Source organism: Streptomyces sp. RPA4-2 (assembly GCF_012273515.2).
GTDB classification, from domain to species: Bacteria; Actinomycetota; Actinomycetes; order Streptomycetales; family Streptomycetaceae; genus Streptomyces; species Streptomyces kaempferi.
This window is the reverse complement of sequence record NZ_CP050975.2, coordinates 56,887-287,572: the sequence shown is the minus strand read 5'-3', so window position 1 is coordinate 287,572 and position 230,686 is coordinate 56,887. Positions and strand designations below refer to the sequence as shown.

The 230,686-nt window shown below is 72.8% G+C and carries 127 protein-coding genes and 8 pseudogenes (1 of these 135 cut by a window edge); 70 read left to right on the top strand and 65 right to left on the bottom strand.

Annotation, left to right across the window (positions count from 1 at the left end):
* The 5 genes from HEP85_RS00950 to HEP85_RS00930 all read left to right on the top strand — a co-directional run.
* Window positions 1-60: the final stretch of a cupin domain-containing protein gene (locus HEP85_RS00950; protein WP_168525259.1), read on the top strand. Its footprint begins 786 nt before the window's first position; only the last 60 of its 846 coding nucleotides appear in the window; the start codon falls outside the window, past its left edge; the stop codon is at window positions 58-60.
* Window positions 57-944 carry a cupin domain-containing protein gene (locus HEP85_RS00945; RefSeq protein ID WP_168525257.1) on the top strand — a complete coding sequence of 296 codons (888 nt, stop codon included), beginning with the start codon at window positions 57-59 and terminating at the stop codon, window positions 942-944. The genes HEP85_RS00950 and HEP85_RS00945 overlap by 4 nt, the downstream gene beginning before the upstream one ends.
* A gap of 5 nt (window positions 945-949) precedes the next feature.
* The gene (locus HEP85_RS00940; RefSeq protein WP_248001758.1) at window positions 950-1,483 is read left to right on the top strand and encodes a GNAT family N-acetyltransferase; all 534 of its coding nucleotides are present in this window, start codon (window positions 950-952) and stop codon (window positions 1,481-1,483) included.
* A 115-nt stretch (window positions 1,484-1,598) separates the two neighbouring features.
* Window positions 1,599-2,852, top strand: a complete 1,254-nt coding sequence (locus HEP85_RS00935) for an MFS transporter (RefSeq protein WP_369657527.1) — start codon at window positions 1,599-1,601, stop codon at window positions 2,850-2,852.
* Window positions 2,853-2,910: 58 nt separating this feature from the next.
* Entirely contained in the window at window positions 2,911-3,792 is an 882-nt protein-coding gene (locus tag HEP85_RS00930) for an AAC(3) family N-acetyltransferase (RefSeq protein ID WP_329284245.1), read from the top strand.
* A 135-nt stretch (window positions 3,793-3,927) separates the two neighbouring features.
* Here HEP85_RS00930 and HEP85_RS00925 read toward each other — a convergent pair whose 3' ends face one another.
* Both HEP85_RS00925 and HEP85_RS00920 read right to left on the bottom strand, forming a co-directional pair.
* The gene (locus HEP85_RS00925) at window positions 3,928-4,251 is read right to left on the bottom strand and encodes an acyl carrier protein (RefSeq protein WP_329284244.1); all 324 of its coding nucleotides are present in this window, start codon (window positions 4,249-4,251) and stop codon (window positions 3,928-3,930) included.
* Window positions 4,252-4,489: 238 nt separating this feature from the next.
* Complete coding sequence (locus HEP85_RS00920; RefSeq protein WP_369657526.1) at window positions 4,490-4,876, bottom strand: hypothetical protein; 387 nt, start codon at window positions 4,874-4,876, stop codon at window positions 4,490-4,492.
* Window positions 4,877-5,259: 383 nt separating this feature from the next.
* Between HEP85_RS00920 and HEP85_RS00915 the strand changes: the two genes are divergently transcribed.
* The 5 genes and pseudogenes from HEP85_RS00915 to HEP85_RS00895 all read left to right on the top strand — a co-directional run bounded on the left by HEP85_RS00915 (window position 5,260) and on the right by HEP85_RS00895 (window position 12,449).
* Entirely contained in the window at window positions 5,260-6,600 is a 1,341-nt protein-coding gene (locus tag HEP85_RS00915; RefSeq protein ID WP_369657525.1) for an aminotransferase class V-fold PLP-dependent enzyme, read from the top strand.
* Window positions 6,601-6,657: 57 nt separating this feature from the next.
* Window positions 6,658-7,647, top strand: coding sequence for a LysR family transcriptional regulator (locus HEP85_RS00910; protein ID WP_168525246.1), 990 nt, complete (start codon window positions 6,658-6,660; stop codon window positions 7,645-7,647).
* Between the two features lie 245 nt (window positions 7,648-7,892).
* Window positions 7,893-9,164, top strand: coding sequence for a serine hydrolase (locus tag HEP85_RS00905; protein ID WP_168525244.1), 1,272 nt, complete (start codon window positions 7,893-7,895; stop codon window positions 9,162-9,164).
* A gap of 395 nt (window positions 9,165-9,559) precedes the next feature.
* Window positions 9,560-10,378: pseudogene (locus HEP85_RS00900) on the top strand (DMT family transporter); the annotation flags it as partial.
* A gap of 274 nt (window positions 10,379-10,652) precedes the next feature.
* A complete protein-coding gene (locus HEP85_RS00895) occupies window positions 10,653-12,449 on the top strand; it encodes a glycoside hydrolase family 15 protein (protein ID WP_248002423.1) in 1,797 nt (598 codons plus the stop codon).
* 23 nt (window positions 12,450-12,472) lie between these two features.
* Here the strand turns inward: HEP85_RS00895 and HEP85_RS00890 are convergent, their stop codons facing one another.
* On the bottom strand, window positions 12,473-13,210 hold the full coding sequence (locus tag HEP85_RS00890; RefSeq protein ID WP_168525240.1) for a TetR/AcrR family transcriptional regulator: 738 nt from the start codon (window positions 13,208-13,210) through the stop codon (window positions 12,473-12,475).
* Window positions 13,211-13,304: 94 nt separating this feature from the next.
* Between HEP85_RS00890 and HEP85_RS00885 the strand changes: the two genes are divergently transcribed.
* Together HEP85_RS00885 and HEP85_RS00880 are read left to right on the top strand one after the other, a co-directional pair.
* Entirely contained in the window at window positions 13,305-14,756 is a 1,452-nt protein-coding gene (locus HEP85_RS00885; RefSeq protein ID WP_248001757.1) for a DHA2 family efflux MFS transporter permease subunit, read from the top strand.
* 367 nt (window positions 14,757-15,123) lie between these two features.
* A complete protein-coding gene (locus HEP85_RS00880; protein WP_329524796.1) occupies window positions 15,124-15,660 on the top strand; it encodes a hypothetical protein in 537 nt (178 codons plus the stop codon).
* A gap of 24 nt (window positions 15,661-15,684) precedes the next feature.
* Here the strand turns inward: HEP85_RS00880 and HEP85_RS00875 are convergent, their stop codons facing one another.
* Together HEP85_RS00875 and HEP85_RS00870 are read right to left on the bottom strand one after the other, a co-directional pair.
* Window positions 15,685-16,506: a maleylpyruvate isomerase family mycothiol-dependent enzyme gene (locus HEP85_RS00875; RefSeq protein ID WP_248001756.1), complete on the bottom strand. Its 822-nt coding sequence runs from the start codon at window positions 16,504-16,506 to the stop codon at window positions 15,685-15,687.
* Window positions 16,507-16,649: 143 nt separating this feature from the next.
* Window positions 16,650-17,135: a hypothetical protein gene (locus HEP85_RS00870; protein WP_168525236.1), complete on the bottom strand. Its 486-nt coding sequence runs from the start codon at window positions 17,133-17,135 to the stop codon at window positions 16,650-16,652.
* Window positions 17,136-17,408: 273 nt separating this feature from the next.
* Between HEP85_RS00870 and HEP85_RS00865 the strand changes: the two genes are divergently transcribed.
* Entirely contained in the window at window positions 17,409-17,924 is a 516-nt protein-coding gene (locus HEP85_RS00865; protein WP_329284224.1) for a DUF5990 family protein, read from the top strand.
* A gap of 129 nt (window positions 17,925-18,053) precedes the next feature.
* Here HEP85_RS00865 and HEP85_RS00860 read toward each other — a convergent pair whose 3' ends face one another.
* On the bottom strand, window positions 18,054-18,779 hold the full coding sequence (locus HEP85_RS00860; RefSeq protein ID WP_168525232.1) for a hypothetical protein: 726 nt from the start codon (window positions 18,777-18,779) through the stop codon (window positions 18,054-18,056).
* A 463-nt stretch (window positions 18,780-19,242) separates the two neighbouring features.
* Window positions 19,243-20,487 (bottom strand): annotated as a pseudogene (locus HEP85_RS00855) (methylmalonyl-CoA mutase family protein); the annotation flags it as partial.
* A gap of 250 nt (window positions 20,488-20,737) precedes the next feature.
* On the opposite strand from HEP85_RS00855, the gene HEP85_RS00850 reads away from it, so the two are divergent.
* Window positions 20,738-23,368 (top strand): AAA family ATPase, encoded by a 2,631-nt coding sequence (locus HEP85_RS00850; RefSeq protein ID WP_369657524.1) that lies wholly within the window; start codon window positions 20,738-20,740, stop codon window positions 23,366-23,368.
* A 493-nt stretch (window positions 23,369-23,861) separates the two neighbouring features.
* Here the strand turns inward: HEP85_RS00850 and HEP85_RS00845 are convergent, their stop codons facing one another.
* Together HEP85_RS00845 and HEP85_RS00840 are read right to left on the bottom strand one after the other, a co-directional pair.
* The gene (locus tag HEP85_RS00845) at window positions 23,862-24,566 is read right to left on the bottom strand and encodes a LuxR C-terminal-related transcriptional regulator (protein WP_168525222.1); all 705 of its coding nucleotides are present in this window, start codon (window positions 24,564-24,566) and stop codon (window positions 23,862-23,864) included.
* Between the two features lie 610 nt (window positions 24,567-25,176).
* A complete protein-coding gene (locus HEP85_RS00840; RefSeq protein WP_369657523.1) occupies window positions 25,177-27,801 on the bottom strand; it encodes a BTAD domain-containing putative transcriptional regulator in 2,625 nt (874 codons plus the stop codon).
* Window positions 27,802-28,082: 281 nt separating this feature from the next.
* Here HEP85_RS00840 and HEP85_RS00835 point away from each other — a divergent pair, with 281 nt between their 5' ends.
* From HEP85_RS00835 to HEP85_RS00800, 8 genes are read left to right on the top strand one after another with little or no spacing between them, the layout of a single operon-like run.
* Window positions 28,083-29,867, top strand: coding sequence for a fatty acyl-AMP ligase (locus HEP85_RS00835; protein ID WP_248001751.1), 1,785 nt, complete (start codon window positions 28,083-28,085; stop codon window positions 29,865-29,867).
* A gap of 2 nt (window positions 29,868-29,869) precedes the next feature.
* Window positions 29,870-31,633, top strand: coding sequence for an acyl-CoA dehydrogenase family protein (locus HEP85_RS00830; RefSeq protein WP_248001750.1), 1,764 nt, complete (start codon window positions 29,870-29,872; stop codon window positions 31,631-31,633).
* A gap of 35 nt (window positions 31,634-31,668) precedes the next feature.
* Entirely contained in the window at window positions 31,669-31,950 is a 282-nt protein-coding gene (locus tag HEP85_RS00825) for an acyl carrier protein (RefSeq protein ID WP_168525218.1), read from the top strand.
* Window positions 31,938-34,892, top strand: coding sequence for a type I polyketide synthase (locus HEP85_RS00820; protein ID WP_369657522.1), 2,955 nt, complete (start codon window positions 31,938-31,940; stop codon window positions 34,890-34,892). Before HEP85_RS00825 ends, HEP85_RS00820 begins: the two co-directional genes overlap by 13 nt.
* The gene (locus tag HEP85_RS00815; protein WP_168525216.1) at window positions 34,889-35,947 is read left to right on the top strand and encodes a 3-oxoacyl-[acyl-carrier-protein] synthase III C-terminal domain-containing protein; all 1,059 of its coding nucleotides are present in this window, start codon (window positions 34,889-34,891) and stop codon (window positions 35,945-35,947) included. Before HEP85_RS00820 ends, HEP85_RS00815 begins: the two co-directional genes overlap by 4 nt.
* The gene (locus HEP85_RS00810) at window positions 35,944-37,845 is read left to right on the top strand and encodes an HAD family hydrolase (RefSeq protein ID WP_168525214.1); all 1,902 of its coding nucleotides are present in this window, start codon (window positions 35,944-35,946) and stop codon (window positions 37,843-37,845) included. Before HEP85_RS00815 ends, HEP85_RS00810 begins: the two co-directional genes overlap by 4 nt.
* Window positions 37,835-38,092 carry an acyl carrier protein gene (locus tag HEP85_RS00805; protein ID WP_168525212.1) on the top strand — a complete coding sequence of 86 codons (258 nt, stop codon included), beginning with the start codon at window positions 37,835-37,837 and terminating at the stop codon, window positions 38,090-38,092. Before HEP85_RS00810 ends, HEP85_RS00805 begins: the two co-directional genes overlap by 11 nt.
* Window positions 38,089-38,949 carry a 4'-phosphopantetheinyl transferase superfamily protein gene (locus HEP85_RS00800; RefSeq protein WP_168525210.1) on the top strand — a complete coding sequence of 287 codons (861 nt, stop codon included), beginning with the start codon at window positions 38,089-38,091 and terminating at the stop codon, window positions 38,947-38,949. The genes HEP85_RS00805 and HEP85_RS00800 overlap by 4 nt, the downstream gene beginning before the upstream one ends.
* Here HEP85_RS00800 and HEP85_RS00795 read toward each other — a convergent pair.
* Window positions 38,929-39,921 (bottom strand): AfsA-related hotdog domain-containing protein, encoded by a 993-nt coding sequence (locus tag HEP85_RS00795; RefSeq protein ID WP_365223926.1) that lies wholly within the window; start codon window positions 39,919-39,921, stop codon window positions 38,929-38,931. The genes HEP85_RS00800 and HEP85_RS00795 overlap by 21 nt on opposite strands.
* Window positions 39,922-40,048: 127 nt before the next feature.
* Complete coding sequence (locus HEP85_RS00790) at window positions 40,049-41,032, bottom strand: hypothetical protein (RefSeq protein ID WP_168525204.1); 984 nt, start codon at window positions 41,030-41,032, stop codon at window positions 40,049-40,051.
* 167 nt (window positions 41,033-41,199) lie between these two features.
* Between HEP85_RS00790 and HEP85_RS00785 the strand changes: the two genes are divergently transcribed.
* Window positions 41,200-41,379 (top strand): hypothetical protein, encoded by a 180-nt coding sequence (locus HEP85_RS00785; protein WP_168525202.1) that lies wholly within the window; start codon window positions 41,200-41,202, stop codon window positions 41,377-41,379.
* Between the two features lie 929 nt (window positions 41,380-42,308).
* Here HEP85_RS00785 and HEP85_RS00780 read toward each other — a convergent pair.
* From HEP85_RS00780 to HEP85_RS00765, 4 genes are all read right to left on the bottom strand, one after another.
* Entirely contained in the window at window positions 42,309-44,681 is a 2,373-nt protein-coding gene (locus tag HEP85_RS00780; protein WP_369657521.1) for a LuxR C-terminal-related transcriptional regulator, read from the bottom strand.
* 1,134 nt (window positions 44,682-45,815) lie between these two features.
* Window positions 45,816-46,523 (bottom strand): VC0807 family protein, encoded by a 708-nt coding sequence (locus tag HEP85_RS00775; RefSeq protein WP_211117764.1) that lies wholly within the window; start codon window positions 46,521-46,523, stop codon window positions 45,816-45,818.
* 202 nt (window positions 46,524-46,725) lie between these two features.
* Window positions 46,726-47,769, bottom strand: a complete 1,044-nt coding sequence (locus HEP85_RS00770; protein WP_248001747.1) for a Gfo/Idh/MocA family protein — start codon at window positions 47,767-47,769, stop codon at window positions 46,726-46,728.
* Window positions 47,766-49,157: an NDP-hexose 2,3-dehydratase family protein gene (locus HEP85_RS00765; protein ID WP_168525194.1), complete on the bottom strand. Its 1,392-nt coding sequence runs from the start codon at window positions 49,155-49,157 to the stop codon at window positions 47,766-47,768. The genes HEP85_RS00770 and HEP85_RS00765 overlap by 4 nt, the downstream gene beginning before the upstream one ends.
* Window positions 49,158-49,487: 330 nt before the next feature.
* Here HEP85_RS00765 and HEP85_RS00760 point away from each other — a divergent pair, with 330 nt between their 5' ends.
* The 11 genes and pseudogenes from HEP85_RS00760 (at window position 49,488) to HEP85_RS00710 (ending at window position 125,076) form a co-directional block, all read left to right on the top strand.
* Window positions 49,488-50,870, top strand: coding sequence for a polyketide synthase (locus HEP85_RS00760; RefSeq protein ID WP_168525192.1), 1,383 nt, complete (start codon window positions 49,488-49,490; stop codon window positions 50,868-50,870).
* 35 nt (window positions 50,871-50,905) lie between these two features.
* Window positions 50,906-62,083: a type I polyketide synthase gene (locus tag HEP85_RS00755; protein WP_282189820.1), complete on the top strand. Its 11,178-nt coding sequence runs from the start codon at window positions 50,906-50,908 to the stop codon at window positions 62,081-62,083.
* 48 nt (window positions 62,084-62,131) lie between these two features.
* A complete protein-coding gene (locus HEP85_RS00750; RefSeq protein ID WP_369657520.1) occupies window positions 62,132-77,356 on the top strand; it encodes a type I polyketide synthase in 15,225 nt (5,074 codons plus the stop codon).
* Window positions 77,353-78,420, top strand: coding sequence for a glucose-1-phosphate thymidylyltransferase (locus HEP85_RS00745; RefSeq protein WP_168525186.1), 1,068 nt, complete (start codon window positions 77,353-77,355; stop codon window positions 78,418-78,420). The genes HEP85_RS00750 and HEP85_RS00745 overlap by 4 nt, the downstream gene beginning before the upstream one ends.
* Window positions 78,417-79,164 (top strand): annotated as a pseudogene (locus tag HEP85_RS00740) (futalosine hydrolase). The gene HEP85_RS00745 and the pseudogene HEP85_RS00740 overlap by 4 nt, the downstream one beginning before the upstream one ends.
* 178 nt (window positions 79,165-79,342) lie before the next feature.
* The gene (locus HEP85_RS00735) at window positions 79,343-89,668 is read left to right on the top strand and encodes a type I polyketide synthase (RefSeq protein WP_369657519.1); all 10,326 of its coding nucleotides are present in this window, start codon (window positions 79,343-79,345) and stop codon (window positions 89,666-89,668) included.
* A gap of 11 nt (window positions 89,669-89,679) precedes the next feature.
* Window positions 89,680-103,479 carry a type I polyketide synthase gene (locus HEP85_RS00730; RefSeq protein WP_369657518.1) on the top strand — a complete coding sequence of 4,600 codons (13,800 nt, stop codon included), beginning with the start codon at window positions 89,680-89,682 and terminating at the stop codon, window positions 103,477-103,479.
* A gap of 156 nt (window positions 103,480-103,635) precedes the next feature.
* Window positions 103,636-110,283, top strand: coding sequence for a type I polyketide synthase (locus HEP85_RS00725; protein WP_369657517.1), 6,648 nt, complete (start codon window positions 103,636-103,638; stop codon window positions 110,281-110,283).
* Window positions 110,235-110,510, top strand: a pseudogene (locus HEP85_RS00720) (ketoacyl-synthetase C-terminal extension domain-containing protein); the annotation flags it as partial. The gene HEP85_RS00725 and the pseudogene HEP85_RS00720, both read left to right, overlap by 49 nt.
* Window positions 110,511-110,711: 201 nt before the next feature.
* Window positions 110,712-113,984 carry an SDR family NAD(P)-dependent oxidoreductase gene (locus tag HEP85_RS00715; RefSeq protein ID WP_369658096.1) on the top strand — a complete coding sequence of 1,091 codons (3,273 nt, stop codon included), beginning with the start codon at window positions 110,712-110,714 and terminating at the stop codon, window positions 113,982-113,984.
* Between the two features lie 61 nt (window positions 113,985-114,045).
* A complete protein-coding gene (locus HEP85_RS00710) occupies window positions 114,046-125,076 on the top strand; it encodes a type I polyketide synthase (protein ID WP_369657516.1) in 11,031 nt (3,676 codons plus the stop codon).
* Between the two features lie 93 nt (window positions 125,077-125,169).
* Here the strand turns inward: HEP85_RS00710 and HEP85_RS00705 are convergent, their stop codons facing one another.
* The 9 genes from HEP85_RS00705 to mqnE form a co-directional block, all read right to left on the bottom strand.
* The gene (locus HEP85_RS00705) at window positions 125,170-126,201 is read right to left on the bottom strand and encodes a ketoacyl-ACP synthase III family protein (protein ID WP_168525164.1); all 1,032 of its coding nucleotides are present in this window, start codon (window positions 126,199-126,201) and stop codon (window positions 125,170-125,172) included.
* A 159-nt stretch (window positions 126,202-126,360) separates the two neighbouring features.
* A complete protein-coding gene (locus HEP85_RS00700) occupies window positions 126,361-130,431 on the bottom strand; it encodes an AMP-binding protein (protein ID WP_369658095.1) in 4,071 nt (1,356 codons plus the stop codon).
* A 29-nt stretch (window positions 130,432-130,460) separates the two neighbouring features.
* Entirely contained in the window at window positions 130,461-131,312 is an 852-nt protein-coding gene (locus tag HEP85_RS00695; protein ID WP_248001743.1) for an ABC transporter permease, read from the bottom strand.
* 5 nt (window positions 131,313-131,317) lie between these two features.
* Window positions 131,318-132,310: an ATP-binding cassette domain-containing protein gene (locus tag HEP85_RS00690; RefSeq protein WP_168525156.1), complete on the bottom strand. Its 993-nt coding sequence runs from the start codon at window positions 132,308-132,310 to the stop codon at window positions 131,318-131,320.
* Window positions 132,311-132,347: 37 nt separating this feature from the next.
* Window positions 132,348-133,553, bottom strand: a complete 1,206-nt coding sequence (mqnC, locus tag HEP85_RS00685; protein ID WP_329294629.1) for a cyclic dehypoxanthinyl futalosine synthase — start codon at window positions 133,551-133,553, stop codon at window positions 132,348-132,350.
* A 52-nt stretch (window positions 133,554-133,605) separates the two neighbouring features.
* Window positions 133,606-134,505: a menaquinone biosynthetic enzyme MqnA/MqnD family protein gene (locus HEP85_RS00680; RefSeq protein ID WP_168525154.1), complete on the bottom strand. Its 900-nt coding sequence runs from the start codon at window positions 134,503-134,505 to the stop codon at window positions 133,606-133,608.
* Window positions 134,506-134,671: 166 nt separating this feature from the next.
* Window positions 134,672-135,436: a thioesterase II family protein gene (locus tag HEP85_RS00675; protein ID WP_168525152.1), complete on the bottom strand. Its 765-nt coding sequence runs from the start codon at window positions 135,434-135,436 to the stop codon at window positions 134,672-134,674.
* A gap of 87 nt (window positions 135,437-135,523) precedes the next feature.
* The gene (locus HEP85_RS00670) at window positions 135,524-135,826 is read right to left on the bottom strand and encodes a ferredoxin (protein WP_168525150.1); all 303 of its coding nucleotides are present in this window, start codon (window positions 135,824-135,826) and stop codon (window positions 135,524-135,526) included.
* A 107-nt stretch (window positions 135,827-135,933) separates the two neighbouring features.
* On the bottom strand, window positions 135,934-137,097 hold the full coding sequence (gene mqnE, locus HEP85_RS00665) for an aminofutalosine synthase MqnE (protein ID WP_168525148.1): 1,164 nt from the start codon (window positions 137,095-137,097) through the stop codon (window positions 135,934-135,936).
* Between the two features lie 396 nt (window positions 137,098-137,493).
* Here mqnE and HEP85_RS00660 point away from each other — a divergent pair, with 396 nt between their 5' ends.
* The 4 genes from HEP85_RS00660 to HEP85_RS00645 all read left to right on the top strand — a co-directional run bounded on the left by HEP85_RS00660 (window position 137,494) and on the right by HEP85_RS00645 (window position 158,351).
* Window positions 137,494-138,354, top strand: a complete 861-nt coding sequence (locus tag HEP85_RS00660) for a 1,4-dihydroxy-6-naphthoate synthase (protein WP_168525146.1) — start codon at window positions 137,494-137,496, stop codon at window positions 138,352-138,354.
* A gap of 182 nt (window positions 138,355-138,536) precedes the next feature.
* Window positions 138,537-148,430, top strand: coding sequence for an SDR family NAD(P)-dependent oxidoreductase (locus HEP85_RS00655; protein WP_369657515.1), 9,894 nt, complete (start codon window positions 138,537-138,539; stop codon window positions 148,428-148,430).
* A gap of 60 nt (window positions 148,431-148,490) precedes the next feature.
* Window positions 148,491-157,847: a type I polyketide synthase gene (locus tag HEP85_RS00650; protein ID WP_369657514.1), complete on the top strand. Its 9,357-nt coding sequence runs from the start codon at window positions 148,491-148,493 to the stop codon at window positions 157,845-157,847.
* 75 nt (window positions 157,848-157,922) lie between these two features.
* Window positions 157,923-158,351: a hypothetical protein gene (locus tag HEP85_RS00645; protein WP_168525136.1), complete on the top strand. Its 429-nt coding sequence runs from the start codon at window positions 157,923-157,925 to the stop codon at window positions 158,349-158,351.
* On the opposite strand, the gene HEP85_RS00640 is transcribed toward HEP85_RS00645, so the two are convergent.
* From HEP85_RS00640 to HEP85_RS00630, 3 genes are all read right to left on the bottom strand, one after another.
* Window positions 158,240-159,823 (bottom strand): acyltransferase, encoded by a 1,584-nt coding sequence (locus HEP85_RS00640; protein ID WP_168525134.1) that lies wholly within the window; start codon window positions 159,821-159,823, stop codon window positions 158,240-158,242. The genes HEP85_RS00645 and HEP85_RS00640 overlap by 112 nt on opposite strands.
* A 21-nt stretch (window positions 159,824-159,844) precedes the next feature.
* A complete protein-coding gene (locus HEP85_RS00635) occupies window positions 159,845-161,065 on the bottom strand; it encodes a cytochrome P450 (RefSeq protein ID WP_168525132.1) in 1,221 nt (406 codons plus the stop codon).
* A gap of 62 nt (window positions 161,066-161,127) precedes the next feature.
* Complete coding sequence (locus HEP85_RS00630) at window positions 161,128-162,363, bottom strand: cytochrome P450 (protein ID WP_248001741.1); 1,236 nt, start codon at window positions 162,361-162,363, stop codon at window positions 161,128-161,130.
* A 318-nt stretch (window positions 162,364-162,681) separates the two neighbouring features.
* On the opposite strand from HEP85_RS00630, the gene HEP85_RS00625 reads away from it, so the two are divergent.
* From HEP85_RS00625 to HEP85_RS00610, 4 genes are all read left to right on the top strand, one after another.
* The gene (locus HEP85_RS00625; RefSeq protein WP_168525130.1) at window positions 162,682-162,879 is read left to right on the top strand and encodes a ferredoxin; all 198 of its coding nucleotides are present in this window, start codon (window positions 162,682-162,684) and stop codon (window positions 162,877-162,879) included.
* Window positions 162,880-162,985: 106 nt separating this feature from the next.
* Window positions 162,986-164,239, top strand: coding sequence for an activator-dependent family glycosyltransferase (locus HEP85_RS00620; protein WP_168525128.1), 1,254 nt, complete (start codon window positions 162,986-162,988; stop codon window positions 164,237-164,239).
* Between the two features lie 206 nt (window positions 164,240-164,445).
* On the top strand, window positions 164,446-165,456 hold the full coding sequence (rfbB, locus tag HEP85_RS00615; protein WP_168525126.1) for a dTDP-glucose 4,6-dehydratase: 1,011 nt from the start codon (window positions 164,446-164,448) through the stop codon (window positions 165,454-165,456).
* Entirely contained in the window at window positions 165,450-166,238 is a 789-nt protein-coding gene (locus tag HEP85_RS00610; protein WP_168525124.1) for an AfsR/SARP family transcriptional regulator, read from the top strand. Before rfbB ends, HEP85_RS00610 begins: the two co-directional genes overlap by 7 nt.
* 155 nt (window positions 166,239-166,393) lie before the next feature.
* On the opposite strand, the gene HEP85_RS00605 is transcribed toward HEP85_RS00610, so the two are convergent.
* A complete protein-coding gene (locus HEP85_RS00605) occupies window positions 166,394-167,377 on the bottom strand; it encodes an NAD(P)-dependent oxidoreductase (protein WP_365226828.1) in 984 nt (327 codons plus the stop codon).
* 206 nt (window positions 167,378-167,583) lie between these two features.
* On the opposite strand from HEP85_RS00605, the gene HEP85_RS00600 reads away from it, so the two are divergent.
* Window positions 167,584-168,171, top strand: coding sequence for a dTDP-4-dehydrorhamnose 3,5-epimerase family protein (locus HEP85_RS00600; protein WP_248001739.1), 588 nt, complete (start codon window positions 167,584-167,586; stop codon window positions 168,169-168,171).
* Window positions 168,172-168,257: 86 nt separating this feature from the next.
* Window positions 168,258-169,505 (top strand): macrolide family glycosyltransferase, encoded by a 1,248-nt coding sequence (locus HEP85_RS00595; RefSeq protein WP_356014515.1) that lies wholly within the window; start codon window positions 168,258-168,260, stop codon window positions 169,503-169,505.
* On the opposite strand, the gene rfbH is transcribed toward HEP85_RS00595, so the two are convergent.
* On the bottom strand, window positions 169,489-170,790 hold the full coding sequence (rfbH, locus tag HEP85_RS00590) for a lipopolysaccharide biosynthesis protein RfbH (protein WP_168525120.1): 1,302 nt from the start codon (window positions 170,788-170,790) through the stop codon (window positions 169,489-169,491). The two genes, HEP85_RS00595 and rfbH, sit on opposite strands and share 17 nt — an antisense overlap.
* 312 nt (window positions 170,791-171,102) lie before the next feature.
* On the opposite strand from rfbH, the gene HEP85_RS00585 reads away from it, so the two are divergent.
* Window positions 171,103-172,467, top strand: coding sequence for an acyltransferase (locus HEP85_RS00585; protein ID WP_369657513.1), 1,365 nt, complete (start codon window positions 171,103-171,105; stop codon window positions 172,465-172,467).
* Between the two features lie 342 nt (window positions 172,468-172,809).
* Here HEP85_RS00585 and HEP85_RS00580 read toward each other — a convergent pair whose 3' ends face one another.
* Together HEP85_RS00580 and HEP85_RS00575 are read right to left on the bottom strand one after the other, a co-directional pair.
* Window positions 172,810-172,953, bottom strand: coding sequence for a hypothetical protein (locus HEP85_RS00580; RefSeq protein ID WP_248001738.1), 144 nt, complete (start codon window positions 172,951-172,953; stop codon window positions 172,810-172,812).
* Between the two features lie 10 nt (window positions 172,954-172,963).
* Window positions 172,964-173,569, bottom strand: a complete 606-nt coding sequence (locus HEP85_RS00575; protein WP_248001737.1) for a transposase family protein — start codon at window positions 173,567-173,569, stop codon at window positions 172,964-172,966.
* 165 nt (window positions 173,570-173,734) lie between these two features.
* Between HEP85_RS00575 and HEP85_RS00570 the strand changes: the two genes are divergently transcribed.
* Window positions 173,735-175,861, top strand: coding sequence for a transposase (locus tag HEP85_RS00570; protein ID WP_248001736.1), 2,127 nt, complete (start codon window positions 173,735-173,737; stop codon window positions 175,859-175,861).
* A 3-nt stretch (window positions 175,862-175,864) separates the two neighbouring features.
* Here the strand turns inward: HEP85_RS00570 and metK are convergent, their stop codons facing one another.
* The 11 genes from metK to HEP85_RS00515 form a co-directional block, all read right to left on the bottom strand.
* Window positions 175,865-177,076 carry a methionine adenosyltransferase gene (gene metK / locus HEP85_RS00565; protein ID WP_168525116.1) on the bottom strand — a complete coding sequence of 404 codons (1,212 nt, stop codon included), beginning with the start codon at window positions 177,074-177,076 and terminating at the stop codon, window positions 175,865-175,867.
* Window positions 177,043-177,813, bottom strand: a complete 771-nt coding sequence (locus HEP85_RS00560) for a nucleosidase (RefSeq protein WP_369657512.1) — start codon at window positions 177,811-177,813, stop codon at window positions 177,043-177,045. The genes metK and HEP85_RS00560 overlap by 34 nt, the downstream gene beginning before the upstream one ends.
* 24 nt (window positions 177,814-177,837) lie before the next feature.
* Window positions 177,838-178,356, bottom strand: a complete 519-nt coding sequence (locus tag HEP85_RS00555) for a hypothetical protein (RefSeq protein WP_168525114.1) — start codon at window positions 178,354-178,356, stop codon at window positions 177,838-177,840.
* Between the two features lie 106 nt (window positions 178,357-178,462).
* Window positions 178,463-179,182: a transglutaminase family protein gene (locus HEP85_RS00550; protein ID WP_168525112.1), complete on the bottom strand. Its 720-nt coding sequence runs from the start codon at window positions 179,180-179,182 to the stop codon at window positions 178,463-178,465.
* A gap of 25 nt (window positions 179,183-179,207) precedes the next feature.
* Window positions 179,208-180,374: an acyl-CoA dehydrogenase family protein gene (locus HEP85_RS00545; protein WP_168525110.1), complete on the bottom strand. Its 1,167-nt coding sequence runs from the start codon at window positions 180,372-180,374 to the stop codon at window positions 179,208-179,210.
* A 20-nt stretch (window positions 180,375-180,394) separates the two neighbouring features.
* Window positions 180,395-180,772 carry an ectoine synthase gene (locus tag HEP85_RS00540; protein ID WP_168525108.1) on the bottom strand — a complete coding sequence of 126 codons (378 nt, stop codon included), beginning with the start codon at window positions 180,770-180,772 and terminating at the stop codon, window positions 180,395-180,397.
* Window positions 180,773-180,819: 47 nt separating this feature from the next.
* A complete protein-coding gene (locus tag HEP85_RS00535; protein ID WP_168525106.1) occupies window positions 180,820-181,080 on the bottom strand; it encodes an acyl carrier protein in 261 nt (86 codons plus the stop codon).
* The gene (locus tag HEP85_RS00530) at window positions 181,077-182,528 is read right to left on the bottom strand and encodes an AMP-binding protein (RefSeq protein ID WP_168525104.1); all 1,452 of its coding nucleotides are present in this window, start codon (window positions 182,526-182,528) and stop codon (window positions 181,077-181,079) included. Before HEP85_RS00530 ends, HEP85_RS00535 begins: the two co-directional genes overlap by 4 nt.
* Before the next feature lie 366 nt (window positions 182,529-182,894).
* Window positions 182,895-183,596: a response regulator transcription factor gene (locus HEP85_RS00525; RefSeq protein ID WP_248001734.1), complete on the bottom strand. Its 702-nt coding sequence runs from the start codon at window positions 183,594-183,596 to the stop codon at window positions 182,895-182,897.
* Window positions 183,597-183,787: 191 nt separating this feature from the next.
* Window positions 183,788-184,768, bottom strand: a complete 981-nt coding sequence (locus HEP85_RS00520; RefSeq protein WP_168525102.1) for a DMT family transporter — start codon at window positions 184,766-184,768, stop codon at window positions 183,788-183,790.
* A gap of 60 nt (window positions 184,769-184,828) precedes the next feature.
* A complete protein-coding gene (locus HEP85_RS00515; RefSeq protein ID WP_168525100.1) occupies window positions 184,829-186,193 on the bottom strand; it encodes a TrpB-like pyridoxal phosphate-dependent enzyme in 1,365 nt (454 codons plus the stop codon).
* Window positions 186,194-186,701: 508 nt separating this feature from the next.
* Between HEP85_RS00515 and HEP85_RS00510 the strand changes: the two genes are divergently transcribed.
* The gene (locus HEP85_RS00510; protein ID WP_329284128.1) at window positions 186,702-187,190 is read left to right on the top strand and encodes a GNAT family N-acetyltransferase; all 489 of its coding nucleotides are present in this window, start codon (window positions 186,702-186,704) and stop codon (window positions 187,188-187,190) included.
* 1,057 nt (window positions 187,191-188,247) lie between these two features.
* Complete coding sequence (locus tag HEP85_RS00505; protein ID WP_248001733.1) at window positions 188,248-188,925, top strand: LysR substrate-binding domain-containing protein; 678 nt, start codon at window positions 188,248-188,250, stop codon at window positions 188,923-188,925.
* Between the two features lie 97 nt (window positions 188,926-189,022).
* Here HEP85_RS00505 and HEP85_RS00500 read toward each other — a convergent pair whose 3' ends face one another.
* Window positions 189,023-189,763, bottom strand: coding sequence for a class I SAM-dependent methyltransferase (locus HEP85_RS00500; protein ID WP_168525096.1), 741 nt, complete (start codon window positions 189,761-189,763; stop codon window positions 189,023-189,025).
* Window positions 189,764-189,869: 106 nt separating this feature from the next.
* The gene (locus HEP85_RS00495; protein ID WP_168525095.1) at window positions 189,870-190,601 is read right to left on the bottom strand and encodes an SDR family oxidoreductase; all 732 of its coding nucleotides are present in this window, start codon (window positions 190,599-190,601) and stop codon (window positions 189,870-189,872) included.
* Window positions 190,602-190,760: 159 nt separating this feature from the next.
* Between HEP85_RS00495 and HEP85_RS00490 the strand changes: the two genes are divergently transcribed.
* Window positions 190,761-191,237 carry an Rrf2 family transcriptional regulator gene (locus HEP85_RS00490; protein ID WP_168533160.1) on the top strand — a complete coding sequence of 159 codons (477 nt, stop codon included), beginning with the start codon at window positions 190,761-190,763 and terminating at the stop codon, window positions 191,235-191,237.
* 33 nt (window positions 191,238-191,270) lie between these two features.
* Here the strand turns inward: HEP85_RS00490 and HEP85_RS00485 are convergent, their stop codons facing one another.
* Window positions 191,271-192,410 carry a Fic family protein gene (locus HEP85_RS00485; protein WP_168525093.1) on the bottom strand — a complete coding sequence of 380 codons (1,140 nt, stop codon included), beginning with the start codon at window positions 192,408-192,410 and terminating at the stop codon, window positions 191,271-191,273.
* 137 nt (window positions 192,411-192,547) lie between these two features.
* The gene (locus HEP85_RS00480; RefSeq protein WP_168525091.1) at window positions 192,548-193,963 is read right to left on the bottom strand and encodes a DEAD/DEAH box helicase; all 1,416 of its coding nucleotides are present in this window, start codon (window positions 193,961-193,963) and stop codon (window positions 192,548-192,550) included.
* A 379-nt stretch (window positions 193,964-194,342) separates the two neighbouring features.
* Between HEP85_RS00480 and HEP85_RS00475 the strand changes: the two are divergent.
* Window positions 194,343-194,480 (top strand): annotated as a pseudogene (locus tag HEP85_RS00475) (XRE family transcriptional regulator); the annotation flags it as partial.
* A 152-nt stretch (window positions 194,481-194,632) separates the two neighbouring features.
* On the opposite strand, the gene thpR reads toward HEP85_RS00475, so the two are convergent.
* Together thpR and HEP85_RS00465 are read right to left on the bottom strand one after the other, a co-directional pair.
* Window positions 194,633-195,229, bottom strand: coding sequence for an RNA 2',3'-cyclic phosphodiesterase (thpR, locus tag HEP85_RS00470; RefSeq protein ID WP_211117754.1), 597 nt, complete (start codon window positions 195,227-195,229; stop codon window positions 194,633-194,635).
* 200 nt (window positions 195,230-195,429) lie between these two features.
* Window positions 195,430-196,722, bottom strand: a complete 1,293-nt coding sequence (locus tag HEP85_RS00465) for an MFS transporter (protein WP_168525087.1) — start codon at window positions 196,720-196,722, stop codon at window positions 195,430-195,432.
* Window positions 196,723-196,856: 134 nt separating this feature from the next.
* On the opposite strand from HEP85_RS00465, the gene HEP85_RS00460 reads away from it, so the two are divergent.
* Window positions 196,857-197,792 (top strand): LysR family transcriptional regulator, encoded by a 936-nt coding sequence (locus HEP85_RS00460; protein ID WP_168525085.1) that lies wholly within the window; start codon window positions 196,857-196,859, stop codon window positions 197,790-197,792.
* 155 nt (window positions 197,793-197,947) lie between these two features.
* Here the strand turns inward: HEP85_RS00460 and HEP85_RS00455 are convergent, their stop codons facing one another.
* Complete coding sequence (locus tag HEP85_RS00455) at window positions 197,948-198,118, bottom strand: hydrophobic protein (protein ID WP_168525083.1); 171 nt, start codon at window positions 198,116-198,118, stop codon at window positions 197,948-197,950.
* A 351-nt stretch (window positions 198,119-198,469) separates the two neighbouring features.
* Here HEP85_RS00455 and HEP85_RS00450 point away from each other — a divergent pair, with 351 nt between their 5' ends.
* The gene (locus HEP85_RS00450) at window positions 198,470-198,715 is read left to right on the top strand and encodes a DUF5133 domain-containing protein (RefSeq protein WP_168525082.1); all 246 of its coding nucleotides are present in this window, start codon (window positions 198,470-198,472) and stop codon (window positions 198,713-198,715) included.
* 181 nt (window positions 198,716-198,896) lie between these two features.
* Here the strand turns inward: HEP85_RS00450 and HEP85_RS00445 are convergent, their stop codons facing one another.
* Window positions 198,897-199,919, bottom strand: a complete 1,023-nt coding sequence (locus HEP85_RS00445; RefSeq protein WP_168525081.1) for a LysR family transcriptional regulator — start codon at window positions 199,917-199,919, stop codon at window positions 198,897-198,899.
* A 127-nt stretch (window positions 199,920-200,046) separates the two neighbouring features.
* On the opposite strand from HEP85_RS00445, the gene HEP85_RS00440 reads away from it, so the two are divergent.
* From HEP85_RS00440 to HEP85_RS00430, 3 genes are all read left to right on the top strand, one after another.
* On the top strand, window positions 200,047-200,742 hold the full coding sequence (locus HEP85_RS00440; RefSeq protein WP_369657511.1) for a type 1 glutamine amidotransferase domain-containing protein: 696 nt from the start codon (window positions 200,047-200,049) through the stop codon (window positions 200,740-200,742).
* Window positions 200,743-200,981: 239 nt separating this feature from the next.
* Window positions 200,982-201,767 carry an SDR family NAD(P)-dependent oxidoreductase gene (locus tag HEP85_RS00435; protein ID WP_168525080.1) on the top strand — a complete coding sequence of 262 codons (786 nt, stop codon included), beginning with the start codon at window positions 200,982-200,984 and terminating at the stop codon, window positions 201,765-201,767.
* A 395-nt stretch (window positions 201,768-202,162) separates the two neighbouring features.
* Window positions 202,163-202,729, top strand: coding sequence for a hypothetical protein (locus tag HEP85_RS00430; RefSeq protein ID WP_168525079.1), 567 nt, complete (start codon window positions 202,163-202,165; stop codon window positions 202,727-202,729).
* 261 nt (window positions 202,730-202,990) lie between these two features.
* Here HEP85_RS00430 and HEP85_RS00425 read toward each other — a convergent pair whose 3' ends face one another.
* Window positions 202,991-203,482, bottom strand: a complete 492-nt coding sequence (locus HEP85_RS00425) for a hypothetical protein (RefSeq protein ID WP_168525078.1) — start codon at window positions 203,480-203,482, stop codon at window positions 202,991-202,993.
* Window positions 203,483-203,788: 306 nt separating this feature from the next.
* Here HEP85_RS00425 and HEP85_RS00420 point away from each other — a divergent pair, with 306 nt between their 5' ends.
* Both HEP85_RS00420 and HEP85_RS00415 read left to right on the top strand, forming a co-directional pair.
* Complete coding sequence (locus tag HEP85_RS00420) at window positions 203,789-205,096, top strand: PQQ-binding-like beta-propeller repeat protein (protein ID WP_168525077.1); 1,308 nt, start codon at window positions 203,789-203,791, stop codon at window positions 205,094-205,096.
* 177 nt (window positions 205,097-205,273) lie between these two features.
* A complete protein-coding gene (locus HEP85_RS00415) occupies window positions 205,274-205,504 on the top strand; it encodes a DUF6332 family protein (protein WP_168525076.1) in 231 nt (76 codons plus the stop codon).
* Between the two features lie 102 nt (window positions 205,505-205,606).
* On the opposite strand, the gene HEP85_RS00410 is transcribed toward HEP85_RS00415, so the two are convergent.
* Window positions 205,607-205,984, bottom strand: a complete 378-nt coding sequence (locus HEP85_RS00410) for a hypothetical protein (protein WP_168525074.1) — start codon at window positions 205,982-205,984, stop codon at window positions 205,607-205,609.
* A gap of 382 nt (window positions 205,985-206,366) precedes the next feature.
* Between HEP85_RS00410 and HEP85_RS00405 the strand changes: the two genes are divergently transcribed.
* Window positions 206,367-207,236 (top strand): LLM class F420-dependent oxidoreductase, encoded by an 870-nt coding sequence (locus HEP85_RS00405; RefSeq protein ID WP_168525072.1) that lies wholly within the window; start codon window positions 206,367-206,369, stop codon window positions 207,234-207,236.
* Between the two features lie 207 nt (window positions 207,237-207,443).
* On the opposite strand, the gene HEP85_RS00400 is transcribed toward HEP85_RS00405, so the two are convergent.
* On the bottom strand, window positions 207,444-208,088 hold the full coding sequence (locus HEP85_RS00400) for a dihydrofolate reductase family protein (RefSeq protein ID WP_168525070.1): 645 nt from the start codon (window positions 208,086-208,088) through the stop codon (window positions 207,444-207,446).
* A 163-nt stretch (window positions 208,089-208,251) separates the two neighbouring features.
* On the opposite strand from HEP85_RS00400, the gene HEP85_RS00395 reads away from it, so the two are divergent.
* On the top strand, window positions 208,252-208,884 hold the full coding sequence (locus tag HEP85_RS00395; RefSeq protein WP_168525068.1) for a glyoxalase: 633 nt from the start codon (window positions 208,252-208,254) through the stop codon (window positions 208,882-208,884).
* 155 nt (window positions 208,885-209,039) lie between these two features.
* On the opposite strand, the gene HEP85_RS00390 is transcribed toward HEP85_RS00395, so the two are convergent.
* A complete protein-coding gene (locus HEP85_RS00390; RefSeq protein ID WP_168525066.1) occupies window positions 209,040-209,735 on the bottom strand; it encodes a TetR/AcrR family transcriptional regulator in 696 nt (231 codons plus the stop codon).
* 263 nt (window positions 209,736-209,998) lie between these two features.
* Between HEP85_RS00390 and HEP85_RS00385 the strand changes: the two genes are divergently transcribed.
* The 3 genes from HEP85_RS00385 to HEP85_RS00375 all read left to right on the top strand — a co-directional run bounded on the left by HEP85_RS00385 (window position 209,999) and on the right by HEP85_RS00375 (window position 212,442).
* Entirely contained in the window at window positions 209,999-210,427 is a 429-nt protein-coding gene (locus HEP85_RS00385) for a hypothetical protein (protein ID WP_329284096.1), read from the top strand.
* 315 nt (window positions 210,428-210,742) lie between these two features.
* On the top strand, window positions 210,743-211,852 hold the full coding sequence (locus tag HEP85_RS00380; protein ID WP_168525062.1) for a DUF6215 domain-containing protein: 1,110 nt from the start codon (window positions 210,743-210,745) through the stop codon (window positions 211,850-211,852).
* Window positions 211,853-212,163: 311 nt separating this feature from the next.
* A complete protein-coding gene (locus HEP85_RS00375; protein ID WP_168525060.1) occupies window positions 212,164-212,442 on the top strand; it encodes a hypothetical protein in 279 nt (92 codons plus the stop codon).
* Between the two features lie 72 nt (window positions 212,443-212,514).
* Here the strand turns inward: HEP85_RS00375 and HEP85_RS00370 are convergent, their stop codons facing one another.
* On the bottom strand, window positions 212,515-213,390 hold the full coding sequence (locus HEP85_RS00370) for a RimK family alpha-L-glutamate ligase (RefSeq protein WP_168525058.1): 876 nt from the start codon (window positions 213,388-213,390) through the stop codon (window positions 212,515-212,517).
* Between the two features lie 451 nt (window positions 213,391-213,841).
* Here HEP85_RS00370 and HEP85_RS00365 point away from each other — a divergent pair, with 451 nt between their 5' ends.
* Both HEP85_RS00365 and HEP85_RS00360 read left to right on the top strand, forming a co-directional pair.
* Entirely contained in the window at window positions 213,842-214,282 is a 441-nt protein-coding gene (locus HEP85_RS00365; protein ID WP_168525056.1) for a VOC family protein, read from the top strand.
* A 276-nt stretch (window positions 214,283-214,558) separates the two neighbouring features.
* Window positions 214,559-215,038: a hypothetical protein gene (locus HEP85_RS00360; protein ID WP_168525054.1), complete on the top strand. Its 480-nt coding sequence runs from the start codon at window positions 214,559-214,561 to the stop codon at window positions 215,036-215,038.
* A gap of 398 nt (window positions 215,039-215,436) precedes the next feature.
* Here the strand turns inward: HEP85_RS00360 and HEP85_RS00355 are convergent, their stop codons facing one another.
* The gene (locus tag HEP85_RS00355) at window positions 215,437-215,880 is read right to left on the bottom strand and encodes an SRPBCC domain-containing protein (protein ID WP_211117752.1); all 444 of its coding nucleotides are present in this window, start codon (window positions 215,878-215,880) and stop codon (window positions 215,437-215,439) included.
* 582 nt (window positions 215,881-216,462) lie between these two features.
* Here HEP85_RS00355 and HEP85_RS00350 point away from each other — a divergent pair.
* Window positions 216,463-216,735, top strand: coding sequence for a hypothetical protein (locus HEP85_RS00350; protein ID WP_168525050.1), 273 nt, complete (start codon window positions 216,463-216,465; stop codon window positions 216,733-216,735).
* Between the two features lie 54 nt (window positions 216,736-216,789).
* Here HEP85_RS00350 and HEP85_RS00345 read toward each other — a convergent pair whose 3' ends face one another.
* The 3 genes from HEP85_RS00345 to HEP85_RS00335 all read right to left on the bottom strand — a co-directional run bounded on the left by HEP85_RS00345 (window position 216,790) and on the right by HEP85_RS00335 (window position 219,558).
* The gene (locus tag HEP85_RS00345; RefSeq protein WP_168525048.1) at window positions 216,790-217,008 is read right to left on the bottom strand and encodes a hypothetical protein; all 219 of its coding nucleotides are present in this window, start codon (window positions 217,006-217,008) and stop codon (window positions 216,790-216,792) included.
* Window positions 217,009-217,352: 344 nt separating this feature from the next.
* Window positions 217,353-218,432 (bottom strand): MerR family transcriptional regulator, encoded by a 1,080-nt coding sequence (locus tag HEP85_RS00340; protein WP_329284089.1) that lies wholly within the window; start codon window positions 218,430-218,432, stop codon window positions 217,353-217,355.
* A gap of 463 nt (window positions 218,433-218,895) precedes the next feature.
* Window positions 218,896-219,558 (bottom strand): hypothetical protein, encoded by a 663-nt coding sequence (locus HEP85_RS00335; RefSeq protein ID WP_248001732.1) that lies wholly within the window; start codon window positions 219,556-219,558, stop codon window positions 218,896-218,898.
* Window positions 219,559-220,191: 633 nt separating this feature from the next.
* On the opposite strand from HEP85_RS00335, the gene HEP85_RS00330 reads away from it, so the two are divergent.
* Window positions 220,192-220,482 (top strand): WhiB family transcriptional regulator, encoded by a 291-nt coding sequence (locus tag HEP85_RS00330; protein WP_168525046.1) that lies wholly within the window; start codon window positions 220,192-220,194, stop codon window positions 220,480-220,482.
* Window positions 220,483-220,674: 192 nt separating this feature from the next.
* Here the strand turns inward: HEP85_RS00330 and HEP85_RS00325 are convergent, their stop codons facing one another.
* Together HEP85_RS00325 and HEP85_RS00320 are read right to left on the bottom strand one after the other, a co-directional pair.
* Window positions 220,675-221,343, bottom strand: a complete 669-nt coding sequence (locus HEP85_RS00325; RefSeq protein WP_248001731.1) for a hypothetical protein — start codon at window positions 221,341-221,343, stop codon at window positions 220,675-220,677.
* Window positions 221,344-221,534: 191 nt separating this feature from the next.
* Window positions 221,535-221,981 (bottom strand): hypothetical protein, encoded by a 447-nt coding sequence (locus HEP85_RS00320; protein WP_168525045.1) that lies wholly within the window; start codon window positions 221,979-221,981, stop codon window positions 221,535-221,537.
* 411 nt (window positions 221,982-222,392) lie between these two features.
* Here HEP85_RS00320 and HEP85_RS00315 point away from each other — a divergent pair, with 411 nt between their 5' ends.
* The 3 genes from HEP85_RS00315 to HEP85_RS00305 all read left to right on the top strand — a co-directional run bounded on the left by HEP85_RS00315 (window position 222,393) and on the right by HEP85_RS00305 (window position 226,943).
* A complete protein-coding gene (locus HEP85_RS00315; RefSeq protein WP_168525044.1) occupies window positions 222,393-222,788 on the top strand; it encodes a hypothetical protein in 396 nt (131 codons plus the stop codon).
* Window positions 222,789-223,247: 459 nt separating this feature from the next.
* A complete protein-coding gene (locus HEP85_RS00310; protein WP_168533154.1) occupies window positions 223,248-224,036 on the top strand; it encodes an AAA family ATPase in 789 nt (262 codons plus the stop codon).
* Between the two features lie 585 nt (window positions 224,037-224,621).
* Window positions 224,622-226,943 (top strand): SpoIIE family protein phosphatase, encoded by a 2,322-nt coding sequence (locus HEP85_RS00305; protein WP_168525043.1) that lies wholly within the window; start codon window positions 224,622-224,624, stop codon window positions 226,941-226,943.
* 316 nt (window positions 226,944-227,259) lie between these two features.
* Here HEP85_RS00305 and tnpA read toward each other — a convergent pair whose 3' ends face one another.
* Window positions 227,260-227,658 carry an IS200/IS605 family transposase gene (gene tnpA, locus HEP85_RS00300; RefSeq protein WP_168533152.1) on the bottom strand — a complete coding sequence of 133 codons (399 nt, stop codon included), beginning with the start codon at window positions 227,656-227,658 and terminating at the stop codon, window positions 227,260-227,262.
* Between the two features lie 53 nt (window positions 227,659-227,711).
* Between tnpA and HEP85_RS00295 the strand changes: the two are divergent.
* A pseudogene (locus HEP85_RS00295) lies at window positions 227,712-228,104 on the top strand (RNA-guided endonuclease TnpB family protein); the annotation flags it as partial.
* On the opposite strand, the gene HEP85_RS00290 reads toward HEP85_RS00295, so the two are convergent.
* The 3 genes and pseudogenes from HEP85_RS00290 to HEP85_RS00280 form a co-directional block, all read right to left on the bottom strand.
* Window positions 228,086-228,835: a hypothetical protein gene (locus tag HEP85_RS00290; protein ID WP_168525042.1), complete on the bottom strand. Its 750-nt coding sequence runs from the start codon at window positions 228,833-228,835 to the stop codon at window positions 228,086-228,088. The pseudogene HEP85_RS00295 and the gene HEP85_RS00290 overlap by 19 nt on opposite strands.
* 285 nt (window positions 228,836-229,120) lie before the next feature.
* Window positions 229,121-229,808, bottom strand: a pseudogene (locus HEP85_RS00285) (FAD-dependent oxidoreductase); the annotation flags it as partial.
* A pseudogene (locus tag HEP85_RS00280) lies at window positions 229,809-230,391 on the bottom strand (transposase family protein); the annotation flags it as partial.
* Between the last annotated feature and the right edge of the window lie 295 nt (window positions 230,392-230,686).

Here is a 230,686-nt window from a genome sequence, read left to right as displayed (position 1 = left end):
CTCGACGACGACACCTGGGCCCACGCCGCCCTCACCGCCATGCGGGAGGTGACGGGATGACCACCACCCGGATCACCCTCAAGGACCTGGTCGGCGACACCGACGCGTTCTTCCGCGACCACTGGGCCACCCAGCCCGCCGTCTTCCGCGCCTCGGCCGACCTGACCGGCCTGATCACCGAGCAGGAGATGTGGGAGGAGGTGGACTGCGGGCTGCTGATCCGCCCCTACTTCACCGCCTTCGACGAAGGCGTGCGCACCGCCGTCTCCGAGATGACACGCTCGCGCACCATCGTCGGCCACCACGTCCCCGGCTACATCAACCCCGGCCAGATCAAGGCGGACTTCGCCGCCGGCGGCACCTTCAAGTTCAGCCAGCCCGAACACTGGCACCCCCGCCTGCGCGCCCTCGTCCAGGCACTGGCACCCGAATTCCGCGCCGAACTCGAGTCGTTCGTCTTCCTCAGCCCGCCCGGCAAGACCGCCATCGCCGCCCACATGGACGGCTCCCACGTCCTCGTCCTGCAGATCGCCGGCGTCAAGGACTGGGTGGTGGGCCGCCTCGACGAGACCTCGACCAGCGACTCCGACCGCTACACCGGCGGCGTCATCCCCTACGACCGGCGCATGGAGGTCACCCTGCGCCCCGGCGACGTGCTCTACATGCCGCACGGCACCCCGCACTCCGCCACCGCCCGCATCGGCACCTCCCTCCACATCGCCGTCACCATCGAGGAACCCACCCCCCAGGACCTCGCCAACGTCTTCCTCGCCGAACTCCTCGGCCTGCCCGAGTTCGAGGCCCTCACCCGGCACCACCACGAACTGTCCCCGGCCGAACGCCTCACCCGGCTGCGCGCCCTGCTCACCCGCACCCTCGGCGCGGCGGACGGGACCCAGGTGCTCAAACAGGCCGTACGGCTCAAGGCCGGGCACCTCGGATGAGACCGGTGCTGCGCCCGGCGACCGTGCTGCGCCCGGTGACCTCCGCGGACCTCGACCGGTTCGACACGGAGTTCGCCGGGCCCGACAGCCCTGGCCCCTACCAGTGGTTCGGGCACACGCCGACCCTGCGGCTGCGCCGGCTGCTCGACGAGCGAGGCCTGCTCGGCGGTGACGAGAACATGCTGTCCGTCACCGTCGACGACACCCTCGCCGGACGCGTCGAGTGGTTCCGCCGCGCGTGGGGACGCGTGGAGACCTCCGCCTGCTGGGAGATCGCGATCGGCCTGTTCGCCGCGCACCGCGGCCAGGGCATCGGAACCCAGGCGCAGCGCCTGCTCGTGGACTACCTCTTCACCCACACCCGGGCCGAACGCGTCCAGGTGTGCACCGACGCCGACAACCTCGCCGAACAACGCGCGGCCGAGAAGGCCGGCTTCGAACTGGAAGGCCGGGTCCGCCGCGCCCAGTGGCGCGCCGGCACCTGGCACGACCAGCTCCTCTACTCCGCCCTGCGACCCCTCGGCCCGCCCGCCCCCTGACCCTCCACCACCCCGACCCCGACCCCGAAGCCGAACCCGAACCTGAAGCCGAACCCGAAGCCACAGATACAGCCGTAGCCGTAGCCGTAGCCGTACGACCGAGCGGAGAGCGCGCATGCCCCTGTTCCCGGCCAGCCTGAACGGCCCCGCACGGCAGCTCGCCGTCCTGCACGGCATCGACGGCATCGGCGTGGGCCTGTACATGGCCGGCTCCGCGGTCTACCTCACCCAGGTCACCGGCCTGAGCCCGGCCCAGATCGGCATGGCACTGTCCGCCGCCGGACTGACCGGGCTGCTCGCCTCGGTGCTGTTCGGCATGGTCGCCGACCGCACCGGGGCACGCCCGCTGCTGACCTGGCTGCTGATCGGGCTGGGCTGCGGCTACCTCGCGCTGCCCGCCGTGCACTCGGCCTGGCAGTTCGTCGTCCTGGCGGTGGCGGTGGGCGCCCTGCAGTTCGGCACCGGCCCCTCCTTCATGTCCCTGATCGCCGAACTCGTCCCCGGCCAGGACCGGGTGAACGCGCGCGCCGCCATCCGCTCCGTCGGCAACGCCAGCATGGGCCTGGGCACCCTGGCCGCAGCGGTCCTGCTCGCCGTCGGCACCCGTGGCGCCCTACAGGTCATCCCGCTCGCCAACGGCGTCACGTTCGTGGTGGCGGGCCTGCTGGTGCACCGGCTGCCCGCGGCCGCCGCCCGCCCCGCCCCGCCCGCCGCGGGACGCTTCACGGCGCTGCGCGACGGGCCGTTCCTGCGGGTCGTCGCGGTCAACGCGGCGCTGTCGCTGCACGACTCCGTGCTGGCGGTGGCCATCCCGCTGTGGATCGTCGTCGGCACCGGCCTGCCCACCGTGCTCACCCCCCTGCTCATCGGACTCAACACCGTGCTGTGCGTGCTGCTCCAGGTCCGGGCGGCCAGGGGCAGCGACGACCTGCCCGGCGCCGCCCGCCTCGCCCGCCGCGCGGGCCTGGCCGGCGCGGCGTCCTGCCTGCTCCTGATCCCCACCGGCCATCTCGGCACCCTCACGGCCGGGTTCCTGGTGTGCGCCGCCTTCGTGGTGATGACCGGCGCCGAACTGTGGCACGCGGCCGGGTCCTTCGGCATCGGCATCGGCCTGGCCCCGGAGGACCGGCGCGGCGAGTACCTCGGCGCCTTCCAGCTCCATCACGGCCTGCAGTCGATCCTCGGCCCGCTGATCCTGACCGCGTTCATCGGCCACGGCTCCGGCCTCGGCTGGACGGCGGCCGCGGTCCTGTTCACCGCCGCGGCCCTCCTCGTCCAGCCCGCGGTACGCGCCGCCTCCGCCGCCTCCGCCGCCTGGGCCGGGGTGCCGGCACCCCGGCCCACCGCGGACCAGCCCGCCCTGGACTGAACCCGAAGACACCACGGACACCACAGCACCACAGACACCGCAGATACCGGAGGCACGGATGCTGCACCCCGCCGCCGATGCCCGCACCCCCGGCCCCTACAGCGGCCGCGAACTGGCCCGGGACCTGCGGGCCCTGGGCGTCGAACGCGGTGACGTCGTCATGGTCCACACCTCCCTGAGCGCCCTGGGCTGGACGGTGGGCGGTCCCGTCGCCCTCCTGCGGGCCCTGCGGGAGGCCGTCGGGGCGTCGGGAACCCTCGTGGTGCCCGCCTTCACCACCTACCTGACCGACCCGGCGACCTGGGTCCAGCGGCCCGTGCCCCCCACATGGTGGCCCCACATCAGGGCGTCCCTGCCCCCGTTCGACCCGGACGTGCACCCCGTCCAGCCCCGCCTGGGCCGCTTCCCCGAGTTCGTACGGACCCTGCCCGGCACCCACCGCTCCACGCACCCGCTCTACTCGCTGGCCGCCTCCGGCCCCGCCGCGCCCGCCCTGCTCGCCGCCCACCCGCTGCCCTACGGCCTGGGCGCGCGCAGCCCGCTGACCGCGCTGGGCGGTGCGGCCGCGAAGGTCCTGCTGATCGGAGTGGGCTGGGACAAGTGCACCGTCCTGCACCTGGCCGAACACCTCACCCCCTACCCGGGGCGCCGCGTCCACCGCATGCGGGTGCCGCGCGCGGGAGCCGACGGAGCCACCGTCTGGCAGGACAGCGACCAACTCGTCATGTACGAGGGTGACTACGCGCGCATCGGCGACCGGGCCGCCCGTGCCGGTCTGGTCCGGGAGGGCCCCCTCGCCGCCGCCGGCGCCCTGTTGTGCCCGGTCGCCGCACTCGTGGACCTGGCCTGCGGCTGGCTGGAGCGGCACCGCGACCTGAGCGCCTGGGGCGTGGCACCGAACATGACCGGCGTACGGGAGGCCCCCGCCACGGCGCTGTGACCGGCGGGGGCCTTCTTCCCGGCTGCTTTCGGCTGTTCCCGGCACCGCCACCGGCGCCGGGGGTGGCGTCGCAGATGGTGTCGGGAGTGTCCGGGGGAGCGGTGGTGCGGCTGCCGCCGGGGTGTCCGGCAGGGGTCAGGCGACGGCCCAGGGACCCAGGTCACGCGTACGCCGGCCGGCCGCCGAGGGCCGGCTCTCGTCCCAGGCCGGCTGCAGCGCGGCGGAGAGGATGCCCCACAGCTGACCGGCGGTCAGGGTGTGGACGGGGATGACGACCTGGCCGGCCAGACTGACCCGGAACACCGACTCCAGTGCGCCGACGATGCCGATCAGTGCCATCGAGTCCAGCCCGTAGGCCTCCATCGGAACGTCGGCAGCGGGCTCCTTGTCCTTGCCGAGCCCCGGCAGGCCCTGGCGCAGTACGTCCTCGAATTTCGCGTTCCACGGTACGTGGGCCATCGGGCGACTTCCTTCCGGACACGGGAGAGGTGAAGCGGTGCTCCGAGCAGCACCGTGCCGGATCCCGCTCGAGCCGCCGTGGACACCTGCTCAGGCCGGCCGCCGCGATCAACCGGCACACGACCGAAGCCCCCGCCACGGCACTGCCGGCGGGGGCCTCAAGATTCGGTTGGTTCGGTGGGCCCGGTGGGTGCGGTAGGTCCAGCGGGTCGGTGGTCTGTTACGGCATCCGTGCCCGTCAGACGGCCGCGCTGCCGGCCGCGAGGGGCCAGCCGATGTCGTCCGTGGCCGCGACGGTGACTGCCTTGGGCCAGCCGATGTTGCTGTCGTCGGCGGAGACGGTGACCGTCTTGGGCCAGCCGATGTTGTCGTCGGCCGTGGCGTAGGCGGCCTTGGGCCAGCCGATGTCGTCCGTGGCCGCGACGGTGGTGGCCGTCTTGGGCCAGCCGATGCTGTCGTCGGCGGAGGTGCCGGCGGCGGCCGGCCATCCGATGGCGGAGGAGGCCGTGGTGCCCGCCGACTGCGGCCGGCCGATGCTCTGCGTGGCAGCGCTGACGCCGGCGGCGGTGAGGACGGCGGAGGCGACGGCGGCGGTGGTGACGGCGATGCGGGCGATGTTCTTCATGACGGCTCCTCCGTGGCAATGAAGCGGATCTGCGTTGGTAACTTCTTGCCAAGAAGCTTGGCAACGCGAACTCGGGAGCCGCTCGGCATTCGCTGGAGATGAGCTGGAGACCCGCGAGAGGCGGGCGGCTACCTGCGCGGATGCCTGGCAAAGTTTGTCAACAACCCTGCTTCCGGGCCCGATCGGGGCCGGTTCCGAGAGGGTGAACAGCGCGTTCGCGGCCCTTTCGCTAGAGCGCCGCCGGAGCCGGCGTTGCCACTTCACCCCCGTGCTAGGCAACATATTGCCAAGCACGTTGGCAATGCTTGTTCGTGACGGGTCGGGCACAGCGGCCCCCGCGTCCTGGCAGCCGATGGCCCCGACAGCGGGGGGAGGCCCCGGAAATGAACGCGACGCCGTCATCCACGGATCAGAAGGACCGAAGGGACTACGCGCCCACCAGCGACAGCACGGACCGCACGGACCGCACGGACAGCACGGACAGCACGGACCGGAGTGACCGCACGGACCGCAACAGCCTGGACGGCCGGAGCGAAGCGGGTGGTCCGGGCGGCCGGACGGTCCATCTGGACACGGCAGGCCGGGGCCGTATGCCCGCCGCCGTACGGGCACTCGTCGCCGACTGCGCGGCGCGTGAGGACCGCTACGGGCCGCACGAACTCGAGGAACACCTCGCACACGTCCTGCGCACCGAGATCCACGACCGTCTCGGCGCACTGCTCGGCGTCCCGGCCGCCGACACCGCCGTCGTCACGGACGCGGCCACCGCCTTCGACGCGCTGGTCCGCGGCCTCGGCCCCGGCCGCGGCGACCGGATCTGGACGACCCCCTACGAGGGGGTGGCCAACCTGACCGCCCTGTACGCCCTGCGCGACCGCACCCGCTGCCGGCTCGAGGTCGTCCCGCTGCGCGAGGACGGAGACCTGGACCTGGAGTGGATGGCCCGGCACATCGACGACGACGTGGCCCTCGTCTCGGTCGTCCACGTCCCCTCCGGCCGCGGCATCGTCAACCCGGTCGAGACCATCGGGCGGATCCTCGCCCCGCACCGGTGCCTGTACGCCGTCGACGCCTCCTACGCGGTCGGCCAGCTCAGCGTGGACGCCGCCCGTACCGGCTGCCATCTGCTGACCGGCGACGGCTGGCGGTTCCTGCGCGGCCCCCACGACGTGGGATTCGCCTACCTGGCACCCCGGTTGCGGGACATGTTCGAGGAGGCCGCCGCACACCGCCCCCCGCCGCAGAACGCGGCCGTCGCGGGCCTCAACGCCGCCCTGGCGCACCACACGGCGACCCTCACCGGGCCCGCCGGACACGACGGGCTGCGGCTGCTGCCCGCCCTGCGCGCCGCCGTCGAGGAGACACCCGGCACCGAACTGATCACGCCCGGCCTGGTCCAGTCCGGCATCCTCGCCTTCCGCCACCGAGAACTGCCCGCCTCGCTCGTGCGCCGGCAACTCGCGGCCCGCGGCGTCGCCCTGTGGAAGACGGTCGCGCAGGAGATCCCGCTCCTGGACCACCCCGCGGGCACCGCCCTGCGCGCGTCCCTCCACCACGACACCACCCCCGACGACATCACCCGCTTCGGCCACGCCCTCCAAGCCGTCGTCCGCGAGGAACGCCCGCACCCCATGGCCCCCGCCCGGCCGCCCGCCACACCGCTCCCGCTCCGCCGGTCCCCGCCCGGACGGCCGTCCCCCGTCCGCCCACCCGCCGCCACCTGACCCTGTGCCCCACGCCCTGACCCCGCAACGCCCGTACGGGTTGGTGAGAATGGGGGCGTGCGTCATGACATCAACCCCAGGCTGCTGCGCGCCTTCGTGGCCGTCGCCGAAGAGTTGCACTTCACCCGGGCCGCCGCCCGGCTGTTCGTCGCGCAGCAGGCGCTCAGCCGGGACATCCGGCACCTGGAACGGGTGTGGGGCAGGGCCTTGTTCGAGCGGGACACCCGGCATGTGGCCCTGACCCGCGAGGGGCAGCGGCTGCTGCCCGTCGTGCGGCACGTTCTGACCGCCCAGGAACAGCTGGGCCGGGAACTGGAGCAGCCCCCGGCCGGGGAGAGCGCCCGCCCGTTGATCGTCGACGTCGCGCTCCACGGCTCCACCGGGCCACGCGTACTGGCGGCGGCCAGGGAAGCGGCCCCCGGTCTGGAGTTCGTCTCCCGGTTCCACAGCGGCCTGACGCGGGCGGCGGCCGAGATGGCGGACGGCCGGCTCGACGTCTCCTTCGGCCGCGTCGCCGGGCTGCCGAGGGCTGTCCGTGCCGGTCTGGAACACCGGCTGATCCGCTACGACCGACTGGCGGTGCACCTGCCCCCGGAACACCGGCTGGCCGCCTTGCCGCGGGTGCCGCTGGCCGCGCTCGCCGGCGAAACCGTGTACGCCGCCGCGGGCAACGAGGACACCACCGAATGGACGGACTACGCGCGCGCCCTGTTCGCGGGCCGCGGTATCGGCCTGGCGCCGCCCTTCCCGAAGATCGAGGGCGAGGCCGAGTTCCGGCGGGTCATGCGCAAGCACGGCTGGTCGGTCCTGGCCAACGTCGACTTCGCGGATGTTCCGGAGATGGCCCTGCGTCCCCTGACCGACCCGGTGCCTCTTTCCCCGGTCTCCCTGGTCTGGCGCCGCGGCCTTCGCCATCCGGGAGTGAGAGCTCTGGCCGACGCCGCCCAAGCCCTCGGCACGGCCGAGGGCTGGCTCGAACGGCCGCCGGACTCCTGGCTCCCCGACGCCGACCGCACCCTCGCCGCGGAGCCCTCGCACAGCTTCTGAACCACATCATCCGGCCCCCCGGCGGCTGAACACGCCGCTGCCCGGTTGCCGGTGCCGTTCGGGGGGGCCGTACCGCCCGACGGGCGACGGCCCCCCGGCCCTCCTATCCTGAGGAGGACAGGACCCCAAGCCCCGTGTCCCACGGCACCGCTGCGCACCGCAGCCCGTCGCGTGGCCTCCGTCCGCGACGACCGGGCCCGGTCCGCATGTGCTTGCCCCGGTCCTCACGTGCTTGGAGTCAGCCCATGACCCACTCGGGCACCCGTCTGCGCAGGGGAGCCGTCACCGCCGCCGTGGTGGGAGCGCTCATCGCGGCGGCCGCGGGCTGCACCGCCCGGGGCACGACCGCGACCGCCTCCGTCCCGGCCGCCGCCGACGCCACGCACGCCACCGCGTCCCCTTCACCGTCCGGCCCGGCGACGGGCGGGGTCCGCACCCTCACCCCTGCCGTGACCCGCCAACTCGACGCGAGCGTGCGGCAGGTCATGGGCGAGGCAGGCGTGCCCGGGGTGACCGTGGGACTGTGGACGCACGGCCAGGGCACCTACGTACGGTCGTTCGGCGCCGCCGACAGGAGCGACGGGCGCAAGATGTCGCCGGACCTGTACACACGGATCGGCAGCGAGACCAAGACCTTCACCGTGACGGCACTGCTCAAGCTGGTCGACGAGGGCAGAGTGGGCCTGGACGACCCGATCGGCAGATACGTGGGCGGCGTGCCCGGCGGCGACGGGATCACGCTGCGGGACCTCGCCGGGATGCGCAGCGGCCTGTTCAACTACACCGACGACCCGGCCTTCTTCAAGGCCCTCACATCCGACCCGCAACGGCCCTTCACCCCACCGCAGTTGCTCAGCTACGCCTTCGGACACCGCCCGCTGTTCCCGCCGGGGCGGAAGTTCTCCTACAGCAACACCAACCTCATCCTGCTCGGCATGGTCGTGGAGAGGGCCGGCGGTATGCCGGCCGCGGACTACATCCGCGAGAACGTCCTCGCGCCGGCCGGCATGGACCACACGCTCCTCCCGGCCGACGCGGCCTTCCCGGCCCCGCACGCCCAGGGCTACACCGACCAGACCGCGAGCGGCGCGGTCGAGGAGACCGCCGGCTGGAACCCCTCCTGGGCCTGGACGGCCGGCGCGATGATCTCGAACCTGGACGACCTGCACACCTGGGCCCGCACGGTCGCCACGGGCGTCCTGCCCGACGGCACGACCCTGATCGGCTCCACCACCCAGAAGCAGCGGCTGACCACGCTCCCCACCACGATCCCGGGTGCCGGGTACGGCCTGGGCATCTTCGACGTCCAGGGCTGGATCGGTCACAACGGCTCCATGCCGGGCTACGAGTCCCTGACCGTCTACCTGCCGTCGGCCCAGGCCACCCTGGTCGTGCTCCTGAACACCGACATCAGCCACGACGGCGCCGAGCCCAGCACGCTCGTCGGCGAGGCGGTCACGAAGATCGTCTCACCGGGACACGTCTTCGACCTGCCCGCACAGCACGCGGCCCGCTGACCGCGCACCCTCACCATTGGCACCGGCACCACCACCGGCACGCGCGGCGGTGCACCAGCGCCCCCGGGGACTGCCGCCCCCGGACCCCCGCCCGCCCGAAGGACTCGTCCTCAAGCACCGGACGGGCTCACAGGCATGGCCCGGGTGCCGGTCTTTGAGGGCGACGACCGGTCGGCGCGGGCCCGCGTATCCAGCCCGTCCGGCGTTTGAGGACGAGGCCGTTCAGGCCGATGCGGGGGTCCGGGGGCGGCAGCCCTTCGGCGTCACGCGCCGCGCCGTCAGGGGGCGGACACCGCGCCGTCGCGGGAGCATGGGCATGACCGGCCCCCACGCCGGGCCACATCCGGCAGACACGGGAACGCCGGGACACACCGAGGAGGGACAGGCCGGTGGGCATGGTGGTCTCCGTCGTCTTCGCCCTGCTGGCCGCCGCCAGCAACGCGACCGCCACCGTCCTCCAGCGCCGCGCCGCCCAGGACGTCCCCCTGTCCGAAGGCTTCCGCGCCCGCCTGTTCGTCGACCTGCTGCACCGGCCGGCCTGGCTCGGCGGCATGGCCGCGGTCATGGCGGCGGCCTGTTTCCAGGCGCTGGCCCTGGTCAACGGCGCCCTGGCCGTCGTACAGCCGATCTTCGTCCTGGAACTCCCCTTCGCCCTGCTGATCGGCGGCCTGGTGCTGCGCCGGCGGGTGACCCGGCGCGGCTGGACGGCCGTGGTGTGCATCGCCGCCGGGCTGGGCGTCGCACTGGCCGCGGCGGCACCCTCGGCGGGCACCGGCCAGGCCGCGGCGGGCGGCTGGGTGGTGGCCATCGTCTGCTGTGTGGGCGTCATGACGGCCGCCGTCCGGATCGCGCTGCGCCTGCCCGCCGGACGCGCCCGCGCGGCCTGCTTCGGCAGCGCCGCGGCCATCGGCTACGCGCTCACCGCGGCCCTCATCAAGGACGCCACCCACGCCTGGCAGACGGGCGGCGTCACCGGCTTCTTCCTCGCCTGGCAGACCTACGCCTTCGCCGCCGCCGGGGTCTGCGCACTGTTCCTGCTGCAGAACGCCGTCCAGTCCGGCCCCCTGGTCGCCTCCCAGCCCGCCCTCACCCTCGGCGACGCCCTGGTCAGCCTCGCCCTGGGCGTCACCCTGTACGCGGAGGAGGTGCGCACCGGCTGGTGGCTGGTCCCCGAGATCGCCGGGGGCTTAAGCCTGATCCTGTACGGAGTGGTCCAGCTGGCCCGGATCCCCCTCGCCCAGACCCTGGTCTCGCGCCCCCCGCCCGCCACCGCGGCCGGACCTGATCCCGCCCCCGCCGCCGCCCCGGGCGGCCCCGCTCGCTCCCCAAGCCCAGGTACCGAGGACTCGCTAGCCTGGAGTGGCAGGGGTGGCCAGGCCGACAGCCCGAGGAGGCTGACGTGGCTGAAGCGACTACCGACACCGGAGCGACGGAGGGCCCCGCCCCGGCCCCGGTGCGCCCGGCCCCCGCGCCGACACACCCGCCTACCTGCCGATCGCCGAACACGGCCTGATCGGCGACCTGCGCAGCGCGGCCCTGGTCGGCACGAACGGCACCATCGACTGGTACTGCTGCGCACGCTTCGACGCGCCCAGCGTCTTCGCCTCGATCCTCGACGCGGAGCGGGGCGGCTCCTTCGAACTGGCCGCGGACGTCCCCGCCCGCACGAAGCAGTTCTACTTCCCCGACACCAACGTGCTCATCACCCGCTTCTTCGCGGAGGACGGGGTCGGTGAGATCCAGGACTTCATGCCGGTCGTCGACGACTCGCGCGAGGCCGACCGGCACCGCCTGATCCGCCGCGTGGTGTGCGTGCGCGGAACGCTGCCCTTCCGTGCGCGCGTGGCTCCCCGCTTCGATTACGGCTGCGAGCCGCACACCGTGCACCCGTACGACGGCCAGGTGGTCTTCAAGTCGGCCTCCCTCCATCTCGCGCTGACCTCCACGGTGCCCATCGAGGTCGACGGCCCGGACGTGTGGTCGCTGTTCAAACTCCACGAGGGCGAGTCCGCCGTCTTCACCATCGACCGCATCGGCGGTGAGGTGGCACCGCGTTTCTGCGCCGTGGCCGAGGCGGAGAGGGAGTTCAACGCGACCGTGCGCTACTGGCGGCACTGGCTGTCCCAGTCGCGCTACCGCGGCCGCTGGCGGGAGATGGTGCACCGCTCCGCCCTCACCCTGAAACTGCTCACCTACGCGCCGACCGGCGCCATCATCGCCGCGCCGACCACCAGCCTGCCCGAGCAGATAGGCGGCGAACGCAACTGGGACTACCGCTACGTGTGGGTCCGCGACGCCGCGTTCTGCGTCTACGCGCTGCTCAGGCTCGGATTCATCGACGAGGCCGAGGCCTTCATGGGCTTCCTCACCGAGACCGTCGGGCTCGAGTCGGTGAGCGCGTCCCAGGCCGAGGGACCCCTGCAGATCATGTACGGCATCGACGGCCGCCGCGACCTGTCCGAACGCGAACTGCCGCATCTGGAGGGCTACCGCGGATCGGCCCCCGTACGCGTCGGCAACGCCGCCGTCGGCCAGCTGCAACTGGACATCTACGGGGCACTCCTCGACTCGTTCTACCTCTACGACAAGTGGGGCAAGCCCATCTCCAGCGGGCACTGGGACAGCATCTGCGAACTCGTCGACTGGGTGTGCGACCACTGGGACCAGCCCGACGAGGGGGTGTGGGAGACCCGCGGCGGACGCAAGCCGTTCCTGTACTCGCGGCTGATGTGCTGGGTCGCGATCGAACGGGCGATACGGCTGGCCCGGCACCGCGGCCTGCCCGCCGACATCGTGCGCTGGGGCGGGGCACGGGACGCGATCTACCGGCGGATCATGAGCCATGGCTGGTCCGCCGAACGCCGCGCCTTCGTCCAGTACGAGAACAGCTCCATCCTCGACGCGTCACTGCTGATGATGCCGCTGGCGAAGTTCATCTCCCCGACCGACCCGAAGTGGCTCGCCACCCTGGACGCGCTGGGCGAGGACCTGGTCTCCGACTCACTGGTCTACCGCTACGACCCGCAGGCCAGCCCCGACGGCCTCCAGGGCGAGGAGGGCACGTTCTCGATCTGCTCGTTCTGGTACGTCGAGGCCCTCACCCGTGCGGGCCGGCTGGACGAGGCCCGGCTCGCGTTCGAGAAGATGCTCACCTACGCCAACCACCTCGGCCTGTACGCGGAGGAGATCGGCCACACGGGCGAACAGCAGGGCAACTTCCCCCAGGCGTTCACCCACCTCGCCCTGATCAGCGCGGCCTTCAACCTCGACCGCAGACTCGGCTAGCGAATCCCGCCTGCGCGGGCCTCTCACCGTGAACCCGGGAGCCCGTCGATCATCAGGCCGATGGTGAAGTCGAAACGGTCGTGGACGGTCCCGGCGGTGAGCTCGACGGCGTAGCGCTTGGTCCGGGGGAAGGTGTCGGGCAGCGCGGCGAACCGGCGCAGCAGTTCGTCGCGGCTGACGACCCAGCCGTCGTCGCCGCGGCCGATCCGGCTGTTCGCCAGGGAGACCTCGAGGCTGTAGGCGTTGACGTAGAGCGACAGCGAGTCCAGTGCCCAGGCGGCGGTCTGCGGGTCGATGCCCCCGGCGAGCAGGATGGCGAGCATGCCCTCGCCGACACGCAGCGTGTCCAGATTGGACGGAGCGGCGGCGAAGGCCGCCCGGGAGATACCCGGATACCGCAGATACTGGTCGCGCAGCTGGGTGCAGACACCGGCGATCTGCTGCCGCCAGGCGGCGGGGTCCGGCTCGGGCAGGTCGATCCCGGCGCACAGCCGGCCGATGAGCAGCTCGTCCAGGTCCTCCTTGTTGACCACGTGGGCGTAGAGCGACGACGGCCCCGTCTCCAGCGCGGCGGCCACCCGCCGCATCGTCAGGGCGTCGTACCCCTCCGCTTCCACGATGGCGAACGCGGTGCTGATGATGGCGTCGACCGTGATCGGCTTCTTGCGCCCGCCGGACGGTCCACGCCGGGCCGCGGGCGCGCTCGAACCGGTGCCGAGCTGGTGCCGGGCTGCGCGCCGTTGCTCCGGAGTCGGTGACATACGAGCAGTCTAACCAATCGGCGAACAGTGTTCCGCGCATCCAGGAACGGTGTTCGTATTGTTCAGAACGCCGATCCGATGTAGAACGGCGTTCGTGTCCATTGACCAGCGCTCGTCCGAGGCGCCTCCCACCAGCACACCGCCGTCGCGCACCGCATGGCTCGTCCTGACCGTCGTGGTCATGGCCGACGTCATGGATCTGATCGACTCCAGCATCGCCACCCTCGCCGGCCCGTCCATCCACGCCGACCTCGGCGGCGGCCAGTCCACCGTCCAGTGGGTGCTGAGCGCCTACACCGCGGCCTTCGCGCTCGGCCTGGTCACCTCGGGACGGCTCGGGGACCTGCTCGGGCGCCGACGGCTCTTCCTGCTCGGCATGGCCGGCTTCACCCTGACCTCGCTGGCCTGCGGGCTCGCACCCGACCCGGTCTTCCTGATAGTCGCCCGCACCCTGCAGGGCCTGTGCGGGTCGGTGATGATCCCGCAGGGGCTGGCCCTGGTGAAGGTCGTCTTCCCGCCGCAGCACCTGCGCAGGGCGCTGACCCCGGTCGGCCCGCTGATGGGCCTGACCATGGTGGGCGGGCCCATCCTGGCCGGCTGGCTGCTCCACCTGAATCTGTTCGGCAGCCAGTGGCGCTCCATCTTCCTGGTCAACGTGCCGCTCGGCGTCGTCGCCGCCGTGCTCGCCCGCCGGGTCCTGCCCCACCGCGGCGGGGAGGACCCGGCCGCCCGCCTCGACCTCACCGGCGTCGGCCTGCTCACCGCGGCCTCGGCCCTGCTCATCGTCCCGCTCATCCAGGGACGCGACCTCGGCTGGCCCGCCTGGACCTACGTCATGATGGGCGCCTCGGCCGTCCTGCTCGCCCTGTTCGTCGTCTCCCAACGGCACAGCCGGCACCCGGTCATCACACCGTCGCTGTTCCGCAAGCGCAGCTTCGTCGTCGGCCTGGTGATCGTGGCCGGGTTCTACGCGTCACTGAGCGCGTTCGTCCTCGTCATCAACCTGCTGCTGCAGCAGGGCATGCACTGGACACCGCTGCACACCGGCCTCACGCTGATCCCCTGGGCCCTCGGCACGGCCGTCGCCGTCCTGCTCGCGGGCGCCGTGCTCGCCGAGAAGCTGGGACGCGCGAGCCTGCACCTGGGGCTGGCCATCGCCGTCATCGGCCTGCTGGCCCTGTGGTGGTCCCTCGCCCACTTCGGCGCCGGCATCACCGTCTGGAAGCTGGCGCCCGCGCTGCTGCTGACCGGCTTCGGTTCCGGGCTGGTGTTCGTCCCGCTGGTCGACTTCATCATCGGCGACGCCACCGCCGAGGAGGTCGGCACCGGCGCGGGCCTGCTCAACGCCGTCCAGCAGTTCGCCGGCGCCATCGGCGTCGCCGCCCTCGGCACGGTGTTCTTCGCCCGCGCCGGGCACCCGTCCCCGTCGTCCTGCCTCGCCGCCGCGGAACTGGTCTTCGCCATCGCCGCGGGCCTGAACCTCCTGACGCTGCTGCTGGTGGGCCTGCTGCCCCAGCACGCCCAGCGGGCGCACGGCCAGGCCTGAGCTTCGACGTCCCACCGCTGACACCGCCGCCGGCAACCCCTGAGGACGGCGACGACCCTCAGGGGCGGCGGACACAGCCTTGTGAGACGGCGCCACCCTCCGAAGGGCGGCGGACAGCCCTTGAGGACGGCGGCACCCCCTGAAGGGCGGCGGACAGCCCTTGAGGACGGCGGCAGCCCCTGCGGGCGGCGACAAGCCTGCGGGGGTGGCGGGCAACCTCACACCCCGTTCTGTGACCTACGCCCTGTCGCCGTCACAACGGCCGCCCTTACGTTTGACTGCCACGCACCTGCCCCCCTCCCGGCGCCACGAAGCCCGCGACCTGGTCGGGCACGGGCACGGCGGGCACATGCGAAGGACGGTCACCATGCCCAGCGAACTCTCACCCGTCATCAGCGCCTCCGCGCGCTGGCTGCTGTCGGCGTTCCCGCCGGCGGCCGGCTCGCTGAACCATGCCCTGGCCGAGGCCCAGGCACAGCACGCGGTCACCATCGCCGCCGCGCTGCGCTACCCCACCCCGCTGGACGCCGAACTGCTCAGCCTGCTCGGCCCCGGGGGCTCGGGCCGCCTGGACTACGTGACCGGCGCCGACGTGCACACACCGACCGGCGCCGAATACCTCTGGCGCACCTGGGTCGACGAGACCGTCGTCAGCTGGGCGGCCTGCCTGCTGGCCGACGCCGATCTCGCCGCCGTGGCGACGGCCTGCCTGGCCGCCACCCACCACGGCACCGACGGCATCGGCAGCGCACGCAGGCTCACCGTCCCCAGCCCCCGCGACCACCGGGCGGCGCCCCTGCTGCGTCACCCGGATCTCCTCGACCCGATCGCCGACCTCCACCGCGAGACCCTGCTCGGCCTGCTGGATGCCACCCCCGCGGCCGGCGCACCCGGCCCGAGGTGACCGCCCCCGCCGCGCTCGCCGCGCTCAGGGTGCCTCGAACAGGCCGGGGAAGCGGGGAGCGAGCCAGGGCCTGCGCCCCCAGACGGTGATGCCGCCCCGCCCGATGGCGCTCCACTGGCCACGGCGGCCGAGCGCCATCAGCAGGAAGGTGACCGGCTCCGTCAGGATGGTGCAGTCCGGCCGGGCCGGCGGCCGCGGATCGACCTGTACGACCCCGTCGGCCACCGTCACACCGAACCGGGTGCCGCCCCGCAGCCGGATCGTGTAGCGGGCGCTCAGCCCGGCCGCACGGGCGGTGTCCGTCACCCGCGGCATGGCGGTGAGCAGGAACGGCACGGTCAGCTCGACCCGGGCACGGTCGATCATGTGCGGACGGCCCAGCGCGCGGGCGAGGTCGTATCCATGACCCAGCATGTGGGTCAGCAGGTAGGACCCCAGCACGTCGGCGCCCATCGGGCCCAGCGGGGTGACGAGGGTTCCCCGCGCGGCACCCGCGTCCCACGCCTTCAGATACGCCTCGGCCTGCGCCTCGATCATCGCGGCCAGCGGCTGCGCCCTCCGCTCGCCGAACGCGGCGAGCGCCCGCTCGTTGGCCGCGGCGAGACTCTGCGGCGTCCCGTCCCCGTAGCCGCGTACCTGCCCTGCCGCGAGCTGTGCCATCAGTTCGTTGGCCTGCGCCAGATGCGCCGCCGCCTCCCCGACGCTCCACCGCGACCCGGGTACCGGGACATCCATGTCCGTGTCCCGGCGCAGCAGTGCGGCGATCTCCCGGGCGGTTTCGCGGATGGCCGCGTCCAGCCCCTCGGGCAGCGCGTTCCCTACGTCCTGCCCGACCACCGACTCCACGCCGCTCCCACCTCAGGTCCCGGCCTCCGCGCCGGAACGCGCGGCAGCCCGGCGAGCCGGCAGGCGGACGCCTGCCGGTCAACCGGGGTACAGAACACCAGGTGAAGCGGCCCGCGACAAGACCCTGGGCACAGCCGTCAAGATCAGTTCCACAGGGGGTAGGAGACCGTCTGCCCGTATCCGGCGGGCTTGCTGTCGGTGTAGGAGAGCCTCAGCCGGGTGTACTGCGAGATCTGGGGGTTCTTCTTCCAGGCCTGCGGGCGGTCGAGCCGTACGGTGACGGGGTATTCGCGGAAGGTCCCCGCGGCGCAGTACGGCTTGCAGTCGTTGACCGCGTTGATGCCCGTGGCCACCGCGGAGTTGGCGTCCCAGCTCGACCACCGCAGCGAGGTGAGACGGCTGTTGCCGTCACCGCAGGCGAGCACGAAGTTCCCGGGCTCCACCTGGGGATGCCAGAAGCAGTCGACGATGACGGGCTGCGTCGGCACCTGGGGCTGCATCGACTCCTGCGCGAGGGTGTGCGCGGACCGCGGCGACGTCACAGGAGCGCCGTCCGCCGCTCCCATGACCGTGGCCAGCGATACCGCGGCACAGAACGTGAGTGCCGCCCTGACGGTGAGTTTTCGCATGTCCGCTCCCGGCCGCCATTCTCCCTGGACTCATCTGGCCCCCACGTCCGTCCGGCCCGCCGGGCCCCGCCCGCAACGGCGGACGACGACCGGCTGCCTTCCCACGCGGAGGATGCCTCCTCCCACCGACGCTACGACCCAGCCGGGAGATCCACCACTCGCACGGAGCAGCACCACTTGTGGAACGGTCCGCCCCGCGCGCCGGGCCCCGTCGCGAACCCCGCCACGCCACCGCGAGGCGCCCGCCACGGCCACGGCGGGATGATGGCCGGCATGCGCATCCGTATCGACGCCGTCGACCTGCCAGGCCGCACCTGCCCGGCCCCCGCCGACGCCGCCTTCCCCGTGTACCGCGACATCCATGTCGCCGTGCAACGCCGTGACCGTCCCGCCGAACTCCTCGACCCGCAGCCCGGTGACGCCCGGTCCGCGACATGGACCCTGCCGTGCACGGCGACCGTCTCGCCGGCCGGCACCGACGTCCAAGGCCCCTACGTACAGGACCGCCTGGGCCGCCGGTTCGTCTACCTGTCCTGGGGCACCGTCGACGAGTCGGGCGTCTTCACGATGTTCCGCCGCGCCAAGCTGATGCTCGACGCCGTGCCCGCGCAGGTGCTCGCCGACGCCGCGCGCGAAGGCCTCCTCGTCGGACACCTCGGCCTCAGCGACGCGCACGGCAACCCCTTGTGCGCACGTGTCGAACCTCCGCACATCACCTGGACCGCCGGCCCTGCCCAACCCGTCGGCCGGAACAGGCACATGAGGGTCCCCGGCGCCACGTCCGCATGAGGGCGCCGCCGAGGCGGTGAAGGGCACCGGCCCGCCCATGACGGTGAGCGCCGATGCGTCCGGCACGGACATGAAGGTGTTCTTCGGCGCGGACCGGGCCGCGCGGGTACGGCTGCGCATGCCGTCGCGTCAGTCGGTGACCGGGGTCTTCTGCTCCGGGGCGGCCTGCTGCGCGGAGTCGTCGCCCGCACCGGTCCCGGCCGCCGTGTAGTACACCGAGGTGCCCTGCTTACTGCGCTGGGCGCGTCCCTTGGCGACCAGTCCCTCCACCGTGGTGCGCACGACCGTGGCCTTGACACCGCGCTCGGGGTGGGTCTCGGAGAGCGTGGAGGTGATCTCCGCGGCGGACCGCGGTTCGGACTGCCGGCTCAGGTGGTCGTGGATGAGCTCGACCAGGGTGGGCTTGCCCGCGGCCGCCGGTGCCGGTGCAGGCGTCTTCGCGGCGGCCTTCGTCCCCGCGCTCCTGGAGGTTGTCTTGACGGCCTTGACGGCCTTGACGGGCTTGGTGGCCTTGACGGCCTCGGAGGCCTTGGCAGGCTTGGCGGCAGCCGCCTTCTGCTGCTGCTTGACGGGCTTGGACTTGGGTGCGGCGGAAGCCTGCCGCGGCACCGAGGCCACCGTCACGGCGGCCTCGGCCGCCTTCGCACCGGCCGCGGCGGGGGCCTCGTCACCCAGCGTCCGACGCAGGTTGACCAGCAGGTCCTGATCGCGCCGCAGTGCCTCCAACAGCTCCTGGAGAGCTGTCACCTCGGCGCTGATACGTTCCTGTTCCTTGGTGTTGCGCTCAAGGTCCGCGGTGAGCTGGGCCGCGTACTGCGACTGGAGTTCGGTGGTCTCCGAGTGGACTTGGGTCATGACAGTTCCTTCTTCCGGGATGTCTGAATCGGTCCTGAGGGCGGATGGTACCTGCATCATCTGGCCATGATCCTGTGCGTGTTCGGGCTCGCGCGCACCGGCCGACTCCCAAGGATGCCGTGCTCGGGGCCCACATGACAGCAAGGAAGGCCACCTGTGAGTGGCACCACCAGCGCGTATCGAGGGTGTCTCATTCCCCTCATCAGCACGAGACATCCCCGGGGAGACAACCCCGCGCGGACCACGGCCGATACCGGCCGCAGCGATGTGTGGCAGGCGCACACACCAACTCCCCTCCGGGCCGGGGCCGCTGAGATCGGCCACGTCGTAGGAGGCACAGTCCCAGACAACGGGGTGCGGCACCGGGGAGAACAACGGAACTCACCCGAACGGCACCCCGTCGGTGGACCCTCTCGTTGAGGGGACTCGTCGCGGGCACCCACCACCTGCCCGGCCCCGCCCGCTACGCGGCGGGCTGAAAACCAGCGCCCCACACCTGCCGCAGTGTGTCGCAGACCTCACCCACCGTGGCTCCGGAGGCAAGTGCCCCCTTCATCGGAGGGAGGACGTTGTCAGGTCCCTCCGCCGCCTTGCGCACCGCGATGAGCGCGTCGTCGACCCGGTCGGCACACCGCCAGGCACGCAGTTTGGCCAGGCGCTCGGTCTGCCGCTGTTCGGCGACGGGGTCGAGGCGGGCCGCCTCGTCCAACCCGTCCCCGTCGAGGCGAAGGTGAGAGTGGGCGGCGCGCCCGATCTCGTCCTCCTGGAAGCCATGACCGAGGGCGGCGACCGCGCCACCCAGCTCGTCCACCCGCAGCATCAGCTCCAGCGCCGCGGCCTCCAGAGCGTCGACCGTCCGCGCCGCGGCCCGACCGCCCGCGAACGGGCGCACGGTGGGGGCGGGCCCGTACAGCCGGCCGCCGAGCACCGCGGCCAGGCCCCGCACCGCCCTGCGCACCGGCATACGCGAGGCGGGGCCGCGCGCACCGAACTGCTCGCCCAGCACCCGCGACCAGACGCGCCGGGCCGCACGCAGGGTGGCGAGCTCCTCCAGGAGCGTGGCCCGCGCGCCGAAGAGGAACGACAGCCGCGGCGCGAAGTCGTCCACATCCGTCCCGTACGCGACCGCCGTCCGCAGGTACTCGACACCCTCGGCCAGGGTGAAGGCGATCTCCTGCGCGGGCGTGGCTCCCGCCTCCGCGAGGGCGCGCCCCGAGATCGAGAGCGTGTTCCACCCGGGCAACTGCGCACGGCAGTAGGCGAAGAGGTCCGCCGCCAGCCGCAGGGACGGCTCCGGGGGGAAGACGTACCTGCCCCGGACGACGTACTCCGCCAGCACGTCGTGGTGGACCGTGCCGGTCAACCGGTCGGCGCGCAGGCCCTGTTCCTCGGCGACCAACTGGTACAGCAGCAGAAGCACGGCCGCCGGCGCGCCGACGGCCATCGACGTCGACACCCGCTCCAGGGGGATCCCGGTGAACAGCACCCGCATGTCGTCGATGGAGTCGACCGCCACCCCCGCCCGGCCCACCTCACCGCTCGCGAGGGGGGCGTCCGAGTCGAGACCCCACTGCGTGGGCAGGTCGAAGACGACCGACAGCTCCGTCGTGCCGTGCGCGACCAACCGCCGGTAGTAGGCGTTGGACTCGCCCGCGGTGGTGAAACCGGCGGACCGGTGCGTGCTCCAGGGGCAGACGGTGAACATCGATGTTCGTCCCTCCGAAAGGCCCGGCGTACCGCGGGAGCGCCACGGGTGGTCATCGTGGGGGCAGGGGCTAAAGCCCGGGCAGCGCGACCATCACCGCTAGGACCTGCCGAAACCCGCCGACGGTGTGACAGGGACGGCATCCCGGTACTTCCTGCCGTGCAGTCACCGGCCATCGCGCCGGACTCGTGTCGGGCATATGCCTTCCTAGACTGCAGGAACGTGGAGGGAATGCGACCGGGAGGGCGGGCCCATGATGCTCCTGCACCGCGACGACGAATGCGCACGACTCGACAAGGCTCTGCGCGCCTGCAGCGACGGCACCGCTCAACTGGTGCTGGTGGAAGGGGCGCCCGGCTGCGGCAAGACACGGTTCCTGCAGTACGCCGCCGACCTCGCCGCCGACCGCGGACTCACCGTGCTGCACGCCGCCGCCGACCCCGGCGCCCGCCGCGAGGACCACGCGCTGCTGCGCCGCCTCGCCGCCTGCCTCACCGGGGACCTGCCCCGGCCGGCCCCCGCACCCGACGAGACAGCCGCCGGCTTCGCCACCCTGCTGCGCGCCGCCTGCGCGAACGGCCCGGTGCTCCTGTGCGTCGACGACCTGCAGCACGCCGACCGCGCCTCCCTCGCCGAACTGCTGCGCCTCACCCACACCCTGCACGAGGCCCCCCTCCTGACGGTGCTCGCCCAGTCCCCGTACCACCGTACGGACGGCTTCGGACTGCACACCGAACTCCTGCGCCACCAGGGCTTCGTCCGTATCCCGCTGGCCCGCCTGGACGCCCGGGGCACCGCCGAACTGGCCCGCTTCTGGGGCACCCCGGTGCCCGCGGACGCCACCGCGTCACTGCACGCGCTCAGCGGCGGCAACCCCCTCCTGATACGGGCCCTGCTGGCCGAGACGGGCACCCCCGCCGGCCGGCCCGAGTGGCCCGAGCCCGAACCCGGCGGCCCCTTCACCGAGGCGTTCGCGACCTGTGTGCAACGCTGCGGCCCCGCCGCCCGCCGGCTGGCCGCCGCCCTCGCCGTCCTGGGCCCCCAGGCCGACGTGCAGCGCGCCGCCCGGCTCGCCCGGCTCGGCACCGACGCCGCCGCCCGCGCGTGCAGCGCCCTGGACGCCGCGGGCCTCGTCACCGGCGCCCGGCTGCGCCATCCCGCGGCCGAGTCCGCGGTGCTGGGCATGCTCTCCTGCGAACAGCGCCGGTCGATGCACCGCAACGCCGCCCGCGTCCTGCACCACGCGCTGGCCGAACCCGCCGTCGTGGCAGGGCAGTTACTCGCCGCCGGGACGGCCACGCACAGCTGGGAGATCCAGGCTCTGCGGGACGCGGCCCGGCAGGAACCGTTCTCGCCCGGCGACCCGGACGGCGCACCGACCTTTCTCCGGCTGGCCCGTTCCGGCTGCCCCGACGAACCCACCCGGCTGCGGATCACCCTGCAACTCGCCGCCCACACCTGGCGCCTGCACCCGGCCGCGGCCCACCACCTCCTCGACGAACCCCAGGCCGCCCTGCGCGCCGGACGACTGCCCTGCGCCGACGCGGGATGGCTGGCCCGGCTGCTGGCGGCCCAGGGCCGCGTCGAGGAGGCCGACGAGGTCCTGGGCCGGGCCGCCGGGGACGTCCGCCCGGCCCGCGACAGCGTGCCCAGCGAACCCCACGCCCAGTGCCCGGTCACCCACGAACGCCCCAGCGCACCGGTCACCCGCGCCGCCACGCTGTGGCTGAGCCCGGGTGCGCGCGAGGACGTACCGGCCGCCGAACGGCTGCTGACCGACACCCCACTGGCCCCGGCCACCTACGAGTCCCTGGCCCGGGCCCTGCGCATCCTGGTCCATCACCGGCCGCAGCGGGCCGTGGCCTGGTGCGGCCGGCTCGCCGAGGAGATCTCCGCCCGCGACGCTCCCGGCTGGCAGGCCGCCTTCGCCACCGCGCACGCCGAGTCCCTGCTGCGGCTCGGCGACCTCGCCGGTGCCCGGCGGGAGGCGACACGTGCCCTCGAGCACCTCGCCGGCCGCGGCGGCCCGTTCCTCCTCGCCCCGCTCGCCCTGCTGGTCCAGGCCCTCACCGAACAGGGCGAGTACGCCACGGCGGCCCTGCACCTGCACCCCACCCTGCCCGGCGAGCCGTACTCCACTGTGCACGCCCTCGCCTTCCTGCGCGCCCGCGGCCGCTACCACCTGGCCACCGGGCGCCCCCAGGCGGCCCTCGAGGAGTTCCTGGAGGCGGGCAGGACCGCGGCCCGCTGGGCGACCGACCAGCCCGAACCGCTGCCCTGGCGCACCGACGCGGCGGAGGCGCTGCTCCTGCTCGGGCGCCCCGGCGAGGCACAGGCCCTGGTCGCCGACCAGCTCGCCCTCCCGGCAGCCGCCGGGGCGCGGGTGCGCGGGGTGACACTGCGGCTCAGCGCGGCCACCGCCGAGCCCCGGCGCCGCGTCGAGCTGCTGGCCGGCGCGGTCGACGAGCTCCGCGACTACGGGGACCGCCTCGAACTCGCCCGCGCCCTGGCCGATCTGGGCAGCGCGCTGCGCCTGAACGGCGAGGGAACCCGGGCGGGGACGATCACCCGGCGGGCCTGGCAACTGGCGGGCGACTGCGGCGCGGTGCCGCTGCGCGAGCGGATACGGCCCGTCGACGGCCCGGAACGTGCCGCGCGTCCCGTCCGCAGCCGGGACACCGCCCGGCTGAGCGGTTCGGAGGAACGGGTGGCGGCCCTCGCCGCCCAGGGGCACACCAACCGGGAGATCGCGGTCAAGCTCTTCGTCAGCCCCAGCACGGTCGAGCGCCACCTCACCTGCGTCTACCGCAAACTCGGCATCGCGCGCCGCCAGGACCTGCCCTCGGACCTGCGCACCCGGACGTTCGAACAGGCCGGTCACTGAAGCGCACCGCACGGGCCCGGTGACGGCACACCCACCACGCTCCTCGCGCGCGGCGGAAGACCTTGTGCCGAGCGGGACATCCCGGCCCGCGAAGCCCCTGCCGGGCCGCGAAGCCCCTGCCGGGCCGCACTCCTGGCGGGCACACTCCTGGCGGGCACACTCCTGCCGGGCACACTCCTAGGGGGGCGGCAGTCCCTCACGGCCGAACTCCTCCGTGGCACCGCGCGGTTCGCGGTGCCTGCCGCAGTACCCCGGCCCACCTCGCACGAGGGACCCGGGACGGGGCGGGAGGTCCGTACGGGGGCGGACCGGGCTCATCCTGGGACAGGAGATCCTCGGCGGTCCGCCGCACGCCGTGTCCGGTGCGGGCCGCCTCCACCACGATGCCGCTTCCGGGGGTGCGATGTTCCCGGGTCCCTGGCCGGTGACGGCCAGGGACCCGGCGGGAGCATCCAGCTCGGGGGGCAGGCTGGACCAGGCCGGTTCGGCCGCTCTACTTGACGAACTCCGGGGGCACACGCGGGGGCCAGTGACCCACCGTCAGCATGCCCAGGGAGTGGGCACGGGCGACGAGGGCGGCCCGGTTGGGAGCCTTGAGCTTCCGCAGCATGAGCCCGACGTGGTACTCGACGCCCTGTCGGCTGAGGTAGAGGCGCGCGGCGAGCTGCACGGTGGAGGCGCCGGCGGCGACACCCTCCAGGACCTGCGCGTCGAGCTTGCTCAGCAGCCGCTCCGGGGCGTGCACGGCCGGCTCCTCGGCGGCCGTGGCCTCCTGGTCGGGCCGGACTTGGACAACGATGCCAGCGAGCCCACCTGTGGTGTCGTGGACCGCGATTCCGGTGATCCCGGCGGAGAACACACGGCCCGAGTCACCGAGGCCGACCATCCGCTCGTCGAAGCGGTTGCACCGCCCCTCCGACAGACGTGTGAAGTGCCGGTCCAGATAGGACGGGGAACTCGGGTGGAGCAGCTCGTACAGGCTGCGGCCGCAGGTGTCGGCCGAGGTACGTCCGAACCGGCGGGAGAAGTCGGGCTCGGCCGCGACGATGCGCCGTTCGGGATTGAGGTGGGCGGTGTAGGTGCGTCGGCCGGCCGCCGACACCGAACGGGCGGCGTAGGTGTACCGGTGTCCGGCCGAGGGGTGCGAGGTGGTCGACCGGTCGTTGGTGAGCGGGACATCCGTGATGCTGGTGGTCATGACGAGATACCGGCTTTCTGTATCCAAGTGCGGGACAACGCATGCCTCGTTGCACGGCCGGCTTTCACACAACGCCGGGCGATCGCCGGGAATCCGTGCGCGGCGGTTGGGGCGGGGGATCCTGTCTGCGCCGCCGCCGACGTGCTCGTGATCCCCTCGGCGTGCGGGCAGCCGTTCCGCGATCCCCGTGAGCTCCGCGATCTCCTCGATCGGCTGGATCTCTTCGTTTCCTCCTGAACGGGATGTGACCTGTCCTACTGCACCACCGGCCGCTTGCGGCTGTGTTGTGTGCGGCATGGGGGATCTCTGTGGCAGCCCTGCGGGGCCCTTGGGGGAGCGCGGACGCAGGCCCGGAAGGCCGGTTCTGTGCGCTCGGCGCAGGGGGCGTCGGACGCCGCGTCCGGGGTTCTGCCGGCGGCCCGCACGGTCAGCCGTACGAAGGGCCCGCCGCTCCGACGCATCATCCGGGCACGCTGAAGCCCCGCGAAACGACGCATGCCCACTTCATGTGGAGAGCCGCTGCTCCTGACCGGCAAGAATCAAACGATCAGGTTCGACTGCGGTGCGGCTTCCGAGTCGGACGTGAAGGTGACCCTGAGCTGACAGCCGCTCAGTTGGCGCAGGGTGCCAGGCGCCACACCCCGGGCCGTATCTCCGACCAGCCCGCGGGCCGGTGGCCCTGGCCCTGCACCCGGTCGAGCCACCGTTGCGCGTAGGACTCCAGGCGCGGGTCGCGCAGGGTCGTCGCCAGGCCCAGGCAGTCGGCGAAGTGCGCCTCGGCCGTGTCCGCCCCGACGTTCTCCAGGGCCAGCAGGCCCAGCACCCGGTGTGCCTCGTAGCGGCCCCGGGGGTCGTCGGCCACCGCGTCGAGCGCGGGGGACAGCAGCGCCGCGGCCTCCTCCAGCCCGCCCGCGTCCAACTGCAGGTCGGCCAGGCCGACCAGGGCCCGGCCGCGTTCGGTGGCCGCCGCCGCCGCGTCGGCCGTCAGCAGCGCCCGCTCGTAGAACTCGCCGGCCGCCGTGAGCTGCCGCCGCTGCCAGGCCAGGTCGCCCAGCGACCGCAGCAGCCGGGCCTCGGCGGCGAGGTCCTCCTGCTGGCGTGCCGCCTCCAGCGCCAGGGCGTGACAGGCCTCCCAGGTGTCCCAGGCCGCCCGGGCCTCCAGGAAGCCGGTCATGGCGTCGGCGAGTTCCACCGTCTGCGCCCACAGGCCGGCCGCGTGACACCGGCGTACGACGTCCACCAGCCCGTCCTGCCGCCGGCTGAACAGCTCCAGCGGATGTATCCCGCACCGTTCGGCGTGGCCGTCGGCCTCGCGCAGCTGCCCGGTGAACTCCCGCGCCAGTCTGGCGGTGGCCGCCCGCGCCTCCGCGGCCGGGCTCTCCGAGGCCAGGCACTCCAGGGCCAGCAGCCGCCACAGCGGATGCATCCGGTGGTGCGTGCCGTGCTCCGGGCCGCCCGCCACCCGGCGCAGCAGCTGGGCCTTGACCAGAGAGTCCAGCAGCTCACCGGTCTTGGCCACGTCCTCCCCGAGGACCGCGGCGGCGGTCCGGGTGTCGAAGGGGCCCACGGGCACGAGCCCCAGCAGACGGAAGGCGCGCCGCAGTACCGGCTCCGTCTCCTCGTAGCAGGAGCGCAGCCGGTCGTGGAAGCCCGGCGCCGCGGCGCTCAGTTCCGCCAGCCGCCGCTGTTCACCGCGCAGCCGGGCGGCCAGCATCTCCGGGCCCCAGTTGGGGCGGGAGGCCAGCCGTGCCGCCGCCGCCCGCAGTGCCAGCGGCAGCCCCTCGCACAGTGCGGCGATCTCGCGGACCGGTGTCTCGCCGCCGTGCTGCGGGATCAGGCGGCCGGCCGCCGCGGTGAACAGCCGGCGGGCCTCGTCCTGGGGGAGCACGTCCAGTTCCAGCACCCGGTCGGTCAGTCCCTCCGGCACCCGCCGGCACGTGATCAGCGCCGTGCTGCCCGCCGTGGCCGGCAGCAACGCCCGTATGTGGTCGGGGGATTCGGCGCCGTCCAGGATCAGCAGGATCCGCCGGTCCTCGGTCAGCCGGTCCAGGACGCGGCGCAGCCCGGCCACGCCGGCGGGCAGCGGTCCCTCCACCCCGAGCCGCTGCAGCAGACGGGTCAGCAGGTCCGCCGGGTCGGCCTGCCGCGGACCGCCCACCTCGAGGAAGACCCGGCCGTCGGGGAAGAGGTCGCCCAGCTCGTGGCCGGCGGCGACGGCGAGCGCGGTCTTGCCGATGCCGGCCGCCCCGGCGACCGCCGCACAGCCGCCGGCCGGGATGTCGCGCAACAGGGCGCCCAGCCGGTCCAGTTCGTCGGAGCGGCCGACGAACACCGGGTCGCGCGGGGGCAGCCGGTTCGCTGTCCGGCCGGGCAGCGGGACCTGCCCGGGACGGCCCGTGTCCGGTGTCGTCTCGGGCCCGCTGTCCTGCGGCGCGCTCTCCTCGGACGTGCGGGGGAGCGGGGCGGGGTGCAGCAGTTCCGTGTCGCCCGACAGGATCCGCTGGTGGAGCAGCTGGAGCGGCTGCCCCGGCTCGATGGCCAGTTCCGCGACGAGGGTCTGGCGCAGCTGCGCGAAGATCCGTAACGCCTCCGCCTGCCGCCCGGCCCGGTACAGGGCCGTCATCAGCAGCATGTGGAACTCCTCGCGCATCGGCATCTCGGCCACGGCGGAGTGGAGTTCACCGATCAGCCGCTGATGGTGACCGAGCCGCAGCTCGGCACGCATGCGCTGCTCCAGGGCGGCGGCCCGGACCTCGGCCAGCCGCACCGCGGTCCGGGCCAGCAGCGCGCCGTGCGGGGTGTCGGAGGCCAGCGGGGCACGCCACAGCTGCAGCGCACGGCGCTGCAGATCCGCGGCGGCGGCGTGGTCGCCGCGCAGCAGCGCCTTCTGGCCGTTGTGGTGCAGTTCCTCGAACACCGTCAGATCGAGCTGCGCGGGATCCAGGTGCAGCGCGTACCCGGGCGGGCGGGTGACCAACGCGTCCCGGCCGTACTCCGGGTCGGCGGTGTGCAGCAGCTTGCGCAGCTGCGAGACGTAGACCTGAAGGGTGGTCGTCGCGGTGCGCGGCGGGTGCTCGCCCCACAGCTCGTCGATGAGACTGTCCACCGAGACGATCTCGTTGGCCCTGACCAGCAGGGTCGCGAGCACCGCACGGATCTTGGCAGCCCGGGGCCGGACCGGTTCGGCCGCCGCGGACGAGGTGATCTCCAAAGGACCCAGAATCCGAAAACGCATGCTCCCACCCTCTTCTCCGTCGCATCGGCCGGCGGGACCGGACGGCCGACGCGCGCCGGAGCCGCTCGTCGCCCGCTCGCTCCGCGGAACCCCGACGACAGACCGTGCTGCCCCAATGTAGGCGTCGGCCACACCCCAAATTCGGACAGGCGTACCCCTGAATTCTGTGAAGGGGCGGTGCATCGCAAGCGGCGCTTTAGCCCGCGATCTCACGATGAGCATGCTCGGCGGCAGAGGGGCGTCCTGTGCCCCGCTTCGTATGCGCCATGAGGGGGCTGACGTTGACCGCTGCATTCACCACCTTCACCCAGCTGATGCGGGAACGGGTCGCCGCGCTCGGCGACGCGGACGCCCAGGTGTTCCTGCGGGACGTCAGCGAAGCCGAACACCTCACCTACTCCACTCTCGACCGCCGCGCCCGCGCCCTGGCGGTACGGCTGCACGAACTCGGCTCCCAGGGCCGGCCCGTGCTGCTCCTGTACCCACCCGGCCCGGAATTCCTCGTCGCGTTCGTGGGATGCCTGTACGCCGGCGCGATCGCCGTGCCCGCCCCGCTGCCCGGCGACCGGGGCGAGCGGCTGCAGCGGGTCTCCGGCATCCTCCGGGACACCGCGGCCACGCTGGTGCTGACCGACTCCGAGCACGCGGCGGACACCTCCCTGTGGCTGGCCGTGACCGGCCGAGGAGAAACGGTTTGCCTCGCCACCGACCTCGACGACACCACGGCCGCCGACGCCTGGCACGCCCCCCGCGTCGGCCCCGACGACATCGCCTTCCTGCAGTACACCTCCGGCTCGACCAGCAAACCGCGCGGCGTCATGGTCAGCCACCGCAACCTGATGGCCAACCAGGAGGCGCTGCAGCACCTCATGGGCACCACCGCCGACGACCGCTTCGCCAACTGGCTGCCGCACTACCACGACATGGGCCTCATCGCCCATGTGCTGCACCCCCTGTGGCTGGGCACCCAGAGCGTCCAGCTGTCCCCGGTCTCCTTCATCAAACGGCCCGTCGCCTGGCTGCGCGCGATCGGCGAGTACGGCCTGACCGTGAGCGGCGGCCCGAACTTCTGCTACGACCTGTGCACCCGCCGCGTCACCGACGCCCACCTCGCCGAACTCGACCTCTCCAGCTGGCGCCTGGCCCTGTGCGGCGCCGAACCCGTACGGGCCCAGACCCTCGACGCCTTCGCCCGCCGCTTCGCCTCGGCCGGCCTGCGCGCCGCGAGTCTCTACCCCGGCTACGGGCTCGCCGAGGCCACCCTGGTGGTCTCCGGCGGCCGGCCGAACGTCCCGGCCCGCCGGCTGAGCGTGGACGCGGCCGCCCTGGAAAGGGACGAACTGCGTGCCCCGGCCGAGGGCGCGGCCGCCCGCACCCTGGTCGGCTCGGGACAGGCGCACGACTTCGACCTGCGGGTCGTCGACCCGCTGGCGGACGTGGAACTGCCCCCCGGGCGGGTCGGGGAGATCTGGCTGCGCGGCGACAGCGTCGCCCAGGGCTACTGGCGCCAGCCACTGGAGACCGACGAGACCTTCCACGCCACCCTCCAGGACACCCCCGGCGCCTTCCTGCGCACCGGTGACCTGGGCGCCGTGGACGACGGCGAGCTCTACATCACCGGGCGTTTGAAGGAAGTCATCATCCTCAACGGGCGCAACATCTACCCTCAGGACGTGGAGTGGGCGATCCGGGAGACCGGCCCCGCCCTCGCGGCCGGCCACGGCGCGGTGTTCACCGTCGGAGCGGACCGGGAGCAGCTCGTAGTGATCCACGAGGCACGCCTTCCCCGTGCGGACACCGACCGCCTGCGGGAGCTGGCCTGCGGTATCCAGACACTCGTCGGACAGGACTTCGACGTCCCCGCCGGCAACGTCGTCCTCGTCCGCCCCGGCACCGTGCGCCGCACCACCAGCGGCAAGATCCAGCGCACTCTGATGCGCTCCCTGTTCCTGCGCGGCGAGATCACCCCGCTCCACGACGTCCTCGACCCCGCCGTGCGCGCCCTGATCACACCGCCCGCGGTGCCCAGCGCCGAGAGCGCCCCCACCATGGTCCGGAGCAGCTAGTGGTGACCTCCGCGCTGCTGACCCAGCCGCCGCTGCACGAGGGCCTGCCCCCGAGCGAGGCCCCGGCCCGCGTCGCCCGGCTGGAAGCGCTGCTGGGCGACCCCGCCGACCCGGCCAACCCGGCCGGCTACCGGGCACTGCTGCACGCCGACCGGCGGGCCGCGCTGTCCGCCGACGCCGAGGGGCTGCTCGACGACTTCGGCATGAGCCGCGAGTTCGTGCCGACGGAACTGGGCGGCCGGTTCGACTCCGCCGAAACCCTGCTGCGGGTGATGCGCGCGGTCTTCCGCCGCGACGTCGCCCTCGGGGCCGGCTACGGCATGACCACCTTCATGGCCGCCTCCGACGTGTGGATGCAGGGCAGCGCCGACCAGCGGACCTGGCTGGCGGGCCTGCTGCTGTCGGGCTCCAAGGCGGCCATCGCCCAGCACGAGACCGCCCACACCAACGACTTCGTGCGCAGCGGGGTGCGCGCCGAGGCGCACGCCGACGGCCTGTCGGTCACCGGCGTCAAACCGGTCATCAACAACCTGCACCGCGCCGACGCCCTGGTGCTGTTCTGCCGCACCGAACCGCAGCCGGGCACCACCGGCGCCCACTCGGTGCTGCTGCTCGATCCGCACACCCTGCCCCCCGACCGCTACCGGGTCACCCGCCGTCCCGCCACCCTCGGCCTGCGCGGCTGTTTCTTCGCCGGAGTGGAACTCGACGCCTGCGCCGTCCCCCGCGACAGCCTGCTGGGCCCCCTGGGCGGCGGAGTGGTGACCGCCCTGCGCTCCTTCCAGGTCAGCCGCACCCTCATGGCCTCCATGGTGTCCGCGGCGGTGGACACCGGCCTGCGCACCGCCGTCCTGGTCGACCGCAGCCAACGGCCCGGCCGCACCGGCCTGGACCCCACCGACCCGCAGCACACGGCGGGCACCCTCGCCGGGGCCTTCGTCAACCTGCTGCTCTACGACTGCATGGCCGTGGTGGCCACCCGGGCGCTGCACCTGCTGCCCGCCGAGACCAGCATCTACTCGGCCGCGGTCAAACTGCTGCTGCCCCAGGTGCTCAGCGACACCATGTACGACCTGGCGACGGTGCTCGGCTCGCAGATCTACACCCGCGAGGGCACCGTCGGCATCTTCCAGAAACACATCCGCGACGTGCCGGTGGTCAGCCTCGGACACGCCGGCACGGCCGCCTGCCAGGCGACGATCATCCCGCAACTGCGGTCCCTCGCCGAGAAGTCCTGGTTCACCGGCGCCGAGGCACCCGCGACCCTGTTCCGCCCCGGTGCTCCGCTGCCGCCCTTCGACTACGGTCAACTGTCGCTGGCCTGCGGCCGCGACAGCGTCAGCGCCTCCCTGCTGGCCACCGCCGCGTCCGTGCCCGGCTCCACCGCCGTCGAGCGCACGCTGCGCAACCTGGCCGGCCAGCTGAGCGCCGAACTGCACGAACTGCGCAGCCGGGTACTGGCGCTGCCGCCCCCCGACGCCGCCCACCCGGTGGGCCCGGCCTGGTTCGCCCTGACCGACCGCTACGTGCTGGTGCTCGCCGCCGCCTGTGTCCTGGGCGTGTGGCACCACAACCGCGGCGGCCCCGACCCCTTCCTGGCCGACCCGGCGTGGGCCGCCGCCGCCCTGCACCGCATCGCCCGGCGGCTGGGCATCCCCGCCGCCGACCTGCCCGCCGAGTGCACCGCCCGGGTCCACCGGGAAGTCCTGGCCCGCTACGGCGACCGGCGCGGCTTCGACCTGCACAACACACCGATTCCGGGCTGAGCACGGGCCCGTACCAGGACAAGGAGCCTTCAGGGATGACTCCCTCCCCGCCGTGGCACACCGAGGCCCCGCTCCACCAGTGGCTGATCACGCACCTGGCGGTCTACCTGGACCGGCTGCCCGAGAACATCGAGGTGACGGTGCCCCTGGCCGAGTACGGCATGGACTCGGTGTGCGCGCTCAGCCTGTGCGGCGACATCGAGGACGACTTCGGCATCGTCGTCGAACCCTCACTCGTCTGGGACCATCCGACGGTGGCCCACCTGACGGCCCATCTGACCTCGCGCGGCGCGGACCCCGACCGGTGGCAACGGTGAACGCCGTCGCCGTGGTCGGACTGGACTGCGTCTTCCCCGCGGCCCACGGCGTCGAGGCCTACTGGGACCTGCTGATGCGCGGCGGCGACGCGATCGGCCCGCTGCCCGAGGACCGCCGCGGACCCGGCTTCGACGACACCGTCCAGGGCGGCTTCGTCGACACCGTCACCACCTTCGACAACGACTTCTTCACCATCGCGCCCCGCGAGGCGGCCGCCATGGACCCGCAGCAGCGGCTCCTGCTGCAGTGCGCCTGGCGGGCCCTGGAGGACTCGGGCCGCGCCCCCTCCGCACTGGCCGGCAGCGACGCCGGTGTCTTCGTCGGGGTGATGGGCAGCGAGTGGGCCCAACTGCACATGGGCGACTACGCGCGAATCACCCCGCAACTGGGCGCCGGCAGCAGCGCGGGCATGACGGCCAACCGGATCTCCTACCACCTCGACCTCAAGGGCCCCAGCCTCGCGGTGGACACCGCCTGCTCCTCGTCCCTGGTCGCCGTGCACCTCGCCGTCAACTCACTGCTGTCCGGCGAGTGTTCCACCGTGCTCGCGGCCGGCGTCAACATCGTGCTCACCCCCGCGCTCGGCATGGTCTACCAGCAGATGGGGCTGAAGGCGCCGGACGGACGCTGCAAACCGTTCAGCATGGACTCCGACGGTATCGGCCGCAGCGACGGCGTCGGCGTGGTGGTACTGCGCCGGCTCCAGGACGCGCTCGACGACCACCAGCGCGTCTACGCCGTCATCCGCGGCACCGCCGTCAACCAGGACGGCCGCAGCAACGGCGTCAGCGCACCCAGCCGCTGGTCCCAGCAGGCCGTGGTGGCCGCGGCCTACCGCAGGGCCGGCGTCGACGCGGACCAGGTCCGCTTCGTCGAGGCACACGGCACCGGCACCGCACTCGGCGACATCATCGAGTGCGCGGCCCTCGGCGAGGTCCACGCGGTGCCCCGCGACGAACCGTGCGCGATCGGCTCGGTCAAGGGCAACATCGGCCACACCGAAGGCGCCGCCGGCATCGCCGGCCTGATCAAGACCGCCCTCGCCCTGCACCACCGCATCGTGCCCGCCAGCCGCTTCGCCACCCGCGAGAACCCCCAACTGCGGCTCGCCGAGCGGGGACTGAGCCTGCTCAAGGCCCCCCTGCGGCTGCCGGCCGAGGAAGTGGTCGCCGGAGTCAGCAGCTTCGGCATGGGCGGCACCAACGCGCACGCCGTCCTGGCCTCCGCACCCCGGATGCCGGTCACCGCCGTGCGCGGGCCGGCCACCGCCGGCGCGTTCACGCTCTCCGCCGACACCCCCGAGGCACTGCGCCGCAACCTCACCGCCCAGGCCGAAGCGCTGGCCCGGCGCCCGCGCGGCGACGCCGCCTCGGTGTGCTGGACCAGCAACCAGGTCAAGACCGGCCTGCCCTACCGGGCCGTGTTCACCGCACGCGACACGGCCGAACTCGCCGACACCCTGCGCACGGCCGCCGCCGACGAACACACCCTGGCCCGCGTCACCGACCGCGCCCTGCGCCCGCCCGCCCTCGCCTTCCTCTACCCCGGACAGGGCTGCCAGGAGCCCGGCATGACGGCCGCCCTCTACCGCGAATCCGTCCTCTACCGGCGCCACCTGGACGACGCCGACGACGCGCTGCGCCCCCACACCGGTGACTCCGTACGCGATCTGATCCTCGCCGACGACCCCGCGATCCACCACGCCCGATGGGCCCAGCCCGCCCTGTTCGCGGTCGCCCACGCCCTCACCAAGACCCTGGCCGAGCTGGGCGTGGTGCCCGACGCCGTCCTCGGCCACGGCACCGGCGAACTCGCCGCCGCCGTGGCCGCCGGAATGCTCACCCTGCCGGACGCCGCACGCCTGGTCGCCGCCCACGCCACCGCGGCACACGACCTGCCCGACGGCGGCATGCTGAGCGTGCGCGCCACCCCGCAGGAGACCGCCGGCATCCTCGCCGCCCACCCCGGCCTGTTCCTGGCCGCCGTGGACGGCCCGCACGACACCGTCCTGTCGGGCACCGCCGACGTACTGCGACAGGCCGCCGCGGACCTGGCCGCACACGGGCTGAACACCCGCCGCCTCCCCGTCCCGCACGCCGCCCAGGGCTCGGCGGACACCGCCCTGGCGGCCCGGATCGCCGCCCTGGCCGGCCCGGTCACGGCCACCCCGGCCCGCATCGCCCTGGCCTCGGCCCGCCACGGCCGGATGCTGCGCGACGAGATCCCGGACACCGCGTACTGGGCGGACCTGGCCGTGCAACCGGTCCGGTTCGCCGACGCACTGTCCGCCCTGATGACCGAGGCCGCCCCGACCTGCCTCGTCGAACTCGGCCCCGCCGCACACCTGTTGAGCCTGGCCAGGCAAGGCGACCTGCCCACCGGCATCCGGCTGCTGCACCCCGCCCCCGGCCGGGCCGCCACCTTCACCGACCTGGCCGAGACCGTGGGCGGCCTGTACCTGAGCGGCGTCGAACCGTGCTGGGACGCCCTGTACGAGCTTACCCACCGCCGCACCGAACGCCTCGCCCCCTACGTCTTCTCCGGCGCACACCGCTTCGGACAGACCGCCGCGGCCCCGCCCGCCGCCCAGCCCGCCGCACCGGACACCACCGCGCGCCAGGAGAGCACCGGCGGGAGCCGCCCGCCGCACCGCGGCGGCCCCGACACCCCGGCGGACCGGCCCGACCCCGCCCTGAGCGCGGTCATCGAAGCCGTCGTCGAGGTCGGCGCCTACGCACGCGAACAGGTCAACGCCGAGGCCCGCCTGTACGAGGACCTCGGCTTCGACTCGGTGATGATCATGCAGTTGAAGAACCGGATCGAACAGCAACTCCCGCAGGGCGCCGACATCACCGTGCCGCAACTGCTGCCCGCGCTGAAGTCCGTGGGCGCCCTCGCCGCCTTCGTACGCGAGCTGACCAGCACGGGGGGCACGGTATGACAGCACGCACCGCACTCATGCACATCGCCGGCACGGGCAGCGCGCTGCCCGCCGAACCCGTCGACAACGCGGCACTGAGCCGCGCCTTCGGGATCAGCGAGGAGTGGATCGACCTCTTCGTGGGCACCGGCACCCGCCACTTCGGCTGGGACCTGGCGACCGGAAAGGTCACCCACACCCTCGGCGACCTGTGCGCCGAATCCGCGGCCCGGGCGCTGGCCGCAGCCGGACTGGCCGCCGCGGACCTGGACTTCCTGGTGCTGTCCACCGCCACCCCCGACACCCTGCTGCCCACCACCGCCAACGAGACCGCGGACCGGCTGGGCCTCAACCACCTGCCCACCTACCAGATCCAGGCCGGCTGCTCGGGCGCCGTCCAGGCCCTCGACGTGGCCCGCGCCCTGCTGGCCGGCGGCCACCGCACCGGCCTCGTCGTCTCCGGCGACGTCACCGCCCGCTTCCTCGAAGCCGGACGGGACGCGTCCACCCTGGCCCGCCAGGAACTCGTCAACTACGTCCTGTTCGGCGACGGAGCCGCGGCCGCGGTGGTCACCGCGCGGCCGCACGGCGACGCCCTCGCCGTGCACGGCCTGCTGCACCGCTTCGCGGGACGCGGACGCCCGCCGGGACAGATCGTCGGCTGGCACGGGATCACCGAACCCGACCCGGACCGGCAGATGCTCTTCGAGGACTACAAGACCATCGAGGAAGAGGTACCCGCCCTCGCCGGCGAGATCGTGTGGGAACTGCTCAGCACGGCGGGCTGGACCCCGCAGCAGATCGACGCCGTCCTGCCGCCCCAGCTGTCGGGGCACATGACCGACCGGATCGTCGCCGGCCTCGGCCTGCCGCCCGGCTGCCGTGAGGTCTCCTGCGTACGCGACACCGGCAACACCGGCAACGCCCTGCCCCTGCTCCAGCTCGACCGGCTCATGGACCGGCTGGCCCCGGGCGAACGCGCCCTGTCCGTGGTCGTCGAGTCCAGCAAATGGGTCAAGGCGGGGCTGGCGCTGGAACGGCCCGCCGACCCCGGGGAAGAAGGGCACACCCGATGACCACCGCCCTCGACGAACTGCGCACCCTGCACCGCACCGGCCGGCTGGCCGCGGCCTACCCCGACGTGGCCCCGCTGCTGACCGGCGTCACGGACGCCGCCGACCGCACCGAGGAACAGACCGCCGACGAACTGACCCGCTGCGGAAGCCTGCTGACCCGGCTGAACCCCGACGACGTCCTCGCCCACCACCCGCACACCCCCGTCCTCACCGTGGCCGTCACCGGGCACTCCACCACCGCCCAGCTCACCGACCCGCTGACCGCCGAACTCGCCCGGCACGGCCTGCTCGGCCGCCTCGTCACCGGCGACCACGGGGCCTACCTGCGCGACCTCACCGACGAACACGGCGAACTGCGCCGCCACCGACCGGAACTGACGGTGTGCGTGCTCGGCGCCGACGCCGTCCTGGAACAACTCCCGCCGCCGTGGACCGTCGACGACGCCGAACAGGCCTGCGCCCGGCTCCTGGACCAGCTGCGCGACGTCGCCGACGCGCACACCGCACACGGCACCGGAGTCCTGGTCCTCAACACCCTTCCGCTGCCCCGCGACGCCACCCACCAGATCATCGACCAGCGACAGCGCGCCCTGCTCGGCGCGGTGTGGCGGGAGTTCAACGCCCGCCTGCTGCGGCTGACCGCCGGACACCCCGCCCTGGCCGTCGTCGACCTCGACCCGCTCGTCGCCGCCACCGGACCGGCCACCGACGCCCGGCTGGCCCTCTACACCCGAAGCGCCTTCAGCGCCGCCGTCTTCGCCGCACTGGCCCGCGAAGCCGTGCACGTGCTGCGCGCCCGGCGCGGCATGACGAAGAAGTGCCTGGTGCTCGACCTCGACCACACCCTGTGGGACGGCGTACTGGCGGAGGACGGACCGGACGGCATCACCTGCGGGCCCACCCCCCAGGGCGAGCCCTACGCCGCGCTCCAAAGAGTCGTCAAACAGCTCGCCGCCCAGGGCGTGCTGCTCGCCGTCAGCAGCAAGAACGACCCCGGCCCGGTCCAGGACGTCCTCGCCCACCACCCCGAGATGACGCTGCGCGCGGAGGACTTCGTCAGCGTGCAGGCCGGCTGGGACCCCAAGGACACCGCCCTGCGCACCATCGCCGGCCAGCTGGGCATCGCGACCGACGCCCTGGTGTTCGCCGACGACAATCCCGCCGAACGCGCCCTGATCCGCCACCGCCTGCCGGACACCCCCGTCGTCCCGCTGGGCACCGAACCGGCCTGGCACATCACCCGGCTGCTGGCCGACGGCTGGTTCGACACCCCCCACGTGACCGACGAGGACCGCGGCCGCACCGAGCAGTACCGGGACGCGGCCGCCCGCGCCCGGATGCGCGGCACGACCGGCTCGCACGAGGAGTACCTGCGCGAACTCGGCATCGTCGTCCGCATCTCCCCGCCCCGCCCCCACGAACTGCTCCGGGTCTCCCAACTCTCCCTGCGCACCAACCAGTTCAACCTCACCGGCGAACGCCTCCCGCCGGAGCGCATCCTCACCGAAGGCCGCCGCCCGCTGACGGTGCGCGTGAGCGACCGGTACGGCGACAGCGGCCTGGTGGGCGCGCTCTTCACCCGGCAGACCGCGGACGGCCTGACCATCGACAACATGCTGCTCAGCTGCCGGGTACTGGCCCGGGGCATCGAGGACGGCTGCCTCGCCGCGGTGCTCGCGCACGCCCGTGACCTGGGCCTGCCCGCGGTCCGCGCCCGCTACCGCGCCACCCGTGGCAACGGCCGGGCGAGCGGCTTCTACCCCTCACTCGGCTTCGTGCCCGACACTCCCGGCGACAGCCCGGAGACACTCTTCCGGCACGATCTGAAGGACATCCCCGCCCCGCCCGGTCACCTGACCGTGGAGGCCGACTTCGAAGGAGACGCCGATGAGTCGTGACAGCACGGCCGACCTCGCCGGCTTCCTCGAAGCGGTGCGCGACGGCCTGGGCCTGGACCTGACCGAGGAACAGGCCGCCGCGGACTTCGACCTGCTGCCCGACTGGGACTCGGTGCACCTGCTGCGCCTGCTGATGCTCCTGGAACGCGAGACGGGCCGCAGCGTCCCGGTCGGCCGCCTGCTCAAGGCGCGCAGCGTGCGCGAGATCCACTCACTGGTCACCACCGAAGGGAGGGACACCCGATGAACGCCGTAGGCGGGGGCCTGATCGGTGTGACAGCGGAGGACAGCGACTGGGCCGCGGTCCGCGAGGACCTGCGGCGCTACGGCACGGCGGTGGTCCACGGCCGGCTCGCCGACTGGCGCCCGCGAGCACCGGACGGTCCCGCTCTGCGCGCCGTGCTGGGCCGGGACTGGTCGCGCTACCGCGACATCGGACACCCGGACATCCAGAGCCGGTACGCGGCTTCACGGCGGCTGCTCAAACACGCGGCCGCGGCCGCCCTGCGGGCCGAGGCGATCGACCTGGAACTGGCCTACGGGCCGACCGGACGGCCGTACCTGCGCGGCTGCGACCAGATCGACATCAGCCTCAGCCACACCGACGACCTCCTGCTGGTCGGCCTGACCAGCAGCGGCCTGATCGGAGTGGACGCGGAACGCGCCGACCGCAGCATCTACGCCCGGGGCCTGGCCCGGCTCATCTGCACACCCGACGAGCAGCGGATGCTGTCGGGCCTGCCGGAGCCGGAACGCAATCCGAGCCTGGTGCGGCTGTGGACGCTCAAGGAGGCCTACAGCAAGGCGATCGGCCAGGGCATGCAGTTCCGCTTCAACGAGTTCGGCTTCGGCCCGCAGAGCCGCCCCGTCCAGCTGAACCGGCCCGACGGTACGCCGGGAGCGGGCGACGAGTGGACACTGCGGACCCTCGTCCTCAACAGCGGCGGCACCGAGTTCGTCGTGAGCATCGCGGTCTACGACGCCGGCATGGGCCGCACCCTGGACACGGAGATCACCACGATGCTCGACGCCGAGGCCGTCGCGGCCATCCAGGAGGCGCTGGACGCCGAACAGGAGGACTGGTCACAGATCCTCGACGACTGACACCGCCGCCTCCGTCACCGCCCTCCCCGCCTGGGTCAGGGCGAGCGTCATCGCGACCAGCGGCCGCCCCAGCGCGTCCTGCCCGGCCGACTGCGCCACGGCGACACACCGCAGCGGCAGATCGGGCTCCGCGTGGCCCCGGAAGTGCGTGTGCATGGCCACGGGCGCACAGTGCCGCGGATCCAGGCCATGGAGCCGGTGGGCGGTCAACAGCGCCGTCTGCCGCAGCACTTCGAGCAGCAGCGCGGACGAGGGCACCTGGTCCGGCCGGGCCGCGCCGGCCCGCCAGGTGTGCGGCGCGAGCACCGCCGCGGACAGCCGCTGACCGTTGATCGTCACCGGGGACCGCAGCAGGACGTTGGCGGCGCTGGCGCGCCCCACGTCCGCGGGAGCGGGGCCCGGCGACGTGTCGATGGTGTCCTCGTGACCGGGATGCTGCTGCCCGGCCGTCGCGAGGACGGTGTGACGGGAGTGCTCACGGTGGCTGCGGTGCGCCATCGGGGCGAGGAAGAGCAGATTGGCCGAACCGGTGCCCGCCGCGACCCCGTCGATCTCCAGGCGCGCGTCGAACTCCAGGGCCCGCGGGACTCCGGAGATCACCTTGTCGGGCCGCACCCGCATGGTCGTCGTCAGCGTGCCGGGGCCGGAATGACGGCGCCAGGCACTGACCTCGCCCATCTCCAGGCCGAACCGGTAGAAGATCGGCACCCGGTCCGCCGCGACCCCGAAGTGGGCCTGACCGATACCCCCGCTGACCTGGCGGACCATCGCCATGGCCGCCTGCAGATCGTGGAAACGGTCGTGCCCGTCGTTGAACAGCGGGTGAGAGGTGGGAAGTTCACCGGTCAGGACGAACTCCTGGGACCGGTCGTCGGGGCTGTCGGGCGTCTGGGGGCCGAAGCACTGCGGCCGGTGCACCAGATGGCGGCTGCCGTGTCCGTACCCCGGCGGCGCGGACCGGGAAGTCTCCAACGCCTCACTCTCCTCGGCGGTGTCCTGGCTCGATGTGACTGGTCGTACCAGCCTGCCGGGGCGCGGGGCAGGAAGGCCACTTGCGTCCGGTGACAGGTTGTGGCCTGGCATGCAGTGCCGGACCGGTTCACTGGAGGTCCGGCAGCCCCGTCAGCGCGATGTGCACCCCGGCCTGGAAACGGCTGTTGGCGTCGACACTCAGCATGATCTGGGAGATGTACCGGCGGCAGGTGCGCACCGACATGCCCAGCCGGCGGGCCACGAGCTCGTCCTTGTAGCCCTGCGCCATGAGCCTGATGATCGACCGCTTCAGGTCGTCGGTGATCTCGCTGCCGTCCTCGGCCCCGGGGACGAACTGGGTGGCCCCGGACCACAGATGCTCGTAGACCCGGCAGATGAAGGCCACCAGGGTCGGCTCGCGCACCACCACCGCGCCGGGCGCCCGGCCGCCCACGTGCTGCTCGGGAAGGAAGGCCACCTCCCGGTCGTAGATGACGATCCGGTCGATCAGCTCGTCGGTGGTGCGCACCTCGGCCCCGTGCTCGGTGATCGCCCGCACGTAGGAGGCGGTGGCGAGGTCGCTGCGCGCGGTGTGCTGGTAGAGGTGGCGTATCTGCACCCCGCGTCTGAGCCGCTCCAGGGTCCTGGGCCGGGCGTTGGCCAGGAGGCTGGAGGGGCGGGCACCGCCGGGCTGGGCGCTGAGCATCTCGGTGCGGCAGCGCTCGCCCTGCTCGTCCAGCACGGCCTGCAGCGCGTTGATGTCGCTGATCACGTCGAAGGCCTCGGCCTGGTTGCGCTGCTGGCGGCTCTCGAAGTACGTCGCGCGCAGCGCGCCCATCTGGTCACGGATCTCGGTGACCTCCCGCTGCAGGTCCCGTATGCGGCCCTCGGCCGGTCCCACGAGGTCGGCCACCGCCGTGTCGGGGCTCACCGGCACCAGCAGTTCCGGTTCGCCGGGCAGCGGACGCAGCAGGCTGAGCGCCGTCAGACGCTCCTCGACTTGTGCCACCTTTTCCAGGGAGACGCCGAGGGCGGTCGCCATCTCCTCGCGGACAAAGCGGCCCAGCAGGACCGCATTGCGGTACGCCTTCGCTTCTGCGTCATCCAGCATGGCGAAAGCGCCTGCAGGGAGAGAGCTTTCAGGCACTGGAGGCTCGCATTCCCGCGCGACGGAACTTCTTGTCAGGCAACTTTACGACATCAGGAATGGGTTGGGCGGAGAACCCCGGTCGGCGAGTCTTGCTGCTGCAAGGCCAACTGTCGAACGTGGGGGTAGCTATGAGCAAGCTTGTACTGCGAATCACGACCGCCGGACTTCTGGCCACCGCCGGATTCATCGGCGCGCTCGGGGCCAACATTACGGTTCCCGCCATTGCGCACGGCCAGGTGGCCGTCTCGTCGCCCTTCCCGGCGCATTCCGTGCACGCCGCGCCGCTCGGGGACGACCAGTGGGGCTGATGGATCAGCTGTGACGCGGGCGGGCCGGTGCTTCCCGGACCGCCCGTCGGCATGTCCGTAAAGCGGGCTTTGCTCATGTTTCACCCCGACGGGCCGGCCCCGACCAGCCGGCCCGTCGAGCCGGCCCCCGGGAGCGCACGCCGCGGCCCGCGGTGGGCCGTGCCGAGGCCTCTCGGCCCCGCCGCGGGGGCGGGCCCGGTGACGTGCCGGTACGCGCCGCGACGAGGCTCGCTCCGGCGTGCGGCGCGGCCCCGGCCCCGCTCCCGCCGGACGGCCCGGGGACTGTTGGACACCTCGGCGAATTCCGGCTGTCACACATGACGTGCGCGACTCGGGGCATGCGGCCCTGGACGACGTAAGGCCTGTTCGGTGGCCCGGACGGCGCCCGCGGGGCGCCCGCCGGGAACCGCCCGGCGCGGGAGCCGGCCGGGCCCCGGCGGCCTGGCCGGATCCCGGGGCCCGACACGCCCGGCCGGCGACCCGCGGGGCCCGGCGGCCGGGCCCCGCGGGCCGCCGCCGGACGCTGCCCGACACTCTGCCCGTAAGGCTCTGGACGAGGCGCCCGCTCCTGTGCATGGCGGCGGCCTGCGGGCCTGGTGGAGAGGTGCGTACCGGGCGGTCGGTCGGTCTGTGGCGGCGGTGTGCGGGCAAGGTGGTCCCGTGTTCCCGATACGGCCGTCATCGGCGCGGCCGGCGGGATCCTCCCGGACCCGCTCCCGCCCGTCACCGGCCCGCCCGATCCTCCGGCGCCGGTCCGGACCTGCGCGTTGTCCTTGGCGGCGGCGTCCTGGAGCCGGGTCGGCGGGCACCTTTGTGGCCGCAAAGGTGCCCGTAGCGGGCGTACCGGGTCCGTTTGTCCGCGGTTTTGCCGGGGGCACCGGCCACCGGCAGAACCGCCTCCGCGGGCGGACCCCCGTGCCACCGTCCGTTCACCCGGAGCCGGGCGGGTGCCCTCCGGGTGAGGGTGAACGGACGGTGGCCGGCCTCCGCGGAGTGGGCCCGCATTCCTCCCCGGGGGCCGGGAATTCGGACACCGGAAAAGAGAGGAGGAAGACGACCTGCGCCCGTGATTTCACCCCGAGTTTTTTGAATATGCGCCCGAGGTGGGTTTCCACGGTCTTGACGCTGATGTTCATGCGGGCCGCGATCTGTTTATTCGTGAGACCCGGGCCTATAAGCATCGCGATTTCTCTCTCGCGGGTACTGAGCGGAATTCCGAAATATTTCTCCGGATGATGCCAAGGACCCTCTTCGATGAATTCGAGGAGATCCTGTGCGGCGACTGACGAATCATATGCGGTGAGCCGGTCGAATTCCGTGGCGGCGAAACGGGCGTGAGTGGCGGCGGCGGTCAGGTCCCCGGAATCCAGGCAGGCCCGTGCCAGCCCCAGCGCGAAGGAGCCGAGTAAATGCCCCTGCCCGTGGTGCAGGGCGAGGTCGAAACCGAGCTGGAAACACCGCCGGGCCCGTCGGCCGTCGCCGTCCGCCACGGCCTCGCCCAGCCAGCGCCACGCCTCCACGACCGGCGCCGCCCCCTCCCGGCCGAGCCCGGACAGCAGCGGTCCGGCCTCCCCGGCCGCCTCCCGGGCCGCCTCGGCCGCCCCCCGCGCCGCGTGCGCGGCGGCGAGCAGCGCCAGCGCATGGCTGTGCGCGGCCACGTCGCTCTGCGGCGCGCAGCGCACCGCGCGGCGGGCGGCGCCGAGCGCGGCCGCCCGTGCCAGCTGCCCCGACTCCAGCAGCAGCGCGGCCAGTTCGGCCTGCGCCGCCGGGACGGCGGCACGGTCCTCGGCGGACACCGCCCGCAGCACACGTCTCGCCTGCGCGCGGGCCCCCAGCAGCCGCAGCGCCCGGGCCCGCCACACCGCGGCCTCGGTCCACACGGCGGTCCCGGTCCGCTCCGCGGCGCCGGCGGGGGGCCGTCCCGCCTCCTGGCGGGGCCACCGCCGCGCGTACTCGGTCAGTGCCTGCGCCGGCCGCCCGCACAGCACCAGGGCCTGGCACCGCAGCAGCCACGCGCCGGGCGGGGCGCCGGGACGTTCCGCCGCCCGGCGGGCGGCCCGCTCGGCGCGGGCCGGCTGGGTGAAGACCGTGGTGCGCGCGTACTTCTCCAGGAGGTCCGCCTCCGCGGCCGTGGGCGGCGCGGTGGTCTCCAGCAGCGCGGGGACCGCCGCGCCGGTGTCCTCGCCCATGGCCGGCGCGGCGAGCGCCCGCTCCCGGGCCGCACGCCGCTGCGCGGCCCCCGCGGCCTGGTGCAACAGGGCCCGGGCCGCGGGACGGCGGAAGCGGAACCACCCCGCCCGGCGGTCCGGTCCGACGATGCCCTCGCTGTGCAGTTCGTCCATCGCGCGCAGGGCTTCCGCGACGGACAGCGGGGCGGTGTGCGCCACCGTCTCCACGGTGAAGGGGTCACCCGTAGCGGCGGCCGAGGCTGCGGCGCGCCGGGCGAGCGGGGACAGCGCGCCCAGATCCAGCGCCTGGACGGACGGTGCCAACGGGGAGGGGCCGCAGGCCAGTTCGAGGCTGCTGTGGGGGACACCCCCGGTATCGGGCGGCTCGCCGTCGGACAGTGCCCGCAGCAGCCCCGGCACCCCGGCCGCGTCCCGCAGGATCAGCTCCCGGTGCAGCGGGGCGAGCCCGGCGGGCAGCAGCGCGGCGGCCGCCGCGCGCGGCAGCGGCCGCAGCGGGATGTGGCGTACGGCGCCGTCCGGGTGGGCGAGCGAGGCCAGCCGGCCGGCGCCCTGCCCGCTGCCGCGGTGGACGAGCACCGTGAGCACGGGGGCGTCCGGCGGGCGGCGCAGCAGGTGTTCGGCGAACTCGGCCACCTCCCGCCCCGCGCGGTGCGCGTCGTCCAGCACCAGCAGGAGCCCGCGCCGGCCCGCCAGTTGCTCCAGCACGGCACGAACCGCCCGGGCGACCGCGTGGACGTCGACGTCGCGCGGGCTTCCCGTGAAGGTGCCGCCCAGGGCGGGGAAGACCTGGGCCAGCACGCGCAGGCGGGCCGGCCCCAGCCGTTCCAGGGCGGCGGGATCCGCCGAGGCGAGCTGGTCGTCGAGCGCGTCCACCAGGGCGTGGAAGGGGCGGCCGGTCCCGTCCCGGGCGGCCCGGCCGCACGCCACGGCCCACTCCCGGTGTGCCGCGGCCCGGGCCAGACGGAGCGCCAGCCGGGTCTTGCCGACCCACGGTTCGCCGCTCAGCCGCACGAACCCGGACGCCGCGCGCGCGTGATCCAACTCCTCCATCAGAAGGGCCAGTTCGTGTGCGCGGACACCCTGCCCGGGCTCACCGCCCTGCCCGTGCGGCACGGGGCCTCCCTCGTCGCTGCGGCTGACGGGCAGGCTGGCGCATCGTCAGGCGCGTTCCAAGAGGTTGCTGCTGGCCGGTGCCTGCATGGCAGGAAGTGCAGGTGGGGGTGGGTGCGGGCTGGGGCGGTGTCGGGGAATTCCCCGACAGGTGGCCAAGCGGCCGAATGCGCGGTGCAGCGACAAGAAGAGAGGAAAGCGGTCGGAAATTGACGTTCGCGTTGCAGGATTCAACCGTCTTTCGAGTGGGTCTCCAGCGAGTCTCAAGTTTGCGTGGCCCTTCGCTGGATATGCCCGAACCAGACTTTCCCGCATGGAGGTTGGGGCTCACGAGGCGGCCCGCGACAACGGCGGAGCCCCGCGGGGACCAATCACCGGCCGGTGTCCGGCCCGTGGCGCCGGTGGCCGGACACGTTCTCGCTCATTTGACGTCCGTCAGGAGAAGCGGCGGCGGCCCGTGGCGCGTGCGCCGTATTCGGTCGGGTTATGCCTGCGGGCCCGCTGTGACCGCCGACTTCACAACCCCGCCGGGACCGCCGCGTCCACCGCGCCCCGGCGACACCTTCACGTCACCTTCACCCTTCCTCCGGTCCGTGAGGTGACCGCCGGGTGCGGCCGTCCTCGCGCCCGGCGCGGAGGGGCTCGCGGGGGCGCACCCGGCCGGTGCGCGGGGCACCCCCGGCTGTCGCCGGCGGGACCGCCGTGCCCGCGGCGGGCGCCGGGGCGGCGGGCCGGGAGTTTGCTCGACAGCGTGGCGCCCCGGAACGCCCGTGCGGCTCGCCCGGGTTGCGGGGTGGCCGGTCCCGGCCAGGATGCCGAGGCGGGGGCCGTGATCGACGGCCTTCGCGCGGGGCGCGGCACCGGCCGCGGCCGGTGCCGCGGGGTTTGCGGCGGCGATCCGGGGCGGCGGCCGGATGCCGCCCGCGACCGCGGCTGCCCATTTGCGGCCGCCCGCACGGCGGGCGGCGCCGGGCGGCGCGAGACGGGTGCCCGGCCCGCCGCCGGGGCACCCGTCGGCGAACTCGACACCGACCACACGTAACCGAATAATCATCTCGAAGTTACATATGTAGCGCGAAAGATCCGAATTAAACGACCGTTAAGTCTGTCGGGCCCCGGGCCGGCTCCGGCCGGGTGTCAGCGGGAGAAAATCTTGCGGAAGGTGCCCGAGCGGTACAGCGCGATCTGCGTGACGACCTGGAGCACGATCCAGGTGGCCGCGTACAGGGCCGCGTCGAGCGCGGGCACGCTGTCGACGGGCAGGGTGTAAGCCATGATCAGGCGCAGCAGGGCGTCCGCGAGGAGCCCCAGGCCCCACAGGACGGTCACCGCGCGCCACACACGGCGGAACGCGACGTCCTGTTCCCACAGGCTCTCCAGGCGTTCGCCACGGCCGGGCAGCAGTGCCTTGACGGCCTGGTAGGTGAAGGGGCGGGCGGTGAAGAGGGTGACCAGCAGCCATACCCCGGCGAGGGCGGTGAACAGGCTGTTGCGCGCGAGCACGATGCGCGGGCTGGCGGTCACGACCGAGGCGAGGGCGCTCACGGCGAGCAGCGTGATGGTGAAGACGCCGAGGGCGTCGACCTTGCGGTGGCGCACCGCCGAGTACAGCGTGTGCAGGGCGGGCGCCGATCCGCTGACCAGCAGCGAGGTGATCTCGTCGGCGCCCAGGTCGCGCAGCACGTAGTAGAGGGCGGCCGGCAGGACGATGTCGCAGACCACGGTGGCGAGGAAGCCCCATGCCCCGGCCGGGGCCCTGGGCGACGCGGGAACCTCGTCCGCGTCCCCGGCGGGCGGGGGCGGCGGACTGTCGTAGGCGGAACCGGGGGAGGTGGGGGGAGCCATGAGGACACTCCTGGGGTGCGGTCGGCATCCGGGTAAGCCGGTGGGCGTGGCGGGACGGGTTACGGGGGCGTGCGCCGCTCGTCGGCTTCCGGGCCCTCCCCCTTTACGGTGGTCTGCCCGGCAGTGGACCACGGGTGCGCCCACGGGGAGGGCGATTTCCGGTCGTCGTGCACGGCGGGACGTCATGATCGGGGAACGGTGCTCACCTGCCGCCGGTGGGTCTGTCCCGTTCCTCCCGGCCGTCACCCACGGGCACCCGCACGGCCACCTTGTTCACCAGGTCGACCAGGTCCATGCCCGCCACCACGGCCCGGCGCCTGTCGGCCTCCTCGGCGCCGCCCGTGTCGCCCCGCCGGACCGCCGCCGCGAACTCGGCCAGGCAATTGTGCAGTTGGTCGGCGGCCGGGAGCGTGAACCGCTCCTCGTGATCCTGCTCCTCCAGCACGAGCACGGGCTGGTACGCGGGCGGCGGGGTGAAGGCGCGCGTCACCGACAGACGCGCCGTGTCACCCCACAGCGAGTACGCCGACGCATACGCGTGCTCGAAACCGAACGTCACGTTCGCGAGGACACCGGACGGTGAGACCAGCAGCGCCTGACCCGACAGGTCCAGCCCGTCCGGACGCGTGCGCAGCACCGCCCCGGCCACCTGGAGCCCCTTGCCCAGCAGCAGTTGGGCGGCGCGCAGCGGATACACCCCCACGTCCAGCAGGGCCCCGCCGCCCATGTCGGGCACGTAGCGGATGTCGTCGGCGGGCAGCGGCGGAATGCAGAAGGCGGCGTGCATCGTGCTCAGCCGGCCCAGCCGCCCCTGGCGCACCAGGTCCGCGGCGAAGGCGTGCTGCGGATGGTGCAGGAACATGAAGTTCTCCCGCAGCACCAGCCCGCGCTCCCGCGCCAGGTCGGCCAGTTCACGTGCCTCGTGCGCGTTCACCCCGACCGGCTTCTCGACCAGCACGTGCTTGCCCGCCCGCAGCGCCCGCGCAGCCCAGGTGCGGTGCAGCGCGGTCGGCGTGGAGATGTACACCGCCTCCACGTCCGGGCGCTCCAGCAGCGACGCGAGATCCGCCTCCGCCGCACAGCCGAACCGCTCGGCGAACGCCGCCGTCTTCTGCGGCGACCGGCCCGCGACGGCGACGAGTTCCACCTCCGGCGCGGCCACCGCCCTCGGCAGCGTACGACGGCGCGCGATGGACGAGGTCCCCAGCGCACCCAGCCGCAGCGGCCGTTGCGCGGCGCCGCTCACAGCGACCTCAACGCCGCGACCAGTGTCCTGGCCTGCACGTTCAAATGGTGGCTGTAGCACAGCAGTTCATCCAGCTGATGCGGTGTCAGCCAGCGGAACTCGTCCGACACGGCGGGGAAGTCGCTCTCCGTCTCGATGATCATGTAGTGGCTCTGCGCGTTGCGGAACCGGCCGCCCTCCTCGGACAGCACCACGTCGTAGCGGGCGCTTTCGCGGCGCGCCAGCGCCTGCGCGAGATACGGCGGCCGGTCCGCCTCGGGCAGATGCTCGTAGTTCTCCGGCACACACTGCACGGTCGGACCCAGCTCCACCACGTCGAGGAAGCCAGGTTCGGCACGGGCCCGCAGCAGAGCGTGCACCACCCCGTCGATCCGCTTCACGAACAGCGCCGCGACACCCATGCCACGGGGCTCCAGCAAGGGCTGCGACCAGGCGGGCACCTCACGCCCGCGGGAGGACACGTCCACCGCGACGACATCGAAGTACAGGCCGTTGCAGTGCGTCACCGCGTGCTGCGTACGCAGCCAGCCCTGCGCCTGCGCCAGCGGGATCGGCGCCACGCTCACCTCGTGCTCCGCACGCCGCCGGGTGATCCAGGTGCGGACCTCCCGGCCGGTGTGCAGCGACCAGCCGGCGTCCTCGACCAGGTTCTCCCGGCCGCCACGCCAGTCCGGCAGGCAGGACAGCACCGTACGGGCGTCCATGTTCACCAGGTTGTCGTGCCGCAGCAGCAGGTTGACCTGCCCCAGTGTCAGCCAGGCGAAGTCGTCGCCGGCCACCACCTCCGGGCCCACCTCCACGACCATGTTCCGGTTGCGCTTGTGCAGGAACCACGACCCCTGCTCCGACTGCAGGACGTCCGCCACCACCTGCCCCGGCCCGGGCCTGCGGAAGAGGTCCATGTACGGAACCGCCGAACCACCGTGCACACCCGTGTAGTTGCTCTTCGTCGCCTGCACGGTCGGCGACAACTGCACGCCGTTCACGTTGCCCGGCTCCGACTTCGCCTGCATCAGCAGATGCGGAACGCCGTCGAAGTCCCGCAGCGCGATGCCCAGGATCCCTATCTCCGGCTGGTGGATGATCGGCTGCGACCACGTCCGCACCGGCCCGAAGTCCGAGTGCACCGACAGCCCCAGCACCGAGAAGAACCGCCCGCTGTCATGACGCAGATCGCCGGTGCGCTGGTCGAAACGCCAGCCACGCAGAGCCGCGAACGGCACCCGCTCGACATGCTGCTGCTGCTCACGCTGCCGCTCGTCGAGCCAGGCGAACACCTCCGCATTGCTCATCACCCCGCCCTCGACCACCGCCGCCGACGCCGCCAGCCGGGACACGAGGGGAGGGCCTGCGGCACGTGACGGCAACACCAGGTTCATCGCGGTCATGGATGCGCCTCTTCTCCTTCAGGGGTACAGCGATCGGCCCGCGCGCACGACGCTGTCGGCACACGGGCGCAGGCCTCGCGGCAGTCGGCTGCCGCCCCTTGAGCGTGCCGTCCCCAGTTCGGGCAGACGCCTAGACTTGTCCCCTTGCCCGGACCCGCACTCCCTCGCTATGGAGGCAGGTCCCAGAGCCCGCGAAAGGCACTTCCCGGGCACCGGGGCACCGCTTAGGAATTCCCCTAGAGCACCTGGCAGGAGCGCGGAGCGCGCCGGACACCGTGCAACCGTGAGGGCTGCCCCGACCCCGTCGCCTTGGTGTTTGGAGTGCCATCCATGAACGAGCCGGTACCCGCGGACGCCCGGACCACCGTTTCGGCCCACGAACCCGTGGCCGTGGTCGGCCTTGCGTGCCGGCTGCCCGGCGCGAGCGGACCGGACGCCTACTGGAGGCTGCTCGCGGAAGGCCGCAGCGCCATCACCGACGCCCCCGAGGACCGTCGTACCGGCGCACCGCACGACGACGCCTTCACCACCGGCCGGGGCACCACGATCCCCTACCGCGGCGGCTTCATCGACGCCCCCGCGGACTTCGACGCGGCCTTCTTCGGCATCTCGCCCCGCGAGGCCGAAGCCATGGACCCGCAGGCACGGCTCGTCCTCGAACTGGGCTGGGAGGCACTGGAGCACGCCGCACTCCCGGTGACCGGCCTGCCGCACGCCACCGGCGTCTTCGTCGGCGCCGACGTCTCCGACTACGCCGCACTCGTCCACCGGCAGGGCAGCGAAGCCGTCGGCCACCACACCGCCACCGGCCTCAACCGCGGCCTCATCGCGGGCCGCCTCTCCTACGCCCTCGGCGTCAGCGGCCCCAGCCTCACCGTCGACAGCGCCCAGTCGTCCTCCCTCGTCGCCGTCCAGCTCGCCTGCGACAGCCTGCGCGCGGGCGACTGCGAACTCGCCCTCGCCGGCGGCGTCCACCTCAACCTCACCCCCGAAAGCACCCTGGCCCTCGCCGAGTTCGGCGGCCTCAGCCCCGACGGCCTGTGCCACACCTTCGACGCCCGCGCCAACGGATTCGTCCGCGGCGAGGGCGCCGGCTTCGTCGTCCTCAAGCCCCTCGCCCGGGCACTGGCCGACGGCGACCGCATCCACGCCGTCATCCGCGGCGGAGCCGTCAACAACGACGGCACGGGAGCCACCCTCACCACCCCCGACGCCGCCGCCCAACAGGCCGCCATCCGCAGCGCCTGCGCCCGCGCCGGCGTCGCCCCGGGCAGCATCGACTACGTCGAACTCCACGGCACCGGCACCCGGGTCGGCGACCCCGTGGAAGCCGCCGCGCTCGGCGCCGCCGTCGGCACCCACCCCGACCGCAGGGCCCCGCTGGCCGTCGGCTCGGTCAAGACGAACATCGGTCACCTGGAGGGCGCGGCCGGCATCGCAGGACTGCTCAAGGTGGTCCTCTGCCTGGCCCACGGCCAACTCGTCCCCAGCCTCAACCACACCACCCCCAACCCGGCCATCGACCTGGACGAACTCGGCCTGCGCGTCCAGCTGGAGACCACCGAGTGGACCGCGCCGGACCCCGGCCGCCCGCTGCGCGCCGGCGTCTCCTCCTTCGGCATGGGCGGCACCAACGCCCACCTCGTCCTCGAACAGGCACCCCCGCGCACCCCGCCCGCACCCCGGGCCACCGACACCGCACGGCCCGCTTAAGCACCGCACGGCCCGCTTCAAGCACCGAGCGCCCCGTGGTGCCCTGGCTGCTGTCCGCCCGCAGCCCCGAAGCCCTGCACGCCCAGACCGGACGACTCGCCGCCCACCCCGCCGCCCACGCCGACCCCATCGACGTCGGCTGGTCCCTGCTCACCACCCGCACCCCCCTCGAATACCGGGCCGTCGGCGCCGCCACCGACTCCACCGGCATCCTGCGCCACCTCACCGCCGCCATCCCCCCGGGCCCCGCGGGCGGGTCCCTCGACCGGCCCGTCTTCGTCTTCCCCGGCCAGGGCAGCCAGTGGGCCGGCATGGCGGACGAACTCATGACCACCGCGCCCGCCTTCGCCGACCGGATCGCCGAGTGCGAGGCCGCACTCGCCCCGCACGTCGACTGGTCGCTCTCCGCCGTCCTGCGCGGCGACGCCGGCGCACCCTCCCTGGACCGCTCCGACGTCGAAGTCGTCCAGCCCGTCCTGTGGGCCGTCATGGTGTCCCTGGCCGCCCTGTGGCGGGCACACGGCGTGCGACCGGCAGCGGTCGTCGGACACTCCCAGGGCGAGATCGCCGCCGCCTGCGTCGCCGGCGCGCTGAGCCTCGAGGACGGCGCGCTGGCCGTCGCCCAGCGCAGCAAGGCACTCATCGCGCTCAAAGGCCTCAGCGGCATGATGTCCGTGGCTCTCCCGGAGCCCCAGGCACGCACCCTCATCGCCGCCTGGGACGGCCGGGTCGCCGTCGCCGCCCTCAACGGCCCCTCCTCGGTCGTCGTCTCCGGCGACACCACCGCCCTCGACGAACTGACCGCCGAAGCCGAACACCGAGGCGTACGCGTACGCCGCATCGACGTCGACTACGCCTCCCACTCCGCGCACGTCGAAGCCGTCCAGGACGAGGTGCTGCGCCTCCTCGCCCCGCTCACCCCCCGCACGCCCGAGATCCCCTTCCTGTCCACGGTCACCGGCGACTGGCTGCGCGACGCCCGCACCGACGCCGCCTACTGGTACGCCAACCTGCGCCGGCCCGTCCTCCTGGAACCCGCCGTACGGACCCTGGCCGCCGCCGGACACACCGTCTTCGTCGAGGTCAGCCCGCACCCCGTGCTCACCACCCCGGTCCGGGAGACCGCCGAGGCCGCGGCCGACCACGCGGAACACACCGTCGTCACCGGCACCCTGCGGCGCAACGACGGCGGCCTCACCCGCTTCTACACCTCGCTCGGAGAACTCTGGACACGCGGCGCCGACGTCGACTGGACCCCGGCCTTCACCGCCCACCAGCCCCGCACCGTCGACCTGCCGACCTACGCCTTCCAGCGCCGCCGCCACTGGATCGACGCCACCCCCGGCACCCCCGCACACCCCCGCACCGCCCCGGCGGCACCTGCCCACCAAGCCCCGACACCCGCCACCGGCACCGGCACCGGCACCGGCACCGGCACCGGCACCGGCACCGGCACCGGCACCGGCACCGGCACCGGCACCGGCACCGGCACCGGCACCGGCACCGGCACCGGCACCGGCACCGGCGACAGTCTCCGGCTCGTCCGCGAGAGCGCCGCCCTCATCCTCGGCCACACCGACGCCGACGCCATCGACCCCGCACGCTCGTTCAAAGACCTCGGCTTCGACTCGGTCACCGTCGTCGAACTGTGCGACCGCCTCAACCGGGCCACCGGCCTGCGCCTGCCCGCCACCGTCGTCTACGAGCACCCGACCCCGGCCCGCCTGGCCCGCCACCTCGACACGGCACACGACGACACCGGAGCCGCAACGGCCGTTCCGGCGGCCCGTGGTGTCGTCGACGGTGAGCCGATCGCGATCGTGTCGATGGGGTGCCGGTATCCGGGTGGGGTGCGTTCGCCGGAGGACCTGTGGCGGCTGGTGCGTGAGGAGGCCGATGTCATCTCGGAGTTCCCCACGGACCGCGGCTGGGACCTGGACGCGCTCTACGACCCGGACCCCGACCGCAGCGGCACCAGCTACGTCCGCGAAGGCGGCTTCCTGCACGACGCCGCCGAGTTCGACGCCGCCTTCTTCGGGATCTCACCCCGCGAGGCCCTGGCCATGGACCCGCAGCAGCGCCTCCTGCTGGAGACCACCTGGGAAGCGTTGGAACGCGCCGGCATCGACCCGCACGGACTGCAGTCCACCGCCACCGGCGTCTTCATCGGAGCCACCGCCCCCGAGTACGGTCCGCGCCTGCACGAAGCGGTCGAAGCGGTCGAGGGCCATGTCCTCACCGGCACCACGGCGAGCGTCGCCTCCGGCCGCATCGCCTACACCCTGGGCCTGGAAGGCCCCGCGGTGACGGTCGACACCGCCTGCTCCTCCTCGCTGGTCGCCCTGCACATGGCCGTCCAGTCACTGCGCTCCGGAGAGTGCTCCCTCGCCTTCGCCGGAGGCGCCACCGTCATGGCCGCCCCGGGCATGTTCGTGGAGTTCAGCCGGCAGCGCGGGCTCGCGGCGAACGGGCGGTGCAAGCCGTTCGCGGAGGGCGCGGACGGCACGGCCTGGGCCGAGGGAGTGGGTGTCCTGCTGCTGGAGCGGCTCTCGGACGCGCGCCGCAACGGACACGAGGTCCTCGCGGTCGTCCGCGGCTCGGCGATCAACCAGGACGGGGCGTCCAACGGTCTGACGGCCCCCAACGGCCTGTCGCAGCAGCGTGTCATCCGCGCCGCCCTGGCGAACGCCGGCCTGTCGGCCGTCGACGTGGACGCGGTCGAGGCGCACGGCACGGGCACGAAGCTCGGTGACCCGATCGAGGCGCAGGCGCTGCTGGCCACGTACGGGCAGGGCCGGGACGCGGACCGGCCGTTGTGGCTGGGTTCGGTGAAGTCGAACATCGGTCACAGCCAGGCCGCTTCGGGTGTGGCCGGGGTCATCAAGATGGTGCAGGCGATGCGGCACGGTGTGCTGCCCAAGTCCCTGCACGCCGACGAGGTGTCGTCGTTCGTGGACTGGTCGGCCGGCGCGGTCGAGGTCCTCTCCGAGGCCCGGCCCTGGCAGGAGGACGACCGCCCTCGGCGGGCCGGCGTCTCCTCCTTCGGCGTGAGCGGCACCAACGCCCACGTCATCATCGAGCAGCCCGCATCCGAGCAGCCCGGACCGGCGGCGGCGGCCACCGAGCCGGCTCCCGAGACGGATGAGCCGGCGGTGCCCCTGCTGGTCTCGGCCCGCTCGGAGAAGGCGCTCGACGACCAGACGGAGCGCCTTGTCTCGCACCTTCGGGACGCGGATCTGCGGGAGGCGGGTGCGCGTCCTGTCGATGTGGCCTGGACTCTGTTCAACCACCGTTCGGTGTTCGAGAACAGGGCGCTGGTGATCGGCTCCGAGGTGGTCGCCTCCGGTGTGGCCGGCTCCGCCGCCACACCTCCGTCCGCTGTCTTCGTGTTCCCGGGTCAGGGTGCGCAGTGGGTGGGGATGGCGGTCGAACTGCTGGATTCCTCGCCGGTGTTCGCGGCTCGCTTCGGTGAGTGTGCGGCGGCGTTGGACGGGTTCGTGGACTTCGATCTGCTGGATGTGGTGCGTGAGGGCCGGTCGTTGGACCGGGTGGATGTGGTGCAGCCGGTGTTGTGGGCGGTGATGGTGTCGCTGGCGGCGTTGTGGGAGTCGTTCGGTGTGCGTCCGTCGGCGGTGGTGGGTCATTCGCAGGGTGAGATCGCGGCTGCGGTCGTCGCGGGTGCGTTGAGTCTTCAGGACGGTGCGCGGGTGGCGGCCTTGCGCAGCCGTGCGATCACCGCACTGGCGGGACAGGGTGGGATGGTGTCCGTCGCGTTGTCGCGTGAGCGGGCCGAGGAGCTGATCGCGGGCTGGGACGGTCGTATCTCGGTGGCCGCGGTGAACGGTCCGACGTCGGTCGTGGTCTCGGGTGACGCGGACGCGCTCGACGAGTTGGTGGAGCGGGCGGGCACCGATGACATTCGGGTGCGGCGGGTGGAGGTGGACTACGCGTCCCATTCCCCGCATGTCGAGCTGATCCGTGAGGAGCTGCTGGAGGTTCTTGCCCTGGTTGTTGCACGTGAGCCGGAGGTGCCGTTCTTCTCGACGGTGACGGGTGGGTGGCTGGAGTCGGCGGTCACGGATGCCGGTTACTGGTACACGAACCTGCGTCGGACCGTCCAACTGGAGCCTGCAATACGTGAGTTGGTGGCTTCGGGGCATGGTGCGTTTCTGGAGATGAGCCCGCATCCGGTGCTGACTGTTCCGGTCGCGGAGACGGTGGAGGCGGCCGGGAGTGAGGCTGTGGTCACCGGTACTCTGCGCCGTGGTCAGGGCGGGCTCGCCCGCTTCTACACCTCGCTGGGTGAGGCGTGGACGCGTGGTGTCGGGGTCGACTGGGGGCAGGCTTTCGCCGGGCAGCGCCCGCGGCGGGTGGAGTTGCCGACGTATGCCTTCCAGCGGCAGCGGTTCTGGCTGGAGATGCCGAAGACATCGGCAGCGGCAGTGGATCCGGTGGACGAGGCGTTCTGGAAGAGCGTCGAGGACGGTGACCTGGAAGGCTTCGCGCGTACTCTCGGGATCGAGGACCAGGAGTCGCTGGGTTCGGTGGTTCCGGCCCTGTCGTCGTGGCGCAAGGGGCGGCAGGCCCGTTCCACCCTCGACAGCTGGCGCTACCGCATCGTCTGGCGGCCGCTGTCCACCCACGCGCCAACCGGGGCCCACGCCGACGGCACCTGGCTGCTCGTCGTCCCCGAGACGTTCGATGACGCCCCGCTGTTCCGGGCCGTCCTCGGCGCTCTCACGGAACGGACGGACGGCGTCAGCGTCCTGACGGTCGGCACCGCGGACTCCGAGCGGCAGCGGCTGGCGGAACGCCTGCGGGCCGAGGCCGAGAACCGCACCTTCGGCGGCGTCCTCTCCCTGACCGGCCTCGACGAACTGCCGCACCCCGAGCACACGTCCGTACCCCGGGGCCTGGCCGTGAGCCTCACCCTCGTCCAGGCGCTGGGCGACGCGGAGATCCAGGCACCGTTGTGGTGCCTCACCCGCGGTGCCGTCGCCACCGCCGACGACAGGGCACCCGCCGCTCCCGTCCAGGCAGGTGTCTGGGGACTCGGCCGCGTCGCCGCCCTGGAGCACCCGAAACGCTGGGGTGGTCTGATCGACCTCCCCGAGACGGCCGACGAATCCACCTTGAAGCTGCTCGTGCACCTCCTCGCCGGCGAGGGCACCGAGGACCAGATCGCCGTCCGCGGCGGCAAGGCCTTCGGCCGCCGGCTGATCCGCGCACCGTACGGCCGCGCACCCGCCGCACGCTCCTGGAAACCGAGCGGCACCGTCCTCGTCACCGGTGGCACCGGCGCCCTCGGCGTCCGCATGGCACGCTGGCTCGCCGGCCAGGGCGCCGCCCATCTCGTACTGACCGGACGCCGCGGCGCCGACACACCGGGCACCGACGAGCTCCGCCGGGAACTCGAGGAGCAGGGCACCGCGGTCAGCATCGTCGCCTGCGACATGGCCGACCCGGACTCCGTCACCGGGCTGATACGGCACCTGGAACAGGAGGAAGTACCGCCCGTCCGTACGGTCGTGCACGCCGCGGGCATCAGCGCCCTCGGATCCCTCGACGACGCGGGGATCGCCGACCTGGTGTCGACCCTGTCCGGGAAGGTCCTCGGCGCCGACCACCTCGACGACGCGCTCGACCCGGCCGCACTCGACGCGGTCGTCTACTTCTCCTCCATCTCCGGGACATGGGGCGTCGCCGACCACGGCGCGTACGCCGCCGCGAACGCCATCCTCGACGCACGCGCCGAGCAGCGCCGCGCGGACGGCGTGCCCGTCCTCTCGGTCGCCTGGGGTCCCTGGGCGGGCGGCGGCATGATCGCCGAGGACCTTCAGGACACCCTCCGCCGCCGCGGCGTGCCCGTCATCGATCCGGACACCGCCGTCACCGGCCTCCAGCAGGCGCTGGACCACGACGAGACGCTCATCGCGCTCGCCGACGTGGACTGGCGGCGCTTCGCCGGGGTGTTCACCTCGGTCCGGCGCAGCGACCTGCTCGCCGAACTGCCCGAGGCACAGCCCGCCGACGACGAGAACCGGACGTCCGGATCCGACCCCGCGCCGCTCCAGCACCTGACGGGACTCGACCCGGCCCGGCGCCGCACAGCCCTGCTGGACCTGGTGAGCCGACAGGTGGCCACCGTCCTCGGCCACGACAGCGCGGAGAACATCGACACCGAACTCGCCTTCAAGGACCTCGGCTTCGACTCGCTCACCGCCGTCGAACTGCGCAACCGCCTCGGCCGGACCACCGGTCTGCGGCTGCCCACCACCGTCGTCTTCGACCACCCCAGCATCTCGGCCCTGGCCGACCTCCTCGAAGAGCAGGCCTTCGGCTCCCGCCAGGACCCCGCAGAGACCGCTGCACCGGTGACGCACGGTGTCGTCGACGGTGAGCCGATCGCGATCGTGTCGATGGGGTGCCGGTATCCGGGTGGGGTGCGTTCGCCGGAGGACCTGTGGCGGCTGGTGCGTGAGGAGGCCGATGTCATCTCGGAGTTCCCCACGGACCGCGGCTGGGACCTGGACGCGCTCTACGACCCGGACCCCGACCGCAGCGGCACCAGCTACGTCCGCGAGAGCGGCTTCCTCCAGGACGCGGCGGAGTTCGACGCCGCCTTCTTCGGGATCTCACCCCGCGAGGCCCTGGCCATGGACCCGCAGCAGCGCCTCCTGCTGGAGACCACCTGGGAGGCACTGGAGCGGGCCGGCATCGACCCGCGGGCACTGCGCGGCAGCGGCACCGGTGTCTACCTGGGCATGACCGACCAGGAATACGCCGCCCAATTGCGCGCCGCCGCCGGGGAGGCCGAGGGCTACCTGGCCACCGGAGCCGCGGCGAGCGTCGCCTCCGGCCGCATCGCCTACACCCTGGGCCTGGAAGGCCCCGCCGTGACGGTCGACACGGCCTGCTCCTCCTCGCTGGTCGCCCTGCACATGGCCGTCCAGTCACTGCGCTCCGGAGAGTGCTCCCTCGCCCTCGCGGGTGCCGTCACCGTGATGTCCGGGCCCGGCCCCTTCATCGCCTTCAGCCGGCAGCGGGCCCTGTCCCCGGACGGCCGCTGCAAGCCCTTCTCCGCCGAAGCCGACGGCTTCGCCCTGTCCGAGGGCGTGGGTGTCCTGCTGCTGGAGCGGCTCTCCGACGCGCGCCGCAACGGACACGAGGTACTCGCGGTCGTCCGGGGCTCCGCGATCAACCAGGACGGCGCGTCCAACGGCCTGACCGCCCCCAACGGACCGTCCCAGCAGCGAGTGATCCAGGCGGCCCTGGCGAACGCGGGCCTGACCGCGCAGGACGTCGATGTCGTCGAGGCGCACGGCACGGGCACCAAGCTCGGTGACCCGATCGAGGCGCAGGCGCTGCTGGCCACGTACGGGCAGGGCCGGGACGCGGACCGGCCGTTGTGGCTGGGTTCGGTGAAGTCGAACATCGGTCACAGCCAGGCCGCTTCGGGTGTGGCCGGGGTCATCAAGATGGTGCAGGCGATGCGGCACGGTGTGCTGCCCAAGTCCCTGCACGCCGACGAGGTGTCGTCGTTCGTGGACTGGTCGGCCGGCGCGGTCGAGGTCCTCTCCGAGGCCCGGCCCTGGCAGGAGAGCGAGCATCCCCGGCGCGCCGGCGTCTCCTCCTTCGGCATCAGCGGCACCAACGCCCACGTCATCATCGAACAGCCCGAACCGGTACCCACCGAGCCCGCCCGCACGGACGCACCCGATCCCGCGGGGGTGAGTGTCCCCCTGCTGGTGTCGGCCCGTTCGGAGAAGGCGCTCGGCGACCAGACGGAGCGGCTCCTGTCCCATCTGCGGGAGACGGACCTGCGGGAGGCGGGTGTGCGTCCCGTCGATGTGGCCTGGACTCTGTTCCACCACCGTTCGGTGTTCGAGAACAGGGCGCTGGTGATCGGCTCGGAGGTGGTCGCCTCCGGTGTCGCCGGCTCCGCCGCCACACCTCCGTCCACCGTCTTCGTGTTCCCGGGTCAGGGTGCGCAGTGGGTGGGGATGGCGGTCGAACTCCTCGACTCTTCCACGGTGTTCGCGGCGCGGTTCGGTGAGTGTGCGGTGGCGTTGGACGGGTTCGTGGAGTGGTCGTTGATGGATGTGGTGCGGGGTGTGGAGGGTGCTCCGGGGCTGGACCGGGTGGATGTGGTGCAGCCGGTGTTGTGGGCGGTGATGGTGTCGCTGGCGGCGTTGTGGGAGTCGTTCGGTGTGCGTCCGTCGGCGGTGGTGGGGCATTCGCAGGGGGAGATCGCGGCTGCGGTCGTGGCGGGTGCGTTGTCGTTGCAGGACGGTGCGCGGGTGGCGGCGTTGCGCAGTCGTGCGATCACCGCGCTGGCCGGTCACGGTGGGATGGTGTCGGTGGCGCTGTCGCGTGAGCGGGCCGAGGAGCTGATCTCCGGCTGGGGCGGTCGTATCTCGGTCGCGGCGGTCAATGGTCCGACGTCGGTCGTGGTCTCCGGTGATGCGGACGCTCTCGACGAGCTCGTTGAGCAGGCGGGTGCGCAGGATGTTCGGGTGCGGCGGGTGGAGGTGGACTACGCCTCGCACTCCGCGCATGTCGAGCTGATCCGGGAAGAACTCCTGGAGGTCCTCGCCCCGGTGGTGGCGCGGGTGCCGGAGGTGCCGTTCTTCTCGACGGTGACGGGGGAGTGGCTGGAGTCGGCGGTCACGGACGGCGCGTACTGGTACACGAATCTGCGTCGGACCGTTCAACTGGAGCCTGCCGTACGTGAATTGATCGCTTCGGGGCATGGTGCGTTCCTGGAGATGAGCCCGCATCCGGTGCTGACCGTTCCGGTCGCGGAGACGGTGGAGGCGGCCGGTAGTGAGGCCGTGGTCACAGGTACTCTGCGCCGAGGTCAGGGCGGACTGGCCCGCTTCTACACCTCCCTCGGTGAGGCGTGGACGCGTGGTGTCACCGTCGACTGGGGGCAGGCCTTCGCCGAACAGCAGCCACGCCGAGTCGAACTGCCTACCTACGCCTTCCAACACCAGCGCTACTGGCTCGAGTTGCCGAAGGCCTCGGCTGCGGTGGCGGATCCGGTGGACGAGGCGTTCTGGAAGAGCGTCGAGGACGGTGACCTGGAAGGCTTCGCGCGTACTCTCGGGATCGAGGACCAGGAGTCGCTGGGTGCGATCGTGCCCGCCCTGTCGTCCTGGCGCCGCGGCCGGCGCGAGCGTTCCACCCTCGACAGCTGGCGCTACCGCATCGTCTGGCGGCCGAAGCCCGAACCGGGCACACCCGCCCCGACCCTCGACGGCACCTGGCTCGTCGCCGTCCCCGAAACCCACCAGGACGACGTTCTCGTCACGGCCACCCTCGGCGCCCTGCACGCCGCCGGTGCCCGGACCGTCGAGCTGTCCGTGCCCGACTCCGCCCGGCGCGGCGAGCTGGCCAAGCGACTGCTCGCGGACCTTCCCGCGGACGTGACACCGGACGGCGTCCTGTCCCTGCTCGCCCTCGACACCCGTGCGAGCGAGCACGGTCCGGGCGTCTCGTACGGGCTGCTCGGAACGATGGCACTCGTCCAGGCACTCGACGACGCCGCGATACCCGGCCGGCTGTGGTGCCTGACCCGAGGCGCGGTCTCGACCGGCGAAGGCGACGGCGCCCCCGATCCCGCGCAGGCCGCCGTGTGGGGACTCGCCCGGGTGATCGGCCTCGACGACCCCGACCGCTGCGGCGGCCTCGTCGACCTGCCCGCCGGTGACACGGAGTCCGCCGTACCCCCCGTACTTCCGGCTCTGCTCACCGCGCGGACCGGGGGAGACGGCGGCCGGGAGACCGAGTTCGCGGTGCGCGGGGGAGGTGTCAGCGTCCGCCGCATGATCCGTACACCGCTCCACGCGTCCGGGACCGACGCCGACACATGGCGACCGCACGGCACGGTCCTCGTCACGGGCGGAACGGGAGCCCTCGGCTCGCAGGTCGCCCGGTCCCTGGCACAGGACGGCGCCGAACACCTGATCCTGACCAGCAGGCGCGGCCCCGAGGCGCCCGGAGCGGCCGCACTGCGCGACGAACTCACCGCCCTGGGCTGCCGCGTGACCATCGCCGCCTGCGACGTCGCCGACCGCGCCGCACTCGCCGCGCTGCTCGCCCAGGTGCCCGACGAGGCGCCCCTCACCGCGGTCGTCCACACGGCGGGCGCGGTCGAGACGGCACGGCCGCTGGGCGACCTCACCCCCGAGGACGCCGCCGGCGTGATGCACGCCAAGGTGCGCGGCGCGCAGAACCTCCACGACCTGCTGACCGGACACCCCCTGGATGCCTTCGTCCTGTTCTCCTCCGGCGCCGGCGTCTGGGGCAACGGTGGACAGGCCCCGTACGCCGCCGCCAACGCCCACCTCGATGCCCTCGCCGAACAGCGCCGCGCCCAAGGGCTGCCCGCCACCTCGATCGCCTGGGGAGCCTGGGCGGGCGGCGGCATGGTCGACGAAGAGGTCGGCGAGCAACTGCTGCGCCGCGGAGTCCCGGCGATGGCCCCCGAACTCGCGGTCCGCGCCCTGGCCGGGGCGAGCACCGGGCGACAGAGCACCCTCGTGGTCGCCGACATCCGCTGGGACCGCTTCCTGGCCGCCTACTGCGCCCACGGACACCGGCCGCTCATCGACGAGGTGCCCGAGGTGAGGGAACTCCTCGCCGCACGAAACGCCGCGCGGCCCGAGGCCCAGGACGAGGGAGCCGACGCGGCCACCGCTCTGCTGGCCGAACTGGCCGCACTGCCCGAGGGCAAGCGCCGACGCCGGCTCGTCGACCTGATCCGCGCCCATGTGGGCGCGGTCCTGGGACACGGCCCGTCCGACACCGTCAAACCGGGACGCGCCTTCCGCGACATGGGGTTCGACTCCCTGACCGCGGTGGAACTGCGCAACCGGCTCAGCGGGGTCTTCGGCACCCGCCTCTCGGCGACCATCGTTTTCGACCATCCGACGCCGAACGCGCTCGCCGACCACCTGGACGCGGAACTGCTGCCGGCCGTGAGCGGACCGGCCACCGATCTGCCCGCCGGTCTGCACCAGCTCGAAGCCGCCTACCGGCAGGCGTCCGACCCCGCCGCACGGCAGGCACTCACCGCATCACTGCGCACGCTGCTGGACACCTGGGCCGCATCCGAAGAGCCGGAAGAGGCGACGGTCGACGAGGAACTGCTCGCCGCCTCCGACGAGGACATGTTCGACCTGATCGACAGGGAACTCGGGATCTCCTGAGCGGAACCCCGTCATGGCTCCCGATTCTCGAAGGGCTGACTTTTTGCCATGGACAACAACGAGGACAAGCTCCGCGACTACCTCAAGCGGGTCACCACGGACCTGCGGCAGACGCGCCGCAGGCTCGCCGAGTTCGAGACCCGCGAGCACGAGCCCGTTGCCATCGTGGCGACCGCCTGCCGCCTGCCCGGCGGAGTCTCCACCCCGGAGGACCTCTGGACGGTGGTGAGCGAGGGCACCGACACCGTCGCGGCCATGCCCACGGACCGCGGCTGGGACCTCGACGCGCTCTACGACCCGGACCCCGACCGGACCGGCACCAGCTACGTCCGCGAGGGTGCCTTCCTCTACGACGCGGCCGAGTTCGACGCCGGGTTCTTCGGGATCTCGCCGCGCGAGGCCCTCGCCATGGACCCGCAGCAGCGCCTCCTGCTGGAGACCACCTGGGAGCTCTTCGAGCGGGCCGGTATCGACCCCAACACCCTGCGCGGCAGCAGCACCGGCGTCTTCATCGGCTCCAGCAACCAGGGCTACGCCGTCGACGGCAGCAACGCGCCCGACGACGTCGAGGGCCACCTGCTGACCGGCGGATCCGCGGCCGTCCTCTCCGGCCGGCTCTCCTACAGCTTCGGCTTCGAGGGACCCGCGGTCAGCCTCGACACCATGTGCTCGTCGTCCCTCGTGGCCCTGCACCTCGCCATGCAGGCCCTGCGCACCGGCGAGTGCTCCATGGCCGTCACCGGCGGCGCCACCGTCATGGCCACCACCCGCAACTTCGTGGAGTTCAGCCGCCAGCGCGGGCTCGCCACCGACGGACGCTGCAAGCCGTTCGCGGAGGGCGCGGACGGCACGGGCTGGGGCGAGGGAGTGGGTGTCCTGCTGCTGGAGCGGCTCTCCGACGCCCGCCGCAACGGACACCAGGTCCTCGCGGTCGTCCGCGGCTCCGCGATCAACCAGGACGGCGCGTCCAACGGTCTGACCGCCCCCAACGGACCCTCCCAGCAGCGCGTCATCCGCGCCGCCCTGGCCAACGCGGACCTCACCGCCCAGGACGTCGACGTCATCGAGGCGCACGGCACCGGCACCAAGCTCGGTGACCCCATCGAGGCGCAGGCCCTGCTCGCCACCTACGGCAAGGACCGGCCCGCCGACCAGCCGCTGTGGCTCGGCTCGGTGAAGTCCAACATCGGCCACACCCAGGCCGCCTCCGGCGTCGCCGCCGTGATCAAGACGGTCGAGTCCCTGCGCCGCGGAGTCCTCCCCAAGAGCCTGCACGTCGACGAGCCGACCTCCCACGTCGACTGGTCCACCCAGACCCTGAAACTCCTGACGGAGCCCGTCGACTGGCCCGAGACCGGCAGGCCCCGCCGCGCCGGTGTCTCCTCCTTCGGCGGCAGCGGCACCAACGCCCACGTCCTCCTCGAACAGGCACCACAGGACGAGGAACCGGAAGAAACCGCGGCCGAGGCCGCCACCACCCCCACCGCCCTTCCCTGGCTGCTGTCCGCACGCTCGGACAACGCGCTCAAGGCCCAGGCCGCGCGGCTCGTGGCCGCCGTCGAAGCCGGTGACACCGACGCCGTCGACGTCGCCCACTCCCTGGCGACCGGCCGTGCCGCACTCGAGGAGCGCGCCGTCGTCGTCGGCGCCGACCGTGACGAACTCCTGACCGCCCTGCGCGCCGTCGCACGCGGCGAACAGCCCGCCACCGTCGCCCGCGGCCTCGCCGAGAACCCCGGCGAGGACATCGACACCGTCTTCGTGTTCCCGGGTCAGGGTGCGCAGTGGGTGGGTATGGCGGTCGAACTCCTCGACTCTTCCACGGTGTTCGCGGCTCGCTTCGGTGAGTGCGCGGCGGCGTTGGACGGGTTCGTCGACTTCGATCTGCTGGATGTGGTGCGTGAGGGCCGGTCGTTGGACCGGGTGGATGTGGTGCAGCCGGTGTTGTGGGCGGTGATGGTGTCGCTGGCGGCGTTGTGGGAGTCGTTCGGTGTGCGTCCGGCCGCGGTGGTGGGTCATTCGCAGGGTGAGATCGCGGCTGCGGTCGTGGCGGGTGCGCTGTCGTTGCAGGACGGTGCGCGGGTCGCGGCACTGCGCAGTCGCGCGATCACCGCGCTGGCCGGTCACGGCGGGATGGTGTCCGTCGCGCTGTCGCGTGAGCGGGCCGAGGAGCTGATCTCCGGCTGGGACGGTCGTATCTCGGTCGCCGCCGTGAATGGTCCGACGTCGGTCGTGGTCTCCGGTGACGCCGACGCCCTGGACGAGCTCGTTGAGCAGGCGGGTGCGCAAGACATTCGGGTGCGGCGGGTGGAGGTGGACTACGCCTCCCACTCCTCGCACGTCGAGCTGATCCGGGAAGAACTCCTGGAGGTCCTCGCCCCGGTCGTGGCACGCGAACCCGAGGTGCCGTTCTTCTCGACGGTGACGGGTGGGTGGCTGGAGTCGGCGGTCACGGATGCCGGGTACTGGTACACGAATCTGCGTCGGACCGTTCAACTGGAGCCCGCGGTCCGTGAATTGATCGCTTCGGGGCATGGTGCGTTCCTGGAGATGAGCCCGCATCCGGTGCTGACTGTTCCGGTCGCGGAGACGGTGGAGGCGGCCGGCAGCGAGGCTGTGGTCACCGGCACCCTGCGCCGGGGCCAGGGCGGGCTCGCCCGCTTCTACACCTCCCTCGGTGAGGCGTGGACGCGTGGTGTCACCGTCGACTGGGGGCAGGCTTTCGCCGGGCAGCGCCCGCGTCGGGTGGAGTTGCCGACGTATGCCTTCCAGCGGCAGCGGTTCTGGCTGGAGATGCCGAAGGCGTCCGCGGCCGTGGTGGATCCGGTGGACGAGGCGTTCTGGAAGAGCGTCGAGGACGGTGACCTGGAAGGCTTCGCGCGTACTCTCGGGATCGAGGACCAGGAGTCGCTGGGTTCGGTCGTGCCCGCGCTGTCGTCGTGGCGCAAGGGGCGGCAGGCCCGTTCCACCCTCGACAGCTGGCGCTACCGCATCGTCTGGCGGCCGAAGCCCGAACCGGGCACACCCGCCCCGACCCTCGACGGCACCTGGCTCGTCGTCGTCCCCGAAACCCACCAGGACGCCACGGTCGTCCAGACCGTCACCCGCCTCCTCGTCGAGGCCGGAGCCGCGACCGTCCCCCTGGTGATGAACGAGACGGACCTCGACCGGACCGCCGTCGCCGAACAGCTCACCGACATCGTCGCCGCCGACACCGCCACCCCCGTACGCGGAGTGGTGTCCCTCCTCGCCCTCGACGAGCGCCCCGCCCCCGGCCACGCCGGACCCACCGTCGGCCTCACCCAGTCGGTCGCCCTCCTCCAGGGTCTCCTCGACGCCGGGACCGACACCCGGCTGTGGCTGCTGACCACCGAATCGGCCACCACCGGCATCGCCGGCGACACCGTGGCCCATCCGCTCCAGGCCGCCGTCTGGGGACTCGGCCGCGTCATCGCCCTCGAACAGCCCAAGCTGTGGGGCGCCCTGCTCGACCTGCCCGCCGAACTCGACGCGCGCACCGGAGCGGCACTCGTGGAAACCCTCGCCGCCGCCGGCGACGAGGACCAGATCGCCCTGCGCCCCTCCGGCACCTACATCCGCCGCCTGGTCCGCGCCCCGCTGTCCGGCCGCCGGTCCACCCGGACATGGACCACCAGCGGCACCGCCCTGGTCACCGGCGGCACCGGAGGCCTCGGCGGCCACGCCGCGCGCCTCCTCGCCCGCAGCGGCGCCGAACACCTGGTACTCACCAGCCGGCACGGCCTCGAAGCCCCCGGCGCCAGGGACCTGTGCGACGAACTCACCGCCCTCGGCTGCCGCGTGACCATCGCCGCCTGCGACGTCGCCGACCGCGAGGCCCTGACCCGGCTCGTGGAACAGGTCGAGGCCGAAGGCCCCGCCATCCGCTCCGTCATCCACACCGCGGGCGTCGGCATGCTGGCACCCCTCGCCGAGACCGACCTCGACTTCTTCGCCGAAGGCCTGCGCGCCAAGGTCCTCGGAGCGGCCAACCTCGACGCCGTCTTCGACCACGACCGCCTCGACGCGTTCGTGCTGTACTCCTCCGTCGCGGGCACCTGGGGCAGCGGCGACCACGGCGCCTACTCCGCCGGCAACGCCTACGTCGACGCGCTCGCGGACCACCGCCGCGCCCGCGGCCTGACCGGTACGTCCCTCGCATGGGGCATCTGGAGCCCCGAGGGCGGCGGCATGGCCGTCAACATCGTCCGGGAGCAGCTGCGTTGGCGCGGCATCCCCTTCATGGACGCCCAACTGGCCGTCGGCGGACTGCAACAGGCACTCGACCACGACGACACCTTCCTCGCCGTCGCCGACATCGACTGGGAACGGTTCGTCCCGGTCTTCACCGCCGCGCACCCGCGACCACTGCTGCACGAAGTGCCGGAGGTCACCGAGGCGATGAAGGCCGACGAGGCCGTCGTCGCGAGCGCGGTCAGCCGCGCCGACACCCTCCGCGCGGAACTGGCCCAGATGTCCGCCGCCGAACGGGACCGGGTGCTGTTCGAGCTGGTCCGCACCGAGGTGGCCGGAGTCCTCGGTCACGCGGACAGCACCGAGGTCGCCGTCACCCGCGCCTTCCGCGAGATGGGCTTCGACTCCCTCACCGCCGTCGAACTGCGCAACCGCCTCAACTCCGCCACCGGCCTCGGCCTTCCGGCGACGATCGTCTTCGACCACCCCAACGTCCGCGACCTCGTCCGCTTCCTGCGCACGAGCCTCGTCCCCGACACCCAGGCCGACGCCGCCCCGCCGGCCACGGCCACCCCCGCGGCCGCCGCCCACGACGACGAGCCCATCGCCATCGTCTCCATGAGCTGCCGCTTCCCCGGCGGCGTCACCTCGCCCGACGAACTGTGGAGCCTCGTCCTGGACGAGACCGACGCGGTGTCCACCCTGCCCACCGACCGCGGCTGGGACGTCGAGAACCTCTACGACCCCGATCCGGACCGGGCCGGTACGACCTACGCCCGTGAGGGCGGATTCCTGCACGACGCCGCCGAGTTCGACGCCGCGTTCTTCGGGATCTCGCCCCGCGAGGCGACCGCCATGGACCCGCAGCAGCGCCTCCTGCTGGAGACCGCCTGGGAAGTCCTGGAGCGGGCCGGCATCGCCCCCGACAGCCTCCACGGCAGCCCCACCGGCGTCTTCGTCGGCGCCTCCCACCAGGGCTACGGGTCACGCTCCGAGGTACCGGAAGGCCTCGAGGGCCACCTGATCACCGGGACCGTCACCAGCATCGCCTCCGGCCGCATCTCCTACACCCTCGGCCTGGAGGGCCCGGCCGTCACCATGGACACCGGCTGCTCCTCCGCCCTGGTCGCCCTGCACCTCGCCCTGCAGGCGCTGCGCTCCGGAGAGTGCTCCCTCGCGCTCACCGGCGGCGCCGCCGTCATGGGCGAGCCCATCGGCCTCGTCGGCTTCAGCCGGCAACGCGGGCTCGCGGTGGACGGCCGTTGCAAGCCCTTCTCCGCCGAAGCCGACGGCATGGGCATGGCCGAAGGCGTCGGCATGGTGCTGCTGGAACGGCTCTCGGACGCGCGCCGCAACGGACACGAGGTCCTCGCGGTCGTCCGGGGCTCCGCGATCAACCAGGACGGGGCGTCCAACGGTCTGACGGCCCCCAACGGCCTGTCGCAGCAGCGTGTCATCCGCGCCGCCCTGGCGAACGCCGGCCTGGCCGCCCAGGACGTCGACGTCGTCGAGGCGCACGGCACCGGCACCAAGCTCGGTGACCCCATCGAGGCGCAGGCCCTGCTCGCCACCTACGGCAAGGACCGGCCCGCCGAACGGCCGCTGTGGCTCGGCTCGGTGAAGTCCAACATCGGCCACACCCAGGCCGCCTCCGGCATGGCCGGCGTCATCAAGATGGTGCAGGCGATGCGGCACGGCGTACTGCCCAAGTCCCTGCACGCCGACGAGGTGTCGTCGTTCGTGGACTGGTCGGCCGGCGCGGTCGAGGTCCTCTCCGAGGCCCGGCCCTGGCAGGAGAACGGCCACCCCCGACGGGCCGGCATCTCCTCGTTCGGCGTGAGCGGCACCAACGCGCACATCATCATCGAACAGCCCGTATCCGAACAGCCCGAACCCGAACAGCTCGAACCGGAGCGGTCCGCATCCGAACCGTCCCGACCGGAAGCCACCGAGCACGCTCCCCAGACGGACGGCCCGGTCGTCCCGTGGCTCGTCACGGCCCGATCGGAGAAGGCGCTCAAGGCCCAGGCGGAGCGGCTCGTGGCCGCCGTCGAAGCCGGTGACGCCGGCGCCGTCGACGTCGCCCACTCCCTGGTGACCGGCCGTGCCGCCCTCGAAGAGCGCGCCGTCGTCGTCGGCGCCGGCCGCGACGAACTCCTGACCGCCCTCACCTCACTCACCGACGGCGAGGCGACCCCCGCACTCGTCCGCGGAACCACCCAACGCGTCGGCGAGGACATCGACACCGTCTTCGTGTTCCCGGGTCAGGGTGCGCAGTGGGTGGGGATGGCGGTCGAACTCCTCGACTCTTCCACGGTGTTCGCGGCGCGGTTCGGTGAGTGCGCGGTGGCGTTGGACGGGTTCGTGGAGTGGTCGTTGATGGATGTGGTGCGGGGTGTGGAGGGTGCTCCGGGGCTGGACCGGGTGGATGTGGTGCAGCCGGTGTTGTGGGCGGTGATGGTGTCGCTGGCGGCGTTGTGGGAGTCGTTCGGTGTGCGTCCGTCGGCGGTGGTGGGGCATTCGCAGGGGGAGATCGCGGCTGCGGTCGTGGCGGGTGCGTTGTCGTTGCAGGACGGTGCGCGGGTGGCGGCACTGCGCAGTCGTGCGATCACCGCGCTGGCCGGTCACGGTGGGATGGTGTCGGTGGCGCTGTCGCGTGAGCGCGCGGAGGAGCTGATCTCCGCCTGGGGCGGTCGTATCTCGGTCGCCGCTGTGAATGGTCCGACGTCGGTCGTGGTCTCCGGTGACGCCGACGCGCTGGACGAGCTGGTGGAGCAGGCGGCCGGGCGGGATGTTCGGGTGCGGCGGGTGGAGGTGGACTACGCCTCCCACTCCTCGCACGTCGAGCTGATCCGGGAAGAACTCCTGGAGGTCCTCGCCCCGGTCGTGGCACGCGAACCCGAGGTGCCTTTCTTCTCGACGGTGACGGGGGAGTGGCTGGAGTCGGCGGTCACGGACGGCGCGTACTGGTACACGAACCTGCGTCGGACCGTTCAACTGGAGCCTGCCGTCCGTGAATTGATCGCTTCGGGGCATGGTGCGTTCCTGGAGATGAGCCCGCATCCCGTCCTGACCGTTCCGGTCGCGGAGACGGTGGAGGCGGCCGGCAGTGAGGCCGTGGTCACCGGCACCCTGCGCCGTGGTCAGGGCGGGCTCGCCCGCTTCTACACCTCCCTCGGTGAGGCGTGGACGCGCGGTGTCACCGTCGACTGGGGGCAGGCCTTCGCCGAACAGCACCCGCGCCGGGTGGAGTTGCCCACCTACGCCTTCCAGCGGCAGCGCTACTGGCTGGACGCGCCCGAGCCGGCCGGACCCTTCACCGGCCCGGTCGTGTTCGGCGGGGTCGACCTGGCCGACGACGGCTTCTGGGAGTCGGTCGAGGACGGTGACGTCGAAAGCCTCGCCCAGACCCTCGGCCTCGACGACCAGGAGTCGCTGGGTGCGATCGTGCCCGCCCTGTCGTCCTGGCGCCGCGGCCGGCGCGAGCGTTCCACCCTCGACAGCTGGCGCTACCGCATCGCCTGGCGGCCGAAGCCCGAACAGGGCACGTCCGTCACCCTCGACGGCACCTGGCTCCTCGTCGTCCCCGAGGGACAGGAGAACAGCGACTTCGTGCGCGGCGTGACGTCATCGGTGGCCGAGCGGGCGGACGGCCTGCGCACCCTCGTCATCGGATCCCGGGAAGCCGAACGCGACCGGCTCGCCGACCTGCTGAGGCAGGAGGCGGCCCAAGGCCCCGTACACGGCATCGTCTCCCTGCTGGCCCTCGACGAACGGCCCTGGGCCGACGAGTGCGCCCTGCCCACCGGGCTCGTCCTGATGACCACCCTGATCCAGGCACTCGGCGACGCGGCCTTCGACGCACCCCTGTGGTGCGCAACCAGCGGCGCGGTCTCCGTGCACCGCAACGACACCCTGAACCGCCCACTGCAGGCCATGGCCTGGGGCCTCGGCCGGATCGCCTCCATGGAGTACCCGCAGCGCTGGGGCGGCCTGATCGACCTGCCGGAGACCATGGACGAGCGGGCCGGCCGACGCCTCGCCGCCGCCCTGTCCGGACTCCTCGACGAGGACCACATCGCCCTGCGCCCCTCGGGCCTCTTCGCCCGCCGCCTCGTACGCGCCGGCGACGGCCCCCGCCCGGCCGGACCGGCCTGGTCGCCCAGCGGCACCGTCCTGGTCACCGGAGGCACCGGCGGCCTCGGCCGCCACGTCTCCCACTGGCTGGCCCGCAGCGGCGCGGAACACCTGGTACTGGTCAGCCGACACGGCCCCGAAGCCCCCGGAGCCGCCGAACTCGTCGCCGAACTCGCCGAGTTGGGCACCCCGGCGAGTGTCGTCGCCTGCGACGTCGCCGACCGTGACGCCGTCCGCCGACTGGTCGACGACCTGCCCGGCGGCGGCACGCTGACAGCCGTCGTGCACACCGCCGGTGTCATCGACGACGGCGTCATCGACGCACTCACCCCGCAGCGCGCCCACGGCGTCCTGCGGCCCAAGGTGGACGCCGCGCTGGCCCTGCACGAGGCGACCCGCCACCTCGACCTCACCGCGTTCGTCCTGTTCTCCTCCATGGCCGGCACCCTCGGCCGCTCCGGCCAGGGCAGCTACGCCGCCGCCAACGCCTTCCTCGACGCGTTCGCCGCCAAGCGGCGCGCCGACGGCCTGCCCGCCACCTCCATGGCCTGGGGCACCTGGGCCGGCGGCGGCATGGTCAGCGAAGAGGTCGCCCAGCGACTGCGCCGCGACGGCGTGCCGCCCATGGAACCCGAACTCGCCGTGTCCGCCCTCCAGCAGGCCCTCGACCAGGACGAGGAGTTCCTCGTCGTCGCCGACGTCGACTGGAAACTGGTCACCGCCCGCGCCTTCGCCGCACTGCGCGACTTCCCCGAGGCCCGCGCCGCCATGACCGAGGGCGAACGCACCGAGAAGGACACCGCGGCACAGGACGGCCCGCCGCTGCCGGCCCGGCTGCGCGGCCTCGCGCCCGCCGAGCGCCGCGCGGCGCTCCTCACGGAGGTCCGGCGCCAGGCCGCGGCGGTGCTCGGACACACCGACACCGACTCCGTGCCCGAGGGCAGGGCCTTCCGCGACCTCGGCTTCGACTCGCTGACCGCCGTCGAACTGCGCAACCGCCTCGCCGAGGCGACCGGGCTGCGCCTGCCCGTCACCATGGCCTTCGACCACCCCTCGGCCGCCGCGCTCGCCGCCCACCTCGACACCGAACTGTTCACCGACGACCAGACAGCCGCCGCGGACGCCACCACGGCGGACCGGCTCCCGGCCCGGGCACCGGCCGACGACCCGATCGTCATCGTCGGCATGGGCTGCCGCTTCCCCGGCGGCGTCACCTCGCCCGAGGAACTGTGGAGCCTCGTCGCCGACGGCACCGACGCCATCAGCCCGTTCCCCGACAACCGCGGCTGGGACGTGGACAACCTCTACGACCCCGACCCCGACAAGCCCGGCCACTCCTACGCCCGGCACGGCGGATTCCTCTACGACGCCGACCAGTTCGACCCCGCCTTCTTCGGGATCTCGCCCCGTGAGGCGGTGGCCGTCGACCCGCAGCACCGGCTGCTGCTGGAGACCTCCTGGGAAGCCCTCGAACGGGCCGGGATCGACCCCGAACTCGTCCGCGGCACCCAGACCGGCGTCTTCATCGGCTCCAACTACAACGACTACGGCACCCGGGCCCGCCAGGCACCCGAAGGACTGGAGGGCTACCTGGCCACGGGCAGCGCGAGCAGCGTCGCCTCCGGCCGCATCGCCTACACCTTCGGCCTGGAAGGCCCGGCGGTCACCGTCGACACCGCCTGCTCCTCCTCCCTCGTCGCCCTGCACCTCGCCGTGCAGGCACTGCGCTCGGGGGAGTGCGGCCTCGCCCTGGCGGGCGGTGTCACCGTGATCTCCACACCGGACACCTTCATCGAGTTCAGCCGGCAGCGCGCCCTGTCGCCCGACGGCCGCTGCAAGGCCTTCTCCGCCGACGCCGACGGCGCGGGCTGGGCCGAGGGCGTCGGCCTGCTGCTCCTGGAACGACTCTCCGACGCCCGCAGCAACGGCCACACCATCCTGGCGACCGTGGCCGGTACGGCCGTCAACCAGGACGGCGCCTCCAACGGGCTCACCGCCCCCAACGGACCCGCGCAGCAGCGGGTCATCCGCCAGGCCCTCAGCTCCGCCGGCCTCACCCCGGCCGACATCGACGCCGTCGAGGCACACGGCACCGGCACCAAGCTGGGCGACCCCATCGAGGCACAGGCCCTGCTCGCCGCGTACGGCCAGGACCGGCCCGCCGACCGGCCGCTGTGGCTCGGCGCGCTGAAGTCCAACATCGGCCACACCCAGGCCGCTTCGGGCGTCGCCGGCATCATCAAGATGGTGATGGCGATGCGGCACGGCGTCCTGCCCCGCACGCTGCACGCCGAGAACCCCTCACCGCACATCGACTGGTCCTCGGGCGCGGTACGCCTGCTCGACCAGGAACGCGACTGGACCCGCGGCGACGCCCCGCGCCGTGCCGGTGTCTCCTCCTTCGGCGTCAGCGGAACCAACGCCCACGTCATCCTCCAGGAACCCGAGCACACCGACGGCGCCCTCCCCGAGGCCGAGGCCGTACCACCGTCCGCCGGCCAGCACACCGACGCCACCGACAGCACTGGCGGCACCGGCAACTCGACGGACACCGCACCCGCCCAGGCCTCCACGGCAACGGCTCCGGTCGTGCCGTGGCTGCTGTCGGCCCGCGGCACGGCCGCCCTGCGCGAGCAGGCACGCCGCCTGCTCGACCACCTCGCCCCGCCCCACGACGTACGCCCGGCCGACATCGCCCTGTCCCTGGCCCGCGGACGGACCGCCTTCGAGGACCGCGCCGCGGTCGTCGCCGACGACCCCGCCTCCTTCACCGAGGCCCTGACCGCACTCGCCGAGGGCCGCGAACACCCGCTCCTCAGCGTGGACCGGGCACGCACCGGCAAGGTGGCGTTCCTCTTCTCCGGACAGGGCGCGCAACAGCCCGGCACCGGAAGCGGGCTCTACGCCCGCCACGACGCCTTCGCCGACGCCCTGGACGCCGTCTGCGCACACATGGACCGCCACCTCGAACACCCCCTGCGCGACATCCTGTTCGCACCGGCCGGAACCCCCGAGGCCGCGCTCCTCGACCAGACCGCCTACACCCAGGCAGGCCTGTTCGCCGTGGAGGTCGCCCTGTTCCGGCTCGTGGAGAGCACCGGCCTCAGGCCCGACGCCGTACTCGGCCACTCCGTCGGCGAGATCGCCGCCGCGCACGTCGCCGGAGTACTCGCCCTGGAGGACGCCTGCCTGCTGGTCGCCACCCGCGGCCGGCTCATGCAGGCCCTGCCGGAGGGCGGCGCCATGATCTCCGTACAGGCGTCCGAGCAGGAGGTGCTGGAGCTGCTCGCCGGCCATGAGGGCAGGGCCGCGATCGCCGCCCTCAACAGCCCCCTGGCCACCGTCGTCTCCGGAGACGAGGACGCGGTGACCGCCGTCGCCGGCGCACTCGCCGCCCAGGGCCGCAAGACCCGGCGCCTGAACGTCAGCCACGCCTTCCACTCGCCCCGCATGGACGCCATGCTCGACGAGTTCGCCGCCCTCACCGCCCACCTCCCGCACCACACACCGGCCCTGCCCGTCATCTCCGCCGTCACCGGCGCCCCCTACGGAGCAGCGGAGATCGCCGACCCCGCCCACTGGGGACGCCAGGTCCGCGAGGCCGTCCGGTTCGGCGACGGCGTGCGCACCCTGGAGGAACAGGGCATCACCACCTACGTCGAGATCGGCCCCGGCGGCGTACTGACCGCCCTCGCCGGCGACTGCGTCACCGGCGACGCCACCCTCGTCCCGCTGCTGCGCCGCGACACCGACGAGAGCGAGTCCTTCACCACCGCACTCGCCCGACTCCACGTCCGCGGCCACGCACCCGACTGGGTCACCCTGCTCGCCCCCCTGGACGCCCGCCGGGTCGACCTGCCGACCTACCCCTTCCAGCGCGGCAGTTACTGGCTCCAGGCCACCCCCAGCACCCGCGACGTCGCCCACGCCGGACTGGAGGCCGCCGGGCACCCGCTGCTCGACATCGCCGTACCGCTGGCCGGCTCCGACGGCGTCCTGCTCACCGGCACCGTGTCCGTGGAACGCCAGCCCTGGCTGCGCGACCACGCGCTCGGCGACAGCGTCCTCTTCCCGGGCACCGCGTTCCTCGAACTCGCCCTCCAGGCCCGCGAACGGGCCGGCGCCGCCCAGGTCACCGACCTCACCCTGGAGACACCACTCGTCCTGCCCCTCGCCGGAGCCCTCCAGATCCAGGTCACCGTCGCTCCCTCCGACGGCTCCGGAACCCGCGCCCTGACCGTGCACGCACGGCCCCTGAGCACCCACGACGACACGGCCCTGCCCTGGGTCCGGCACGCCGCGGGCACCCTCGGCGACGAACCGGCCGGCCCGCCCGAGCACCTCGGCACGGCCCCGTGGCCGCCCGCCGGCGCCGAACCCCTCGACGTGTCCGGGCTGTACACCCGCATCGCCGAGAACGGCTTCCACTACGGCCCGGCCTTCCGCGGCCTGCGTGCCGCCTGGCGGCTGGGCGACGAGGTGTACGCGGAGATCGCCCCGCAGGACGGCACCGCCCACGAACGCGCCGGGGACTTCACCGTCCACCCCGCGCTCCTGGACGCCGCCCTGCACACCGTGGCACTCGTCGCCGACGCCGACGGACCCACCGTCGTACCGTTCACCTTCACCGGAGTGACGGTGACCGCCGCCGGACCCGCCGCGCTGCGCGTACGCCTCACCCCGCGCCGAGACCACCAGTACGCCGTCCAGGTCGCCGACGCCACCGGCACGCCCGTCGCCGGCATCACCGGACTCGTCCTGCGCCCCGTCGACAGCACCCGGCCGGCCCGCCCCACCGGCGCCGCCGGCCTCTACCGCGTGCGGTGGGTGCCCGCCGGCACGCACACCGGCACCACCCCGGCACCGGCACTGGTCGACGCCGACGCCGCCCTGAGCGACTGGGCCGCCCGGCACACCGGCGCGGTGACCCGCCACGACAGCCTCGACGCCCTGCGCGCCGAGGTCGCCGCCGGCGCCCCGCTGCCGCCGACCGTGGTGGTCGCGCTGCCCGCGACCGCCGGCGCCGACGACCACGCCGACGCCGTCCGCAGGACCACACACCGGGCCCTCGAACTGGTCGGCGCCTGGCTGCGGGAGGAGACGTTCGCCCCGGCACGACTGGTGTTCGCCACCCGTCACGCCGTGCCGACCGCCGCCGGCGACGCCGCGGCCACCGACCCCGCGCAGGCCGCCGTATGGGGCCTGATCCGCGCGGCCAAGGCCGAGAACCCGGGCCGCTTCGGCCTCCTCGACCACGACGGCGCCGCCGCCTCCCTGGACCTGCTGCCCACGGTCCTGGCCGGCGGCGAAGCGGAGACGGCCCTGCGTGACGGCAGCGCACTCGCCCCGCGCCTGACCCGCGCCCAGGACCTCACCGACACCGGCGTCACGGACACCCTGGACGTCACCGGCACCGGGAGTCCCACCGGCTTCGACCCGTCCGGCACGGTCCTGGTCACCGGGGCGTCCGGGGTGCTCGCCCGGCAGGTGGCCCGCCACCTCGTCACCACGCACGCGGTCGGCTCCCTGATCCTGGCCAGCCGGCGAGGCGCCGACGCCGAGGGCATGGACGCACTGTCCGAGGAACTGCGCGGCCACGGCGCCCAGGTGACCGTCGCCGCCTGCGACGTCGCCGACCGCGACGCCCTCGCCGCACTCCTGGCCGGCATCCCCGCCGACCACCCGCTGACCGCCGTCGTCCACACCGCCGGTGTCCTCGACGACGGTGTCGTCGAGGCACTCACCCCCGAACGCGTGGACACCGTCCTGCGGGCCAAGGCCGACGCCGCTGCACACCTCGACGCACTCACCCGCGGCACCCACCCCGTCACCCTCGTCCTGTTCTCCTCGCTCGCCGGCACCTTCGGCGGCGTCGGCCAGGGCAACTACTCGGCCGCCAACGCCTTCCTCGACGCCCTCGCCGCCCGGCGCGGCGCCGAGGGACACCCGGCGCTCTCCCTGGCCTGGGGACTGTGGGCCGAACGCAGCGGCATGACCGGCAAACTCGGCGAGGCCGACCTGCGCCGGGTGCGACGCGGAGGCGTCCAGCCCATGGACACCCCCGAAGCACTCGCCCTGTTCGACACCGCACTCCGCGCCCCGGACGTCTTCCTCGCGCCCGCCGCACTCGACCCGGCCGCACTGCGCGCCTCCGACGGATCCGTGCCGCACCTGCTGCGCGACCTCGTCCGGGCCCGCAACCCACGGCCGGCCCGCGCGAGCGGCCAGGCCGCCGACACCACGGCACCGGAAACCGCCGACGGCCTGAAGGAACGCCTCGCGGCCCTGCCGGCGCACGAACGCCACGGCGCCCTGCTGCAGGCGGTGCTCGCCCAGGCGGCCCTCGTCCTGGGCTACGACACGGCCGACCCCATCGACCCCGAACGGGGCTTCCTGCAAGTCGGCTTCGACTCCCTGACCGCCGTCGAACTGCGCAACCGGCTCGGCGCCGTCACCGGCGTCCGGCTCCCGGCCACCCTGCTGTTCGACTACCCGACGCCCGCGGGCCTCGCCGACCACCTGCTCACCAGGATGGCCCCCGCCCCCGCCCCCGCGACACCGGGCACGGCCCCGCCTCCGGCGACTCGGTGCTGGCACGACTCGACCACATGGAAGGGGAGTTCCAGCAGGTGCTGGCCGACGCCGGACCGTACGACGAACTGCACGACGGACTCCGCAGCCGGCTCCAGCGGCTGCTCGCCCAGCTCGACGCCGCCGTACCCGCGGCGCACCAGGCGGCCGGCACCGGCCACCCGGACGAGGTGTCGGACGACGAACTGCGCCGGTTCCTGGAGACCGAACTCGGCGGTGCGTGACCCACGGGGGCGGCCGTCCGGCAGGGCGGCCGCCCCACCCCACCCGGCCGCGTGGACGCCCCGGCGACCACCGGCCGACCAGCTACTCGTCACCTGGATGGAACTGTGAAGGCTCTCGTGCTCGCGGGGGGATCCGGTACGCGACTGCGGCCGATCACCCACACGTCCAGCAAGCAACTGGTGCCGGTCGCCAACAAACCGATCCTCTTCTACGGCCTCGAAGCCATCGCCGAAGCCGGCATCACCGAGGTCGGCATCATCGTCGGAGGCACCGCCGCGGAGATCGAGGCCGCCGTCGGCGACGGCTCCGCCTTCGGCCTGGACATCACCTACATACAGCAGGGCGACCCCCTCGGCCTCGCCCACGCCGTCCTCATCGCCCGCCCCTTCCTCGGCGACGACGACTTCGTCATGTACCTCGGCGACAACTTCGTCCTCGACGGCATCACCGACGTCGTCGACGAGTTCCGCAAGGACCGCTGCGACGCGCAGATCCTGCTCACCCGCGTCCCCGACCCCACCGCCTTCGGCGTCGCCGTCATCGACGACAGCGGCAACGTCGTCGACCTGGAGGAGAAGCCCCAACACCCCAGGAGCGACCTCGCCGTCGCCGGCGTCTACCTCTTCACCCCCCACATCCACGACGCCGTACGCGCCATCACCCCCTCCCCGCGCGGCGAACTGGAGATCACCGACGCCCTCCGCTGGCTGATCGAACAGCGACTCGCCGTGCGCTCCACCGTGATCACCGGGTACTGGAAGGACACCGGCAACGTCAACGACATGCTGGAGGTCAACCGCACCCTCCTGGAACGCCTGGAGACCCGCATCGACGGCTACGTCGACGAGGCCAGCGAGATCATCGGACGCGTCCACATCGAGGCCGGCACCGTGGTCCGCAACTCGCGCATCGTCGGCCCCGCCATCATCGGCGCCGGCAGCGTCATCACCGACTCCTACATCGGCCCCTCCACCTCCGTCGCCGAGAACTGCCGCATCACCCACAGCGAGATCGAGTTCTCCATCGTGCTGCGCGACTCCTCCTTCGACCGCATCCGCCGCGTCGAGGCCTCCCTCATCGGCCGCAACGTCCAGGTGACCCTCGCCCCACGCCTGCCCGCCGCCCACCGGTTCGTGATCGGTGACCACGGCCGCGTGCAGATCCCGTCATGACCCCCGTACGGCTGCTCGTGGTGACCGCCGTCACCGCGGAACGCGAAGCCGCCGCCCGGGGCCTCGAGCCCGCCGCACCCCCCGCCGAACACGCCCTGCCCGGCTACGTCCTCAGACGCACCGGCGACGGCACCGCCCCCGGCCCGCTGCGCGCCGACCTGCTCGCCGGGGGCGTCGGCCCGGCTGCCGCCGCGGCCGCCACCGGCGCCGCACTCACCGCCGCGGCCCTGCGCGACGAGCCCTACCACCTCGTCATCGCCGCTTAAGCATCGGCGGCGGCTTCGCCCCCAGGCACCCGTCGGCGCCGCCGTCGTCGCCGACCGCATCGTCGCCGCCGACCTCGGCGCCGACTCCCCGGGCGGCTTCCTCCCCGTCGACACCCTCGGCTTCGGCAGGACCACCCACGCCTGCCCGCCCCGGCTCGCCACCGCCGTGGCCCGCGCCCTCGGCGCCACCCACGCCCCCGTCCTGACCGTCTCCACCGCCACCGGCACCGCCGCACGCGCCCGCGTCCTCGCACACGCCCACCCCGACGCCGGCGCGGAGGCCATGGAGGGCTTCGGCGTCGCCGAAGCGGCCGCCGCGCACGGCACACCCGTACTGGAGATCCGCACCGTCTCCAACGCCGTCGGCCCCCGCGACCGTTCGGCCTGGCGCATCGGCGAGGCCCTCACCGCCCTTCAGGAGGCCTTCTCCGTCCTGCGCACCGTCCTGGAGAAGGGCGATCCACCCCCGTACACCTGAGCGGCTCCGACCGCCGCTTCGCCGTGTCCGCGGCCACGTCCCCGGCCTGCGGTGATGATTTCCAAGGGTTTCCCCAGACAACCCGGCCAGGGCCACGGAAACGGCCCACCCCCGGGACATGCTGTCCAAGCCGCACGAGGCGCGACCCTTTCTCACCACAACAGCATGGGGGCAGTCCATGACAACTGAAGCGCGGCTTCGGGACTACCTCAAACGACTCACCGTCGACCTTCACGAGACCCGGCTCAAACTCCGCCAGCTGGAGTCCAAGGACGACGAACCCGTCGCCATCGTCGGTATGAGCTGCCGTCTGCCCGGCGGTGTCCGGTCGCCCGAGGACTTCTGGGACCTGCTCGTGTCGGGAGTCGACGCGGTCACCGACTGGCCCACCGACCGCGGCTGGGACCTCGGCACCGACGCCACCGGCGGCGCCCGCCACCAGGGCGGCTTCGTCTTCGACGCCGACCGCTTCGACCCCGCCTTCTTCGGCATCTCACCCCGCGAAGCCCTCGCCATGGACCCGCAGCAGCGCCTGCTGCTCGAAGCGACCTGGGAGGCCTTCGAACGCGCGGGCATCGACCCCGCCGCTCTGCGCGGCAGCCGCTGCGGAGTCTTCGTCGGATGCAGCGACCAGGGCTACAGCAGCGGACTGCGAGAGGTCCCCGACGACGTCCGCGGCCACCTGCTGACCGGCACCTCCATGTCCGTCGTCTCCGGCCGCGTCGCCTACACCCTGGGCCTCGAAGGCCCCGCGATCACCGTCGACACCGCCTGCTCCTCCTCCCTCGTCGCCCTCCACCTGGCCGCACAGTCCCTGCGCTCCGGCGAGTGCTCACTCGCCGCCGTCGGCGGCGTGACGGTCATGTCGAGCCCCGGCGCCTTCATCGAGTTCGGCCAGCAGGGCGGCCTCGCCTCCGACGGCCGCTGCAAGGCGTTCTCCGAGGACGCGGACGGCACCGGCTGGGCCGAGGGCGTCGGCGTCGTCGTCGTCGAGCGGCTCTCGGACGCCCGCCGCAACGGCCACCACATCCTCGCCGTCGTCCGCGGCTCCGCCGTCAACCAGGACGGCGCCTCCAACGGACTGACCGCCCCCAACGGCCCCTCCCAGCAGCGCGTCATCCTCGCCGCCCTCGCGAGCGCGGGCGTACCCGCCACCGAGATCGACACCGTCGAGGCCCACGGCACGGGCACCGCGCTCGGCGACCCCATCGAGGCCCAGGCCCTGCTCGCCACCTACGGCCAGGGCCGCGAGGCCGACCGCCCCCTCTGGCTCGGCTCGGTGAAGTCCAACATCGGCCACACCCAGGCCGCCGCGGGCGTCGTCGGCGTCATCAAGACGGTCCTGGCGATCCGCCACGGCGTCCTCCCGCCCACCCTCCACGTCGACAACCCCTCCTCCCACGTCGACTGGAACGCCGGCAACGTCAGGCTCCTGGCCGAGTCCGTCGACTGGCCGCGGGCCGACCGGCCCCGCCGCGGCGCCGTGTCCGCCTTCGGAGTCTCCGGAACCAACGCCCACGCCGTCATCGAGCAGGCCCCCGCAGACGAACCGGCCACCGAGGCTCCCGCCCGCGCCGGCCTGCCCCTGCTGCCCTGGGTGCTCTCCGCCCGCGACGAACACACCCTGCGCGAACAGGCCGCACGCCTCAGCGCCCACCTCACCGACCACCCCGACACCGACCTCTACGACCTCGCCTGGTCCCTCGCCGCCACCCGCGCCGCACTCCCCGAGCGGGCCGCACTCCTCGGGACCGACCGCGCCGACCTGCTCAGCGGCCTCGCCGCCCTCGCCGAGGGCCACCACACCGACCGCGTCCACACCGGCTCGACGAAGGGCGACGGAAAACTCGCCTTCCTCTTCTCCGGCCAGGGCGCGCAACGTCTCGGTATGGGCCGGGAGTTGTACGAGGCGTATCCCGTGTTCGCGGAGGTCTTCGACGCGGTGTGCGCGCACCTGGACGAGGGTCTGCGGGAGGTCGTGTTCGGTGCGGACGCCGAGCTGCTGAACGAGACGGGCTGGACCCAGCCCGCACTGTTCGCGATCGAGGTCGCGTTGTTCCGGCTGGTGGAGTCGTGGGGTGTGCGGCCCGACTTCCTGGTGGGCCATTCGGTCGGTGAGCTCGCTGCCGCGCATGTGGCGGGGGTGTTCTCGCTGGAGGATGCGTGCCGGTTGGTGTCGGCGCGGGGTCGTCTGATGCAGGAACTTCCCTCCGGTGGGGCGATGTTCGCGCTGGAGGCGTCCGAGGACGAGGTCCTGCCGCTGTTGACGGACGGGGTGTCGGTCGCCGCGGTCAACGGTCCGCGTTCGGTGGTGGTCTCCGGCGTCGAGACCGCGGCGTCGGCGGTCGCGCAGGAGATAGCCGCCCTGGGCCGCCGCACTTCCCGTCTGCGTGTCTCCCACGCTTTCCACTCGCCGCTGATGGAACCGATGCTCGCCGAGTTCCGCACGGTCGCCGAGAGCGTCACCTACACGCCGGCCCGCATCGCCGTCGTCTCGAACCTGACCGGACAAGCGGCCGGCGCGGGGGAGTTGGAGTCCGCCGACTACTGGGTCCGCCACGTCCGGGAGGCCGTGCGGTTCGCGGACGGGATCGGGTGGCTGGCCGCGAACGGTGTCACCCGGTTCGTGGAGCTCGGCCCGGACGGCACCCTCACCGCCCTCGCCCAGACCAGCCTGCCCGACAGCCACGACGCGCTCTTCGCCCCCACCCTCCGCAAGGAACGGGACGAGGCCGAGACCCTGACGTCCGCCGTCGGCCTCCTGCACGTGCACGGCCGCACGCCCGAGTGGAACTCCCTCCTCCCCGGCGCCGGACGCGTCGACCTGCCCACCTACGCCTTCCGCCGGGACCGCTACTGGCTCGAACGCTCCTACCGGGCCGACGGCTCCGCCGCGCCCACCACCGAAGGCGACCACCGCCACCAGGTGACCTGGCGCCCCGTGACCGGCCTGCCCGCCGAGGCGCGACTGAGCGGCCGCTGGCTGCTCGTCACCCCGGCCGCCCTCGGAGACGACGGCTGGGACGGCGCCCTCACCGAAGCCCTGGCCGCACGCGCCACCGACCTCGTCACCGTGCCATGCCCCGCCGACGCCGACCGCGCGACGCTCGCCGGCCTGCTCGCCGCCGCGGCCGCCGGCACCCCGGTCAGCGGCGTCGTCTCGGCCCTGGCCCAGGCCCCGGGAGAACACACCGCCACCCCGGAAAGCGTCCTGGCCACCGCCCTCCTCGTCCAGGCACTCGGCGACACCGACATCACCGCGCCCTTGTGGACCCTCACCCGGGAAGCGGTCACCACCGGCCGCGGCGACGTACCCCCGCGCCTCGACCAGGCCGCCGTCTGGGGACTGGGCCGCGTGGCCGCGCTCGAACACCCCGACCGCTGGGGCGGTCTCATCGACCTCCCGCACGAACTCGACCGCCGCACCGCCTCCCGACTGGCCGCCCTGCTCTCCGGCGGCGGCGCCGACGAGGACCAGGTCGCCGTCCGCGCCGCGGGTGTCCTCGCCCGCCGCCTGGTCGCGGTCACGGAGGAACCCGGCACCCCCTGGACCCCCAGCGGTACGGTCCTGGTCACCGGCGGCACCGGCGCACTCGGTGCCAGGGTGGCCCGCTGGGCCGCGGGACAGGGGGCCACCCGTCTCGTCCTCACGAGCAGGCGCGGAGCGCAGGCACCCGGCGCCGCCGAACTGGAGGCCGAACTCTCGGCCATGGGCGCCGAAGTCTCCCTCCTCGCCTGCGACATGACGGACCGTGAGGCTGTACGGCAGCTACTGGACGAGCACCCGGTCGACGCCGTCGTCCACACCGCCGGAGTCCTCGACGACGGGGTCCTCGACCGGCTCACCCCCGAGCAGTTCGACACGGTCGTACGCTCCAAGGTCGCCGCCGCCCTCCACCTCGACGAACTGACCCGCGAGCGCGACCTCTCGGCGTTCGTCCTCTTCTCGTCCTTCGCCGGCACCGTCGGCTCCGCGGGCCAGGCCAACTACGCCGCGGCCAACGCCATGCTGGACGCACTCGCCGAACGCCGCCGTGCGCGGGGTCTGTCCGCCACGTCCATCGCCTGGGGCCCCTGGGCCGGCGGCGGCATGGCCGCCGACGCCTCCGCCGAGGACCGCCAGCGCCGCGGAGGCGTCAACCTCCTGGACCCGGCGACCGGCCTCGACGCCCTCGCCGTCTGCGCCGCCTCGCCGGCCCCGGTCACCTTCGTCGCCGACGTCGACTGGACCCTGTTCGGCCCCGCCTTCACCGCCGTCCGCACCAGCCCGCTCCTCGGCGAACTGTATGCCGCCCCCCAGCACACGACCGGACCGTCCGCCCCCGCGACCGCCCTGCGCGCACGCCTCACCGGCCTGACCGCACCGGCCCAGCGCGCCGAACTCCTCGACACGGTCCGTACCCGCGCGGCCGCCGTGCTCGGTCACGCCGGCCCGGAAGCGGTTCCGGCCGACCGCGCCTTCCGCGAACTGGGCGTGGACTCGCTCATCGCGGTGGAGCTGCGCAACGTACTGGGCGCGGAGTGCGGGGTACGGCTGCCCGCCACCGTGGTCTTCGACTACCCGACTCCGTCGGCCCTGGCCGACTTCCTCCACGGCGAGCTGAGCGGTGTCGTCGCGGAAACTCCGGGCGCGTCCACCGCGACCGGTGTCGAGGTGTCCGCCGACCCGATCGTGATCGTCGGAATGGCCTGCCGCTTCCCGGGCGGAGTCGACTCCCCGGAAACACTGTGGAACCTGCTCTCCGAGGAACGCGACGGCATCGCCGACTTCCCCCGCAACCGCGGCTGGGACCTCGACGCCCTCAACGCACTCGACGGCCCCTACACCAGCCACACCCACCGCGGCGGGTTCCTGGGCGACGTCGGATCGTTCGACGCCGGCTTCTTCGGGATCTCACCCCGCGAGGCGCTCGCCATGGACCCGCAGCAGCGCCTGCTGCTGGAGACGTCGTGGGAGGCGGTGGAACGGGCCGGTATCGACCCCCGTCTGCTGCGCGGCTCGCGGACCGGCGTGTTCGCGGGGACGAACGGCCAGGACTACCCGGCACTCCTCGCGTCCTCGGGGGGTGACTTCGGCGGCTACGTGGGCACCGGCAACGCGGCGAGTGTCTTCTCGGGCCGGGTCTCCTACGTCCTCGGCCTCGAAGGGCCCGCGGTCACCGTCGACACGGCCTGCTCCTCGTCCCTCGTCGCCCTGCACCTGGCCGCGCAGGCCCTGCGGTCGGGGGAGTGCGACCTCGCACTCGCCGGCGGCGTGACCGTGATGTCCACCCCCGGCGCGTTCATCGAGTTCAGCCGCCAGGGCGGCCTCGCGGGCGACGGCCTGTGCAAAGCCTTCGCCGAAGGCGCGGACGGTACGGGCTGGGGTGAGGGTGTCGGTGTGCTGCTCGTGGAGCGGTTGTCGGACGCGCGCGCCAACGGTCACCCGGTGCTGGCCGTCGTACGTGGTTCGGCGGTGAACCAGGACGGTGCGTCGAACGGTCTGACCGCACCGAACGGCCCTTCGCAGCAGCGGGTGATCCGGGCTGCTTTGGCGAGTGCGGGTCTGTCGGCCTTGGACGTGGACGCGGTCGAGGCGCACGGCACCGGCACGACACTGGGTGACCCGATCGAGGCGCAGGCGTTGCTGGCGACCTACGGCAAGGACCGTGACGCGGGGCGGCCGTTGTGGCTGGGGTCGGTGAAGTCGAACATCGGTCACACGCAGGCTGCTGCCGGTGTGGCGGGTGTGATCAAGATGGTGGAGGCGATGCGCCACGGTGTCCTGCCGGCCACCCTCCACGTCGACGCACCCTCGTCGCACGTCGACTGGGAAGCCGGTGAGGTCAGGCTGCTGGCCGGGGCGGTGGACTGGCCGGAGACGGACCGTCCGCGCCGCGCGGGTGTCTCCTCGTTCGGACTGAGCGGCACGAACGCGCACGTGGTGCTGGAACAGGCGGAGACGGCCGCCGAAGACACGGACATCGCGATCCTTCCGGCGCTGCCCGTCGTCCCGTGGGTGGTCTCCGGACAGAGCCCCGCCGCTCTGCGCGCTCAGGCCGCCAGGCTGCTGGCTCATGCGCAGGCCCATCCCGACCTGGACCCCGCCGACGTGGGTCTGTCGCTGGTCAGGACCCGGTCGGCGTTCGACAACCGTGCGGTGATCCGGGGCGGCGACCGTGAGGAACTCCTCGCGGGCCTCGCCGCCGTCGCCCGCGACGAGAGCGTGCCGGGTGTGGCCCAGGGCGTCGCGACCGAGGGCAAGCTCGCCTTCCTCTTCTCCGGCCAGGGCGCGCAACACCTGGGCATGGGGCGGGAGTTGTACGAAGCGTATCCCGTGTTCGCGGAGGCCTTCGACGCGGCGTGCGGGCACCTGGACGAGGGTCTGCGGGGGGTCGTGTTCGGTGAGGACGCGGGGCTGCTGAACGAGACGGGGTGGACGCAGCCCGCACTGTTCGCGATCGAGGTGGCGCTGTTCCGGTTGGTGGAGTCGTGGGGGATGAGCCCCGACTTCCTGGTGGGCCACTCGGTCGGCGAACTCGCCGCCGCGCACGTGGCGGGGGTGTTCTCGTTGGAGGATGCGTGCCGGCTGGTGTCGGCGCGGGGTCGTCTGATGCAGGAACTTCCTGCCGGTGGGGCGATGTTCGCGTTGGAGGCGTCCGAGGACGAGGTCCTGCCGCTGCTGGAGGGCTGGGAGACAGAGGTGTCCGTCGCCACCGTCAACGGCCCCCGCTCAGTGGTGATTTCCGGCGTCGAAGCGGTCGCGGAGGCCATCGCCCAGGAGATAGCCGCCCTGGGCCGCCGTACCTCTCGTCTACGTGTCTCCCACGCCTTCCACTCGCCGCTGATGGAACCGATCCTCGCCGAGTTCCGCACGGTCGCCGAGAGCGTCACCTACACGCCGGCCCGCATCGCGGTCGTCTCGAACCTGACCGGACAGGCCGCCGGTGCGGGGGAGTTGGAGTCCGCCGACTACTGGGTCCGCCATGTCCGTGAGGCCGTACGGTTCGCCGACGGAGTGCGCACGCTGGCGGAGCGGGGTGTGACCCGGTTCGTGGAGCTCGGCCCTGACGGCACCCTCACCGCCCTCGCCCAGACCAGTGTCTCCGGCGGCGAGGACCTGCTGTTCGCGTCCGTCCTGCGCAAGGACCGCCCCGAGACGGACACCGTCCTGGCGGCGGTGTCGCGGGCGTTCACGCACGGTGCCGCCGTCGACTGGGCCGCCCTCCTCACCGGCGCACGGCCGGTCGACCTTCCCACCTACGCCTTCCAGCATGAGTGGTTCTGGCCCGAGCCCGCCGCTGCCGCCGGACCCGTGGCGGCCGACCCGCTCGACGCGAGCTTCTGGGCGGCCGTGGAACGCGGCGACGCCCACGACCTCGCCGAGGTCCTGGGCGTGGACGAGGCCGAACTCGACGCCGTCGTACCGGCGTTGTCCGCCTGGCGGCGCGGTGCGGCCGAGCGCTCACGCGTGGACGGCTGGCGCTACCGCGTCGCCTGGCAGCCGGTCACCCCTCCCACCGCGACCGACACCGGCCGCCGACTCCTGCTCCAGCCTGCCGGCGAGGACACGCTCGCGGGGATCGAGGAGTTCCTGCCCGGGACCGAGCGGGTGACGTACGACCCGCAGGCGGACCGTGCCGCGCTGGCCGGCGTCCTGTCGGGCCTGTCCGACACCGCCGACACCGAACCGATCGCGGGCGTCCTGGCGTTCCCGTCCGGCCCGGCCGCCCTGCTGACCCTCGTCCAGGCGCTGGGCGACGCGGGAGTGACCGCACCGCTGTGGCAGCTCACCCACGGCGCTGTAGCGGTCGGCACCCCGTCCGAAGGCGTCGTCGACCCGGCGCAGGCCGCCCTGTGGGGCTTCGGCCGGGTCGCCGCCCTGGAACACCCCGACCGGTGGGGCGGCCTCGTCGACCTGCCGGCCCGCCCCGACCGCCGCGCCCTGGCCGTGCTGGCCGCCGTCGTCGCCGACGGCTCCGAGGACCAGGTCGCCGTCCGCGGCACCGCCGCCTTCGCCCGGCGCCTCACCCACGCCGCCGCCCCGGCCGACGCGGGCGGCGGATGGAACGCACCCCGCCGGGTGCTGCTCACCGGCGGCACCGGAGCGCTCGGCACGCGGGTGGCCCGTTGGCTGGTGGGGCGGGGTGCGAGTGAGCTCGTCCTCACCAGCCGTCGTGGGATCGACGCCCCCGGTGCGGCCGAACTCGTCCAGGAGCTGGAGGAGTTGGGTGCGCGGGTGGTGGTGGAGGCGTGTGACACGGCCGATGCGGAGGCGGTCGCGGGTCTGCTGTCGCGGTATCCGGTCGACGCGGTGTTCCATGCCGCGGGTGTGCTGGACGACGATCTGATCGACCGGCTGACTCCGGAGCGGGTCGCCGCCGTCCTGGCCGCGAAGGCTACGGGCGCCGACCATCTCGACTCCCTCACCCGGGACTTGGACCTTTCGGCGTTCGTGGTGTTCTCCTCGATCGCCGGTGTGTGGGGCAGTGGCGGGCAGTCGGCGTACGCCGCCGCCAACGCGCATCTCGACGCGCTGGTGGAGCGGCGCCGGGCCCGGGGTCTTGCCGGTACCGCCGTCGCCTGGGGCCCCTGGGGCGAGAGCGGCATGGCCGCCGACGCCGAGGCCCAGGACCTGCTGCGCCGCCGCGGACTGCGGCCGCTGGAGCCCGACGCGGGCCTGCGCGCCCTCTCCCGCGCCCTCGAACTCGGCGACACCGCCGTGGTCGTGGCCGACGTCGACTGGGACCGCTTCGCTCCCGCGTTCACGACCGGCCGCCCCAGCCCCCTGCTGTCCGCACTGCCGGAGGCCGCCGACGCGCTGCGCGGCACCGGAGCGGCGGCGGACACCACGAGCGCGGGCGCCGCCCTGCGCGAACGGCTCGGCCCGCTGCCGGCCGAGGACCGCGACACGGCCCTGCTCGACCTGGTCCGCGAGCGCGCCGCCACCGTGCTCGCCCACACCGACACCGCGGCCGTCGCCGCCGGGCGGACCTTCCGTGAACTCGGCTTCGACTCCCTGACCGCGGTCGAACTGCGCAACGAACTCACCGGCGCCACCGGGGTGCCGCTGCCCTCCACCCTCGTCTTCGACCATCCGACCCCGCTGGCCGTCGCCGCCCGGCTGCGCGACGAACTCTTCGGCACCGACATCGGCGACGACACCGTCGCGCGGCCACCGGCGGCCACCGTCACCGACACCGACCCCGTCGTCATCGTCGGCATGGGCTGCCGTCTGCCGGGCGGCGTGGCCGGGCCCGAGGCGCTGTGGCGGATCGTCTCCGGCGGCCTCGACACGGTCTCCGGATTCCCCGAGGACCGCGGCTGGGACCTGGAGACCCTGCTCGCGGCCAGCGACACCCGCTCGGGCGGCTTCCTGCGGGAGGCCGCCGGCTTCGACGCCCCGTTCTTCGGCATCAGCCCCCGCGAGGCCCTCGCGATCGACCCCCAGCAGCGCCTGATCCTGGAGACGTCCTGGGAGGCGCTGGAGCGCGGCGGCATCGACCCGACCGGCCTCAAGGGCACCCGGACCGGCGTCTTCGTCGGCGCCGGAAGCTCCGGCTACGGCTCGGGCCTGACCGAGGTCCCCGAAGGCCTCGGCGGACACCTGCTGACCGGCGGCGCCGGAAGCGTCGTCTCCGGCCGCGTCGCGTACACGCTCGGTCTCGAAGGCCCCGCGGTCACCGTCGACACCGCCTGCTCCTCCTCGCTCGTCGCCCTGCACCTGGCCGTGCAGTCCCTGCGCACCGGCGAGTGCGACCTCGCCCTCGCCGGCGGCGTCACCGTCATGGCGAACCCCGGCGCCTTCGTCGAGTTCAGCCTCCAAGGAGGTCTCGCACCCGACGGTCGCTGCAAGGCGTTCGCCGACGGCGCCGACGGAACGGGCTGGTCCGAGGGCGTCGGCGTCCTCGTCGTCGAGCGGCTGTCCGACGCCCGCCGAGGCGGCCACACCGTCCTCGCCATCGTCCGCGGTACCGCCGTCAACCAGGACGGTGCCTCCAACGGACTGACCGCGCCGAACGGTCCCGCCCAGCAGCGGGTCATCCGCGCCGCCCTCGCCTCCGCGGGCCTCACCCCGGCCGACGTCGACGCCGTCGAGGCGCACGGCACCGGCACCGTCCTCGGCGACCCCATCGAGGCACAGGCACTGCTCGCCACGTACGGGCAGAACCGCCCCGCCGACCAGCCGCTGTGGCTGGGCTCGGTCAAGTCGAACATCGGCCACACCCAGGCCGCCGCCGGCGCCGCCGGCATCATCAAGATGGTCCTCGCCCTCGACCAGGGCGTCCTCCCGCAGACCCTGCACGCCGACGCGCCCTCCTCACGCGTCGACTGGAGCACGGGTGACGTCCGGCTGCTGACCGAACAGCGGCAGTGGCCCGACACCGGCCGCCCGCGCCGCGCCGGTGTCTCCGCCTTCGGCGTGTCCGGCACCAACGCCCACGTCGTGATCGAGCAGGCCCCGCACACGCTTAAGCCGCCCCCGCCGCACCCGCCCGCTCTAAGCCCGCCGCCGAGACGGTGACCCCGTGGATCGTGTCGGCCCGCAGCGCCGCCGCCCTGCGCGAACAGGCCGCACGCCTGCTGGCCCACGTCGAGGAGCACCCCGCACTCGACACCGCCGACATCGCCCACGCACTGGTGACGACCCGGCCCGGCTTCGAACACCGGGCCGTGGTCCGCGGCACCGCACGCACCGGACTCCTGCGCGGCCTCGCCGCCGTCGCCGCGGGCGAACCCTCCCCGGACGCCGTCACCGGCGACACCCTGACCGAGGGAACCACCGCGTTCCTGTTCGCCGGCCAGGGCACCCAGCGGCCGGGCATGGGCCGCGAGCTCTACGACGCCTTCCCCGTCTACGCGGACGCCTTCGACGCCGTGTGCGGCCACTTCGAAGGCCGGCTGGAACAGCCGCTGCGCGAGGTCGTCCTCGGTGACGACGCCGCCCTCCTCGACCGCACCGAGTACGCGCAGCCCGCCCTGTTCGCCGTCGAGGTCGCGCTGTACCGCCTGGTCGAGTCCTGGGGCGTACGGCCCCACCACCTCCTGGGCCACTCCGTCGGTGAACTGGCCGCCGCCCACGTCGCGGGCGTCCTCACCCTGCCCGACGCGTGCCGGCTGGTCGCCGCCCGGGGCCGGCTCATGCAGGCCCTGCCGGAGGGCGGCGCCATGATCGCGCTGCAGGCCACCGAGGAGGAGGTCCTGCCCCTGCTGGCCGGGCGGGAGGACGAGATCGGCCTCGCCGCCCTCAACGGCCCCCGGTCCGTGGTGGTCGCCGGCGACGAGCCGGCCGTACTCGCCGTGGCCGCGCACTTCGCGGGCCAGGGACGCAAGACCACCCGGCTGCGCGTCAGCCACGCCTTCCACTCACCCCGCATGGAACCGATGCTGGCCGACTTCCGGGCCGTCGCCGAAAGCATCGGCTACGCCGAGCCGCGCATCCCGGTCGTCTCCGACCTCACCGGCAGGCCCGCCGAGGCCGGGGAACTCACCTCGCCCGAGTACTGGGTGCGCCACGTCCGGCAGGCCGTCCGCTTCGCCGACGGGATCGCCTGGCTGGAACACCACGGCGTCGAGCACTGCCTCGAACTCGGCCCCGACGCCACCCTCACCACCCTCGCCCAGGGCTGCTGGGAGTCCCACGGTCACCTCACCGTGCCCGCGCTGCGCGCCGACCGCCCCGAACCGGCCGTCCTCCTCGCCGCCCTGGGCGCCCTGTTCACCCGCGGTGTCCCGGTCGACTGGCAGTCCTGCCTGGACGCGGCCGCCCCCGGCGGCCGGCCCGTACCCCTGCCCACCTACGCCTTCCAGCACCGCACGTTCTGGCTCGACGTACCCACCGGATCCGGTGACCCGGCCGCGGCCGGACTCCTCGACGCGGACCACCCGCTGCTGAGCGCCGTCGTCCCGCCCGCCGAGGGCGCCACCGTCGTCCTGACCGGACGCCTGTCGGCCCACGCGCAGCCCTGGCTCGCCGCCCACCGCGTCAACGGCTCCGTCGTGGTGCCGAGCACCGCCTTCCTCGAACTCGCCCTGCGCGCCGGTGCCCACACCGACTGCGGGCACGTACGCGAACTCGTCCTCGAATCCCCGCTCGTCCTGCCCGAACACGGCCGCGTCCACCTCCAGATCCGGGTCGCCGAACCCGACGCGCTGGGCTCCCGCGTCTTCGGCGTGTACGGCCGGCCCGAGAACCTCAACAACCCGGACAACTTGAACGCGGCCGGCCCCTGGACCCGGCACGCCGGCGGCCTGTTGAGCACCCGGCACCCCGAACGCACAACCGGCGCCCCGGAGTTCGACTTCACCGCCTGGCCGCCCCCGGGCGCCGAACCCCTCGACGTCGACGGCGTCTACGAACGGCTCGCCGCCGCGGGACTCGACTACGGGCCCGTCTTCCAGGGCCTGCGGGCCGCCTGGACCCACGGCGAGGACGTGTACGCCGAAGTCGCCCTCCCCGAAGGCACCACGCAGGAGGCCGGACGCTTCGACCTGCACCCCGCGCTCCTGGACGCCGCCCTGCACCCGCTCGGCCTGGGCACCTTCGACGGATTCGGCGACGGCCGCGTCCTGTTCTCCCTCGCCGACGCCTCGCTCCGGGCCACCGGCGCCACCACCCTGCGCGTCCGGCTCGCCCGCCGCGGCCCCGACACCCTGACCCTGGAAGCCGCCGACGCGATCGGCGAACCCGTCCTCACCATCGCCTCCCTGCTGATGCGGCCCCTCGACCCGCACCACACGAGCGCCCCCGCCGCCCCCGCCACCACCGACCGGCCCGCCCCCGCCCGCACCCGGGCCGTCGCCCGCCGCACCGCGGCCCGCGCCCAGCAGCCCGGCAGCCTGCTGGAGCGGCTGTCGAACCGGCCCCCGGCCGAACGCGCCCGCGTCCTGCTCACCACCGTGCGCACCCAGGTCGCCGACGTCCTCGGCTACGAGGGCCCCACCGACATCGAGCCCGCCCACTCCTTCTCCACCCTCGGATTCACCTCACTCACCTCCGTCGAACTGCGCGACGCGCTCAGCACCGCGCTCGGCGTGGCCCTCCCGGCCACCCTCGTCTTCGACCACCCCACCCCCCACGCACTCGCCCGGCACCTCGACGCCGACCTGTTCGGCGGCACCACCGACGACGACGGCCCCACCCGCCGCCCGGCGTCCGCCGACGACGACCCGATCGTCATCGTCGGCATGGCCTGCCGCTACCCCGGCGGCGTCCGCAGCCCCGAGGACCTGTGGGACCTCGTCGTGGCCGGCGCCGACGGCATCTCGCCACTGCCCGGCGACCGCAACTGGAGCCCGGAGACCCTCTACCACCCCGACCCCGACCACCCGGGCACCGTCTACACCCGCGAGGGCGGATTCCTCCACGACGCCAGCCAGTTCGACCCCTCGTTCTTCGGCATCAGCCCCCGCGAGGCCCTCGCCATGGACCCCCAGCAGCGCCTGCTGCTGGAGACGTCCTGGGAGGCACTGGAACGTGCCGGCATCGACCCGGCCACCGCACGCGGCAGCCGCACCGGCGTCTTCGCCGGCGTCACCTACCAGGACTACGTCACGATCCTGGCCGCCGCAGACGACAACGTCGAGGGCTACGTCGGCACCGGCAACTCACCCAGCGTGCTGTCCGGCCGCATCGCCTACACCCTCGGCCTCGAAGGCCCCGCGGTGTCCGTCGACACCGCCTGCTCCTCCAGCCTCGTCGCCCTCCACCTCGCCTCCCAGGCCCTGCGCCAGGGCGAATGCACCCTCGCGCTCGCCGGCGGCGTGACCGTGATGTCCACACCCGGCTCCCTCATCGAGTTCAGCCGCCAGCGCGCACTCGCCCCCGACGGCCGCTGCAAGCCGTTCTCCGCGGACGCCGACGGCGCCAGCTGGGCCGAGGGCGTCGGCATGATCGTCCTCGAACGGCTCTCCGACGCCCGCCGCAACCACCACCCCGTCCTGTCCGTGCTCCGCGGCAGCGCCCTCAACCAGGACGGCGCCTCCAACGGACTGACCGCCCCCAGCGGGCCCTCGCAGCAGCGCGTCATCCGCCAGGCGCTCGCCGGCGCCGGCCTCACCCCGGCCGAGGTCGACGCGGTCGAGGCACACGGCACCGGCACCACCCTCGGCGACCCGATCGAGGCCCAGGCGCTCATCGCGGTCTACGGCCAGGACCGGCCCGAGGCCCGGCCCCTGTGGCTGGGCTCCCTGAAGTCCAACATCGGCCACAGCCAGGCCGCCGCCGGCGTCGGCGGCATCATCAAGATGGTCATGGCGATCCGCGAGGGCGTCCTGCCGCGCACCCTGTACGCCGACAACCCCACCCCGCACGTCGACTGGAGCGCCGGCGACGTCCGCCTGCTCGACCAACAGCGGGACTGGCCCGAGACCGGGCGCCCGCGCCGCGCCGGTGTCTCCTCGTTCGGCATGAGCGGCACCAACGCCCACGTCATCGTCGAACAGGCACCCGCCCCCGAAACGGCCACCGCACCGCCCGCGACCCCGGACACCGCGGTCTTCACCGGCACCCTGCCCGTCGTACCGACCCTGCTGTCCGGCCGCACCGAGGCCGCCCTGCGCAGCCAGGCCGCACGCCTGCGCACCCACCTGCTCGCCCGCCCCGACACCCCGCTCACCGACCTCGCCTACTCCCAGGCCACCACCCGCTCGGCCTTCGAACACCGGGCGGCCGTCCTCGCCACCGGCCGCGACACCCTCGACGAGGCGCTCGCCGCCCTCGCCGCGGGCGCCCCCGTCACCGGACCCGGCGTCGTCTCCGGCACCGCGCCCACCGCCGCCGACCCCGTCCTGGTCTTCCCCGGACAGGGCGCGCAGTGGACCGGCATGGCACGCGAACTCCTCACCGAATCACCCCTGTTCGCCGCACTCGTCGCCGACTGCGAACGCGCGCTCGCCCCCCACATCGACTGGTCCCTGACCGCGGTCCTGCGCGGCGACGAGGACGCGGCCGACATCGGCCGGGTCGACGTCGTCCAGCCCGCCCTGTGGGCCGTCATGGTCGGCCTCGCCGGCCTGTGGCGCTCCCTCGGCATCACCCCCGCGGCCGTCGTCGGCCACTCGCAGGGCGAGATCGCCGCCGCCTGCGTCGCCGGGGCCCTGTCCCTCGACGACGGCGCCCGGATCGTCGCCCTGCGCAGCCGGGCCATCGTCGCCATCGCCGGCACCGGCGGCATGATGTCCGTGCCGCTGAGCGCCGACGAGACCCGCGCCCGCATGAGTCCGTGGGCCGACCGCCTCGCCGTCGCCGCCGTCAACGGACCGGCCTCGGTGGTGGTGTCCGGCGAAGCCGCCGCGCTCGACGAACTGTTCACCGCCCTCACCGAGGACGGCGTACGCGCCCGCAAGGTCGCCGTCGACTACGGCTCCCACTCGCCGCAGGTCGAACCCATCCGCGCGACCGTGCTCGACGCCCTCGCCGGCATCGAACCGCAGGACGCCGCGATCCCCTTCCGCTCGTCCCTCACCGGCCAGTGGCAGGACACCACCACCCTCGACCCCGAGTACTGGTACACCAACCTGCGCGAGACCGTCCGCTTCGAGGAGGCCGTCCGCGGCCTGATCGCCGAAGGCCACCGCACCTTCATCGAGGTCAGCCCGCACCCCGTGCTCGCCGTCGGCCTGCGCGAGACCCTGGAGGACGCCGGCGTCGAAGGCGCCGCGCTCGGCTCCCTGCGCCGCGACAAGGGCGGCCTCGGCCAGTTCCTCACCTCCGTCGCCGAGGCCCACGTGAACGGCGTCGCCCTCGACTGGACGGCCGTCTTCACCGCCACCGGCGCCCACCGCGTCGACGTACCCACCTACCCCTTCCAGCAGCAGCGGTACTGGCCCCACGTGCCGGAGCGGGACACCTCCGCCTCCGCCTCCTCCGTCACCGCCGCCACGGACACGGTGGAGTCCCGCTTCTGGGAGACCGTCGACCAGGGAGACCCGGAAGCCTTCGCCGACGCCCTCGACCTGCCCGCCGACGCACCGCTGAGCGCCTTCCTGCCGGCCCTGTCCACCTGGCGCCGCACCAGCCGCGAACGCTCCACCACGGACTCCTGGCGCTACGGCGTCGGATGGTCCCCGCTGACCGACAACGCCGCGGGCGCCCTGTCCGGCACCTGGCTCCTCGTCGCCCCAGCAGGCCCGGACGGCATCCACGACGCCCTCGTCGCCGACGCCCACCGCGCCCTGACCGGCGGCGGCGCCCGCGACACCCGCCTGGTCACCGTCCCCGACGGCGACACCGACCGCACTCACCTCGCCGCCCTCCTGACGGCCGCCCTCACCACCGAGGACGCCACCCCCGCCGTGGCGGGCGTCCTGTCCCTGCTCGCCCTCGACGAACGCCCCCACCCCGACCACCCGGCGCTCCCGCACGGCCTCGCCGGCACCGTCGCCCTCCTCCAGGCCCTCGGTGACACCGACACCGACGCCCCGCTGTGGTGCGCCACCCGCGGCGCCGTCGCCGTCGGCCCCTCCGAAACCGTCACCAGCCCCGTCCAGGCACTCGTCTGGGGCCTCGGCAGGGTCGCCGCCCTGGAACACTCCGAACGCTGGGGCGGCCTCGTCGACCTGCCCGCCGCACTCGACGGCCGGGCCGGCACCCGCCTGTGCGCCGTCCTCGCCGCCCCCGGCGACGAGGACCAGATTGCGATCCGGCCCTCCGGCTCCTTCGGACGCCGCCTGGTCCACGCCGCCGCCCCCCTCGCCGACACCCCGGCCTGGCACCCGCGTGGCACCGTCCTGGTCACCGGCGGCACCGGCGCCCTCGGCGGCCACATCGCCCGCTGGCTCGTCGGACGCGGCGCCACCCACCTGGTCCTGGCCGGCCGGCGCGGCGCCGACGCCCCCGGCGCGGCCGCACTGCGCGACGAACTCACCGCACTCGGCGCCGACATCACCCTCGCCGCCTGCGACGTCGCCGACCGGGACGCCCTGGACGCCCTGCTCCGCTCGATCCCGGCCGACCGCCCGCTGGACGCCGTCTTCCACGCCGCCGGCTCCCTCGACGACACCGTCGTCGACTCCCTGACACCCGAGCGCATGGACCCCGTCCTGCGCGGCAAGGCCACCGCCGCCCTGCACCTCCACGAACTCACCCAGGACCTGGACCTGTCGGCGTTCGTCCTGTTCTCCTCCTCCTCCGGCGTCCTCGGCGGCGCGGGCCTGGGCAACTACGCCCCCGGCAACGCCTACCTCGACGCCCTCGCCCAGCACCGGCGCTCCCAGGGCCTGCCCGCCACCGCCATCGCCTGGGGCCTGTGGGCCGACGGCGGCATGGTCGGCGACGCCGCCGGCGACCGCATGCGCCGCTACGGCGTCCACCCCATGGACACCAAGTCCGCCTGCGACGCACTGGGCCGCGCCCTGGACGCCGACGACACCACCGTCGTCGTCACCGACCTGCGCTGGGACACCTACGCGCTCGCCTTCACCGGACCGCGCCCCAGCCACCTCCTCGACGACCTGCCCGCCGCCCGCCGCGCCCTGGACGCCGCCCGCACCCAGCAGGCCGAGAGCCCCGCCGCGGACGCCTCCTCCCTCCAGGCCCACCTGGCCCAACTGCCCGCCTACGACCGGGCCGGCGCCGTCCTCGACGTCGTCCGCTCCTACGTCGCCAATGTCCTCGGCTACCCGTCCGCCGAGGCCGTCGAACCGGGCCGCCCCTTCACCGACCTGGGCATCGACTCCCTCAGCGCCGTCGAACTGCGCAACGGCATGAACCGCATCACCGGCCTGCGCCTGCCGGCCACCCTCGTCTTCGACCACCCCAACTGCGACGCCCTCGCCGGCCACCTCCTGACCGAGCTGGCCGGGACGCAACAGCCCGACACCCCGGCCTCCGAGCCCGCCGTACCCCCGCGGGACGACGAGCCGATCGCGGTCGTCGCCATGGGCTGCCGCTTCCCGGGCGACGTCAGCACCCCCGAACAGCTGTGGAGCATGCTGCTCGACGGCCAGGAGGGGCTCGTCCCCTTCCCCGAGGACCGCGGCTGGGACCTCGACGCGCTGTACGACCCCGAACCCGGAAAACCCGGCAGCGTCTACACCCGCACCGGCGGCTTCCTGAACGACGCCAGCGGCTTCGACCCGGCGTTCTTCAACATCTCCCCGCGCGAGGCCGTCGCCATGGACCCGCAGCAGCGGCTGCTGCTGGAGATGACATGGGAGACGTTCGAGCGGGCCGGCATCGACCCCAGGACTCTGAAGGGCAGCCGCACCGGCGTCTTCGCCGGCACCAACGGCCAGGACTACACCGGCATGCTGGCCGCCTCCCGGGAGGACTTCGAGGGCTACATGCTGACCGGCAACGCCGCCAGCGTCGTCTCCGGCCGGCTCTCCTACACCTTCGGCCTGGAGGGCCCGGCGGTCACCGTCGACACCGCCTGCTCGGCCTCCCTCGTCGCCCTGCACCTGGCCGTGCGCTCACTGCGCTCCGGCGAGTGCGACCTCGCCCTCGCCGGCGGCGTCACCGTGATGGCCTCACCCGGCCTGTTCGTGGACTTCAGCCGGCAGCGCGGTCTGTCGCAGGACGGCCGCTGCAAGGCGTTCGCGGACGCCGCCGACGGCACCGGCTTCTCCGAGGGCGGCGGCATGCTCCTGGTGGAGCGGCTGTCCGACGCCCGCCGCAACAACCACCCCGTCCTCGCCGTCGTCCGCGGCTCCGCCGTCAACCAGGACGGCGCCTCCAACGGCCTGAGCGCCCCCAACGGCCCCGCCCAGCGACGGGTGATCCGCGCGGCGCTCGCCGACGCGGGGGTCAAGGCCGCGGAGGTCGACGCCGTCGAGGCGCACGGCACCGGCACCACCCTCGGCGACCCCATCGAGGCCCAGGCCGTCCTCGCCACCTACGGCCAGGACCGCGAGGCCGGACAGCCGCTGTGGCTCGGCTCGGTCAAGTCCAACATCGGCCACACCCAGGCCGGCGCCGGCGTCGCCGGGATCATCAAGATGGTCCTGGCACTGAACAACGGCGTCCTGCCCGCCACCCTCCACGTCGACCAGCCCTCGACCCACGTCGACTGGACGGAGGGCGACGTCCGGCTGCTGACCGAGGCCGTCGACTGGCCCGGGACGGACCGTCCCCGCCGCGCCGGTGTCTCCTCCTTCGGCATCAGCGGCACCAACGCCCACGTCATCCTCGAAGCCGCCACCGGCGAGGAGCCCGCGCCCGCCCCCGCCGCCACCGAACCGGCCCCCGCCGGCGGCGCGGTGCCATGGATCGTGACCGCCCGCAGCCGCACCGCCCTGCGGGCCCAGGCCGAGAGGCTCCTCACCCACCTCACCGACCGGCCGGAGACGGACCCCGCCGACGTGGGCCTGTCCCTGGCCGCGCACCGCTCGGTCTTCGAACACCGCGCGGTCGTCCTCGGCGAGGACCACGACACCCTCGTCCAGGGCCTGCGCTCACTGGCCGACGACGAGCCGAACCCCTCCACCGTGACCGGCTCCGCCCGGGGCGAGGGCAAGCTCGCCTTCCTCTTCTCCGGCCAGGGAGCACAACGCCTCGGTATGGGACGGGAGTTGTACGACTCCTTCCCGGTGTTCACCGAAGCCTTCGACGCGGTCTGCGCGCACCTGGACGACGGCCTGCGCGAGGTCGTGTTCGGCGAGGACGCGGATCTCCTGAACGAGACGGGCTGGACACAGCCCGCACTGTTCGCCATCGAGGTCGCGTTGTTCCGGCTGGTGGAGTCGTGGGGGATGAGCCCCGACTTCCTGGTGGGCCACTCGGTCGGCGAGCTGGCCGCCGCGCACGTGGCCGGGGTGTTCTCCCTTGAGGACGCGTGCCGGCTGGTGTCGGCGCGCGGCCGCCTGATGCAGCAACTTCCCTCCGGCGGGGCGATGTTCGCGCTGGAAGCCGCCGAGGACGAAGTGCTCCCGCTGCTGGAGGGCCGGGAGACGGAGGTGTCGGTGGCCGCCGTCAACGGCCCCCGCTCGGTGGTGATCTCCGGCGTCGAAGCGGTGGCGGAGGCCATCGCCCAGGAGATTACGGCCCTGGGCCGCCGCACCTCCCGCCTGCGGGTCTCCCACGCCTTCCACTCGCCGTTGATGGAACCGATGCTGGCCGAGTTCCGTGCGGTCGCCGAGAGCGTGACGTACACGCCGGCCCGTATGGCCGTCGTCTCGAACGTGACCGGACAGGCCGCCGGCGCGGGGGAGTTGGAGTCCGCCGACTACTGGGTCCGCCACGTGCGGGAGGCCGTACGGTTCGCCGACGGGATCACCTGGCTCGAAGGACGCGGCGTACGCCGGTTCGTGGAGCTCGGCCCCGACGGCACCCTCACCGCCCTCGCCCAGACCAGTGCCTCCGGCGGCGACGAGATGCTCTTCGTCCCCGTCCTGCGCAAGGACCGCCCCGAGCGCGAAGCACTGCTCCTCGGCCTGGCCCAGGCGTTCGCCAAGGGCGTCGACCTCGAGTGGGCCCACGTCTTCGACAGCACCGGCGCACGGACCACGACCCTGCCGACGTACGCCTTCCAGCGGCAGCGGTTCTGGCCCGGACCGCCCGTCCTGCTCGGCGACGTCGGCTCGGCGGGCCTGGACCCCGCCGCGCACCCCCTGCTCGGTGCCGCGGTCGAACTGGCCGGAGGCGACGCCCGCCTCTTCACCGGACGCCTGTCGCTGCGCGGCCAGACCTGGCTCGCGGACCACGCCCTCACCAGCACGGCCCTGTTCCCGGCCACCGGCTTCCTCGACCTGGCCCTGCACGCCGCCGAACACGTCGGCTGCGACCGGGTGGAGGAACTGACCATCCTCACCCCGCTCACCCTCCCCGACAGCGGCGCCCTGCACGTACAACTGCACGTGGAGGCCGCCGACGCGAACGGCGCCCGCACCCTCACCGTGCACACGCGGACCGAGGACGCCGGCCCCGAGACACCGTGGACGCTGCACGCCTCCGGCCTGCTCACCGCCGACGCCACGACCACGCCCGAAACCCCCTACGACTTCACCGCATGGCCGCCGCAGGACGCCGACGAAGTACCCCTCGACGGCTTCTACGAGCGGTTCGCCGAACGGGGCCACCTGTACGGGCCGCTCTTCCAGGGCCTGAAGTCGGTGTGGACACGCGGCGAGGAGGTGTTCGCCGAGGTCGCGCTGCCCGAGGACGCCGACCCGTCCGCCGACGCGTTCGACCTGCACCCGGCACTGCTCGACGCCGCCCTGCACGCCGTGATGTTCGTGCCCATGAAGGACGCGGGCCGGCTGCCGTTCTCCTGGAACGACGTCCGCCTGGAGGCCGCCGGCGCCGACGCCCTGCGGGTGCGCATGGTGCAGACGGGCCCGGAGTCGATCGGCCTGGCCCTCGCCGACACCACGGGACGCCCGGTCGCCACCGTCGGCTCCCTCACCCTGCGCGAACTCACCGGAGACCTCGCGGGCGCCACCATCGGCGCACCGCGCCAGGAAGGCCTGTACGAACTGGACTGGGCGCCGGTGTCCGCGAGCGCCCAGACGCCCGGCACGGACTGGACCCTGGTCGGCGGCGCCGAAGCCCTGCCGCTGACGGCGGAACTGGAACGGGCCGGCTCACGGGTGCGGGCCTTCCCCGACCTGACCGCGCTCGCCGCCTCGGACCTCGAGATCCCCGAGACCGTCCTGCTGGTCCTGCCCGACACGGACACGGACACGGACACCGACACCGACGCTCACACCGGCGGTCTGGCCGCCGCCGCACGCGCCACCGCGCACACCACACTGCGGCTCGTGCAGCAGTGGCTCGACGAACCCCGCTTCGCCCACGCCCGGCTCGCGGTCGTCACCCGCGACGCCATGCGCGTCGGAACCCGGCCCGCCGACCCGGCCCGCGCCACCGCCTGGGGCCTGGTCCGCTCGGCCCGCTCCGAGAACCCCGGCCGTTTCGTCCTCGCCGACCTCGACACCGCGCCCGCCTCGGCGGCCGCGCTGCCCGCCGCCCTCGCCTCCGGCCACCTCGAACTGGCCGTCAGGGAAGGCACGGTGACCACACCGAAGATCATCCCCCTCGACGTGCGGCGCGCGCTCACCGAGCCCGCCGACACGGCCGCCTGGCGGCTCTGCGTCGAGGAACGCGGAACCCTGGAGAGCCTGAAGCTCACCGCGTGCCCCGAGGTGACAGGGCCCCTCGCACCGCGCGAGGTCCGCATCTCGATGCGCGCCGCGGGCGTCAACTTCCGCGACGTCCTCACCGCGCTCGGCATGTATCCCGGCGACGCCACGGCGATCGGCCTGGAAGGCGCCGGCGTGGTGACGGAGACCGGTGCCGACGTCACCTCACTCGCCGTCGGCGACCGGGTGATGGGCATGTTCGCCGGAGCCTTCGGCCCCGTCGCCGTCGCCGACGAACGCATGGTCGCCGCCGTCCCGCGCGGCTGGACCTTCGCCCAGGCCGCCACCGCGCCCATCGTCTACCTGACCGCGTACTACGGACTCGTCGACCTCGGCGGGCTGCGCCCAGGCCAGTCCGTGCTCGTGCACGCCGCCGCCGGGGGAGTGGGCACGGCCGCCGTACGGCTCGCCCGCCACCTGGGCGCCGAGGTGTTCGGCACCGCGAGCCCCGGCAAGTGGGACGCGCTGCGCGCCGCGGGCCTCGACGACGCCCACCTCGCCTCCTCCCGCGACCTCGGCTTCGAGAAACTGTTCCTGGAGACCACCGAGGGCCGCGGCGTGGACGTCGTACTCGACTCGCTGGCACGCGAGTTCGTGGACGCCTCACTGCGGCTGCTGCCGCGCGGCGGACACTTCCTGGAAATGGGCAAGACCGACGTCCGTGACCCGCGGCAGGTCGCCGAGGACCACCCGGGCGTCGCCTACCAGGCCTTCGACCTCGTCGAGGCCGGCCCCGACCGCATCGGGGAGATGCTGCGCGAACTGGTCACCCTCTTCGAGGAAGGGGTGCTGCCGCCACTGCCGATGACCACGTTCGACGTACGCCGGGCCCCCGACGCGTTCCGCTTCCTCAGCCAGGCACGCCACATCGGCAAGGTCGTCCTGACCCTGCCGACCGCCCCCGACCCGGACGGCACCGTCCTGCTCACCGGCGGCACCGGCGGGCTGGGCCGGATCACGGCCCGCCACCTGGTCGCCCACCACGGCCTGCGCCATCTCGTCCTGGCCGGCCGGCAGGGACCCGACGCGCCCGGCGCCGCCGAACTGCGCGAGGAACTGACCGCCCTGGGAGCCGATGTCGCCATCGTCGCCTGCGACACCGCCGACCGCGCCGCCCTCGCCGACCTCCTCGCCGCACTGCCCCCGGCCCACCCGCTGACCGCGGTCATCCACACCGCGGGCGTCCTGGCCGACGGTGTCATCTCCTCGATGACACCGGAACGCATCGACCGGTCGATGCGGCCCAAGGCCGACGCCGTGACCAACCTGCACGAACTGACCCGCGACCTGGACCTCGCACGGTTCGTGGTCTTCTCGTCCGTGGCCGGCACGTTCGGCGGCGCCGGACAGGCCAACTACTCCGCCGCCAACGCCTTCCTGGACGCCCTGGCCCACCACCGCCGCGACCTGGGCCTGCCGGGCACCTCCCTCGCCTGGGGCACCTGGCTGCCCGACGCGGGCATGACCGGCGAACTCGGCCAGGCCGACCGCGAACGCCACGCCAGGACCGGCATGGTCCCGCTCGGCGCCGAACTGGGCATGCGCCTGCTCGACGCCGGCCCCGCCACCGACCGCGCGGTGCTCCTGCCCATGGACCTCGACCACGGCTCCCTGCGCGAACACGCCGACGTACTGCCCCCGCTGCTGCGCGCCATGGTCAAGGCGCCCGCCCGGCGCCGGGCCGAGACGTCCGCCACCGCGGCCGGCGGCACCCAGACCCTCGCGGAGCGGCTGGCCCCGCTGCCGGCCGCCGACCGGGAGCAGCTGCTGCTCGACGCGGTCGCCGAGCAGGCCGCGGCCGTCCTCGGCCACTCCTCGGCCGCCGAGATCGAACCCGAGCAGTCCTTCAAGGAACTCGGCTTCGACTCGCTGACCGCGGTCGAACTGCGCAACCGCCTCAACGCCGTCACCGGCCTGCGGCTGCCGGCGACCCTCGTCTTCGACTACCCGACCCCCGCCGTCCAGGTCCGCCACCTGCTGACCCAGCTCGACCTGCCCGACCCGCCCGGCGGCGCGCAGGCCCTGCTGGGCGAACTGGACCGCCTGGACGCCGCGTTGAACGGCACCGACGTGGACGACACCGAGGTCCGCTCCCGCGTCACCGACCGGCTGCGGGACCTGCTGGCCCGCTGGTCGGGCGCGCCGGTGACGGTCACCGGGACCGGGGAACCGGACGCCGGGGACGGCGAACTCGAATCGGTCGAGACCGCCGACGATTTGTTCGACCTCATCGACAGGGAGCTGGGAACGACGTGACCACGGCAGCGGACGCCCGCACAGCGGCGGCACCCGCCGCCGCGGACCACCCCCCTACGGGAGCCGATCCCTCCCCTCGGGCACTGGACCTCCCCACTCCGGCACTGGCTCCCGCACAGCGGACACTGTCCGGCTCGGGTCAAGGAAGTGAGACACGTGGCTGACGACGGCAAGTACGTCGAGTACCTCAAGCGGGTGACGGCAGAGCTGCGGCAGACCCGCCGGCAGCTTCACGAGGTGGAGGAGAAGCAGCGCGAGCCCATCGCCATCGTGTCGATGAGCTGCCGCTTCCCCGGCTCGGTGGCCACCCCCGAGGACCTGTGGCGGCTCGTCGACGAGGACGGCGACGCCATCGGCCCGCTGCCCGCCGACCGCGGCTGGGACATCGAGGACCGCTTCGACCCCGACCCCGACAAGCCGGGCACCTTCTCCACCCGCGAGGGCGGCTTCCTCGGCGACGCCGCCGCGTTCGACGCCGGCTTCTTCGGCATGAGCCCCCGCGAGGCCCTCGCCACCGACCCCCAGCAGCGGCTGCTCCTGCAGGCGTCCTGGGAACTCCTCGAACGGGCCGGCATCCCTCCCGCCACCCTCCGCTCCAGCGCCACCGGCGTCTTCGTCGGCGCCGCCACCTCCGGCTACGGCCAGGGCCCCGTGGAGGTCCCCGAGGACGTCCACGGACTGATGCTCGCCGGCAACGCCACCTCCGTCGCCTCCGGCCGCATCTCCTACGTCCTGGGCCTGGAGGGCCCCACCGTCACCGTCGACACCGCCTGCTCCTCCTCCCTGGTCGCCCTCCACTGGGCGGTGCAGGCCCTGAGGTCGGGGGAGTGCGACCTCGCCATGGCCGGCGGCGTCGCCGTCATGGCGACCCCCGGACTGCTCTTCGAGTTCAGCCGGCAGCGCGGCCTCGCCGCCGACGGCCGCTGCAAGGCGTTCTCCGACGACGCCGACGGCACCGGATGGTCCGAAGGCGTCGGCCTGCTCCTGGTCGAGCGCCTCTCCGACGCCCGCCGCAACGGCCACCCCGTCCTCGCCGTCGTCCGCGGCTCCGCCGTCAACTCCGACGGCGCCTCCAACGGCCTCACCGCGCCCAACGGCCCCGCCCAGCAGCGCGTCATCGAACAGGCCCTGGCCAACGCCGGCCTGAACGCCGCCGACATCGACGCCGTCGACGCCCACGGCACCGGCACCTCACTGGGCGACCCGATCGAGGCACAGGCCCTGCTGGCCACGTACGGCGGCGCCAAGGACGCCGACCGTCCGCTGCTGCTCGGCTCCCTGAAGTCCAACCTCGGCCACACCCAGGCCGCCGCCGGCGTGGCCAGCATCATCAAGATGGTCATGGCGCTGCGCCACGGCCGCCTCCCGCGCACCCTGCACGTCAGCGAGCCCTCGACCCACGTCGACTGGGCGGCCGGCCACGTCCGCCTGCTCACCGAGCCCGCCGAATGGCCCGACACCGGGGACCGGCCGCGCCGCGCCGCCGTGTCCTCCTTCGGCATCAGCGGCACCAACGCCCACACCATCCTGGAGGCCGCGCCCGCCGAACCCCCCGCCGAACCCCCCGCCGAACCCCCCGCCGAACCCCCCGCCGAACCCCCCGCCGACGCCGACGCCGACGCAGCCGCAGCCGCGCCCGCGACGGAGGCCGCGCCCGCCGACACCCCTGCCGCCTCCCCGGTCGTGCCGTGGATCGTCTCCGCGCGCGGCGCCGCCGCCCTGCGCGGCCAGGCCGCCCGGCTCCTCGACCGCGTCACCGCCGAGGACGACTCCGCGTCGCCCGGCATCGCCCACGCCCTCCTCACCACCCGCCAGCTCTTCGAACACCGCGCCGTCGTCCTCGCCGAGGACCACGCCGCCGCGCTGCGCGGCCTGGCCCGGCTCGCCGACGAGGACCCCGACGCGCCCGACGCGCCGCACGTCGTCACCGGCCGCGTCCTGCGCGGTGCCACCGCCTTCCTCTTCTCGGGACAGGGATCCCAGCGCATCGGCATGGGACGTGAGCTGTACGCGGCGTTCCCCGCGTTCGCCGCGGCCTTCGACGCGGTCTGCGCCCACCTCGACACCGCCCTGGGCCGGTCCCTGAAGAGCATCGTCTTCGACGGCAGCGAGGGCCCCGGGGCCCTGGACGGCACCGACCTCACCCAGCCCGCGCTGTTCGCCGTCGAAGTGGCCCTGTTCCGGCTGCTGGAGTCCTGGGGCGTCAAGCCCAAGTACCTCGTCGGACACTCCCTGGGCGAACTGTCCGCCGCGCACGCCGCGGGCGTCTGGTCGCTGGCCGACGCCTGCCGGCTGGTCGCGGCCCGCGGCCGCATCATGCAGGCGCTCCCGCCGGGCGGCGCCATGATCTCCGTCGAGGCGACCGAGGACGAGGTCACCCCGCTGCTCGCCGCACACGGCGACGCCGTGAGCATCGCCGCCCTCAACGGCCCCCGCTCCACCGTGATCTCCGGCGACGAGAACGCCGTCGAGGAGGTCGCCGCACACCTGAGCGCCCGGCAACGGCGCACCCGGCGCCTGCGCGTCGGCCACGCCTTCCACAGCGCCCGCATGGACGCCGCCCTCGACGAGTTCCGGACCGTCGCCGAGAGCGTCACCTACCACGCGCCGCGGATCACCGTCGTCTCCAACCTGACCGGCCGGCCGGCCACCGCCGAGGAACTGCGCTCGCCCGACTACTGGGTGCGCCACCTGCGCCGGCCCGTGCGCTTCGCCGACGGCATCGACTGGCTCGCCGGACACGGCGTCAGCCGGTTCGTCGAACTCGGGCCCGACGCCACCCTGACCGCGCTCGCCCGCACCTGCCTGCCCGACGACACCACCGAACGGGTCTGCTTCGCCTCCGTGCGCAAGGACCGGCCCGAGGCCCCCGCCCTGCTGGCGGCCGTGGCCGGACTCTTCGCGCACGGCGCCGCCGTGGACTGGGAGCGCCTGCTGCCCCCGCCCGCCGCCGCCCGCGTCGACCTGCCCACCTACGCCTTCCAGCGCGACGACTACTGGCTGCGCATGAGCGCCCGCGGCGCGGGCGACCTCTCCGGCGCGGGACTCGGCAGCGCCGGGCACCCGCTGCTGAGCGCCGTCGTCCGCGTCGCCGACGACGGCCGGGTCCTGCTCACCGGCCTGCTCTCGGTGCGCGCCCAGCCCTGGCTCGCCGACCACCAGGTCTCCGGCGCCGTCCTGCTGCCCGGCACCGCCTTCGCCGAACTCGCCCTGCGCGCGGGCGACGAGGCCGGCTGCGACCTGCTGGAGGAACTGACCCTCGAAGCCCCGCTCGTCCTCGCGGAGAAGGACACCGCGCAGCTCCAGCTCGTCCTCGGCGCCCCCGACGACACCGGCCGCCGCCACCTGGCCGTCTACGCGCGCCCCGAGGCCGCCGCGGGCGACGACACCGACACCGGGTGGACCCGCCACGCCTCCGCGGTCCTGGCCACCGGAGCCACCGGAGCCGCGGGGGCCTCCTTCGACCTGACGGCCTGGCCGCCGCCCGGCGCCAAGCCCGTCCCCCTCGACGGCTTCTACGCCGCCCTCGCCGACACCGGCTACCAGTACGGCCCCGTCTTCCAGGGCCTCAAGGCCGCCTGGCGCGCGGACGGGGCGTGGTACGCCGAGGTCTCCCTGCCCGAGGACCAGCACAAGGACGCGGCCCGCTACGGACTGCACCCCGCGCTGCTGGACGCCGCCCTGCACGCCCAGCTCACCGCCCCCGCGGGGGAGGAGGGGGGCCCCGCCGGGGTCGGCCTGCCGTTCTCCTGGAGCGGGGTGCGCCTGCACGCGGCCGGAGCCACGAGCCTGCGGGTACGGATCGAACCCTCGGGCGCGAGCGGTGTCGCCCTGCGCATCGCCGACGCCGAGGGCCACCCCGTCGCCACCGTCGACACCCTCGTCTCCCGGCCCGTCTCCGCCGACAGCCTGCGCGGCGCCGCCGCCCCGGCCGCCGTCGGCGCCCTGCACCGGGTCACCTGGAGCCCCGTCGAGAGCGCCCCGGCCGCACCCCCGGCCGGCCGCTGGTACGTGGCCGCGGACGACGACGGCCTCGACACCGGCCTCGATGCCGCCTGGCCCCGCGTGGCCGGCCCCGACGACGTCCCCGAGGACGCCGAGGCGGTGCTGCTGCCCTGCCCCGCCGGCGACGACCCCGGCACCGTCGCCGCACACCTCCTGCGGACCCTGCGGACCTGGCTCGCCGACGACCGCACCGCCGACGCCCGCCTCGTCGTCCTCACCCGCGGGGCCGTCGCCGCCCGCGACGGCGAGGACGTACCGGCCGTGGCCGCCGCCGCGGCCTGGGGCCTGGTCCGCTCCGCCCAGACGGAGAACCCCGGACGCCTCGTCCTGCTCGACACCGCCCCCGACGGGACACCCGCCGCGGCCCTCGCCGCCGCCCTCGCCACCGGCGAACCCCAACTCGCCCTGCGCGACGGCCGGCCGCTCGTCCCCCGGCTCACCCGCGTGCACACCGTCCGCCCCGCCGCGGACCCGGACCACGGCCCCGAGGCTCCCTGGGACCCCGAGGGCACCGTCCTGATCACCGGCGGCACCGGCTTCCTGGGCGCCCTCGTCGCCCGCCACCTCGTCACCCGCCACGCCGTACGCGGCCTCGTCCTCGCCTCCCGGCGGGGCGCCGACGCCCCGGGCGCGAGCCGCCTGGTGGCCGAACTCGCCGCCCAGGGCGCGGAGGTGACCGTCGAGGCCTGCGACACCGCCGACCCCGCCGCACTGGCCGCGCTCCTCGCCCGGATCCCCGCCGACCGGCCACTGCGCGGCGTCGTGCACACCGCCGGCGTCCTCGACGACGGCGTCCTCGCCTCCCTCACCCCCGAGCGCCTCGACACCGTCCTGCGCGCCAAGGCGGCCTCCGCGCTCGCCCTGCACCACGCCACCCGCGACGCCGGCCTGACCGCGTTCGTGCTGTTCTCCTCCGCCGCCGGACTGCTCGGCGGCGCCGGACAGGCCAACTACGCCGCCGCCAACACCGTCCTGGACGCCCTCGCCCAGCACCGGCACGCCCAGGGCCTGCCCGCCACCTCCCTCGCCTGGACGCTGTGGGCCGGCGACAGCGGCATGACGGGCGGGCTCGGCGAGGACGACATCCGGCGCATCGCCGCCTCCGGCCTGCCCGCGATCACCGCCGAGCAGGGCCTCGACCTCCTCGACGCCGCCCTGACGACCGACGAGCCGCTGCTCGCCCCGCTGCGACTGGACACCGCCGCGCTGCGCACCGCCGCCGGCGCGGGCCGGCTGCCCGTGCTGCTGCGCGGCCTGGTCCGGGCCCCCGCCCGGCGCACCGTCGAGGCGGGCACCGGCGGCGCACCCCGGCTGAGCGCCCGGCTGGCCGGCCTGGAACCGGCCGAACAGGAACGCCTCCTCCTGGACCTGGTCCGCCGGCACGCGGCCACCGCCCTCGGCCACGACACGGCCGGCGCGGTCGGCGCCGACCAGTCCTTCCGCGACCTCGGCTTCGACTCCCTCACCTCCGTCGAACTGCGCAACCGCCTCAACACCGAGACCGGGCTGCGCCTGCCCCCCACGCTCGTCTTCGACCACCCCCGGCCCGCCGCGCTCGCCCGCCACCTGCGCGAGGAACTCGGCGGCACCACCGTACGGACGGAGACCGCCGCCGTGGCCGCCGCCGATGACGACCCCGTCGTCATCATCGGCATGGCCTGCCAGTACCCCGGCGGCGTCACCTCCCCCGAGGAGCTGTGGCGCTTCGTCGCCGAGGGCGGCGACGCCATCTCCGCGTTCCCCTCCGACCGCGGCTGGGACCTGGAACGCCTGCCCGGACTCCAGGCCGGATTCCTCTACGGAGCCACCCACTTCGACGCCTCCCTGTTCGGCATCTCGCCCCGCGAGGCCCTCGCCATGGACCCGCAGCAGCGGCTGCTGCTGGAGTCCTCCTGGGAGGTCTTCGAGCGGGCCGGCATCGACCCGCTGTCCCTGCGCGGCAGCCGCACCGGCGTGTTCGTGGGCGCGATGGGCTCCGGATACGCCTCCGGGCTCGCCGACATCCCCGAGGGTATGGAGGGCTACATCGGCCTCGGCGTCTCCGGCAGCGTCATCTCCGGCCGCGTCGCCTACACCTTCGGTCTCGAAGGCCCCACCATGACCATCGACACCGCCTGCTCCTCGGCGCTGGTCTCCCTGCACCTGGCCGCGCACGCGCTGCGCACCGGCGAGTGCGGCATGGCCCTGGCCGGCGGTGTCACCGTGATGGCCACCCCCGGCACCTACACCGAGTTCACCGCGCAGAACGGACTCGCCGCGGACGGCCGCTGCAAGGCGTTCGCCGCGTCCGCCGACGGCACCAGCTTCTCCGAAGGCGTCGGAGTCCTGCTCCTCGAACGGCTCTCGGACGCCCGGCGCCACGGCCACCCCGTCCTGGCCGTGGTCCGCGGCTCGGCGACCAACCAGGACGGCGCCTCCAACGGACTGACCGCCCCCAACGGCCCCTCCCAGGAACGCGTCATCCGCCAGGCGCTCGCCGCCGCCGGCCTCACCCCCCGCGAAGTGGACGCCGTCGAGGCGCACGGCACCGGCACCAGCCTCGGCGACCCCATCGAGGCACGCGCCCTGTTCGCCACCTACGGCCAGGACCGGGAGGACGGCCGGCCCCTGCTGCTCGGCTCCGCCAAGTCCAACTTCGGACACACCCAGGCAGCCGCCGGCGCCGCCGGAGTCATCAAGATGGTCATGGCCATGCGCCACGGCGAACTGCCCCGCACCCTCCACGTCGACGAGCCCTCCGAGCACATCGACTGGTCCAGCGGCGCCATCGAACTGCTCACCGAACCCCGCACCTGGTAAGCACCGCACGCCCCCGCCGGGCCGGCGTCTCCTCCTTCGGCATCAGCGGCAGCAACGCGCACGTCATCCTGGAGGAACCGCCCGCACCCCTCCCCGCCCCGGCCCGCCCCGAACCGGCCGCCCGGCCCCGCGCGTTCACCGTCTCCGGACACACCCCGGACGCCCTGCGCGCCCAGGCCGCCCGGCTGCGCACCCACCTCCTCGCCCACCCCGGCACCGACCTGCGCGACCTCGCGCACTCCCTGTCCGCCGCCCGGCACACCCTCGACCACCGCGCCGTCGCCGTCGCCGGCGACCACACGGAACTGCTCACCGCACTCGCCGCCACCGCACAGGGCACCGACGCCCCCGACGTCGCCACCGGCGTCGCCGGCACCGGCGCGCGGACCGCGTTCCTCTTCAGCGGCCAGGGCGCCCAGCGCCCCGGCATGGGCCAGGACCTCTACCGGGCCCACCCCGTGTACGCCGAGACGTTCGACACCGTCTGCGCCGAACTCGACCGCCACCTCGACGGACCCCCGCTGCGCTCGGTGGTCTTCTGCGAGGACGGCTCGCCCGAGGCCGACCTGCTCGGCCGGACCGCCTACACCCAGGCCGCGCTGTTCGCCGTCGGCACCGCCGCCCACGCCCTGGTCCACTCCTGGGGCGCCCGCCCCGACGCCCTCATGGGCCACTCCATCGGCGAACTGACGGCCGCGCACGCCGCGGGCGTCCTCACCCTCCCCGACGCCTGCGCCCTCGTGGCCGCCCGCGGCCGGCTGATGCAGGCACTGCCCGAGGGCGGCGCGATGACCGCCGTCGAGGCCACCGAGGAGGAGGTGCGCACACTCCTCGACGAGAGCGACGGGAGCGACGGGAGGGGGGACCGCGCCGGCATCGCCGCCCTCAACGGCCCCGCGTCGGTCGTCCTCTCCGGCGACGGCGACGAAGTCGAGCGGATCGCCGCCGTCCTCGCCGGGCGCGGACGGCGCACCAGGCGCCTGCGGGTCAGCCACGCCTTCCACTCCGCCCGCATGGACGCGATGCTCGACGAGTTCGAACAGGTCGCGGCGCGCGTCACCTACGCCCCGCCCGCCCTGCCCGTCGTCTCCAACGTGACCGGACGCCTCGCCGAAGGCGACGACCTGCGCACGGCCGCCTACTGGAGGCGGCACGTGCGCGACGCGGTCCGCTTCTGCGACGGCGCGCGCGCCCTGGAAACCCTCGGCGTCACCACGTACCTCGAACTGGGCCCCGACGCCACGCTGACGACGATGGCCCTCGACAGCGTCACCGATCCCACGACGGCCGCCGCCGCACCGTTGATGCGGCGCGAGGGCGACGAGCGCCGTTCCGCCCTGCTCGCCGCGGGCCTGCTGCTCGCCCGCGGCGCCGAACTGGACCCGGCCGCGCTGCACGACCCCGACGCGCTGCGCGGTGAACTGCCCCTGCCCACCTACGCCTTCCAGCGCGAGCGCTACTGGCTCCAGTCCTCCGCACAGCCCGCCGGGGCGACTCCTACAGCCGACTCCGCCGAGGAGGCGCGGTTCTGGGACTTCGTCGAGCAGGCCGGCCCGCAGGACCTCGCCGACCGCCTCGGCCTCGGCACCGACGCCCCGCTCAGCGCGGTCCTGCCCGCGCTCTCCTCCCTGCGCCGGGAGCGCCGGCAGACCTCCGAGGCGGAGGGCTGGGAGCACCGCGTCGTATGGAAGCCGGCCGTCGAAGAGGCCGCCGCCCTCACCGGCACCTGGCTGCTGCCCGTCCCCGCCGCCGACGCGGACGGCACCTGGGCCGCCTCGGTGGCCGCCGCCCTCGGCGCGCACGGCGCCCACGTGGTGAGCGTGCCCGTCGACTGCGCCTCGGCCGACCGCGTCACCCTGGCCGCCCAGCTGACCGACGCCCTCGCGACGACGGACGGCGGCGCCCTCGGCGGCGTCCTGTCGCTGCTCGCCGCCGACACCCGGCCGCTGCCGGAGCACGCCTCCACCCCGAGCGGCCTCGCCGCCACCGCCGCGCTCGTCCAGGCACTCTCCGACAGCCCGGACGGCCTGAACGGCCCGGCCCCAGCCGGGGGTTCGTCCCCCGCGCGCCTGTGGTGCCTGACCGCCGGCGCCGTCGGCGTCCACGCCCAGGAGGCGCCCACCGCACCCGAACAGGCCGCCGTCTGGGGCTTCGGCCGCACCGCGGCCCTGGAGTACCCGCAGAGCTGGGGCGGACTGGTCGACCTCCCCGGCACCACCGACACCCCGGTCGCCGAGGACATCGGCCGCCGGCTGAGCGCGGTCCTGGCCGGCCGCGACGGGGAGGACCAGGTCGCGGTACGCGGCTTCGGCACCTTCCTGCGCCGCCTGGAACGCGTACCGGCCGGCGCCGCTCCCGCCACCGCCCCCGCCTGGCACGGCACCGTCCTGCTGACCGGCGCCACCGGCGCCCTCGGCGTGCACACCGCCGCCTGGCTCGCCGCCCAGGGCGCCGAACGGGTGCTCGCCGTCAGCCGCTCCGGCGCCGGCACCGAGGGAGCGGCCCGGCTGAAGGCCGCACTGGACGGCACCGGCACCGCACTCGAGATCGCCGCCTGCGACGTCGCCGACCGCGACGCCCTCGCCGCCCTCCTGGCCCGGCACCCGGTGGACGCCGTGGTGCACACCGCGGGCGTCCTCGACGACCGGCTCATCGACACCCTGTCGCCCGAGAGCCTGGAGACCGTGCTGCGTCCCAAACTGGCCGCCGCCCGCAACCTCCACGACCTCACCCGCGACCGCGACCTGTCCGCCTTCGTGCTGTTCTCCTCCGTCTCCGGCACCCTCGGCACCCTCGGCCAGGCCAACTACGCCGCGGCCAACGCCTGTCTGGACACCCTCGCGCAGCAGCGCCGCGCCGCGGGACTGCCCGCCACCTCCCTGGCCTGGGGGCCGTGGGCCGGCGGCGGCATGGCCGCGCAGAACACCGGGGCCGAGGAGCGCATGCGGCGCAGCGGCATGAACCCGCTGGACCCGCGGCGCGCCCCGGCGGCCCTCGGCCGGGCCGTGGCCCGCCCGGACGCGGCCGTGGCCGTCGCCGACGTCGACTGGGCACGCTTCGCGCCCGGTTTCACCTCGGCCCGGCGCAGCCCGCTCCTGTCCGACCTGCCGGAGGTCCGCGACCTGGCGGCCGCCCACCCGGCGGCCCCGGGCGAGGACGACGCCGCCGGGGCGCTGCGCTCCCGGCTGGCCGGGCAGTCCGCCGCCGAGCAGGAGCGCACGCTCCTGGCCCTGGTGCGCGGCCAGGCCGCCGGGGTCCTCGGCCACGCCTCCACCGACAAGGTCGGCGCCGCCCAGGCGTTCAACGCCCTCGGCTTCGACTCCCTGACCGCCGTCGAGCTGCGCAACCGGCTCGGCACCGCCACCGGCCTGGCGCTGCCCGCCACGCTGCTGTTCGACCAGCCCAACGCGACGGCCCTCGCCGGATATCTGCGCGGCCGGCTCACCGAGGGCATGGACGGCGCGGGCCGCGCGCTCGCCGAACTCGACCGTCTGGAGTCCGCGCTGACGGACCTGGCGGACGACGACGCGAGGCGGGACCGGATCGGCGCCCGGCTGCGTTCCCTGCTGGCCCGCTGGGACGGCCCGGACCGCGGCGCCGTCCTCACGGCGACGGCGACGGACGACGTCAGCGACCGGATCAACTCCGCAGCGGCGGACGAGATCTTCGACTTCATCGAGAACGATCTTGGAATCTCCTGAGGCCGCCGCGACGGCGACCGCGGACGGACACAGGACAGGACCGGGGAACGGGTGAACACGCATGAGCGATGAACAGAAGCTCCTCGGCTACCTGAGGAAGGTCACGGCCGATCTCCACCAGACGCGGCAACGGCTGAGCGAGGCCGAGGCCCGCAACCGGGAACCCGTCGCGATCGTCGCCATGGGCTGCCGGTTCCCCGGCGGCGTGAGCGACCCCGACGGCCTGTGGCGGCTGCTGGGCTCGGGCGACGACGCCATGACCGAGTGGCCCGTGGACCGCGGCTGGGACACCGACTCGCTGTACGACCCCGAGCCCGGCACCCCCGGCCGCAGCTACACGCGGACCGGCGGATTCATCGACCGTGTCGCGGACTTCGACGCCGGCTTCTTCGGTGTCTCGCCCCGCGAGGCCGTCGGCACCGACCCGCAGCAGCGCCTCCTGCTGGAGATCTGCTGGGAGGCCCTGGAACGGGCCGGCATCGACCCGGCCGGGCTGCGCGGCAGCCGCACCGGCGTGTTCGCGGGCACCAACCTGCAGGACTACACCACCCTGCTCAGCCTCTCGGACAACGCGGGCGACGACGGCGTCGGCAACTCCGCGAGCGTCCTGTCCGGCCGCGTCTCCTACACCCTCGGCCTGGAGGGCCCCGCGGTGTCCCTCGACACCGCCTGCTCGTCCTCCCTGGTGACCCTGCACCTGGCCGTGCAGGCCCTGCGCAACGGCGAGTGCGACCTCGCGCTCGCCGGCGGCGTCACCGTCATGTCGACGCCCACCGTCTTCCTGGAGTTCAGCCGGCAGCGCGGCCTCGCGGCGGACGGCCGCTGCAAGGCCTTCGCGGACGCCGCCGACGGCACCGCCTGGGGCGAGGGCGCCGGCGTCCTCGTCGTCGAGCGGCTGTCCGACGCCCGCCGCAACGGCCACCCCGTCCTCGCCGTCGTCCGCGGCTCCGCCGTCAACCAGGACGGCGCCTCCAACGGGCTGACCGCCCCCAACGGACCTTCCCAGGAACGCGTCATCTGGCAGGCGCTCACCTCCGCCGGCCTGGCCCCGGCCGACGTGGACGCCGTCGAGGCGCACGGCACCGGCACCAGCCTCGGCGACCCGATCGAGGCCCAGGCACTGCTCGCGACGTACGGCCAGGACCGGCCCGCCGACCGGCCGCTGCTGCTCGGCTCGGTCAAGTCCCACATCGGCCACACCCAGGCCGCCGCCGGAGTCGCGGGCGTCATCAAGATGGTCCTCGCGCTGCGCGAGCGGCACCTGCCCGCCACCCTGCACGTCGACCGGCCCTCCACCCACGTCGACTGGTCCGCCGGAAACGTCGAACTGCTCACCGACGCCCGGCCCTGGCCGTCCGCCGACCGCCCGCTGCGCTGCGGTGTCTCCTCGTTCGGCGTCAGCGGCACCAACGCTCACGTCATCCTCGAACAGCCCCCGGCACCGCAGGACACCGCACCGCCCGCCCCCGACACGCTGCCGCCCGCCACCGCCACCGCCACCGCCACCGACGCGCAGCTTACCGCCGCGGCCACCGGCCCCTTCGCCTTCCCGGTGTCCGCACGCACGAACGCCGCGCTGCGCGCCCAGGCCCGGCGCCTGCACGACCACCTGACCTCCGGGGAGCGGCCCGCCCCGCACCCCGCCGACCTCGCCCGCGCGCTGACCCGCACCCGCTCCGCCCTGGAACACCGCGCCGTCGTCGTCGCCCGGGACACCGGCGAACTCCTCGCCGGCCTGACCGCCGTCGCCGAGGACACATCCGCACCCTGTGTCGCCAAGGGCGTCGCCGACACCGAGGGCGGACCCGTCTTCGTCTTCCCCGGGCACGGCCCGCAGTGGCCCGGCATGGCCACCGAACTCCTCGACACCGACGAGGTGTTCCGCACCCACTTCACCGAAGTCGCCTCCGCCGTCGAGGAGTACACCGACTGGAAGGTGCTGGACGTGCTGCGCGACGCCGACGGCGCCCCGCCGCTGGACCGCGTCGACATCGTCCAGCCCGTCCTGTTCGTGGTCTGCGTGGCGCTCGCCCGCCTGTGGCAGTCCCACGGGGTGCGGCCCGTCGCCGTCGCCGGCCAGAGCCAGGGCGAGATCGCCGCCGCGCACGTCGCCGGCGCCCTCACCCTGGCGGACGCCGCCCGCATCGTCGTCAGCCGCGGCCGCGCGCTCACCCCGCTCTCCGGCCGCGGCGGCATGCTCTCCGTACCGCTGCCGCTCGCCGGGCTGGAACACCGCCTGGCCCGCTGGGAAGGGCGGCTCTCCGTCGGCTCGCTCAGCGGCCCCCGCGCGGTCGTCGTCTCCGGCGACACGCAGGCGCTCGACGCCCTGCAGGCCGAACTCGCCGACGAGGGCGTACGGTCCCGCCGTGTCGCCATCGGCTACGCCTCGCACTCCGCGCAGATCGAGGAGGTGCGCGACGACCTGCTCGCCGCGTTCGCGCCGGTCACCGCACGCCCGGCCGACGTGCCGTTCCACTCCACGGTCACCGGCGGCCGGATCGAGGACACCACCACGCTGGACGCGCACTACTGGTACCGCAACGTCCGGCAGACCGTCCGCCTCGGCGACACCGTCGAGGAGCTCGCCGCCGCGGGCCACCGCGTCTTCGTGGAGGTCGGCCCCCACCCCGTGGTGACCACCGTCCTCGGCGACGTCCTGGACGAGGCCGGCGCCACCGGCAGCGTGGTCGTCGCCACCCTGCGCCGCGGCGACGGCGGCCGCGCCCGCTTCCTGCTCTCGCTCGCCGAACTCCACGTACAGGGCTGCGCCGAACTCCCCGCCGCCGACGACACCCCGCCACGCCGCGTCGACCTGCCCACCTACGCCTTCCAACGTCGGCGCTACTGGCCCGAGTTCACCCGGGCCGCGGCCGCCGGCGCCGCACGGGGCACCACCGACGGACCGTTCTGGGACGCCGTCGAGCAGGGCGACGTCACGGCCCTCACCGCCGCCCTCGACCTCGACGAGAACGCCGTCTCCCGGCTCGTCCCGGCGCTGGCGCACTACCGCCGGCACAGTGCCGAGACCGCCGTCGCCGACTCCTGGCGCTACCGCATCGCCTGGCAGCCCGTCGAGGACGGGCCCGCCCCCGCCCTCACCGGCCGCTGGCTCGTCGTCGTCCCGCTGGGCCGCGAGGACGGCCCCGAGGCCACCGCCCTGACCGCCGCCCTGCGGCGCGCCGGCGCCACCCCGGTGGCCGTCCCCGTCGACTGCGCGGCCGACCGGAGCGCCGTCGCCGCCGCCCTCTCCACCGCCCTCACCGGGAGCGCCGGCCCCTCCGCCGGGCCCGCCGGGCCCGCCGGTCCGACCGCGACGAACCGTGCCCCGAAAGCCGCCGGAGTCGTCTCGCTGCTCGCCCTCGACGAGGACCCGCTGCCCGCGCTGCCCGCCGTACCGAGGGGGTCCGCCGGGACCGTCACCCTCGTCCAGGCGCTGCAGGACCTCGGCGCCGACGTCCCCGTGTGGTTCACCACGCGCGGCGCCGTCGCGACCGACGCGCGCAGCGCCCCGCAGGCGCCCGTCCAGTCGATGGTCTGGGGGTTCGGACGGGTCGTCGCCCTCGAACAGGCCGACCTCTGGGGCGGTCTCGTCGACCTGCCCGCCGCCCTCGACGAGCGGGCCGCCGACCGGTTCACCGCCGTACTGGCCGGCCGCGACCACGAGGACCAGGTCGCGATCCGCGCCACCGGCGTCCTCGGCCGCCGTCTGCTGCGCGCGGCCACCGGCGCCCTGCCGGCCGGCCGCCGCTGGCACCCCGAGGGCACCGTTCTGGTCACCGGCGGCACCGGCGCACTCGGCCGGCACGTCGCCCGCTGGCTCGCCCGCTCCGGCGCCCGCGACCTGCTGCTGGTCAGCCGCTCCGGCCCGGACGCGCCCGGCGGCGCCGAGTTCGCCGCCGAACTCGCCGCCCTCGGCGCCCGCGCCGACATCGCCCGCTGCGACCTCGCCGACCCCGGCGACCTCGCCCGCCTGCTCGCCGCGATACCCGACGAACGGCCTCTGGCCGCCGTGTTCCACACGGCCGCCGTCCTCGACGACGGCGTCATCGGCTCCCTCACCCCCGAACGCCTCGCCGACGTGCTGCGCGTCAAGGTGGGCGGCGCCCTCAACCTCGACTCCGCCACCGCCGGCCTCGACCTGTCCGCCTTCGTCCTGTTCTCCTCGTCCTCCGGAGTCTTCGGCAGCCCCGGCCACGGCAACTACGCCCCCGGCAACGCCTTCCTCGACGCCTTGGCGGAGGACCGCCGCGCCCGCGGACTGCCCGCGACCGCCGTCGCCTGGAGCGGCTGGGCCGACGGCGGCATGGCCTCCGGCACCGTCGGCGAACGCCTGGAACGCCACGGCGTACGCCTCATGGACCCCGACACGGCCGTCACCGCGCTCCAGCACGCCCTCGACCACGGCGACACCACCCTCGTCGTCACCGACATCGACTGGGAGGTGTTCGGCGCCGAACTCGCCAAGGGCCGCCCGCGCCGCCTCTACGCCGCCCTGCCCGAAGCCCGGCACGCCCTGGCCGGCGCGCGCGGCACCGCACCGGAGCCCGCGCCGGGGGAGCGCACCGGCCTCGCCGAACAGCTCGCCCCACTCGGCGACAGCGACCGCCGCGGCGCCCTGCTCACCCTCGTCCGGGCGCACATCGCCTACGTGCTCAACCACCCCAGCCCCGACGAGGTCGAACCCCACCGGGCCTTCCGGGAACTCGGCTTCGACTCGCTGACCGCCGTCGAACTGCGCAACGCCCTCAACGCGGCCACCGGTCTGCGGCTGCCGACCAGCCTCGTCTACGACTACCCGACGCCCGCCGCGCTCGCCGACCACCTCGGCGCCGCGTTCGCCCCCGCGAGCGCCCCGGCACCCACCGCGCCCGCGGCCCTGGGGGTACGGCGCCCGGACCCCGACGACGACCCGATCGCCATCATCGGCATGGCCTGCCGGTTCCCCGGCGACGTCGGCACGCCCGAGGAGTTCTGGCGGCTGCTGACCGCCGGCACCGACGCGATCACCCCCTTCCCCGACGACCGCGACTGGGACCTCGACGCGCTCCACGACCCCGAGCCGGGACGCGGCGGCGTCTCCACCCGGGCCGGCGGCTTCCTCACCGGGTTCGCCGACTTCGACCCGGCGTTCTTCACCATCTCCCCGCGCGAGGCCGCCGCGATGGACCCGCAGCAGCGACACCTGCTGGAGATGTCCTGGGAGGCGTTCGAGCGGGCCGGCATCGAACCGAGGACCCTGCGCGGCAGCCGTACCGGTGTCTTCGCCGGCACCAACTACCAGGACTACTCCTCCCGGCCGCTCGCCCTCGACGAGGACGCCGGCGCCCACCTCGGCACCGGCAACTCGGCGAGCGTCCTGTCCGGCCGCGTCTCCTACACCTTCGGCCTGGAAGGGCCCGCGGTCACCGTCGACACCGCCTGCTCCTCCTCACTGGTGGCCCTGCACCTGGCCGTGCGCTCGCTGCGCTCCGGCGAGAGCGACCTCGCCCTCGCCGGCGGCGTCACCGTGATGTCCACCCCCGGACTGTTCCTCGACTTCAGCCGGCAGCGCGGCCTCGCGGCGGACGGCCGCTGCAAGTCCTTCGCGGACGCCGCCGACGGCACCGGCTTCTCCGAGGGCGGCGGCATGCTGCTGGTGGAGCGGCTGTCCGACGCCCGCCGCAACGGCCACCGGGTCCTCGCCGTCGTGCGCGGCTCCGCCGTCAACCAGGACGGCGCCTCCAACGGGCTCACCGCCCCCAACGGCCCCTCCCAGCAGCGGGTCATCCGGGCCGCGCTCGCCGACGCGGGCCTCGCCACCGCCGACGTCGACGTCCTGGAGGCGCACGGCACGGGAACCATGCTCGGCGACCCGATCGAGGCCCAGGCCGTCCTCGCCACCTACGGCCAGGGCCGGCCCGCGGAGCGGCCGTTGTGGCTGGGCTCGGTGAAGTCCAACATCGGCCACACCCAGGCCGGCGCCGGCGTCGCCGGGATCATCAAGATGGTCCTGGCCCTGCGCAACGGAGTCCTGCCGGCCACCCTGCACGTCGACCGGCCCTCCACACACGTCGACTGGGACGCGGGCGACGTCCGGCTGCTGACCGAGGCCGTCGCATGGCCCGAGAACGGCCGCCCCGGCCGCGCCGGTGTCTCCTCCTTCGGCATCAGCGGCACCAACGCCCACGTCATCCTCGAAGCCGCCACCGACGAGGAGCCCGCCGCGCCCGCCGAGGCCGAACCCGCCGCGCCCACGGCCGCCGGCGCCCACGCCCCCGTCGTCCCCTGGGTGCTCAGCGCCCGCAGCGCCGCCGCCCTGCGGGACCAGGCGGGCCGCCTGCTCACCCACCTCGCCGACCGGCCCCGGGCCGACGCCCGCGACGTGGGACTGTCCCTCGCCACCACCCGCACCGCCTTCGAACACCGGGCCGTCGTCGTCGGCGCCGACCGGGCGGAACTCACCGAGGCCCTCACCGCGCTGGCCGAGGGGCGCTCCGAGCCCCGCACCCCGGCCGGCGTGGCGCGCGGCGCCGGCCGCACCGCGTTCCTGTTCACCGGCCAGGGCGCCCAGCGCCCCGGCATGGGCCGCGAACTCCACCGCACCTACCCCGTGTTCGCCGAGGCCTTCGACGCGGCCTGCGCCCACCTCCCCGGACTGCGCGAGATCATCCTCGGCGACGGCGACGGCGACGGCGACGGCGACGGCGACGGCTCCGAGGCCGCTGCCGCCGAGGTCCTGAACCGCACCGAGCACGCCCAGCCCGCCCTGTTCGCCTTCGAGGTCGCCCTCTACCGCCTGCTGGAGTCCTGGGGCATCGTCCCCGACCAGGTCACCGGCCACTCCGTCGGCGAACTCGCCGCGGCCCACGTCGCCGGCGTCCTCTCCCTCCCCGACGCCTGCACCCTCGTCGCCGCCCGCGGCCGCCTCATGCAGCAACTGCCCCCGGGCGGCGCGATGGCCGCCGTGCAGGCCTCCGAGGCGGAGGTGCTGCCCCTGCTCGCCGGGCGGGAGACCGCCCTCGGCATCGCCGCCCTCAACGGGCCCGCGGCCACGGTCGTCTCCGGCACCGAGGACGCCGTCACCGCCGTCGCCGACCAGCTGGCGGCGCAGGGCCGCAAGACCTCCCGGCTGCGCGTCAGCCACGCCTTCCACTCGCCGCTGATGGACCCCGTCCTCGACGCCTTCCGGACCGTCGCCGCAGGGCTCACCTACTCCGCCCCGACGCTGGCCTTCGTCTCCGGCACGACCGGAGAGCCGGTCGGCGCACGGCAGTTGACCGACCCCGAGTACTGGGTACGCCACGTCCGCGAGCCGGTCCGCTTCCACGACGCCGTCCGTCACCTCCGCGACGATCTCGCCGTCACCCGCTTCCTGGAGATCGGTCCGGACGCCACCCTGACCACCCTGGCCACGGCGGCCCTGGACGACCCCGGCCGCCCCGAGGCCCAGCTCGTCCCGGCCGTCCGCAAGGACGTCCCCGAGGCCCGCGGCCTGCTCACCGCGCTCGGCCGGCTGTTCACCACCGGCACCGAACCCGACTGGCCCGCCCTGTTCACCGGCGCCCGGCCCGTCCCGCTGCCCACCTACGCCTTCCAGCACGAGCGCTACTGGCTGCCCAGCGCCCCCTGGACCGGCGACCTGGCGGGCGCCGGCCTGGAAACGGCGGCCCACCCCTTCCTGGGCGCCGCCGTCCGCCCCGCCGGCTCCGACACCGTCCTGCTCACCGGACGCCTGTCCCTGCGCACCCACCCCTGGCTCGCCGACCACACCGTGCTCGGCCAGGTCATCCTGCCCGCGACCGGCTACCTCGACCTCGCCGTCCACGCGGGCGACCGCACCGGCTGCGCCCACCTCGCCGAACTCACCCTGCACAGCCCGCTGGTGATCCCCCGCGAGGGAGCCGTCCAGCTCCAGGTCACCGTCGAAGCACCCGACGAGCGGGGCCGGCGCACCTTCGGCGTGTACGCGCGCCCCGCCGACACCGACACCGACACGCCGTGGGAACAGCACGCCCGGGGCACCCTCGCCCCCGAGGACCAGGCCCCGGCCGCGCCGTCCGCCGACCTGAGCGTCTGGCCCCCGCACGGCGCCGAGGCCGTCGCCGACGGCGGCCACTACGAGGGGTTCGCCGAGGCCGGGTTCGGCTACGGGCCCAGCTTCCAGGGCCTGGGCCGGGTGTGGCGGCGCGGCGACGAGGTGTTCGCCGAGGTCGCCCTTCCCGAGGAGTACCGCGCCGACGCCCCCCGCTTCGGCCTCCACCCCGCCCTGCTGGACGCGGCGACCCACGCGCTTCTCGTCGAACTCCCGGGCGGCGCCGGGAAGTCGGCGGAGCCCATGCTGCCCTTCGCGTGGAGCGGCCTGACCCTGCACGCGGAGGGCGCCACCGCCCTCAGGGTGCGGCTGGCGCCGGCCGGACACGCCCACGGGTTCTCCGTGCTCGTCGCCGACACCGACGGCCGGCCCGTCGCCACCGCCGAGTCCCTCACCCTGCGCGCCGTGGCCGCCGAACCGCCGCGCGAACACGACGGCCGGGCACCCGGGCTGCTGCGCCTGGCCTGGAGCGACGCACGGCCCGCCCCGGCCGCACCCCGCCCGGAATCGGCCCGCTGGATCATCCTCGGCGAGGGCGACGACCGGGTGGCCCGGTCCGTCGACGCCGCGGGCGTCCACCTGGAGACGTACGCCGACCTCGAAGCACTCGGCAAGGCCGTGGACACCGGCATGACCATGCCGGACATCGTGCTCGTCGCCCCCGACGGCCACCGCCCCGACGACGGACACGACGTCCCCGGCACCGTCCGCTCCGCGCTCACCCCCGCCCACGACCTGATCCGCGGCTGGCTCGGCGACGAACGCTTCGCCGCCTCCCGCCTGGTGTTCGTCACCCGGACCTGCGTGGCCACCGACGACGACGGCGGCGGCATCCAGGACCTGGCGGGCGCGGCCCTGTGGGGCATGGTCCGCTCCACGCAGGCCGAACACCCCGGCCGTTTCCAGCTCGTGGACCTGCCCGGCACCCCCGACGAGGCGGACGAACACGCCTTCCTCGCCGCCGTCGCCACCGTCCACCCGCAGAGCGCGATACGCGCCGGCCGGGTCCTGCTGCCGGGCCTCGCCCCGGTCGGGCCCGGCACCGAGGCACCCGGCCTGGCGTCCGGCACCGTCCTGGTCACCGGCGCCACCGGCGCCCTCGGCAGCACCCTCGCCCGGCACCTCGTCACCGCCCACGGCGTACGCAGCCTGCTGCTCACCGGCCGCCGCGGCCCCGACGCCCCCGGCGCCGGCGCACTGCGCGACGAACTCACCGCACTCGGCGCGGACGTCACCCTCGTCGCCTGCGACACCGCCGACCGCGCCCAGGTCGAACGCCTCCTCGCCGCCGTCCCCGCCGACCGGCCGCTGACCGGTGTGGTGCACGCCGCCGGCGTCGTCGACGACAAGCCGGTCACCGCCCTGGACCCCGAGCGCTTCGAGCGGGTCCTGCGCCCGAAGGCCGACGGCGGCTGGCTGCTGCACGAACTCACCGCGAACCAGGGCCTGTCCGCGTTCGTCCTGTTCTCCTCCGCCGCGGGAACCTTCGGCTCCCCGGGCCAGGCCAACTACGCCGCCGCGAACGCCTTCCTCGACGCGCTCGCCTCCCACCGGCGCTCGCTCGGCCTGCCCGCCTCCTCCCTCGCCTGGGGAGTGTGGGAGAGCGACAGCGCCATGACGGCCGGCCTCTCCGACACCGACCGCCGCCGCATGACCCGCGGCGGCATGCGCGCGCTGTCCACGAAGGACGGACTCCTCCTGCTCGACAGCGCACTGACCACCGACCGTCCCGCCCTCATCGCCATGGACACCACCGCCGGCACCGGCGCCCTGCAGGCCCTGCTGCGGCCCGCGGACCGCCCGGCCGGCCGCCGCAGCGCGGCGGGCGCCCGGCCGGCACCGACCACCGCCGCCAGGCTCGCCGGACTCGGCCCGGCCGAGCGCCGCACCACACTGCTCGCCCTGGTCCGCGACCTGGCCGCGGCGGTCCTCGGACACGCGTCCGCCGACGCGGTGGAGGCCGACCAGCTCTTCACGGAACAGGGCTTCGACTCCCTGACCGCCGTCGAACTGCGCAACCACCTCGCCACCGCGACCGCCCTGACCCTGCCGCCGACCCTCCTGTTCGACCACGCCACCCCGGAACTGCTTGCCGCCCACCTCGACCAGCGGCTGCTGGACGCGCCCACCGGCGGCGACCCGGCGGCGCCGGCCGACCGGCCCGCCGCACCCGCCGGGGACACCCTCAGCGGCCTGTTCAAGCAGGCCTGCGAGAGCGGCCGCGTCGACGAGGGCTTCGCCCTGCTCCAGGCCGCCGCCGCACTGCGGCCGACCTTCGCCTCCCCGCGGGAACTGGCCGCGGCGCCCGAGCCGATCAGGCTCTCCAAGGGCGAGACCGGCACACCGTTCGTCTGCTTCAGCTCCTACGTGGCGCTGGCCGGCGTGCACCAGTACGCGCGGTTCGCCTCGGCCTTCCGCGGCGAGCGCGACGTATGGGCCCTGCCCACCCAGGGATTCGGCACCGGTGAGGCACTGCCCGCCTCGTTCGACGCCATCGCCGCGCTCCAGGCCGAGGCGGTCACCCGGACCGTCGGCGACGGCCCCGTCGTCCTCGTCGGCTCCTCGTCGGGCGGCATCCTCGCCCTGGCCGCCGCCCGGCACCTCCAGGAGCAGGGCAGGCCCCCGGCCGCCGTGGTCCTGCTCGACACCTACATGCCGCGCGCCGACTCGCCGTTCCTGAAGTTCTCCCAGCAGATGCTGGGCGGCATGTTCGACCGCGAGTCGATGTTCGCCCACATGGACACCGACCGGCTGACCGCCATGAGCTGGTACATCAGCCTCATCGGCGAATGGGAGCCGGGACCGCTGGACAGCCCGGTCGTCCTGGTGCGCTCCAGCGAGCCCCCGGTGCCCGCCGGCCTGAGCGGCCCCCTGGAGCGGGAGGAGTGGCAGTCGTCGTGGGAGCGGGCGCACACCACGATCGACGTTGCCGGCAACCACTTCACGATGATGGAGACCCACGCCCGCAGCACCGCCGACGCCACCGGCGCGTGGCTGGGGAGCCTGGGCCAGGACAGCTGAGCCACCACGCGCGACACGATGCCCCCTGTGTCCGGACCGGACACAGGGGGCATCGTGCGTGGCGGAAGAGGCGGAGGGGCGGAGGGGTGGTGTTCAGACCGCCCAGTGCGGCGTGTCGGTGATGGTGAGCACGGCCGCGCTGCACAGCCATCCCGGCCCCTGGGAGAACAGCAGGACGTTGTCGCCCGGCACCACCTCGCGCGTGCGCACCAGGTGTTCCAGGGAGATGAACACGTCGGCGCCGCCCACGTGCCCGACCGTCCGGCCGAAGTCCCAGCTGCACTCCGCCATGGTCAGCCCGAGCGGCAGCATGATCGAGTACTCGATCATCCGGCCGTCCATGTTGATCGGCACCACCTTGGTGAGGTCGGACGCGTTCAGGCCGGCGTCGACCAGCGACCGGTGGATCATGTCCAGGCCGAACAGGGTCAGCTTCTCCATCGTCTCCGACAGGGGCATCCGCTCGCTGAACTGCTCGGCCCGCTCGACCATGCCGGCCACCGTTCCGGTGTCCTCGCGCAGCAGCAGTGGCCCGTCCCCGCGGTGCCACGACTCCAGCTCGTGCAGCACCCCCGAGTTGAGGGAGCGCACCTCGGCGAAGCCCTCCTCGTCGCTCACCAGCACCGCGGCCGCGCCGTCCCCGAGGATGTACGCCTGGCCGAAGCCCTTCCAGCGGTCCATCTGCGGCGAGGAGAAGTTCTCGCCCGTCGTCAGCAGCACCGAGCCCGCCCCGGCGGCCCCGGTGAGCTTGCCGATCGCCACCTCCAGGGCGCTGAGCATGCCGTCGCAGCCCTGCTGGAGGTAGAGCGCGGGAATGTTGCCCAGGCCCAGCTCCCGCAGGATGTAGCCGGGCGGGTAGGCCCCGTCGGGGCCCTGGTAGTGGACGGCGCTGTGGATGTACGCCCCGAGGTCCTCGGGATCGGTCTTCGAGCGCTCCAGCGTGGTCCGGGCGGCCGCCACGACGAGGTCCATGGCCGGCACGTCACCGGCGACATGGGTGCCCGTCAGCCCGTTCGCCGCCTGGATCTCGCCGTCCAGCCTCCCTTCGGCCACGGCCTGCAGGGCGTCGGCCCACTCGGGCAGCACGACGCCCAGCGATTCGATGTGCACGTTCTCGACCCTCATCTGCCTTCTTCTCCTCTTCCGCCTTCGGGCGTTCTGTGTCGTGCGGCGTCGTGACGGCGGACATCCGTCACGACGGCGCCGGGCGGCGCGGCACCACCGTCAGGTGCCGCACCGCCCGGCCGGGGATCCCGCCTCAACGGGCCTGTCGGACAGCCTGGTTCAGCGGGCGAGCAGCTCCTTCTTCAGATGGCGGGCGAGCCCGGCCGGCGTGGCGAAGTCGAACACCACGGCCGCCGACAGGGGCAGCCCGGTCGCCTCGACCAGCGCGTTGCGCGCGGTCAGCGCCGTCAGCGAGTCGAAGCCGAGCTCCCGCGTCTCGCCGTCCGGCGGCACCTGGGCGCCGCCGGGCAGCCCGAGGGAGGCGGCGAAGTGCGTGCGTACCAGGTCGATGAGGGACTGCTCCTGCTCCGCGTCCGACAGGGCCGCCAGCCGGTGCCGCAGCCCGGACGGGTCCGCCACCGCGTCACGGGCCACCCGGCGGCCCGCACCGGCCACCAGCCCCCGCCGCAGCGCGGCCGAGCCGGTGAGCGGGCCGGGGGAGCCGGCGCCGCCCAGCGGGGTGCGCGCGGCGACGACCGCGGGCAGCCCCAGCGAGCACGCCGCGTCGAAGAGGTCGAGGGCCTCCCGCGAGGCCAGGTCGGCGCCGCGTACCGACACGGCCGGCACACCGGCGGCCCGCAGCCGCACCGCCCACGCGTCCAGGAACGCGCCGGCGGCCTCGGCGACCAGCCCGGGGGCGGTCGGCGAGGGACCGGGGGAGCTGAGCACGAACGTGTCCACGTCCCCGGGCGCGAGCCCGTCGCCGAGGGCGAGCGCGGTGTCGACGACCGGCCGCAGCACCGCGTCGACATCGCCGTCGGGCCCCTCGGAGGCGATGTGCACGGCCGCCGCGAACAGCACGGCCGAAGGACCGGCCGCCCGCAGCGGGCGCACGGACGCCACCGGGTCCGCCGCGTCCCACGCGGCCACGGACGTGCCCGGCACTCCTGCCTGCGCCGCGGCAGCCGGGTCCGGCCCCGCGGTGTCGGCCAACAGCACCTCACGCGAGCCGAGTCCGGCCGGCAGACGCCCGACCGGTGCGGTCGCCCCGGCCTGCACCACCAGCAGCAGGCCCGTGCCGCGCGGGGTGGGCACCGGGGAGCCTGCACCGGGCGCGACGCGTTCGACCCGCGGCACGCGCGCCGCACGGCCGCGCAGCGCCAGCCGGGGTTCGCCCGAGGCCACCGCGTCCGGCAGGACGCGCCAGGCCCGCTTGGAGGCGTCCGTGTCGACCAGCACAAATCGGCCCGGGGCCCGGTCCTGCGCCGCGCCGACCAGCCCCCACAGGGCGGCGGCCGGCAGGTCCGGCGCCGTGGAGCCGTCCCAGGCGGGCACGGCACCCCGGGTCAGCACGACCAGACGGCTGTCCGCGAACAGCGGATCACCCCACCGGCGCGCCCACTCCAGGCCCTCGCGCACGGCGCCGCGCACCGCGTCCGCGACGTCCGCCCCGCTCCCGGCGGCGGCCGGGGGCCGGGAGACGACCACCACGTGCGGCGGCTCGGCGCCGTCGGAGACGGCCTTCGCGAGGGCGCCGAGGTCCGGATACGTCTCCGAGTAGCGCCCGGCGGCCATCAGGCCGGCGCGGACCCGCAGCGGGTCGTCACCGACCACCGCCCACCGTTCGTCGCCGTGCCGCGCGGCCGGCGCGAGTTCCACGTCGTGCCACACCTGGGTGAACAGGCCGTCCTGCTGGAGCGCCGAGGCCCGGGCCAGCGCGGAGCGGGTCAGTCCGCCGGCCGTCACGGACTCCACGCTCAGTACGGGATCGCCGGCCGCGTCGGCGGCCTCGATGCCGAACCCGCCGTCGGGCCGCGGCCGTACCCGCACGCGCAGCACGGACGCCCCGGAGGCATGCAGCGTCACCCCGTGCCAGGAGTCCGGCCACCACAGGCCGTCGCCGTCCGGCGCGGGCGCCTGGACCGCCGGATCCACCCGGGTGTGCAGGAGCAGGGGCCGCAGCACCGCGTCCAGCAGTGCCGGGTGCAGTCCGAACAGGGCCCCCTGCTCACGGTTGTCGTCGGGCAGCGCGACCTCGGCGAACAACTCACCGTCGCGCCGCCACACCGTCCGCAGCTCGCGCGGCACGCCGTCGCCGGAATCGGACGGCAGTTCCTCGAAGGGGACGCGCCGGGAACCCGCGGGCGGCCACACGGCCAGTTCACCCGGGTCGTCGGGGTCGGGGAGGCCGGGCGCGAGGGTGCCGGACGCGTGGCGGGTCCAGGGCCGCCCGGTCGCGCCCCCGCCGTCCCGCCGGGCGTGCACGGTCACGGGACGTACGCCCTCGTCGCCGGCGGCCCCGACACTCACCCGCAGCTGGACGCCGTCCCGCTCGGGCAGCACGAGCGGTTCGCCGGTGCCCAGTTCCACCAGCCGTCCGCAGCCGACGTGGTTCCCGGCGTGCAGCACCAGCTCGGCGAGCACCGCGGGCGCCACGACGGCCGTACCGGCCACCGTGCGGGACGGCGGCGCAGCGTGCCCGCCGCCCTGCAGCCGGCCGGAGAACAGCACGCCGTCCCCACCGGGCAGCTCGACCGCGGCCTGCAGCAGCGGGTGCGCGCCGTCCAGCAGGCCGAGTTCCAGGGCCCCTTCGTAGACCCGCGAGGACTGCTGCGCCGTGCGGGCCCTGCGCCACAGCAGCCGGCCGGGCAGCCCGGCCAGACGCTTGCGGGCGATCTTCCCGGCGGGGTTGCGCGGGATCTCGTCGACCTCGTACAGCTCCTCGGGCAGCTTGAACGCCGACAGCTCCGCGCGGCACGCGGCCAGGACCGCGTCCGTGTCGATGCCGCCGGGTCCGCGCACCAGGTACGCCACCGGCACCTCACCGAGCGTGTCGTGCGGCTTGGCGCCCACGGCCGCGTCCGCGATGCCCTCCACCCGGCCCAGCACCTTCTCGATCTCGCCCGGATGGATGTTCTCGCCGCCGCGGATGATGAGTTCCTTCAGCCGGCCGCTGATCGTGACGTACCCGGCGCCGTCCTGCCAGGCGATGTCACCGGTGCGGTACCAGCCGTCGCTCAGCACGGACGCGGTCGCCTCGTCCTGGCGGTGGTAGCCGAGCATCAGCGCCGGGCTGGAGACCCACACCTCGCCCTCCTCCCCGCCGGGCACTTCCTCCCCGGTGCGGGGGTCCGTCAGACGCAGCGTCAGACCCGGTACGGGCAGCCCGCAGGAGCCCGGCACGTACGGGCCCTCGGGAAGGTTGGTGGTGATCGCGCCGCCGGTCTCGGTGCTGCCGTAACTGTCCAGCAGCGGCAGGCCGAACGCGGCGCGGAAGGACTCGTGCAGCGACACCGGGCAGGAGGAGCCCGCGACCATGCACAGTCTCAGGTCGGCCAGGGCGTCGAAGCCGTCGGACCGGGCCCGCTCGACCATGTGGTGGTACATCGTCGGCACTCCGACGAGGAACGTGGAGCGCTCCTCGCGGGCCGTGCGCAGGATCTCGTCCGCCGCCAGCCCGTCGGTGATCCGGGCCGTCGCGCCGACCGCCAGCACGCCGAGCACGCACACGTTGTGCGCGACGGCGTGGAACAGCGGCATCGGCCACAGCACCCGGTCCTCGGGCGACAGCCCGAGCACCGGGGCGGTGCAGGCGCCGGTCGCCCACAGCGACGACCGCTGGGTGGAGACCACGCCCTTGGGGCGGCCCGTGGTGCCGGACGTGTAGAGCATCCACGCGGGTTCGTCCATGCCCAGGTCGTCGCGCGGCGGATGACGTATCGACCAGGTCGTCGCCAGGGTCTCGTAGCGCGGCAGACCGTGCTCCTCCTCAGGCCCGGAGGGGTCCGGCACGACCACGACCGCGACCCCCGGCCGGTCGACCAGGACCCGGCGCACCTGCGGCAGTTGGGCCACCCCGGTGATCACCATGCGGGCCGCGCAGTCGTCCAGCAGGAAGGACAGCTCCGCGTCGGTCGACTGAGGGTTGAGCGGGACGCCGACCGCGCTCGCCCGCGTGACCGCCAGGTAACTCTCCACCGTCTCCACCCGGTTGGGCAGGTAGATCACGGCCCGCGCCCCGCGTTCGAGGCCCAGTTCGGCGAGGTGGCCGGCCACCCGGGCGGTACGCAGGGCGAGTTCGGCGTACGTCACCGAGCGGTGGGCGTCGCGGAACGCGGGCTGCCGGGGCCGGTGTTCGGCGTGCCCGGCGAGCAGTTCGTGCAGCGGCCGGACGAGATCGGCACGGAACATCTCACTCACGCTCCTCGGACTCCCGGCGGTCAGGCGGCGGACGCGCGGTAGCGGCGCACCGCCAGCGCCCGGCACGCCAGGGCGATGACGACCGACCACGCCACGGACACCACCACGGCGTGCTCGGCGGGCCAGCCGGTCGTCGCGTGCAGCCCGGGGTTGCCGAACAGGTCACGGGCCGCCTGGACGGTGGCCGTGAGCGGGTTCCACTCCGCCGCGAAACGCAGCGGGGCCGGGAGCGTGGACGGCGCGACGAACGCGTTCGACAGGAAGGTCAGCGGGAACAGCCACAGGAAGTTGCCGGTCGCGGCGGCCTCCGGCGCGCGGACCGACAGACCGATGAGCACCCCCACCCACGACAGGGCGTGGCCCAGCAGGAGCAGCAGCCCGAACGCCGCGGCCGCGTGCAGGAATCCGTGGTGGATGCGCCAGCCGACGATCAGGGCGCAGCCCACCATCACCACGATCACGGCGCTGTTCTGCACCAGGTCGGCGAGCGCGCGGCCGGTCAGCAGCGCCCCGCGGGACATGGGCAGCGAGCGGAACCGGTCGACCATGCCGCTCTTGAGGTCGTTGGCCATGCCCACGCTGCTGTTGCTGGCGGTCGCGAAGGCGATGGTCTGCGCGAAGAAGCCGGGCATCATGTACTCGCGGTAGGCCTCCGGCCCGCCCGCGCCGGGCAGCGCGAAGGAGCCCGCGAAGAGGTAGGCGAAGAGCAGGACGAACACGATCGGCTGCACGAGGCTGAGGACCAGCACCTCGGGGATGCGGACCATCCTGATGATGTTGCGCCGCGTGATCACGACCACGTCGTGGATCGCCTTCGCCGCGGACGCGGGGCGCAGGGCGTCCCCGCCGCGGGACTGTACCGCCCATGCCACGGTCATCACTCCTTCTCGTTCGACGCGCCGGCCGAGACCATCGCGTGCTTGGACCGGCCGCCGCGGGGCGGGTCCGTCAGGGCCAGGAACACCTCGTCGAGGGTCGGCTGGCGCAGGCTGATGTCACTGATCTCGATCCCGGCGCCGGCCAGGGCGCCGATGACCTCGGTCAGCAGGTGCACGCCGCCGTCCACCGGCGCGGAGACCAGCGACCTGGCCCGGTCCACGTCGGGTGCGCGGGTGCTGAAGCGGCCCAGCAGCGCGGCGGCGCCCTCGATCTGTTCGGCGCGCTCCACGACGATCTCGATCTGCTGCCGGCTGGTGCGTGTCTTGAGTTCGCGCGGTGTGCCCTGGGCGATGATCCGGCCCTGGTCGACGACGGCGATGTCCTGGGCGAGCCGGTCCGCCTCCTCCAGGTACTGCGTGGTCAGCAGCAGGGTGGTGCCCGCGTCGACCAGCCGGTCGATGGCCTCCCACAACAGCAGGCGGCTGGTGGGGTCGAGGCCCACCGACGGCTCGTCGAGGAACATCACCGACGGCCGCACCACCAGCGCGCACGCGAGGTCGAGGCGCCGGCGCATGCCGCCCGAGTACGTGGTGGACACCCGGTCGGCGGCCCCGGTCAGCTCGAACTGCGCGAGCAGCTCCTCCGCCCGCCGCCGGGCCGCGCCGGCCCGCATGCCGTACAACTCGCCGATCATGCGCAGGTTCTCACGGCCCGTCAGCCGGTCGTCGACGGCGGCGAACTGGCCGGACAGCCCGATCGACCGGCGCACCAGGTCCGGGGCGCGGACCACGTCGTGGCCCGCGACCGTGGCGGTGCCCGCGTCGGGGCGCAGCAAAGTGGTGAGCACCCGGACGGCGGTGGTCTTGCCCGCCCCGTTGGGGCCCAGCAGACCCAGCACGGTGCCCTCCGGGACCGTGAGAGTGACTCCGTCGAGAGCCCGGATCTTCCCGAAGGTCTTGACGAGGCCCTCAGCGTGGATGGCGCCCGGCATGGCTTCTCCGTCCTGTTTCTGCGTTCGGTGGGACTTCTCAGTTCGCGGAGATCAGCTTCAGCTCGGGGTGGGCGGTGCCGCCCGCGATCGCGGTGGACGAGATGTGGGAGACGACCCGCTCGTCGACCGGGTCGTTCGCCGGGTCGTCGTTGACCCTGAGGTGCTCGTAGGTCGTGGAGCGCTGCGCGGGCACCCGCCCGGCACCGCGGATCAGCGTGAGCAGTTCCACCAGGTTGGAGCGGTGCTTGGCGCCGGCCGAGGAGACGACGTTCTCCTCCAGCATCACGGAGCCGAGGTCGTCCGCGCCGTAGTGCAGGGTCAGCTGGCCGGCCTCCTTGCCGGTGGTCAGCCAGGAACCCTGGATGTGCCGCACGTTGTCGAAGAAGAGCCGGGCGATCGCGATCATCCGCACGTACTCGAAGAGCGTGGCCTGCGTACGGCCCTTGAGGTGGTTGTTCTCCGGCTGGTAGGTGTACGGGATGAAGGCGCGGAAACCGCCGGTCCGGTCCTGTACGTCGCGGATCATCCGCATGTGCTCGATGCGTTCGGCGTTGGTCTCGCCGGTGCCCATGAGCATCGTCGAGGTCGACTCGACCCCCAGCCCGTGCGCGGTCTCCATGATCTCCAGCCAGCGTTCGCCGGACTCCTTGAGCGGGGCGATCGCCTTGCGGGGGCGGGCCGGGAGCAGTTCCGCGCCGGCGCCCGCGAAGGAGTCGAGGCCGGCGGTGTGGATCCGCTGGATGGCCTCCTCCACGCTCACCTTGGAGATCCGGGCCATGTGCTCGACCTCGGACGCGCCGAGGGAGTGGATGACCAGCTGGGGGAAGTTCTCCTTGATCGCGGAGAAGTGCTTCTCGTAGTACTCCACGCCGTAGTCGGGGTGGTGTCCGCCCTGGAACATGATCTGGGTGCCGCCGAGTTCGACGGTCTCCGCGCAGCGGCGCAGGATGTCGTCGAGGTCGCGGGTCCAGCCCTTGGCGGTGTCCTTGGGCGCGGCGTAGAAGGCGCAGAACTTGCACGCCGTGACGCACACGTTCGTGTAGTTGATGTTCCGCTCGATGATGTACGTCGCGATGTGCTCGGTGCCGGCGTACTTGCGGCGGCGTACGGCGTCGGCGGCGGCGCCCAGCGCGTGCAGCGGAGCGTCACGGTACAGGGCCAGGGCCTCCGCCGGGGTGATGCGCTCACCCTCGGCGGCACGGTCGAGGACGGACTGCAACGGGGACGGGGTAGGTCGGGGCATGATGCCGGCCTTTCCGGGGCTGTGGATGGTGTTCCTGGTCATGGCGGGGGTGTCACTCGGGGGCGGTGCCCAGCAGGCGTACGGCCACGTCGGGCGGGAAGCCCTCGGCCGCACCGCCGACCCGGCGGGCGAACTCCTTGATGCCGGCCAGCTGCTCCGCGCCGAGCCGGAAGTCGAGCGCCTGCGTGTAGTACCGCTCCAGCGTTCCGGCGTCGAACTCCTCCCACTGGGAGGCCTGTTCGCTCACCTCGGTCACCTCGCGCAGCGACAGGTCCCGGGAGGCCAGCAGGTCGGCGTGGACCTGGTGGACCAGAGCGGGCTCGCGGGCGAGGAAGTCGCGGCGCGCCGCGAACACGGCGAACACGAACGGGAGGCCGGTCCACTCCTTCCACATCCGGCCCAGGTCATGGACCTGGAGGCCGAGCCCGGGAGCCTCGTGCAGCGCGGCACTCAGCGCCACGTCACCGATGATGACCGCCGCGCGGGCCTCGGACATCATCGTGCGCAGGTCGGGCGGCCGCACCACGTACTCCGGCCGCACCCCCACCTTCTCCTCCAGGAGCAGCCGGGCCAGCCGCACCGAGGTCCGGCTGGTCGAGCCCAGCGCGACACGCTCGCCGTCCAGCTGCTCCAACGGCACCTGACTGAGGATCAGGCACGACATGACGTCGCCGTCACTGCCCACCGCGATGTCCGGCAGGGCCACCAGGTCGTCGGCGTGCCGCAGGAACTCGACCAGGCTGATCGGCCCGATGTCGAGATCACCGGCGGCCAGCGCCTTGTTGAGGCCGTCCGGGCTGTCCGTGCGCAGATCCAGGTCGAGCAGGCTGCCGGTGCGGGCCAGCCCCCAGAACAGCGGCAGGCAGTTGAGGAACTCGATGTGCCCGACTCGGGGGCGGCGACGTTTGGTGCGCAGCGCCGACGACGGTTCTGCGACGAGTGGTTCGGTCATCTGTGGACGCTCCCGGAGCGGGTCGAAGAAGGGGCGGCGGGGCGTACTCGGTGCCCGGCGCACGGAACGAGGAGGGACAAAAGGAGGGGTGTGCGACACGTCGGGAGAGGAGCATCCCGGCGCCCGCCTGAACGTGTGCGGCCCTGCCCGGCAGCCCGCGCCGGCCCTACGCCCCGCGGGAGACCGTCGCGGTGAAGTGCTCGGTGAGGACGGCGAGGACGTCCGCCGCCCGGTCGGTGAGATAGAAGTGACCGCCGGGGAACACCCGCAGCGTGCTGCCGCCCAGCGTGTGGCCCTCCCAGGCGCGCGCCTCGTCCAGCGAGGTCTTCGGGTCGTCGTCGCCGACCAGCACCGTCACCGGGCAGCGCACGGTGTCGTCCGGCGCGGCCAGATAGGTCTCGACGGCCGTGTAGTCGTTACGGATCGCCGGCAGCACCATGCGCAACAGCTCCTCGTCGTCGAGAAGCCGGCTGTCGGTACCGCTGAGCGCACGGATCTCGGCGATCAGCCGGTCGTCACCGAGGGTGTGCACCCTCTCGTCCCGGGTCCGGGACGGCGCCCGCCGCCCCGACGCGAACAGCCGCACCGGTCCGCTCCCGGACCGCTCCAGACGCCGGGCCACCTCGAAGGCGACCACCGCTCCCATGCTGTGCCCGAAGAACGTCAGCGGCCGGTCCTGCCAGGCCCGCAGCGCCTCGGCGACCCGGTCGGCGAGTTCGGCCACTGAGGTCAGCCCCGGCTCATGACGCCGGTCCTGCCGCCCCGGGTACTGCACCGCGACCACGTCGACGGCGGGACTGAGGGCCGCCGCGACCGGCAGGTAGAAACTGGCGGAACCCCCCGCGTGCGGAAAGCACACCAGACGCTCGGCCGCTTCGGGAGCGGGACGGAAACTGCGGATCCACAGATCGTCCGCGGGAGTTGGACTCATGGGACGCGGATGTCCTTCCAGGGGATCGGCGCACCCGGCACAGGGGTCCGGTGCGCGGTGCGGAACTGGCTGCGGGGCGGCGGAGCCTCAGGCGCTCTCCGCCTCCGGACCCCAGACCTCGACGTCGTCGGCGACACGGCGCACGTGGATGCACTCGCCGGGGCACTCCTTGGCGGAGTCGGCGACATCCGGCAGCAGCTCCAGCGGGATCCGCGTGGCGGCGCGGGGCTCCTGGAGGAGCTCGTCGTCCTCGTCTTTCACATAGGCGATGCCGTCCACGTCCAGTTCGAACACCTCGGGCGCGTACTGGGCACAGATACCGTCGCCGGTGCACAGCTCATGGTCGATCCAGACCTCGAAGGCCTGCTCGCCGCTCGTCTGCTGGGACATGTCCACCTGCCTGCCGATCGTGTCGTGAGACCGCGCACCGCGGTGCGCGGGGGTGAGGGGAGAGGGAAGGCCGCGGCAGGACACGCCGTCCGCCGCGGCCCGGCGCGTCAGACACGCATCGGCTGCGGCTCGTCGCGGCGGGTGAGGTCCGGGCCGTCGTACTCGCGGATGATCTCGTAGCGGGTGTTGCGCTCCACGGGACGGAAGCCGGCGTCACGGATCAGGTCGAGCAGATCCTCGCGGGTCAGCTTGTTCGGGGTGCCGTAGTTGTCCGCGTCATGCGTGATCTTGTACTCGACGACCGAACCGTCCATGTCGTCCGCGCCGTGCTGCAGGGCGAGCTGCGCGGTGTGCAGGCCGTGCATGACCCAGAAGACCTTGACGTGCGGGACGTTGTCGAACAGCAGGCGGGAGACCGCGAAGATCTTCAGCGCCTCGGTACCGGTCGCCATCTGGGTGCGCGCCTGGAGCTTGTTGCGGACCTTGCCGTCCTTCATGTCCACGAAGTCGTGCTGGTAGCGCAGCGGGATGAAGACCTGGAAGCCGCCGGTCTCGTCCTGCAGCTCACGCAGCCTCAGCACGTGGTCGACACGGTGGCGGGGCTCCTCGATGTGCCCGTACAGCATGGTGCACGGCGTCTTGAGGCCCTTGGAGTGCGCGAGGCGGTGGATGCGCGACCAGTCCTCCCAGTGGGTGCGGTGGTCGACGATGTGCTGCCGCACCTCCCAGTCGAAGATCTCCGCGCCGCCGCCGGTCAGCGACTCCAGACCGGCGTCGATCAGCTCGTCCAGGATGTCGGAGGCCGACAGGCCGGAGATCGTCTCGAAGTGGTGGATCTCCGTCGCCGTGAACGCCTTCAGCGAGACGTTCGGCAGCGCCTTCTTCAGCTCCCGCAGCGAACGCGGGTAGTAGCGCCAAGGAAGCGTCGGGTGCAGGCCGTTGACGATGTGCAGCTCCGAGAGGTGCTCGCTCTCCATCGTCTTGGCGAGACGGACCGCCTCCTCGATACGCATCGTGTACGCGTCCATCTCGCCCGGCTTGCGCTGGAACGAGCAGTAGGCGCACGACGCGGTGCACACGTTCGTCATGTTGAGGTGACGGTTGACGTTGAAGTGGACCACGTCGCCGTTCTTGACCGTCCGCGCATGGTGCGCGAGCTCGCCCAGCCAGGCCAGCTCGTCCGACTCGTACAACGCGATGCCGTCCTCGCGGGACAGCCGTTCACCGGAGTAGACCTTCTCCTCCAGCTCACGCTTGAGCCCTGCGTCCATTACCGGGGAACCTCCTCGGTCAGTGCCTGGCGGCACACGTAGTGAGTGCGAGTACGCGGGTGGCACGTAACTCGTCTGCGGGCCCCGGCCGAGCCACCCGTCTTCGCGGACGACTCGCGCCGCCGTGGATCCGGCAGGGCGGAACTGGTGCGGAGCCGCGCCACCCGACCCAGGCCGGCCGGCCCGCCCGTTCCGGACGAGCCCGAACCCTCCTGGAGACAGCGGCACATGGACCGCTGCCGACCGGAACACAGGGGATCCGGCCACGTCGGATGAGGCTCCCTCATCTTCGCGGAGGACAGTCTGGGGAAAACCCCACACCCACTGCGGCTTTCCTGGAGGGGGCGCGCGAGCGCCGTCACCGGATCACTCACGGCAGAGAATGAGGCGGGCCGCATGACGTCACGACTGACCCTGGCGCACTCCCCGTGCCCGAACGACACGTTCGTCTTCCACGCCCTGACCCACGGCCTGATCCCCGGCGCTCCCGGAACCGACGTGCGCCTGGCCGACATCGACGTCACCAACGGACTCGCCGAACGCGGTGAACTGGACGTCCTCAAGGTGTCCTACGGCGTCCTGCCGCACGTACTCGACACCTACGCCCTGCTGCCGTGCGGCGGCGCCGTCGGCCGCGGCTGCGGACCGCTCGTCCTGCGCAGGGAGACCGGCCCCGCCGGCCGCCTCACCGGCGCCCGCGTCGCCGTACCCAGCACGAGCTCCACCGCCTACCTCCTCTTCCGCCTCTGGGCGGCCCGCGCCGTCCCCGGCGGCGTCGGCGAGATCGTCGTCCTGCCCTTCCACGAGATCATGCCCGCCGTGCGCGACGGCCTCGTCGACGCCGGCCTCGTCATCCACGAGGCCCGCTTCACCTACCGCCACTACGGCCTGCACAGCGTCGCCGACCTGGGCGAGGAATGGGAGAAGGAGACGACCCTGCCCGTCCCGCTCGGCGCCATCATCGCCCGCCGCAGCCTCGGCGCCACCCGTCTCACCGCCCTCGCCGACGCCGTCCGCGCCTCCGTCCGCGCCGCCTGGGACACCCCCGCCGCCTCCCGCCCCTACGTCCTGCAGCACGCCCAGGAACTGGCCACGGACGTCGTCGACCAGCACATCGAGCTCTACGTCAACTCCTTCACCGCGGAACTCGGCGACGAAGGCCACGCCGCCGTACGGGAACTCCTCGGCCGCAGCGCCGACCTCGGCCTGCTGCCCGCCGTACCCGACGGCGCCCTGGACTTCCCCCCGAGCCTCTAGAGTCCAGCGCCCGCCAACGCTAGGGGATCTCTTAGAGCCGGTCACCGCAGGTCCGGAAGCCACCCCCGGCCGTCCGCATAATCGGCCCCAGGCCGCCCGTATCCGTCCGGGACCGCCACCGCCCGCGCCACCGACGCACCACCGGCGACACCACGGGCCCCGCTGTCGAAGGGAACCGATCCGTGACCGAGGACAGGCTCCGCGAACTTCACGAGTTCCTGAAGCGCGTCACCGCAGACCTCCAACGCACGCGCAACCGCCTGCACCAGGTCGAGTCGAGGGCCACGGAACCCATCGCCATCGTCTCCATGAGCTGCCGCTACCCCGGCGGCGTACGTACCCCGGAAGACCTCTGGCACCTCGTGGACAGCGGCACCGACGGCATCTCCGGCTTCCCCGAGGACCGCGGCTGGTCCGTCGACACCCTCTACGACCCCGACCCCGACCACCCCGGAACCTGCTACACCCGCCACGGCGGCTTCCTGCACGACGCCGTCGACTTCGACGCCGACTTCTTCGGCATGTCACCCCGCGAAGCCCTCGCCACCGACCCCCAGCAGCGCCTGCTCCTCGAGGTCACCTGGGAGGCCATGGAGCGCGCCGGACTGCGCCCCGCCGACCTGAAGGGCACCGCCACCGGCGTCTTCGCGGGCGTCATGTACAACGACTACGGCTCACGGTTCCCCGAACCGCCCGAAGGACTCGACGGCTACATCGGCAACGGCAGCGCCGCCAGCATCGCCTCCGGACGCATCGCCTACACCTTCGGCTTCGAAGGCCCCGCCATCACGGTGGACACCGCCTGCTCCTCCTCCCTGGTCGCCCTGCACCTGGCCGTCCAGGCCCTGCGCGCCGGCGAGTGCGACCTCGCCCTCGCCGGCGGTGTCGCCGTCATGTCCACCCCGGTCACCTTCATGGAGTTCAGCCGCCAGCGCGGACTGTCCGCCGACGGCCGCTGCAAGTCCTACGCGGACGCCGCCGACGGCACCGGCTGGGGCGAGGGCGTCGGCATGCTCCTCCTGGAGCGCCTCTCGGACGCCCGGCGGGCCGGCCACGACGTCCTCGCGGTCATCCGCGGCTCCGCCGTCAACCAGGACGGCGCGAGCAGCGGCCTCACCGCTCCCAACGGCCCGTCGCAGCAACGGGTCATCCGCGCCGCGCTCGCCGCCGCCGACCTCCGGCCGGGCGACGTCGACGCCGTCGAGGGCCACGGCACCGGCACCACCCTCGGCGACCCCATCGAGGCCCAGGCCCTGCTCGCCGCCTACGGCCAGGACCGGGCCGCCGACCGCCCCCTCTGGCTCGGCTCGCTCAAGTCGAACATCGGCCACACCCAGGCCGCCGCGGGCGTCGGCGGCGTCATCAAGATGGTGCAGGCCCTGCGCCACCAGCGGCTGCCCCGCACCCTCCACGTCGACCAGCCGTCCACCACCGTCGACTGGACGGAGGGCGACGTCCGCCTCCTGACGGCACCGGTCGAATGGACCGACCCGGGCAGGCCGCGCCGGGCGGGCGTCTCCGCCTTCGGCGTCAGCGGCACCAACGCCCACGTCATCGTGGAACAGGCACCGCCCGCCGAACCGGCGGACGACCGGGGCGACGACGCACCGGCGGCCGACGCCTCCGGGACACGAACCGCGCCCACCCCGCCGGTCGTGCCCTGGCTGCTGTCCGCACAGACCCCGCAGGCCCTCCAGGCCCAGGCCCGCAGCCTGCTCACCCACCTCGACACCCGCCCCGACGACGGCGACCACGCCGTGGCGCACGCCCTGGCCACCACCCGCTCCGCGTTCGACCACCGCGCCGTCGTCCTCGGCGACGACCACGACGCCCTGATCCGCGGCCTCGAAGCCGTGGCGGAGGGCGCCCCCGCCCCCGAGGCCGTCGTGGGCACGGCCCGCCGCGGCGGAGGCAAGCTCGCCTTCCTCTTCTCCGGCCAGGGCGCGCAACGTCTCGGTATGGGGCGGGAGTTGTACGAGGCGTATCCCGTGTTCGCGGAGGCCTTCGACGCGGTGTGCGCGCAGCTGGACGACGGCCTGCGGGAGGTCGTGTTCGGTGAGGACGCCGAGCTGCTGAACCGGACCGGGTGGACGCAGCCCGCACTGTTCGCCATCGAGGTGGCGCTGTTCCGGCTGGTGGAGTCGTGGGGTGTGCGGCCCGACTTCCTGGTGGGCCACTCGGTCGGCGAACTTGCCGCCGCACATGTGGCGGGGGTGTTCTCGCTGGAGGATGCGTGCCGGCTGGTGTCGGCGCGGGGTCGTCTGATGCAGGAACTTCCCTCCGGTGGGGCGATGTTCGCGCTGGAGGCGTCCGAGGACGAGGTCCTGCCGCTGTTGACGGACGGGGTGTCGATCGCCGCGGTCAACGGCCCCCGCTCGGTGGTGGTCTCCGGCACCGAGACCGCAGCGTCGGCGGTCGCGCAGGAGACAGCCGCCCTGGGCCGCCGCACCTCACGCCTCCGTGTCTCGCACGCTTTCCACTCGCCGTTGATGGAGCCGATGCTGGCGGAGTTCCGTGCGGTCGCCGAGAGCGTGACGTACACGCCGGCCCGTATGCCCGTCGTCTCGAACGTGTCCGGACAGGCCGCCGGCGCGGGGGAGTTGGAGTCGGCCGAGTACTGGGTCCGCCATGTCCGTGAGGCCGTACGGTTCGCCGACGGGATCACCTGGCTCGAAGGACGCGGCGTACGCCGGTTCGTGGAGCTCGGCCCGGACGGCACCCTCACCGCCCTCGCCCAAACCAGTGCCTCCGGCGACGAGGACCTGCTGTTCGCGTCCGTCCTGCGCAAGGACCGACCCGAGCCGCTCACGGCGCTCGGCACGATCGCCACCCTCCACACCCGCGGCATCGCCGTCGACTGGCCCGCCGTGATCCAGGGCGACGACTGCCCGCCGGTCACCCTGCCCACCTACGCCTTCCAGCGCAGGCGCTACTGGCTCGACCCCGTCGCCAAAAACACCGCCAGGACGACGGGCCACCCACTGCTCAGCACGTCCATCGCGCTCGCCGGCTCGCACACCGTCGTCTCCACCGGACGCGTCTCGCGCCGGACCCAGCCCTGGCTCGCCGACCACACCGCTTTCGGCACACCGCTCGTGCCCGCCGCGGTCTTCACGGACCTCGCCCTGCACGCCGGTGCCCGGCTCGACAGCCCGCACCTGGCCGAACTCACCGTGGACCTGCCCCTCGTCCTGGCCGAGACCGGCGAGACCGAGATCCAGACCGTGGTCGAGGGCACCGAGGAGGAAGACCGGTGGACGTTCACCGCGCACTCCCGACCCGCCGACCCCACGGGGGACGTGGACGGCCCCTGGCAGCAGCACGCACGAGGCGTCCTGCTGCGGCTGCCGGACACCGCGACGGCCGCCGAGCACCAGGACCCCGCCGCCTGGCCGCCCACCGGAGCCACCCCCCTCGACCTCGACGAGCTCCACCTCACCCTCGAGGACCGCGACACCGTACCCGGCACCGCCCTGCGCACCCTGACAGCCGCCTGGCGGCTCGGCGACGAGGTGTACGCCGACGCCGCGCTGCCCGATCCGCAGCGCGCCGAGGCCGCCCACTTCACCCTGCACCCGGCCCTGATCGAGGGCGCCCTCCTCGCTCTCTCCGCGACCGGACACCCCGCACCCCACGCCCTGTCGTGGTCCGGCCTCACCCTGCACGCCACAGCCGCCGAGTCCGTACGCGTCCGTATCCGCCCCCGCCCGGACGGCACCGTCGCGCTGGCCCTCTTCGACACCACCGGCGCACCCGTCCTCAGCGCGGACGGACTGAGGACACGCACCCTCACAGCGTCGGACCTGCCGGTCTCCGAGGCCGCGGCGAACGACGACATCTTCGGCCTCGTATGGACCGCCTCACCCGGACCGGTGCTGCCGAACGCCCCCCAACTCGCCGTCCACGCCTCCCTCGACGACCTCCTCGCCGCCGCCGGGACCGGCCCGGTGCCCGAGGTCGTCGCCGTCCCCTTCCACACCCCCCTCGACGACGGCACAGCGACCGCCGAAGCCGTCCGCACCGCCACCACCACCGCACTCACCCTGCTGCAGACCTGGCTGACGGACGACCGCTTCACCGGCTCCCGCCTGCTCCTGCTCACCTCCGGCGCCGTCGCCGCGGCCGACGGCGAGACGGCCGGCGACCTGCCCGCCGCGGCCGTCCGCGGACTCGTGCGCTCCGCCCAGGCGGAGAACCCCGGCCGCTTCCTGCTCATGGACACCGACACCCCCGGGCCCGACCCGCGGGCCGTCGCCGGGGCACTGCGCCACGACGAGCCCGACGTCGCCCTCCGCGACGGCCGGGTCCTGCTGCCCCGCCTCACCCGCACCGGTGCCGGGCAGACCTCGCGGACAACGGTCTTCGATCCCGAGCGCACGGTCTTGGTGACCGGCGGCACCGGCACCGTCGGCGCCGCCACCGTCCGCCACCTGGTGACCGAGCACGGCGTACGCCACCTCGTCCTCGCCGGACGCAGGGGCGCGGACGCGCCCGGCGCCCGCGAACTCGTCGCCGAAATGGCCGAGGCGGGCGCCGACATCACCGCGGCCGCCTGCGACACCACCGACCGCGACGCCCTGGCCGCACTACTGGCGGCCATTCCACGGGATCACCCGCTGGGCGCCGTCGTCCACGCCGCCGGCGTGGCGGACGACGGCCTCATCACCTCCCTCACCCCCGAACGCCTCGACGCCGTACTGCGCCCCAAGGTCGACGCCACGGTCAACCTCCACGAGCTGACCCGCACCCTCGACCTGACGGCCTTCGTCGTGTTCTCCTCGGCCGCCGCCACGCTCGGCAGCCCCGGCCAGGGCAACTACGTCGCGGCCAACTCCTTCCTGGACGCCTTCGCCGGACACCTCCGCGGCGAAGGACGCCCCGCCCTCTCCATCGGCTGGGGACTGTGGGCCGCGGACAGCGGCATGACCGGCCACCTGGACACCGCACAGCGCGGCCGCATCGACCGCAGCGGCATCGGCGCCCTGCCCACCCGGGCCGCCCTGGCCCTCTTCGACCGCTGCCTGTCCCACACCGACGGCACCCCCCTGCCCCTGCGCGTCGACCTGCCCGCACTGCGCCGCAACGCGGCCGGGCTTCCCCCCGTGCTGCGATCCCTGGCCGGCCGCCCGCCGCTACGACGGGCCGCGGGCGCCGGGGCGAGCGGCACGGCACCCGCGGGCGGCGCTCTCGCCGCGCTCCCCGAGGAACAGCGCCGGGCGGCAGTCCGGGCTCTGGTCCGTACGACGGTCGCCGGCGTCCTCGGCCACAGCAGCGACGCGTCGATCAGCCTCGACCGCCCCTTCGCGGACATGGGCTTCGACTCCCTCACCGCCATGGAACTGCGCAACGCCTTCACCCGGGAGACCGGCCTCACCCTGCCCGCGACCCTGGTCTTCGACCATCCCAACCCGACCGCCGTCGCCGACTTCCTCCTCGCCGAACTCGCCCCCACCACGACCGGTCCGGCACAGCCCGCACGGCACAACCCCGCGGCACCGGCCGACCTCGCCGACGACCCGATCGCGATCATCGGCATGGGCTGCCGCTTCCCCGGAGGCGCCGAGAACCCCGAACAGCTGTGGGACATGCTCCTCAAGGGCGTCGACGGCATCAGCGACTTCCCCGCCGATCGCGGCTGGGACCTGGCCGCCCTCTACGACCCGGACCCCGAGTCCCGGCGCCGCGGCACGACATACACCGGCCGCGGCGGCTTCCTCGAGAACGTCGGGTCCTTCGACGCGGACTTCTTCGGCGTCTCACCCCGCGAGGCGCTCGCCATGGACCCGCAGCAGCGCCTGCTGCTGGAGACGTCGTGGGAGGCCGTCGAACGGGCCGGCATCAACCCCCGCTCCCTGCGCGGCAGCCGCACCGGCGTCTTCACCGGCACCAACGGCCAGGACTACGCACACGTGCTGAGCACGGCGGACGCCGACACCGAGGGCTACCTCGGCACCGGCAACGCGGCGAGCGTCATCTCGGGCCGGGTCTCCTACGTCCTGGGTCTGGAAGGGCCCGCGGTCACCGTCGACACGGCCTGCTCGGCCTCCCTCGTCGCCCTGCACTGGGCGATCCGCGCACTCACCTCGGGGGAGTGCTCGATGGCACTCGTCGGCGGTGTGACGGTGATGTCGACCCCGGCGGCGTTCGTCGAGTTCAGCCGCCAGCGCGGCCTCGCACCGGACGGCCTGTGCAAGGCGTTCGCGGAGGGTGCGGACGGTACGGGCTGGGGTGAGGGTGTCGGTGTGCTGCTCGTGGAGCGGTTGTCGGACGCGCGCGCCAACGGTCACCCGGTGCTGGCCGTCGTACGTGGTTCGGCGGTGAACCAGGACGGTGCGTCGAACGGTCTGACCGCACCGAACGGCCCTTCGCAGCAGCGGGTGATCCGGGCTGCTTTGGCGAGTGCGGGTCTGTCGGCCTTGGACGTGGACGCGGTCGAGGCGCACGGCACCGGCACGACACTGGGTGACCCGATCGAGGCGCAGGCGTTGCTGGCGACCTACGGCAAGGACCGTGACGCGGGGCGGCCGTTGTGGCTGGGGTCGGTGAAGTCGAACATCGGTCACACGCAGGCTGCTGCCGGTGTGGCGGGTGTGATCAAGATGGTGGAGGCGATGCGCCACGGTGTCCTGCCGGCCACCCTCCACGTCGACGCACCCTCGTCGCACGTCGACTGGGCCGCGGGCGAGGTCAGGCTCCTGACGGAGTCCGTGGACTGGCCGGACACCGCACGGCCCCGCCGGGCCGCGGTCTCGGCCTTCGGGTTCAGCGGCACGAACGCGCACGTGGTGCTGGAACAGGCACCGGAGACGGCCACCGAGGAAACCACGACAGTGGTTCCCCGGCCCGTCCCCGTGACCAACTGGGTCGTCTCCGGCCGTGGCACCGGGGGACTGCGCGCTCAGGCCGCCAGGCTGCTGGCACATGTGCAGGCCCATCCCGACCTGGACCCCGCCGACGTGGGTCTGTCGCTGGTCAGGACCCGGTCGGCGTTCGACAACCGTGCGGTGATCCGGGGCGGCGACCGTGAGGAACTCCTCGCGGGCCTCGCCGCCGTCGCCCGCGACGAGAGCGTGCCGGGTGTGGCCCAGGGCGTCGCGGCCGAGGGCAAGCTCGCCTTCCTCTTCTCCGGCCAGGGCGCGCAACGTCTCGGTATGGGGCGGGAGTTGTACGAAGCGTATCCCGTGTTCGCGGAGGCCTTCGACGCGGTGTGCGGGCACCTGGACGAGGGTCTGCGGGGGGTCGTGTTCGGTGAGGACGCGGGGCTGCTGAACGAGACGGGGTGGACGCAGCCCGCACTGTTCGCCATCGAGGTGGCGCTGTTCCGGCTGGTGGAGTCGTGGGGGATGAGCCCCGACTTCCTGGTGGGCCACTCGGTCGGCGAACTCGCCGCCGCGCATGTGGCGGGGGTGTTCTCCCTGGAGGATGCGTGCCGGCTGGTGTCGGCGCGGGGTCGTCTGATGCAGGAACTTCCCTCCGGTGGGGCGATGTTCGCGTTGGAGGCGTCCGAGGACGAGGTCCTGCCGCTGTTGACGGACGGGGTGTCGGTCGCCGCGGTCAACGGCCCCCGTTCGGTGGTGGTCTCCGGCGTCGAGACGGCGGCGGAGGCGGTCGCGCAGGAGATAGCCGCCCTGGGCCGCCGTACCTCTCGTCTACGTGTCTCCCACGCCTTCCACTCGCCGCTGATGGAACCGATCCTCGCCGAGTTCCGCACGGTCGCCGAGAGCGTCACCTACACGCCGGCCCGCATCGCGGTCGTCTCGAACCTGACCGGACAGGCCGCCGGTGCGGGGGAGTTGGAGTCCGCCGACTACTGGGTCCGCCATGTCCGTGAGGCCGTACGGTTCGCCGACGGCATCGCCCGGCTCGAAGCGCAGGGCGTGACCCGGTTCGTGGAACTGGGCCCCGACGGGACCCTCACCGCGCTCGCCCAGTCCGGCGTCTTTGGCGACGAGGAGATGCTCTTCGCGTCCATGCTGCGCAAGGACCGCCCGGAGACGGACACCGCCCTGGCCGCCCTGTCGGCGGCGTTCACCCACGGGGTCACCGTCGACTGGCCCGCGCTCTTCACCGGCGCGCGGACCATCGCCCTGCCCACTTACGCCTTCCAGCGCGAGCGGTTCTGGCCCGAACCCGCACAGGACGCCCTCGAGCGACGCGTGGACGGCTGGCGCTACCGCGTCGACTGGGAGCCGACGGCCGTACCGCTCCCTCCCGCACCCGTACCGGGCCGCTGGATCCTGCTCCAGCCCTCGGACGAGGACGCGTTGGCGGGCATCGAGGAGTTCGTCCCCGGTGCCGACCGCTTCACCTGCCCCCCTCGGACGGATCGTGCCGCGCTGGCACGGGTCCTCGTACAGGCCGCCGAAGGCGGGGCCGTCGCGGGCGTGCTGTCGTGCCTCGCTCCCGCGGGCGGCGTGGGGACGGCCCTCGCGCTCGTCCAGGCCCTTGGCGACGCGAGCCTCACGGTTCCGCTCTGGACGGTGACGCACGGCGCGGTGTCGACCGACGGACCGGCCGAGGAACCGGCCGATCCGGCGCAGGCCGCCGTATGGGGCCTCGGCCGGGTCGCCGCCCTGGAACACCCCGACCGCTGGGGCGGTCTGGTGGACGTCCCGGCCCAGCGGCCCGACCGGCACGCCCTCGCCGGCATCGCCGCCGCCCTCGTGTCCGGCGAGGACCAGGTCGCCGTACGCGGCCCCGAACTCCTCGCCCGCCGTCTGGTCCACGCCCCGGTCTCCGCCACCTCGGCCCCGGCCACCGCCTGGACCCCGCGCGGCCCCGTCCTGGTCACCGGCGGAACAGGCGCCCTCGGCGCGCGCCTCGCACACTGGCTCGTACAGCGTGGTGCGCGGGACCTCGTCCTGACGAGCCGCCGCGGAGCGGCAGCGCCCGGCGCCGTCGAACTCGCCGACGCACTGCGCGACCTGGGCGCCCAGGTCGCCCTGGAGGCCTGCGACATGGCGGACCGCGACGAGGTCCGCGCCCTGCTGGACCGGCACGCCGTCGACGCGGTGTTCCACGCCGCGGGCCGGGGCGACGCCGCACCGATCGACGCCGCCGACGCCCAGCACCTCGCCGACGTATGGGGAGCCAAGGCCGCCGGCGCCACCCACCTGGACACCCTCCTGAAAGACCGGGACCTGTCGGCGTTCGTGGTGTTCTCCTCGATCGCCGGGGTGTGGGGCAGCGGCGGCCAGTCGGCCTACGCCGCCGCCAACGCCCAACTGGACGCGCTGGTCGAGCGCCGCCGGGCCCGTGGGCTCGTCGGTACGGCGGTGGCCTGGGGCCCCTGGGCCGGCGGGGGAATGGTGACGGACGACGGGGCCGGCGAGCTGGCGCGACGGGGTCTGCGGGTGATGGACCCCGACCGTGCGCTGGCGGGTCTGGGGCGTGCCCTGGACCTCGGGGACGGCACGGTGGTGGTCGCCGACGTGGACTGGGAGAGGTTCCTCCCCACGTTCACCAGCAGCCGTCCCAGCCCGCTCCTGTCCGTACTCCCGGAAGCGGCGGCCCCGGCGGCCGGCCCGGACGACACCGCGGCCCGGGCCGCGGACCTCAGGCACCGGCTCTCCGAACTCTCCACCACCGACCGCAAGCTCGCCCTGCGCAACCTCGTGCGCGACCGGGCCGCCTCGGTCCTCGGCCGCGCCGACGGTCAGAGCATCGAACCCGGCCAGGCGTTCCGCACCATCGGCTTCGACTCCCTGACCGCCGTCGAACTGCGCAACCAGCTCAACCTCGACACCGGTCTGCGTCTGCCCACCACCCTCGTCTTCGACTACCCCACCCCCGGACACCTGGCCGAGCACCTCCACACCGAGCTCTTCCCCGACACCGCAGGACCCGCGGACGCCGACGAGGACACGCTGCGCAAGAAGCTGTCCACCATCCCGCTGGCCCGCCTTCAGGAGAGCGGCCTGCTGACCGCGCTGCTGGCCCTCGCCGAGCCGGACGGGCCGTCGGAAGCGGAGGGGACGGCCCCGGGCGTGACCGCCGAGGCACAGGACGACGACCTGATCAGCACCATGGACGTCGACGACCTCGTCCAACTGGCCCTCGGCGACTCGGCCCACTGACGTGCAGCCCGCCGCCCACCCCGCCCGCCGAAGCCCGAAGCAAGAACAGTGGAGCTGAGTATGCCCACCTCCGAGGAACGCGTCGTCGCGGCCCTGCGCGCGTCGCTGGTCGAGAACGAGCGGCTGCGCAAGCAGAACGACCGCCTCGCCCGCGCGGCCACCGAACCGGTGGCCGTCGTCGGCATGGCCTGCCGCTACCCGGGAGACGTCCACTCGCCCGAAGACCTGTGGCGGCTCGTGGCCGACGGCCGGGACGCGATGACCGGATTCCCGGAGGACCGCGGCTGGGACCCGGCCGGGACCACCACCGACACGACGGCCCTGCGCGGCGGATTCGTCGCCTCCGCGACCGAGTTCGACGCCGGCTTCTTCGGCATCTCGCCCCGCGAGGCCCTCGCCATGGACCCGCAGCAGCGCCTCACCCTGGAGGCGTCCTGGGAGGCCCTGGAGCGGGCGGGCATCGACGCCGCCGCCGTACGCGGCAGCCGCACCGGGGTCTTCGTCGGATGCAGCAACCAGAACTACGGCTCCGCGACCGGACGTGAGCTGCCCGAGGGCATCGAGGGCCACCTGCTCACCGGCAACGCCGCGAGCGTGGTCTCGGGCCGGGTGTCGTACGTGCTGGGTCTGGAAGGTCCCGCGGTCACCGTCGACACGGCGTGCTCGTCGTCCCTCGTCGCCCTGCACCTGGCCGTGCAGGCCCTGCGGTCGGGGGAGTGCGACCTCGCACTCGCCGGCGGCGTGACCGTGATGTCCACCCCCGACGTGTTCGCCGAGTTCGACCGGCAGGGCGGGCTGGCGGGCGACGGGCGCTGCAAGGCGTTCGCCGAGGGCGCGGACGGTACGGGCTGGGGCGAGGGCGTCGGCGTCCTGCTCGTGGAGCGACTCTCGGACGCGCGGCGCAACGGTCACCCCGTGCTGGCGGTGGTGCGGGGGTCGGCGGTGAACCAGGACGGTGCGTCGAACGGCCTGACCGCACCGAACGGTCCCTCCCAGCAGCGCGTCATCCGGGCCGCTCTGACCGGCGCGGGTCTGTCCGCGTCGGACGTGGACGCGGTCGAGGCGCACGGCACCGGCACCTCCCTGGGCGACCCGATCGAGGCACATGCCCTGCTCGCGACGTACGGCAAGGACCGTGACGCGAGGCGGCCGTTGTGGCTGGGGTCGGTGAAGTCGAACATCGGTCACACGCAGGCTGCTGCCGGTGTGGCGGGTGTGATCAAGATGGTGGAGGCGATGCGGCACGGTGTCCTGCCGGCCACCCTCCACGTGGACGAGCCCTCGACCCACATCGACTGGGAGGCGGGCGAGGTCCGCCTCCTCACCGCACCGCGCGCCTGGCCCGAGACCGGCCGCCCCCGCACCGCGGCGGTCTCCGCCTTCGGCGTCAGCGGGACCAACGCCCACGTCATCCTGGAACAGGGCACCCCGGCACCCGCACCCGCACCCGCACCCGCACCCGCACCGGGACCGGTCCCGGTCCCGACAGAGAACCCGGCACACGACCCGGCACAGGAACAGGCCCCCGCCGCCGTACCGCCCGTGGTCCCGTGGCTCCTCTCCGCCCGCACCCCGGAAGCCCTGCGCGCCCAGGCCCGCGTGCTGTCGGCCTTCCTCACCGGACGTCCCGGCCACAGCTCCGTCGATGTCGGCTGGTCGCTGCTGACCACCCGGTCGACGTTCGACCACCGCGCCGTCGTCCTCGGCGGCGACCGCACCGACCTCCTCGACGGCCTGCGCGGCCTCGCCGAGAACGAGACGACACCCCGGACAGTGACCGGCCACGGCCACGACGAGGGCAAACTCGCCTTCCTCTTCTCCGGCCAGGGCGCGCAACGTCTCGGTATGGGGCGGGAGTTGTACGAGGCGTATCCCGTGTTCGCGGGGGCGTTCGATGCGGTGTGCGCGCAGTTGGACGCGGGTCTGCGGGGTGTGGTGTTCGGTGAGGATGCCGAGCTGCTGAACCGGACCGGGTGGGCGCAACCGGCACTGTTCGCGATCGAGGTCGCGCTGTTCCGACTGCTGGAGTCGTGGGGTGTGCGTCCCGACTTCCTGGTGGGCCATTCGGTGGGTGAACTCGCCGCCGCGCACGTGGCCGGGGTGTTCTCCCTGGAGGACGCGTGCCGGCTGGTGTCGGCGCGTGGCCGTCTGATGCAGGAACTGCCCGCCGGTGGGGCGATGTTCGCGTTGGAGGCGTCCGAGGACGAGGTCCTGCCGCTGTTGACGGACGGGGTGTCGGTCGCCGCGGTCAACGGGCCCCGTTCGGTGGTGGTCTCCGGCGTCGAGACCGCGGCGGAGGCGGTCGCGCAGGGGATAGCCGCCCTGGGCCGCCGTACTTCGCGTCTGCGTGTCTCCCACGCTTTCCACTCGCCGCTGATGGAACCGATGCTCGTCGAGTTCCGCACGGTCGCGGAGAGCGTCACCTATGGCGAGCCGGGTATCCCGGTGGTGTCGAACCTGACCGGACAGGTCGCAACAGCCGGGGAGTTGGGCTCGGCCGACTACTGGGTGCGGCATGTCCGGGAGGCCGTGCGGTTCGCGGACGGGGTGCGCACGCTGGCGGAGCGGGGTGCCACCCGGTTCGTGGAACTCGGCCCCGACGGCACCCTCACCGCCCTCGCCCAGCCCTGCGTCCCCTCCGACGACGGGATGCTCTTCACCCCCGTACTGCACAAGACCGGCTCCGAACCGGCGGCCGTCCTGCGCGGCCTGGGCCGGCTGCACGCGCACGGTGGGCCGGTCGGCTGGGAGACGGTCTTCGCGGGAACCGGTGCGGCGGCCGTGGAACTGCCCACGTACGTCTTCCAGCGCGAGCGTTACTGGCTCGACCCGTCCGCGCCGAGGCCGAAGCCCGGCGCCGACTCATGGCGTTACGCCGTCACCTGGAAGCCGCTGGCCCGGTTCTCCGGCACCGCGCCCGCGCCCGCGCCGTCCCCGGGCCCGCGGCTGGTGCTCGTCCCGCAGGTGCGCGACGAGCGGGCCGATGCCACGGTCCGCACCGTACTCGAAGGGCTCGCGGGACACGGGTTCGAGCTGCGGCGGATCGAGGTGCCGCACCCCGCGTCCGAGACGGGCCGAGCGGACCTGGCGGCCCGACTCAGCGACGCCCACGACGAGTGCGGACCCGTCACGGCCGTCCTGTCGCTGCTCCCGCTGGCCGAGGACCGGGCCGGGGTGGCGGCGGCCACGGCCACGCTGGTCCAGGCGCTCACGGACAGCGGACTGCGCGGTCCGGTCTGGTCGTTGACGCGCGGCGCCGTCTCCGTCGGACGCTCCGACGCGCTCACGGCACCCGAACAGGCGGCGGTGTGGGGGCTCGGCCGGGTCGCGGCCCTCGAACACCCCGACCTCTGGGGCGGACTCGTGGACCTCCCGGACGACCTCGACGAACGGGCGGTCGCACGGCTCGCCGCGGTCCTCACCGAACTGCCCGGCGCAGGCGGCGCATTCGGTGCGTCCGCCGAGTCCGCCGAGTGGGGCGAGGACCAGGTGGCGGTCCGCGACTCCGGTGTCTTCGGCCGCAGGCTGTCCAGGACGCGTCCCACTCCGCTGGACGCCTGGCAGCCACGGGGAACGGTCCTCGTCACCGGAGGCACGGGCGCCATCGGCGCCCGGGTCGCGCGCTGGGCGGTCGAGCGTGGTGCCGAGGACATCGTCCTGGTGAGCCGGCGCGGCTCCGACGCGCCCGGCGCCCCGGAACTGGAAACAGCCCTCCGGGAGATGGGCGCCCGGGTCACGGTCGCCGCGGCCGACGTGTCCGTCAGGGAAGAGGTCGCCGCGCTCCTCGAACGGCACCCCGTCGACGCCGTGCTGCACACCGCGGGCGTCCTCGACGACGCCGTCATCGGCGGCACCGACCCCCAGCGCATCCGGCACGTCATGCGGGCCAAGGCCGAGGCGGCCCTGCACCTCGACGAACTGACACGGGACCGGGAACTGTCCGCCTTCGTCCTCTTCTCGTCGCTCGCCGGCGTCATGGGCAACGCCGGACAGGGCGCGTACGCCGCCGCCAACGCGGTCCTCGACGCGCTCGCCGAGCGCCGCCGCGCCGAGGGGCTGCCCGCCACCTCCGTCGCCTGGGGCCCGTGGGCCGGCGGCGGCATGGCCGCCGAGGCCACGGGCGGCCGCAGGCGCAGCCGCGGCGCCGTGGCGTCACTCGACCCGGACCTGGCCGTCGCCGCCCTCGCGACGGCCCTGGACTCGGGTGTGACCACCGAGTTCGTGGCCGACATCGACTGGCCCCGGTTCGCACCGGCCTTCACATCGATCCGGCCGAGCGCACTCCTGCGGGAACTTCCGGAGGCCACCCCCTCCCCGTCCGCCGACGGGCCCTCGTCGGACGGCGCGGACGGCCCCGGCGCCCGCATCGGGGCTCTCCCGCGCGAGGCGGGCGTCCGGGCCGCCGTGGACCTGGTCCGTGCTCGTGCGGCGGCGGTGCTGGGTCATGCCGACGCGGAGGCGGTTCCGGCCGACCGCGCGTTCCGCGAACTGGGTGTGGATTCACTGATCGCGGTGGAGCTGCGCAACGTACTGGGCGCGGAGTGCGGGGTACGGCTGCCCGCCACCGTGGTGTTCGACCATCCGACTCCGGCGGCTCTGGCGGAGTTCCTGTACGGCGAGTTGGGCGGCGCCGTCGACGAGGCGCCCGGCGCGTCCGTGAGCGTGGCGGTGGCCGGTGACCCGGTGGTGATCGTCGGGATGGCCTGCCGTTTCCCCGGCGGGGCCGACTCCCCGGAGACCCTGTGGAGCCTGCTGTCGGAGGGACGCGACGGCATGACCGGCTTCCCCGACGACCGTGGCTGGGAAGGGCTCGGCGCGGTCTACGGCTATGACGCCGCGGACTTCGCCCGGGTGGGCGGGTTCCTGTCGGGCGTGGGTTCGTTCGACGCGGGCTTCTTCGGGATCTCGCCGCGTGAGGCGCTCGCCATGGACCCGCAGCAGCGCCTGCTGCTGGAGTCGTCGTGGGAGGCGGTGGAGCGGGCGGGCATCGACCCGCGGTCGTTGCGCGGTTCGCGGACCGGCGTGTTCGCGGGAACGAACGGCCAGGACTACCCGGCGCTGCTGTCGCTGTCGGAGGGTGACTTCGGCGGCTACGTGGGCACGGGCAACGCGGCGAGCGTGTTCTCCGGGCGGGTGTCGTACGTGCTGGGTCTGGAAGGTCCCGCGGTGACCGTGGACACGGCGTGCTCGTCGTCGCTGGTCGCCCTGCACCTGGCGGTGCAGGCGCTGCGGTCGGGGGAGTGCGACCTCGCACTCGCCGGCGGTGTGACGGTGATGTCGACCCCGGGTGCGTTCGTGGAGTTCAGCCGTCAGGGCGGTCTGGCCGGTGACGGGCGGTGCAAGGCGTTCGCGGAGGGTGCGGACGGTACGGGGTGGGGTGAGGGTGTCGGTGTGCTGCTCGTGGAGCGGTTGTCGGACGCGCGCGCCAACGGTCACCCGGTGCTGGCCGTCGTACGTGGTTCGGCGGTGAACCAGGACGGTGCGTCGAATGGTCTGACCGCGCCGAACGGCCCTTCGCAGCAGCGGGTGATCCGGGCCGCTCTGACCGGCGCGGGTCTGTCGGCGTCGGACGTGGACGCGGTCGAGGCGCACGGTACGGGTACGTCTTTGGGCGATCCGATCGAGGCGCAGGCGTTGCTGGCGACCTATGGCAAGGACCGTGACGGCGAACGGCCGTTGTGGCTGGGGTCGGTGAAGTCGAACATCGGTCACACGCAGGCGGCTGCCGGTGTGGCGGGTGTGATCAAGATGGTGGAGGCGATGCGGCATGGCGTGCTGCCGGCCACCCTCCACGTCGACGCACCCTCGTCGCACGTCGACTGGGAAGCCGGTGACATACGACTGCTGACCGAGTCGGCGCAGTGGCCGGAGACGGAACGCCCCCGCCGGGCGGGTGTCTCCTCGTTCGGACTGAGCGGCACGAACGCACACGTCGTGCTCGAACAGGCACCGGACCCCGCCGTCGAGGAAAAGCCGGACGCCGCCCGGCCGCTGCCCGTCACCCCATGGGTGGTGTCCGGGCAGAGCCCCGCCGCGCTGCGGGCCCAGGCGGACCGCCTGCTGCACCATCTGCGGACTCGCCCGGAGCCGGCCCCTGCCGATGTGGCCCTGTCACTCGTCGGGTCACGGTCGGCCTTCGACAACCGTGCGGTGGTGCGCGGCACGGATCGTGAGGAACTCCTCGCGGGACTCGCCGCCGTCGCCCGCGGCGAGACACTGCCGAGCGTGGCGCACGGAGCCGTGACCGAGGGCAAGCTCGCCTTCCTCCTCTCCGGCCAGGGCGCGCAACGTATCGGTATGGGGCGGGAGTTGTACGACTCCTTCCCGGTGTTCGCCGAAGCCTTCGACGCGGTCTGCGCGCACCTGGACGACGGCCTGCGGGGGGTCGTGTTCGGTGAGGACGCGGATCTCCTGAACGAGACGGGCTGGGCGCAGCCCGCACTGTTCGCGATCGAGGTGGCGTTGTTCCGGCTGGTGGAGTCCTGGGGGATCACCCCTGACTTCCTGGTGGGCCATTCGGTGGGTGAGCTGGCCGCCGCGCATGTGGCGGGGGTGTTCTCGCTTGAGGACGCGTGCCGGCTGGTGTCGGCGCGTGGCCGTCTGATGCAGGAACTCCCCTCCGGGGGAGCGATGTTCGCGCTGGAGGCATCCGAGGCCGAGGTGCTCCCGCTGCTGACGGACGAGGTGTCGATCGCCGCCGTCAACGGCCCCCGTTCGGTGGTGGTCTCGGGTGTGGAGGCGACGGTGGCCGCTGTGGCCGAGAAGATCGCCGGATCGGGTCGCCGCACTTCCCGCCTGCGTGTCTCCCACGCCTTCCACTCGCCGTTGATGGAGCCGATGCTGGCGCAGTTCCGTACGGTCGCGGAGAGCGTGACCTACGGTGCACCGCGTATCCCGGTGGTGTCGAACGTGACCGGACAGGCCGCCGGCGCGGGGGAGTTGGAGTCCGCCGACTACTGGGTCCGCCATGTCCGTGAGGCCGTACGGTTCGCCGACGGGATCACCCGGCTCGAAGAGTGTGGTGTCACCCGGTTCGTGGAGCTCGGCCCCGACGGCACCCTCACCGCCCTCGCCCAGTCCAGCGTCTCCGGCGACGACGGGACGCTGTTCACGTCCGTCCTGCGCAAGGACCGCCCCGAGACGGACACCATCGTGGCGGCGGTGTCGCGGACGTTCGCACACGGTGCCGCCGTCGACTGGCCCGCGCTGCTGGCCGGTTCCGGGGCGCGGCGGGTGGAACTGCCGACGTACGCCTTCCAGCGTGAGCGTTTCTGGCCCGAGCCTGCCGCACACCGCGTGTCCGGGACGAGCGCGAACCCGCTGGACGAGAGCTTCTGGGCGGCCGTGGAACGCGGTGACGCCCACGACCTCGCCGAGGTCCTGGGCGTGGACGAGGCCGAACTCGACGCCGTCGTACCGGCGTTGTCCGCCTGGCGGCAGGGCGCGGCCGAGCGCAGCCGGGTCGACGGCTGGCGCTACCGCGTCGAATGGCAGTCCTTCACCGCACCGCCGCCCGCCGCCCCGGACACCGGCCGCCGGCTGCTGCTCCAGCCGCCCACCGAAGGCCCGGTGCTCGACGGCATCGAGGAGCTCCTCCCCGGTGTGGAGCGGATCGCCTACGACCCCGCCGCCGGCCGTACCGAACTGGGCCGTGTCCTGACCGACGCGGCAGCGGCGGGCGACCCGGTCGTCGGAGTCCTGTTCCGGCCCGCGGACGTGACGGCCTCCCTGACGCTCGTCCAGGCGTTGGGCGACGCGGGAGTGAGCGCGCCGCTGTGGCTGCTCACCCACGGCGCCGTGGCCGTCGGCGCGCCGGCCGAGGACGGCGTCGACCCGGCGCAGGCCGCCCTGTGGGGCTTCGGCCGGGTCGCCGCCCTGGAACACCCCGACCGGTGGGGCGGCCTCGTCGACCTGCCGGAATCCGTGGACCGGAGTGTCCTCGCGAGCCTGGCCGCGGTCGTCACCGACGGCGGCGAGGACCAGGTGGCCGTACGCGGTGCGGCCCTGTTCGCCCGCCGGCTCTCCCACGCCCCGCTGCCCGGCGGCGCACCGGCCTGGGGGCCCTCGGCCGACGGCTGGCGCGCTCCGGAACGGGTGCTGGTGACGGGGGGCACGGGTGGAGTCGGCGCGCGCCTGGCCCGTTGGCTGGTGGTACGTGGTGCGAGTGAGCTCGTCCTCACCAGCCGTCGTGGGATCGACGCCCCCGGTGCGGCCGAACTGGTCGGTGAACTGGGGGAGTTGGGTGCGCGGGTGGTGGTGGAGGCGTGTGACACGGCCGATGCGGAGGCGGTGGCGGGTCTGCTGTCGCGGTATCCGGTCGGCGCGGTGTTCCATGCCGCGGGTGTGCTGGACGACGATCTGATCGACCGGCTGACTCCGGAGCGGGTCGCCGCCGTCCTGGCGGCGAAGGCTGTGGGCGCCGACCATCTCGACTCCCTCACCCGGGACTTGGACCTTTCGGCGTTCGTGGTGTTCTCCTCGATCGCGGGTGTGTGGGGCAGTGGCGGGCAGTCGGCGTACGCCGCCGCCAACGCGCATCTCGACGCGCTGGTGGAGCGGCGCCGGGCCCGGGGTCTTGCCGGTACCGCCGTCGCCTGGGGCCCCTGGGGCGGCGGAGGGATGGTCTCGGAGCAGGGCGCCGCGGAGTTGGTGCGCCGGGGTCTGCGGGTGATGGATCCGGAGCGGGCGCTGACCGGGCTCGGGCGCGCGCTGGACGTCGGGGACGCCGCCGTGGTGGTGGCCGACGTCGACTGGGAGAAGTTCCTCGCACCGTTCACCGCCCGCCGTCCCAGCCCGCTGCTGTCCGCCCTCCCGGAGGCGCGGGCCGCCGCGACGGCGTCCGGGGACGCGGAGACCGCCCCCGGCGCCCCGCGCCCCCTGATCGAGAAGCTGACCGCGGCACCCGCCGAGGCGCGGCTCCAGTTGGTGCAGGACCACGTGCGAAGCGTCGCCGCCACGGCACTCGGCTTCGACGTGGTGTCGGGCGTCGAACCCACCAAGGCGTTCCGGGAGATGGGCTTCGACTCACTGACCGCCGTGGAACTGCGCGACCGGCTCAACGCCGACACCGGTCTGCGGCTGCCGACCACCCTCGTGTTCGACCACCCCACCCCCGCCGACCTCGCCCGCCACCTGGCGGAAGAGCTCTTCGGGGGCGGGCGGACGAACGCCACGGCGCTGCTGGCGGAGGTGGAGAACGCGGTCGGGAAGATCATCGCCTCCGGCCCCGGACAGGACCTGAGGGTCCTGCTCAAGACACGGCTCAGGGCGTTCCTCACCGAGGTCGAGGACCTGGAGTCCGGCCTGAACGGCCCGGACGACGGCACGCGGCCCGGGGTGTCCATGGCCGACCAGCTCGACGACGCCACCGACGAGGAACTGTTCGACCTGATCAGCCGGGAACTCGACCAGTCGTAGGAGCGCGGACCGCCCGAGGGCCGCGCGAGCCGTGATGACGAGCCGATTCACGGGTGTTTTTCGAAACGCCCGTGAATGGGCCGACAGGCCTTAGGGAAGCTGGCCGGCCCCGAGGACGCACAGGAACAGGTGACGGCACGCCGGAAGGAAGGCGCGCACTGCATCAAGATGATGTTCGACGACGGCGGCCACCACGGCGCCGACCTGCCGACGCTGGACGGGCCGACCGGCAGCCGCGCGATGTTCGCCACCGACACCACGAAGGCGGCCCTGGACCACGCCACCGCGACCGACACCCTGCACACGCTCGCCGCACTGTGGCGCAACGAGAGCACCGCGGACCCCCTCGCCCGCCTCACCGGACACGGCTGGTCCGCCTGCTCCCGCCCGCCTCACTTCCCCTCGGGAACCCCGCCCCCGCCGGTCCGCCCATGGACATGCAAGCGCTCCAGCCAGGCCGGGTCCCGCACCACGGCCGCGTGCTCCCGGGCCAGGCACAGATAGACGTCCCGGCCCCCGTCCTCGGCGGGCGTCGGCGCGATGTGCACCGTCGGCACCGGAAGGTCCGGGAACTCGTACCAGAACGGTTTTCCGCCGCCCAGGTCGATGCGGTACAGCGGGAACTGCGACCAGTTGTTGACGGACAGCGCCGTCTCGAAGACGTCCGGCGCCCGGACCGACATGACGTGCCGTGACACCCCCGCCCCGCGATAGGAGTTGAGGAAGGCGATCTCGTCACGGATCTTCTCGGCGGTGTTGGCGTCCAGACAGGCCCGGACGTCCTGGGCGACACGGCCCAGCGGACGCTCGCGCAGCGCCGCCGCCGGAGTGGTGGTCCAGCTGTTGCTGACGCAGTTGCCCCAGTACCCGGCGGGCAGCGCGTCGCCGAGCCGGGACTGCACGCTGACGATCATGCCGAGCCACTCGGCCGCCTCGTCGGGCCGGCCGCGCAGCTCGCCGAGCACCTGCCAGATGTGCGCGGTCAGCACGTCGTTGGTGGAGACCCAGGAGCCCTCGCCGGCCAGCTGCCGCTGCGCGGCGTTCTTCATCGCGGCGAGTTCGTCGGCCTCGAAGCGGGTGGCGACGGTCGCGAGTTCGTGCAGGCCGACCTTGAGGTTCGTCTTCAGCAGCCGCAGCCGGGAGACCCCGATGAACGCGCGCGAGGCCACCGTCGCCAGGTCCGCGGACTCCCGGCCCAGCGCGTCCATGACGTCACGGTCGTGGGACGGCTCCGAAGAGGCCAGCCCGTGGTGCTCGCGCGACCAGCTCTCCAGGAACGCGAGGGTGTTCCCGCCGTCCGCGAGACTGTGGTTGATCGTCACGCCCAGGATCGAGCCGCCGCCGCGCATCTGCGTCAGCCGGATCTTCAGCAGCGGGGTGTCCCGGTCGACGACACGGAAGGCGCTGACCTCCCGCAGCAGACCGCCGATCACCGGCTCGGCGCGCAGGCCGGGCCCGTACTCCCGCATGGGCTCCGACGACACCGCCTCGGTGAAGCGGACCCCGGCGTCGTTGCAGAGCACGCTCAGGCCGCCGTCCCGGTCCCGGGTGAGACGCCCGGCCAGCGGCGGGTAGCGGCGCAGCGTACGCGCCAGGGACGCGCGCAGTTCCGCGCCGTCCAGCGTGTCCCGGTAGAAGAACGTCATCGGCGTGTACCAGGGGCCGGTCAGCAGGTCGTAACCGCTCAGCCGGACCCGGCCGCCGCCGGCCGTGCCGGCGCGGACCAGGAAGGTCCGCTCCTCCCGGCTCTCCACGGCGTGGCGGAAGGCCGGCACGGGCGCCTTGCCCTTCCCGCCCTTCGTCCTCCCCGCCTTACGCGTCCTGGCGGTCGTGCTCGTCGTGCTCGTCGTGTCCGTCGTGCTCGTCCTCGCCGTCTTCTGCGTGCCGGGCGTGCCGGTCTGGTGGGGCGTGCCGGTCTGGTGGGGCGTGCCGGTCGGGTCGGGCGTGTCCGTCGGGTTGGTCGTGTTCGCTGTCACGGTGGTCCTCCTCGCGGCCGATCAGTCCCAGGCGACGAGCAGGCTGTCGACCCCGTAGTGCACGGCACGGTCGCGCAGCGGCACCTCGTCCGCGGGCGTGGCCAGCCGCAGCTTCGGGAAGCGCTCGAACAGCGTGCGCAGACCGATCCTGAGGGTGGCGCGGGCCAGATGCTGGCCCAGGCACTGGTGCGCCCCGAAGCCGAGCGCCAGGTGCTTGCGCGGGATACGGGTGACGTCGAGAGAGTCCGGGTCGGTGAAGACCGAGGGGTCGCGGTTGGCGGCGGGCAGCGACAGGACGACGGTCTGCCCGGCCTTGATGGTGACGCCCTCGATCTCGACGTCCTCCAGCGCGCAACGGCTGGACCCCATCTGCGAGATGGTCAGGTACCGCATCAACTCGTCGACGGCACCGGCCTCGTACAGCTCCGGACGGCTGCGCAGCAGCGCCAGCTGCTCCGGCTGCTCCAGCAGCGCGAACGTGCTCAGGGCCAGCATGTTGGGCGTCGTGTCGAGGGAGCCGCCCAGGGTGAGGACCGCGAGGTTGACCATCTCCTCCTCGGTCAGCTCCCCGGTGGAGGCCAGCTGTCCGAAGAGGTCGTCGCCCTGTTCCTTCATCCGCTCGCGGACCATGGGCCGCAGCGCCGCGTCCATGGACTCGACGTGGTGGATGAACTCCTCCAGCGTGTACGTCAGCGTCATCATCGCCGAAAAGTGCTTCGAGATGACCGCCATCAGCTCGGCGGAGGCCCCCATCAGGGACTGCACCGTGCGCACGCTCACCACCTCGGCGAACGACGTCAGCAGGTCGGCCCGCGAGCCCTGCGCCGCCATCTCGTCGAGGGTCTCGCCGATGATGCGGGTCAGCTCCGGCTCGAACTGCTGGATCCGGCGGACCGTGAAGTGCCCGGCCAGCAGCCGGCGGTACTTGGAGTGCTCGGGCGCGTCCGTCTTCGCGAACGAACCGGGCGGGGAGGGCTGGGGGTTGTACTCGTCCATCGGGAACGGCGGCGCGACCACGTGGGCCAGCAGTTCGTTGCGGTGGCTGAAGCGGTTGTCGGCCAGGATCTGCCGCACCAGGTCGTGCCGGGTGACCAGCCAGCCCGAGGTGTCCGCCGGGGCCACCTGGAAGGTGATGGGGCTGATGGGGTTCTCCGCGCGCAGGCGGGCGTACGCCGCCGGCGGATCGAACGGGCATTTTCCCCGGTCCGCCGGGATGACGGGTGCGTCGGGCCGTGTCTTCATGGTCACTCCGTTGGTGAGCCGGCTACGCCGTCGGGTGTCGTGGGGCGAGAGCTGGTGGGGTGTCAGGCACGCTTGACGGCCAGCGGCAGGTGCCGGGCGCCGAAGACGTTGGTGCCGTGGTACGTCAGCCGCGCGTCGGGGTCGACCTCGATCCGGGCGAACCGGTCGAGGAGCGCGTTCAGGGCGACACGCCCCTCCAGCCGGGCCAGCGGCGCCCCGATGCAGTAGTGGATGCCGTGGCCGAAGGCGGCCTGACGGGAGTTGGAGCGCTCCGGGCGGAAGGCGGCCGCGTCCTCGAAGACCTCCTCGTCCAGGTTGGCCGACAACAACCACAGATGCACCAGGGTGTTGGGGGCGAGGCTCGTCCCGTGGAACTCGGTCACGGCCGTGGTGACCCGCTCGATCCGCGTGAACGGCGGACGCAGCCGCAGGGTCTCCTCGATCACGGCCGGCACCAACGACCGGTCCTCACGGACCCGTTCGAACAGTTCCGGCTCCCCGTCCAGGCACATCAGCGTGTTGCCCAGCAGCACCGAGGTGGTGACATGCCCCGCGAGCAGCAGCAGGGTCGCGAAACTCGCGATGTCCTCGTCGTCCAGGCGCTCGCCGTCGAGCTCCGCGTGCACCAGGGTGCCCAGCAGGTCGTCCTGCCGCTCCCGGCGCCGCTCGTCGATGAAGCCCTGCAGGTACGCCGAGATGGTGGCGCCGGTCTCCTCCATCCGCCGCACGCTCGCGGGATCCTCCGGGTCCGTCGACAGGAGCTGGTCCGCCCACCCCTGGAACAGATCCCGGTCGGCCGTCGGCACACCGAGCATCCGCGCGATCACCGTGACCGGCAGCGGGTTGGCGAGCACGTCCACCAGGTCGAAGCGGTCACCGCCGGCCGACTCCAGCAGCTCCGCGGTCAGTTCGGTGATCCACGGTTCGAGACCGGAGATCAGCCCCGGCGTGAAGGCGCGGCTGACCAGGCGGCGCATCTTGCCGTGCAGCGGCGGGTCCAGCAGCAGGAGGGTGCCGCGCGGAGCCTGGCGTTCACCGCCCGACAGACGGCCCACGGTGTCGGACGAGAACGTCGCCGGGTCCGCGAGGACACGCTGGACGTCCTCGTACCGGAAGAGGTGCACCTGGCCTGCCTCGTCACGCCAGACCGGGCACTCCTCGCGCATCCGCGCGAGCCAGGCGAGCAGCGTCGTCCCGCCGTCCGGCTCCACCGAGGGAGCCTTGCCGATGCCGGGTCCCGGCGCCGGATCCGCCACTTCCCGCGTCACACCGACGTCCGAGGTGCCTTCCTCCGCCACCAGTGGTTCCCCCTCTCGTGCGGCCCGGTCGCGTCGCGGCCCGCGACGCGCCGAATTCGACCGGCGCCCGACGGGCCCGGCTCTCGCGTCACTCCAGCACGCGGCGCCGGAGCGGGGCCAGGAACGGCCGCGCAGTCTAGGGATTCACCGAGTACCGCCCGCCGGGCCCCCGCGCGAGGGCACGGCGGCGGGCGCAATCTCTGGAGGAAATCCCAGACAGTGACGGCCCACCGCGGCAACGGGCCTGCCCGCGCCCCAAGATGGGCACGCCCCGGCAGCGGGGCGCCACCCCCGTACCGCCCGACGCGGAAGGCCGGCATGGACATCGCGATCGACCAGGACAAGTGCATGGGAGCGGGTCAGTGCGTACTGATCGCGCCCGAGGTCTTCGACCAGGACGAGACCGACGGACGCGCCCTGCTCCTGATCGAACGGCCGGGAGGCGACCACCACGAGGCGATCCGCGAAGCGCACGAATCCTGCCCGCTGGGTGCCATCACCCTCCAGGAGGACTGAGCGGGTCCGGCAGCCGGCCGGGCGACAGCGCCCGGCTCACCTTCCGCCGGGCCCTCTTCGATGTCCCGCGGCCCGGCCGCGGACCTCCTACGAACGAGAGGATGCCATGCGCGTTCTGTTCGCCGGCCTGTCGGAGAAGTCGCACCTGAACACCATGGTGCCGCTGGCCTGGGCCTTCGTCACGGCCGGGCACGACGTGCTGATGGCCAACTCTCCGTCGCTGACTCCCGCCATCACCGGGGTCGGTCTGGTGGCCGCCCCCGTGGGCACCGACGACCACACCCTGCTGCACGCGGACATGGCCCTCGCCCGCGAGTCCCAGGACGCCGACGTCGCCAACTGGAGCCACCTCGGCCCCGGCCAGGTCGACTGGACCACCCTGCGCGAACGCTACGAGATCAGCGTGCCCTGGGGCTTCGCCCGCTACAACGACCCCGTCATGGACGACATGGTGGCCCTCGCCCGCGACTGGCGGCCCGACCTCGTCATCCGCGACCCCATCGCCTACGCCGGCGCGGTCGCCGCACGCGCCTGCGGCGCGGCCCATGCCCGCCTGCTGTGGTGCGCCGACGTGTACGGACAGGCCAGGCGCACCTTCGTCGACCTCGCCCGCGAGGTCCCCGAGGCCGAGCGCACCGACCCGCTCGCCGAGTGGATCGACGAACGGGCCCGCACCTACGGCGTGTCCTGCGACGAGGAACTCCTCAACGGCCAGTTCACGATCGACACCCTGCCCCCGAGCCTGCGACTGCCGAGCGAACTGCACCAGCTGCCCATGCGCTACATCCCCTACAACGGCCCCGCCGTGCAGTGGGACTGGCTGCGCGAGCGGCCCAAGTCGCCCCGGGTGTGCGTCACGCTCGGCCGCACCAACAGCGAGGCCTACGGCGGTGACTACGTCCCCCTCCACGACATCCTCAGGTCCCTGGGCGCTCTCGATGTCGACGTGGTCGCCGCGCTCATGCCCGAACAGGCCGAACAGCTCGGAGACCTGCCCCCCAACGTGCGCGCCGTCAGCGGGATCGCCCTGAACACGCTGCTGCCCACCTGCTCCGCCGTCATCCACCACGGCGGCTGGGGCTCCTTCGCGACCGCCCTCGTCAACGGCGTCCCGCAGCTCGCCCTGTCGACCAACGTCGCCGACCAGGAACTGCGCGGGCGCGCCGTGCAGAAGGCCGGCGCCGGAATCTTCGTCCACCACAGCGACGTCGACGCCGGCCAGGTCCTCGTGCACACCCGCATGCTCGTGGAGGAGCCGTCGTTCGCGGCCGCCGCGGGACGGCTGCGGGACGAGTCCGCGGCCCTGCCCAGCCCGCGCGCCCTGGTCGGCCAACTGGAACAACTGGTCGCCGGCCGCTGACACCGCCCCGAATGCACGGCCCGAACGCACGGCCCGAACGCACGCCCCGAACGCACGCCCCGAACGCACGGCCCGAACGCACGGCCCCGAGCCGTTGCCCCGAACAGACCGGCCCACCGGCCGGATTCGCGCACCACACCGCACACACGAGGAAGGAGGACGGCGTCAACCGCGACCCCGACGGGGTACCTGGCGCCGCAATCCCGATGAGTCAGACACGCATCCTGGTGACCGGCGGTGCCGGCTTCATCGGTTCCCACTACGTCCGCACCCTCCTCGGCCCCCTCGGCCCCGACGACGTCTCGGTGACCGTCCTGGACGCCTTCACCTACGCCGCCAACCGGGCCAGCCTCGACGAGGTCGCCGACTCCCCCCGCTTCCGGCTCGTCGTCGGCGACATCTGCGACCCGGACGTCGTCGGCCCCCTCATCGCCGAGCACGACCAGGTCGTCCACTTCGCGGCCGAGTCGCACGTCGACCGCTCGCTGTCCAGCTCCGCCGAGTTCGTCCGCACCAACGTCATGGGCACCCAGGTGCTCCTGGACGCCGCACTGCAGCACGGCATCGGCACCTTCGTGCACGTCTCCACCGACGAGGTCTACGGCTCCATCTCGACCGGCTCCTGCTCCGAGGAGCAGTCCGTGAACCCCAACTCGCCCTACGCCGCCTCCAAGGCCGCCAGCGACCTGCTCGCCCTGGTCTACCACCGCTCCCACGACCTGGACGTACGGGTGACCCGCTGCTCCAACAACTACGGCCACCACCAGTACCCCGAGAAGATCATCCCGCTCTTCGTCAGCCTCCTCCTGCAGGGCAGGAAGGTCCCGCTGTACGGCGACGGGATGAACGTGCGCGACTGGCTGCACATCGACGACCACGTCCGCGGCATCGAACTGGTCCGCACCCGGGGACGGGCCGGCGAGATCTACAACATCGGCGGCGGCACCGAGCTCGACAACCGGCGGCTCACCGAACGCCTCCTGGAGGCGTGCGGCGCGTCCTGGGACCAGGTCGAGTACGTCACCGACCGCAAGGGCCACGACCGCCGCTACTCGGTCGACTGGAGCAAGGCCCACACCGAGCTGGGCTACAAACCGCAGAAGGACTTCACCGAGGGCCTCGCCGAGACCGTCGCCTGGTACCGCGACAACCGCGACTGGTGGGAGCCCGCCGCCACCGAGGCCGACGGGCCCGCGACCGGGACCCCCGCATGCTGACCTTCCGCACCCTGGGACTGCTCGAGGTGACCCGGGACGGACGGCCCGTGACACCCACCGCTCCGAAGGTCCGCCAGATGCTGGCGCTGCTGCTGGCCCGCCGCAACACCCTGGTGTCGATCTCCGCGATCGCCGGCGAACTGTGGGAGCGCACCCCGCCGCGCAGCGCCACCGCCACCGTCCAGACCTACGTCTACCAGCTGCGCAAACTCCTGCAGAGCGACGACGAGACGGCCGCCGGAACGGGACCGCTCGTCACCCGGGCCACCGGCTACATCCTGCGGGTGGCCCCCGGCGACTACGACGCCGAGGAGTTCGAACGGCTCACCGTCCAGGCACGGTCCGCGATCGAGGCCGGTGACGCCCGCACGGCCACCGAACGCCTCCAGACCGCACTGGCCTGGTGGTCCGGCCAGCCGTTCGCCGACATCGGCCAGGGCCCCTGCCTCCAGGCGTACGCGCTGCGCCTGGAGGAGCTCCACATGCACGCCCTGGAGCTGCGCATCACCGCGGGGCTCGGACTCGGCCAGCACCGCGAACTCGTCGCCGAACTCAAGGAACTGGCCAGCACCTACCCGCTCCACGAGTGGTTCCAGGGCGGCCTCATCATCGCGCTCCAGCGCTGCGGCCGCAGCAGCGAGGCCCTCCAGGTCTACCAGCGGCTGCGCCAACTGCTCCGTGACGAACTGGGCCTGGAACCCTCCGCGGGACTGCAGCAGATCCGCCAGCACGTCCTCATGGACCGGGTCACCACCGCCGACCTCAGCCTGCTGCCGGGCTGACCAGGGAGCCGCCGGACGGGCTCACGCCCGCCCCCGGCCCTTCCCTGCCCGCGTGCCCGCGCGGTGAGCTGTTCGGCGGGCCAGGTCACCGGTCTCCCCGTGCCCGCGCCCACGCGTCGGCGCGCCGCCGGCCGCACGCGGCCCGGCGGCGCGGCTCAGACGGAGCACTCCGCCGCCTCCCACAGGTCCCGTACGGCCTCCTCGGGCCCGCGGCGGGGCGACCAGCCCAGCAGCTCACGCGCCGCGGTGACGTCCACGCACATCCAGTCCGCGTCCGCGGCGGGCCGCACCGTACCGCCGGTGTCCTCGACCAGCCGCACCGCCCGCCCGCTCGCCGCGATCAGCCGGTCGACCACGGTGCGCACATGCAGCGAGGTGCCGCTGCCGATGTTCACCACCCTGCCCCGCGCCCGCGGCGTCCGTGTCGCGGCCACCACCGCCTCGGACGCGTCCTTGGCGTCGACGAAGTCCCGGCTGCTGCGCAGCGGGGACAGCTGCACCGTGACGGGCTCACCCGGCGCCGGCCGGGCGAGCAGCTGCCGCGCCACCCGGCCCAGCAGGCTGCCGGGCGGGATCCCGGAGCCGATGACGTTCGACAGCCGCAGCACCACCGCGTTCGTCCGGCCCTCCTGGGCGGAGCGCAGGACGGCCTGGCTGCCGAGCAGTTTCGACTGCCCGTAGTCCGTCCCCGGGCGGGTGGGGGAGTCCTCGGCGAGCAGGACGCCCGCGGGCTGCGGCGTGTACTCGTGCACCGAGCCCAGATGCACCAGGCGCGGCTGCCACGAGGCGGCGTCCAGCGCCGCCAGCAGCTGCTCCACGAGCAGCTGGTTGCCCTGCCGCATGACGCCGACCGACGACGACCAGGCCACGCCGGCCGCGTTGACGACGGCCACCGGACGCTCCGCGTCGATCAGCCGCGTCAGCGCGGCCGGCCCGTCCTTGACCAGGTCCATCGGGCAGAACTGCCACGAGGCCGGGGTCTTCGCGGCCTGCCGCGCGACGGCGAGGACCTCATGACCGGCCGCCTCCAGGGCCGCGCCCGCGTGCCGGCCGACGAAACCGGTCGCGCCGAGGACGACCACCCGGCCGGACGATCCGCCCGGCGCTCCGGGCACTCCCTGCGTACCGACCAGCGACATGCCGCTCCCCCTTTTGGCCCGGGTCGCCCCGCACCCGTACGTCGTCCCGTGCGCCACGGCGGCGGACGTCGGTTTTGCGCGGTCACTGTGGCATCCGGCGATCGAGGACCCCTCCAGGACCGTTCGACTCGACCGTGCCCTGTGCGGCTCTTCAACGGTCCTCGACCGGCCCGCCCTATGGTGCTGCCACCATGAAGGTTCGAGAGATGGCTGTGCCGGACGCTTTCCACATCACACCGCACAAGATCGGTGATGTGCGCGGGAACTTCTACGAGTCGTTCCGCCACGACAGGCTGGCCGAGGAGATCGGCAGACCGGTGCCCCTCGTGCAGGTGAACTACTCGGTCTCCCGCAAGAGCACCCTGCGCGGGCTCCACGGCACCCTGCTGCCACCCGGCCAGGCGAAGGTCGTGTGCGTCGTACGCGGCGCGATCCTCGACATCGTCGTCGACGTGCGCCTCGGCTCGCCCACCTTCGGCGCACACGAGGCGAACTGGATGAGCGCCGAGTCCGGCGACAGCGTCTTCGTCTCCGAAGGGCTCGTGCACGGCTTCCTCGCCCTCACCGACGACACCTGCGTCTCCTACCTGTGCTCCACCGAGTTCGTCCCCGGCACCCAGGTCGACATCGACCCCCTCGACGCCGAACTGGACTTACCGTGGCAGCTGTCGGAGACCCCGCTGATGTCGGCCAAGGACTCCCGGGCCGTCGCCGTCGCCACCGCCCGCCGCACAGGCCTGCTGCCGCGCTACGAGGACTGCCTCGCCCACTACGCGGCGCTGCGCGGCACGTGACCGGTTCCCCGGCAGCGGGCCCGCCTCTCTCCCCGGCGGCCGCGGGCGCACCGTCCGAGGCCACCGCCGTACCGAAGGAACAGCCGATGCCGCACCGCACCGACCCCCGCCCGCTCCACTGCGCCGTCCTGCCCTTCGCGGACTTCGGGCACGTCGCTCCGAGCCTCGGCGTCGCCCGCGCGCTCATCGCCGCCGGCCACCGGGTGACCTACGTCGTGGACGAGCGGTACGCCGGCCTGGTCGAGGAGGCGGGCGCCCGCGCCGTCACCTACACCTCCGCGCGCGGCGAGTTCTACCGCGCCGCCGACCCGGCCCCCGGCCAACTGGCCGCGGAGGGCTACGCGTTGCTGGTGGACACCATCCGCACCGTGTTCCCCGCCGCCCTGACCGCCCTCGCCCAGGACCCCCCGGACGCCGTCCTCTACGACTTCGAGAACGTCGCCGCCGGACGGGTCGCCGCCCGGGTCCTCGACGCCCTGCCGGTGCAGATGTTCCCCAGCCACGCGGCGAACGAGACCTTCTCCCTGCGCGCCCAGATGTGGGACCGGGCCGACCCGGTCATGGCCAAGGGCGCCGGCGTCCTCATCGAGTTCATGGGCGAACACGGCATCGGCCTGGACGAGATGAGCCGCTACGGCACCGAGTGGGACGAGCACAACCTCGTCTTCCTGCCGCGGGACTTCCAGATCGAGGGCGACACCTTCGACGACCGCTTCGCGTTCGTGGGCCCCATGGTCACCGAGGCCCCGGCCGGCCTCTGGTCGCCGCCGGCGGACGGCCGGCGCACCGCACTGGTGTCCCTGGGCACCGAGTCGGGCGACCGCGGCGACTTCTTCCGCACCTGCGCCCAGGCCTTCGACCCGGCCTCCTGGCACGTCGTGATGACGCTCGGACACGGCGCCGACCGCGCACAGCTGGGACCGCTGCCCGCGCACGTCGAGGTCCACGAGTGGCTGCCGCACCCCGCCGTGCTGCCGCACGCGGACGTCCTCGTCTGCCACGCCGGCATGGGCAGCCTCATGGAGGCCCTGTACTTCGCCACGCCCGTGGTGGCCATCCCGCGCGCCCACGAACTCGGCCTCAGCGCACAGCGGCTGGAGGAGTGCGGGGTCGGCCGCACCCTGTCGCGGACCGGCCTCGACGCCGAGGTCCTCGCCCGCACCGTGAACGGGCTGCTGGCCGACCCAGGCACCCCCGCCGCCCTGCGGCGGATGCGCGCCGCGGTCCGCGACGCCGGCGGTGCCGCCCGCGCCGCCGACACCCTTCAGGGCTGGGCCGCGCAGCACCGCCGGCACCGCACCGGCCGGCCGGCCGACATCAGTGGGGCAGCGTGACGAACTCGCTCACCGTCGAGATGCTGTAGTCGATCATCTCGTCCGTCAGGCCGGGGAACACACCGATCCAGAACGTGCTCTCGGTGGTGATGTCGCTGTTGGTCAGCGGACCGCTGACCCGGAACTCCCGCCCCTCGTACGCCGGGTGACGGGTGAGGTTGCCCGCGAAGAAGCGCCGGGTGGCCACCTTGCTGTACTCCAGGTGGTCGATCAGCGCCCCCGGCGCGAACGGGGCCCCCGGCACGACGGTGATGGCGAAACCGAACCAGCTCGGGTCGCTGCCCGGCGTCGCCTCCGGCAGGATCAGGTGCGGAAGACCGTCCAGGCCCTCCCGCAGCCGCGCCCAGTTGCGGCGCCTGGCCTTGCCGAACTCGTCGATGTGCGTCAACTGCTGCAGCCCGAGGGCCGCCTGCACGTCGGTCGACTTCAGGTTGTAGCCCACGTGGGAGAAGATGTACTTGTGGTCGTAGCCGGCCGGCAGCGTCCCCATCTGGTGCTCGAACCGCTTGAAGCAGCGGTTGTCCTCGGCCGGCTCGCACCAGCAGTCCCGGCCCCAGTCACGCATGGACTCCACGATGCGGGCCAGCGCCAGGTTGTCCGTCAGGACCACCCCGCCCTCACCCATCGTGATGTGGTGCGCCGGGTAGAAGCTCTCGGTCGCCAGGTCACCGAACGTGCCGGTGAGACGGCCGTTGTAGGTACTGCCCAGCGCGTCGCAGTTGTCCTCGATGAGGAACAGACCATGGTCGTCGGCGATCTGCGCGATCTCCTCGACGGCGTACGGGTTGCCGAGCGCGTGCGCCACCATGATCGCCCGCGTGCGCGGCCCGATCGCCTGCTCGATGCGCTCCGGCGTCGGGTTGTAGGTGCCGATCTCGATGTCGGTGAAGACCGGCACCAGACCGTTCTGGAGGATCGGGTTGACGGTCGTCGGGAACCCGGCGGCCACGGTGACCACCTCGTCGCCCGGCACCAGACGGCTGTCCTCCAGCTGGGGCGAGGTGAGCGAGCTGAGGGCCAGCAGGTTCGCCGACGAACCGGAGTTCGTCAGATGCGCCTTGCGCAGGCCGAAGTACTTGGCCAGCGCGCGTTCCAGCTTGCGTGAGCTCGGTCCGGCGGCGATCCGCAGGTCCAGGGCCGCCTCGACCATCGCGACACGGTCCTCCTCGTCGAGGACGGCACCGGAGGCCATGACGGACGTGATACCGGGCACGAATCCCGAGGACGCGTTACTGCGGTGGTACTCGCGTACCAGGTCGAGGATCTCTGTCTTGTCGTTGCCCATCGGCTGGTGGCCTCCCTGTGGCTGCCGGCGGGGACGGAGCCGTGGCCTCGACGGCAGGAAGTGCGAGCGGGGTCCCCGGACCGGTGTCTGCCGTCCGGGAAACCCAGCCCAACACACCGCGCACCGGCGTGCCCAGCGCTGCCGGACAAGTCTAGGGATCCACCAAAACCGGCCCCGCGCACGGCCGTCGGCCGCCCGCACACCCACCACGACGGCCCGCGGACGAGGACTAGGGATTTCCTCGCCCGGTCCGCGGAACGCTGGAGTGTCAGGTCAACAGGCGCGCCCGCAGGCCGATCTCAGTGAGGCACAGTGAACAACTCTTCAGCTGCGTCCCGGACACGGCACCACACCGTCACCGTCCGGGCCGGCGCGGCGAGCGCGGAGCGCGTGCGCCTGAGTGTCTACGACCTCATGACCGGCACGTTCGCGACCCCGCGCACCTTCTACTACCGCCGGACGCTGGACGCCGCTGCGCTGCGCGCCTCGCTCGCCGCGACCCTGCCGCACTACCCGCTGCTGACCGGACGGCTGGTCCGCGACGACGACCGCGGACTCAGCGTCGTCTGCGACGACGCGGGCGTCCCGTTCACCGAGAGCCACAGCGACCGGCCCATGCCCGCGTACGGACTCGGCCGCTCGGCCAAGGACGACATCGGCTCCTACCTCCACAAGGCCAGCGCCTTCCGGATCGTCGGGCACGACACCCCCCTGCTGACCGTGCGGGTCACCCATATGCGCGGCGGCGGTTCGGTCCTCGGCATCGCGATCAACCACAGCATCGTCGACGGCGCGGGATACCTCGACTTCCTGCGGCACTGGTCACGCGTCCACCACGGCGAGGAGCACCGCGCGGCGCCGTACGCCCGCACGCTCCTGGACGGCGTCGCGCAGGGCGCCGCGCCGGACGCCGCACGGCACAGCACCCAGTACGCCCTGGTGTCCGGACCTCAGAAGGCCCGCTTCATCCTCCGGGTCAACGCCGGCGCGCGGCGCGTGCGCACCGTCACCCTGCGCTTCGCCGCCGACGAGATACGGGCGCTGAAGGAGCACGCCCGCGCCGGGCTCGCCGGCAGCGGCCTGCGGGTCTCCAGCGGCGACGCCCTCAGCGCCCACCTGTGGAAGGTCCTCGCCGAGCTGCGGGCGCGCCCCGACGACAGCGTGGAACGGCTCGGCATGGTCGTCGGCCTGCGCTCCGCCCTGCGCGCGGCCCTGCCCGACGGATACTGGGGCAACGCCGTCACCAACGTCACCCCGGCCCTGCCGGCCGGAGAACTGCGCGCCGCCTCCCTCGCCGACACCGTCGCGACCGTCCGCCGGGCCGTCGACGGCATCACCGCCGACCGGGTCCGCGACGAAGTCGCCTTCCTGCAGGCCCAGCGCGACGCCTGCCGCACCCACCTCGTCCTGAGCCGCATGGCCCTGGACGCCTTCGGGGGAACCGTTGCGGTCAACAACGTCAGCCGGCTGCCCGTCTACGAGATCGACTTCGGCGCGGGACGGCCGTTCTGGTTCGAGTTCCCCGCCAGCCCCGTGCCGTGGTCGCTCCTGGTCACTCCCACGCCGCTGGACGACGACAGCCGGGACGTGCACTTCAGCGTCCCGCGCAATGCCGCGCAGGCGCTCGCCGCACCGGAGTGGACCAAGCGGCTGCACGCGTACGCGCCCCACGCCTGACCCCCGGGTCCGCCCGTCCCCGGCCCGCCGCCCACCCTCGGCCCGGCGGCGTCGAGCCCCGGAGCCAGAACCGGTTCGCCCCGGGGGAGCGGCCGGGCCGCTTCCTGCAGGGTGGGCGGCGCCGCCGTGTCCGGCCCGGCTTCGCGCGTCGTCCGCGGGGAGTCCGCCCCGTCACGGCCCGCCGCAGGCGTCCCGTGGGAACACCGGGGCCCGGCGTCCCCTGAGGACGCCGGGCCCGATACGTGTGCGAGGCGGCCAGGACCGCGTCGCTGTGGCGAGGCGGGTCTAAGAGATGTCCCGCAATGAGCTGTCGGGCATGCCGGGGTGGGGTGGCAGTGTGGGTTACCGGATTTCCAACTTGAGGTTGTGGAGTGCGGCGACGCCTGCGACGGCGTGATCGATGCCATTGCCGCGGCGTCGGCATTGGCATTGGCATTGGCCGAGGATCTGGTGGTCTTTCAGGCGGGCGATCACATGCTCGGCCACGGCTCGTCGTTTACGGAACCGTCGGTGGTTTCGGTCTTTGACGATCCGGCCGTCCGGCCCACGCCGGGGTGTGCGGATGCGGTCGTTTCCGCGGTAGCCGTGGATGGTCGGACAGGGTTCGTCCGACTGTTTCGCGGAAGACGACGCTGTCGTTGCGGTTTCCGGGCCAGGCGTCTCCGACGGCTACCACGCGTCGGTCGCGGGCCCGGCAGACGACCTGCACGTTGACACTGCGCCGGTAGTTCTTCGACTTCGCCGTCCTTGCTTTGTCGTGGACGGGAATGAGTGTGCCGTCGACGAGCCAGAGTTCCCTGCGGTCGGTGGGCGGCGGCCCGAGGAGTTCGGCTAGAGGGCTGGCGAGACGGTCGACAGTGCGGTGCACCGCGGAGTCGGAGATGCCGAACAGGAAACCGAGTTGCTGCATTGTCAGGTTGGTCCGGTAGGCGAGGACGAGCAGGAGGACCCGGTCGAGGAACGGCAGCGCCCAGGGCCGGCCGCGGCCTGCATCCGGCATCTTCTCCCAGAGCCGTGCGACGAGCCGGTGCAGCTGTGGTTCGGTCAGCCCGGTCCATGCCCGCAGGTCAGTGGGAGTGCAATGGGCGAGCCGTAGACGCATGACCGTGATCGTAGCCAGCCAACGCATCTGTGTGCGGGGCTCGTTGTCAGCGGCGGCAGTTAGTCTCCTTGTGATTGCCGAGCCGACTGCCGACCGGACAGATCTGCATACCCCGGCGCGTCCAGAAAAGGAGGTGGAAGGCCTATGACTGCAAGTCCGCGACGCGTGTCTTCTGTTTCCGACGCTACTCCCGCGCGCAGGTTCCGAGGGAAGAACAAGGGGCCTAGCTGGAAACGTGGTGAGGACACCGAACTCGCGGTCATCAGCCTGCCGTTGGACGTCCACCGCCCCGAGGACGCGTCCCGGGCGGAACAGCTGTATACGGCGATGGGATCGGTGAAGAGGGCACTGCAGCGGGACGCGCGTGCTGCGGTCGACGCGTACTGGGCCGGCGACGTGCGCCGCGAGGAAGATGCGAAGGCGTGGCGTGCCGTCCTGGGCCTTTCCCGGGAGGGGATGGAACAACGCGGCTACCAGCACATGGAACGCTCCCGCCACCTCGGGCATCACGTCACCAAAGCTCTGGTGATGCACCAGGCCGACGAGGTCTGGGAAGGCACCGCTCGGCACCTGTTTCCGGACGCTTCAGGTCGCAGGGCCGGCCGTCCGAAGACCGGACCCTGGTGGGACTACACCCGGATACCCGGCCGCGCCCGGTCACACACGACGGGCCGGAAGTGGGAGACGTTCAAGCTCCACGGCACGCTCGCCGGCCACCTCTCCGCCTACCGGCACCGGGACCTGGGCCCTCATTTGCTCACGCCGGAGCAGGCGGCCGAGTTACCGGCGGGGACGAAGGTGCTCGAGCAGCCACGACGGCTGCCTGCACCGACCCGCCCCGCTGGCCGGGTGTCGACCGGTGAGACCACGGCGAAAGGCACACCCAGGACCCGGGCCGCGACCTGGTGGGACCACACCGGTCCGCTCACGCTGGTGTTCGCCGGCGGCGCGGACTCCCGCCGCGGCGACCTGGTCCTCCCGGTCCGGCTGCCGTCCGGCGCCGGCCGCTGGCCCCGCTTGCTCCACTTCCTGAACAACCCCAGCACCTGGCACAAGGTCGACCTTGTCCGCCGCCGTGACACGTCAGCACCCGGCGGGTGGGCGTACGAGGCGCACCTGATGGTCCTCACCAGCGGGTACGCGTCCCCGGAAACCCGAGCCCGCCGCCAAGCCGCGGCCGGCCTGGACCGGGTCGGGGGCATCGACGGGAACGTCACCAACCTGTCCGTCATCTCGTTCCCGGGCACGTTCGACCCCGCTGACGGCACGATACAGACCAGTCGTGTCGAGCTCACCGACGTCGAGCTCGCCGCGCTCGAGAAAGCCCGCCGGAAGGAACGGGGGCGCAAACGCGCACTCGACCGGTCCCGCCGGGCCACCAACCCGGTGCAGTACGTGCCGTCGAAACGGCAGCAGGCCCGGACCAAGCGTCGCGAGACAGTCGGCCTGCCCGCTCGCACCGACCAGGTTCCCGGCGGTGCCCGGAGCGCGAACAGAGCCGGTGTGCCGCGGCAGGCGTACCGGCGCGACGGACTGTCGGCCGGCTACCGCCTCAACCGGGCCCGCCTCGCGGAGGCCGCTGCGACCGTAGCCGCGGCGAAAGACCACCGTGCACGGCGCATCGCCGAACAGATCGTGGGAACTCACGGTGCGCGGCTCACTGTCGAGGACTGCGACATCCGCACCTGGTACCGCCTGTGGGGCAAAGCCCTCCAGGCCACCACGCCGGGCCGTCTGATCACCGCGATCGGCCGCGAGTGTGAGAAGGCCGGTGGCCGCCTCCTGCGGGCGTCGACGTTCACGACGAAACTGTCGCAGACCTGCCTGTGCGGCGCAGAAGTCAGGAAGACACTCGCCGAACGCGTGCACCGCTGTATCTCCTGCGGGCTCACCGCCGACCGGGACATGGTCTCCGCAGCCCTTGCCTCACACGTCCGTTTCACCGACCCGGCCGACCCCAGCACTGCGGGCCTGGACGTTGTCCAGGCCCGCATGACACAGCTACTTTTCTCAGAAGGGCTGCAAGAAGCCCTGTCGAGTCAACCGCAGCGCGGTGCCCGCCCCACCCGGGGCCGCACCCACGCGGCAGCCCGCACCCCTGGAACCCCGGGGCCGCGGGCCTCTGCTCGGCAAAAAACCACCGCCCGGTACCGGCCCACCCCGAATGAGACCCAACCCGCGAACAAGCGGCACAAGGCCCACGTCGGAACAGCAGCCCCAGTAGGGAACGCCCCACCTCGTGGCGGCACACCCGAACAGGAACTGGACGGATGGCACCCCATTACGGGGTGACTCTTAGAGGCCGACCGCCGTGCGCAGCGCGTTGACGCGGTCGGTGCGCTCCCAGGTGAAGCCGTCGCCCTCGCGGCCGAAGTGGCCGTAGGCGGCGGTCTGCGCGTAGATCGGGCGCAGCAGGTCGAGGTCGCGGATGATCGCGGCCGGGCGCAGGTCGAAGACCTCGTCGATGGCCTTCTCGATCCGGTCGACGTCGACCGTGTGGGTGCCGAAGGTCTCCACGAACAGGCCGACCGGCCGCGCCTTGCCGATGGCGTAGGCGACCTGGACCTCGCAGCGCGAGGCGAGACCCGCGGCGACGACGTTCTTGGCGACCCAGCGCATCGCGTACGCGGCCGAGCGGTCGACCTTGGAGGGGTCCTTGCCGGAGAAGGCGCCGCCGCCGTGGCGGGCCATGCCGCCGTACGTGTCGATGATGATCTTGCGGCCGGTCAGGCCGGCGTCGCCCATCGGGCCGCCGATCTCGAAGCGGCCGGTCGGGTTGACCAGCAGGCGGTAGCCCTCGGTGTCCAGCTTGATGCCGTTGTCCGCCAGCGCCCGCACCTCCGGCTCCACCACGAACTCCCGGATGTCGGGGGCGAGAAGGGAGTCCAGGTCGATGTCCGCGGAGTGCTGGGAGGACACGACGACGGTGTCCAGCCGGACCGCCCGGTCGCCGTCGTACTCGATGGTGACCTGCGTCTTGCCGTCGGGACGGAGGTAGGGGATCGTGCCGTTCTTGCGGACCTCGGACAGCCGGTGGGAGAGCCGGTGCGCCAGATGGATCGGCAGCGGCATCAGTTCCGGCGTCTCGTCCGTCGCGTAGCCGAACATCAGGCCCTGGTCGCCGGCGCCCTGCTGGTCCAGGTTGTCGCTGTCCCCGTTCCCGGCGCGCTTCTCGTACGCGGAGTCGACGCCCTGGGCGATGTCGGGGGACTGCGTGCCGATCGACGTGGACACCCCGCACGACAGGCCGTCGAAGCCCTTGACGGAGGAGTCGTAGCCGATCTCCAGGATCTTGTCCCGGACGAGCTGGGCGATGGGCACGTAGGCCGTGGTCGCGACCTCGCCGGCCACGTGCACCAGGCCGGTGGTGATCAGTGTTTCCACGGCCACGCGTGAGGTGGGGTCCTGGCGCAGCAGGGCGTCGAGAATGGTGTCGCTGATCTGGTCGGCGATCTTGTCGGGGTGTCCCTCTGTCACGGACTCCGAAGTGAACAGGCGATGAGACACAGCGCTCCCTTGGGTGCGGGGGCTGTCGGCGGTGCAGCCCTATGCGGCGTGGGGCGCTGACAGCGGGTGGACGGTGAAGGTGACGGACGTGCGGGTGCGGCGGGGGAGACGGCGGGGCGTGCGGGGTGAGGGATGTGCTTCTCGACCCAGCCGGCCAGGATCCCGGCGGCGTGGTCGAGGGCCTCGGGCCAGGTGGTGCGTGCGTCCTCGTCGGCGCTGTCGCTGACGAACTTGACGAGGCGTACGGGGATGTCGAGGTGCTGTGCCACGGTGGCGACGGCGTACCCCTCCATGTCGACGAGGTCGGCCTCGAGGGCGAGCCGTTCACGGACGGCGGAGTCCGTGACGAAGGTGTCCCCGGTCGCCAGGGTGGGCCCGCGGCCCGCGCCGACGGTGAGGGGAGCACCGTAGACGCGGCCGCTGATTTTGTGCAGGAGGGCCGTGTCGAGGTCGTGCTGGACGACCCGGGAGATCTCGTGGAGGCCCGACAGGCCCTCCTTCAGCGCCCCGGCCGTGCCCAGGTTGACGATCTCGCCGGGGCGCTCGCCCCGGGACAGGGCGAGGGCGAGGGCGGCCGCCGCGTTGACCTTTCCCATCCCGGTGACCAGGAGGGGGAACCGGCCGTCCAGGTGGGCGGCCTCCTCCTCCACGGCCGCGACGATCAGCGGCCGGTCGGAGCGGATCTCACCGAGGAGGCGAGGGCACAACGCGTGGTCGGTGACCGGGTGAAGGGACACGGCGCTTCCTGCCTTTCGCAAGTGTCAGCCCACCGGGCGTTCGGTGTCGAAGTCGTCGAGGTAGGCCCGCTTCGCGGCGGTGTCACGCTTCGATCGCAGGTAGTGCGACCAGGCACGCCGCTCGTGCCCGGTCACGTCCAGTTCGACGACGTCCTGGGCGGCGAGCTGCAGGCCGGGCTCCTGCTCGTAGGGCCGGAAACCGCCGCCGGTGTCGGCGTAGATCGCCTGGACCAGCTCGTTGCGGTCCCGCCACACGCAGACCTGCATGAAGTGGTACTCGCCGCAGCGGTGCAGCAGCACGTAGCCGAACTCCTTGCGGAACGCCAGCCGTCCGGCCGCCTCCTCGGCCCGCAGGAACACCCGCGCCCGGTCGCTCACCGCGGGCGTCGCCTCCTGTTCCGCGCCGCGGATGTCGTACCACTTCAGGTAGGCGCCCGGCAGTACCAGGTGTCCTCCGGGACGGCTGCGGTGCAGCGTGTGCGACCAGCCGGCGTACTCGGCGTATCCGGTGAGGTCGTCGACGATTCCTGCCGCTGCCGGCACGGCGATCTCCGTTCCTGTGGGTGTGCGTGTGCGTGGGTGGGTGCGGGGGCGGTCCGGTGCGGCCGCCCGGCGGGGGAGACCGGGTGGGGCCGCACCGGACGCCGTCTCAGACCGTCGCGGTCGCGGCCTCGTCGGCCAGCGATCCGGAGACGGTGGTGTGGGCGCTCGCGAACAGCTGCGGGTGCGCCTGCTTGATCCCGCCGACCACCAGGTCGTAGGGGACGTCGTCGAAGGAGCCGTGCTCGTGGATGAACTCCATGTGCTGGCGGCCGTCCTCGTCGAACGGGTGGTACAGGCTGTCGGTGCGGCCGTCGAAGTCCAGCGGCTTGATCTTGTAGAGCCGGCAGAGAAGCTTGTTGAAGACCGGGGTCGCCTTCACCCACCGGTCGTCGAGGTTGACCACGGTCAGGCTGTGGAAGCGGAAGACGTCCCCGCCGACCAGCTCCCGCAGCCGCGGCGAGGCGAGGTGGTTGCGCACGTCGCCGTAGTAGACCCGGCTCGGGATGCCCACGGCACGCAGCGCGGCCGCGTAGAGGATGGACTTGTGGACGCAGAACCCGAAGCCCTTCTCCAGCACGCCGGTCGCGCTCAGGCCGTGCCGGGTCAGATCGGCGCCGTACACCTCGTAGGTGATGCCGTCCCGGACGGCGTAGTAGAGGGCTGTCGCCTTCTGGGTGGCGGTGTCGCTCTCCTTCGCGCGGGCGAGGGTCTTGTCGACGAACGCGCGGACGGTGGGCGAGCGGTGGTCCAGGAACTCGGTCGCGGCCAGGGTGGCCGTCTCGGTGGCGGTGCCGGCCGCAGCGGCGGCACCGGTGTTCTCTGCCATGTTTCTCGGGATTCCTTCCAGATCCTCAGGCCTGCGCGGGCCTGAGCGGACGGTTCAGGCCCATGAGGGTGGCCAGTCGTTGGCGCTGGATCTCCGAGGTGCCGGAGTAGATCCGCCCGCCCACGGCGTCCCGCAGATCCTTCTCGACTCCGTACTCGCTGACGTAGCCGTAACCGCCGAAGACCTGGATCGCGTTCAGCGCGGAGCGTACGTTCGCCTCGCTCACCACCAGCTTGGTCATCGCGACGTCACCGGCGGCGTCGGCCTTGGACTGCACCTTCTCGGCGGTGTCGTAGATCCACTTCTGCGAGGTCTCCAGGTCGATCCGCATCTCGACGATCATGTTGGCGACCGACTGGTTCGCGCCGATGACCGAGCCGAACTGGGTACGGGTGCGGGCGTACTCCACGCACCGCTCCAGGCGCCGGCGCATCTCCCCGACGTTGATCCCGAAGCCGCACAGGATCTCCCACTTCATGACGTGGTCGAAGATGAGGAACCCGGCGCCCTTGCTGCCGACCACGTGGTCGCGGGGCACCCGGACGTCGTCCAGGAAGACCTCGGCCAGCGGTGAGGTGCGCAGCCCCATCTTCGAGATGGGGTTGCCGACCGACAGCCCCGGCGAGTCCCGGCGCACCAGGAACGCGGTGATCCCGGCCAGATCCCCGGGCGCGCCGGTACGGGCGTAGACGACGATCACGTCGGCGATCGAGGCGTTGCTGATGAACGACTTGCTTCCGTTGAGGACGAAGTCGTCGCCGTCCAGGACGGCGGTGGTCTGCATCCCCATCACGTCCGAACCGCCGGAGGGCTCGGTGATGGCGTGCGCGCCGATCATCGTGCCGGCACAGATCTCCGGCAGGTAGCGGGCCTTGAGCGCCGACGAACCGAACCGCTGGAGCGGGACACCGGTACTGACCATGTGGGTGGAGACCGAGAAGTTCAGCCCGGAGTCCTGGCAGTCGTGGCCGAGCTGCTCCAGCACGTGGACGGTGGTCAGCAGGTCCTTGCCCAGCCCCCCGTGCCGGGGATCGAACGGCAGCCCGAACAGGCCGACGTCCTTGAGTCGTTGCCAGCCGTCCCGGTCGAACGTGCCGGCCTGGTCGCGTTCGAGGTGGTCGGCGCCGACCTTCGCGGCCACGGCACCGATCGCCTCACGCAGTTCCTGCTGTTCCTCGCTCCAGCGCATCATGACGGGGGAGATTCCGATCCTCAGTACTGGGAGAAGGCTTCGTCGCTGAGCGCGTGGCTCTCGTCGCCCTTCAGCGGCGGGTTGAAGACACTGACCAGCTCCATGTCCTGGTCGGGAGAGGCGATCAGGAAGTGGGCGTCGTGCTCGTCGAGGACGTACAGCACACCGGGGGTCAGGTCCTGCGCGACGCTGCCGTCGGCGGCCTCGACGCGGCCCGAGCCGGAGATGCAGTAGCACGCCTCGAGATGGCGCCGGTACTGCAGCCGTGACTTCGTGCCCGCGCGGACGACCGTGTGGCAGATCCCGAAGCCCATGTTGTCCGCTTCGACCAGGAGGCGGTGACTCGGACCGCTTCCCCACTCGACCGGTGTGACCTGCGACTTCTCGCGAATGAACATGGTTTCCTTTCTTTCTCCTGGGTGTGGACGTGCGGGGGAGCGGGGGGTTACTCGGGAGCGGTGACGCCCGCGTAGCGGCGGACGACCTTCTCGACGGCCGAGACGGACCGGAAGTCGTCCGGGGAGATCTCCAGGTCGGCGAACGGGATGTCGAAGCGGTCACCCAGCCACTCGATGAGCCGCAGCAGATCCAGGCTGCTGATCACCCCGTTCTCCAGCAGGTCGTAGGACGCGTCCAGTTCCGAGACGGGGGTGCCGGGCAGGTACTCCGCCACGATGTGCGCGGTGATGTCGCGTTGGATGGTCATTCGATCTTCTCCATGAGGAGGCGACGGCTCACCTTGCCGGTGGGCCCGATCGGCAGTGGGTCGGTCATCAGGTGGAAGGCGGCGGGAATGGCCGCCCGGTTGACCTTGGCGGCGCAGTAGCTGCGCAGCTGCAGTCCGGTCACCGCGTCGTCGCTGCGACGGACGAACGCGTGCAGTGCACGTCCCGAGACGGCGTGCGGCACGGCCACCACGGCCGCCTCGGCGACCCCTCCGTGGCCCTGGAGGACCCGTTCGACCTCCTCCAGATTGATCCGCACACCGCGCACCTTGACCTGCGAGTCGGTGCGGCCCACCAGGGCCAGTTCACCGCCGGCGGAGCGGGTGACCACGTCGCCGGTGCGGTACCAGACACGGTCACCGCGCACGACGAACCGGTCCTTGGCCCCGGCCTCGCCGAGGTACCCGGCGGTCTGGAACGGCGTCGAGACCAGCAGTTCGCCGCTGCCGGCGCCCCGCAGCACCTCCCCGTCGGCCACCACCTCCACCAGTACGCCCGGCAGCGGACTGCCCAGCGGCAGCACCTCCCGGTCGGCCGCCTCGGCGGCGGAGAAGGTGTGGATCATGCTGTCGTTCGTCTCGGTGCAGCCGTACACGTTGTGCAGCCGCGCCGCCGGGAAGAGCCGGGCGAGCCCGGCCCGCACCGACCGCGGCACGTGATCACCCGTCAGCAGCAGCTCACGCACACCCGGGAACTCGCAGGCGGTGCCCGCCTCGGTCAGCAGACGGAAGAACATCGGCACCGCCTGCACGACGTGCGGCCGGGTGCTCGCCAGCAGCCCGAGCAGGTACTTGGTGTCGACGGACCGGTCGTGGTCCACCGGTACGACACAGCCGCCGTGCCGCAGCGTCCCCCAGATGTCCAGGAGGGTGAGGTCGAAGTTGAGCGGGGCGAAGTTCAGCACCCGGGTACCGGTGCCGAGCGCGAACGCGCTGCCCGCCCAGGAGGTGAAGGCGTCGATGCCGGCCCCGCCCAGCGGAACGAGCTTGGGGACGCCGGTGGAACCGGACGTCGTCAGCAGCAGACTCGTGTCCTGCGGCAGCACCGGCCCGCCCTGCGCGTCGCCGGCCACCGGACGGTGCGTCAGACGCTCCTCGACGACCCCCAGTACGGCCTGACAGCCGCTGCGTTCGACCAGCTCGGCCAGAAGTTCCCGGCCGAGTTCCGTGGAGGCCAGCAGCAGCGGCCGTCCGGCCTGCATGCAGGCCAGGACCGTGGCGATCGCCACGGTCGACTTCGACGCCTGGAGCGCGAGCGGGCGGCGGGTGTCGGGATACCGGCCGGCCAGTTCGGCACCGATCCGCTCCGCCGCCCCGACCAGTTCGGCATACGTGACGACCTCGTCCGGCCCGCCGCCGAACAGCAGCGCCGGATCGTCCGGGCTTTGCCTCGCACGCACTGCGACGTCCGCCGCCACCGATCTGGACATGACTCCCCATTGATCGAAAGTCGGGGGACCCGAGCATTCGAGTCCTCCGACCGGATATACCGTCACGAACATTCTGAGGGTGTCGCCCAGCAGATTTCTTCGGACTAGCGGCCTGGTTTTGTACCCGTTCTTTGGACCTGTATCAGGACCGGATTGCATGCATCGCGCCGATAAACCGTGACAGGCACCACGAACACATTACCGACGGCCCTTTCCGGAAAACAGAAAAACTCGTCGCGACGGCCCGGACCGTCAATTGCACCCGGCCCGGACCGATTTCGACGAGCATTCGTCACCACAGCGGCGACACCCCGTGTTCCAGAAAAGCTCACACCCGTCTCTTACGACAACGCGGAACGCGGAACCTTAAAAACCCCCGCCCCCCGGGCCGGCCAGAACACCCCGGTCCCACGCACGGACGATGGCCTGCGCACGACTGCGCACACCGAGCTTGCGCAGCAGGTTGGACACATGGAACTTCACGGTCTTCTCGCTCAGCACCAGCGCCTGGGCGACCTCGCTGTTGGACATGCCCGCCGCGATCAGATCGAAGATCTCCCGCTCCCGCGACGTCAGCGTCGACACCTGCGGCACCACCACCTGCGCCGGCCCACGCCGGACCAGGAGATCCACCAGCCGACGCGTCAGCGGCGGCGGCAGCACGGCGTACCCGTCCGAGACCGCGCGGATCGCGGTGGCGATCTCGCTCAACGCCGCGTCGAGCGGCACGAACCCGTCCGCCCCGGCCCGCAGATACTCCAGCGCCGTCTCGTCCACGCACTGGTCCACGAGCACCACCACCGCCACCCCGCCGGCCCGCTCGGCGACCGCACGCAGGATGGCACCGGTCTCCCAGCCCGGATCGGAGTCGTCGATCAGCACGACCCGCGGCTCCTGCTCGTCCAGCAGACGCAGCAGCTGCGGCCGGGAATCGGCCACCCCGACCGCCTCCAGCTCCGCCTCCGCGCCCAGCAGGGCACGCAGCGCCGTGACGAGCAGCGGCCGGCGGGCCAGAACGGCGATCCGGATCGGCCGGGTACGGGGATCGGTGGCGGCCATCTGCGACATCAACCTCCAAACTTCCTGGATGAGGCACCGGGACCACAGGTGCCCCGGCTCGTGAACGCGCCGGACCCGGCGCGCACCCGGCTGTGCGCGCCGCGCACCGGATCCGTCCCACCGCGACCGGCAGCGCCCGGCCCGCCGCGTACGCACGGGGACCTCACCCCGCACGGCGGCACCGCGGCGCGCCCGCACGGTCAGGGAACGCGCCCCGCCTCACCCGCGGGCTCCGCCTGCACGGCGCCCACGGCCACCGCGGCCGGCGTGAACTCCGGCTCGGGACCGGTGACGACCGGACGCCGCCCCAGCCGCGACAGCTGGTTCTCGCCGAGCAGGATGCTCACCACGATCACCGCACCGCCGACCGGCACGTTCCAGCTGAACCTCTCCCCGAGGAAGACGGCGCTGACCACCAGACTGATGAACGGCACGAGGTAGTTGACCGCGGAGGCACCGGTCGCACCGATGTCCGCGATCAGCCGGTTGTAGAGCACATAGGCGAGCCCCGTGCCGAACACCCCCAGCAGCACGATGCTCAGGGAGACCGACCAGGTGAACGACGGGGTGCGCCAGCCCAGGAACGGCAGGAGCGCCGCCTGGATGACCAGCGCCACCAGCACCTGCGCACTGGCCGACGACATCGGCGAGATACCGCGGTCGGACAGGAACTTGCGGACGAACACCGCATGCCCCGCGTAGATCACGGCGACCGCCAGACACGCCATCTCACCGCCCGCGGTGCCCGTCGCACCGTTCCAGGGCGCGATGGCGAGCACGATGCCCGCGAAGCCGAGCGTCAGCCCCGCACTGCGGCGCGCCGTCGCCCGCTCACTGCGCAGCTGCACGGTGGCCAGCGCCAGCGTCAGCAGCGGGGTCGCGCCGGTCAGCACACCGGCCATGGCGGCACTGGTGTGCTGCTCGCCCCAGGCGAGGAGAAGGAACGGCGCGACCATGCCCAGCACGGTCGTGACGGTGATGTGCACCCACACGAAGCCGAAGCGCGGCAGCCCCGCGCCCGTCACCGCACCGATGCCGATCAGGACCACCGCCCCCAGGACCAGCCGGGCCAGCACCAGCTGCCCCGGGTTCAGCCCCTCGCCGGAGACCTTGATCAGGGGATAACTGGAGCCCCAGATGACCCCCAGGACCACGAACTGCACGGCGCTGACACGTTTCACGGGATCGTCCCGTCCCTTCTCCTGCTGCTGTGCTCCTGCTTGCGGGCGGCCCGGACTGCGTCAGGCGTTCACCAGCTTGGGAATGCTCTCCAGCCCGTGCTCGAGGGCGCCGGGGTCGATGCTGTCGTCGGCGAGACTGCCGGACAGATAACGGTCGTAGGCACTCAGGTCGAAGTTCCCGTGCCCGGACAGGCCGAACAGGATGGTCTTGCCCACGCCCTCCTCACGGCACCGGATCGCCTCGTTGACCGCGCCGCGGATCGCGTGCGTCGACTCGGGAGCCGGCACGATGCCCTCGGTACGCGCGAACAGCACACCGGCCTCGAAGCAGTCACGCTGACGCAGCGCCACCGCCTCCATCAGGCCCTCCTCCACGACCCGGCTGACCAGCGGAGCGATGTTGTGCGCCCGCAGCCCGCCCGCGTGCACCGACGGCGGCACGAACTGGTGGCCCAGCGTGTGCGTGCGGGTCAGCGAGGTCAGCCCGGCGGTGTCGGAGTAGTCGTAGGCGATCCGCCCCTGCGTGAGCGAAGGGCACGCGGCCGGCTCCGCCGCGATGAACCGGATCTTGGGCCCGCCGTGCAACTGCGCCCGCAGGAACGGGAACGACAGCCCGGCCAGGTTGCTGCCGCCGCCCGCACAGCCGACCACGATGTCCGGGTAGTCCCCGGCCATCTCCATCTGCAGGAGCGCCTCCTGCCCGATCACCGTCTGGTGCGCACACACGTGATTGAGCGCGCTGCCGCGGGTGTAGCCCCAGCGCGGGTCGGAGAAGGCGACCTGCAGCGCCTCGGACTTGGCGATGCCCAGACTGCCCGGGTGGTCCGGGTTCTCCTTCAGCACCGCACGCCCGGCCTCGGTCTCCATGCTCGGGCTCGGCGTGCAGCTCGCCCCGAAGGTCTCCATCAGCGCCCGCCGGTAGGGCTTCTGCTGGAAACTCACGTTCACCATGAACACCTTGGCGTCCATGCCGAACAGGGACGCCGCGAACGCGACCGCGCTGCCCCACTGGCCCGCACCGGTCTCCGCGATCAGACCGGTACGGCCCGCGCGCTTGTTGTAGTAGGCCTGCGGGATCGCGGAGTTCGGCTTGAAGCTGCCGGTCGGCGCCACACCCTCGTACTTGAAGTAGATCCGCGCCGGCGTGTCCAGAACCTTCTCCAGACCACGGGCACGCAGCAGCGGCGCCGGCCGCCACCGGGCGTAGAACTGCCGCACCTCTCCCGGGATCTCGAACTCGGCTTCCCTGCTGAGCTCCTGGTCGACCAGCGCCTCCGGCATCGTGCGGGTCATCTCGTCACGTGTGACCGGCTTACCGGTCGCCGGGCTCAACACCGGCGCCACATAGTCGAGGTCGGCGGCGATGTTGTACCAGGTCTCGGGAAGATCCCGGGCGCTGAGCTCGAACCGTACCGGCTCTATCATGGCTGCCTCTCTGCGCGTTGAATCGTCACTCCGGCCACGCGACCGCCGGGCTCTTGTGTCACCACACCTGCGGGCCGCCTCCGGACAATGAATTCTCGCCGCCGCAGCCACCGGCCGGATACCTCGACAGGCAGGTGGTAGGGAAAACAATGGAACGTCACGAGAGAGCGGGACGAAGCCCGACAGGCCTTTTCCTCCCGGCCGACCATGTGGTACAAGCATGTCCCCATCCGCTTGGCCACCCGCATTCGAGGGTATTCCGGAGACGGACGACACGAACCCTCCCACCCACCCCCGTATTTACCTCCGGAACCCTCCCCCGGGAAGGACGCGCGGCAAAGTCTGGGAATTCCACCAGTTCCCCCGCGGCCGATCCATGGCCTTTGCACACGCGTGCGAACCTGAGCCCCCGGGGGCCCGGCCGCCGCGGCACCCCGACGCCGCACCGCCCGCTCGCCGCACCCACGCGGCCGGTTCATCGGATCACCAGGATCAGGGGATGGCACACATGATTCGTCCAGTCACCGCCGAGGACGTCACGCTGCTCCACACGATGGTGCACGGGATGGCCGAGAACGAGGAGGCGACCCAGCAGATCAGCACCGACGAGGACGAACTGCGCCGCGCCCTGTTCGGCCCCCACCCGGTGGCCTGGGCCCACTTCGCCGTCGACGACAAGACCGACGAGATCGTCGGCTACACCCTGTGGGCCCTCGTCTACAGCACCTGGCGCGGCACCGCCCTCCACATCGACGACATCTACGTCCGCGAGGACGCGGTCGGACGCGGCTTCGACACGGCCCTGCTGAGCACCCTCGCCGGCCTGTGCGCCACGCGCGGCTACCGCCACATGCAGTGGTGGGGCAGGGTCACCAACGAGCCGACCGCCGCCTTCTACCGGTCGCTCGGCGCGGAGATCCCCTCGGTCCAGGGCAAGGAACTGACCGTCTTCCGCCTCTCCGGCGAGCCGCTGGCCGACCTCGGCCGCCAGGCCTGACCCACCCCGCACCAACGCCGCGCCGCGCGCCGTCCGAACGGGAAGCGATCCGTAAGTGAATTATTAGATGTGCCCCTCCCGGCTGTCGCGCGGTGCGCCCGACCCGTGAGGCTGACGGCATGAGTACACCACTGAGCGTCAGCGGCGCCGCGAGGTGCACCGGCCGGCCGGGCGGACCGCGCGACAGGGACAAGGCCGAACCCGTCCGGGCACCGGGTCTCTGACCCGGCGTCAGCGGCCCTGGCCACCGGGATGTCCTCCCGCGCACGCGCTGCCTCCCGCCCTCCGACACCGGGCGGCCACCGGATTCCCGGATGTACCGACACCGGGAACCGGACGGCCCGCGTGCGCCCGGACCACGGACACCGGGCGGGGCACGCGTCACCAGGGCGTGTTGCGAAAGTCCCGTCGTCCGCCAGGAGGCGGGACTCTCGCAACACGGCCCAGTGCCCGCAGGCCACCGGCCGGTGGGTGACAGCCGCCGGCGACCGCACATCCCCGCGCGGCACTCCACCCCCGCACCGCACCCGCGCCACGCGAGCCCACCGGGCCGCTCTCGGGCACCCCGGCCACCCGGTCCCGCGGACACCGGCCACGGCCTGCCCGCGTACGGACGCCCACCGCGCGGCACCCCCACCCGGTGTTCCGTGCCGACGGGCCGCTCCCGCACCAGGACGGGCGGGCGTTCTCTCACCGATCCCCGCCGCACAGGGCCGGACCGCCGCGCCCGCGCCGCAGCCGACGGCACCGGCGGCGACCCGCGCCACCCCACCGCGCGGGTCACCGTCGCCCGGGGACCCACCCCCTCGGCCCCCTGCCCGGCCGGAGCCGTCGTGGACGGACCGACCGGCCCCGGCGACCGGCTGACGCCGCGTCCGGTACCCCGCCCGGCGGGCCACGGACGCACGCTCACCGCCGTACGCACGCACCGAGACCGACGTACGGCGCCCCACAGCACCCCGACGCACCCCCCACAGCACCCCCGACGCCCCCCACGCACCTTCCGGTGCGTCCCCGACCCTCCACATCCACGCCGCCCTCACCGAGGAGCTCTGACATGGTCCACCTGACCGACCCCGAGCCAACCACCCGCGGCCTCGGTACCACCGACGCCCCCGCGATCCGCTTCGGCATACACGTGACACCGGACCTCGCCAAGGGCGTCATCGCCCGGACCGGCGCGCGCATCGAGGACTTCGTCCTGGTCCCGTCCAGCGTCCGTGAGTCGTTCACCCAGCTGCGCACCCGCCGGGTCGACGTCATGCTGGTGAAGTACAGCCCGCACGAGAACGACATCGCGGTGGGCCCGCCGGTCGGCTTCGACGCCCGCGCCGTGCTCGTCGGCACGGACCACCCGCTCGCCTCCCGCGACACGGTGTCGGTCGAGGAGGCCGCCTCCTACGACGCCTTCGACCGGCCGCAGGGGTTCCCGGAGTCCGTGTGGGACCTGATCGTCCCCCCGCGCACCCCCGCCGGAACGCCGATCCGCCGCGTCCACACCCTCACCACCCAGGAGGCGCTGACCCACACCCTGACCACCACGCAGGCACTCCACTTCTCCTTCCGCTCGGTCGAGGCGGGCCTGTCACCGCGGATCAGGGCCGTCCCGGTGAGCGACCTGCCCAGCGCGCCGATCGCCCTGGCCTGGCTCAACGGCGCCGTCCTGCCCGCCCACGTACGCGCCTTCATCCGCGCCGCCCAGGCCGGCGCCACGTGGGTGCCGCAGGCGACCTGAGACCGGCCCCGTACGGTAGAGCGGGCAGCGTGAGGTGAGGCCCCGTCATGATCCGTGCCGCCCCCGCACCGCCCCCGCACCGCCCCCCCGGCCGGGGTCAGCCGGCCGGTTTCTCCCAGACCGAGACATGCCGGGTGCTCTCGCCGGTGAACGGGGCCCGTGTCCATCCCTCCCAGCGGTCGCGCAGCCGCAGCCCGGCGAGTTGCGCCATCAGGTCCAGCTCGGCCGGCCACACGTACCGGAAGGGGAGGGACCAGTGCTCCGCGCGTCCGTCGACGATCGTGACGTAGTGCGAACTCATCGCCTGGGTGGCGACGTCGAAGGTGTCGAACGCCCATCGTGTCGAACTGATGTGGAACGGGACGGCGTTCTGTCCCGGCGGCAGCCGGCGCAGGTCCGGCACTCCCACCTCGACGACGAAGCGGCCGCCGGGGTCCAGATGGGCGGCCGCGTTGCGGAAGCAGGCCACCTGGGCGTCCTGCGTCGTCAGGTTGTTGATCGTGTTGAAGACGAGGTAGGCCACCGCGAACGTACCCGGCACCGTCGAGGTCGCGAAGTCGCCGATCGTCACCCCGACGGCGTCGCCGCCCGGCTTCGCGCGCAGCCGGGCCACCATGGCCCGGGACATGTCGATCCCGTGCACCGGGACCCCGCGGCGGGCCAGCGGCAGCGCGATCCGGCCGGTGCCGACGCCGAACTCGAGCGCCCGGCCGCCGCCCGCGAGCTCGGCCAGCATGTCGACCGCCGGGTCGACCGCGCCCGGCCGGAACATGTCCGCCGCCGAGTCGTCGTAGTCGGCCGCGATGGATTCTCCGAAGTAGCCGTCGTCATCGAGCATTTCGGGACCGTACCGCCCGCGGGCCGGCCGGCGCGCGCCGTTTTCCCCGCGGACGGGTGCCTTCGGAGGGTTCCGCGCGAGCCGGCCCCGGCGGACCCCTCGGGGTCTACTTCAGCCAGTCGGTGTAGCGGGTGGGGGCGATGCGGGCGCCTTCCTTGGTGGTGAGGACGTCGCCCTGGGGGACGGCGAACATGCCGGCGGTGTCGTCGACGGTGACCGAGCGCTTGTCGCCCTTGGCGGCGAGGGTGATGCGGCCGATCTCGTCCAGCGGGTAGGTGTCGGGCCCGCCGAGGTCGAGGGTGCCGTCGAGGGGGGATCCGACGGCCACTTCGGCGACGGTGGCCGCGACGTCGGCCGCGGCGACGGGCTGGAGGGGGGTGCTGGGCAGGCGGACGGTGTCGTCGTCGGCGGTCCAGGACAGGGTGGCGTCCATGAACTCCATGAACTGGGTGGCGCGGACGATGGAGTAGGGGACGGGGCCGGCCTTGAGGAGGTCTTCCTGGAGGGTCTTGGCGAGGTAGTAGTCGAGCTCGGGGACCTGGTCGACGCCGACGATGGACAGGATGACGAAGTGCCCGGTGCCCGCGCGTTCGGCCGCGGCCAGGAGGTTGTCCATCGAGGTCCGGAAGAACGCGGGGGAGGCGTCGTCGAAGGTGGGGGAGTTGGTCAGGTTGACGACCACGTCGGCACCGTCGAGCGCCGCGTCCAGGCCCTTGCCGGTGAGGATGTCGACCCCGGTGGACAGCGAGTGCGGGACCGCCTCGTGCCCGGCCTCGTTCAGGTCCCGTACGACCTGCGATCCGATGAGCCCGGTTCCGCCGATGACCGCGATCTTCATGACACGTCCTGCCCTTCTTTGATGGGTTATGTCCGCTATATAGCCAAAGGGGCGAGTATGCACTCCCTGCCCCTTACTCGGACACTCAATGTCCGAGATATTACTCGGACGTTTGATGTCCGAGTCAAGGGGAGGGTGGATTAGAGTGAAGCCGTGAAGATGTCGGGTGGGGTCGAGTGGGCGCTGCACTGCTGTGTCGTGCTGACCTCGGTGGAGGAACCGGTGCCGGCCGCACGGCTGGCACAACTGCACGACGTCTCGCCCAGCTACCTGGCCAAACAGCTCCAGGCACTCTCCCGCGCCGACCTCGTCCGGTCGGTCCAGGGCAAGGCGGGCGGCTACGTCCTCACCCGTTCCCCCGCACGGATCACGGTGCTCGACGTCGTCGAGGCCGTCGACGGACCCGGCCCGGCCTTCGTCTGCACCGAGATCCGCCAACGCGGCCCGCTGGCCGCCCCGCCGGAGTCCTGCCCCGCCCCCTGCGCCATCAGCCGCGCCATGGCCGACGCCGAGACCGCCTGGCGCGACGCCCTGCGATCCGTCTCCGTGGCCGACCTGGCCCGCAACGTCAGCTCCGACTCCGGCCCCGGCGCACTGAAGGGCATCAGCACCTGGCTGACCACGGCCGAGGGATAGGCGCACGGCGCCCGCCCTTTGGCCGGTCCTGTCCTATTGCTGGTAGGGGTCGCTGATGACGTGGCGGCGGTCGGCGGTTTCCAGCACGCTGCGGGGGAAGTCGGGGCCCGCTACGTAGTAGCGGGCCTTGGTGTTGCCGATCGGCGTCAAAAGGCCCGCTCTGGTGAGTGCCTGGATGTCCCGGGTGGCTTGCTGGTTGGTGAGCCCTTCCGCCTTTTCGTAGCGGGAGCGACGCACTCGGCCCGTCATTGCGACCTCGTGCAGTGCCGTGATCTGACGCTCGGTCATGTGCAGACGGTCGGCCTGCTCGTCGAGGCGGAGCCAGCAGTCCGTCGAGCGCTGCACCCGGTGCCGGACGCGTTGGGACTGCTGGTGGTAGGCGCGCAGATTGAATCTGACCCACGTCAGAGTGTCACGTTCGGGGGAGTACACCGAGCCGCCCACCTCCCGCAGCACCTTGTAGTAGTCCCACGTGTTCCCGGGCATGCCGAGCCACTCCTCGATCGAGGAGAACTCCGGGGCGAGGACTCCCTCACGCGCGATCAGGAGTGTCTGCAGACTGCGGGACATGCGGCCGTTTCCGTCGATCCACGGATGGATCTTCACCAAGTTGAGGTGAGCCATCGCGGCACGTACGAGGGGGTTGGCGTCGAGGTCTCCGTGATTGAGCCAGTCGACCAGTTCGCCCATCAGCTGAGGGATTTTGTCCTCGTGCGGGCCTTCGTACTCTGTGGCATGCGGGTCGCCGGCGGCCGTGATGAAGATGGGTTTGCGGCGCCACTGGCCGGCGGGCCGGTCCGCGTGGTGACTCTGCAGTATCCAGTGCAGGGCGTTGAGGAGGCCTTTGGAGTACTCGAAGTCCTCCACGTTCCACAGTGACTGGATGTAGGTCATCGCCTGCTGATAGGCGACGGTCTCCCTCTTGTTCTCCTCGCTCGCGTCAACGACCTCGCGCTCACCGTCCATGAGGTCTGCGACGTCCCGAGGGTCGACTTGGTAGCCCTCGATCGTGTTGGACGCTGCGATCGCCGAAGCGGTCAGGGAGCGCCGCAGGTCAGCAGTCCATTTCATGGGGCTCTGCTGTACGAATTGCCGTAGTTCTCGGCGCATATGAGTGACCTCGTCGAGGACGCTGTGATCGACGGCGGCGAGACGCGGGACCTGATAGAGCATACTGAATGATACCCAGTGGGTATCATTCTAGCAATCGATGAGAGTGTTCGGACCCTTCTCCGATGCTCGATGTCCCGTTACGGATGTGGCACGTGCACGTGCCACATCCGTCACCTGCACGGCGAGGTCGCCCGGTGTCAGCGCCCCTTGCGTGTCCGGGCCGCCGCGCGGGCTTCCGCGACCTTGCGGGCCTCGGCGGCCTTGCGGGACTCCTTGGCCGGACGGCCCGGACGGGTGCCGAGGCCACCGAAGGGGACGTGGCCGCCGCCCTTCGCCCCGGCCGGCGGCCGCTTCGCCCCGGTGATGGCCGTCAGCGACTCCTCGCCGGAGCGCACCTGCGTGACCGTCGGCCGGATACCGGCCTCGGACATCACCCGGTTCACCTCGCGCCGCTCGCCATGGGTGACCAGGGTGACCACCTTCCCGGACTCCCCGGCGCGCGCCGTACGCCCGCCCCGGTGCAGGTAGTCCTTGGCGTCGGCCGGCGGATCGACGTTGACGACCAGGTCGAGCGCGTCGATGTGAATGCCCCGCGCGGCGACGTTGGTGGCCACCAGCACGGTGACCTCACCGGCCTTGAACTGGGCGAGCGTGTGCGTCCGCTGCGGCTGCGACTTCCCGCTGTGCAGGGCGGCGGCCCGTACCCCACTGGCCCGCAGATGCCGGGTGAACTGGTCCACGGCCGCCTTGGTGTCCAGGAACATCAGCACCCGGCCGTCCCGTGCCGCGATCTCGGTCGCCGTCGCGTACTTGTCGGCGCCGTGCACGTTCAGCACGTGATGTTCCATCGTGGCGACCGAGCCGGCCACCTGGTCGACCGAGACGACGACGGGGTCGTGCAGGTAGCCCCGCACCAGCTGGTCGACGTTGCGGTCGAGCGTGGCGGAGAACAGAAGCCGCTGACCGTCGCCGCGGACCTGGTCCAGGATCTCCGAGACCTGCGGCAGGAACCCCAGGTCGCACATCTGGTCCGCCTCGTCCAGCACCGTGATCCGCACCTGGCCCAGATGACAGTCCCGCCGCGACACCAGGTCGGCCAGCCGTCCCGGCGTCGCGACGACCACCTCGGCACCGGTGCGCAGCAGCGCCGTCTGCCGGTTGATCGACAGACCGCCGACCACCGTCGCCAGCCGCACGTTCAACGTCCGCGCGTACGGTTCCAGCGCGTCGCTCACCTGCTGCGCGAGCTCCCGGGTCGGCACCAGAACCAGTGCGAGCGGCCGCTTCGACTCCGCGCGCAGACCTGCCGTCCGCACGAGCAGGGCGAGCCCGAAAGCCAGCGTCTTGCCGGAACCGGTCCGCGCCCGGCCCAGGACGTCGCGGCCGGCCAGCGCGTTGGGCAGAGTCGCCGCCTGGATCGGGAAGGGCTCCGTCACCCCGAGGCCGCTCATCGTCCCCACCAGCTCCGGGGGCAGCCCGAGCGCGTCGAAGGACGCGGCCGGCGGCAGACCGGCGGAGACCGCCTGCGGCGTCGCGGGCTCACCCTGTGGCGCCGTCGCCGACTGGTGCTCGCCGGCACGGGGGAGTCCGGAGACTGGCGGCTTCGCGTTCATGGGGAACCTTCCTCGATGCGACGCCCGAAACGCGCCGGGGCCCGTACCCCTTCGGTACGGGCCCCGGCGACATCGAAGCGTGCCCCCATTTTACCAGCGGGGACCCGGCCGCCTGCCGGCCCCAAGCGCAGGCGAGCCCGGTACTCGTACCGGCACCGCGCGACGAAGCAGCAACCCACCCGAAGCAGTCCGCCGCCCCCGCGCGGCGGGAGCAGGCGGGAATCCCCGGCCTATAGGCCGAGGAGGAAGTCAAGGGCTTCCGCTCCACCTCACCGACGAGGAACGCCTCGCGGGACGGCTGCCGGAGGACCACAAGGTCGTCAAGCAGTTGGCGCGCGCAGTGGCGCGGGTTCGGGCCGTGGGCGCGGATCTACCGCCCGGCGCCACCGACCAGCGGCTCCAGCAGATCGCCGCCGAAGCGCTCAGGGACGTCTACTTCCAGGACGGCGGCCGCCGCGCCGGCAGCCTCGAGGAGGTCCGGTTCACCGACGTGGAACACATCGAATTCGACCTGTAATACATGTAGTTGGGGCAGTAGGGGCGGCAGCGCGCAGGTCCGTACCACCGGCGGGACAGTTCCGCACCACCCGCGGGACCCCGCTGTGATCGCGCGGCGAGTTCCGCGGGGGACCCGGGGCGATCCCGTTCCCTCGGGCACTGCCGGTTCGTTCAGGAGCCGGTGATGCCCTTGTCGCCGAGGGCCCATGCGTCGATGTCGCGGTAGTGGATCGGTCCGCGGCTGCGGCCGGCGTTGCTGCCGACCAGGTGCAGACGTTCGGCAGGCCATCCGCGGCCGGTGAATCCTGCGAACCCTTCGGCGATCTCTTCTGCCGAGGACCGGTCTCCCCGGCGGGCGCGGGCCAGTGTCAGATGGGGGCGCAGGGGCCGGTCCTCGAAGGCGACCCCGCAGTTCTTGACGGTGGTGCGCACATCGGCGGCGAGCATGTGCAGCTCGTCGAGGTCTCCGTCGATTCCGCTCCACAGCACCCGGTCGTCGAAGGTTCCACTGCCGCGGAGTGCCAGACGGAGGGGCTGGTGGTCGGCTGCGAGGTCGGCGAGAGCCGGTCGCAGGAGCGGAACTGTCCCGGCCGGCAGCTCCCCGAGGAACGCCAGGGTGATGTGCCAGTCCTCGATGCGGTTCCACCGCATGCGAGGGTGGGTGCCGTAGGCGGGGCGCAGCTCCCGGGCCAGTTCTTCCTTCGCGTGGTCGGGCGGGGCGAGGGCGATGAACACGCGAACGGTCGCGGGTTGAGTCTGGTCGTTCACACCGGACTTCCTACCGCACCCGGGTGGCGGGGGCGACGGCCCGGGTACTGCGGGGCGCCGGCACCACCGCCATGCCGAACAGCGCGGCCCTCTCCAGGCAGACATACAGGCAGGCAGACCGGCGGCCCTCGACGCGACCGGCACCGGTCCGCTCCCGGAAGGGCGGCGCGGCCCGGTCGCCGTGAAGGCCGCGCGCCCCGTCAGGTGCGGCTCGGTGACGGCTGCGGACCGGGGAGCCGTGCCGCCGCGCGGCGGGGGAGCAGCAGCGGGGTCGCCAGCAGGAGCACGCCGGCCAGTCCGATGGCCGCACGCGGGCCGAACAGGCTGCCCAGCACGCCCCAGACGGCCGTCAGGAGCGCGGTCGAGGCCTTGGTCGTCACCGCCCAGGCGGACAGCGTGCGGGTGACCCGGTCGGTCGCGGTGCGCTCGAGGCGGTAGGTGGCCTGGACGGGGTTGAAGACTCCGCAGCAGAAGATGAGCCCGAGTTCGACGCCCGTCACCAGCAGCAGCCCGCCGGTGCCCGGCCCGACGAAGGCCAGGCCGACGGGCCAGAGTGCGCGCAGCGCCCCGGCCACGACCAGGACCTGGTGCTGCCCGAACCGGGTGACGAGCGGTCGGGCCAGCCGCGAGCCGAGCAGGCCGCCGATCGAGGGCGCGGCGAAGGCGAGGCCGTACTGCCACGGTGCGAACCCGAACCGGCCGAGCATCAGGACGGCCAGCAGCGGCTGGGCGGCCATCACCAGGCCGTTGAACAGGGCGGTGTTGAAGAAGAGCGGACGCAGCGTCGCGTCGGCGAGGATGAACCGCCAGCCGTCGAGCAGGTCCCCGGCCCGCACGCGTGCGGTCTCCCGGCGTCCGGGCGGCGGCTCGTGCCCGCCCGCCGCGCGGATGCCCAGGGCCGAGAGCAGGTAGCTGACCGCGTCGGCCACCACCGTCGCCACCGGACCGAGGAGCCCGATCGCGGCGCCGCCCAGCGGCGGTCCGATGATCGTGGTCGTCCAGGCCGTGGACTCGAACCGGGCGTTGGCGACGAGCAGGTCCTCGGCCGCCAGCAGCGTCTTCAGGTACGCGCCGGAGGCGGCGCGGAAGGTGATGTCGGCCGCCGCGACGACGACCGAGACCAGCAGGAGCTGAAGGAAGGTGAGCGCGCCGAGCGCGAACGCGGCGGGAATCGTCAGCAGCGCCGCGAACCGCACCAGGTCCGTGGCGATCAGCACCGTCCGCTTGCGACGGAACTCCACCCACGGACCGAGCGGCACCGCCACGGCCGCGCCCACCGCGGCGCCCACGGAGGAGAGCGCGGCGACCTCGGCCGGTCCGGCGTGCAGCACCCGGATGGCGATCAGCGGGAACGCGCCGAAGGCGAGCCACGTGCCGAGCGCGCTGGTCCCGTACGCTCCCCAGAACCACCCGAACCGCCGCCCCAGCCGATGCCCGCGCAGACGTCCCGGCCCGTGCCCGCGCAGACGTCCCAGCCGCTGCCCGCTTCTCATGCCCGCCGTTCCCCGCCCCTCACCCGCACAACCGATCCGCGACCGGAAGCATCAAAGCGAGCGCCACACCCAGGGGTCAAACAACCGTGGGACCGCCCGGCCACAACCAACGGTTGTGACCATAGGGTGCCGATATGGACCTCGACACCGTCCGGACCTTCGTCGCCGCCGCCGACGCGGGGCAGTTCCAGGAGGCCGCCGCCGAGCTCGCGGTCACCCAGCAGGCCGTCTCCAAGCGCATCGCCGCGCTGGAGCGCACCCTCGGCGTGCGGCTGTTCACCCGTACCGCGCGCGGCGCCCGACTCACCATCGACGGGCAGGCGTTCCTGCCCCACGCGCGCGAGCTGCTGCGCGTCGCCGAACGCGCGGTCGCGTCCGTGCGCACCGGCCGCCGTCCGCTGCGCGTCGACGTGATCGCCTCACGCGGCGCGGCGGCGGGCCTGCTGCGCGGCTTCCACCGCGCACACCCCGAGATCGACCTCGACGTGGTGATGCTGTTCGACATCGAGACGGCCGTCGCCGCCATCCGCTCCGGTGCGATCGACGCGTCCTTCCGCGCCGTCGCCGTGCCTGGCCGGCCCCTTCCCACGGACATCGGGTCCGTCCGGGTGCTCGACGAGCCGCTCGAGCTCCTCACCGGCCCCGCCCACGCGCTGGCGGGCGCCCGGTCGGTGCCCCTCGCCCAGCTCGCCGGGCACCGGATCTGGATGCCCGGCATCGTCCCCGGTACCGAGTGGGCCGCCTACTACGACGACCTCGTCGCCGAGTTCGGCCTCACCATCGAGGCGACCGGCCCCAACTTCGGCTCGGACGCGCTTCTCGACACCATCGCCGACACCCCGGCCCTGGCCACCTTCATGGGTGGGCAGACCCGCCTCGTCTGGCCCGCCGGCCACGGCCTGCGCCGCATCCCGGTGACCGACCCGACGCCCGTCTACCCGCACTCGCTCCTCTGGCACCGCGACAACCCCCACCCGGCGCTGGCCACGCTCCGCGCTCACCTCGCCGCCACGACGGCCGGCCACGACGCCGCCGGGACGTGGGTGCCGGACTGGGTGCTCCCGCGCTGAACACCGCCGTCCGCGCGGCCGCTTTCGTCACCGCGGTGACCCGGAGGCGCGACACACGGGTGGGCCCCGACACCGAGGCGTCGGGGCCCACCCGTGTGAATGCCCTGCTCAGGACCTGAACTCAGTACCTGAACTCAGTACCTTCTCAGGACCGCTCACCAGCGGTACCAGCGGCCGCGCTTACCGCCGCTCGCCGTAGGACGGATCACAAATCCGAGGACCCACACGATCAGCACGACGACAGCGATCCACCACAGGGCCTTGAGTGCGAAACCGGCACCGAAGAGGAGCAGCGCGAGCAGAAGAACAAGAAGAACGGGAACCATGGTCATCAACCTCCGCCGCCCCGTGTGCCCTACGGAACGATCTCCACTCCCGCGGAATCTCATGTGTTTCTCGGACGGGGCGGGGGACGCGAAGGGGCCGTGCGGCACCTTCGCGGGGCCGGGCGGAACCGCCGGAGAGCCGGGGCGGGCGGCGGAGGCGATCGCGCGGGCCGAGCCGGCCGGGGGACGGTGCCCGCGCACGGTGGCATGGGCCGCTCGACTCGGGGCACACGTAGACCTGCCTGACGCCGGCTCAGTGACGAGCGCGGCGTCAGATGCCATACATGCGACCTGTTTCTCGCGATGCCGACCACCTGTCACGCGAGCTGTGTTCTGGGGAGAGGAACCATCATGATCCTTCCGGCGGAGAGGGAACTGCGCGCGGTACTGGCCCGGTTCGCGCAGACGCGCATCGAACACGATGTCCGCCCCACCGGCCGTACCAGCCGTGCACTGGACGACGTGACGTACACGCTGTGCGTGATGACCGGGGCCCGGACGGCCGAGCAGGCTCTGCTCGCCGCGGACGCCCTGCTGGAGCGGTACTGCGCCGACCGCGAGGGCACCACGCGAGCGAACGAGACGCTGGCCGCCTAGCAGTTGGGCCCGCCGGCACGCCAAGAGGGCCGGCGCGCCGCCTGATGAGTGAGGCGGCCACCGGTCCGGCGCCGCCAGGCGTGGGTGCACCGGCCTCGAGCCGATGCACCACGCCGTGGCGCCGCCCCGGAGCCCGAGGTGCGTCCGTGCCCGACCGGGGAGCCCGCGGGGTCTGCCGCCGTCACCAGGAGCGGGCTGCCGTGAGGAGTTGTTCGCGGACGGCGGTGACCGGCGCACGGGAGGGTGCGCCGGTCCGCTCCACCAGGAATCCGGTGTTGATGGGCGGGTCGTCCGGTGTGAGCAGCGGCACCAGTGCGCCGGATGCCAGCTCGGTCTCGCACAGGTAGCGGGGCAGGACCGTGATCCCCGCTCCTGCGGTCACGGCGGCCAGCACTCCTCGCAGGTCCGGCACGACGAAGGCGGGCCGAGCGGTCAGGCGTGTCCGGAAGACATGGCGCCAGTAACGGCGAAGGATCGGCAGGTCCTCGGCGTACGCCACCAGGGGGACGCCGCTGAGGGGGCCCGGGTCGTCGCAGTCGACCGGTCCGATCCGCCCGGCCCAGGCCGGAGACGTGACCAGGACGAATTCCTCGTCCATCAGCGGAACCGAGACCAGCGAACGGCCGCGCGGCCGCACCGCGGACAGGACCAGGTCGAACCGCCCGGTGTGCAGGCCGTCGAGCAGGTCCTCCGCGAGTCCGTGGGTGACGCGCAGCAGTACGCCGCGGTCCGCGAGCGGCGCCAGGGCGGGCAGCGCCAGGGCCGACACCATCTCGGCGGGGCCGCCCAGATGTACCGGCTCCGGTGGTGCCTCCAGTCCCGTGCGGCCGCGGTCGGCGACCTCGGCCAGGGCATCCAGGGGCCCGGCGATCTGCCCGGCCAGTTCGTCGGCGACCGTGGTCGGGGCCACTCCGCGGGGAAGCCGCTCGAAGAGCTGCCGGCCGAGCTGCTGCTCCAGAGCGCGCACCTGGGCGGTCGCGGTGGGCTGGGAGATTCCCAGTATCCGGGCGGCGGTGGTCAGTGAGCGGGCGCGGTGGACCGCGAGGAAGGTCCGCAGCAATCCGATGTCCAGGGGCCCGTCGGCAGCCGGAGCGATCGAGCGGGCCTCCCGCGCCTCCTTCGAGCTGGCTTCGGCCGGGCGCCGGCCGGTACGGGACCGAGCGGCCTTCCCATCGGATTTCTCATCGGATTTCTGATGAACCATTCGAGAGATTCTATTGGTTTCCTGATGAACAGGAGATCTAGGGTCGTCAACGTTCCGCCGCGGTACGCCGGCGGACACGACCCCGCGCCCCCCGGAACACCAGGGGCCGATCAGGGAGTACACGCACATGTCAGAGATCCTTCTCGTGCTGACCGGCACCGACCACCTGACGCTGACCGACGGCACCAAGCACCCCACGGGCTTCTGGGGCGAGGAGTTCACCGCCCCGTACCGGGCCTTCACCGAGGCCGGCCACCGGGTGGCCGTCGCCACCCCGGGCGGCGTCGTCCCCACGGTCGACCCCGTCAGCCTCGCCCCCGAGGTGAACGGAGGGCCGGCCGGCGCCGCCGCGATAGCGGCCGCCGTGGAGGCCGCCGCCGAACTCCGTGCTCCGCTGACCCTGGCGGACGTCGACCCCGGCCGGTACGCCGCCGTTTTCTACGTCGGAGGCCACGGGCCCCTGCAGGATCTGTCCCAGGACGCCGACTCCGCCCGGCTGCTGCGCGCCGTTCATACGGCCGGTACGCCGCTGGGCGTGGTGTGCCACGGAGTGGCTGCGCTGCTCGCCACGGAGGACGCGGACGGCCTCTCGCCGTTCGCCGGCTACCGGCTCACCGGCTTCAGCGCGGCGGAGGAGCGGCAGACCGGGCTGGCCGACCGGCTGCCGTGGCTGCTGGAGGAGCGGCTGGTCGCCCTCGGCGGCATCTACTCGGCGGGCGAACCGTGGGCGCCGCACGTCGTCGTCGACCGCACCCTGCACACCGGGCAGAACCCCGCCTCCTCCGCGCCGCTTGCCGCCGCACTGCTGAAGACCCTCGGCTGACCGGCACGTCCGGGCCCCTGGCCGGTGGAGCGTTCGCTCTGGTCGCGGCGTTCGCCCGCTCCGGGGTGACCGGATCCCACCGTGACTCCGCCGCCTGCCGGCCACCGGGCACCGCGGGCAGCCCCGGGGCGGAACCGGTCCGCCGGTTCTGAGCCCGGCCGCCCCCGGGGCCCTCATCCCTTCCCGAAACCGCTGTCGGGCGGCACCCACGGTGCCGCCCGACCCGAAAGGTGTACGACATGGCAACGATCCTCATCACCGGAGCCTCCGACGGGCTCGGCCGCGCCCTCGCCGAGGACCTGGCCGCCGACGGCCGGCACACCCTGCTGCTGCACGGCCGCGACCAGGGCCGTCTGTCCGAGGTCGCCGCGGCCACAGGCGCCGAGACCTACCGGGCCGACCTGTCCTCGCTCACCGAGGTCCGGCGGCTCGCCGCCGACGTCGCCGCCACGCACGACCGGCTCGACGTGCTCGTCAACAACGCCGGAGTCGGCTTCCACGCCACGGGCACCAGCCGGCTGACCTCCCCGGACGGACACGAACTGCGCCTGGCCGTGAACTACCTGGCACCCGTCCTCCTGACCCGGGAACTGCTCCCGCTGCTGCGCCGGGCGAAGCCCTCCCGGGTCGTCAACGTGGCCTCGGTCGGGCAGCAGCCGATCGACTTCGACGACCCGCAACTCACCCGCGCCTACACCGATATCGCCGCCTACTGCCGCTCCAAGCTGGCGCTCATCAGCCACGGCCTGGACCTCGCCGAGAAGTTGGCCGGCAGCGGCGTCACCGTCAACAGCCTCCACCCCGCGTCCTACATGCCGACGACCATGTCCCGCGCGTCCGGCATGGACGTCGTCGACTCCCTGGAGCAGGGAGTGGCGGCCACCCGGCGCCTGGTCGACGCTCCCGAACTGGCCGGCGTCACCGGGCGGTACTACGACGGCGAGAAGGAGGCGCAGGCAGCGGCCGAGGCCTACGACCCGGACTACCGCAAGCGCCTTGCCGCACTTACCGCCTCGCTGCTCTGAATCCCCACCTCAGCAGGTTCCGGAGAACTCATACGAGGTCGCGCCGGGCGGCGCAACCCGGTCCGCCAGGTGGCCACTCGCACTGCCGACCCCCGCTTCACGCACACGTGTTGGGAGTGCCGCGTCCCCACTCCTGCCGGCCGGCTCCCGCGCCGGATGCGGGCGGGCTGCGGCCGGGGCCGGAAGCCACCGCCACGCCGACCGGTCGCCCGTCGGGGCCGCCGCGAAGGAGCCGCCTCGTGCGTACCAGGTGCCGGCCGGCCCCCGTACCCGTCCGCGCCGGAGAGGCCGGTGAGTTGATGGATCACCACTTTCGGGGCGGCCCGTACAACCAATCCCGTGACCGGCATGTCGTACATGGCAGGAAACCGAGAACCGTGGCGCAAGGGGGAACGATGCGCACAAGACGATACGGGGCGGTGCTGGCCGCCCTGACGATGGCCGGTGTGGGCGTGGGAGTAGCCGCGCCCGCGACGGCGGGCGCGGCCACGACCGCTGTCGCGTGCCCGGCCGGCTGGGGCAGCCTTCCGAAGACCGCGGCGGACACCGACGCCGGATCGCTGACCGACATCAGGACCGGCGAGCACGACTGCTACGACCGCATGGTCTTCGACGTACCCACGGCGGGCACCGAACCGATCGGGTACACCGTGCACTACGTCGACGCGTTCTATCAGGACCCGTCCGGCATCCGCATTCCGATCTCCGGCGGAGCGATCATCGAGATCAGGGTGTCCGCCCCCGCCTACGACCCGGAGACTCACGCGGCGACCTACCCGGGCCGGGGCGGCCAGGCGCTCCCGGGCGTCGACCTGACCGGCTACCGCACCTTCCGCGAGGCGAAGTTCGGGGCCAGCTTCGAAGGGGTCACGCAAGTGGGCCTCGGCGTGCGGGCCCGGCTGCCGTTCCAGGTGTCCCAGCTCTCCAACCGTCTGGTGGTAGATGTCGCCCACACCTGGTGAGGCAGTCACCTCAGCCGCAGCCGGCCGGCCGGGCGACGCGACGCGGGCGCCGTGCCGCCGGCGCTCCGTGGCCGGACCGGCCGGACGGAGTCATGCGCCGGCCGTCGGCCGCACGTGCGTGAAGCGGTCCTCCCACGCGTTGCGTACGCCACGGCCCGGCACCTTGCGCAGGACGGCCCGCCGGGCCACCAGCGGCGCGGCGTCGAGACAGCCGGTGAGCTCAGCGAGATCACCGCTCGCGGCTCGGGCCTGTCGTTCGAGTCACCCCAGTGCCTCGGGGGCCGGCACGTGCGTGCGCCGCGCCGTCTGCCGGCCGGTGGTGCACCTGGCCCCCACGGCCAGCAGTACGGAGGCGGCCGCGCAGGTGAGGACGAGGCCATTGAGCCACACGTAGCTTTCGGAACCGGGGTATGTCGTCCCGTCGTCCAGGACGCAGTCGAAAGCCGGCGGGAGGTACGAGGCGCGGTGGCCGGCGAGGCGGTCCACCAGGTGGGGTGCGGCGTCGCGGCAGGCGGGCGCCGGCGAGGAGTCCGCCCCCGAGCGGGACTCGTTGTCGGACAGTTCGACGGCGCCGAGCGCCATGGCCAGAAGCATGACGGCGGCCGCCGCTGTCATGCCGGCACTCCAGCGCAGCAGTTGCACGCCCCAGTCGGTGCGCCGGCCGGGCAGGGCGACGGACAGCAGTTTGACGACCACGGCGATGCCCCATAACGGGGCGGCGAGCACAGCCGCGATGGCCAGCAGTATGAACACGTTCCAGTCCTCTTCGGCCGACCTGGTGAACTGGTGTACGGATGCCCGGGGCAGCCTACGGGAAAGACAGGACCGGCTCCGACGGACCGGGGGCGGCAAGTCACACTCGTCCGACCCGTCTACCACTACCCCACCCCTAACCCCCACCCTCACTTCCACCGCTTCCGTTCCGCGACAACTCCCGGTGCTCGCAACGGATCCCGGATCGCGACAGGTGCTTGATCTGTCCATGCCCGGACATCCGGCGCTACGCTGAGCACGGCCGGTGCGGCGCCGTTCCCGCAGGCGCACCGTCAGGGGGTTCCGATGTGGTTCGGACACACCGTCAAAGCGGCTGCCGGGGCCTGCGCGCTGGGGGCCCTGCTGCTGGTGGCCGGCTGCGGCGATGACGGGGACGAGAGTTCCGAACGGCCGCGCTCCAGCCGCCCCGACGGCTCCTCCGCCGACAAAAATCCGTCCTCGGCCACGCCCAGGACGAGTTACCCCTCGCCCCACCTCTTCGACCTGACCAGCGCGGTCCCCCTGCCCGACGAAGCCGAGGGAGGCAGACAGGTCACCCTGCACGGGACCACGGCCTACGTCTGGTCCCCGGAGAGCCTCCAGGCCGTCGACACCGGCACCGGCGCCGTCCTCGCTCGTGTCACCCCCGAACGGGAAGCGGCGTTCAAGGTCACCGACGTGCTGCGCAGGGCGCCTCGGCCACCGGCCGTCAGCGGAACGGGAGCCGACGCAGAAGTCATCGCGCTCTTCCTGGTCAAGATCCCGGGATCCGGTACCACGCCGGCCGACTACGGCCTGGAGATCATCGGCGTCGAGGCCGCGACCTCACGTCCGGCATGGCGGACCGAGATCGTGCTCCCCGCCTGGTCCCGCGACAGGTATCTGACCCTGAGCGCCGAAGTCGCCGGCGTGGAGAACGGCATCGCGGTCGTCAGAGCCTCCAACGACGACAACGAGATGACTTATGCCGTGAACCTCTCCACCCACAAGACCCTCTGGCAGAAGGAACTCGCCCCCTGGGCCGTCACGGGTGGCGCGGTCGTCGGGCCGAACGTCCCCGACCCTTATACGGAGAGGCACTTGACGGCCTTCGATATCAGCACCGGCAGGCCGCTGTGGACCAGCCGCAAGTCCTCCGGGGCCGCGTCCGCCCGAGAGGCCGGCCCCCACCTCGTCCAGTTCACCGGGGGGTGGGGGATCGGCGACAGGTTCGTGCAGCTTCTCGACGCACGCACCGGCAAGGTGAGGAGCACGATCGACGGCTCCTTCGCCGATATGGGCTGCACCTACGACGGCAAAGCCGTGATCGTCTGTACGGGCGGCGGTTCCCCCGCGTACGCGTTCGCCCTCGACGCCACCAGCGCGGACCTCGTCTGGCAACTCCCCGACAAGGCCACCGACCGGGTGGCTCCCTCGGTCACCGCGGTGTTCAACGGCGCGGTCTACGGGAAGGTCACCGGCACCGAGGGAGCCGGTCCTGTCGTCCTCGACTCCCGGACCGGACTCGACATCGAGACATCACCGGGCATCGCCCCGGTCGCCGTGAACGGCTACGTGGGCATCGCCCCGGACAGCGGCAGCGACACGGCCCTTGCCTACCGCACCACGGGTTAAGGCATTTAGCAGTACAGCCGGTGACCCCGCACCCCGGCCGAGCGGACCCGGTAGGTCCTGGTCTGCCTCGACGAGCCGCCACGCCTGCGCGGCGCAGGCGCGGACATCGTTCGTCTCTACGGCGCCGGCGTATGCGTAGGCAGATTGAGGCTGAGCCGCACGGGGGAAAATCCCCCAATGGGGGCATCCCGATCGCAGGCGCAGAAGGATGAGAGCACCGTCGAGTCGATGTACGTCGCTGTTTCGGCCGTGATCCTCGCCGGGGCCGCGTTCGCTCTGGTCGCCGGCCCCGCCCTGGTCCTCGACGCGGTGCACGGCGATGCGCGGCGTGTCCTGATCATCTGCGGCAAGGGAGCCGGCGCGGGGGTGTTCCTGGCCAGGCTGATATCCGGCTTGTGGCGTCGGTGACGCCTGCCTGCGCCGACGGTACCGGCGGCTCGGCCGCCGGATCCTGCGCCGGGCTCGCCGCGACGGCGGTGTGTTCGCCTTCGGGCGTGGGCGACGGGCCGCTCACGCGGTGTCCCGGGTGTCGTCGTCGAGTTGGTCGAGGATGCGCTGCTCCGCGTCGTGGAGTGTGGTGCGTGCGGGTGGGGGCCGGGTGCAGTCGGCGCCGTGTACGGCGCCTTGGGAGGACTTCCAGATCGGGCAGCAGGGGACCGGGAGCGGTGCGGGGCCGCGGGCGGCCAGCTCGGTACGTTCCGCCGCGACGCGGGCCCGGCGCTGCCGGTCGTGGCGTGCGCGGCGTTCCCGGACCGTGCCCTGGGCCAGGAAGAGCGCGAGAGCCCAGAACACGCCGGTCTGCCACCACAGGTGATGGAAGGCGGTGGCGGTCCCGACGGATGCGAGGACGGTGGCGCCGAGGGCGCGGGCGATTTCGGGTCGGGTCACAGATACTCCCCGCTGGACTGGACGTCGTTCACGTGTTGAGTTTTCCCACCGAGAGGCCTTGACCACGGATGTCGCGGGAGGATTTTGGGCGCGGTCGCGGCAGCCGCGTGTACGGGGAGCGGAGGGACGGCAACGTCGACCTCGCGAACACCGCGGAGCCGCCCCGCGCTCGCGAACATCGCGGAGCCGCCCCCGCCCCGCGGGAGCAGCCGTACGGCGACTGCGCGTGGGCCACCGGCCAGGGACCATCCCCGCACGCGCGGGGAAACGACCGCCTGCCCCCCGCGCCGCTCGCCACGAACAGCCGCGCACAGTAGGGGCCCGGGGCCCGTGTGCTTCACGCTTGAGGTGACGGCCGGAGGTGGGGAACCGGAGGTGGAGAATGCGAGTGGGGTTGCACGCGCTCGGTATCGGTGACGGTGCCCGTCCCGAGGTGATCCGTTCGGTGGCCACGGCCGCGGAGACGCACGGCTTCGCGAGGCTCTGGTGCGGCGAACACGTGGTGCTCGTGGACACACCCGCCTCCCGCTACCCCTATTCCGCGGACGGCCGGATCGCCGTGCCCGCGGACGCGGACTGGCTGGACCCGCTGCTCGCCCTGACCTTCGCGGCGGCGGTCACCAGCCGGATCGAGCTCGCCACCGGCGTCCTCCTGCTGCCTGAGCACCATCCGGTCCTGGTCGCCAAACAGGCTGCCACGCTCGACGTCCTCTCCGCCGGGCGGTTCACCCTCGGGGTCGGAGTCGGCTGGTCGGCCGAGGAATTCGCGGCGCTCGGAGTCCCCTTCGCCAGGCGCGGGCGGCGCACCGAGGAGTACCTCGCCGCGATGCGTATCCTCTGGGCCGACGACCCGGCCTCCTTCACGGGGGAGTTCACCCGCTTCGACGGGATCCGGGTCAACCCGAAGCCGCTGCGCGGCGGCCGGCTCCCGGTCGTGGCCGGCGGCAACAGCGACGCTGCCCTGCGCCGCGCGGTCACGCTCGCCGATGGCTGGTACGGCTTCAACGTCCCGGCGGCCGACGTCCCGGCGCGTGTCACCGTTCTCGCCGACGAGTGCGCCCGCCACGGTCGCGCTCTTGACGAGCTCACGGTCGCCGTCGCGCTGAGCGACGGCACCCCGGAGCACCTCCCCGCACTCGGTGCGGCGGGCGTCACCGAACTCGTCGTCGTCGGCGCACCCCCGCCCGATCCCGGCGCGGCGGCCACCTGGGTCGCGGAACTCGCCCGAACCTGGATTCGCCCCGAGGAATAACCCCCGGGGACGCCTCGCTGGCGCCCCCGGTCGGCCGACCGGCCTTCGGGCGTGGCGAGCGAGCGACCCGAGCGCAGCGCGGCCAGGGTGTCCCGGCAGGACCTTGACGCGATCACCCCGGAAGGGGAGGCCGACGCCGAGCCGGTGCGTGGCTGCGCTCCCGCACAGCCCGCGCCGTCGCGGCCCGACCTCGAGCGGGCCCTCGCGTCACCTTCGCCAGAACAGGTGGTGCGTCACGCCGCTCGGGCTGGGCACGACCTCCAGGTGGAACCGGTCGAGCAGCTCGTCGGGGGACTCCCAGAGCCGGAGTCCGGACCCGAGCTTCACCGGCGAGACCGCCACATGCATGGTGTCGACGAGGTCGGCAGCAAGGAACTGCCGGATGGCGGTGACCCCGCCGCCGAGCCGGACGTCCTTGCCCTGTGCCGCTTCCCGCGCCGCTTCGAGAACCGTGGCCGGGTCGCCGTCGACGAAGTGGAACGTGGTGTCGGAGAGCGTGAACGACGGGCGCTCGTAGTGGGTCATGACGAACACCGGCGTGCGGAACGGGGGCTCCTCCCCCCACCAGCCGCGCCACTCGTGGTTCTGCCAGGGCCCGCGCTGGGGCCCGAACTTGTTGCGGCCCATGATCTCGGCACCGATGTTTTGTGCGAAGTCCCGCGTAAAATAGTCGTCGAGACCCCGGCTCCCCCCGGGATCCGTACGCATGGGCCAGCTCGCCGTGGCGCCGGCCCAGGCGAACAGCCTCTCGGGATGGTCAAGGCCGAACGGACTCTCGAGACTCTGGTGCTCACCGGCACCGATTCCGTCACTCGAGACGTTGAAGTTCATGACTTTCAGCAGTTGATCCACGTGCTTCCTCGTCCGATCCTGTCGCGTCACCGTGTGGCGAGGCGCCACACACCATGACGTCGAACGGGACGTGGCCGGATCGACAGCGGCCCACAACTTTTTCCAAGGGACCGGGCAGTTTTCGAGAAGCGTCGGTGACCCGGCCGCCCCTACCGTCGAAGCCATGAAGTCCATCGATTCCGTCACCCTTGAGGTGGCCGGCACCACGGCCGCCGCCCGCTTCTACTCCACCGCCTTCGGACTGGACCCGTCGCACGTACGCCTGCGTGCCTGCGAAGCTCCCACGACCGGCTTCCGCGGGTTCACCCTGTCGCTGGTGGTGTCCCAGCCGGGCAACGTCGACGCCCTGGTCGGCGCGGCCCTCGACGCCGGCGCCACCGCCCTCAAGCCCGCCTCGAAGTCGCTGTGGGGCTACGGCGGCGTCGTTCAGGCCCCGGACGGCACGATCTGGAAGATCGCGACGTCGGGGAAGAAGGACACGGGCCCGGTCACCCGGGACTTCGACGAGCTCGTGCTCCTGCTGGGCGTCGAGGACGTGAAGGCCAGCAAGCAGTTCTACGTCGGGCAGGGACTCACCGTGGGCAAGAGCTTCGGCGGCAAGTACGTCGAGTTCGTCACCGGGCCGGGTCCCGTCAAGCTGGCCCTGTACAAGCGCCGCGCTCTGGCCAAGGATGCGGGTGTCCCCGCCGACGGAACGGGATCGCACCGGCTCGTGCTCTCCGGCGCCGGCAGCCCGTTCAGCGACCCGGACGGGTTCGTCTGGGAGGCCACCGCACCCCTGACCGCCACGGCCTGAGCCGGGAGGCGTCCCCGCTTACGGGAACAGCGCATAGGGGGCGCGCTGGAGGGTGCGGCATGGTGTCGCGCGGCCCGGTCGGCCGAGGTACCGGTCCGGCGCGGCGCCGGCGCGGTGTGATGCGCGGCTGTTGTCCGCGGCCTCGTCCCTCGCGGTCAGGACTGCTCGCGGCAGTCCCCTTCGGTGCACTCGAGAGTGACGAGGGTCTCGTCGACCTGCTCGCTGGTCAGAGGAGGTTCGGGCAGTTCGTGGGCGCCCTCGGTACGGAAGGCGTCGAGCATCAGGTGGAGGTGGCGGCGCCAGGCGGTGGGGGCGACGGCACGGGTGGCCCGGATGATCCCGGCCTGGGACCAGATCACGAAGGCGATGTCCTGCGCGGTGACGTCGCTGCGCAGGACACCCTGTTCCTGGGCGTTGCGCATGATCTGGACGCAGATTTCCTTGGCGCGTTCGTACATCTCGCGGCCGGCCACGTGAAGGGGCAGCCGTGCCGAGACCAGGTCGTTGAAGGCGCGGTCGCAGGCCTGCAGCTGGCAGAGTTTCTCCAGGTAGCGGCAGAACCCTTCCCAGGCGTCGTCCATGGCCGCGGCTTCCTCCGCGGCGATGAGCAGTTCCGTGTACTTCGCGTTGAAGAGTGTCTCGACCAGGTCGAGCCGGGTGGGGAAGTGGCGGTAGAGCGTGCCGATCGCGACGCCGGCCTCGCGGGCGACGCCCTCCAGGGACGCCCCGAGGCCCTGCTCGGAGAAGGCGGTGCGAGCGGCGGCCACGATCGCGTCCCTGTTGCGCTGCGCGTCACGGCGCAGGGGCTTCGCCGGTGTCTCGCTCGCGGACGGGGCGTGATGGTGACTCATGGCGCGAGCGTAACATGAGGCTCCCCTCGAATTCGACTGTTGTCATGTTTCCGATCGCAATTTCTCCCCCTCCGACGTGCTGTGATGCGCCTCACCGCAAACATGAGGCACTCCTCGGGTACGGTAGCGGAGTCGAACGTGAGGCACCCCTCCGAATGACCTTGTAGCCAGCCGACTGACCCGGGATTTCCGGATCGCGGTTCACATAGAAGCGGCGCCCGCCAGACCGGCGAAACCGCGGCAGTCTCGCAAGGAAAATGACCATGAACAGCATGACCAAGCGCGTCTCGATCGCACTCGCCTCCACGGCACTGGCCGGCGGAGTCCTTCTCGGAGCCGGCGGCTCGGCGTCGGCAGCCACGACCTCGGCGCCCGTGCAGCACACGCAGTACGTGTCCGCCACCTCCACTGTGAGCTCCGTACGGGCCGCGGACCACGAGGGCGAAGCTGCCTCGTGGCGCGGCGTGAGCGCTGCCCGCTGGTACGAGGACCAGGTCGACGAGGCGGCGTCGTGGCACGGTGTCAGTGCCGCGCGCTGGTACGAGGACCAGGTCGACGAGGCGGCGTCGTGGCACGGCGTGAGCGCCGCGCGCTGGTACGAGGACCAGGTCGAGGAAGCGACCTCGTGGCACGGCGTGAGCGCCGCCCGCTGGTACGAGGACCAGGTCGCGTGGTCCCTGAACCACAGCTGACGCGGCCCGAGCCGTCCCGCTCCGGAACACCGGCGCCTGCCTGGACGGCAACACGGCCGCACCCCCGGCCGACCGGGATCCCGCATCACGCGCCCCACGGCGGTCCGCACCCGCATCGAGACGAACGCAGGTACTTCTGCGACCACTGCGGCCCCGGATCCGCCCCCGGCCGATCGACCGCCCGGCGGCCCGGCAACAGGTGATGACCGGCTCGCCGCGCTCGCGCAGTTCGCCGACGAGCACCCGCCCCTGCACCTGCCCGGAACTGTGGCTTCCACCACGGCGAATGTGATCTTGGTGTGGTGAGATCGCCGGATGCTCGGTTTCCTCCTCCGTCTCCTGCCGTTCTGGGTCCGCGAGCCCCTGCTCATCGCGGTCGGGTCGGTTCTCGGCGTACGCATCATGTATCTCGCCGTCCGCGACCACGATCGGGTCGCGGCCGGCCTCGGCGTGGTGTTCCTCGTGTTCACCGCGATACGTGTCCACACGGTGGTCCGGGCCCTGCGCGCACGCCGGAGCCCGAGTCCTGCGGCCCCCGAAGACGGAGCGGCGGTCGACGCTGCCGCCCAGGCCCAGCCTCAGCCTCAGCTCCAGGCCCAAACCCAGCCTCAGCCCCCGCTCCCGCTCCCGCTCCAGGCCCAGCCTCAGCCCCCGCTCCAGGCCCAGCCCCAGGACCAGGCCGGAACCGAGCCGCGTTCCATCCCGGACACTCCGGAGAAGGAGCACAACGCGTGGGCCCAGGCCGTCGCGGCCGTGGCCGTGTTCGGGGCGATCGCGGCCGTGCTGTGGGCCGCCCCACGCTTCATGCCGTCCGACGACAACTCCCCGCGGCCCGCCTCGTGTTCGGACGGAGGGCACGAGGAGCTGCCGAAGGCCTACAAGAAGACGCCCCAGCCGGTGACCGGTGAAGAGCTGTGCAAGGCGCTCAACCGGCCGGACCTGGCCGAGCTCCTCGGAACGCCCGGCGAGACGGCGACCACTGCTTCCGGCACCAGCAACACCGCTCCGCTGACCGACGGGAAGGTCGCCCAGCCGGAGGCCGAGGTCGCGTTCGACACGTACACCGTGAATGTCTCGGCCACTTACAACAAGATGTCGACCGACCAGTACGTGAAGCTGATGAAGTTCGGGAACGAGAGGGACATCAAGGCCCTTACGGTCCTCGGCCGGCCCGCGGTCCTCTCCTCGGATCACACGATGAAGATCGAGATCAATCTCGGGAGTGACGGATCCGGCGGATCCGGCGGACCGGTCGGACAAGGCCCGCTGGCCAGGACGCTGTCCGTGGCCTTCGAGCGTGATGACCGGGGCGGCTACTACGACACCACCGTGTGGAGCACGTCCGGAGCTCTCCCGGACGACAGCGCTCTCCTCGGCATCGCCGAGAAGGTTCTTCCGACGCTTCACGGACGAGCCGTTCGATGAGACGCCGAGAACACGTCGGCAGCGCGAAGAGGTCCGGTCACGCCGCCGCCGACGCCATGGGGGAGCAGCCTTCACCGCCGTGACCACGTGACCGAGCCCGGGGACCATCCCCGCCTGCGCCGAAGCCACCACCGCCCCGCCCCTCATCGGCGCTTGGACATGCTGGAGCCGGCCGCCGGACTGTGCAGGACGCATGCGATCCGGGCCGATACGGATCCTGGTTCGATCTGCGTACCTCCCTGGCAGCCAAGGCCCTCCGGTTCGCGGGTGATGACACGGCTTTCCGTCGTGTCGCCGCAGAGACCGCGTCCGTGGTCGAAGCCTGTGCCGGCTCCCCCGGGTGGCGCGAGTGGACGGCCGCCCTGGTGCACGGCCTGCGTACGGGCGACCGCGGGCTGGTCGAGGAGACCCACACCGCGTGGGCGTCCATGCGCCGCCGCCGTACCCCGGCCTTCTTCATCGTGGACCGACTCTGCGTGTACGCCGGCCACCCGGCCTTGTGCCCGCTGCCGCGGATGGCCGAAGACGATGGGGAGGAGATCGCCGAGCGATGGCGCACGGTCATCCGGACACTCGTGGAAAGCGAGTGAATCGCCCGACACGCGAGAGCGCGAGGCACCGGGCCGGGCAACCGAAGCGGGTCCCACCGCGGTGGCGTCGCATCAGTCTTCCCCCTCGTCGGGGGCGAAGCACGCCGCGACGGCGGCTGCGTACACCCGCTCCGCGGCCGCGTGGCAATCGTCGTCCTGTCTGCTGAAACGCTCCAGGCACACCCCGCTGTTGACCTCGATCACGGAGAGGTCTCCGAGGACGTCCAGGATGTCGACCGACCCGAAATTCAGGCCCAGGGCACACATCGCCCGCCGCGCCAGGCCGCCGAGCACGACGCACAGCTCGGGCTCGTCCAGGAGCACCGCGGATGCGCCGAGCTTGAGGTTGTGCCGCCACTCGGCGGGGTCGTCCCAGCTCGTGGAGGCGGGTCCGGTGGACGGATCCGAGGAGCGTTTCTCGAAGACGAGCTCGGTTCGGCCCTTGAGTGTGATCACCCGGTACTCATGACGGATGGGCACCCACGGGCAGACCGTCAATGCCGGGTGCCGCGTGGCCAAGGCGCCCAACGTGTCGAACAGTTGGACCGGAGTCCCCGCTCTGTGCACGTCACGCCCGCCACTGGAGCTCAGCGGCTTGACGACGGCCGGCAAGGGCAGGCGGGCGACCACATCCGCCACGGAGTCGTCCGGCCGCAGCCGCAGAAGGCTGTGCGGGACGTTGGGCACGCCGGCATCCGACAACAGTACGGACGTGGCCACTTTGTCGGAGGCCATGAACGCCGACGACGCGTCATTGATGGGAAAGTTGTACCCGACGACATGACGTCTGCGCCCGTTCCTGCGCAACTCCGCCACCCAGCGCTCCGAGTGCCACCGCAGCTCAGCCCCGCTGCGGGCGGCGGCTCGCTCCATGCTCGCGATGAAGTTCCGCCGAAGGGGCCGGGACCTGCCGTCCGCGGCCCCGGACGGCTTCCCCTGGTCGGTCATCCCACTCGCTCCCCTCGAAAGACACGTCCGTCAGCAGGCTCAGCACAGCCGCCGGACGCGGACCGAAGACCCTCCCGCGCGGAAACGGAACGGCCGGGTAGGACGATTTCGTGAACTCTCTTTCATACCGGAGAATCAGCGCCAAAAGTCCTATGGGGGATGTTTCTTCATGCGATCCGCTGCTCTGGCAGCGAGCCTATGCCGTGAACGCATTGCATTGACCGATGGTCACCAAGGTCCTCACTGCCGTCCGGGTACATGGGGCAAGCGGCGGTGGGGGTGCGCTGCGCACGGGCCGCCCGCACCCGTTCCGGCTCCTTCTCCATGCCGCGCTGCGCGAGGACGGCGCTGCCTGTACGGCGGTCCGCGGATGTCGAGAACGTGCCACCGGCTCCGTCCCAGGGACATCAGTGGCCACCACCGGCCGCACGAGGAAGAAGGAGAAGCCAGCATGGCGATTCAGCGGATGGACAACGTCGGCATCGTCGTCGAGGACATGGACGCCGCCATCGCGTTCTTCGTGGAACTCGGTATGGAGCTGGAGGGCAGGGCGGAGGTCGAGGGCCTCTTCGCCGACCGGTGCACCGGACTCGACGGCGTCCACTGTGACATCGCGATGGTCCGGACCCCGGACGGTCACAGCCGGCTCGAGCTGGCGAAGTACCGCAGCCCCGCGGTGATCGGCGCCGGGCCGCGCAACCGGCCGCACAACATCCTGGGCACGCACCGCGTCATGTTCGCCGTCGACGACATCGAGGACACCGTTGCCCGCCTGCGCCCTCACGGCGCCGAACTCGTCGGCGAGATCGCCCGGTTCGAGGACAGCTATCTGCTCTGCTACCTCCGCGGCCCGGAAGGCATCATCGTCGGACTGGCCGAGCAACTGCGCTGAGACGGACAGACCGAACCGGCTCCTGGAACGACGGCACCAGCAGGTGAGACACATCCGAGTGCCGGAAGAACCGTCCCACTCCGGTTCGCCCGCCCGCCCCGGCCGCAGATCCCCCTTCTGCTGCCGGGGGTTGGCGCCCCGCGTACTGGCCGTGGTGGGAGAGCTTCTGGGTCATACGCCTGAGTGGTTTGCCCGGTGCACATGCCGCGAGGCCGTATCCCCCGCCTATCTTCGGTGCGTAGCCAATCGGCTACTTTGAGTGAAAGGGGATCAGGGATGCGTCCTACGTCCATGGGCCGGTTGGCGGCCCTCGCCTCGACGGCCCTGTTGCTGGCCGGTGTGGTGAGTGCCGGATCGGCTCAGGCGCAGTCCGCTGCTCAGGCCCGGTATCCCGGTGGGCTCGTCACCTACTCGATCGAGTTCTCCAACCCGCAGGAGAAGGACAACAACGACCTGCCGGAACCCTACGGACGGGTCGTCGTGAAGGATGACGGCCTGCGGGAGACCACCCTGTGGGAGCATCCGGATCTGGACATCAACACCCCCACCGTGCCGCGCTATCCGGAGGCCGGCTTCACGCACAGGTTCGCGGACCATTTCATCAGCGAGGTGTGTGCCTATGTCGGTGAGGACGACACGGGCATCAACGCCGACGACGTCCTCGCCCAGGGCTGCGAGCCCTTCCACGGTCCCGGCGCGTACACCGTCCCCGGCCCGGACGGATCCGTGACCGTCACCGTGTACCACGTCGGCTGATCCCCCTTCTGCAGGGCGGCCCCGCCTCTTCCGGCGAATTCGGGGGGCGGGGCCTTCGTGCGGAGAGGGACAAGCGCCGTGGAAGCTGGAGAGCGCCGGATTGGATCCGGTGGCGCGGAGGACGTCGATACGGGTGGCGATACCGGCCGGACCGGTGTCGTCGAGGACGAACAGCAGGCGGGGGAGGAGCGGGTGGCGGGGCGGGGTTGTCGAATTCAACGGGTCGAATCCACGTTGTCGTCGCGCTAGGGCGTGTTGCGAAAGTCCCGTCGTCCGCCCGGAGGGCGTGCCAGGCGTCGCGAGGCAGACGGGACTTTCGCAACACGCCCTAGTGGCGCGTGGGTGAGCGGCCGCCCCTGCCCGCCGACCACAGCGCCGGCGCTGGGCCCTGCGGTGCGTCAGGTCGCGGTCTTGAGGAAGGCCGTCAAGCTGTCCAGGAGCATGGTGGTGCCCTGCTCGGCGGAGTCCCGCTCGTCGGCGGTGTCGCAGGTCTGGCTCACCACGACGCGTGTCCGGTGAGCACCCTGCTCGACGAACTCGACGGTCATGACTGCCGGTTCGTCCTTCCCCGGTACGTCCATGCCGATCACCAGACGCTGATTCTCATCGACCTCGGAGTAGGAGCCGGTCAGCGGGAACCGGCCGCCGTCCGGGGTGACCACCGTCGCCTTCCACGCCCCGCCCGGCCGTACGTCCATCTCGACGGACCCGGGGGCCGCATAGGACCACTGCGCGTAGGACTCCGCGATGGTCCAGGCACTCCAGACCCCCGCCACAGGGGCTTCCAACGTCCGTTCCGACGTGTAGGAGAAACGCTCGGCCGTCGTCCGTTCTGCGGTCACTTTGTGCTCCCTGGCTCGCTCTTGCGGGTTGTCGCACTGCAGACAAGGAGTGACGCGAAAAGTCATCGGTCATCCGCGCCCTTTCTGAGCAGGCACGGATGACGGGGAACGAGTGCGATGCCGCACCGGGTCACGGCCCAGGCGTCAGCCGGACACATGTAAATGAGCCAGTAGAGGTACTCGGCGAGATGCCGGCTGCTGATGTCGAAGCGGACGGGCTGGGCACCAGGTCCGTCGCCGCGCCCCGGAACGAGCAGGGCCGTGCGCCGACGCGAGGCCGGCAATGTCGGCCACCGGCAGTGGGTTGTGGGGCCGCAGGCCGGCCGGCGGCGGAGCTGATCGGCTCGTGACAAGACGCCCCCCGTCGTACGGTGGAAGCACCGGGAGGTGCGCCTCCGCAGCACCCTGCGGTGGTGTCCGCCCCGCCAGAGGCCGCGTATCCATCCCGCGGCTGTTCCCATGCGGCCGCTCCGAGAGCGGAGGCCGTGGGCGAGCCCTCGCCGAGCACCGCTCGGCGTCCTTCCCGCACGGTTCACCGCCGGGACCGGGCCGCGTGACAATCCCGGAAAGCAGGTACGCCCCATGCCCACGTCGTCCCGCGTCGCCGCTGTCCTCACCGGCCTGACACTCGCGCTCGGCACCCCGGCTCTCCTCGCCCCCGCCGCCCACGCGGACATCCCCGCCTGCACTCAGATGGCAGGACAGGCGGGTGCCGACGCCGGCACCGTCACGTCTGCGTGCCACCGTGGCGTGAACGGCGACCTCCAGGGCTGCGTGAACGGACTGACCGAGGCCGGAGTGCCGGGCGGCGCCGCGAACGGCGCCTGCCGGCTGGCAGCCCACGAACCTCGCTGAACCGCCCGTGGACCCTTGTCCTCAAGCGTCGGGGCGCCCTGCGGGGCGCCCCTCTCACTCGATGGGACTGTTGCTGAACGTGCCGCCCGAGCAGTACTGGCCGGCGTACGGTCTGCTGCTCACCGTTCCGCCCCCTTGCTGGCACTGATCCGGGGTGACGCTGTCCTGGGGTGTGCTGACCTGCGCAGCGGCAGCAGCGGCGGCGCCGGCGAGGCTGAGTCCGGTGAGGGTTGCTGTGGCGATCGCGAGTCCGATACTTCGGCGGATACGCATGGCGTCTCCCTTCGGGATCTTCCCCCATTCGGATTACAACCGTTGCCGGTCACGGCAGCGCCCGCGCGCGCTATTACTCCGAACGGGTGAATGCGGCCGGCTTCGATCGGAAGTCCCGGACGCACGGTCGCTCCCTCCCGGGCCGGACGAGCCCTTCATCGGCACGCTGCCGGCTGCGCGCGACACGGCCGCCTTTCCCGCACGAGCCGCGCGGCTGCCCCCCCGGCGGTAGCGAAGTCGGCTCGGCTCTCCCGGCTTGTTGGGCGAGTCGGTATCTGTCGGCTTCACGGACGAGTTCTTGAGAGCGGACCTGGTGCAAGTCGACGTGCGTGCCGCTCGTGCTCCTACTGCTGGAGCTCCAGAACGTCGGCGACCACGCAGCTGACGTTGTCGGGGCCGCCGGAGTTGTTGGCGAGGGCGATGAATTCGCGTACGGCCTGCTCGGGTTCACTGATCTCGGAGAGCACTCGGTGGATGTCCTGGGTCGGCACGACGGTCGACAGGCCGTCGGAGCAGAGCAGATATCGGTCTTCCCGCTGGGCGTCGTGGAGGCGCATGTCGGGGGTGGTATCGGCTCCTTGGCCCAGAGCGCGGACCAACAGAGACCGCTGAGGGTGGGAGGCGGCCTCTTCCGGGTCGAGACGTCCTTCGTCGATCATCGACTGGACCATGGTGTGGTCGTGGGTGATCTGGAACAGTTCTCCGTCACGCAGGAGGTACACGCGGGAGTCGCCGATATGGACGAGGGCCAGCTGAGATCCGGTCCAGAGCATCGCGGTGAGGGTCGTGCCGGTGTCTTCCGGCGACGAGCTGCTCCCCGCGATGTCGCACACGGCCCGCTTGGCCTGTTCGACGACGTCTTCGAGGACGTTGAGGAGACTGCCGGCCGGGATGCCGGCGGTCTCGAGTCGCTTGAGCGCGTCGATGGCGGCTGCGCTGGCAGGGGCTCCTTGGCTGCCGCAGCCGTCGGCGACGGCGAGCAGCCGGGGTCCGGCGTAGGCGGTGTCCTGGTTGCTTTCACGGACGAGGCCCGTGTCGGACAGGGCAGCGTAACGGATTCCCAGGGATTTGGCGGTCGGGGACATGGCGGGGTCCTTCCATGACAGGTGGTCGATGAGGAAGGTGGCCAGGTCCCGCCGGGCGGCGGTGTCGGCCTCGACCTGGGCCCAGAACGCACGGACCTCCTGCGCTGCCGCGACCGCATTCAGCGTGCGGACGTGCTGGATGCGGGCCAGGGGCATTCCCAGGCGGCGGAGCCAGGCGACCAGCCGGGCTTGGTCCAGCTGCTCCGGTGCGTAGAGGCGGTAGCCGGTCACCGGGTCGACGCGGGCGGGGGTCAGCAGGCCGAGTTCGTCGTAGAGACGCAGTGCCTTCGGCGACAGCCGGGACGCCTTCGCGAACGCCCCGATGGTCAGCAACCCCATGCTCGCTCCTCCTCATGCCGAGCGCGTCGCCCGGCCCCACTGATGCTGTGGGCTCCCCCAAGGTGAAGGTCAACCAAGGTTTCTGCCTGGCCCTGTCCGATGGTCTCCCACTCAGCCGGCCTGGGTCTGTTCGGCCTGGGCCTTGGTGCGGACGAGGCGGTAGGACCCGGCGCCGGTCTGGATGATGACGCCGTTGAAGGTCAGCTGCTCGAGATCTCGAAGACGGAAGGTGAAGGTCGTGATGTGGCACCAGCGAAGAACGGCGGCGTTCGTCCAAGCATGTCCAGGCGCGGGGACCAGATGGCACAGGGGCCGCGGGCAGAGCCCGTTTGCGGGAGGAAGATGTCCCGCTGCGCACCCGCCGGCAGAGCGTCGAGCGCCACCACGCGGGCCGGGCGGCTCCGGTGAGCTGCCCGGCCCGCGTGGTGCCGTGGGGCCGGCGGGGTAGGTCGTGAGCGGGGGGTCAGGAGGCCGGAAGGACCTTCCAGGAGCCGGTGCCGGGGCCGCGGTCGGTGTAGTGACTGGTGGTCACGTCGTACTTGGCGCCGCCCTGCTGGCCGGAGAGGCCGTTGGCGTCGAGGAAGCCGCCGTTGGCGGAGCCGTAGTCGTTGAGCAGGTTGACGACGTCATCGGTGCGGATGCGGCCGTCGGCGGGAGAGGACGTCTCGCCGAAGATGTGCCACTTGCTGGTGCCGGGGCCGCGGTTCTTGGTGGCGGTGGTCGACACGTCGTACTTGGCGCCGGAGCGGGTGGAGTGCCCGTTGGTGTCCAGGTAGGTGCCGGTGGAGTACTGGTTGACGAGGTAGACGACGTCGCCACTGGTGACGTGGCTTCCGTTGGCCCTGCCGGTGGCGGAGACGACCTTCCACACGGAGGTCTGGGGGCCGCGGCTGTTGGGGGTCTGGTTGGTGCTCACGTCGTACGTGGCGCCGTGCTGCTGGGACAGGCCGTTGGTGTCCAGGTAGCCGCCGTCGCCCTGGTACTGGTTCTGCAGCAGGATCTTGCTGCCGTAGGTCAGTTCGTGCAGGGCCGAAGAGCCCGCCGCCGTCGGAGCGGTGAAGGTGAACGCCGTGCCGGTGAGCGCGGCCGCGGCTGCGAGGGCGGGCATGACGAAGCGGATCCGCATGAATCTTCCTCTGCTGTCTACGACGGGCTGGAAAACCCAACCAGCAATTACCGAGTGCAATTGCCAATTACGGAGCGTAGCAATCGGAGATCTTGGGGGCGAAGCCGACGCACCGCCTGCGGAAGGCGGTCGGAGGGGCAGCGCGGGCAGCGACCGCCCCTGCGAGGACGCCGTGGCCCGTACACGGGAACTCGGCCTCTTCCCGGAACCCACGGCGGCCTCCCTCTACGTGGCGGAGCTCGAGGAACCGGAAGTCACCCAGCCCGCCGACGACGACTTCTGCACGCACAAGCACACGGAGCCGGCCTCACGGCAGGCGCTGCTCCTGGAGGCGTGCTGCGCGCCCGATGGCGACCCGGCCCGACTCATGGCGCAGGCTCACCGGCCAGTTGATGTACAGCAGCCTTCAATGAGCCTGAGAGGAAGCGGGTCGCGTTGCGTATATCGGGCTGGACAGTGAAGAAAGGCCCGAAGCCCTGAACAGAGGCGCGCTTCACAGGCAGGAGCGTCGGGGCGACGACGCCGCGATGGGGAGAGGTGGAGTGGGATGGTGCGCGCGGTCCGGGGACCGAGCCGAGACGGCGATCTGCAGCGGCGTGATCAGCTCGCTCAGCCGTGGGGGAGAGGGACGTCATGACGAGTGCGAAGACCGACTGGAGAGAGAACTCCGCGTGCGGCAGCGCCGATGCGGACGAGCTGTTCGCGGACAGTCCGCGCCAGAAGCGGGCCAAGATGATCTGCATGCGGTGTCCGGTGCGCACGCAGTGTCTGGCCGAGGCACTCGATGAACGTATCGAGTTCGGGGTGTGGGGCGGCATGACCGAGCGGGAGCGCAGAGTTCTGCTGCGGCGCAAGCCGGACGTCGCCTCGTGGCTCTTTGTACTGGAAGCAGCCCGGGACGGCGTGGTGTCCAGGGTCGGCTGACGACGCGAAGGACCCGGCGGTTCACCGCGACCACGATCAGGCCGGCGAGCGCGACGGCGAGTACGGCGGGCCACAGGGCGCCGGTCAGGCCGAGCGAGGGTGCTGGTGTCGCGCGCTGCCGCGGATGACGGCGTCACTTCACCCCAGTCGCCATGCTGGTGCGGGAGTTGGCGTGCACGGCTGTTCCGGTGACTAGCCTGTCTGGGGTTCGCCGAGCGGCAGTCCCGAGTCGCGCAGCCATGCCTGGCCGGCCGGGCTCCAGGCGACGCGGGACCCGAGGGAAACCCAGACCCCGAAATCACCGGGGGCCGGCTCGGCGTACTGCTCGGCCCAGACGCTGTTCAGGCAGAGCTGGACGCCGCAGCCTTTGGAATCGGACAGGCCCCGCCAGCCGCAGTTCCAGCTGACGTCCATGGTCAGTGGCCCGAGTGCGGAGACCATCCGGTCCAGTTCCTCCTCGGTGCAGTCATCCTCGGGCTCGCTGTCCGGGCCGCCGAAGGGCGGAGTCCTGGCCAGGGAGAGGGACAGACCTTCGGGCAGCGGCCACAGGTCGGCCAGGTCCGGGCGGAGCCGCATGTCCGTAATGAACATGTAGCTCCGCTCTTCCCAGTCGAACGCGACACCGCGGTGCCGCAGTTCATCCCGGACGGGTTCGAATCCAGGCAGGTCCCGGTCCCAGGCGGCCAGCGCGGTGCCGAACGTGCGAACCGCGTGCACGTACTGCTCGGCTGTGGTGACCAGCTCCAGTTGGGGCCAGGGGACGGTCTTCCAGTCGGACAGTTCGCGCATGATCGCGCGCGCCCGTGACAGCGCGCTCGGCGCATCGGGAAAAGGCTCGCGAACCCGATAGAGAATCGACATGGACAAGAGACTTTCCTTTCACAGCGACGGAGGCGGACGCGCCCGACAGCGCGCAGGCCCGGGAGCCGCTCATACCTGTACGCCGGCAACTCGCCGAGGACCGCAGCGCCGATGAGCGGCTCCCCCTTTTTCAAACAGGGACGGCGCCTCGGGCATGTGGCCGCCGCAGGCGCTCTGCCGGGGTCGAGGGATCAGCGGTCGGTGACGGTGGTATCGACCGCGTCCGGTTCCGCCTGATGCCAGCCACCCGAGGCGATGCCGGCGATGATCCGACGCCAGCCATCGGTGCGGTGACCGCTGGTCGGAGCGTTGTCGTCGAGCCAGATCCCGGTGCCCACCGGGAGGGCCCCGTCCGGGCCTCCTCGGCCGCCGAGGGCCGGTGTGAAATCCGGGCCGGCGGGGTCGCTGCGGGTGTGGACGAGGCGGCCCTTCTGCCACGCCTCCAGGCCGAAGGAGGCCGGCGGGGCGATCCACCACGTGCCCATGTCGGGGCGGAGGAGCAGGAGCCGGTCGCCGGGCATGGGAACGTCGGTGTCCTTGACCCGTGACGCCAGCTCCCTTATCCGCACGGCGGGTTCGACCTGCAGCCCGAGGCTGGTCCGCCGCGAGGCCGCCACGGTGAGCAGGTAGTACGGCACGGGGCCTCCGGCAGCGCTCGCATGCGTCATGTCAGCCCTAGCCGATCACGCCGCGATGAGTCGTTCAATCCACGACGAGTAAAGCCGCCCTTGGAGCAGGTGGTCCCCAACGGTTCCACCGCTCGCCGCGTGCCGGCCTCCACCCCCAGCCTTCCGCCACGGCCGTGTCAGCCGGGGCCCAGGCTGAGTGACTCCCGTTCTCGTGAACACCGCCCAGCCGCGCGAGCGGGCGACGGAGGCAGAAGGGAGGGGACTCGCCGGGCGAGCGGCTGTCGCGCAGGCGAGGGTCGGCGAGGGCTTCGTTCGTGTCGGAACCGGAGGTGAGGGTGGGATGATCCTGTCCCCTCCGGTACGCCTGGCGACGCCACGTGTACCGGATCACCGGTGACCGACGAGGAAGACGAAGGAACCATGACGCTGAACGTGGGCCAACGGGTGCGGCTGGCGGCTGATCTCCGGTTGGCCGGGTCGGTGACCCCGGCCGGGGAGCCTCCGGAGGAGACGGGTGCCTTCGCCGCCTCTCTGGCCCTGGCAGCGGGCATCGAGGGCACCGTCGAGCATGTGGAAGAACATCACCGGCAGCAGAGCCACGAGGTCCGTGAGTACCTGCGCCTGAAGTCGCTCCTCGACGACTTCGGCCACCAGATGCCGTCGGCGAGCAGAAAGCAACTGGAGGAGCAGGTAGCGGCCTTGGAAGAGCAGTGGGCCGCCTACCAGCGACGGATGCTCCGCGTCACGGTCCGCGTCCGGCTCGACAACGGATTCGTCCTCGACGACGCTCCCGAGGAGGCTTTCACCTCCGCCTGACCAGGCGTCGGGGCGCTCGCTTTCCGCGTGCCGGCCTGCCAGCCGGGCAGAACCCCGGGTTGGGGATGAGGTACGGGACGAGGCTGTTCATACTGGGCCAGTCCTGGGTCGCCGACCAGCCTTGAAACAGACCGTGAAGCAGCGACTCTGCCCACTGGGCTCGACGTTGATGTCGGCACAGGCCGACGTCGTGGTGGCGTGGGCCTCCTGCTCAGGCCAGAACGCATTGCGGCTCGGGTCAGTGGACTCCCCTTCCCGAAACCGCAGAACTCAAGGGGCGCGGTCTCGCTCGGGATCACCTACCCCCAAACTGTCGGCGAGGGCCTGTAGCGTGACCCGGAAACGCAGCCTTTCGCCTTGCAGCCAGGATGTTCGGGAGTCCCGCGTGGCCAACGACGAACTTTCGCCGCCGAACAGGCATCAGGCCACGGCCCTGCACACAAGCGTGGCGTGTTCCTCATGACGTCCGCAAACGGCAGGTTCATCCAGCAGATCCGGCTGGACCCGGGCGCCGACGACAGCCGGTACCCCTTCAGCCTTCCCGCTGTGAGGCAACTCGCCTGTTCAGGCACACTCAACCTGCCGCCGGGGGTCACGTTCCTGGTGGGTGAGAACGGCTCAGGCAAATCGACGCTGATCGAGGCGATCGCGGTGGCGGCGGGGTTCAATCCCGAGGGCGGTAGCCGCAACTTCCGGTTCGCCACCCGCGCCACCGAGTCCGAGCTGGGTAACCACCTGATCCTGACCTGGGGGATCCAGAAGCCTCGCACCGACTTCTTCCTGCGGGCGGAGTCCTACTACAACGTGGCCAGCGAGATCGAAAGGCTCAACGTAGCCGGAGGACGGCCACTGCTGCCGGCCTACGGCGGGGTCTCCCCGCATGAGCGCTCCCACGGAGAATCGTTCCTCGATCTGGCCACCCACCGTTTCGGACCCTGGGGACTGTATCTGCTGGACGAGCCGGAGGCCGCCCTCTCCGTCCAAAGCTGCCTTGCCCTCCTGGCCCGCATGCACGAACTTGCCGCACAGGGCAGCCAATTCCTCGTGGCCACACACTCACCGGTACTCCTCGCCCTCCCCGGCGCGACAATCATGGAGATCTCCGATGAAGGCGGGCTGGAGCAGGTCGAATTCGATCAGGCCCTCCCAGTGCGTCTGACACGCGAGTTCCTCGGAGCGCCGGGCAGGTTCCTGAAAAATCTTCTAGGGACCGGCGAGACCAACGGTATGCAGGGCAGTTGGCACTGATCACGTGAGGAGCGTCGCGTAGCCCGGCCCGGCAGCACGCCGCCCCAAGGCGGTCCCGGTCGCCCTTGCGGCAGACGCCTCAGTGCCGTTCGACCGACCACCCAAGGACACCCAAAGGAACGGCAGACCGGATCACGACCCACTCCATGAGGTCGGTGGGGGCGATGCCGGCGGGCGGCGTGGCGCCATCGGCCGGCGGTGTCGCGGGTGACGTCGGCGCCGACTTCCACAACCAGTTCGGGTTGCAGATCTCAGTTCCGAGTCCCGTTGCCTCAACACTCTGCGGCTTGCGACCACAGATGCCCTCGCCCTGTGGATCGTTCGATCTCGCGGGACCGTGTCCAGCGGCGCAGGGCGGCGCCTGATCCGAGGCCGGTTACGGCCCGTCGCATCGCGAGGGCGGCTGAGGCGGAGCGGGCGGCCGGTGCCCGCTGCTCCCACCGCCGTCCGGACAGCGAGCTCGGCAATCGGGAGTAGGCCGACAGATTTCGTGTGGCGCATGCTGAGCCGATCGGTGTAACTGGCGGACGAGCGGACCAGTCTCCGGCGCAGCGAGGGCAGGCATGGGGGCGGAGGTGCTTTCGGATGCCCAGCGGTGACGTGCTCGTGCTCATTGATGAGAGTGGCCGGGTGATCGAGTGGGGGCGTCCGGCTGCGGATCTGTTCGGGTGGTCTGCCGAGGAGGCCCTTGGCCGGCAGGTGGCCACGCTGATGCGTGAGGCCGCTGCCGGCGGCGAAGGGCGCGGGAATTTCTCGGATGCGGCTGCGGTGCTGGTCAAGCCAGTACTGCGAGGTACGTCCGTGGTGTGGCAGGTCCTCACGGCTGGCGATGCCATGTCGGGGCAGGACGCGGCGATCTTGAAAGCTGTGTTCACCCATTCTCCCGTGAGACTGTACGTCCTCGACCATCAGCTGCGCGTGGTCCGCATGAGCACCATCGCCGGCGAACGGCATGACACGTCCGTGCGGCACCTGTTGGGCAGGCATTTCACCGAGGCGTGTGAATTCTCAGACCCTGAGGAAGAAGCCGCCGTGGCGCAAAGGGTCCTGGAGAGCGGGGAACCGGTGGTGAACCGGCTCGTCCGGCGCGACAAGACACCAGATCGGCCTACGCGCCGCATCTACTCCGTCTCCTACCTCCGCTTGGAGGACTCCGCCGGCGATGTAGTCGGCCTGGTGACATCGGCGCTCGACGTCACAGAACGGGAAAACGCACAGAATCGTCTGACTCTCCTGGACACGGTCCGCACGCAGGTGGGGCACCTGCTGAACGTGATGCACGTCTGTTCGGAACTGGTCGATGCGGTAGTACCTGCTTTCGCGGGCATCGCGGACGTCGAAGTGATCGAAGACGTCGTCCGGGGAGAGGAACCCCCTTCGGTACCGGTCCACCGGGACGCTCTCCTGCGCCGAGCAGCCTTCCGAGGCCGGATCGCGGGTCCCCCGGTCGGCGTCGAGCGCTCGTTGCCGGTCGGCACCCCCTTCTCGGACATCTTGACCGACCTGCGGCCGAGCCTTATGAAGATCGATGAGGACAGTTCGTGGCCGGCCGCCGACCCGGACCGAGCCGACGTCATCAGACGAGCCGGTGCCCATTCCCTGATCGTGGCTCCGCTGGCATTGCGCGGCCATGCCCTGGGCCTGGTCAGCTTCTACCGCTGCCGGCAGGAAGACCCCTTCGAAGAAGAGGACGTCGCAGTAGCGTCCGCCATGTGCGCGCACACCGCGCTCTGCATCGACAACGCCCGTCAGTTCATGCGCGAGTGGATCACCGCACAAACCGTCCAGCGCAGACTCCTTCCTCACCAGCCCGCCACACACGCCACGGCGGAGATCTCCCAACTGCACCTTCCCGACCCGGAGGGCGGCGGCGCCTGGTCCGACACGATCGCTCTGCCCGGTGCACGGACCGCGCTGATCGTCGGCCACGTGGCCGGAAAGGGCATCGCCGCAGCCATCACGATGGGACTCCTGCGAACGGCGATCCATACCCTCGCCGCTCTGGACCTGCAGCCCGACGAGCTACTGGCACGCCTCAGCGACACCACCGCCCGCCTGGCGGCGGCGCGGGCAACACTGCCCCCGGACCCGGTGAACCGCGAACCGCTCACCGCCGGATGTGTCGTTGCGATCTACGACCCCGTCGATCTCACCTGCACCATCGCCCGCGCCGGCCTCCCCGATCCGGTCGCCGTCTTTCCCGACGGCACCTCGGCCTCCCTGTCCGTTCCCGCAGGTCCACCACTCGCCGAATCGGGCAGCGCACCATTCCCCGCAATCACCGTCAGCCTCCCCGAAGGCACCACACTGGCCATGGGCACGGCCGCACTCGCCGACGAGGTCCTGGCGCCGTCCGGCTCACTGCGCCCGTTCCTGGACGGCATCGGCACCAGACCACTGCGAGACGTATGCGACGACATCGCACACACGCTCACCGACAACCACCGCACCGGCGAGACACTGATGCTGCTCGCCCGCACGAAAGCGCTGCCCCACGACCGCGTACTGACCCGCGACCTGCCCGCAGACCCCGAGGCCGCGCCGATCGCCCGCGCAGCAGCCCGCCGCCAGTTGGAGGCATGGGACGTGGACGAGGAAACGGCGTTCACCACCGAGCTCATCGTCAGCGAACTCGTAGGCAATGCCGTCCGCTACGGCGCTCCGCCCCTGCAGCTAAGGCTGATCTTCGAACGGATGCTGACCTGCGAGGTCAGCGACACCGCGACCAGCTCTCCGCAGGTGAAACACGCCCGCACCGTCGACGAGACGGGCCGGGGACTGTTCATCATCGCGAGCCTCGCGGACCAGTGGGGCACCCACTACCGAACCCAGGGGAAGACCGTCTGGGCAGAGCAACCGACAGGGGCGGCGACGGAGCGGCGAAACGATGCCGCGGACCCTGCATGAGAGCAGGCAGGCCCGTCGCGGCACGCCCGAAACCTTCATGAAAGCGTCCCGGTGAAAAGCGTGTTGGTACCGCTGCCCGACCGCGCGCCCCGCGTCCTCGAACCGGGCCGTGCCACGGAGTTTGCCGTACAGGGGAACGGGCCGCCTTTCTTCCTTGACGCGCTGGGCCATGCCGCGCGTGGCGGTCGGGCAATCCAGCGGGAGGCTCCAGAGTTCAGCATGATCTAGCGCGGAACCCCGGGCGTTCACGCCCGGGAGGAAGCGTTTCTTAACGCTGCTCTGACCCGCGCGGGTGCACGGGTCTGCGGTATTGGCCTCAGCCGGGATGTTTCTGGTTTTCGATGTATTCCTTGATGACGGCGAGCGGGGCGCCCCCGCACGAGGCGGCGAAGTAGGACGGCGACCAGAAGTGCTCACCCCACAGATACGTGCGGATGTGGCCGGGGAACTCCTGCCGCAGGCGACGGGCGGAGACACCCTTGAGGGAGCCTACGAGCCGGGAGATGGCGACCTTGGGCGGGTGGTGCACGAGCAGGTGGACGTGATCGGGTTCGCCGTTGAACTCCCGCAGCTCCGCGCCGAAGTCGGTGCACACGTCGCGCATGACCTCTTCGCAGCGCCGAAGGATCTCGTCGGTGAATGGTCCGCGCCGATATTTGGGGGTGAAGACCAAATGCGCATGGAGGGTGTGGACGACGCTACGACCCCTGCGGATATCGGGGTTTGGCTCTCAGCGTGGTGACATGGATCAATGTTGCGGTTACGTCCATGAAGATCGTGACGCAGGTCAAACTCATGCCGGATGCCGTGCAGGCATCCGCGCTTGAGCGCACCCTGAGCACGGTCGATGACGCCGCGAACTGGGTGTCGGAGGTGGCGTTCGAGCACGGCGTGCCGCGTGAGTACGAGCTGCGCAAGCACACCTACGCCGAACTCAAAGCCCGTGGGCTGGGAGCGCAGGCCGCGCAGCACGTCACCAAGAAGGTGCGCGACTCGTACACCACGCTCAAGGCCAGCATCCGTGCCGGGAACCTCGGCAAGGAAGGCTCCAAGCGTCGCCGCAAGGCCGAGTCCAAGCCGATCGCGTTCCGGCCCCAGGCCGCGCAGCCGTATGATGACCGGTGTTTGAGCTGGCAGTACGGTCAGCGGACCGTGAGGCTTGTCATCAGGTCACGCATGTCGTTGACCATGGCTGGCTGGTAGGAAGAGACATCAGGGATCTCCGGCCCCTCACCGATTTCGTCGTCGGTGTCTTCGCTCTGGTAGCTGCTGCTGGCTGCCAGGGTCAAGGAGAGGACCGCTCCGCCTTCCAGGACCCGCAACTCGGTGTTGCTGATGTCCCGGGTGATCAGGTACGCCGTGTCGCCGAGGTCCGGAACAGTCTTGACGTTGTCGGCCGGGACGATGCCCTGGTCGGTCGTCCGCCGCCGTGCTTCGAACTCGACGCCAGGGTCGGTCTCCTTGTGCAGTGTCACGGTGATGCCGACGTAGTAGTCCAAAGACCACCCGGTCTTGGACTGCTTTGCCTTAGCCAGCGGCCGAACCGCTATGGAGCACTGGGCCTGGTCGACGGCGGGATGCTTCAACAGCCCAGAATCGACGACATCGGCAGATACCCTTGGTGCGATGGCAGCGCTGATCGACGTCAGTCGCACGGAGGAGCAGGGGTCCTTGTCGAGCCGGTATCCGTGCGTGCTGGGCGTCTGAGCGCCCAGTCCGTAGACGAACACGGCCGGAGCCCACAGCGCCGATGCCGCCACCACACCTCCCAGCGCCCACAACCACGACTTGCGCGGCCGTCGTCGCCCGACAGGCTCACTGCTGAAGTCGCCCACAACCTCGCGGGTCTGCATCGGGCCGGGCTCTCCAGCCATCTCCGGCTCAGAAATCATCGTGTTCCCCCTTGAACGTCGTGTACGTGCGACACGATGATCGCTGATCAGGCCTGCGGAGAGTCGGGCCGGTTGTTCGTCTCCGCCAGGTCATTCTTCGGCTGGAGTGATGCACTGACGCCTCGCCCGCGACTACGAAACCCGCCCTCTCCGAAGCCATGATCCACACTTGCGATGATCGACTTCAAGTGCCGGCCACCCGGACAGGAGGATCGTTCCTCACCCGCAGACGACCGAGTCACCCGGTGGAGGCCAGGACCGCCCCGCATGCCGGGCGGAGCATGCTCAGCCGCGGTAGGTCTCCAGCAGTCGCAGCCAGACCTCGCCGAGGGTGGGGAAGGCGGGGACGGCGTGCCAAAATCGGTCGAGGGGCACCTCGCCGGCGACCGCGATGGTGGCCGAGTGCACCAGTTCCCCGACGTCGGGGCCGGCGAAGGTGACGCCCACCACGGTGTTGCGGTCGGTGTCGATGAGCATGCGGGGCTCGGCCGCGGTAGTCCTCGCCGTACTGGTGGGCGCCGGCGACGTGGGCGAGGTCGTAGTCGACGACTTCGATGCGGCGCCCGCTCTGCTCGGCCTCGCGGCTGGTCAGCCCGACGGAGGCGGTCTCCGGGGTGGTGAAGACGACCTGGGGACGGCCGCGTGGTCGGCGGTGGCGACATGCGCGCCCCAGGGGGCGTCGTCAATGGGCTCCCCCTTGGCGCGGGCGCCGATGACGGTGCCCGCGATCCGGGCCTGGTACTTGCCCTGATGTGTCATCAGGGCGCGGTGGTTGACGTCGCCGACGGCGTAGAGCCAGCCGCCGTCGACGCCGGTGACCTGGAAGGTGTCGTCGACGGCCAGCCAGTCTCCGGGGGTGAGGCCGACGCTCTCCAGGCCGACGTCGCGGGTCTGCGGGGCGCGGCCGGTCGCCAGCAGGATCGTCCGCGGCCAGCTGCCCGCCGTCGGAGAGCGTGATCCGCACCTCGCCGTCGCGTTGCCGCAGGTGCTCACGGTAGGGGTCGACCAGGGTGGGCCGGTAGCGTGGGGCGAGGCGATCGGCGGGCGGTTCGGGGATGCGGGCGTAGCGGTGGCGGCGCCGCAGGGCGAAGTCGTCGACCCCAATCACTCGCGGGGAGCGCACTGTCGGCAGGGCGATGCGCCTCGGCAGACGCAGGACGGTGGCGTAGGACAGGGGCGTGGCCAGGAACCGGACCGGGTGAGACGGGAAGCCGCCCGGCCGCATAACTCCTTGACCACCTCCGAGACCTGCCGGGTCAGACGCGTGGTGCGGCGCTGAAGGCGCTCGATCAGCCCGGGGACCTGCTCGCGGAAAGTCTGCCGCCGGCAGCCCAGAACCGGGCAGACCAGGCGCCGCACCCGGATGCGGACCACGGCCCGCCAGCCGTCGACTGGCACATCCGCCACCGTCCGAACGTGATACCCGTGCACCTTCCCCGTCAGGACCCCGCACACGGGCAAGGCACCGGAACATCCCGGGTCCGGGCGATGACCCGGGTCAAACCGCCGCCCGCACTGCCTGCAGGAGCTGCGCCCACGATGTTGCGGCCTGGCATGGCAGGACATTCTTCAGGCTGAGTTGCAGGGTGCGGCGCAGTGGGTGGGGCGAGTTCGTGATGGCCTCGTTCCGGGCGGCCAGGCGGGCAAGTTCCGTCTGCGTGGGCAGCCGGTCGCTCTTGGCTCCGTTGCAGGTGGTGTGTGGGGGGCGAGGTTCCACAGGGCGTCAAGATCCGGGCCGCGCCACGCTCCTACGCCGGCGAAGCGGTGCATGAGGGCGAAGGGGAAGACGTGGTCGACGACGGTGGCGTGGCTGGGGGTCAGGATGTCCGTGCAGATCAGACAGCGGCCGTG

Bases quoted from the DNA above. Each gene is read 5' to 3' on its own strand.
- HEP85_RS00945 (WP_168525257.1), top strand. From the start codon at position 57: ATGACCACCACCCGGATCACCCTCAAGGACCTGGTCGGCGACACCGAC.
- HEP85_RS00935 (WP_369657527.1), top strand. From the start codon at position 1,599: ATGCCCCTGTTCCCGGCCAGCCTGAACGGCCCCGCACGGCAGCTCGCC.
- HEP85_RS00930 (WP_329284245.1), top strand. From the start codon at position 2,911: ATGCTGCACCCCGCCGCCGATGCCCGCACCCCCGGCCCCTACAGCGGC.
- HEP85_RS00925 (WP_329284244.1), bottom strand. From the start codon at position 4,251: ATGGCCCACGTACCGTGGAACGCGAAATTCGAGGACGTACTGCGCCAG.
- HEP85_RS00920 (WP_369657526.1), bottom strand. From the start codon at position 4,876: ATGAAGAACATCGCCCGCATCGCCGTCACCACCGCCGCCGTCGCCTCC.
- HEP85_RS00915 (WP_369657525.1), top strand. From the start codon at position 5,260: ATGAACGCGACGCCGTCATCCACGGATCAGAAGGACCGAAGGGACTAC.
- HEP85_RS00905 (WP_168525244.1), top strand. From the start codon at position 7,893: ATGACCCACTCGGGCACCCGTCTGCGCAGGGGAGCCGTCACCGCCGCC.
- HEP85_RS00890 (WP_168525240.1), bottom strand. From the start codon at position 13,210: ATGTCACCGACTCCGGAGCAACGGCGCGCAGCCCGGCACCAGCTCGGC.
- HEP85_RS00880 (WP_329524796.1), top strand. From the start codon at position 15,124: ATGCCCAGCGAACTCTCACCCGTCATCAGCGCCTCCGCGCGCTGGCTG.
- HEP85_RS00870 (WP_168525236.1), bottom strand. From the start codon at position 17,135: ATGCGAAAACTCACCGTCAGGGCGGCACTCACGTTCTGTGCCGCGGTA.
- HEP85_RS00865 (WP_329284224.1), top strand. From the start codon at position 17,409: ATGCGCATCCGTATCGACGCCGTCGACCTGCCAGGCCGCACCTGCCCG.
- HEP85_RS00860 (WP_168525232.1), bottom strand. From the start codon at position 18,779: ATGACCCAAGTCCACTCGGAGACCACCGAACTCCAGTCGCAGTACGCG.
- HEP85_RS00850 (WP_369657524.1), top strand. From the start codon at position 20,738: ATGATGCTCCTGCACCGCGACGACGAATGCGCACGACTCGACAAGGCT.
- HEP85_RS00845 (WP_168525222.1), bottom strand. From the start codon at position 24,566: ATGACCACCAGCATCACGGATGTCCCGCTCACCAACGACCGGTCGACC.
- HEP85_RS00840 (WP_369657523.1), bottom strand. From the start codon at position 27,801: ATGCGTTTTCGGATTCTGGGTCCTTTGGAGATCACCTCGTCCGCGGCG.
- HEP85_RS00825 (WP_168525218.1), top strand. From the start codon at position 31,669: ATGACTCCCTCCCCGCCGTGGCACACCGAGGCCCCGCTCCACCAGTGG.
- HEP85_RS00815 (WP_168525216.1), top strand. From the start codon at position 34,889: ATGACAGCACGCACCGCACTCATGCACATCGCCGGCACGGGCAGCGCG.
- HEP85_RS00810 (WP_168525214.1), top strand. From the start codon at position 35,944: ATGACCACCGCCCTCGACGAACTGCGCACCCTGCACCGCACCGGCCGG.
- HEP85_RS00805 (WP_168525212.1), top strand. From the start codon at position 37,835: ATGAGTCGTGACAGCACGGCCGACCTCGCCGGCTTCCTCGAAGCGGTG.
- HEP85_RS00800 (WP_168525210.1), top strand. From the start codon at position 38,089: ATGAACGCCGTAGGCGGGGGCCTGATCGGTGTGACAGCGGAGGACAGC.
- HEP85_RS00790 (WP_168525204.1), bottom strand. From the start codon at position 41,032: ATGCTGGATGACGCAGAAGCGAAGGCGTACCGCAATGCGGTCCTGCTG.
- HEP85_RS00785 (WP_168525202.1), top strand. From the start codon at position 41,200: ATGAGCAAGCTTGTACTGCGAATCACGACCGCCGGACTTCTGGCCACC.
- HEP85_RS00775 (WP_211117764.1), bottom strand. From the start codon at position 46,523: ATGGCTCCCCCCACCTCCCCCGGTTCCGCCTACGACAGTCCGCCGCCC.
- HEP85_RS00765 (WP_168525194.1), bottom strand. From the start codon at position 49,157: ATGACCGCGATGAACCTGGTGTTGCCGTCACGTGCCGCAGGCCCTCCC.
- HEP85_RS00760 (WP_168525192.1), top strand. From the start codon at position 49,488: ATGAACGAGCCGGTACCCGCGGACGCCCGGACCACCGTTTCGGCCCAC.
- HEP85_RS00750 (WP_369657520.1), top strand. From the start codon at position 62,132: ATGGACAACAACGAGGACAAGCTCCGCGACTACCTCAAGCGGGTCACC.
- HEP85_RS00735 (WP_369657519.1), top strand. From the start codon at position 79,343: ATGACAACTGAAGCGCGGCTTCGGGACTACCTCAAACGACTCACCGTC.
- HEP85_RS00715 (WP_369658096.1), top strand. From the start codon at position 110,712: ATGGGCCAGGACCTCTACCGGGCCCACCCCGTGTACGCCGAGACGTTC.
- HEP85_RS00710 (WP_369657516.1), top strand. From the start codon at position 114,046: ATGAGCGATGAACAGAAGCTCCTCGGCTACCTGAGGAAGGTCACGGCC.
- HEP85_RS00705 (WP_168525164.1), bottom strand. From the start codon at position 126,201: ATGAGGGTCGAGAACGTGCACATCGAATCGCTGGGCGTCGTGCTGCCC.
- HEP85_RS00700 (WP_369658095.1), bottom strand. From the start codon at position 130,431: ATGTTCCGTGCCGATCTCGTCCGGCCGCTGCACGAACTGCTCGCCGGG.
- HEP85_RS00690 (WP_168525156.1), bottom strand. From the start codon at position 132,310: ATGCCGGGCGCCATCCACGCTGAGGGCCTCGTCAAGACCTTCGGGAAG.
- mqnC (WP_329294629.1), bottom strand. From the start codon at position 133,553: ATGCCCCGACCTACCCCGTCCCCGTTGCAGTCCGTCCTCGACCGTGCC.
- HEP85_RS00680 (WP_168525154.1), bottom strand. From the start codon at position 134,505: ATGACCGAACCACTCGTCGCAGAACCGTCGTCGGCGCTGCGCACCAAA.
- HEP85_RS00675 (WP_168525152.1), bottom strand. From the start codon at position 135,436: ATGAGTCCAACTCCCGCGGACGATCTGTGGATCCGCAGTTTCCGTCCC.
- HEP85_RS00670 (WP_168525150.1), bottom strand. From the start codon at position 135,826: ATGTCCCAGCAGACGAGCGGCGAGCAGGCCTTCGAGGTCTGGATCGAC.
- mqnE (WP_168525148.1), bottom strand. From the start codon at position 137,097: ATGGACGCAGGGCTCAAGCGTGAGCTGGAGGAGAAGGTCTACTCCGGT.
- HEP85_RS00660 (WP_168525146.1), top strand. From the start codon at position 137,494: ATGACGTCACGACTGACCCTGGCGCACTCCCCGTGCCCGAACGACACG.
- HEP85_RS00650 (WP_369657514.1), top strand. From the start codon at position 148,491: ATGCCCACCTCCGAGGAACGCGTCGTCGCGGCCCTGCGCGCGTCGCTG.
- HEP85_RS00645 (WP_168525136.1), top strand. From the start codon at position 157,923: ATGGGCCGACAGGCCTTAGGGAAGCTGGCCGGCCCCGAGGACGCACAG.
- HEP85_RS00635 (WP_168525132.1), bottom strand. From the start codon at position 161,065: ATGAAGACACGGCCCGACGCACCCGTCATCCCGGCGGACCGGGGAAAA.
- HEP85_RS00625 (WP_168525130.1), top strand. From the start codon at position 162,682: ATGGACATCGCGATCGACCAGGACAAGTGCATGGGAGCGGGTCAGTGC.
- HEP85_RS00620 (WP_168525128.1), top strand. From the start codon at position 162,986: ATGCGCGTTCTGTTCGCCGGCCTGTCGGAGAAGTCGCACCTGAACACC.
- rfbB (WP_168525126.1), top strand. From the start codon at position 164,446: ATGAGTCAGACACGCATCCTGGTGACCGGCGGTGCCGGCTTCATCGGT.
- HEP85_RS00610 (WP_168525124.1), top strand. From the start codon at position 165,450: ATGCTGACCTTCCGCACCCTGGGACTGCTCGAGGTGACCCGGGACGGA.
- HEP85_RS00605 (WP_365226828.1), bottom strand. From the start codon at position 167,377: ATGTCGCTGGTCGGTACGCAGGGAGTGCCCGGAGCGCCGGGCGGATCG.
- HEP85_RS00600 (WP_248001739.1), top strand. From the start codon at position 167,584: ATGGCTGTGCCGGACGCTTTCCACATCACACCGCACAAGATCGGTGAT.
- HEP85_RS00595 (WP_356014515.1), top strand. From the start codon at position 168,258: ATGCCGCACCGCACCGACCCCCGCCCGCTCCACTGCGCCGTCCTGCCC.
- rfbH (WP_168525120.1), bottom strand. From the start codon at position 170,790: ATGGGCAACGACAAGACAGAGATCCTCGACCTGGTACGCGAGTACCAC.
- HEP85_RS00575 (WP_248001737.1), bottom strand. From the start codon at position 173,569: ATGCGTCTACGGCTCGCCCATTGCACTCCCACTGACCTGCGGGCATGG.
- HEP85_RS00550 (WP_168525112.1), bottom strand. From the start codon at position 179,182: ATGGCAGAGAACACCGGTGCCGCCGCTGCGGCCGGCACCGCCACCGAG.
- HEP85_RS00545 (WP_168525110.1), bottom strand. From the start codon at position 180,374: ATGATGCGCTGGAGCGAGGAACAGCAGGAACTGCGTGAGGCGATCGGT.
- HEP85_RS00540 (WP_168525108.1), bottom strand. From the start codon at position 180,772: ATGTTCATTCGCGAGAAGTCGCAGGTCACACCGGTCGAGTGGGGAAGC.
- HEP85_RS00535 (WP_168525106.1), bottom strand. From the start codon at position 181,080: ATGACCATCCAACGCGACATCACCGCGCACATCGTGGCGGAGTACCTG.
- HEP85_RS00530 (WP_168525104.1), bottom strand. From the start codon at position 182,528: ATGTCCAGATCGGTGGCGGCGGACGTCGCAGTGCGTGCGAGGCAAAGC.
- HEP85_RS00525 (WP_248001734.1), bottom strand. From the start codon at position 183,596: ATGTCGCAGATGGCCGCCACCGATCCCCGTACCCGGCCGATCCGGATC.
- HEP85_RS00515 (WP_168525100.1), bottom strand. From the start codon at position 186,193: ATGATAGAGCCGGTACGGTTCGAGCTCAGCGCCCGGGATCTTCCCGAG.
- HEP85_RS00510 (WP_329284128.1), top strand. From the start codon at position 186,702: ATGATTCGTCCAGTCACCGCCGAGGACGTCACGCTGCTCCACACGATG.
- HEP85_RS00505 (WP_248001733.1), top strand. From the start codon at position 188,248: ATGGTCCACCTGACCGACCCCGAGCCAACCACCCGCGGCCTCGGTACC.
- HEP85_RS00500 (WP_168525096.1), bottom strand. From the start codon at position 189,763: ATGCTCGATGACGACGGCTACTTCGGAGAATCCATCGCGGCCGACTAC.
- HEP85_RS00495 (WP_168525095.1), bottom strand. From the start codon at position 190,601: ATGAAGATCGCGGTCATCGGCGGAACCGGGCTCATCGGATCGCAGGTC.
- HEP85_RS00490 (WP_168533160.1), top strand. From the start codon at position 190,761: ATGTCGGGTGGGGTCGAGTGGGCGCTGCACTGCTGTGTCGTGCTGACC.
- HEP85_RS00485 (WP_168525093.1), bottom strand. From the start codon at position 192,410: ATGCTCTATCAGGTCCCGCGTCTCGCCGCCGTCGATCACAGCGTCCTC.
- HEP85_RS00480 (WP_168525091.1), bottom strand. From the start codon at position 193,963: ATGAACGCGAAGCCGCCAGTCTCCGGACTCCCCCGTGCCGGCGAGCAC.
- HEP85_RS00465 (WP_168525087.1), bottom strand. From the start codon at position 196,722: ATGAGAAGCGGGCAGCGGCTGGGACGTCTGCGCGGGCACGGGCCGGGA.
- HEP85_RS00460 (WP_168525085.1), top strand. From the start codon at position 196,857: ATGGACCTCGACACCGTCCGGACCTTCGTCGCCGCCGCCGACGCGGGG.
- HEP85_RS00455 (WP_168525083.1), bottom strand. From the start codon at position 198,118: ATGGTTCCCGTTCTTCTTGTTCTTCTGCTCGCGCTGCTCCTCTTCGGT.
- HEP85_RS00450 (WP_168525082.1), top strand. From the start codon at position 198,470: ATGATCCTTCCGGCGGAGAGGGAACTGCGCGCGGTACTGGCCCGGTTC.
- HEP85_RS00445 (WP_168525081.1), bottom strand. From the start codon at position 199,919: ATGGTTCATCAGAAATCCGATGAGAAATCCGATGGGAAGGCCGCTCGG.
- HEP85_RS00440 (WP_369657511.1), top strand. From the start codon at position 200,047: ATGTCAGAGATCCTTCTCGTGCTGACCGGCACCGACCACCTGACGCTG.
- HEP85_RS00435 (WP_168525080.1), top strand. From the start codon at position 200,982: ATGGCAACGATCCTCATCACCGGAGCCTCCGACGGGCTCGGCCGCGCC.
- HEP85_RS00430 (WP_168525079.1), top strand. From the start codon at position 202,163: ATGCGCACAAGACGATACGGGGCGGTGCTGGCCGCCCTGACGATGGCC.
- HEP85_RS00420 (WP_168525077.1), top strand. From the start codon at position 203,789: ATGTGGTTCGGACACACCGTCAAAGCGGCTGCCGGGGCCTGCGCGCTG.
- HEP85_RS00415 (WP_168525076.1), top strand. From the start codon at position 205,274: ATGGGGGCATCCCGATCGCAGGCGCAGAAGGATGAGAGCACCGTCGAG.
- HEP85_RS00405 (WP_168525072.1), top strand. From the start codon at position 206,367: ATGCGAGTGGGGTTGCACGCGCTCGGTATCGGTGACGGTGCCCGTCCC.
- HEP85_RS00395 (WP_168525068.1), top strand. From the start codon at position 208,252: ATGAAGTCCATCGATTCCGTCACCCTTGAGGTGGCCGGCACCACGGCC.
- HEP85_RS00390 (WP_168525066.1), bottom strand. From the start codon at position 209,735: ATGAGTCACCATCACGCCCCGTCCGCGAGCGAGACACCGGCGAAGCCC.
- HEP85_RS00385 (WP_329284096.1), top strand. From the start codon at position 209,999: ATGAACAGCATGACCAAGCGCGTCTCGATCGCACTCGCCTCCACGGCA.
- HEP85_RS00380 (WP_168525062.1), top strand. From the start codon at position 210,743: ATGCTCGGTTTCCTCCTCCGTCTCCTGCCGTTCTGGGTCCGCGAGCCC.
- HEP85_RS00370 (WP_168525058.1), bottom strand. From the start codon at position 213,390: ATGACCGACCAGGGGAAGCCGTCCGGGGCCGCGGACGGCAGGTCCCGG.
- HEP85_RS00365 (WP_168525056.1), top strand. From the start codon at position 213,842: ATGGCGATTCAGCGGATGGACAACGTCGGCATCGTCGTCGAGGACATG.
- HEP85_RS00360 (WP_168525054.1), top strand. From the start codon at position 214,559: ATGCGTCCTACGTCCATGGGCCGGTTGGCGGCCCTCGCCTCGACGGCC.
- HEP85_RS00350 (WP_168525050.1), top strand. From the start codon at position 216,463: ATGCCCACGTCGTCCCGCGTCGCCGCTGTCCTCACCGGCCTGACACTC.
- HEP85_RS00345 (WP_168525048.1), bottom strand. From the start codon at position 217,008: ATGCGTATCCGCCGAAGTATCGGACTCGCGATCGCCACAGCAACCCTC.
- HEP85_RS00340 (WP_329284089.1), bottom strand. From the start codon at position 218,432: ATGGGGTTGCTGACCATCGGGGCGTTCGCGAAGGCGTCCCGGCTGTCG.
- HEP85_RS00335 (WP_248001732.1), bottom strand. From the start codon at position 219,558: ATGCGGATCCGCTTCGTCATGCCCGCCCTCGCAGCCGCGGCCGCGCTC.
- HEP85_RS00330 (WP_168525046.1), top strand. From the start codon at position 220,192: ATGACGAGTGCGAAGACCGACTGGAGAGAGAACTCCGCGTGCGGCAGC.
- HEP85_RS00325 (WP_248001731.1), bottom strand. From the start codon at position 221,343: ATGTCGATTCTCTATCGGGTTCGCGAGCCTTTTCCCGATGCGCCGAGC.
- HEP85_RS00315 (WP_168525044.1), top strand. From the start codon at position 222,393: ATGACGCTGAACGTGGGCCAACGGGTGCGGCTGGCGGCTGATCTCCGG.
- HEP85_RS00310 (WP_168533154.1), top strand. From the start codon at position 223,248: ATGACGTCCGCAAACGGCAGGTTCATCCAGCAGATCCGGCTGGACCCG.
- HEP85_RS00305 (WP_168525043.1), top strand. From the start codon at position 224,622: ATGCCCAGCGGTGACGTGCTCGTGCTCATTGATGAGAGTGGCCGGGTG.
- HEP85_RS00290 (WP_168525042.1), bottom strand. From the start codon at position 228,835: ATGATTTCTGAGCCGGAGATGGCTGGAGAGCCCGGCCCGATGCAGACC.